This is a genomic window from Halogeometricum sp. S1BR25-6 (assembly GCF_031624495.1).
Taxonomy (GTDB): Archaea; Halobacteriota; Halobacteria; order Halobacteriales; family Haloferacaceae; genus Halogeometricum; species Halogeometricum salsisoli.
The window spans coordinates 1,720,556-1,901,992 of sequence record NZ_JAMQOP010000001.1; the positions used below are offsets into that span (position 1 = coordinate 1,720,556).

A 181,437-nucleotide genomic window follows, 5' to 3' on the forward strand; every position below is an offset into this window, starting at 1 on the left:
ACCCGTCGCGCATCGCCGCGTAGAAGTTCTCCTTCGCCGTCGCCCAATCCTGATTGATGACCGGGTGCTCGCGCTTCGGGAGGCTCTCCATCAGGCCGGCGAACGCCGCTTGGAACGCGACGGAGTCGCGGACCGTCGGTTGGGCGGCGATGGGCCGGAACTCGATGCGGGCGTTCGCCGAGGAGCGCGTCGCCCCGTCGAACACCGGGCGGACCCACCGCCAGAAGGTGCCGTGCTTGCGGCGGAGCGTGGCGAAGGAGTCGTCGAAGCGGTCGCCGCGCGGGACCGGCATCGGCACGATGGTCGCGTCGGCGGCCACCCGGTCGACGGCCGTCTCCACGTCCGGCAGGTCGTCGGGAAACCGCACCTTCTCCGCGTCCTCGCCGTTGAGAACCGACTCGAAGACGGCGATGCGGTTCTCCATGTGGGCGTCCGCGATAATCTCCGAGGGGTCGGCGTCGTCGTAGAGGTCCGGGGGGAAGAACGGCGAGTTGACGCCGAGCGCGAGGAGCGGGCCGGCGATGCGGAGCGCGTAGTTGAAGTAGAGGGGTAGGTCCGCGGCGTGAGCGACTTGGTAGTGCGGTTGGATGGAGGTGATGAGCGACTCGGGCATCACCGTGTCGGCGTCGAGTTCGACGTGCGGAGCGTCGACGGACATCTGCTCGACCGGGTGTTCGCCGTTCGCCATCGCGTGGTAGCGGACGGCGTCGGTCATGTTCGTGGCGATGCGGATGCCGCCGTCGGAGATGCTGTCGGTGAGGTACCCCCTCGCCGTCTCCCCGCGGGGTGGGATGGTCCAGAGGCCGTCGCTGACGAGGCGCATTCCCTCGGAGGAGGTGCACTGGAGGGCGGCGGTGAGGCGGGCGAGCACCTCGGACTCCTGGGCGCGGAGCCCGTGGGGGTTCAGCGGTTGCGGGCTCGTCGTCATCTCGGCGTTGTGGAGGCCGAGTTCCTTCTCGAAGCCGATGAGTTCGAGCAGTCGACGGGGGACCCGCATCAGACCGTTGCTCTCGGTCTCCTCGGAGGCCCACCGGCCGTCCGCGACCGCGTAGAACTCGTACTCCAGTCCGACGATGGACTGGTGGTTGTCGAACGTGCCGGCCGCCAACTCCGATTTCACTACCTCCGCGTCAGCCTCCGCCTGCGCTTGGTACTCCTCGGGGTCGACGGCGAGCACGTCGCGGACTCTGTCCGCAAGCTCGTCGCTCATACCGCCTCCTGCGCTCCCGGCGGGCTTGAATCCCGCGACTACGCGGCGACACCGTCACGCGTTCACGAACCGACGTCTCGGGGGCGGCGATTCGAGACGCTTTTTCCCTCGCGGAGACCACGGATGGACGATGCAGTTCGCCGAGTTCGCCGCGCGCGCGTCGGAGATGGAGGCCGAACCCGCGGACCTCGCCACCGTCGCTCTGGTCCGCGACCTGTTCCGCGAGAGCGGCGAGGAGTTGGACACCGTCGCCCGATTCGTGCAGGGTCGCGTCTTCCCGGCGTGGGACACCACGACGCTCGATATCGGGCCGCGTCTCCTCCGGGAGGCGCTCGCTCGCGCCGCCGAGCGAAACGTCACCGCCGACGACGTCGAGGAGCGACTCGCCGAGGAGGGTGAGATAGGCGCCGTCGCCGCCGGCTACGACTTCGGCGGCCAGCGGGGGCTGGCGGCGTTCGGGAGCGGGGGCGACGGGGACGAGAGCGACGACCTGACCGTTCGCGAGGTGGACGAGACGCTCCGCGAACTCGCCGCCGCGACCGGGGCCGGCAGCGAGGACCGCAAGCTCAACACCCTTTTCGGCCTGTTCAACCGGGCGAATCCGGAGGAGGCGAAGTTCCTCGCCCGCCTCGTCCTCGGAGAGATGCGAATCGGCGTCGGCGAGGGCGCCGTCCGCGACGCGATAGCCGAGGCGTTCCTCGCCGACGAGGAGGAGGAAGACGAGTCCGAACGGGAGAAGGGAGGTGGGAGAGCCGATTGCGAAGAAGACGGGGACGGAGAGAGCGAACCCGAACCCGAACCCACCGTCCGCGCAACCGACGAGCACCTCGCGGCCGTCGAACGCGCCCTGCAGGTGTCGAACGACTACGGCATGGTCGCCGTCATGGCCCGCGAACTCGGTATCGAGGGTCTCGGCGCGGTCCGCCTCGACGTCGGGCGCCCCGTGCAGGCGATGCTGGCGCAGGCGGGCACCGTCACCGACGCCCTCGACGAGTGGGGGGCGGTCGCGGTCGAACGGAAGTTCGACGGCGCCCGCGTGCAGGTGCACGTCGACGGCGGGACGGACGAGGGCGGGGCGAACGACGAGGACGACGGAGACGACGTCTCGGTGTCGGTGTTCTCGCGAAACATGGACGACGTGACGGACGCGCTCCCCGAAATCGCGGAGTTCGCTGCCGAACACGTCGAGGCGCCGGCCATCCTCGACGGCGAAGTCGTCGCCGTCGACGACGACGGGTCGCCGCGCCCCTTCCAAGAGGTGCTGCGGCGCTTCCGCCGCAAGCACGACGTCGACCGGATGCGCGAGGAGGTCGAACTCGAACTCCACGCGTTCGACTGCCTGCACGCCGACGGTGAGGACCTGCTCGACGCGCCGGTCACCGAACGGCACGCCCGCCTCGTCGAGATACTACCCGAAGACGCCGTCTCGGACCTCCTCGTCACCGACGACGAGGAGGAGATAGCCGCCTTCGAGGCGGATTCCCTCGACGCCGGTCACGAGGGTATCATGCTGAAGAATCCCGACTCGACCTACTCGCCCGGCGACCGGGGGAAGAACTGGCTGAAGCGCAAGCCCGACGTAGAGACGGTCGACCTCGCGGTGACCGGCGCGGAGTGGGGCGAGGGCCGCCGCGCGAACCATCTCGGGACGTTCCTGCTGTCGGCCCGGCGGAGCGGGGGAGACGGAGACGGGAGCGACAGCGAGTACGTTACCATCGGGAAGGTCGCCACCGGCATCACCGACGAGAAACTGGCCGAACTCTCCGAACTGCTCGAACCGGAGATAGCGAGCGAAGACGGTCAAACGGTCGAACTGAACCCCTCGGTCGTCTTCGAGGTGGGGTACGAGGAGATACAGCGCTCGCCGACATACTCCTCGGGGTACGCGCTCCGGTTCCCGCGGTTCGTCGCGGTCCGGGCGGACAAAGACGCCGCGGACGCCGACTCCTTGGAGCGAATCGAGCGGTTGGCCGAGTCGCAGTAACTGGCAGTTACACGTAGCGTTCGAGCGCTTCGAATGCCCGTCTCGCGGCCTCGTCCGGTCGGTCCGGGTAGGTGTACAGTTCTAGGGTGACGAAGCCGTCGTAGCCGATATCGTCGAGGGCGTCGAACGCCTCGGCGAAGTCCAAGTCGCCGTCGCCGGGGACGAGGTGGTAGTGCTTCCCGCGGACGCCGCCGGCGATGTCTTCGAGGTGGACGCCGGTGATGTGTCCCGCCGCCTTCTCTATCGTGTCGCGCAGTTGTTCGCCGTAAACGGCCGAGTGACCGAGGTCGAGATTGATGCCGAACCCCTCTCGACCCACGTCGTCGACGAGTTCGAGCGCCTCGTCCGTGCACTCGACGAGGAGTTCGGGTTCGAACTCGATGCCGACGTCGACGCCGCGCGGTTCGGCGTAGTCGAGAATCTCGTCCAGCGACGAGAGCAGGTGTTCGTACGCCGCCTCGGGTAGCGTCCCCGGCAGAGGGGAACCCGAGGCGAGACAGACCGCCGGCGCGCCCGTGGCCTCGGCGAGGTCGACGGCCCGCTTCGTGTACTCGACGCGCCACGCGCGCAGGTCCGGGTCGGGGTTGATGACGCTCGGTTCGAAGAAGGCCGTCTCGGGCGCGTCCCCGTAATACCCCATCGCGGTGTTCGCGTTGACGTTCGAGACGGCGATGCCCGTCTCGTCGAGAGCGTCGGCGAGTGCGGCCTCGTCGTCGGAATCGAACTCGGGGAAGTACGCGTGCGGCGTATCGCCGAGCAGTTCGACTCCCGCGTAACCGTGGTCGGCGATGCGACGCACGGCCTCGGGGAGCGTGTAGTTCGTGTACGCGTTGGTGGAGAATGCCAGTTTCATAGTGTGTACCGTAAGTTCAGCTCATGTCGAAGCGTTCGGAGAGCACGTGCGTCGGAACCGCGAACGCCGCGGCGGCGACGGCGAACCACGGCCCGGCGACGACGGCGACGGCGCCGTCGAGGAGGACGATGCCGAGGACGCAGGTGCCGACGGCCGGTCCGACCTTCGAGGGGACGGGGTCGGCCATCGCCGGACCGAGCGCGTGCCAGTCCCACGCGAGGAAACACGCGGCGAGGACGGTGGCGGCGAGTCCGAGGGTCGGCGTTCCGAGGACAGTGGCGACGACGGGAACGACCATCGCCGCGAACGTCGCGCCCGCGGCGGCGACGGCGACTTCGGACCCCTCGCCGCCGCCCGTCTCCGACTCCGCCATCCGGGTGAACGCCGCCACGTAGACGACGACCCCGATCGGAAACAACAGCGCGACGGCGTCGAAGGCGGCGGCGCCGGCGACGGCGAGGCCGAGGCAGACGTTCAGTCCGCGGGCGGCGCCCATAGCGAGGAAGCCGGCCGGACCGCCCTTCAGCAGGCCGTCGTAGAGGACGACGGTGAGGGCGAGGGCCGCCGCGACCAGTCCGGGGAGCGCGCCCCCGGTCGCCGCGGCGACGCCGACGCCGGCGAGGAGGAGCGCCCCGCCGAAGACGAGCGCGCTCCCTCGACCGATTCGACCGGAGGGAATCGGCCGCTCGGGGCGCTCTCGTTCGTCCTCGGCGACGTCGGCCGCGTCGTTCAGCGTCGTCCCCGCGGCGTAGACGCACGCGGAGGCGACGCAGAGACCGGCGATTGTCGGGAGCGAGGCCGGCGCTCCGAGGGCGACGGCGAGGGCGGCGCCGGCGAGCACGTCGGGCGGCGCGGTGAACAGGTTCGGCAGTCGGACGAGTTCGGCGTAGTCCGTCGCCACTCGTCGAACCCGCTCGAACCCGAACGCGTCGCCGACGCCCGCGGCCATCGACCTCAGGCCCACCCGCGTTCGCGGAGGTAGTCCATGGCGCCCTGTGCCGTCTCGGCGGCCGTCTCCTGGTACGGGTAGAGTTCGACCGTGACGTAGCCGTCGTAGCCGGAGTCCTCGACCGCCTGCAGGAAGCCATCGATGTCCATCGCGCCGTCGCCGAGTTGGGTGTGCTCGTGCGAGCGGTCCTCGGGGATGTCCTCGAGGTGATAGTGGCGCGTGTAGGGGGCGAGCGTCTCGACCAGTTCCGCGGGGTCCTCGCCCATGCAGAACAGGTGACCGGCGTCGAAATTGCAGGTGATGCGCTCGGAGTCGACGCGGTCCATCAGGTCGAGGTATTCGTCAGAAGTCTCGATAAGCAGGTCGGGTTCGGGTTCGACCATCACGTCGACGCCCTTCCGTTCCGCTCGCTCGGCGAGTTCGTCCAGACCCTCGACGAACGTGTCCATCGCCCACTCGCGGGACTTCTCTTCGGGGACGGGTCCGCCGGGTTCGATGGAGATGCGGTCGCAGCCGAGTTCCGCGGCGGCGTCGATGGTGTCGAGCGTGTAGTCGACGCGGCGGCGGCGGTAGTCCTCGTCGGGTTCGATAAACGAGGGGTGGTGGAAGTCCTCGATGGCCGTCAGCATGAACGCGTTGCAGTTGCTGATGGCGATGTCGTTCGTGTCGAGAGCCGACTCCACCTCGTCGTACTCCTCGCCCGTCGCCGTCGGCGGGTAGAGGAACGGTTCGTCGAACAGCAGTTCGATGCCGTCGTACCCGGCGTCGGCGACGGCCTCGATGGCGCCGACCGTCGAGTACTCCCGGAAGGCGTTCATCGAGAAACCGAACTGGAGCGACATCTACTCGCCCCCCGACCCGGTCTCGGCCGCTTCGACGGCCGACGCGGCCGTCGACGACTCGGCGGCTACCTCCCGCGCGTAGTCGAAACTCTCGGACTGAGCGAAGAACTCCAAGGGGTTCTCGAAGAGGAGTTTCCGGACCTCGCTTCGGTCCCAGCCGGCGTCTATCATCGCGTCGCGGGCCTTCGGAACCGCGAGGGGGTCCGAGTCGTCCCAGTCGGCCGAGGAGTTGATGATGCGCCTGTCGGTGCCGTACTCCTCCAGCAGGGGCATCACCTCCTCGATGGATATCTTGCCGGGGTAGAGCGTGAAGCCGAGCCAGCAGTCGGTGGCGGCGGTCGTCTCCATCGTGGCGGGTTCGTTGTGGTCGATGATGATGCGCTCCTGCGTGACGTCCATCTCCTCGATGATGTCGACGGTGCGAACCGCGCCCTTCGGTTTCTCCTCGTGGGGGAGGTGGATGATGACGGGCGCCTCGTGCTCCTCGGCGACGCGGAGTTGTTCGCGGAACGCCCACTCCTCCTCGTCGGTCTGGAGGTTGAACCCGATCTCGCCGACGCCGACCACCCGGTCGCGTTCGAGGTACTCGGGCAGTCGGTCGATGACCGCCTCAGACATCTCGCGGTCGACCGCCTCCTTCGGGTTGATGGAGACGGTGATGTAGTGGTCCATCCCGGCGATGCGCTCGGCGCGTTCGGTCTCGAAGTCGTGGATGTGCTCGAAGTAATCGAAAAACGATTCGGGGTAGAGTTTGTCCGACCCCGACCAGAACGAGGGTTCGATAACGCACTCGATGCCCGACCGCCGCATCTCGCGGTAGTCGTCCGTCGTGCGCGACGTCATGTGAGCGTGAGAGTCGATGAGACGCATGTACGACACTGAGGACCATCCCCGCTTTGTTATCGTCGCCCTACAGGTTCCGGCGCGAGGGAAACGGCTCGATAGCCCCGAGTAGCGGCCAGTTAACGGGTCGTTGAATCGGTCGGCGAGAAGCGATTTACCCGCCGGTCGGGTAAAGCGGACGCATAACTAACCCTGTTCCGTTCTGTGAGGGAGTTATGACGCGAACGCGAACGGGCGTCTGGTTCGTCGGCGCCCGCGGCAACGTCGCCGCCACGGCTATCTCCGGGGCGCGCGGAATCGCCCGCGGGACGACCGACGACACCGGCATGGTCACGGCCCGCGAACCCTGCACCCGGCTGGATTTGCCGCCGGTCGACGGGTTCGTCTTCTCCGGCCACGACATCGCCGAACGCCCCCTTCTCCACGCCGCGACCGACCTCGCCGACTCGGGCATCGTCGACCGGGCGACGCTCGAAGCCGTCGCCGACGACCTGCGCGAGATAGACGAGCGCATCGAGACGGGCACCGCGCGGAACTGCGGCAGCGCCGTCTCGCTCGCCGACGGCGACACACTCGACAGCGACCACGGCGTGAGCGGAGTAGTCGAACAGATTCGCGCGGACTACGCGGCGTTCGCAGAGGAACACGACGTGGACCGACTGGTCGTCGTCAACCTCGCCTCCTCGGAACCGCCGATGAGAGACCCCGAGCGGTACGACACGCTGGACGCCTTCGAGGCGGCCCTCGAAGCGGACGACGCGGACCTCCCGGCGAGTTCGCTGTACGCCTACGCGGCCCTCGTCGACGGCCACCCGTACGTCAACTTCACACCCTCGACGGGGAGCGAACTCGGCGGCCTGCGCGAGTTGGCCGACCGCGAGAACGTCCCGCACGTCGGTCGCGACGCCAAGACCGGCGAGACCCTGCTGAAGACGGCGCTCGGGCCGATGTTCGCCGGGCGCAACCTCAACGTCATGTCGTGGGATGGCTTCAACATCCTCGGCAACGGCGACGGCAAGGTGCTCGACGACGACGACAACAAGGCCGGCAAGCTACAGAGCAAGGGCGGCGTGCTCTCGGAAGTGCTCGGGTCGGACGCCCACAACCGCGTCCGCATCGACTACACCCCCTCGCTCGGCGACTGGAAGACGGCGTGGGACCACGTCCACTTCGAGGGGTTCATGAACACGAAGATGACCCTCCAGTTCACCTGGCAGGGCGCGGACTCCGCCCTCGCCGCCCCTCTCGTGTTGGACCTCGTCCGCCTCGTCTCCTACGCCGACGAGCACGGGGAAGGCGGAACGCAGACGCACCTCGCGTCGTTCTTCAAAGAGCCGATGGACGTGGACGAACACGACCTCTCCCGGCAGTTCGCCATGCTTGAATCCTACGTCGAAGCGCACCGTGACGACGCCGCGGCGGAGTCGACCGACCCGGTCCGGACTGACGGCGGCGGGGACGAAGCCGCCGGTACCGGCGCCGGCACGAACGCAAATTCGGACGCAGACACAGTCAGGGAGGCGGAACGGTGAGCGACTCCGAACCGGACCCCGAACCCGAACCGTCGGCAGCGAGTCGGGTCGTCGTCCTCAACGTGGTGGGCCTCCAACCCGACCACGTCGACCCCGAGTCGACGCCCAACCTCGCCGGCCTGTTCGGGGACGGCGCGACGACGGGCGCGGTGCCGCCGTTCCCGGCGGTGACCATCCCCTCGCAGACGACGCTCTCGACGGGGGTCTCGCCCTCGACGCACGGCGACGTCTCGAACGCGGAGTACGACCGCGAGACCGACACCGTCGAACTGTGGGGTCGAAACAGCGGCGACCGCAACCGCGTCTGGGAGGCCGCGCGCGACGCCGACGTGACGACGGGTGCGCTGTTCTTCCAGCACCTCTACGGCACCTCGGCGGACGTCGCGGTGACGCCGAAACCCATCGAGGACGAGAACAACAACCTCATCGAGATGAACTGCTGGACGAACCCCGACGGCTTCTACGAGGAACTCCGCGAGGAGTACGGCCACTTCCCCCTGCACAACTACTGGGGGCCGGCCGCCAACGCGCAGGGCAGCGAGTGGATCCTCTCGGCGGCCCGCGAGGCGACGGAACGCTACGACCCGGAGATGCTCTGGACGTACGTCCCGCATCTCGACTACACGGGACAGAGCCACGGGCCGAACTCCGAGGCGTTCGACGAAGCGCTCTCGGAGGTCGACGAACTCGTCGGCGACTACCTCGACTTTCTCGAAGAGACCGACCAGTGGGACGAGACGGCCGTCGTCGTCGTCAGCGAGTACGGCTTCCACGAGGTGTCGAGGCCCGTCTTCCCGAACCGCGCGCTCCGCGAGGCGGGTCTGATGAAGACGAGAGACGCCGAGGGCGACGAAGAGGGACAGGTGCCGGACCTCTCCGCCTCCGAGGCGTTCGCCGTCGCCGACCACCAGGTCGCGCACGTCTACTGCGACGCCGAGGCCGTCGAGACGGCCCGCGAGGCGCTCGAATCGCTCGACGGCATCGAGCGCATCCTCGACGGCGACGACCAGGCCGCCTACGACATCGATAGCCAGAGCGCGGGCGACCTCGTCCTCGTCGCCGACCCGGACGCGTGGTTCGCCTACTACTGGTGGGACGACGGCGAGGAGGCGGCGATGCCCCCCTACGCCGATAGCGTCGACATCCACGAGAAACCCGGCTACGACCCCTGCGAACTGTTCCTCGGCGAGGACGGGTTCGTCTCGACGGACCCCTCGAAGGTGAAGGGGTCGCACGGCCGCGTCGACCCCGAGACGACGCCGTTCTTCGGCATTGGCGGCCCCGCCGCCCCGTCGCTGTCCCTCGACGGCGACATCGACATGCGGCAGGTCGCTCCGACGGTGCTCGACCTCCTCGGCGTCCACGAGGCCGTCGACATGGAGTTCGAGGGCGCGTCCATCCTCGCCCCGTCGAACGAGTTGGGGCCCGCCGACGACTGACCGGATTGACGGAGCCGAAACGCGTTATGTCCTCCGCGCGGTAGCGTGCGGCATGACCGTTCCCTTCCGCGACCTCGAAGTCTCGTGGCTCGGCTACGCCACCGCCAGAATCGAGTCCGAATCCGGCTCCGTCGCCTATCTCGACCCCGGCCGTTACGGCGTCCTCGACGACTACCACGCCCGCGACGGCGACGTCGTCTGCGTCACGCACGACCACCACTACGACTCCGACGCGATTCGCTCGGTCGCGAACGAAGACGCCACCGTCGTCGTCTTCGAGGGCGTGAACCCGGCGAACATCGACCGCGACGTGGAGGCCGTCGAGGACCTGCCGTACGAGGTGATCCGCGTCGGCGAGGAGGAGCACCTGAGCGTCGGCGCCGTCGACGTGTGGACGCTGCCGGCGTACAACGAGGAGGATAGCCCGCACGCCAGAGACGACGGGAGCCTCGTCCACCCGCGGGGACTCGGCTGCGCGTACCTCCTCTCCGTCGACGGCGTCAAGGTGTTCTGGCCGGGAGACAGCGACGTACTCGAAGGGTTCGAGCAGTTGTCGGTGGACCTCTTTCTCGCCAACATCGGCGGCAGCGTCGTGATGGACCGCCACGAGGCGGCCGACCTCGCGGAGGCGCTTGCGCCCGAACTCGTCCTGCCGATTCACTACGACACCATCGACCTCTTGAAGACCGACCCCGAGGCGTTCGTCGTCGACGTCGCCTCCCGACACATTCCGGTCGTCCTCGAAGACCCGACCGACCACGCGGTCTGAGCCGAGGGGTCGGGGGGCCTGACCGGCCGGGCGGTCGGTCCGGTCGCGGCAACCGTTTTGCACCGCCGGGCCGTCGACCGACGCGAGATGAGACTCACGACGCCGACGGTCGACCGCGGTCGGTTCGACGGGCGAATTCCCTACTACCGCGCCGGCGACGGCCCCGAGACGCTGGTCGTCCTCCCCGGACTGAGCGACGCGTTCTCCGGTTCGCGGGCGGCGACGGCGGCGCACCTCGCGCGGACGGCGTCTCGCGGCCTCACCGACGACTTCACCGTCTGGACGGTCGGCCGCCCGCGCGACCTCGACCCGGACGCGACGACGCGCGACCTCGCCGGGGCGGTGGCGACGGCGCTGGACGAATTGGACGGCGGGCACGTTCTCGGCTGTTCGATGGGCGGCCTCGTCGCCCAGCACCTCGCGGCGGACTACCCGGACCACGTCGACAGACTCGTCCTCGCCGCCGCCGGCGCGCACGTCGGCGACGCCGGCCGGGCGGTCCTCAACGACTGGGAGACGTGGGCCGCGAGCGAGGAGTGGGGAAAACTGTACGCCTCCGTCGTCCGCGAGACGTACGCGGGGTGGCGGCGGCGGGCGTACCCCGCGCTCCTGCGCGCGGTCGGTCCGGCGCTGGCGCCGCCGTCCCCGGACGACGTGCTGACGTCGATTCGGGCGGTCCGCGACCACGACGCGAGCGAGAGGCTGGAGGAGGTGACGGCGCCGACCCTCGTACTCGGCGGGAGCGAGGACAGACTGTTCCCCGCCGACCTGCTCCGAGAGACGAAGGCGGCGCTCCCGGACGCGACGCTGGCGCTCCTGTCCGGGGCGGGACACGCCGCCGCCTCCGAGCACCCGAGAGTGTTCGGTCGGGCGGTGAAGCGGTTCCTGCGCGGCGAACAGATATAGGCGACGAGGCGACGCTACAGCACGCCCATCTCGCCAAGTCGGTCGGGCAGGTACGTGTCGGTCACGAAGTCCAGTCCGCGGGCGGCCAGCGACTGCTGTTCGGCCTTCTTGTTGATGTCGAGTTGCAGTTCGATCTGCTCCTCCCAGTAGTCGGTCATAAAGCGCGGGTCCTCAAGTTCGGATTCGAGGGCGTTGACGTCCGAGTCCGACAGCGGGTCCGTCGGCAGGTCGTAGTCGACGATGTCCTGCGGTTGGATGCCGATGAATTTCGCCTCGGGCGTGGCGAGGTACTCCGAGAGGTGCGCGGACTTGATGGAGCCGTACGCGACGGAGCCGTAGATGCGGTAGGACCACGGGTCGCCGTCGGTGAACACCACGACGGGCAGGTCGAGTTCGTCGTGGAGGCGCTTCGTGAGGCGGCGCGTCGCCCGCGCCGGTTGGCCGCCGAGGTGGACGACGAGGGCGTCGTGCTTCTCGTCGAAGCCGTTCTCCACGAGTCGGTCGCGCATGCCGCCGGTCTCCACGCAGAGGACGAACGCGGCGTCGTTGTCGAGGAACTCGATGGTGTCTGGATTGTTCGGAATCTGGTAGCCGCCCTGCCCCACGTCGTCCTGGCAGTGGATATCACGGTCGCCGCGGCGCGTCTGCTCGCGGAGGTGGAGCGGTCCCATCACCTTCGCGCCGGACTCCTCGGGGCGCATGTGGAAGTCCTCGCGGGTGACGTGCGAGACGATTTCGAGGTCCTCGATGAGCTGATTCGACTCGCTCTGGTCGTTGAACTGCGCCTCTTCGTTGTCCCACGACTCCGAGAGGTAGTACAGTTCACGGAGGGTCGACGAGCGGTTCTCCTCCAGTTGGTTGACGAGGAACTCGATGGCGTAGGCGGCCTTCAGAAGTTTCCGCGCGCCGCGGACGCTGTTGGCCGACCGCGTGGATTTGCGGTCGCCGTACACCCACACCTTCGACTCCTCGTCGAAGACGATGTTGCTCTTCGTCCGCGTGGGGATGTCCATGTGGGGGATGTCGCCCGACGCGAACTGGTCGTAGAACTCCGCGGCGAGGTTGATGAGTCGCTCCTGGGCGAGTTCGTCGTTCTGGTTCGTGCTCATGTGTGTTAGGTGTTGACGGTGAGTTTCTCCGCTTCGACGCCGTCGACGTTGATGTCGAACGACGCGTCCGAGGCGACGGTGTAGCTGAGTTCGACGGTGTCGCCCGCCGACACCGACGGGTTCCACTTGACGAACCACTCGCCGTCCAAGTCGACGACGGTGGCGCCGTCGGGCACGTCCGTCGGTTCGACCGAGACGATGTCGGTAATGTCGGGCGATTCGGTGCGGTCGGAGTAGTTCTCCACGACGAGGGTGACGGTGTCGCCGTCCACCTCGCGGTCGACGCTGAGGTTGTTCATGATGCGGGCCAGCGCGCCGTCGATGTTCGGCCGTTCGCGGCCCGTAACCTCCGACAGTTTGTCGGCCATCTCCGGCAGGATGCGCCCGAGCACGTCCTGTTTCTTCCGGCGCTTCTGCATCGAGCGGCGCTTGTTCAGGTACGACTTCAGTTCGCGCGCCGCCTCGCGGATGGCGAGTTCTATCTCGTCTTCTATCTCGGGGATGTTCGCGAGGGCGTCCTTCGACTCGGAGGTGAACGGGACGTTCGTGGAGGCGACGTGGACCATGATGACCGCCGGACCGCTCGGCATACCGGAGCCGCCGGGTTGGTCCAAGCCGTAGTTGCGCCAGCCGATGCGCTTGACCACGTCCGTCGTCGCGCAGGCCCCGCGCTGGTAGACGAGGGGGACGCGGTTGGCGAAGCGCAGGAGGTCGACCGAGCCCTCCGCGGAGAGTTCGCCGCCGTAGGCGATGCCCGCCTCGACGATGAACGGGTCGCCGCCGTGAACCTCGGCGTCGCGGGTCGCAGCGGCGTAGAAGTCGGCGTCGTACTCCTTGCGGAGGCCGGCCTCGACCAACTCGGCGGTGATGGGCGAGAGGCAGTTCGTCGGCGGCGCGAGGATGTCCGCCTCGCGCATGGCCTCGAGGAGTTGGGAGGCGATATCGCGGTCGTCGGCCACCTCGTTCACCTTCGGCGCGTCGTCCGGGACGGTGCGCATGACCGCCCACAGCGCATCGGTGACGTTCTCGCGGGCCGTGTCGCCGAACGTCACGTCCTCTGAGACGAGCACGTCCGCCGAGCGGTCGACGTACTCGCGGACCTGGTCTCTCGTCGCGCGGTGGCGGTCGTTCGAGCCGAACTTCTCCGCGACGCGGTCGGCGATGCCGCGAACCGTCGCGTCGTCCTTCTGGGTGCTCGTCGCCCCGTCGACGACGGCGTACAGGTCTCGTTGCTCACCGAGGACGGCCCACGCGGCCGCGACGGCGTTCTCGCGGACGGTGTCGCCGAACGCGACGTCGTGTTCCTCGCCGACGTCGTCCGCGACGGTGTCGACGATGTCCTCGAGTTCGAAGTAGGTCGTGCGCTCGCGGTTCCGGAGCGTGTCGCCGACGCGTTCGGCGAGCGCCGCCGTCGCTTCGGCGCCCTTGTTGGCGATGGCGTCCTCGATTTCGGCGTCGAGGTCGAGTTCGTCGCTCTCGACGACTCCCCACCCCATCTCGCGGCCGAAGTGTCTGTCGCGGAAGTTGTTCAGTATCTTGTCGGCCGTCTTCGCGCCGACGCGGGTGAACTCTTCCTGCAGGAAACCCGACACCGAGTAGGACTCGGTGCGCCCGAGCATCTTGATGAGCGTCCCGAGTTCGACGCCGTGGGGGTGCGGACGAATCTCCTCGGTCTCCGCGGGGAGTTCCGCCCCCTCGACCCGTTCGTAGCGGATGGGCTCTTCGAGGCCGGGTTCGTCGAGGACCAACCGGGCGTGCGGGTTGACGACGGCGGTGTGCTTGACGTAGTCGTGGAGCTGTTGGCGGGCGCGCATGTTCGCCTCCATCTCCACCTCGATGCGCGTGCCGTGGGTGGGCGAGAGGTCCGACTCGCCGGGTTCGAGTTCGCGTTCGACCTGAATCTCCGGTTCGTTCGTGTCGGTGTCGATGATGAGTTCGAAGTACTGAGCCGACGAGTCGCCCTGCGTGCGGGAGGTGATCTTCGCGGGCTTCCCGGAGGTGAGTTGGGAGTAGAGGACCGCCGCGGAGATACCGATACCCTGCTGCCCGCGGGACTGCTCGCGCGCGTGGAACCGCGAGCCGTAGAGCAGTTTCCCGAACACCTTCGGAATCTGCTCTTTCGTGATTCCGGGGCCGTTGTCCTCGACCACGAGCGTGTAGTAGTCGCCGGCCTCGCGGATTTCGATGGAGATGTCGGGCTTGATACCGGCCTCCTCGGTTGCGTCGAGTGCGTTGTCGACCGCCTCCTTCACGGCGGTGACCAAGCCTCGCGCCCCCGAGTCGAACCCGAGCATGTGCTTGTTCTTCTCGAAGAACTCGGCGATGGATATCGCGCGTTGGCTCTCGGCCAACTCCTCCGCGATACCGGCGTCCTCGCCGAGTGTCGACTGGAACGAGGTCATTCTGTGAGGAAATCTTCTGGATGAGCGCTTAAGTACTGTTCGGGAGTAGGGTGAAAGTGGAACGGGTCCGCGCCGGCGGAGAGAGGCCTTCCCACCGGGCGGTTCGCGGCGCAGAACCGAACGTCCGGGCGCACGCGGGGCCATCGTGGACGCGGAGCGACGCCGGCTATCGGGGTATTAGTAAGTACTCACGCGGGCGCGCGTGCGAGGGTTTAAGGCCGGAGATAGCTAACCCCGAAGCAGATAGTATGTCACACGAAAGTGAGTACGGAGCGGGGCAGATCCAGGTCCTCGAAGGGTTGGAAGCCGTTCGGAAACGCCCGGCAATGTACATCGGCTCCACCGACTCACGGGGCCTCCACCACCTCGTCTACGAAGTGGTGGACAACTCCATCGACGAAGCTCTCGCGGGCCACTGCGACGAGATATCGGTCGCCGTCAACGACGACGGCTCCGTCTCCGTCTCCGACAACGGCCGGGGCATCCCGGTCGACACCCACGAGCAGTACGACCGCCCCGCCGTCGAGGTCATCATGACCGTCCTCCACGCCGGCGGCAAGTTCGACAACAAATCCTACCAGGTCTCCGGCGGTCTCCACGGCGTCGGCGTGAGCGTCGTCAACGCCCTCTCGGAGTGGCTCGAAGTCGAGATAAAGCGCGACGGCGCCCTCTGGCGGCACCGCTTCGAACGCGGCGAGCCGCAGGTCGACGCCTTCGAACGCGTCCGCGACCTCGACTCCGACGAGGAGACGGGCACGACGATTCGATTCAAGCCCGACGACGAGGTGTTCGAGACGCTTGAGTTCGAGTTCACCACCCTGGAGAACCGCCTCCGCGAACTCGCCTTCCTCAACTCGGGCGTCGGTATCTCTCTCCGCGACGAACCCGAGGAGAAGGAGAGTTCGTTCCGCTTCGACGGCGGCATCCGCGAGTTCGTCCGCTACCTCAACGAGACGAAGACGACGATGCACGACGACGTCATCTACTACGAGGACGCCGAGGAGGGCATCGAAGTCGAGGTAGCGATGCAGGCGACGCAGGAACTGCAGGGCTCCATCCACGCCTTCGCCAACAACATCAACACCCGCGAGGGCGGGACGCACATGACCGGGTTCAAGACGGCGCTCACCCGCGTCGTCAACGACTACGCTCGGGAGAACAACCACCTCGACGACCTCGACTCCCTGAAGGGCGAGGACATCCGCGAGGGACTCACCGCGGTCATCTCCATCAAACACCCCGACCCGCAGTTCGAGGGACAGACGAAGACCAAGTTGGGGAACAGCGAGGTGCGCGGCATCGTCGAGTCCGTCATGCACCAGCAACTCGGGACGTACTTCGAGGAGAACCCCGGCACCGCCCAGTCCATCGTGATGAAGGCCGTCGAGGCGGCGAAGGCCCGCCGCGCGGCGAAGAAGGCCGAGGAACTCACGCGCCGGAAGTCCGCCCTGGAGTCGACGGCGCTGCCCGGCAAACTCGCGGACTGTCAGAGCCGCGACCCCGCCGAGTCCGAACTGTTCGTCGTGGAGGGCGACTCCGCGGGCGGGTCGGCCAAGCAGGGCAGAGACAGGCACTTTCAGGCCATCCTCCCCCTTCGCGGGAAGATTCTGAACGTCGAGAAGCACCGCTTGGATAGGATCTTAGAGAACAACGAGGTCCGCGCGCTCATCACCGCCATCGGCGCGGGCGTCGGCGAGGAGTTCGACGTCGAGGACGTGCGCTACGAGCGCGTCATCCTGATGACCGACGCCGACGTCGACGGCGCGCACATCCGCACGCTGCTTCTCACGCTTCTGTACCGCTACATGCGGCCGCTGGTCGAGGCGGGCTACGTCTACGCAGCGCAACCGCCGCTGTACCGCGTCCGCTACCGCGGCGAGACGTACGACGCGATGACCGAGGCCGAACGCGACCGCATCGTCGAGGAGAAGTGCGACGGCAACCCGACGCAGGTCCAGCGGTTTAAGGGTCTCGGCGAGATGAACCCCGAACAGCTCTGGGACACGACGATGAACCCCGAGAACCGGGTGCTCAAGCAGATAACCGTCGAGGACGCCGCCGCCGCCGACCGGATGTTCAACATCCTGATGGGCGACGCCGTCGAACCGCGAAAGCAGTTCATCAAAGAGCACGCGACCGACGCCGAGTGGGTGGACATATAGATGAGTTCGGACGCACCAGACGAGTTCAGACCGGGCGCGGGCATCGCTGCGGAGATAAAGCCCGCGCGCATCGAGCAGGAGATGGAGCAGTCGTACATCGACTACGCGATGTCGGTCATCGCGGGTCGCGCCCTGCCGGACGTGCGCGACGGCCTCAAACCCGTCCACCGGCGCATCCTCTACGCGATGAACGAGGCGGGCGTCTCCTCCCGTTCGTCGCACCGCAAGTCCTCCTCCATCGTCGGCGAGACGATGGGGGACTACCACCCGCACGGCGACTCGGCTATCTACGACGCCCTCGCGCGGATGGCGCAGGACTTCTCGATGCGCTACCCCCTCGTGGACGGCCAGGGGAACTTCGGCTCCGTCGACGGCGACCCGCCGGCCGCGATGCGGTACACGGAGGCCCGCATGGCCCCCATCGCGGAGGAACTACTCGACGACATCGAGAAGGACACCGTCGACTTCCAGTCGAACTACGACGACCGCATGCAGGAACCGGTCGTCCTGCCGGCATCGTTCCCGAACCTCCTCGTCAACGGCTCATCGGGCATCGCCGTCGGGATGTCGACGAACATTCCTCCTCATAACCTCGGCGAGGTCATCGACGCGACGACGCACCTCATCGAGAACCCCGACTGCACCATCGAGGACCTCATGGAGTTCGTGAAGGGGCCGGACTTCCCGACGGGCGCGAACATCGTCGGACGCAACGCGGTCCACAAGGCGTACAAGACCGGCCGCGGCCGCATCCGCGTCCGCGCCGACTTCGACGTCGACGAGCAAGGCGAGAACATCGTCATCAACGAACTCCCCTACCAGGAGAACAAGGCGCGTCTCATCGAACGAATCGCGGACGACGTCAACGAGGGGAAGATAGAGGGGATTCGCGACCTGCGCGACGAGTCCGACCGCGACGGCATCCGCGTCGTTATCGAACTCAAGCGCGGCGCGAACCCCGACGTGGTGAAGAACCAACTGCTCGAACACCACCTCGAATCCACGTTCGGCGTCATCAACCTCGCCCTCGTCGACGGGCAACCGCGCGTCCTCACGCTGAAAGAGACGCTCGTCGAGTATCTGAACCACCGCCGCAACGTGGTCCGCCGGCGCTCCGAGTACGAACTCGCGGAGGCCGAGGACCGCGCGCACATCCTCGAAGGCCGTCTGAAGGCGCTGGACAACATCGACGACGTCGTGGCGACCATCCGCAACTCCGAGAGCCGAGACGACGCGAAGGCCGCCCTCCGCGGCGAACAGACCGTCGAGGTGGACGGCGAACCGCTGCGTAGTTTCGACTTCTCGGAGGACCAGGCCAACCACATCGTCGCCATGCAACTCGGTTCGCTGACCTCCATGGAGGCCGCCGAGATAGAGACCGAGTACGAGGAGGTACAGGACCGAATCGACCGTCTCAACGAGATTCTGAACGACGCCGACGAACTCGACGCGGTCATCCGTTCGGAGTTGACCGAGATACGCGAGGAGTACGCCGACGACCGACGCACCTCCTTTATCGAGGACACCGGGTCGGTCACCCACGAGGACCTCATCGCCGAGGAGGACGTGGTCGTCGTCGTCAGCGAGGACGACTACATCAAGCGGATGCCCCTCGACACGTTCCGCGCCCAACATCGCGGCGGGAAGGGCATCATCGGCACCGACCTGAAGCAGGGCGATACGGTCTCCTCGGTGTTCGTGGCGAACACCCACGACTACCTGCTGTACTTCACCAACCACGGGCAGGTGTACAAGCTGAAGACCTACCAGGTCCCGGAGATGTCCCGGACCGCCCGCGGGAAATCGGCGGTGAACCTCCTCGAACTGGACGACGGCGAGGAGATAACCTCGGTGGTCAACACCGCCGACATCGACGAGGAGACGGAGAAGTACCTCACGATGGTGACGCGCAACGGCTACGTGAAGCGCACGGGCGTCGAGAAGTTCCAAAACATCCTCTCGACGGGCATCATCGCCACGAAACTCGACGACGGGGACGAACTCACCGACGTCGAAGTCACGGACGGAACGCGCGACTTGGTCCTCGCCTCGCGCGACGGCATGGCCATCCGCTTCGACGAGTCGGACGTCCGGGCGATGGGTCGCTCCGCCCGCGGCGTCCGCGGGATGAACCTGACCGGCGACGACGAACTCGTCGGCGTCGCCGCCGTCGACGAGGACGTGCACAACTGGGTGCTCACCGTCACCGAGAACGGCTACGGCAAGCGCACCGACATAGAGGACTACCGCCGGCAGTCCCGGAACGGGAAGGGCCTCATCGACATCAAGACGAACGACCGCAACGGTTCCGTCTGCGCGATGGAGACGGTGGGCTACGGCGACCACCTGTTCGTCATGAGCGAGTCCGGGCAGATTCTTCGGACGCCCGTCGAGGACATCTCGACGGTGGGTCGCAACACGATGGGCGTCATCGTGATGGAGATGGACGCCGGCGACAGCGTCGCCAGCGTCGACGTCCACCACGTCGGGTCCGACGACGTGGACGAAGACGCGGACGCGGAGTAAGCGCCGAGTCGGCGGCGAAAACGCGTCGCCGTTCTCGTTTCGAGTGCTCGGACGAGCGTTCAGCGCCGAGTGGAAACCTGCTATCGGAGCGACCGAGCGGAGTGATTCTGTCGTTGTCGTCGGTACAGTTGAGCGAAGCCGATGGTTCCGAGTATCCCCGTGACGACGCCGACAGTCGTCGATACCCGCCGTGTTCGGTACTGCTGACGGTGGGTGACTGTTGCCGCGAACCGACGGCGAGATTCACCGGAAATCCGGTGTGTCGTCTCGATGAATCGTTAGAGGATGCGCTTGCCGAGGCCGCTGGCGGCGAGTTCCGTCGCCAGCGCCGCCGTCTCGTTGTGCTCGTCGAGGACGGGGTTCACCTCGACCAGTTCCAGAGAGCGGAGCGCATCGGTCTCGGCCACCCGTTCGAGCGCGAAGTGCGCCTCGCGGTAGGTGACGCCGCCGCGGACGGGCGTCCCGACGCCGGGCGCCTCGCGGGGGTCCAGCCAGTCCAAATCGAGGCTGGCGTGGACGCCGTCGGACGCCGCGCAGGCCACGTCAAGGGCGTCGTCGACGACGGCGTCGATGCCGCGTTCGTCGATATCCGACATCGTGTAGGCGGTCACGTCGCTGTCGCGGATGGCCTCGCGTTCGGTGTCGTCGACGGAGCGCAGGCCGACGATGGCGACGTGTTCCTCGGAGAGTCCGGCGGCGTTCGCCCACGGCGTGTCGGCGAAGTCGCCGACGCCGAGGAGGGCCGCCAGCGGCATCCCGTGGACGTTTCCGGAGGGCGACGTGCTCGGGGTGTTGAAGTCGCCGTGCGCGTCGAACCAGACGAGACCCACCTCGGCGTCGCGCGCGGACCCCGTCACGGAACCGATGGCGACAGAGTGGTCGCCGCCGAGAACCAAGGGCGTCTCCCCGCCTTCGAGGGCGGCGGCCACCCGGTCGGCCACCGAGGTGACCACCTCCCGCGTCTCGCGGAGGAACTTCGCGTTCCCCTCGGAGGGCGCTTCGGCCTCGGGGTCCCGCGCCTCCGCCGGCGGCGCGGTCACGTCGCCGTCGTCGACGACGGTGAGTCCCGCGCCGTCGAGTTCGGCCGCGAGGCCGCCGTAGCGGATGGCGGAGGGACCCATGTCGACCCCGCGTCGGTTCGCGCCGTAGTCGGTCGGTGCGCCGATGATTCTCACCGTGTTCGTCATCGTAGAAGGTGCGGCCAGGGGACGGGTAGTGGTTCCGGTTCGAGAAGGGAGGTGCGGCGGTCAGACGGCCGCGGCCGACGGAGAACCGACGAGGACGCCGGTCGCGTCGTCGGTCGCGTTATCGGCCGCGTCGTCGGCGTCCTCCACCGTGCGACCGAACAGGCCGGCGAGTCTCCGGTAGGCGTCGGAGAACCAGTCCGCGACGGGGGTCGACGAGTCCGCTTCGGCCGCGGCGCGCTGGTAGTCCTGGGTGTGGACCTCGACGGCGACGTTCTGCCCGGTGACGTCCTGTACCCGCCCCTGCATGTCCGTGGCGAGATCCGGATGCCTCGTGTCGGCGTCGCTGACGACGGTGACGGTGACGCTCTCGGGCGAGGCGAAGACGCCGGGGTCGTCGTACTGCGCGGCGACGCCGACGAGTTCGAGACCGTCGTACTCCTCCTGTGCGAGCGTGGTCTGCACGCCGGCGTTCACGTCCTGCTCGAAGGTGAGATGCGAGTAGGTTGCGGCGCCGGTGGCCGCCGCGACGGCGACGAACCCGACGACGACGAGGGCGTAGCCGGCCGTCCGGACGCTCGGTCCGAGGTCCCGCCACGTGCTGGCGACGACCGACGAGCGGTAACCGAGGGCGACCAGCGCGAGGTACGCCGCGATGTTGATGAACACGATGTTCATCAGGAGGAGGACGACGGCGCCGAGGACGAGAACGGGTTGGCCCCAGACGGTGCCGACGGCCGCCGCGGCGACGGACGGAACGATGGCGGCGGCGACGGCGACGCCCGCGATGGAGACGGGAAGGTCCGTCGCCAGCGCCAGAGCACCCGCCGCCCCCGCGGCGATAGCGATGGCGAGGGCCAGAAGCGTCGGCGTGATGAAGAAGCCGACCTGTTGAACGCGCGAGACGGCGAGCGTGGACGGGACGAACAGCGTCCAGCGGACGGCGTAGGCGACGGCGACGGCGCTGACGGCGGCGACGACCAGACCGAGCGCCTGGTCTTTGACGCTCTGGATGAGCATCGGCCGGTCGTCGATGACCGCGCCGACCGAGGCCGACAGCGACGACCCGGCGAACGGCGCGATGACCATGGCGCCGACGATGACGATGGCGGAGTTCAACAGCAGGCCGGCGGTGGCGAGCGTCGCCGAGAGCGCGGCGAACGCGAGGTAGGTCGCCCGGCCGGGCGTCAAATCCTCCGCTCGCTGCCGTATCTCGACGTGGGAGATACCTCTGTCGCCCTTCGGCCCCTCGACGAATCGCTCGGCGAGGTGGCGGTTCACCGACTCCGAGCGCTCGGCGTCGACGACGACGGTGTAGGCGTCCTCGTCGAGGCCGTTGTCTTGGAGGTACGCGAGCACGGGGTCGACGGCGCCGTCGGGGACCGGTACCTCGACGAACGCGCTGTCGACGCGTTCTGCGTCCGGGACGACGGCGTACGTCGCCTCCTCCCCGTCGAGAGCGGCGACGACGGAGTCACGCGTCTCGTCGTCCACCCGGACACGAATGAGTCGCACGAGGGAGTGTCACTGGCGCGGGGGAATGAGCGTTCTGGCCGGTGAGACGAACGTTTCGGCCAGTCGTCAGGCTCCCGCCGGCGGCGAGTCGCGCACCGTGCGACCGCCAGTATCCTCAAGACGGCGAGCGCCGTGGTTCGAGTCGATGCGGTTGATAAAGCTCCTCGTGAGCGAGGAGTCGCGGTCGACGGTCATCGATATCTTAGAGTCGGAAAACATCGACTTCGTCGTCACGAAGAACGCGACGGAGCGAGGCGATACGGTGCTGGTGGAGTTTCCGCTCCCCACGCAGGCGGTCGAGTACGTCATGGGCGAACTCCGCGACGCGGGCGTCGACGACCGGGAGTACACGATAATCGCCAGCGCGGAGACGGCGAAGACTCGGAGCTACCACGAACTCGAAGACCGGTTCGTCGCCGGCGCCGAGGAGGACGACGCCGTCGCGCGCGAGGAGATTCGAGCGAAGGCGCTCGACATGCACCGGAACCCGCTGACGTACTACGCGCTGACGATATTCAGCGCCCTCGTCGCCGCCGCGGGGTTGCTGATGGACTCGCCGGCCGTCGTCGTCGGCGCCATGGTCATCGCCCCGCAGGTCGGGTCGGCGCTCATCTCCGCCGTCGGCATCTCGCTGAACGACCGGCGGATGATACGGATGGGGTTCACCCAGCAACTGCTCGGGTTCGGCGCCGCCGTCGCGGGCGCGTTCCTTCTCGGGATGACGCTGAAATCCGGGCAGATAGTCACCTCGATGCTCGACGTCTCGACGGTCGGTCAGATCAGCAAGCGTATCTCGCCGGGCTTTCTCTCGGTGCTGGTCGGCCTCTGTGCGGGGTCGGCGGGCGCGTTCGGGTTGGCGACGGCGCTGCCCGTCTCGCTCGTGGGCGTCATGATCGCCGCCGCCCTCATCCCCGCCGCCGCCGCCGTCGGCATCGGGATGGCGTGGGGCCTCCCGAGCGTCGCCCTCGGGGCCGGCCTCCTTCTCGTCGTCAACGCCGTCGCCGTCAACGTCTCGGCGTTCTCGGTGCTGTGGTATCTCGGCTATCGCCCCGAGGCGTGGGACGACGAGGCACGCGCGGCGATGGACGACGGCGAGGACGGCGCGGGGTCGTCGGCCGAACGGATGGACGACGGCGCCGGCGAGTCGGTGAGCCGCGGGGTTCGAAAGTACGTCCCGGCGGCCGTCGCCCTCACCTGTCTCCTCGCCGTGCTCCTCGGCGCGGGCGGTCTCCTGTTCGGACAGGTCGCGTTCGACAACGCCGCTAACGGCGCCGTCGAGGACGTCATGGAACAGCAACGGTACGACGAACTCGACCTCACGTCCGTCCGGACCGAGGTCGGCATGGTTCGGTACGTCGGCGAGACGCCGGAGGTGAGCGTCGTCGTCGTGCGCCCGGTGGACGAACCGTACCCGGCGCTGGCCGAGGCGGTCCGCCAGCAGGTACAACAGGAGACCGACCGCGACGTGCGCGTCTCCGTGGAGTTCGTCGACGGGCAGAGCGCGGGCGTCGACGAGGAGCGTTCCGAGAAACTGCGACACCCCGGCGAGACCCGCCCGGTCGGCGCCACCGCCGCGACCGCCGCGTCGGTCTGAGACGCTCGGTTTCCGACGCCGCCCGACGCCGCGTTCCGGCCACCGGTACACGTTTGTCTCACGTACGAGCGAGAGAAACACGTAAAGTCAAGACAGTCCGACGACGGCGCGACGAATCGCCCGCCGCAACCACGTTTTGTGAAAATACTGCACAGAAACCGTCGAAAATCGTAGTACAGCGACCGGATTGTACTGTTCATCCATCGGATTTAAGGACGTATACGGCGAACGTTCTTCTATGTCATCGATCGAGCTGACTTCTAGTCAGAAAACGATTCTGACGGCGTTGATCAACCTCTACCGTCAGTCGGAGGACGCCGTCAAAGGCGAGGATATCGCCGAAGAGGTGAACCGAAACCCCGGAACCATCCGAAACCAGATGCAGAGCCTGAAAGCGCTGCAACTGGTCGAAGGCGTCCCCGGTCCGAAAGGCGGCTACAAGCCGACCGCGAACGCCTACGAGGCGCTGGACGTCGACCAGATGGACGAACCCGCCGCCGTCCCCCTGTTCCACGAGGGCGAGGCCGTCGAAGGCGTCAACGTCGACGAGATAGACCTCTCCTCGGTCCACCACCCCGAACTCTGCCGCGCGGAGATTCACGTGCAGGGGTCGGTTCGCGACTTCCACGAGGGCGACGAGGTGCGCGTCGGCCCGACGCCGCTCTCGAAACTCGTCATCGAGGGCATCGTCGACGGCAAGGACGACACGAGCAACATCCTCATCCTCCGCATCGAGGACATGCGCGCCCCCGAAGGCGAACCCTCGCACTGAGCGAAGCCCTCGCGGTGCGCGTTCGAGCGCACCGCCCGGAAACCGCCGCGCGGCCCGGAGAGCACCGGCCGCACACCCCTGGGTCCGCCGTCTCGTCTCTCCTCTAAGCCCCTCCGAATGCTCTCGTTTCGCAACTCCGAGAGCTTCCGCTCTCGGAGAGCGCGGAAAGACGAAACGTAAAACGGGCGTTCAGCCGGCGACGTCCGGATTCAGAGGTCGTCCCACGCTTCGAGCGCGCGGCGGGGCGTCGTCACGTCGGCGATCCAGCGCGCGGCGATACCCTTTTTGAGCGTCCGCGCCGCCGGGCCGCCGAAGACGTTCGGCGGAATTTCGCCGAGGCCGGGCACCTTGACCGCGTGGGCGACGGCGTCCTCGCCGACGGAGATGACCGTCCCCTTGTCCTTGTGGTCCCACGTCTTCAGGGGCTGACCCTTCGTGGCGCGGGCGACGTTCTCGCCGGCGACTTCCGCGGCCTGCCAGGCGGCCTGCGCCGTCGGCGGCGCGATGGCGTCGTCGCCCTGTTCGACGAGGGCGGAGTCGCCGAGGGCGAACACGTCGTCGTCGCTCGTCTTGAAGTCCTGCTCGGCGAAGATGCGGTTCGAGCGCTCGTCCTTGTCGAGTTTCGACTCGGCGACCTCTTTCTGACCCGTGATACCGCCGGTCCAGAGGAGCACGTCGTAGTCGAGTTCCTCGGGGTCCTCGTCCTCGCCGCCGCCGAGGTAGATGTTCTCCTCGTCGACCTTCGAGATGAAATCGCCCGTCAGAATATCGATGTCGCGCGCTTCGAGGCGCTTTCGGAGCGCACCCTGCAGTTCGCGGTCGTTGCCGGGGAACACCTCGTCGAGGCCTTCGACGATGGTGATATCGAGGGGCGCGCGGTGGTCGTCGCGGTAGCCGGCTATCTCGCCGGCCGACTGGATGCCCGAGAGGCCCGCACCGCCGACGATTATCTTCGCGGGGTCGTCCTCGGAGGCCTCCTCGGCGGCCGCCTTGACCTCGCTGTGAATCTCGCGGGCGTCGTCGAGGCTCTTGAGTTCGAGGGAGTGCTCTTCGAGACCCTCGATACCGTAGAACGCCGTCGCGGAGCCGAGACAGACGAGGAGGTAGTCGTAGTCGACCTCGCCGTCTTCGAGTTCGACGGCCTTCCCGTCGACGTCGACGTTCTCGACGTGGCCCTTGACGAACTCCGTCTCGGGTTCCTTTATCTCGTCGACCGGGATTGCGACCTTCGACTCGACGCTCGGGTCGCGGATGCAGCGGTGGGCCTCGTGGAGGACGAGGTGGTAGTCGTTTTCGGAGACCCAGGTGAGTTCCGCATCCGAATCGAGTTCTTCTTCGAGTCGTTTGACGGCGCCGGTACCCGCGTAGCCGGAACCGAGGACGACGACCTTCGTACTCATATGTGTGACTCTGCGTAGGCATCAGATAAAGGGGCTTTGGAACGTGATTCGGAGCGAATCGCCCGCCTGCGCCGTGGTGCGGAGAAAGTTGCCGGTGATTCGGCCCCGGATAAAGCCCTCCCGCGTCGTCGGAGAGGAGACGAGTCGCGCCTACTCAAGCGACAGGCCAGCGTGCCATCGGTCGACCCCCGCCTCGCGTTTGACCTCGTCCATCTTCGCCAGCAGGTGGACCGCGAGGCTGGCCGTCTTCACGGCGCGCGACTCCCCCTCGGTGCGGAACTCGCCCGTGACGCGGTTGGCGTACACCGAGCAGACGGCGCCGGCGCGGAGGCCGTAGACGTTCGCGACGGTGAGAAGCGTCGCCGCCTCCATCTCGATGTTCTTCACGTTCGCCTCGCGCAGGTCCTCGACGAGCGACTCCGACCCGGCGGCGCGGAACCCCTCGAATCCGGGGCGACCCTGCCCGGTGTAGAAGGAGTCGGCGCTCATCGTGATGCCGACGTGGTAGTCGTAGCCGAGTCGTTCGGCGGCGGCGACGAGGGCGGAGACCACCTCGTGGTCCGCGACGGCGGGGTAGTCCTCGCGGACGTACTCCTTGGAGGTGCCCTCCTGTCGGACCGCGCCGGAGGTGATGACCAGGTCGCCGACGTCCATCTCGGGTTGGATGGCGCCGCAGGAGCCGACTCTGATGAGCGTCTCGGCGTCGACGCGCGCGAGTTCCTCGATGGCGATGGCCGCCGACGGGCCGCCGATGCCGGTAGAGGTAACGGAGATTGGCGTCCCCTCGTACGTCCCCGTGGCCGTGCGGTACTCGCGGTGGTAGGCCTGTTCCTCGGCGTCGTCCCACAGCGCGGTCACCTTGTCGACCCGTTCGGGGTTGCCCGGCAGGAGGACGGCGTCGGCGACGTCCCCGGCCGAGAGTTCGATGTGGTACTGGACCTCGCTGTTCGGGTCCTCGCTGTCGTCCATACCCCTCGTGCGTGGAGAGAGGTTGAAGTGCTTGTGCTTCGGGTCACCGCTCGGAGCGCACCTACCCCTCCGACCGGCGACTCACTCCCGATTGCGTTCGGCCGCCTCCAAGGTGTCCAAGGAGATGGTGTTCGGCAGGAGTTCGCCGAGCGCGTACTCCGTCACCTCCCCGTCGCCCTCGTCGCAGACGACGGGCAGGTCCTCCTCGCAGAACTCCGCGAGCGTCTGCCGGCACATCCCGCAGGGGGTGACGCCGTCGCGGGCGCCCGAGGAGACGGCGAGGCGGTCGAACTCGCGGTGTCCCTTCTTCACCGCCTCCGCGACGGCGACTTCCTCGGCGTGGAGGCTGTTCGAGTAGTTCGCGTTCTCGATGTTACAGCCGACGAACACCTCGCCGTCGGCCGTCCTGAGCGCCGCGCCGACGCGGTACTCGGAGTAGGGGACGTGGGCCTGTTCGAGGACGTCGCGGGCGCGTTCGACGAGTTCGTCGGACATGGGAACCGAGTTTCCCTCGCGGGCGTTTGTAGCTTGCCCTGCGGACCGAAGGGCAACGGCCAAGCGTGCCGGCCCCCAACACCCGGTGTGTCATCTGAATCCGACACCGTCACGGAACCGGTGACGTCGACGGCCGAGGACGGCCGCGGCCGGTCCATCCTGCTGGCCGTCGGCGTCAGCGTCGTCGCCCTCTCGGGCGTGCTCGGTTTCTTCATCGGGAGCAACGGCGCGGAGGCCGTCCCCCGGTCGGCGCTGTTCGGCGGTCTGCTCGTCATCCCGACGACGCCGCTGTCGATGACCGCCTACGCCGTCACCCTCTCGACGCTGGTGCTCGCCGTTCTGTTCGGTCTCGTCGAACTCGCCTCGCGGATGGAAGGCGACCGCTGAGACCGCTGAGGCCGCGGAGTCACGGGGAGCGAGGGAGCGTGGCCCGGCGGGTCGAAGACTCGGAGGGTCGAAGAGTCGAAGAGGCGCGGCGCTTTTACCGATGGGCGCCCGACGACGACCATGCGCAGTCCCGGCACCGCCCCCGCAGACGCAGACGACGAGGGGAAGGGCGAGGAGGCGGCGTTCGACGAGGAGTTCGACCCGGACGCGCCGCTCCAACCCGACTCGGGGGGACGGAACCGAAAACGCGCCGTCCTGGCCGTCCTGCCCTTTCTGGGCATCGGTCTCTTCACCGTCCTGCTCCTACTGGGGTGGGGACTCGAACCGCTCTGGGCGTTCGCCATCCTCCCGCCCATCCTGTTCTGTAGCGTCCTCGCCTACATCGTCTTCAGTTCGGACTTTCTCGAAGACCGGACCTGAAGTCGAGGGTCCGAGGGTCGACCGACCGCGTCCGGACGCTACCGTCCGGTGTCGTACTTGTGCGTCGTCTCCTCGGGGTCGATGCCGAAGTCCTCGGCCGTCTCCTCTATCGACACCTCGCCCGGGTCGGGTTCGTCGGCGGGGGTCGCCCGCTTGAACCGGTCGCGGTACGCCTCGGGCATCTCGAACGCCTCCGGGTCGACCCGCAACGCGATGGCGTCGTCGCCGCGTTCCGCGCGGACCGCGTCGAGGCGTTCGCGGAGAACCGGCGGGAGGTCGTCGCCGTCGACCGGTTCGAAGCCGAAGGTGAGGAAGTAGTCCGGTTCGACGGTGAACGTGTAGACGCGGTCGAACTCGGCGTCGTCCGCCTCCGCGACCAGTCGCTCGACGACGTGCGCGCCGACACCCTGCCCGCGCCAAACGTCGAGCGTGAGGACGAAGGCGAGTTCGCAGAACTCCTCCTCGTCGGTCTGGTGGACGCGGACGCGGCCGAGTCCCGCTTTGGCCCCGCTCTCCTCGTCGAGGGCGATGACGTAATCGCGGGACCGGAACGCCGGGTCTTCGAGCCCCGACTCCTCGATGCGGTCGAGCAACCAAACCTCGTCTCGGTTCTTGGCGTCCCGTACGTACATGGACGCGAGTACGACACCGCTCCGAAAAGAAGTTGCGGGGTCGAAGTGTCAGTACGGGATGAAGATGAGGCCCACCGCGAGGAACGGAATCAGGAGGAGCATCATCGTCACGCCGTAGCCGAACATGTCGCGGGCGCGCATCCCCGTGATGCCGAGGAGAGGGAGCGCCCAGAACGGTTGCAGGAGGTTGGTGTGGGCGTCGCCGACGGCGTAGGCGACGGTGGCCTGCCCGGCGGGGACGCCGAGTTCGTTCGCCGCCTGCAGGACGGTGGTGCCGATGACCGTCCACTCGCCGCCGCCGGATGGGACGAACACGTTGACGACGCCGGCGGTTATCCACGCGACGGCCGGGAACGTCGCCGGCGTCGACAGCGAGACGAGCGCCTCGGCCATCGTCTCCGAGAGCCCGGAGTTGTTCATCATGCCGATGATGCCCGCGTAGAGGGGAAACTGGAGGACGATGCCGCCCGTCGAGGAGATGGCCTCGTAGAACTGCTCCTGATAGGCCTTCGGTCGGGTGTACAGCGCGAGGCCGAGGAATAAGAAGAGGAAGTTGACGAGGTTGAGGTTCAGCGCCGAGAGGCCCTGCGTGGCGAAGGTGTACCCGGCGAAGACCACGCCCGTGAGGGCGATTATGCCGCCGACGACGCGGCTCTGGTTTATTTTCTCGCCCGTGGTGGTCGGGTTCGAGTCGGCACCCGTCGCATCCGTTCCGGTGGCGTCGCCCCCGTCCGCGGACGCCCCGAACAGTTCGGACTCGGGAACGTACTCGGTTATCGGCTGGGCGTTCGAGCGCTCCGGCGCGAGGAGGTACAGCACCACGGAGGTGTAGAGGATGCCGGTGACGACGAGCGTCAGCGTGTAGGGGTGAAACACCGTCTCCGAGGTGGGAATCAGTCCCTCGACGATGCCCTGTTCGACGAAGACGTTACCGGGCGTGTTCATCAGGAGGGGGGCGGACCCGGCGAGACCCCAGTGCCACGTCAGACCCATGCCCATGTAGCCGGCGAGGCAGAGCAGCGGGTAGTGGACCTGTAGGTTCGTCTTCGCGGCCTGCCGCCCCATCTCGCGGGCCATCACCGCGCCGACGATGAGGCCGAGGCCCCAGTGGACCCACGCGACGGTCATCGAGATGACGCCGACGAGGACGGCGGCCTGCTTGCCGTCGTTCGGGAGCGACGTCAGCCACTCGATGCCGCCGCGGACGACGGGGTGGTACGCGAGGGCGTAGCCGGTGACGAGGATGAGCACCATCTGCATGGCGAAATCGAGCAGCACCCAGAAGCCGTCGTACCAGTATCCCACGAGGGCGAACGGACTCGCCCCCTCGACGACGACGGCCCCGACGAAGACGACGTAGCTGAGGAGGATCGCGAACAGGAACGGACTCGGCATCACCCGTTCGACGACGCTCGACATCCGGGCGCCGAAGCGCTGAATCGGCGACCCGCCGGCTGAGTCTGTCGACATAACGCGAGGACGGTCATCCGAGATATAAATGAACGTTCCGGAAGAACCCGACGCGCATCATCGTTCGGGGAAGTTACTTCAGCGGACGCGACGATGTCAGGACGTGATGGAGGTACCCGACACGGACGAGGTGGTCCACGAACCGTCCCGGGAGTTCGCGGAGTCGACGAACGTCCACGCGTTCATGCGCGAGTACGGTATTTCGGACTACGAGGAACTGATACGGCGAACGAGCGAGTCGGTCGACGGCGTCGACGAGTCGGGCGTCGAGTGGTTCTGGGACGAACTCGTCGACTACCTCGGCGTCGAGTTCTACAGCGACTACGACGTCGTCCGCGACGACGCCGACGGCCCGCAGTTCTCCGATTGGTACCCCGGAGGAACGATAAACGTCGCGCACAACGCCGTCGACAGACACGGCGCCCCCGACGCGGAGAACCGGAACAAAGCGGCGCTCATCTGGGAGGGCGAACCGGGCGACCAGCGGACGGTGACGTACCACGACCTCTATCGGGAGTCGAACCAGGTGGCGAACGTCCTCGAATCCTACGGGGTGGAGACGGGCGACACCGTCGGCCTCTACATGCCGATGGTGCCCGAAGTCGTCTCTATCCTCTACGGCTGTCTGAAAGTCGGCGCCATCGCCGTCCCCATCTTCTCGGGGTTCGGCGTAGACGCGACGGCGACGCGCATCGAGGACTCCGGGTGTTCGGTGCTGTTCACGGCGGACGGCTTCTACCGCCGGGGGAGCGAGGTGACGCTGAAGGAGTCGGCGGACCGGGCGATACGACAGGCGGGGCAGGTCGAACACACGGTCGTCTACGACCGCATCGGTCTGGAGGCGAGCGAGGACCGTGCTATCACGTGGACCACGCGCGACGAGTGGTGGGACGAGACGGTCGCCGAGGCGGACGACGAGTACGAGACGAAAAAACTCCCCTCCGCGCAGGAGTCAATGCTCCTCTATTCGTCGGGGACGACGGGGACGCCGAAGGGCATCGTCCACACCCACGCCGGCCTCCTGATGCAGACGGCCAAGGAGATATTCTTCGGGTTCGACCACAAGCCCACGGACCGCTTCTTCTGGGTGTCCGACATCGGGTGGATGATGGGACCGTGGACCCTCATCGGGAACCACACCTTCGGCGGGACGGTGTTCATGTACGAGGGCGCCCCCGACCACCCTGAACCCGACCGCTTCTGGGACATGATCGAACGGCACGGCCTCACCGTGTTCGGCATCTCGCCCACCGCCGTCCGCGCCCTGCGGAAGTACGACGACGAGTTGGTCACCCGACACGACCTCTCGACGCTCAGACTGCTCGGGTCGACGGGCGAACCGTGGGACCCCGAGTCGTGGATGTGGTTCTACGAGCACGTCGGCGGCGGCGAGACGCCCATCATGAACATCTCCGGCGGCACCGAGATATGCGGCTGTTTCCTCATGCCGATGCCGAACCAGCCGCTCAAACCGTGTAGCCTGGGCGGCCCCGGCCTCGGGATGAGCGTCGACGTCGTCGACGAGACGGGCGAGAGCATCGCCGACGCGCACGAACGCGGCTACCTCGTTGCGCGCGACTCCTGCCCCTCGATGACCAAGAGCCTCTGGAGCGGCGACGAGCGCTACCTGGAGGAGTACTGGTCGACCTTCGAGGACATGTGGGACCACGGCGACTGGGCGCAGAAGGACGAGGACGGCTTCTGGTTCCTCCACGGCCGCGCGGACGACGCGCTGAACGTCGCCGGGCGGAAGGTCGGTCCCGCGGAGATAGAGGGCGTCCTCATCGAACACGAGGCGGTGAATCAGGCGGCCGCCGTCGGCGTCGACGACGAGACGACGGGCACCGCCGTCGTCGCCTACGTCGTCCTCGAAGACGGCTTCGAACCGTCCGACGGCCTCCGCGAGGAACTGCGCGAACTCGTCGGCGAGGAGCAGGGCAAACCGTTCCGCCCGCGGGAACTCCTGTTCGTCGGCGAGTTCCCGAAGACGCAATCGGGCAAGATAATCAGACGCGCCATCGCCGCGGTGCACGAGGATGAGGACCCCGGCGACCTCTCCAGCATCGAGAACCCCGACTCCTTGGATGAGATTCGGAGCGCCCGGTAGCGAGAGCGGCAGGGAGGAAAGAAGCGCTCTCAGAGGACGTCCGCGGGGGACACCGACCGCCCCTCCGGACCGTCACCGACGGCCACGTCGCCGACGGTGTCCGAGTCGGGGAAGGTGACGACTGCGCCGACGAGAACCGGCGCGACGAGGCCCGCGGCGACGGCTCCCGGCCGTTCGAGGGAGTCGCGGACGACCACCTCCTCGCCGGCCATCATCTCCCCGCTCTCGACCGCCGTGGCCGCCGCATCGAGCAGTTCCGCGTGGGAGTACGTCCGTCCGTCCGCTCGAAGCGCCGCGTCGTCGGCGGCGACGGTCGCGGGGTGGACCGCGGGGTTCTCGCTCCACACCTCCTGCTCCCAGTGGGTCGTCTCGGGACGTTCGGGCGAGCCGCCGTAGACGGCGAGTTTGCACCCCGGCGGGAGGTCGAACTCGCCCTCGCGGTCGACGCCGACGAGAGTGGCCCGCGGCGCGTCCGCCGGCGCGGCCGAACCCGTCGGGTCGAGGTGGAACGTCGTCGCGGCCCCCAACTGCGCCGCACCGTAGAACGCCAGCACCGGTTCCGGCAGGGGGTCGGGGGCGACGGCCACCGTCTCGCCGCCGCGGACGCCGAGGTACCGCAGGACGTTACCCGCCTTGTACGTCGTCGTCACGAAGTCGTAGTAACTGTAGGACCGGCCGGCGTCGCGGGCCCGGAGGGCGGGCGCGGACGTCCGCCGGTCGCGCGCGACGAGGTCGCCGAGGACGGTCGGGTCTGCCGGCCGCGACGGCGGGGCGTCGGGAGTCACACCGGGGAGAGGAACCGTCCCGCAAAAATCCCGTCGCCGCGAAATCAGTCGGTTTGCGGAACTGTCTCCGAGAGTCATGCCAACAATTATCGTGACAGTCGCCATGGTCTATAAAATGACATAATACCCGGCGAACCGCAGTACGGAGTGGTGACATAAATTGTCGATGCGAGCCGTGGTCTACCAAGGACCACACGAGGTGGCGGTCGAGGACGTGGACGAACCGGAACTGCAGCACCCGAACGACATCATCGTCGACATCACGACGTCGGCCATCTGCGGGTCGGACCTACACATGTACGAAGGTCGGACCGACGCCGACCCCGGTATCGTCTTCGGGCACGAGAACATGGGCGTCATCGAGGAAGTCGGCGACGGCGTTAGCTCCCTCGAAGAGGGAGACCGCGTCGTCCTGCCGTTCAACGTCGCCTGCGGGTTCTGTGAGAACTGCGAGAACGGGAAGACGGGCTTCTGTACGAACGTCAATCCCGGGTTCGCCGGCGGAGCCTACGGCTACGTCGCCATGGGTCCGTACAAGGGTGGGCAGGCCGAAAAGCTGCGAGTCCCGTACGCCGACTTCAACGCGCTGAAGCTTCCCGAGGGGACCGAACACGAGGACTCCTTCGCGCTCCTCGCGGACATCTTCCCGACGGGGTGGCACGGCACACGACTCGCCGACCTCCAACCCGGCGAGTCCATCGCCATCTACGGCGCCGGGCCGGTCGGGACGATGGCCGCCTACAGCGCGAAGATTCAGGGCGCCTCCGAGATTTACATCGTCGACCGCGTCGAGAGCCGACTCGACCTCGCGGAGGAGCACTGCGACGCGGTTCCCATCAACTTCGAGGAGAAAGACCCCGTCGAGCAGATCAAGGAGATGCACGGCGGCGGCGTCGACAAGGGCGTCGACGCGGTCGGCTATCAGGCCATCGACTCCGATAAGGAGGGCGACTCGGCGTACGACCCCGCCCGCGAGAACCCGGCGGTCGTGCTCAACAACCTCATCCACACCGTCCGTCCGACGGGCCAACTCGGCATCGTCGGCCTCTACGTCCCCTCGGACCCCGGCGCACCGGACGCGATGGCCGGACAGGGACGACTCGGCATCGACTTCGGGAAACTCTTCGAGAAGGGCCAGAAACTCGGCACCGGCCAGTGCGACGTGAAGTCCTACAACCGTCAGCTCCGCGACCTCATCATCGAGGGGAAGGCGGACCCGAGCTTCTACGTCTCCCACCGCGTGGGCCTCGACGAGGCGCCCGAGATGTACGAGCGCTTCGACAACCGCGAAGAGGGCGTCACGAAGGTCCTCCTCGAACCGTAGGTAGTCCCGTTGGGAGCCGTCCGGTTCACACTTTTTTTGGCCTCACCTCAGGCGCGTAGCCACGCCTTCGGGTGCTCCTCGCGCAGGTGGTCGTGGTACATCTCGACCATCTCGGAGTAGGAGGCGGCGAGGGCCTCCCACTCGCAGTGCTCACAGCGACCCGTGATGGAGGTGCGATTCGGAGGCGTTCGGTCGCTCATACTGTCGAGGGGGTCCCGACCGGGGATATACCTTCGGACGACGCCGCTCCGCGACGTTGAGCGCCGGCGCGAACAACTATTATGTGCGTCCCGCGCGTCCGAAACAATACGATGTGTATCTACTGCACCCTGATGTACGACGAGGGCTGGGGCGGACTGCTCGAGTACGACGACGTGTATCAGGAGGCGCAGGCGGCCGAAAGAGCGCGGGAGTCCAACTACGGCTTCGACGAGTCGTGGGACGAACTCAGAGAGCAGGTCACGCCCGCGGGAACGGGTCGCTGACGGCGCTCTCGCCCGCGTCGACGTCCGCCATCTCCTCGTCGGTACAGAGACACTCGTCCAACTGCGCTCGAATCGCCTCCTCCTCCACGTCCGCGCCGATGAACACGAGTCGCGTCGCCGGGTCGTCGTCGTCGCGCCACTGCCCGATGGGTCCGGCCGTCACCGACGGGCCGGCGCGGTTCAACCCCATCACCGTATCCGGCCGCGTCGAGAGCAGGAAGAAGCCCTTCGCGCGGTAGACGCCGGAGGGCCACTCGTCCATCCACGCCTCGAAGCGTTCGGGGTCGAACGGGCGTTCGGACTCGTAGCAGAACGAGGTGACGCCGTGGGCGTTCCCGTTCCCGTGGTCGTGGTCGTCGTGTTCGTGCGACTCGGCGAGGCGTCGCTTCCACCCGGCGGAGCGCCTGACGGCGTCGAAGTCGAACAGACCGGTGTCGAGCACCGTCTCCGGGGCGATGTCCGAACGGGTCGTCCGGTGGAGACCCGCCCGCGGTTGCAGTTCGCGGACGACGCTCTCGATGTTCTCCAGGGCGTCCTCGGGGACGAGGTCGCACTTGTTCAATAAGAGTACGTCGCAAAACTCCACTTGGTCCACGAGCACGTCGGCGAGTTCCCGGCCGCTCTCGCTTCCCCGCTCCTCGTCCTCGTTCGGACGCTCCGTCTCGGGGTCGAACTCCTTCCAGAAGCCGTAGGCGTCGAGCACGGACACCATCGTGTCGAGGCGGTAGCGTTCGGACACCGCCTCCTCCTCCAGAAACGTCCGCGCGATGGGAAGGGGTTCGCTGATGCCCGAGGCCTCGACGAGCAGGCAGTCGAACGAGCGCTCCTCGGCCAGACGGACCACCTCGGTCGCCAAATCGTCCTTGAGCCGACAGCAGACGCACCCGTTCGTCAGTTCGATCACGTCGTCGTCGGCCCCGGCGACCAGTCGGGCGTCGACGTTGACCTCGCCCATGTCGTTGACGAGGACGGCGACGTCGTGGTCGGTCTGCTTCTCCAGAACGTGGTTCACGAGCGTCGTCTTACCCGCACCGAGCGTCCCGCTGACGATAGTCACGGGTATCTCGTCGTCGTCGCCGAGAGTCATCACTCCGTGTGGAGGGGGCGAAGCAAAATAACGTTCCGGAATCGTCGAATTCGAAGAACCGCGGGGGGTCGGGCGCGGCGGACGACCGCCGAGAGCGGCCCCGGCGGGGTATCGACGCGATACCGACGCGACCCCGTCGTCGCCGTCTACGGCGCGCCGGCGACGACCAGTCGGCTCTCTTCGGACCCGTTCTCCAACTGCCTGCTCGCGTCGGGCGAGACGCGCACGGCGTCGCCGGGTTCGAGGTCGACCGACTCGCCGTCGACGTGGAGCGTCGCGCCGCCCTCGACGAGGTAGTACACCTCTTCGTGGTCCTCGTCGGCGTGGTCGTGCTCCATGCCGGTCCAGTCGGGGTCGGCCTCGACGACGGTGAATCCGAGGTTCTCGGCGTCGAGTTCCTCGCGCAGGAAGAACATCCCGTCGGCCTTCTCGCCTCCGTCACGGTAGTTGGCTTTGGTGTGCGACATCCACGCGTGGCTACGGTCGAGAGACGTATGCAACTACTGGCACCGGACGTGCGTTCGGAGTTCCAGCGAAACCTGACAGTCTCGTTCGGGTGCCGAAAGAAATCAGGTAGTTGATCAGTGTCGGCGGGAGAGAACGGCCACGGAAACGTCCCGGTCCCACGAACGGGAGCGTCCGGCGTGAGCGAGGAGGAGAGACCGACTACAGCGAGTTCTTGATCTTCTCGAAGAAGCCCTCTTTCACGTCGACCTCCTCGCCGCCGGCCTCCGCGAACGCTTCGAGCGCCTCTCGCTGTTCTTTGTTCAGGTTCTCGGGGGTCACCACCTGCACCTGCACGTGGAGGTCGCCGTTGCCTCGGCCGCGGAGGTGCGGCATCCCCTCGCCGCGGACGCGGAACGACTCGCCGCTCTGCGTCCCGTCCGGAATCTCGAACTCCGTCGTCCCGGTGACGGTGGGAATCTCCACCGTCGCGCCGAAGACGGCCTGCGGGAAAGAGACGGCGAGGTTGTGGTAGAGGTCGTCGCCGTCGCGTTCGAAGTCGTTGTGCTCCGCAATGGACACCTCGATGAGGAGGTCGCCGTTCGGCCCGCCGTTCTCGCCGGGCGCGCCCTCGCGTTCCATGCGGAGCGACTGGCCGTCGCGGATGCCGGCCGGGATGGTGACCGTCAGCGTCGCCTCCTCACGGACGACGCCGTCGCCGCCGCAGTGAGAACAGGACTCGCTGTACGTCTCGCCCTCGCCGCCGCAGCGTCGACAGGTCTGGGTCTGCTGGACGCGGCCGAGGGGCGTGTCGCGGACGGTCGTGGTCTGGCCCTGTCCGTTACACTCCGGGCAGGTGTTCACGTCGGCGTCCGGCGGGTGGCCCGCACCGTCGCACTCCGGGCAGCGCTCGGGTCGCGTGACGGTGAACTGCTTTTCGACGCCCTCGTAGGCCTCTTCGAGGGTGAGGTCGACGCGCGTGCGGAGGTTCTGGCCCTGCCGCGGGCGGTTGCGGCTCTGGCCGCCCTGTCCGCCCATGCCGCCGCCGCCGAAGAACTGGTTGAAGATGTCCTCGAAGGGGTTGCCCTGTCCGCCTTGGCCGCCCATTCCGCCCATGCCCCCCATGCCGCCCATCCCGCCGGCGCCCGCGCCGCCGCCGGTACCGCCCCGCTTCTCGGCCTGCTCGAAGCGGTCGTGACCCATCTGGTCGTACTGCTGGCGGGCCTGTTCGTCGGTCAGCACCTCTTTGGCTTTCTTCACCTTCTTGAACTTCTCCTCGGCGTCGGGTTCGTCGGAGACGTCGGGGTGATACTGTGTGGCCTTCTCGCGATAGGCCTTCTTGATCTCGTCCTCGGACGCGTCTCGCGATACGCCGAGCACGTCGTAGAAGTCCTCGCTCATTCGTTGTCTGGCTTACTCGGTTGAACTACTTCAAAAGAACGGGTCGGCGACGACAGAATTCGAGCGCGAGGGGTCGACGGGCGCGTCAGTTGTCGTCGTCTTCGTCCGCGTCGTCGTCTTCGTCCGCGTCGTCGTCTTCGTCACGAGAACGCGACGCGTGCTGGTTGGCTCAGGACGAGGACTCGTCTCCGTCCTCGTCCTCGTCCTGAACATCCTCGAAGTCGGCGTCGACGTACTCGTCGTCGTCGCCGGGCTGACCGTCTTGGCCGCCCATACCGCCCATGCCGCCCATCCCGCCGGCGCCCGCGCCGCCGGGTCCGGCACCGGCGCCGCCGCCGGCCTGGGCCTGCTGGGCCTGCCCTTCGTACATCTGCTTGCCGATCTCCTGCAGTTCCTTCGAGAGCGCCTCGGTCGCGGTTTCGAGGTCCTCCTTCGTCGCGTCCTCGTCTTCGAGCGTCTCCTCGACGTCCTCGACGGCCGCTTCGATGTCGGCGCGCAGGTCGTCGTCGACCTGCTCTTCGTTCTCTTCGAGGAGCGTCTCGGCGCGCTGAACGGCGCTCTCGGCTTCGTTGCGGGCCTCGATGCGCTCGCGGCGCTCCTGGTCCTCCTCGGCGTGCTGTTCGGCCTCGTCCTGCATCTGCTCGATCTGCTCGTCGGAGAGGCCCGCGCCGCCCTCGATGGTGACGGATTCCGCGTTCCCGGAGCCTTTGTCCTCGGCCTCGACGGTGACGATGCCGTTCTCGTCGATGCTGAACGTGACCTCTATCTGCGGCGTGCCGGCCGGCGCCGGCGGGATGCCGTTCAGTTGGAACTCGCCGAGCATGTCGTTCTCCTCGGCGATTTCGCGTTCGCCCTGGAAGACGCGCACCTGGACAGACGTCTGGTTCGCCGCGGCCGTCGTGAATATCTTCGACTCCTCGGTCGGAATCGTGGTGTTCTTCTCGATGAGTCGCTCGAACAGACCGCCCTTCACCTCGATACCGAGGCTGAGCGGCGTCACGTCGAGCAGGACGATGTCGTCGACTTCGCCGCCGAGCACGCCGCCCTGAATCGCGGCGCCGAGGGCGACGGCCTCGTCGGGGTTGACGTTCTTCTTCGGTTCGGCGCCGAGTATCTCCTCGACTTTGTCGTGGACCTGCGGCATCCGGGTGGACCCGCCGACGAGGATGACCTCGTCGATGTCCTCCTTCGAGTAGCCGGCGTCTTCGAGCGCCTGCTCCGTCGGGCCGACCGTGCGGTCGACGAGGTCGGCGGTGAGCGACTCGAACTTCGCGCGCGTCAGTTTCTCTTCGAGGTGGACCGGACCGGAGTCCGTCGCCGTGATGAACGGCAGATTGACGGTCGTCTCCTTGCGCGAGGAGAGCTCAATCTTCGCCTCCTCCGCGGCGTCCTTCAGGCGCTGGAGCGCCTGTCGGTCCTCGCGGAGGTCGATGTTGTGGTTGTTCTGGAACTCGTCGGCCAGGTAGTCGATGATGGCCTGGTCCCAGTCGTCGCCGCCGAGGTCGTTGTCCCCGTTCGTGGCGACGACTTCGTAGACGCCGCCGCCGAGGTCCAAGACGGAAACGTCGAACGTCCCGCCGCCGAGGTCGTACACCATGACCGTCTGGTCGGAGTCGTCGTCGAGGCCGTACGCCATCGACGCGGCGGTCGGTTCGTTGATGATGCGCTCGACCTCGAAGCCGGCGATTTCGCCGGCGTCCTTCGTCGCCTGTCGCTGGCGGTCGTTGAAGTACGCCGGAACGGTGATGACGGCCTTCTCGACCTCGTCGCCGAGGTAGTCCTCGGCGTCGCGCTTGATTTTCTGGAGGATCATCGCCGAGAGCTGCTCCGGCGTGTACTCCTCGCCGTCGATGTCGACCGTGTACCCGTCCTCCCCCATGTGGCGCTTGATGGAGCGGATGGTGTGGTCGGGGTTCTGAATCGCCTGGTTCTTCGCGGGCTTTCCGACGAGTCGTTCGTCGTCCTCGGTGAACGCGACCACGGAGGGTGTGGTGCGGTCTCCCTCGGCGTTCACGATAATCTCGGGGTCTCCCCCTTCCATCACCGCGAATGCGCTGTTCGTGGTACCGAGGTCGATACCGAGAATCTTGTTGCTCGCCATCTTGACGCCAACTACTGGTCTAAATCGGTTAAAGGTTACTAGACGGGACCGCGACGGCTCTCCGGACGTGTCGCCGCCGTCTCCCGGTTTCGCCGTTCTGTCCCGCACCGCGTGACCGGGTTTTTTATCGAACCGCAGTCAGTCTCTCGCGACCCCGGTTCCCCCGCCGAACTGACGACCACCGACCGCGGTCAGCGAATCGCCTCGACGCCGTCTCCGAGAGCGGCCAGTACGTCCTCGACCACCCGCTCCCGGCCCGACGAGGCGAAGAACTCGTGGCCGCCGTCGTACGGTCGGAGGTTCGCCGCCGGCGTTCGGTCGCCGATAGCGCGGACGCTGACGATGCGGTCCGACAGCGTGCAGAACACCGCGTCGGCCGGGTCGAACGGCGGCAGGCGCGCCTGCGCGTCGACGACGGTACGGAGGAACGCCGGCGAGACTCCGCGGGGTCCCGCCTCGAACTCGGCTTCGGGCTTCAGATTCCCGATGTCGGTCCGGTCGCGGTCCGGTTCGAACAGTCGCCGCGCCGTCGGGAGGCGCAGAAAGTACGGGAGGACGGCGGACTCGAACCCTCCGCCCGGCGCCATCCCCCACCACGGACTCAAGAAAACCTGCGGGGGAACGTCGACGCGGGCGGCGAGGTGGGCGGCGACGAGTCCGCCGGTGCTGTGGCTCAACACCGCGTCGAACTCGCGGTCCTCGTAGTACGCCCGGACGGGGGCGAGATACTGGTCCTCGAAGTCCCACCCGTTCGTCGGGAGGGTGACGGCGTGGACGCGGTACTCGTCGGTCAGTCGGTCGATGAGCCACGAGACGGGGTCGTGCTCGGGTTCGTTGCCCCACCCGAGGACGAACAGGAGGTCCTCCGGGTCGTCGGGCCTCTCGTGCGGTTCGTCCGCCTCGTGGACGGAAAAGTGCATTCGGGGCGTCTCACGGAAGCGATTTCGAAAGGGGAGTCGCACGGGCGAACGTGGCGCGGGTTCGACAAAAAGCGTACGCGGCGTTCGGTTCGCCGACGGGCCGTCCGGACTACTCCCCGCCGCCGGTGCTGACGGTCACCTGCGCGGCGCGGATGACCTTCTCGCCCATCTCGTAGCCGGCCTGGTAGACGTCGGCGACGGTGCCCTCGGGTTGGCCGCTGTCCACCCGCATCATTACTTCGTGGCGCGTCGGGTCGACTTCCTCGCCGGGGTCGGGGTCGATGGTACTCACGCCCTCCGAGGAGAGGATGCGGTCGAACTCCTCCAGTGTGGATTCGATTCCCGGTCGGATGTCGGCGCCCTCCTCCTGGTCGAGGGCGCGCAGGAGGTTGTCGCGGACGGTGACGACGCGTTCGACGAAGTCCTCGGTGGCCGTCTCGCGGATCTGGTCCTGCCGCTTCTTCGCGCGCTTCTTGTAGTTCTGGAAGTCCGCCTGCGTCCGCTTGAGGCGGTTCGACAGTTCCTCGTTCTCCTCTTCTGCGGCCGCCAGTTCGGCCTCGAGTTCGTCGGCGCGTCCGCGGAGGGCGGCCACGTCCTCGGCGAGTTCCTCGTCGTACTCGGCGGCGCGCGCGACGAGGGGGTCGCCCGTCTGCCCGTTGGTGCTCGCGTTCGACGCCGCTTCGGTCTCGGACGCCGCCGCTTCGGCCCCCGCGGATGCGTCGGTCGCCTCCTCCGTCTCCGCGTCGGCGCGTTCGCCGTCCGTCGGGTCGGAAGCGTCTTCGGTCATGGTTCGAGGGAGTACCTCGCCGGGCATAAGGGTTGTAGAATCGTCCGAACCGAGGGGCCCCTGTCCGCCACAACGCGTAACTTCGCCGTGTCCGATGCAGCGGCTATGACCGATAAACCAAGTTCGCGAGACGCTGGAACCGTCTCCCGACGGACGTTTCTCGTCGGCGTCGGCGCGACGACGAGTCTCGCCGTGGGCGTCGGAACCGCGGCCGGACAGTCGACGGGGACCGAGACCGAGGCCGGGACCGGAACCGACTCGACGGGTGGCGAGCGGCGCGGTCTGGTCCCCGCCTACGAGGAGTTCAGCGGCGAGGGAGAGGCCTATCGGAACCAGTACCTCCTGATCAGCGACCCGACCGACGAGGAACCGCCGGAAGGGGCCGTCTCGAACTGCGGCGCCGCCGGGTGGAGCGCCGACGAGGCGACCACCTACGAGGTATCCATCCTCGAAAAACTCGACCAGACGACGGAGGTCATCAAGGGGACGAACTTCTACACCCCCGAGTCCGGCGGGTCGTTCGAGGTGGGGTCGACGTGGCGCATCTCCGAGGCGACGCGGTGCGGAGAACACATCGCGCTGACGCTGACGCGGGTCGACCCCGAGGAGGAGGGACTCCAGATAGACACGTCGGCCGATACGAACGTTGAGGGTTCGCTCTCGGAGGACGAGGCCGTCGGCGAGACCGAGACGAGCGCGAACTCCCCCGGGTTCGGCGTCGTCGCCGGAATCGTCGGCCTCCTCGGCGGCGCGGCGGCGCGCCTGCGGGGGGAGTAGTCCGTCCGCGCTACTGGTACATCCGGAGCGGTTGGGCCTGCGTGCTCTCCTCGTCGCCCTGTTGCATCCGCTGGGCGAGTTGCTCCTTCGCGTTCCGTATCTCCTCTGCACGTTCGACTAGGTTGTCGACCGGCACCTCGATTCCGGTGAGCGGTTCGACCCCGTCTTTGATGACGACGCGCGCCGCCTCCGGGTCGGGGAACTGCGGGTCCGACTCGACGACGAGACAGACCGCCCGCCGGTCGTGTTCGACGGCGTCGTTCAGGAGCGCCCCCGTCGGACCGGAGATGAGTCCCATCTCGTCCGGGAGGGCGATGTCGGCGTCGGCCGCGGCCGCCTCGCCGCCGCCGGTCCCGACGGCGTACAGCTCCGGCACGTCGTCGTTCTTCTCGCGGGGCAGCCCCGAGATGAAGAGGGGCGTGACCGGCGTCTCGTCGAACCAGCCGGCGAGGCACGTCGCGAGTTGCGAGGCGGCCCGCGGCGCGATGGGCACGTCGCTCTGGAGGACGAGCAGGTCGTGGTCCTCGTCGGCGTAGAGGCGAACCGGCGTCGCCAGCGACGCGTCGTCCTCGTGGTAGACGGCGACCTTTGGGATGCCGTCGCAGTGGACGTTGGCGTAGTGGACCATGTCGAACGCCTCCACGAGGTGGTCGGCCGCTATCTTCCCGACCAGCCCGATTCCGGGCAGCCCTTCGACCATCGTCGGTTCCGAGAGCGACACGCTGTCGTCGAGGACGGCTATCTCGGCCATGCTGGACGTTGGCGCGGGAGGGACGTAAAACCGCGGCGGGGAACGGGGAGAGCGGCGGTCCGAAACCCACAAGCGGTCCCCCCCGGTAGGAGGGAGCAATGAACCCCTTAGAGCGGTACGCGCCGCTCGTGGACGACGAGGAGGCGTTTCTCGCGGCCTGCGACCGGCCGCTCCCCTCCGTCGTCCGCGTCAACACCATCAAGGCGACGGCGGAGCGCGCGCGGTCGGCGCTCGACGCCGAGGGCGTCGGCTACGAAGTCACCGACTGGCACCCGGGCATCCTGAAGATGGACGAGCGCGGCCCCGGCACGACGTGGCCCTACTTCCACGGGTGGCTCCACGGGCAGGAGGAGGTGTCGGCGCTCCCCGCCCTCGCCCTCGACCCCGACCCCGGCGAAGTCGTCTGGGACGCCTGCGCCGCCCCCGGTAGCAAGACGACACAACTCGCCGACCTGATGGAGGATACGGGAATACTCGTCGGCAACGACAACAACCTCGGCCGACTGTCGGCCCTCCGGCACAACGCCGAGCGACTCGGCGTGAGCAACCTCGTCGTGACGAACCAGGACGCGCGAAACTACTCGTTGAAACCGTTCGGCGAAGGGACCGACGACCCCGCGGCCATCGACGCCTTCGACCGAGCGCTCGTCGACGCCCCCTGCTCCTGCGAGGGGACGATTCGGAAGAACCCCGACGCCCTCGACCGGTGGTCGATGGACCACGTCCACAGCGTCGCGGGCATCCAGAAGGGCATCCTCCGCCGCGCGGTGCAGGCAACGCGACCCGGCGGCACCGTCGTCTACTCGACGTGCACGTTCGCACCCGAGGAGAACGAGGCGGTGCTGGACCACGCTATCGAGGAGGAGGACTGCGAACTCGTCGAGTGGGACGCCCCCGAGAACTTCGAGACGGCCCCCGGCGTCACCGAGTGGGAGGACGAGGAGTACGATTCTTCGATCGAACGCGCCCACCGCGTCTACCCGCACCACAACGACACGGGTGGGTTCTTCTGCGCGAAACTGGAGGTGACCGCATGAGCGGCGACGGGAGCGGAGCGGACGGGGCGAACGGAGAGGAGAACGACGGCCAGCGGTTCGACCGCCTGCCGGAGACGGCCGACGAACGGGTCGTCGCCGGCCGTCCCACGCGGGAGGAAGTCGTCGACTGGTGGGAGGAGCGGTACGGTCTCGCGCCGGAGACGTGGGACGGCCACACGTTCTGGGAGAAGGGCAAAGGAAAGATATGGGCGTTCGCGGGCGACCTCGTGAGTCCGACCCCCGTGGAGGCCGTCGGGATGCGCGTCATCCGCGCCCGACAGGAACACTGGAAGCCCTCGACGGACGCCGTCCAGCGCTTCTGCGAAGAAGCGACGAAGAACGTCGTCGTCCTCGAACCCGCGGAGGCCGAGCGGTTCGTTCGCGGCGAGGACCAAGAACTCGACCGCTGGGAGGGCGACTGGGGCTACCTCGTCGCCGCCCACGAGTTCGAGGGGCGGGTCGAACCCATCGGCGTGGGGCTCTACCTGCACGGCGAACTGCGCTCGACGGTGCCGAAGGGGCGACAGGAAGATCTGTCGTAGGCGGCCGCTCGGGATGCCGTCTCCGGGTCGACGGGGACCCCGTCGGCGACCGCGTCGCGGTCGTTCGGCCGACCCGCTCAGCCCTTCGACCGGAGCGTCCCCCCGCCGAGCCCCTCCCACGCCACCTCGTAGCCCAGCGCCGAGAGGACCGACCCGACGTCGGAGATGTCCCAGTCGGCCATCGTTTCCTCGGCGTCGCGGTAGGACAGTCCGGGTTCGAGTCGCTCGGCGACGTCGTCCAGCACCGCCGGACGGACGAGCGTCCGTCCCACGCGTCGGTGTTCGGGAAACGCCACGTCTTCGAGCGCGTCCTCGCTGACGCCGCGTTCCGCGGCGAGTTCCTCCAGTGAAATCGCGTCGGCCGCCGGTCGGAGTTCGTCGGGCAACCCGGACGCGGCGGCCGCGGTCAGTTCGTCCTCGTACCGCCGGAGGGCGTCGCGGACGTCCTTCAGACGAACCGACCCGGAGTACGGAATCGCCCGATGGTCCCGGGCCTCGATATCCTCGCTCACCCCGAGGCTCTCGTCGACGGCGACGAGCATCTCCACGTCGCCGACGGATTCGAGCTGTTCGAGCTTCTTCTCGACGTACTCGGGGGTCCAAAAGCCCATTATCTCGAAGAACACGCGGAACTCACCGAACTTGTAGTCGAACGCGAAGTCGGGAATCATCACGCTCGCGCCGACGGCCAGCGGTTCGGGTTCGCGGACCAGGTCCCAGTCGAGGTCGACGGAGCCGAAACGGGCCGCGAAGTCGGCCTCGACGCCGCTGTCGAAGCGCATCTCTGCGACCGACTCGGGGCCGAGGACGTCGATGGGGTCGTCGTCCGAGAGCGTCATCGTACGCTCGGTCCCCCGGTCGTCGATAGCGGCGGTCAGTTCCCACTCCGTCATCTTCGCGACCGTTCGGAGAAGGCGCGCGAACATCGTTCCGTACCGCCGCGTGTTGCGGAACAGCGAGTCCGGCCCGGTGACGACCACCACCCAGCCGTCGTCGTCGGTCCGCACCTCGTACATGAGGCGGAGCCGTTTGACCGCCGTCACGAGCGTTCGGGGGTCAGAACACCGGACGCGGACCTCGGTGGCGTCGAAGAGGGCGGTCTGGGCGAGCGAGACGTTGTAGAGTCGGAGGAGGTTGTCCGGAGAGACGTCGACGCCGTCCGACCGGTCCCACTCTTCCGGGCGGTCGAACGGTCGGCCGGACCGAGCCAACAGGTCCTCCGCCGACCACCGCGCGTCGAACGCGGTCAGCACCTCGTTGACCTCGCGGTCGGCGTACAGCGACGATTCGACCGCCGCGGCGTCGCTCCCGAGTCGGTCCGCCGCGGCGTCGAGGACGGCGGTTCGCTCGTCGGGCGTCGTCGGGACGCCCGCCCGCTCGGCCGCCTCGAACGCCGCCCGTCGCGCCCGCCGGGGCGGCAGGGGAGCCGACGTCTCGAACGTCGCCTCCCGGTCGAGGAGCGCGGCGAACCCGCGGACGAGTTTGAAATCGTCGGCCTCCGCCTCCAGCGACGCGAGGGCGTCGTCGAGGCGGTGGCGGGGTTCGCCGACGTGACCCTGAAAGACGCCGATGACGCGGGCGGCCAGCGGGCGCGACTCCCGGCCGACGAACTGCGGGCGGTAGCCGCCGCCCGCGCGGGAGACGCGCAGGAGGTCCTTGGTCAGCACGGGGAGCAGTTCGCGGCGGACCGCCTAAAGTCGCGCGCCGCGCGGCGCGTGCCCGATACGGGGTCCCAATCACTGCTTTTCCGAATAATATCATTCATAAACATCCGTAAAATATTATGATGTCAATACACAACGACAACACGCATGTCCGGCGCACCCACCGACGACCGGACGAGAGAGGAGGAACGGGTCGCGAACGAATCGGACGACGCGGCGCCGGCCGACGCCGCCGGCGAGGCGCGGACGGCCGGCGGGACGACGGTGCGGGACGGAACCACCGACCCCGAATCGGACGGCGAGGGCGCGGACCGGACGGACGGCCGCGACGGCGACCACACCGGCCTGCTGTGGTTCTCCGCGGCCGGAGCGGTCGCGCTGGGACTGCTCTGGGTCGTCGACGACGACGCTGGCGCTGGCCGTCGTCGCCGCCGTCGGCGCGGTGCTGTTCTGGTACGGCGGCGAGTCGAGCGGGTCGACCGCGGCCTGACGCCCGACGCGACTACCGCTCCGCGCCTCGGTCGGAAAGACTATTGAGAGCGTCCGTCGACGGGCGTGTATGGAACCGCCGCGGGCGTCGACGCGAAGAAGCCTCCTCGGAGCGCTCCTCGTCGGTCTCTCGTCGGGGTGTCTCGGCTCCCCGCCGAGCGCGACGGGTCCGCGCCGACCGCCCGCGCCGCCGGAGGGACAGCCGCGCGACACGCCCGCCCAACCGGACCTGTACGTGTCGACGTTCGACTACGAGGCGACCGACGGCGGGAACCTCCGCGTGTTCGGCGAGGTGGGCAACCGCGGCGGCGTCGAACGCGTCGCCACGGTTCGCGTGCGCGTCCGAATGAGCGACGAGACGTACACGCAGGACCGGTCGGTGACCGTCTCGGCCGGCGGCACGGCGGAGTTCTCGACGACGTTCGAGGTGAGCGCCGAGGCGTTCGAGCGCGCCGGCGGCCTCGACGTGACGCTGGTCTGAGGGCGAATCGCTCCTACCGGCGGCGCGCCGCGACCCGTTCTTCGGCCGTCTCGGCGCTGACGAGTTCGTACAGTATCGCGGTCCCGACGTCCGAGCGGGGCTCCGAGGAGGGACCGTCCGCGTCGTCCGCGGTTCCGCCGCCGGATTTCGGCCGGAGGACGCGGCCGAGTCGCTGCGTGAACTCCCGTTCGGAGCCGCTACCCGCGAGGAGGACGGCGACGTTCGCGTCGGGCACGTCGACGCCCTCGTCGAGGACGTTCGCGGCGACGATTCGCGAATACGTGCCGTCGCGGAAGCGTTCGAGCAGTTCGCGCCGTTCTTTCGTCCCGGTCTCGCTGGTTATCGCCGGGAGGAGGTAGCGCTCGGAGAGCCGATAGACGAGGTCGGTGTGCGCCGTGAAGACGATGACCCGGTCGTCGCGGTGTCTCTCGAGGAGGCGGCCCAGTCGCTCGACCTTCGCGTCGGCGTTCATCATGATGCGCCGGGCGCGCTGTTTGGCGAGGAGCGCCTCTCTGGCCTTCGGGTCCGACCCCGAGCGCAGTACGAGTTTCTGGTAGTCGGACCCCGAATCGAGCGAGAGGTTCGAACGCTTGAGGTAGTCGACGAACGTCCCCTGCGCCTCCTCGTAGCGTTCGCGCTCCTCGGGCGAGAGGTCGACTTCGACCCGCCGCACCTCGTAGTCGGCGAGGTGTTCGCCCGCCAGGTCGTCGACCGAACGGTCGTACACCTTCGGTCCGACGAGGTCCGCGATGACGTCGTGGGCGCCGTCCGGGCGCTCGAACGTCGCGGTGAGGCCGAGGCGGGCCGGCGCCGCGAGCAGTCGGGCGACGTCGCGATACCCCGCGCCGCCGAGGTGGTGCACCTCGTCGAAGACGACGAGGCCGAAATCGCCGCCGATCTCTTCCGCGCGGAGGTACGCCGAGTCGTAGGTGGAGACGGTGATATCCTCTTTCACCTGCTCGCCGCCGCCGAACTGCCCGACTGGAATCTCGAACTCCGTCTCCAGTTCGCGTCGCCACTGGGTGAGCAGGTCGACCGTCGGCACGACGACGAGCGTCGGAACGCCGAGTTCGGCCATCGCGGCGACGGCGACGACGGTCTTTCCCGCCCCCGTGGGCAGTTCGAGCACCCCCCGGTTCCCGTTCTCGCGCCACGCGTTGAGGGCCGCCCGCTGGTAGTCACGTAAGTCGTAGGCGTGTGAGAGGTCCAGACGGGTCTCCGGGAGGACACGGTCCTCGTAGTCGAGGCCCCGTTCGTCCAGCGCCGCGCGTACCTCGGCGTAGCGATGGGCGGACGCGCGGGCGACGACTCCGCGGTCGTCCCACCGGACGCCGGGCAGGTCGGCCGCCGCGACGGCCGACTCGGAGAGGCCGCCGACGCGAACCGTCCCGTCCTCGAACGTCAGCGTGAGCACGCGCGGAGATGGGTCGTCATCGGGTATAAATCGACGGACCCGACGGCGCGACCGGACTCGGAGTCGTTCCCCGGATTATAACTGGGGGCGGGCGGCATCGAGTGACGTACTACATGGTCTCGCCGCTCACAGTCGCCGGTATCCTCGTCGCGGTGTTCGTCGGGTTCAACATCGGCGGGTCCTCGACCGGCGTCGCGTTCGGTCCGGCGGTCGGGTCGCGCTTGGTTCGGAAGGTGACCGCGGCGGCCCTGTTCGTCGGGTTCGCGCTGCTCGGGGCGTGGACGGTCGGTCGGAACGTCATCGCGACCATGAGCAGCAGCATCATCCCGGCGGCGCAGTTCACGCCGATTGCGAGCGTCGTCGTCCTGTTCTTCACGGGCGCGTCGCTGCTCGTCTCGAACCTCTACGGCGTTCCGGCCTCGACGTCGATGACGGCCGTCGGCGCCATCGTCGGGTTGGGACTGGCCTCGGAGACGCTGAATCAGGCGCTGATGTTCGTCATCGTCTCGGCGTGGATCGTCGCGCCGCTGTTGAGTTTCGGCGTCGGACTCGTCGTCGGGCGGTACGTCTACCCCTACCTCGACCGCTACGTCGCGTTCACGAAGTTCGACCTCCACCTCGTCCAGTTCGACCGCTCGGGGGCGGTTCCCCGTCCGCACCTGAACTCGCGGGCATCGGCGAGAGACGTCGTCGGGTCGCTCTCGGTGGTCGTCATCGCCTGCTACATGGCGTTCTCGGCGGGGGCGTCCAACGCGGCGAACGCCGTGGCGCCGCTCGTGGGCCCGGGCGGTTCGTTCACCGTCGACCAAGGCGTCCTGCTCGCCGTGTTCGCCTTCGGACTGGGGAGTTTCACCATCGCGCGCCGAACGCTCGAAACGGTGGGAGACGACATCACGGAGCTTCCGATTCTGGCGTCGCTCATCGTCTCCGTCGTCGGCGGCACTGTCATCACCGTGCTGTCGTACCTCGGCATCCCCGCGAGTCTCGCCGTGAGCACCACCTCCACCATCATCGGTCTCGGGTGGGGTCGAGCGAGTCGGGCGGCGACGCTGGCGGAGTTGGCGACGCCGACGCCCGAACGCCCCGAGGTGGACGTCTCGACGGGGGCGCTTCTCACCTCGCGCGCCGAGGAAGTCCCGACCGGACCGACCATCGGCGACGTCGCGCGTCACGAGGAACCGCCGGAGAAGCCCGACGAGATTCCCGCGGTGCCCGACGTCGGCGAGGAGGGACCGGCGGACCTCGACGAACGGAGCCTGTTCGACGCGGGGGCGGCCAAGCGCATCGCGACGATGTGGGTGCTGACGCCGGCGCTGGCAGTCGTCACTTCGTACCCCGTCTTCGAGTTACTGCTGTGAGCGCGCCGCGGGCCGGGGACCGAGAGGAGAGCGACGCTCGGACGGGGCGTTTTTCACCTCGCGGACGGACCGTCGGATATGAGCGACGAACTCGAAGCAGCGGTGGAGACGTTCCTCGACGACGTGGACACGGCGTACGGCGAGTACGAACAGGGCTACGCGGACGCGGACGCGACGCTCTCGCTCGTGATGAGTCACATCGAAGACCTGCGCGACGAGTACGAGGGCTGAGGAGTCAGAAGAACAGCGCCGGCACCGTCTTCCGGAAGATGTTGAGCGAGATGACGAACAGCAGGCCGACAACGAACCGGTTGAACCACGTCTCGTTCACCTCGACTCGCCGGAGGTACGTCCCCGCGAGGAGGCCGACGAGCGTCACGACGGCGATGACGCACCCCAGCCAGAGCCGGTAGGTCGTCATCAAGTCCGTGAAGAGCGCCATCTGGACGATGCGGACGGTGAAGATGAGTCCGAGCACCATCGACAGACCGCCGATGTAGCGCTCGGCGTCGCGTTCGAAGGTGTGGAAGTAGGCGGGCAGGAGCGGTCCGAGGTTCGAGACAGCCAGGAGGAAGCCTTCGAGGAAGCCCGCGGTCGAGAGCGCGACGGGGTGGTGGGCCTCCTCGACGGTGACGAACCCCTGTAGCACCTGAAACAGGACGTACCCGAAGATGACGAGGCCGATGAGGAACGGAACGATGGGGCCGGTGCTGTACGCCGCGAGGAAGGAGACGCCGAGGACGGCGCCGATTCCGGCCAAGAGCATCAGAAGCCACTCCTCGCGGACGAAGTCGAGGCCGGTGTCCGTCTCGCCTATCTGGAACATGTTTATCATCCACGGCGGGATGGCGAGGACGACGACGGCCAGCGTCGGGTCGATGACGGTTGCGAAGACGGGCGTGGCGACGAGGGCGTAACCGAAGCCCAGCATGCCCTTTATCGCCCCCGCGAGAATCGCCACGGCGACGAAGACGGCGAGCGTCGTCGCCCCCACGTCGGCCCGAATCCCGGCGGTAACGTTCTCCGCGCCCGGGAAGAGGACGACGGCGCCGACGAGAACCGCGAACGCCGCCGCGGTCATCGTCACCTCGCGGTACCGGAACGCGCGGAGGTGTTCGAGGAACTGTGCGGGGTCGACGCGCGCGTTATCTGTGGCCACGTGTTGACTCTCCGGGCGCGGGTACGGGACGGACGGCCTTTCGGTGCGCGGCGGCGGCGACGGTTGTGCCGAAGCCGCGTCACCTCCGTCGGAGCGATTTCGACGTCTTACGGCCGTTTCGGGGCCGAGAGCGGCGAAAACGGCTCGTTTTCGGCGTCACACGTACCAGAAAATGTTGCTTGTACACCGCGAACGCGGCCGTGTGAGGGAAGAACTATCCCGGCGGCGGACGCCGGATAGCGTATGTCGGACTTTTCAGCACGAGTCGAAGCGGTGTCGATAAGCGGAATCCGAGAGGTGTTCGAGGCCGCCGGGGAGGGGGCGATAAACCTCGGTCTCGGACAACCCGACTTCTCCGCTCCCGAGCACGCACGTCGGGCCGCAATCGAGGCCATCCGGGACGGCCGCGCGGACGCCTACACCGAGAACAAGGGGATTTCGTCGCTCCGGGAGGCCATCGCGGCGAAGCACGAACGCGACCAAGGACTCGACCTGCACCCCGACGATATCATCGCCACGGCGGGCGGGTCCGAGGCCCTGCACATCGCCATGGAGGCTCACGTCGAGTCGGGCGACGAGGTCATCATCCCCGACCCGGGGTTCGTCTCCTACGACGCCCTGACGAAACTCGCCGACGGGACGCCCGTACCCGTCCCCCTGCGCGACGACCTGACGCTCGACCCCGCCGCCGTCGAGGAGGCCATCACCGACGACACCGCGGCGTTCGTCGTCAACAGTCCGGGCAACCCGACGGGCGCGGTGTCGCCGCCGGAGGACGTCGAGGAGTTCGCCCGCATCGCCGACGAACACGACGTGCTCTGCATCTCCGACGAGGTGTACGAGTACACCGTCTTCGACGGCGAGTTCCGCTCGCCCGCCGAGTTCGCCGAGACGGACAACGTCGTCGTCGTCAACTCCGCCTCGAAACTGTACTCGATGACGGGGTGGCGCCTCGGGTGGGTGCACGCCTCCTCGCGGCGAATCGAACGGATGCTCCGCGTCCACCAGTACGCGCAGGCGTGCGCCTCCGCCCCCGCGCAGTTCGCCGCCGAGGCGGCCCTCACCGGTCCGCAGGACCAAGTCGACGAGATGACCGAGTCGTTCCGCCGCCGCCGCGACATCGTGGTCGAGGGCCTCGAAGACATCGGCCTCACCGTCCCGACGCCGACGGGCGCGTTCTACGTGATGCCCGAGGTGCCCGAGGGGTTCGTCGACGAGTGTCTCGAACGCGGCGTCATCGTCGTCCCCGGCGAGGCGTTCGGCGCGCACGGCGAGGGGTACGCCCGCCTCTCCTACGCGACCGACGAGGAGTCGCTCCGCGAGGCGTTAGATATCATGGGCGACGCCTACGACGCCGTCGTCTGACGGCGGCGACCGAGCGACGCCGGAGTTCCGCGAGCGCGCAATCACGGAATCAGGCGGGAACCCTAACCACGTAGGGCCGGGAGTGATAGCCGGGTCTCGTCTCTACGAAAGTACGGTCGAAGGGACAGACAGTCCCTCCGAATCATACAACGACGATGAACGATACAATCGCTACCTTCGCCGACCGCGACCGACGAACCGTGCTGTCCTGTCTCGACGACCGCCGCGGCACGGTCGACATCGAATCGCTCGCTACGGACGTCGTCGCCGAACGCGAGAGCACGGCCCCCGACGAGGTGGCCGACGCGGACCGCGAAACGGCCCTCATCCGCCTCCACCACGTCGACCTGCCGAAACTCGACGAGGCCGGATTCGTCGATTTCGACCACGAAGCCGGCACGGTCGACCGCCGCGCGAGGCCCGCCCCGACGTCGACCGCGCTCTCGGACTGAACGCGTCGAGGTAGACTTATACCGTATCGGCGCGGAGTAGTAATCGGCCGGGACGTACGCAGGACTCTGCCATGGACACGTAGGTCCTCACATCCCCGGTTTTCGAGAACGTTACCCCGCGAGCGGCGCGTTCGACCGATTTCGTTCCGGTACCGTAGACCTCCGAGCGGCGGCCCCGCCGCGTCACCTCAGTTCGCGGTGCTGACTATCTTTATCACGTCGCCCTCGTCCAGTTCGTAGTCCTCGGAGATGCGGCGGGCCGACCGCGCGTCCACCGCGTGGAGGTAGCCCTCGCCGATGTCCGAGTGAACGGCGTACGCGAGGTCCGCCGGCGTCGACCCGCGTTCGAGGAGGAAGGCGTCCGGGAGCATCTCGCCGGTGCCGTCGGTCCACTTCGTCTCGTTCTGGACGGGATAGGCGGTCACCATGTCGAGCACGTCGTAGACGGCGGTGTTGATGGCCTCCTGTACGCCGGTCCCGCTGTTCGATTCGACTACCTCGCGTATCTTCTCTAACCCCGTCGCCTGCGCGTCGCTCACGTCGCCGACGATGTCGAAGCCGTCGTCGCCGGGGAGGTAGTCGACGACGCCGGCCTCGGCGGCCTTCCGCAGGGCGAGTTCGCCGTCAGCGGTGGCGGCGACGACGGGTTTGTCCGTCTCGCGCAGGCGTTCGAGGTTCTCCGGGGGCGCGATGTCGGCCTTGTTGGCGACGAGGACGATGGGCTTCGTCCGCGCGCGCACGTCGCTCGCGAGGGCCTCGCGGTGCTCGTCGGTCCACTGTTTCGGGTCCTCGGGGTACTCCAAGGCGCGCAGGGAGGCCGCCACGTCGTACTCCGTCGCGCCGAACCCCGTCAGCATCTCCGAGAGCGCCTCGTCGATGTCGAAGTCGGGCGACCGGGACTTGCGGACGACCGACTCCCAGTTCTTCTCGATGATGCCGGCGAGCCACTGCTCTAACTCCTCCTCGACGAAGTCCGCTTCCTCGACGGGGTCGTACGTCCCGACCTCGACGGGTTCGCCTTCTTCGTTGGTGCTGCCGGAGGCGTCGACGACGGCGAGGATGACGTCGGCGTTCGTGAGGGCGTCGAGGAACTGGTTGCCCAGCCCCCGACCCTCGTGCGCGCCGGGGACGAGGCCGGCCACGTCGAGGAGTTCGACGCCGACGTAGCGCACGCCGCCCTCGCAGTTGCCGCAGCGTTCGTCCCGGTCGAGGCAGGGACACCGCGTTCGGGCGTAACTGACCCCTCGATTGGGGTCGATGGTCGTGAACGGGTAGTTCCCCACGTCGACGTCCGCCAGCGTCGCCGCCTTGTAGAAGGTTGACTTGCCCGCGTTGGGCTTGCCAGCGAGAGCGACAGAGAGCATGGTCGATGATGGAGAGACGGTCGGAACATCCTTTCGGTCCCCGCGGTCGGCCGACCGTTCAGACGCGCGGGAGGCGGTGGCGGAACCGCCAGACCAATCCGCCGAGGAGGGCGACGGGCAGGACGAACGCGAGGACGTACGGAAGCGCGTAGGCGGCGCCGACGACGAGGGCGCGGGCGACGACGAAGACGCCGTCGACGGACTGGAGGAACGCCGAGACGACCGGCGTGTCGTACCAGCGGTCCGGCGCGATGCGGTTCGGCGTCGGCCGCGGTTCGTTCAGTCGGACGGTCAGGGTGGAGTAGGCGACGCGGTCCTCCAGACTCTGCTTTTGCGCCTCCAGTCGCTCTATCTCCCCCTGCACGTCGGAGAGTTCCCGTTGGACCGCCAGCACGTCTTCGGTCGTGTTCGCCTCCTCGTACAGGTCGCGGAGTTGGTCGCGTTGCGCGCGGAGGTTCTCCAGTCTCGCCTCCAAATCGACGAGACGGTCGGTCACGTCCTCGGTGTTCGTCTCGACCACCCGCACGTCGCCTTCGGCCTTCGCATCCTCGACCAACGCGTCGAACTCCTCGGCGGGGACGCGCAGGACGAGTCGACCGGTCGTGTACGTCTCGTTGCCGACGCTGTGTCGCTCTTGTGAGGTGTCGGAGACGTACCCGCCGTACCCCTGCACGGCGGCGGTGAGGTTCGCTTTCGAGGCGTCGAAGGCGTCGACTTCGACGGCGACGGTTCCGGTCTTGATGAGTTGTCGGGTCTGGACGTTCGCCTGCGCGGACGCGTCGCCGCCCGACCCCGACCCGCCGGACCCGCCCGTCGACTCGGCCGCCGCGGCCTCCGTGGCGGCCCCACCGTCGGCCACTTGGGTGCTCATACCGCCGCTGTCGCCGCCGTTCGCCGCCCCGTTGCACCCGGCGAGGGCGACGAGGACGACGACGCAGACGAGCACGAGGGTTCGTCGCTGTGACATTATGGACGGACGTACGGCGACCTATCAAAAAGAGGTACCGTAGACTCAAGCGGGCGTTTCAGTCTGGGTCGGACGACCTCACTCCGCGTCGCGGGAGACGTCGGCGCGGACGATTCGCATATCGCCCTTCGCGCGCATCGTCCCGTCGACGGCGGCGTCCTCGTGGAGTTCGAGTTCCGCGCAGGAGACGTCGCCGAGGACGCGCGCCCCCGACGCGATGGTGACGGTGCCGTCCCGCGTCGTCACGTCGCCGTGGACGCGGGTGCCGGACCCGACTGAGATGTCCCCTCGGGCGCGGAGACTGCCGAAGATGTTGTCGTCCTCGCCGACGGTGATGGATTCGGCGCGGATGTTGCCGTGCAGGCGGCAGTTGTCGCCGACGACGGCGGGCGTCGACGCCTGCCACGCGTCGTCCGAGACGGTCGAACCGCGCGGGATGACCAAGGGGTCGACGTCGCCGTCGCCCGAGAGTGACTCGGCGAGTTCGTCCGCCGTCTCGTTCTCGCCTAATCGAAGGAGTTGCGAGAGAACGATGAAGTAGAAGACGAGCGTCGGAACCGGGTTTCGAATCACGATCCAACCGCTGGCCTCGAACCCCTCCTCGATGTCGACGTCGTCGCCGATGTCCAAGTCGCCGGAGACCATGAGGCGGCCGCCGATGTGGACGCGTTCGCCGAGGTAGGCGTCCTGCCCGACGAGGACGTTGCCGGCCACGTCGCACCAGACGTCGAGGCGGCAGTCGCCCTCCGCCTCGATGTCGCCGCCGAACTGCACCCGTTCGCCGGCGACCACGTTCCGGCCGCGGACCCCGAACTCGACGGTGCTCTGTCCCCCGACGACCACGTCGCCGTCGGTCACCAATGCGCGTTCTTCGACGGTGGTGCCGTCGGGTATCTCGAGGGCATCGAGCGGGTCCGAACCGAGTGACACACTCCCTTGTGACGCGTCCTCCGTTATAAGCGCCCCGCAAGACGGAGGGCTGACGCCGGGGGGACGGGCTTTTGTAGGTCCCCGGACTATCCTGCGTTATGACGGTTTTGTCGTTCGACGACAAAGGCGTGGACGTCGAGTACGAGGGGACCGAGTTCCGCCTCGAAAAGGCGCTCATCGAGGACGCCACCGAGAAGTCCTACCCCGACGTCACCGACCACGAAGTACTGCAAATCGTCGAGAAGAACCCCGCGCTCAGCGGCGAACCGCGCCGCATCCGAGATATCCTGAACACCTGACCTCGACTCCGCCGGGGGCCGGCGGCGCCGGCGCCGTCCGCCTAACTCAGCCCTCGGTCGTCGGGTCGCTCTTCGAGTTCCCCGGCGCGGTCGATGAGGTAGTCCATGAGACGCTTCGCCGAGTCCTCGACGGTCTGTAGGTCGTCGTCCGAGCGGCCGCTGACGCGGACCGAGAGCTGATAGAGGCCGAGTTCGACGTTCGGGACGGTGTCGTCGGAGCCGTCCGATAGCTCGGCGTCCCGTCCGTCCTCGCCGTCGGCCGCGTTCTCCCCGCCGTCGGCCTCCGCGGAGTCCGGTCGCTCCCCGGTGTCGCCTTCTTCCTCGCCCGCACCCTCGTCGACGTCGGCCGTCTCCCCCTCGGGGTCGACGGCCTCCTCGGAGTCCGCGTCGTCGGTCATGTGCGCCGCCTATCGCCCGTGGTACAAAAGTACTCTCGTCTCCGCTCTCGCCGACCGGTGGCTCCGACTCCCCTCCTCACCGCTCGGCCGGGGAGCGGGTCGAATCGGCGTTCGTGCCGTCGACGAACGGGCCGAGCGAGTCGGCGTGCAGCGAGTCGGCGACGATGTCCATCAGGTTCGCCAGGTTGGCAGTGTCGTCGCGGTTGTACGAGACGAGGGTGTCGAGGGCGTCCTCGTCGCCATCGCGCTCGTACCGGTGCCAGAGTCGCACCGCGTCGCGGCCCGAGAGGTCAGGTCTGTCGCGGTCGATGCCGACCTCCTTCTCGATGGACTTCAGCCCGCCCGTCAGGTCGAGGCGGCGGCAGGGGTACATCAGGTCGACGTGCGGCGCGTCGACGGAGATATCGAAGTTCTCCTCCAGGAAGGGAACGTCGAAGCGCTTGCCGTTGAACGAGGCGACGAGGGCGGCGTCCGCGAACTGCTCGCGGAGGCGTTCGGCGGTCAAGTCCTCGCCGCGGACGAGCGTCGTCGTTTCGCCGTCGCGGTGGAAGGAGACGGTGGTCACGTCGTTGCTCGCGGCGTCGAGTCCGGTCGTCTCGATGTCGAAAAAGCAGGTGTCCTCGCGGAAGTTCTCGTAGAGGCGCCAGCGCTCGCCCGAGGGGAACACCTCGCCGAAGTAGTGCGCGTCGCCGTCGTCGAGTCGTTCGAGCGAGTCGGCGACGAACGTCTCGATTCGCTCGCCCGTCTTCTCGCCTACCGGCGCCGACCGCGGGTCGAACGCCTCCCACGTCAGGACGCCCTCCTCCCACAGGCCCCGTTCGGTCCGTTCGCCCACGCCGCGGACGGGGATGAAACTGTTCTCGATACGCATGTCTCCAACCGGGGGACGGCGACGCCTAAACCCTTCGAGTGGGTGCGGGTCGAACCCGCCCGACTGCGGACGGCAGCGGGCGGTTCCCCGGACCGACCGCACCGTTTTCACCGCCGCGCGCGTAGCGGGGAGCATGTGTGGCCGGTACAGCCTGTTCACCCCGGCGGAGGAGCTAGAAGCGCGGTTCGACGCCGCGTTCGAGACGCCGCCGGACCCGCGGTACAACTGCGCGCCGGGGCAGGAACTCCCCGTTGTAGCGAACGACGACCCCGACGCCTTCCGGTCGCTGACGTGGGGACTCGTCCCCTCGTGGGCCGACGACCGGTCGGGCGGCGTCATCAATGCGCGGGCGGAGACGGTGCGCGAGAAGCCGAGTTTCCGCGAGGCGTTCGAGCGCCGGCGCTGTCTCGTCCCCGCCGACGGCTTCTACGAGTGGGTGAGTACGGAGAGCGGGAAACAGCCCTACCGGGTCGCCTTCGAGGACGACCGGCCGTTCGCGATGGCGGGACTCTGGGAGCGCTGGAAGCCGGAACAGACCCAGACCGGCCTCGGCGACTTCGCCGGCGGGGGGAGCGCCGAGGACGCCGAGGCGGAGGTGCTGGAGACGTTCGCCGTCGTCACCGCCGAACCGAACGACCTCGTCTCCGACCTCCACCACCGGATGTCGGTCATCCTCGCGCCCGAGGAGGAGGAGACGTGGCTCCGCGGGGACGGCGAGGAGGCTGCGTCGCTGCTCGATACGTTCCCCGACAGGGAGATGCGCGCGTACCCCGTCTCGACGCGGGTGAACAGCCCCGCGAACGACGACGCCGACATCGTCGAACCGGTCGACGGCTGAGCGTCGGCGTTCGGGCGGCGGGAGGAATCAGTCGACCCTGCCTCAGGCCGTCGCCGGGTTCGGCGGCCGGGTTCGGTTCGACGACCGCACTTCGGTGAACTCGACGGTAACGGCGACGTTCCGCCCGGTCGCGCGTTCGACCTGCCGCTCTAACCGCCCGGCGAGGTCCGGATAGGAGTGGTTCGAGGTCCGACCGACCATGACGGTAATACTCGTGGGTTCGCGCTCCAGCGAGGTGCCGACGTAGCCGACCTGTACGCCGGACAGCGAGAGGTTAGCGTACTCCGGTTGCTCGAACGTCGCCTCTACCTCTTGGTTGACCGACCGGGCGAAGGCGACGCTCGCGCCGGTGAGGTAGCCGGTGGCGACGAGGGAGACGAGGAGGACGAGGAGCGTCCCGTAGACGGCCATCCGGTTGTCGGGGGAGATGGACTTCCGGAACGACTCGCTCTCCTCGCGCCAGTCCGGGACGTAGCCCATCACCCGGAGGGTGACGAACACGCCGAGGTTGATGGCGAGGATGTTGACCAACAGCAGGAGGAACGCCCCCGTCGCGAGGAGCGGGGACGCCCACGCGATGCCGAGTCCGGCGGCCGCGGCGGAGGGAATCAGGGCGGCCGCTATCATCACGCCGATGATGGCCGTCGACTGCTCGGTCGTGTAGCCGAACGCCCCGACGATGCCCGCGATGACCGCGCCCGTCGTCGAGAGGAACGTCGGCGCCAGTCTGACGCCGACGAGCTCTATCTGCGACGGTTCGAGCGTCGCGGGGACGAACCCCGCCCACTGGAGGAACACGCCGAACACCGTCGCGCCCGCGATGGCGATGCCGAGACTGAGAAACTGCTCTCTGACGCTGGCGACGAACATCTCCCAGTCGTTCAGGAGGGCGCCGGCGGGGGCGGCGAGCGCGGAACTCGCCTGCGGGGCGATGATCATCGCCCCGATGATGAGCGCGGGTTGGTCGAGCAGCAGTCCCGCGGCGGCCGCGAGGACGCTCAGCACCGTCCCCACGTAGTAAATTTGATACGGCCACTGCATCTCGCGGACCTTCGCGTGGAGTTCCTCCTTCGAGAGCTTTCTGACCGTCGCGGAGTAGCGCTCGCGGAGCCCCTCGTACTGGGACATCTCCACCGTCTCGGCCTTCGTCACAACCGTGTAGGACTCCTCGTCGACGTCGGCCTCTTCGAGGCCTTCGAGCACCGTGGAGACGGCGGCTGTCGGGACGGGGAGCATGAAGAACGTCTCGTCGCCGTCGCGCGGTATCGTCACGTAGTCGATGTCGTTGTCGTCGAGGACGGGGACCACTTCGTCCCGCTTGTCCGCAGAGACAGAGAGATGGAGTTCTCGCATTCGACTAGACGTACCGCCCAGACGGGGGCTAGCCTTCTGCCTCCATAAACCAGCATTTTAACCGGGGCGGTTCTCGGCGGCCCCAATTCGCTTATCGTCCGGTGACGAACGCCGTCTGTGTCACCGAACGAGACGCGAACGTGGGAGTACCGAACGCTCCGCCCGCCGCGCGAGGAGACGAAAAAGGAGACGAGCGACCCGACCGAGAAGCTGAACGAACTCGGGGCGGACGGGTGGGAACTCGCTGACACGCTGGACTACGTCGGAGGTGGAACGAAGTACATCGTGCTGAAGCGACCCGCCGACGGCGAGTCCGACGAGGAGACCGGTGATGAGTGACGGCGGTTCCGAGGGGAACGGCGAGAGCGATATCGGCACCGCGAACACGATGCGCGGACGGGCGGACGAGAGCAGGGTGAAGATCAAGTTCCTCCTCCAGGCGAATCGGCTGGTCGTGACCGGCGTGCTGGCGCTGTTCATCTTCGTCGGCTTCATCGGCTTCAGCGTCTTCCTCGCGCCACCGCTGGACGCCGAGATAACGTCGGCCGACACGATAGAGACCATCTTCTCGACGATGATCAGCGTGCTCGTCACCGGGACGACGCTCGTCATCACCATCAACCAACTCGTGCTGTCGCAGGAGAACGGTCCGCTGGGGGACCAGCGCGAACGGATGAGCGACGCGATGGATTTTCGCACGTACGCGAAGGACCTGCTCGGACAGTCGGTGCCGGCCGACCCCTCGGCGTTCCTCCAAGCGCTCGTCCGCGAGACGGAGCGACGGAGCGAGGTGGTCGACCGACTCGCCGCCGAGGGCGACGACGAGGAACTGCGCGAACAGGTGACGGAGTTCGTCGACAGCATCCACGGCAACGCCCAAGAAGTCGAAGACGAGTTGGACGGCGCCTCCTTCGGAACGTTCGACGTACTGTTCGCCGCGCTCAACTTCAACTACTCGTGGAAGATATACCAGGTCGAGCGCATCACCGGCGAGTTCGACGACTCGCTCACCGACGACCAGAGGCGGGCGTTCGAGGACCTCCGAACCTCCCTCTCGATGTTCGGCCCGGCCCGCGAGCACATCAAGACGCTGTACTTCCAGTGGGCGCTGGTCAACCTCTCGCAGTACATCCTCTACGTCGCGGTGCCCGCCCTCCTCGTCGCCGGCGTGATGCTCACGTTCGTCGGCGCGGAGACGTTCGGGTCGACGCAGTTCCTCGACGTGCCCGTCATCACGTGGGTCGTGAGCGGGGCGTTCACCCTGACGCTGATTCCGTTCCTGCTCTTTACCTCCTACATCCTCCGCATCGCTACGGTCGCAAAGCGGACGCTCGCCATCGGTCCACTCGTCCTCCGCGACTCCCAGCGGTAGCCGCCGCCGGCTCCGCGAGCGAATTTTTTCGGCACACCTAAAACACTCGGCGCCGAGTCGCGAGTATGAGCGAGCGAACGTACGGTCTCGACGACGTGAGCGTCGTCATGGGGGCGTACAACGAGGTGGAGGCCATCGAGTCGGTCCTCGCGGACGTCGACGCCGCGACCGACGGGAGAGCGGAAGTGGTCGTCGTCGATAGCTCCGACGACGGCACCGCCGCCGTCGCCCGCGACCGCGGCGCGACGGTCGTGAAACAACCCCCGAAGGGGTACGGCGCGGCGGTCGAACGGGCGTTGCGCGAGGCGTCGAATCCGGTTCGAATCACGACGGACTGCGACGGGACGTACCCGATGGACCGCATCCCCGACTTCCTCGAACTGGTGAACGAGGGGTACGACGTGGTGAGCGGCGACCGACTGTACCACGGGGCCGAGGCGATGCCGGCGCTGAACCGCCTCGGCAACCGCGCCTTCGCGGCCATCGCGAGCCTCCTCTCCGGCGACCGACTGTACGACGTGACGACCGGCATGCGCGCCTACCACGAGGACGTCGTCGAGTCGATTCGCTGGACGGAGAACACGGGGCTGTCCGCCGAACTTCTCCTCCGACCGGCGATGCGGGGCTACCGGATTCGACAGGAACCAATCGACTACGCCGAGCGACTCGGGGAGACGAAACTCGACCCGTTCACCGGCGGCGGCGAGATAGCCGCCTCCATCCTCCGCGTCTGCGTCGAGGAGCGACGACGGCAACCGGGTCGGTGAGCGCCGGGCGCTACCCGTCCGCTGATTCGTTCGGCTCGTCCGCCCCGTCCGAGACCGCCGAGAGCGTCGCGTTCACCCCGACGCCCGACGGCGAATCGTCGACGGCGCGCGGGACGCACCGCGTCGGCACCGGACACCGTTCGACGGTCGGCGAGAGCGCGCGGACGCCCTCGCCGTCGGGTCGGTCGATGCGCTCGACGGGGAACACCACCTCGTAGCTGAACCCGCTGGCCGGACCGGTTTCGACGAACACCTCGACGAACACCTCGTCGTCGTCGGTCAGCGGGAGCGAGACGCTCGCGTTTCCTTCTTCCCCGCTCCCGGACGCGGGTTCGAGTCCCGGACCGGAGACGGTCAGTCGACCCGGAGCGGCCGCCGCGGACAGCGAAATCGACCCCTCGGCGTCGGTCGCGACGAGGTAGGTCGACCCGTCGTCGGCGTGCACCCTGACCGTCGCGCTCTCGGCGCCCTCGGGGAGGTCGAACGACGCGTCGAGGACGGCCCGTTCCCCCGAGACGCGGGAGACGGGAACGACGGCCGCGCGGACCGTCGAGTCGTCCGTGGGAACCCACGACCCGGCGTACACGTACCGGTGGAGGTCGCGGTCCGGGAACGCCGCGGCGACGGCGAGTTCGCGGGTGTCGCCCAGCGCGTACACCGTCCCGTCGTCGTAGTCGGCGTCGTTGCGGAGCGTCTGGAACGGGTGGTTCAGCCACGGTCCGTACGGCGTCGGGACGAACACCACGGCGTCTCCCTCGCCGGACGCGCCGACCGTCGGGGGGGACGACGAGAACAGGGACGTCCCGGCCGCCGTCGACCCCTCGTCCGCGAGGGGGGCGTAGGCGGCGCGGTACTCTGCGGTCACGGCGGCGTCGCGGTCGGCCACCTCGTCGACGGCCGAGACGGCGACGGCGCCGCCGGCGGCGGCACAGACGACGAGGACGAGAGCGACGAAGGCGCGCCCCCGCCCGGCGTCGAGGAGGCGTCCGTCCCGGTCGGCGGCGCGCGCGGTGACCCCGCGCCGGAAGCGGTCCGCGGCGGCGACGAGGACGAGGGCGGCGAACACCGCCGTCGGGACGACGAGGTCGTAGTGGTAGTACGGGCCGAGGTAGTGGACGAGGCCGTCCGAGCCGTCTTCGAGGGCGCCGAGGACGTTGTAGTTCCCCCAGAAGGCGACGTTGCCGGCGGCGACGGTGAGGTACGTCGCCGCGAGGAGGCCGGGGCGGACGCGGCCTCCGGGGACGACCGAACGGCCGAGGAGGGCGAGGGCGACGCCGAGGGCCGCGAGGACGGTGCCGACCCGTCCGGCGACGACCCACTCGGAGAACAGGTCCGCGAGGACGAGCGCGTTCGCGCGGACGCCGAGTTCGGGGGTGTACGCCACCTCGTGACCGAGGATAGCCCGGCGGCCGAAGCCGAGGCCGTCGGAGGGGGCGAAGGCGAGGTAGGGAAACACGAGCGGGTCCCCCGTGACGACGGCGTTGTAACCGAGGGCGGCGAGCACGCCGGCGGTTCCGCCGGCCGCGGTGACGAGGCGGCGGGCGAGCAGCGAGCGGTCGAGACGGCCCCGCCGAACCGATCCGAGGAGCGTGACTCCGGCGTGCGCGACGAAGGGGAGTGCGAACAGCACGGCGGTGTACGGCCGCGAGAAGAAGGCGGCTCCGACGGCGAGGCCGGCGGCCGCCGCGTCGCGGAGCGTCCCCCGCCGTTCGCCCCGGAGGTAGGCGACGGCGAACGCGACGTTCAGCGCCGTCGTCAGCGCGTACGGCAGGTAGACGCCGGAGTGGACGACGAACAGGGGGGTGAGGAGGAGGAGGGCCCCCGCGAGGGCGCCGACGCGGGCGTCGAACAGTTCCCGGCCGAGGGCGACGACGCCCGCGACGAGGCCGGCGGCGACGCCCGCGAGCGCCAGCGGGTAGCCGCCGAGCGCCTTCCCGAGGGCGAAGACGGCCGCGGGCACCGGGGCGTACTTCGAGTACAGCCCCCGGTCGCTCTCGACGAAGAACCACGGTCGGAACGCCTCCTCGACGGGCGGGCGGAGGAACAGTCGGCCGTGCAGGAGGAGTTCCGCCTGCTGGAGGTACACCCCTTCGTCGTGGTTCAGCGAGCGGTACGGAAACAGTTCCGCCGCGACGAGGAGGGCGACGGCGGCGGCGAGGAGTGCGAGACAGAGCGCGGCGAGTCGGCCCCGGTCGACCGAGTCGACCGAGCTGAGCGCGGAGCGGAGGCGGGAGGGCGCGGGGTGCTCCGTTGTCGGCCCGTCGGCGTCGGTCGAGTCGTCGGACATCTCACTCGGCGGGGTACCACGCGAGGGCGTGGTCCGCCACGAGCGTCACGGCGACCGGTTCGCCGACGTCGAACTCCTCGGTGTGGTTGTGGAGGCAGCGGACGACGGTGCCGTCGTGGAGGCGGATGTGGTAGACGAACGAGGGGCCGGTGTACTGCCGGCGGACGACGACGCCGTCGGCGTCGCCCTCGGGGGCGGGCGTCGCCCGCAGGTCGTCGGGGCGGACCAGCACGTCGACGTCGCTACCGACGTAGCCGTCTCCGAGGCCCGCCAGCAGGTCGCTGTCGTACGACCCGATAGCCGTCTCCACGGCCTCGCCGGTCACCGACGCCGGGAGGAAACTCGCCTGTCCGAGGAAGGAGGCGACGAACCGCGAGGTGGGGTTCTCGAACACCTCGCCGGGCGAGCCGACCTGTTCGACCCGGCCGTCGTTGACGACGGCGACCCGGTCGGAGATGGACAGCGCCTCCTCCTGGTCGTGCGTGACGGAGACGGCCGTGACGCCCGCCTCCTCCAAGATTCGTTTGACCTCCTCGCGCATCCGCACGCGGAGGCTCACGTCGAGGTTCGAGAACGGTTCGTCGAGCAGGAGGACGTCGGGTTCGGGCGCCAGGGAGCGCGCGAGGGCGACCCGCTGGCGCTGCCCGCCCGAGAGGTCCGCCGGCGAGCGGTCGCCGTACTCGCCGAGTCCCACCAGTTCGAGCAGGTCGGAGACGCGGCGCTCCGCCTCCGCGGAGTCGGGGTCGTCCAGTCCGAAGGCGACGTTCTCCGCGACGCTGAGGTGGGGGAACAGCGCGAACTCCTGAAAGACCAACCCGACGTCGCGGTCCTCGGGGGGCGTCGGGGCGCCCTCGCCGTCGACCACGTCGCCGCCGACGGCGATGGTGCCCTCCGAAGCCGTCTCCAGACCGGCGATCATGCGCAGCGTCGTCGTCTTCCCGCATCCGGAGGGACCGAGCAGCGTGACGAGGTCGCCCTCTCTGACGGTCAGGTCGAGGCCCGAGACGGCCGTCTCCGAGCCGTAGCGTTTCACGACGCCGTCCAGTTCGAGGACGACGTCCGCCTCGGGGTCGTCGGCCGCGGCCGTCTCCGAGGCGACGGCCAGGTCCTTCTGCGCGCCGACGGCGGCGCCGCCGTCGGCCGTCAGAGTCGGGTCCGACGCGGATGCGTCGGCGCCGCTCTCGGTGCTGTTCCGCCGCGCCTTCTCGCCGTCCGTGGTGGGTGTGTCCTCACGCATCGTCGCGTCCTCCGCTGAGCAGCGGGATCATCGAGAGACCGGAGACGGCGACCAGGACCAGCGCCGGCAGCGCGGCCCGGCCGTAGTAGCCGGCCTCTTGAACTCGCCAGATGTAGGTCACAACGGTTGTAAACCCTGTCGGATGGAGGATGAGCGTCGTGTCGAGTTCCTTCATCGTCGTGAGGAACACGAGCGCCGCGCCCGCGAGCAGCCCCGGCGAGATGAGCGGGAGCGTCACCCGGCGGAACGCGCGCCGCGGCGACGCCCCGAGCAACCGGGCCGCGCCGACGAGGTCGCGGTCCACGCCGAGCACCGACGACCGGGTGGAGCCGACGGCCTGCGGGAGAAAGCGGACGACGTAGGCGAAGACCAACAGGGGAAGCGACTGGTAGACGAGTTGGGCTGCCGTCGGGGCGACGGCGTCGCGGAGCCACTGGCTGGAGAAGAACACGAGCGCCAGCCCCAAGACGACGCCCGGCATCGCGTAGCCGAGGTACGTCGCCCGCTCGACCAGCGCGGCGAACGGCGACTCCGAGCGTCCCGCGTAGTAGGCGACCGGCAGGGCGAACAGCACCGTCACCCCGGCGGTCAGCGCGGCGGCGTACACCGAGTTGGCCGCGAACGCGGGCTGGAACGCGAGGCCGCCGCCGCTGTAGCCGGGACCCGAGCGGACGAGCCACATCGTGAGGATGCCGACCGGGAGCGCAAGCGTGAACAGGCTCACTGCCCCGACGGCCGCGGCGGCGACCCAGCGCAGGCGGCCGAGCGAGACCACCGTCTCGACCGACGAGGGCGTCCCGTAGCCGGCGGCGGCGTCGCCGCTGACGCGCGATTCGAGGGCGAGGATGACGGCGGTGACGGCGAGCAGTTGTATCGACAGCAGCGTCGCGTTCGCCCGTCCGACGCCGAAGCTGTTCAGTTCGACGTAGATGACGCGCGTGAACACGTCGTAGCGCATGATTGCGGGGGTTCCGAAGTCCGAGAGCGTGTACAGCGCGACGAGCAGCGCCCCGGCCGTCACTCCGGGCGCTATCTGCGGCAGGATGACGCGGCGGAACGCCTCGGGATAGGTGTGGTTCAGCGTCCGGGCGGCCTCCAACTGCCTCGCGTCGAACGACAGCAGCGAGGCGCGCGTGGTGAGAAAGACGTAGGGGTACGTGAAGAGCGTCAGCACGAGCGCCGTCCCGCCGAGGCCGTAGACGGTGGGAATCGTGATACCGAGCGGCGCGAGCAGGTCGGCGAGCGCGCCGCTGGGACCGAACGCCGAGACGTACGCGAACGCGCCGATGTAGCTCGGAACGACCAGCGGCAAGGCGGCCAAGACCGTCCACAGCCGTCGGAACGGGAGGTCCGTCTGCACCGTCAGCACCGCGAGCGGGACGCCGAGCACGACGGAGGCAGCGGTGACGACGGTGGTGAGGACGAGGCTGTTGACGAGCACCGTCGTCGCCGTCCCGGAGGTGAGAAGCGAGACGGCGGCGTCGACGTCGAGCGACGAGGCGCTGACGAGCAGCCACACCAGCGGCGACAGCACCGCGGCGGCGACGGCGGCGGCGAGGACGACGACGGCCGTTCCGGGTTCGTCGTCGCCGGCGCCGCCGTCCAGCAGTCGGCGGACGCGGCCGAACCCCCCGCCCGGCGCCATCTCAGGGCGCCCCCATCAGAGCACTCCCACGTCCCGCATCAGCGTCAGCGTCGGCTGAATCTCCGAAAGACGGCTGAGGTCGATGCTCGGAGGGTTCAGTTCGTCGATGGTGGGGAGACCACCGACGGGCGGGACGTCCGGAACCATCGGGTAGGCGTACGTCCGCGTGGCGAAGAACTCCTGGGCCTCCGACGACAGCAGGTGGCGGACGAACGTGAACGCGAGTTCCTGGTTCCCGCTGGCCGAGAGCACCTCCGCGCCGGCGGCGTTGATGAGTGCGCCGGCGTCGCCGCTGGTGAACGCCAGGTCGAGAGGTGCGTTCGGACGCGCGGCCTGCACCCGAAGGGCGTAGTAGTGGTTCGCGAACCCGGCGTTGAGTTCGCCGTCGGCGACGGCGTTGGAGACGAGGAACTCGTTGTTGTACTCGGTGACGCCCGCCTCCAGCATCCCCCGAAGCCACTGGCGCGTGGCGTCGGGACCCTCGATGAGGCGCATCGCCGTGACGAACGCCTGGAAGGCGCCGTACGTCGGCGCCCACCCCATCGCCCCCGCGAGCGCCTCGGATTCGGGGAACTGCATCACGCTGTCGGGCACGTCTCCCTCGGACAGCGCCGAGGTGTTGTACGGGACGGCGCGGGCGCGCCCGGCGACGCCGACCCACAGATTCTCGGGGTGGAACTCCTCGGGCACCGGGTCGACGACGTCGGAGGGGAGTTCCGCGGTGAGTCCGCGGTTGGCGACGGCCGCCAGCGACCCGGCGTCGACCGACCAGAACACGTCGGCAGGCGACGCCGACCCCTCGTTGATGAGCGTGTTCGCCGCGTCGGACGTTCCGGACTCGCGCGCGTTGTAACTGAAGTCGTCGTATATCCGCTCGAACCGGGCCAAGAGGTCGCGGTAGAGGCCGCCCTCGCCGCCGCCGAGGTAGATGGTCAACTCGCCGCTGAGGTCCGGCAGGTCGGCGATGGGCGTGCCGCCGACGTCGCCGCGGCCCTCCGCGAGGGGACCGGAGCCGCGGAACTCGCCGAAGGAGTCTCCGGTCCCCCCGGCGGTTCCGTTCGCGGTGCCGTCGGTGCCGGTGCCGGTCTGCTCGCTCTCGTCCCCGGTGAACCCGCCGCACCCGGCGAGACCCGAGAGACCCGCGGCGCCGAGTCCCGCGAGGACGCGGCGGCGGTTGTAACGTCGCTCAGTCATCGGCGACCACCGCCCCTTCCTCGGCGTCGACCGGACGCGGTTCCAGCGCCGCCAGGCAGTCGAGCCAATCGCGCATGTACTCCCCGCAGTGGTTCAGGAACGCGCCGTTGTTCCACTCGGAGAAGTCCCCCTCCGCGAGGGCCTCGGCCATCGCGGCGAAGGCCTCCTCGAAGGAGTTGGCGTCGTCGCCGACGTCGTCGACGACGCGCCAGACGTGTTCGTTCAGTTCGAGGCCGGCGACTTCGTTCGCCAGGTCGTCGAACGTGGAGCGGGGGGCCTTGTTGTGCTCGCAGAGCGGACCGCCGTTGTAGACGCGCTTTCCGAGCACGTCGGCGGCGCGCTTGAGGAACAGTCCCGACCAGATGTCGTCGAAGCGGCCGACCGACCACTCGTTGTCGTCCATCGGCAGTTGGTAGAACGCCGGGACGACCTCCCGGCGGAACGCGAGGTTCATCGAGCAGACGGTGAGATACTGCCCCTCGGCGGCGACGAAGTCGCGTTCGAAGTCGGCCGCTTCGGTCCGCGTCTCGGCCTGTCCCTGCAGGTCGCCGTCCATCAGGATGCGGACGGCGTCGAGGTCGGGGACGTTCGTCCAGAGTCCCTGGGAGGCGACGACGGAGTCGACGTTCTCCACGTCGGTCTCGACGTCCTCATCCATCGCGGCGTAGGGGTAGCCGCGCGGGTAGAGGTCGGTGTCGCTCTGGTAGAGGACGTTGACCCACGACTCGTCCGAGCGGACCGATTCCACCTCGCCCTCGTGGGCGAGGTTCGCCATGTGGGTGCCGAAGAAGTCCTCCTCGGCGTGCGGCAGCGTATCGTCGTCGATGAACACGCCGTACTCGAAGCGGTCGTGCGCCCAGAGGTACAGCAGTCCGAACGACGTCTGCGCGTGACTCGCGGCGGGGACCAGGTGGTCGTACTCGACGATGCCGCGCGACTCGAACCACGCCTCGCGGGCGCTCCCGTCGAAGACGGCGCCGTCGACCCCTTCTTCGGCCAGCATCGCGCGCATGGCGTCGGCGTCGCAGAAGTCCTCCGTCACCAGAACGAAGAACAGTCGGTCGGTGTCGAAACCGTGCTCGCGAGCGTTAGCGACGTACTCGCGGACGCACTCGTACTCCCGAATCGTCGGAACGACGACGCAGATATCCTGCCGTGCACTCATTGTGCGCAAGACGGGATTAGGCTAACCTAAAAGTACCGGTGCGCGCTCGGCGGACCTGAGGAACGGAGACAGTCAGAGGCGTTCGGAGATGTGGTCGGCCGCCTTCAGCGCCAGCGCCGCGATGGTGAGCGTCGGGTTCATCGCGCCGCCGGTGACGAAGACGGAACTCCCCGCGAGCGTGAGGTTTGAGAGGTCGTGCGTCCGCAGTCGGGGGTTCACGACGCTCGTCCCCGGGTCCGTTCCCATCCGCGTCGTGCCCATGTGGTGGTACGCGGGGCCGGTGTTCTCCGGGCCGACGGTCCACTCGACGTCCGCGCCCATCTCGGTCAGCACGGCGCGCTGAATCTCGGTGGCCCGTTCGAGCGTCCGGCGCGTTCGGTCGTCGAGGCTCCAGACGACGTCGGGGACGGGGTTGCCGTGGTCGTCGGTGCGCGAGGGGTCCAGTCGGATGCGGTTCTCCGCGCGCGGGAGTTGCTCGACGAGAGCGCCCATCGCCACTCTGTTCCCGTAGGCGCCGCGGACCCGTTCGAGCAACTCGTCGCCGAAGACGTCCGCGCCGAGGGCGACGTCCGCGGGCGCCGGGCCGGCGTAGTTGAGAAACTCCAGTTTGATGGCCGTCCGCGAGTCGTCCGGCCGGTCGTAGAACTGGTGGCTCTCGGTAGTGTTGAACCCGACGTGCTTCTGCCGGGTGGGTTCCGGAAGCGTCCCGCCGACGCCCGCGAACAGGTGGTCCATGAAGTACCGCCCCACGGCCCCCGAGGAGTTCGCGAGGCCGTCGGGGTACGTCTCGCTCGCCGAGAGTAGGAGGAGGCGCGGCGTCTCCACCCCGCCGGCGGCGACGACGAACTCCCGAGCTTTCTGTCTGTACTCCTCGCCGTCGGGCGCGGCGTACACCGCCGCAGTCACCCGGTCGCCCGCGGCGTCGTGTTCGAGGCGCTGGACAGGCACCCGGTCGAGCACCCGCGCGCCGTCCGCCTCCGCGCGTTCGACGTGTCGGGTCGCCTCGTACTTCGCCCCGGAGGGGCACACCGGTTTGCAGGTGCCGTACCCGACGCAGGCGCTCTGTCCGTCGACGGGTTCGGAGTTGCGCGCGTTCGGCACCGAGTGGGTGGCGATTTCGAGCGTCTCGCACGCTTCGGCGAACAGCGAGTCGCTGTACGAGGGGGGAAACGCCGGGAGCGGGTGGGGGCGCTCCCGCGGCGGCGCGAAGGGGTTGTCGGAGGCGCCCGAAACCTGTAACTCCCGTTCGGCGGCGGCGTAGTAGGGGCGCAGGTCCTCGTAGTCGAGGGGCCAGTCGGCGCCCATTCCCACGGTAGAGTCGAGTTCGAAGTCCTGTTCGTGCAGGCGCATCACCATCCCCTGCCAGTGGAGGGTGCTCCCGCCGACGCCCTTCACCCGCGCGGCGTTCAGCGGATAGGAGCGCTCTCCAGACGACGAGTAGGCGTCTCGCTCGCCGCCCATTCCCCATATCGGTCGCTCGTCTCCGGGCCGGAGATGTCGCTCCATCCGGTCGGGTCGCTCGTCCGGGTTGAATCGGGGTCCGGCGTCGAGCACCACCACGTCGTACCCCGCGGCGGACAGTTCGGCGGCGACCAGGGCGCCCGCCGGCCCCGCGCCGACGACGCAGACGTCCGCGCGAGGGGAGGGCGTGCGGTCGACGGACGCCGTCGCCGGGTCGTCGCGTTGGGCTCCGTCGCTCACCCGTTCGGACCCTCCCGATAGGACTCCGTCCCGCCAGGGTGGCCGGGGGGATTCTCCAGACCGGTCAGTCCCGCGCCCGTCGGCGACGTGTAGAACGCGTACAGCAGTTCGTTCACGACGTAGTAGCGCACTCGCTGGGCCGCGGTACCGTCGGGGGCGGGTTCGACGACGTCCACGCTCATGTAATCCAGCACCTCGCGACGCGTCGACGCCGGGAGGGCGGCGTATCGGTCGCCGTGGAACTCCTCGGTGTATCCGTCGAGCGATTCGACCGCGGCGGCGACGCCGCGGGCGTAGGCGTCCTCGCCGTCGACGCGTCCCCCCGTGTACGTGCGGACGAACTCCGAGACGCCGTCCACAGTCGAAGGATAGACCACCTCGGCGACGGCGACGAGCGTCTCCATCTCGTGGTCGCCGACCGTCGCCGCCTCCCCTTCTCTCTCCCCGGTGCCGTCGTCGGAGGCTCTCGGCGCCGCGCACCCCGCGAGCGACCCGGCACCCCCGGCGGCGAGGGCCGCGAGAGCATCCCGACGCGTCAGCTCCATTTGAGGCTGTTTTTGGTAGGCCTAAACAAGAGCCTTGCGCTCGGGTTCGTCTGATTTCGGAGTACGAGGTTCAGAAGAGCAGGTCATTCAGTATAGCACTATGCAGTTTACTCGACTCGCATGAGACGAGCGATGAAGGTAGTCGAGAGACACGACGTCGAAGAGCCGAAAGCTGTAGTCCCGAAGCAATACCATGAAGCAGAAACGGCCGACCGATGTTCGGCAAGTGGACGTGGTTCTGAGTCGGTAGCAGAGAGCCGTCAGAAGACTCGGAGGTTTAACCAACCCGGCGAAAGTGAGGAATCGGAGTGACCGGGAGGACGAAGGACGTCGCCGGCCGAACCGAGCGAAGGCGAGAGCCCGCGGTCGAGAGTTCGACATTCGGCGGACTCCGTCGGACGGAACGACCCCGACTCGATCCGACAGTGCCCGAGTTCGAGAGAGGGTAGTACCGGCGGGTCGGGTGCGAATGCGTCCCCCACCCCTCCCGCACGTGGTCACCCACGTCACTAGAGCGGTCGAACCAGGGATACCGATAGGAGAGATACACCGGAGGCGACGAACCGCTCTCGGGGAAGCAACTGGATACCAGGAGCGTCCGCGGCGTACCGAACGTCGGGCACGGGCGTCGCGTTCGGGGCGATGGAGCCCCGAATCGTGATGGTGCCGGTCAGAGCGGTCCCCGGTTGGCTCTGGGAGACGATTTCCGTCCGTAGCCGTACCGCCTCGGTCTGAGACCGAGTGCCACTCCGAGGTAGGCATCAGGTGGCGACCGACGCCCGAGATCCCCCGCATGTGAACTCCTTCAGATGGGTGGGCGCCGGTGGTCCGCGTCGAGTCGGCGTTTCGGTTCCCGAGTCGCGACGGCCGCCAGCGATGCCTGACCGGCGGCGACTTCCGGCATCGTCGACCGTATTCTGGACGGCTGTTTTAGAGTCGCAACCCCTAGGGGCCACGAGCGGAGAAGGGTCTTCCATAACGATTTATTACTGATACTAAATAGATGAAATATTGTCGCCGCGGGAGGGAGACTCGTGCGCTCGATAGCGGGGCAGGACGAGTGCGTTCTGGTTGGAGAACGTCTACCGAGTCGGATACAGTACGACAGACTCGAAGACTAGTTATCTGTGTGGGTGCTACTTAGGCCGTTCTATAAAAGGCATAGATACAGATAAATAGAGATACGACGCAATGCTCTGTCAAGATAAGTAGAGTTATATTGTTCAGGGCTGCACCCGAAGACGAGTTACTGTGTCCGAGACCGAACTGCGATTCGAGATGGTGGCACTCGCTCGAACCCGGCGAGTTCCGACGGAGAGCGTCGAGGGACTCACCCGTCTGCGAAATGGGGAGGTAGCGTGACTCCGTGTCGAACGACGACTCGGAGACCGAACGCAAGACGGTGATGACGTACATCCCCGCATACCAGAAAGACGAGTGGAAGCGCCACGCCGAGCGACTCGGAATGAGCCAAAGCGAGTTCGTGCGGACGATGGTGCAGGCGGGTCGCAGCGACTTCGAGGTGCCCGAGAGGGACGGCGAGTCCGAAGAAGGAGGGTCCGAGGAGGAAACCGGGGAAAGCGAGTTCGAAGAGCGCGTCCTCGACGCCCTCTCGGCGGCCGACCACCGCTCGTGGGACGAACTGCTGACCGCCCTGACCGACGACATCGAGGACCGCCTGGACGAGACGCTGCAGGACCTCCAGGCGACGAACCGGGTGCAGTACAGCGGCCGGCACGGCGGCTACTCGCTCGCACCGGGTGCGTTCGGAGGCGACGATGGCCGTTGAGACGGCCGACGGCGAAACCGTCGAAGATGCGGTGGCGTACTTCTTGCAGGATATGACGTACCACGGACGAACCGACCGGACCAGAGACGCCTACGAGCGCGTCCTTCGGCGGTTCGAGGCGTTCCTCGGGGACGCCGAGGCGAACCCGATGGGCGCCGAGAGGTGCGTCGAGGAGGCGTCCCACCGCGACTGCATGGCGTGGATCCACTCGCTTCGAGGGTCCGACGCCGCCGACAGCACCGTCGCCACGTACGCGACCTACCTCCACCGGTTCTACGCGTACATGACGCAGGTCGGGGCGTTCGAGGGGAATCCGATGACCCTCGTGATGGAGGAGATGGACGAGCAGATAGACGCGAACCCCTCGCGCCGAGAGATATCCGTCCCCGAGATGCGCGAGTTCCTGCGGGAGGTCCACCATCCGCTCGACCGCGCGGTGCTGTTCACCCTCCTGAAGACGGGGATGCGCGTCGGCGAACTCTGCAACCTCGACTGTCGGGACGTATCGCTGGCGGATGGAACGCCGCTGGGCGACGTGTCGAGGCGGGCGCAACTCGACGGCCGCGGCCCCTCGCTGTACGTCTCCGCCGAACCGTCGGCCGGCGAGAGGGCCAACGGCGAACGGCGGACGGCGTCGAACAAGCGCAAGCGTTCCACTGTCGTCCCCGTCGACGGGGAGTTGGAACGGGCCCTGGCGCGCTGGTTGGCGATTCGACCCGACGTGCGCTCGCCCGCCGACCCACTGTTCGTCAGCACCTCCGGGAGTTGGGGCGAACGGCTGACGACAGATATGGTCCATCACCTCGTCGAACGCCACGCCGCCGAACGCGGGTGGCACCGCGCCGGCGGAAACGCCGAGGAGAACGTCACACCCCACTACTTCCGACACTTCTTCACCACGCACCTCAGAGACCGGACCGGCGACCGCGGCATCGTCAAGTACCTCCGCGGCGACGTCGGCGGCGACATCATCGACACGTACACCCACAACTGGGGTGACAGCGTCCGAGAGACGTACGAGGCGCACATCTATTCGCTTCTCTGATACGGTCGAGCGTCGTCGTGCGAACTCGTAAACTGCGTATCGCTATACGAAATACCGTTCGAGAGGGGGTCGGCACACCACGGTTATTGTCGCGGCGACCGCAGTCGGATACGTGCTGTCGTACGGCGTCACCATCGAGAGACGAGCGAACCGGACGACCGCCGCTCGGATGAGCCCGAGTTCCTTCTCGAGATGAGTGCGCTTCCGCCCGAACGACCGCTGGCGCACGTCTACGACGCCGCCTACGCGAGCGTCCCGAACTGGGACATCGGCCGACCGCAGCGACCGTTCGTCCACCTCGTCGAGTCGGGGTACGTCCGCGGACCGGTATTGGACCTCGGGTGCGGGACGGGCGAACTGTCGCTGTTCGTGGCCCAGAGGGGCTTCAACGTGCTCGGCATCGATATCTCGCCCGTGGCGATTCGACAGAGCAGGGAGAAGGCTCGGTGGCGTCGTATCGACGCCGCGTTTCTGGTGTGGGACGCCCTCTACCTCGACCGACTCGCCGACGCCGGGTTCGCCTTTCGGACGGTGCTCGACTCCGCCATGTACCACGTTCTCGCGGCCGAGGAGCGAGACCGACTGGTCGACGGTCTCGGCGAAATCGTCCCCTCCGGCGGCCGGTACTGCGTCCTCGGCGACGCGCGCACCGACGACCGCTCGGGGTACGGCATCACGCCCGGAGAGGTCGGCGCCCGATTCGAGGCGACGGGCGAGTGGGAGACGGAGTTCGGCTACCGGACAATGTTCGAGCGGCGACACAGCAGCAACCGGGCGTACTTCGTCGGACTGCAACGGCGGTGACTCGGGGGCGGCGCTCGCCGGTCGTCGTATCGGGCAGTAGCTATATCCGAAGGTGGCTGGACTCGATACTATGAACGTCGGAGGAGCGCCGGCTATCGACCGGCGGCGCGCCGGTTGGTGGCTCGTCGCGGCGGTCGTGGTCGGCATCGTCGGACTGTTTCTGTACTCGTTCGTCGGGACGTTCGTCCTCGGCCTGTTCGTGTACTACGGGGCCCGTCCCGTCAACCGGCGCATCCAGCGGCGGGTCAACTCCCGAGGGCTGGCGGCGACGGTCACTCTCCTGTTCATCGTCGTGCCGACGCTGGCGCTGTTGGGGTACGCCGGGTTCGTCGCCCTCCGGGAACTCACGGCGACGCTCGACTCGGGAACGGTCACGCTGCTGTTGAACCGCCTCCCCGGCGACCAGCAGACGCTCGCCGGCGTCGCCCGAAACTTCCCGCAGTTCGTCCAGCAGCTCGGAGATGTGTCGCAGTTCCGGCAGGCCTTCCAGACGCTCGCGGGCGCGCTCGGCACGGTGACGACGGGACTGCTCCACCTCACGCTGGCGCTCGCGTTCGCGTTCTTCCTCTACCGGGACGGCCACCGACTGCAGGCGTGGTACCGAAAGACCGTGGGCGGCCGCGACACCGCCGCGTACTCGTATCTCGCCGGCGTCGACGCCGACTTGGAGGTGGTGTACTTCGGGAACGTCCTCACCGTCCTCGCGGTGACGCTCGGGTCGATGGCCGTCTACAACGGCTACAACGTCCTCGCTCCCTCGGCGGTCGAACTCCCCTTCCCGACCCTGCTCGCGGTCCTCACCGGACTCGCGACGTTCGTCCCTCTCGTCGTCGGGAAGTTGGTGTACGTCCCGGCGACGGCGTTCCTCACCTGGCGGGCGGTGCAGGCCGACGGGAGCCTCCTCGTCTACCCCGCCGCTTTCCTCGTCGTCGTCTTCCTCCTCCTCGACGTCCTCCCGCAGTCGGTCGTGCGGCCGTACATCTCGGGGCAGACGATGCACGAGGGGGCGGTGCTGTTCGCGTACATCCTCGGCACGGCGCTGTTCGGTTGGTACGGGCTGTTCTTCGGCCCCCTCCTGCTGGTGATCGTCGTCCAGTTCGCCAACTTCGTACTGGAGGACCTTCTGTGGGGGCGCCCGTTCTCCCCCGCTCCGACGGACGCGACGGACCTCGGAACCGACCCGACCGACGTCAGGGCGGCTACCGCCGACGCGGCGACGAGCGAGTCGTCGGAGTCGAACCCGAGCGGCGACGCCGTGGAGGGGCGGACGAGCGAAAGTGAGAGCGAAGGGGGGAGCGGCGACGAGAACACCGATGGGAGCGGCCACGGCGGGTGAGCGGCCGAAGAGGGTGCGGCCGTTCAGACGACCAGTTCCGTCTCGACTTCGGGGCCGGTGATGGCTCGTTCGACCCGTTCGGCCGTCTCGCTCGTCTCGGCGACGTTCTCCATCAGCACGGTCTCGGAAGGAAACAGGTGTTCGCCGAGGACGAGGCCGTTCTCGCGCGCGGTCGACCCGGTCATCGTGAGGTAGACGCCGAGACCCACGTCCGCGACGGCCGCCTCCTCCTCGACGGACTCGTCGGGGTAGGCGAACGAGACGCCGTCGAGGGGGCCGGTACCGAGGACGGCCTCGACGAGTCGCTCGTAGCGCGGGGAGATGCAGAGCGGTCCCTCGTAGTCGGCGACGAACTCGCGGTTCAGTTCCGACCCCGGCGGGAGAAGCTCCGGTTTCGCCATCAGCGTGTGGTAGACGGTGTCGCCGAGGCCGCTCACGACGCGCACGTCGGTGTCCATCGGGTCGATGCGGGCGTTGATGTCGGCGAGTGAACCGACGCCTTCCTCCTCCAGTTGGACGACCTCTTCGAGGACCAGGTCGGCGCTGTCGAACCCGAGGCCGAACTCGTGGGTGCGGAGCGCCCGAAACGGCTCCTCGCGGCCGACGAGTTGCACGGAGACGCCGTCGACGTCGAGGGTGACGCTGTCGAAGACGATGCGGCGGGGCATCCCCTCCCGGTCGTCGCGGAGGAGCGTGTACTCCGGCGCCGCGGGGTCCGAGAGGTCCGAGTAGGCCGCGAGTCGCTCGTACGCGTCGCGGTCGGGATGGGCGTCCCCCTTGGTGACCGCCTTCTCGTGTCGGAGCGTCGAGGTGATGTCGTCTGCGACCTGCGCCGCGTCGGCGCTCGCGGCGAAGCGGTCGAGCACGGCTTCGAGCGGTCGCCCCTTCCGCGGCACGGCGACACGCACCGTCTCTGTCATTGTCGGGTGCACGGGGACGGCGATTAAACAGGTTGCGCTTCGATTCGGTGTCTCGGCGCCTACTCGCCGGGGCCGGGGCCGAACGCGTCGTTCAACCGTTCGCGGAACGCCATCAGCACCTCGATGTCGTCCTCGATGCTGTCGACGCGGGACTTCACCTCGTCGAGTTCGTCGAGGTCCGAGCGCAGGTCCTCGATGTCGCTCGACAGCGACTCGCGCGCCGCGACCACGTCGCCGTCCAGGTCGGCGATGTCCTCGCGCACGTCGCCGAGTTCCTCGTCCAGTCCGGCCGTCGCGGAGGCGGTCTGGCTCAGGTCCTCGGACAGTTCCGCGACGTCGGCGCGGACCGTCTCCATCTCCTCGTCCAGCGTCGCGCTCAGTTCTTCGACGCCCGCGACGGCCTCGGTGGCCCGGTCGTCGACGTCCGAGAGGCGCGCAGCGGCGTCCTCGACCTGTTGGTCGAGCGCCGAGAGGTCGCCTTCGAGCGCCGAAACGCCTTCGCGGATGTCGCCGCGGTCGGCGTCGGCCGCGGTCATCTCGGCGTCGAGGGCGGCGAGGTCCTCGCTGAACGTGTCTATCTCCTCGTTCAGCGCCTCCACCTCGCGCCGCAGGCCGTCGACGAGGTCCTGACCGGTGCCCTCCTCGTCGATGAACTCCGCGAGCGCATCGCTGTACGCCTGCAGGTCGTCCATCTGTGCCTGCAACCGACGGATTCTGACGTCGGCGCTGCGCGGCAGGCCGAAGTCGAGTTCCGAGCGGAGGAGGTCGAGGTCCTCCTCGGACACCTCGCCCGCCCGCAGTTCGGCCGCCAGACCGGCCGCGAACGACCCCGGCGCCGCGCCGTCGTCAACCGTCGCGTCGCCGACATCGACGTCGGCCGCCGCCGTTTCGGCTTCGTCGTCACCGACCGACGCCTCGATGTCGACGTAGTCGTCGGTCGCGTCGGCGGCCGCCCGGGCGTCCGCGTCCGACTCCCGTTCCGCGTCGGCGGGCGTCTCGACCGCGACGTCGACCGCCGAGTTCGAGTTCGAGTCCGACACGCGCGTTATCGCGGGTGTCGTCTCGGCGGCGAGTTCTCGCGGGGCGACGTCGGCCGCCGCGGCCGCCCCCTCCCGGTCGCCGAGAGCGGACTCGACGTCCGCGGCGGACGCCGACGCCGTCGACTCGGCCTCGGGTACCTCGGTCTTGGTCTCCGCCTCCGCGTCGCCGATGGTGGCCTCGACGGTCTCCCGGCCCTCCTCGTCGGCGAGACTCCCGTGCCCCTGTAGGGCGTCGCGGACGAGTTGGCTTCGGTCCTCGCCGAGGATATCCTCGACGCCGCTGTCCTCGTGGTCTGCGCCCGCCTCGGGGACGGGCGGCCGTTCGAGGACGGGGTCGACGAGGAACGCCTCGGCCTCGCTCAGTTCGTCGAGTCGGACGCCGTAGACGGTGATAATCTCCTCGTTCGGGTCGAGCGTTCGCTCGTACTCCACGCGGTGGTCTTTGTACGCCGCCCAGTTGTCGCTCTCGTACTCCGGGTGGAACCCGATGCCTTCCATCGGGAACTCCTCGGGAATCTGGTCGACGATACGGATGTGTTCTGGCTCCTCGCTGTCTGAAACGATTCGGAACTTGATGGCGGGTACCGGAAACTCGTCGGCGACGAACGACTTCTCCACTAAGACGTTCCCGTTCGAGACGGACACCGGTTCCCCCACATCGGACTCACGGCTCATGAGCCCACCTACCAGAAGAGATGACATAAATCAACCGGGGAAAATATGAGATTTGAGAAAGGGAAGTGCGACGGACCCGCTACAGGTCAACGCGGTCGCCTATCTCGACGATATCGAGCCGTTCGGGGTGGTCGTAGCTCTTGGCGTGGTGGTGGAGCACGGTCGGGTCTGCGGTCAGACCCTTCCACATGTCCCAGTGAGTCGGGACGAGACGGTCGAACTGCAGGTCCGAGGCGGCCTTCACCACCTCGTTCTCCGTGGAGTACCACTTCGTTCTGATAGGCTCGCCCGTCTCCTTGTCGTCGATGTTGCCGACCGCGCCGAACGCGAGGACGCCCACGTCGATGTCGTACGTCTCGCCGAGTTCGTCGAACTCCTCGTGCGGTTTGGTGTCGCCGCCGTGGAAGAACGTCCCCGAGTCGTGTTCGATGACGTAGGAGACCGGATGGGTCGAATCGGGGTCGTGGGAGAACTCGACGTGGATAGTGAACTCGCCGACCTCGAAGGTGTCGCCCTCCGCCACCTCGGTGAACCGCTCCTTGGAGAGGTCGTACTCGTCCAACCACGCCTCGTCTTCGTACACCACGTCCAGCGAATCGTCCGGCGCGTAGTACTGCGCGTCGGTCGCTTCGAGGATGGGCGCCTGACTCGGCCCGTGGACGTGGTCGGTGTGTTCGTGAGTGGCGAGCACCGCGTCCATCTCGTCGATATCGTCGGGGTCGAACGGCACCGGAATCATGCGGACGGTCCGCGGCGGGTCGCCCAGACCGACGTAGGGGTCGATGGCGACCGTCGTCCCTTCGCTGCCCTTCAGGAAGAAGCCGTTGCAGCCGAGATACCACGCGGCGACGGTGTCCGGCGACGCCGACTCGACGGCGCGCGGGAGCCAATCGTCCCAGTCGCTGACGCTCATGCCCGTGCGTGCGTCCGGGCGGAGGCTAAGTGTTGCGGACCCCGGCGAACCAAACTGTGTAGGGGTGTGGATTCATACTCCCGAGGAACGAAACGAAGACGAACGCTTCGGGCCGCCGACCCGATGGCCGCGACTCGCTTGCCCCCTCGTTTCGCGCGTTAGGGAGGCGTAACCATCACGAAAGAAAACAACGAACGTACCGATTAGGGCCTCTATAATCTACATACGAATAGGGAATCTACTCACTACTACACGTTAGCAAACTAATATCCGGCATAAGGTATATATCACCCACCGACGTTTGATAGTACGTCATGTCAGTTCATCGCAGACAGACGGCCGACTTCTCGCAGATGGACGAGACGATGCGCCTGCTCGGGCAGTGGGACCCGGAACCCCCGGCTTCCAACCTGGACTGAGCACTCGGCGCGCCGCCCGTCCCCCCGCAATCGAATCGCCCGCCCTCGACGACGACCGCTTTCTCGGTCCGTTTTCGGACGAAACACGTACCAGCGACGGCGCTGACGAACCAGCATGCGAATGAGTATCATCGGCGGCGGCACAGTCGGCGAAGAGACCCGCGAGACGGCCGTCGCCGTCGGTCGTATCGTCGCCCGGCGCGGACACACCGTCGTCTGCGGCGGCCTCGGCGGGGTGATGGAGGCGGCCTGCCGCGGCGCGAAGAAGGCGGGCGGCGACACCGTCGGCATCCTCCCCACCGAGCGACGCGCGGACGCCAACGAATACGTAGATATCGCCATCGCCACCGGTCTCGGTCACGCGCGCAACGGCCTCGTCGTGATGAACGGCGACGGCGTCATCGCCATCGACGGCGCCGGCGGGACGCTCACGGAAGTGGGGTTCTCGCTGGTGTTCGACCGTCCCATCGCGGGGTTAGGCACGCACGACGTCCCCGGTGTGGAGGCTTGTGAGACGCCCGCGGACGCGGTTCGGTACGTCGAGAGCGAGTTAGGAATCTAATACCGTCCACAGCGTCCCGTCATTCCTTCCGGTTCTCCCAGTACCGCGACGCGACGGCGCCCATCCCGACGGTTCCGAGGACGAAGTTGGTCAGGTCGCCGACGACGGGAACAATAGACAAAACGGAGACGGCCACGGCGCCGACGACGAGGCTCTTCCACGGGTCGGCGCTCCCGGCGGCGCGCGCGAGGACCGCACCGAACGCCACCATCGCGAGGAGGTTCGCCGCGAGACCGACGATAGCGACGACGATGACGCCGGGAATCACCACGACGATGCCGATGACGGTGATGGTGAGTGCGACGACTGCGACGAAGACGGAGACCAGCGTCAGAAGGCCGTAGACGAACGACTCGACGGGTTGCGAGCGGATTCGTGCCACGAGCGCGCGGGAGTACTGCGGGGCGACTCCGAGAACGAACGCGCCGAACAGGAGGTTCAAGACGAGTGCCACGACGAACGCGAGCAGCGGTCCGAACACGGGCGCTCGCGGCATCTCCGGGACGGTCTGTGCCGCGGCCGGTTCGACGAAGGTGGCGACGCAGGTGACTCCCGCGAGGAAGGCGACGACGGACGCTACGAATGGCTCTGAGTTGACACGTGCGGAGGGCACGGCGGAGAGAACGCGAATCGAGATAAATGTCTTGTGGAGGTGAGAGTTCCGGAGACGGAGGCCTCCTCACCAGGTGCCGTGGAACGTGTCGAACTCCAGGGAGTCGAGGGGTTTGTCGCCGACGGCGATGCGGTACTCGCCGGGCGTCAGCATCGGCTTGTGGAAGCGCGGGCCGTCGTCGGTGGTGATGCGGGGACAGCCGGTGTTGACGAAGGCGTCCATGTCGAAGTTTCTGAGTCGGTCCGGCGTCACCTCGTCCATCGTGATGAGGTAGGCGTTCGGGTTGTCGTCGAGTATCTTCTCGGCGATTTCCATGCGACCCTGTCCGATCTTCGTACAGAAGATGACGCCCCACTTCTCGGCGTCCATCGCCTTGTGGACGGAGGCGTAGCGCTGCTTCATGAACTGCTCCGTGTCGGCTATCTTCACGACGTTGTTGACGGGGTCGGCGATGACGACGTTCTTCTCGGGGTGTTCCATCGCCAGTCCGAGCGGGTGGAACTTCCCGCCGCCGACGTACAGCACCTGGTCGGCGTCGATATCCGCGGAGGCGTAGTTACAGCCGAGCACCTGCCCCTCGTGGGAGAGGCGGTCGTCGCCGCGGCGGGTGTGGACGTCGTAGCCGCGCTCTTCGAGCCAATCGCACATGTCCTCGAAGCGGTTCATGTGCTGGGCGGTGGTGACGAGGCCGACCTCCTCGCCGTCGAGTTTCTCGAGGGAGTCCTCCAGGATGGGCATCGGGTCGACGTTCGAGAACAGCGGCACGTAGATGATCTTGTCCGACTCCTTCATCGGCGAGTGGCCGAAGTGGACGAAGACATCCGTCCGGCGCATCAGGTAGGTGTCGAGGTCGCAGGCGCCGTAACAGGGCTGACCCGACAGCATGAACGTCACGTCGTCGCCGCACAGTTCACGCAGGTCGTCGGCGACGGCCGGGCCGCGGCGTTTCAGGCCCTCCGGGAACTGCAGGCCGACCCGGTTCGCGTCCCGTTCTTCGACCTCCTCGACGATGCGTTCGAGTTCGTAGTCCCACTCCCGGTCGTGCCGCAGCGACATCCCGGTGTTCCTGAGGTCCCCCTCGGTGGTCGCGTCTTGACTCATTGCACCTCTCTTGCCAGTCGGGAGGGATAACGTCGGCGGTTCCTGACCCTTCGATTCCGGCGGGAGAGGTCTGTGAGCCGCTCGCACTCTCCGCGACGGATTTTCTCATCGCGAGTCGTATCTCGTCCGTACCGTTGAGAAACCGAAAGGCGACCGGTCGAGTGCGCCGACTGCGGGGCGACATCGAAGACGAAGCGTCGCTCACCGCGGAGCGCGCCCGAACTGACCGCCGACTGTCGAGGGCCGTACGTCGGACGGAAGGGGAGGAATCCGTGGCTCTGTCGCGTCGGTCGCTCTCCCGGAGGGCGCAGTCGCGTTCGATTCGGTGGCCGTCGGCGGCGTGCGAGATTCGTTGGCGTCCGCGCGGGTAGCGGTGGCGGTGCCGGTCCGGTTCACGGGCGTCCGGTCCGGCGTCGACATCGGGGGCGGCGACTCGGACTCCGCCGCGTCCCGAGTGCGTTCGTACCACGGCGGCGGCGAAATCTGGACGGCGTCGACGCCCGAGTACCAGAGGTGGTACCGCACCGACCGGTTCTCCCCGCCGTCGGCGACGACGTACGAGACGCTGAGACGCCGGACGAACCCGTCGGGTCCGACCCGCGCCTCGGCGCGGTAGTCGCTGACGTTCTCGGGGTCCGCGAACGCCTCCGGCGTTCCCGTGGCGACGACGCGGTACGGCGACTCCGGTTCCGCCTCCGCCTCGCGCGTGACGGACGTCCGGGTCGCGTCCAGATACCGTTCGACGGCGGTAGCGGCGCGCCGTTCGAACGGACCGCGACCGCTCCGGTCGAGGCGGACGCGGAAGCGGGAGACGTCCCCTTCCCCCCGTTCGTTGTGGACGTACGCGTACCGCCCGTTCGCGTACGCGGTGTAGTGAACCAGCCTATCCCCGTCGCCGGCGGTCGGGGTAGTATCCGCCCCGCCGGTTCCGGTCGAGTCGCCCGCGTCACCTCCCCCGCCGGAGGCGTTCGTCCCGGCGCCGTTCTCTTCGACGCGGACGGACCCGGCGACGACGTAGCGGAACCGGCGCGGACTCTCGACGGCCGCCTCCCTCCAGACGTCGTCCCAGACGTCGCCCCGCCAGGTCTCGGTGCCCGACTCGCGGACGACAAGGCGGTAGGACCGTCCGGTGACGGCGTCGGCGTGGGCGGCCGCGAGCCGTTCGGGCCCCGTCACGCCCGTCGGACCGATTCCCGGCGGGAAGGACTCGCTCTCGGTTCGGGCGGCCGCCGAGTCCGCGCGCCCACTCTCCGAACCCGAGGTCGACCCCGCGGCGCCCCCGGCCGGGGGGTACGCGAGGCCCAACGGGCCGAACAGCGCCGTGACGACGAGCGCGGCGAGGACGACGGCGGCGATTCCGACCACGAGGGAGTCTCCGACCCGCCCGAGAGCGGCCCGGCGGCCGGACGGGGTCTCCGACTCCGGCGCGTCGACGACGGGCGAGGCGTCGAAGTACTCGTCGAAGAGGCGCTCGGCGTCCCGGCGGTCGAGGGCGTACAGCGCCAGGTCGCGGAGTTCCGCGGGGCCGACGACGGCTGCGTTCGCGCGCGCCGCGCGGCGACGGAGCGCGGGGGTGGGTCTCGCCGCGACCACGACGTCGGCGTCGGCGGCGACGCTCGGCCGGCGAAGCCGTCGCCGAGCGGAGACGGGCGAGAGCACCCGGTCGCCCCCGTCGAGGACGACCGCCCCGTCGTCGCGGACGACGACCGACTCCCCCCGGGCGGCGTACAGGTCGGCGACGAACGACGTCAGGGCCTCCCCGTCGAGTCGGCGGAGCCACCGGGCGAACTCCGCGCGCGTGACGACCGTCATACGATATCGTACCACTCGAAAGGTGACGGCTCTTTCCCCCGCGGAGGGGGAGGACGAGACAGTGGAGGCGGTCGCCCGACACCGCCGCCTCCGGCAGGTTCAAACGAATCGACTTCCAAAATTCACGTATGAGCATCCAGACCGAGCGGCTCGAAGACATGGGGCGCGAACTCGGCGACGCCATCGCGGAGACGCCGGAGTACGAGGCGTTCGAGGAGGCGAAGGCCGCCGTCGAGAACGACGAGGACCTGCAGGCCGAGATACGCGAGTTCCAGCAACGCCGCGAGGAGTTCATGCTCGCCCGACAGCGCGGCGAGGCGACGCAGGAGCGACTGGAGGAGGTCCAGACCGCACAGCGCGACCTCCACTCGAAGGACAAGATGGCGACGTACCTAGAGGCCCAAGAGACGCTGCAGGAGCGGCTCGAAGCGGTCAACGAGGCCATCTCCGACCCCCTCGCCGTCGACTTCGGCGGCGAGGCCGGCGGCTGCTGTCAGGACTGAGCGAAACGCGAACCCGGTCCGGCGCGCGCCGCGGACCTCGACCTCGACCTCGACTTTTTCTCCGATGAGGCGGCCAGTCGCCCCATGCTCGCGATAGCCGGCGGCAAGGGCGGATGCGGGAAGACCACGACGACGCTCGGACTCGCGGCCGCGCGCGACGGCCCGACCCTCGTCGTCGACGCCGACGCCGACATGCCGAACCTCCACGCGATGGCGGACGTCCCGCGCGACCCGCCGTCGGGTCCGAACGCCGGTTCGGACTCGCACCCGGCCCCGAACCGCCTCGGCCACCGTCACCCCGACCACGGCGACCTGAGAGTCAGGCCGGCGCCGACGGCTTCGAGGGGACCCGAGACCGCCGGAGGCGACGAAATCACGGCGCACCTCGGCCGCGTCAGCGAGGCCGTCTCGGGGGAGAGGGCGGTGCTGGTCGACTGCCCCGCCGGCGCGGGACCGGACGCCGCCGCGCCCGTCCGCGCCGCCGACGGCGTCCTCCTCGTCGCGTCCGCGTGCGCCCCCTCCCTGCGCGACGCGGCGAAGACGGGGGCGACGGCCCGCGCGCTGGGGACACCGGTCGTCGGCGCCGTCCTCACCCGTTCGCGACTGGCGCCGGCAGGCGTCGAGTCGCTGCTCGGGTGTCCCCTCCTCGGCGCCGTGCCGCCCGTCGACCCGCCCGTGCTAGACGACGTGCGCGTCGAGAAGGCGTACCGAGACGTGGCAGCGGAACTACAGCAGCACAAAGACCTAAGATAGCGGACTGTCTGTATTCGTGTCGTGTCCGACCGACTGACGACCGGAATCACGGTCCTCGACCGCGAACTCGGCGGCGGCATCCCCGCGGGGAGCATCGTCGCCCTGTTGGCCGACCCGGCCAGTCAGTCCGAACTGTTCCTCTACGAACTCACCGCCGTCCGCGGGACGCTGTATCTGACGACCGTCCGCTCGGACCAAGCCGTCGAGGACGCCATCGCGCGCACGCGAACGCGCGTCGGGTCGCCCACCGTCCGCGACGTGGGCGCGGAGGCGCCCCTCGACGCGGCGAACAAACTCGTCCGCGACCTGCCGGAGGGCGCGAACCTCATCGTGGACGTGGTGGACGTGTTGGAGACGGCAGACCCCGTTCGGTACCGGGCGTTCCTGAACGGTCTCCAGACGCACATGGTGAACACCGGCGGCCTCGCCGTCCTCCACGGGATGAAGGGGGATGCGCCGACGAACCGTCGGTACACCGAGCACATGGCCGACGTGGTGTTCGACCTGCGGACGGCCGTCGACGGCGCGGAGATAGAAAACCGCCTCGCCGTCCCCAAGTTCCGCGGCGGCCGCGCCCCCGAAGAGACCATCAAACTCCGTCTCAGCGAGCAGGTGGCCGTCGACACCAGCCGCGACATCGCCTGAGACCGGCTTCGACCCGTTCAGACCGCGTAGTACAGCAGCGTCGCGACCGTCAGAGCGACCGTCAGCGCCGACCAGTTTCGGACGCTGGCGAGTGCGTCCACCTCCGTCCGCTTGGCGAAGAGGTACGCGAAGTAGGGAATCAGCGGCGCGAGACGGACGAGAGAGGAGACGTCGCGGTTCAGGACGAACTGGAGGACGAGCGTCAAGCCGACGGTGCACCCGGCGGCGACGGCGGCCAGTTTCAGGTCGTCGGCGGGGACGGACGTCGGGGGCGACTCCTCGGACATGGCTCTCGGTCTTCCTGCGCGGGTGTCCCAAAAGAAAGCGCTGGTTCGGATTCGACTCCGAGCGTCCGCGTTACTCCTCGTCGGCGTCCGCTTCGACGTCGAGGTCGCCCTCTTCGAGTTCCTCGACGAGTTCGTCGGCGTCGACGTCGACGTCCTCCATGGCCGCCTCGATGTCCTCGGCGTCGGCGCCGCCACCGCCGCCCATACCGCCCATCATACCGCCCATGCCGCCCATCATGCCGCCCATCCCGTCGATGGTCTCCTGCACGATGACGCGGTCGAGGTCGAGACGGTCCATGAGGTCCTGTGCGATCTGCTGCTTCGAGAACATCCACTGCTGGTTCATCGTCATCTGCTGGGTGGCCTCGATGTACAGCGTCTCCTTCTCGGTGGTGACCGTCTCCGTTTCGGGTTCGCCCTCGTCGTCGTCGTCGTCGGACTCGACGACCTGCTCTTCTTCCTCCTCGTCGGTCTGAATCCAGACCTCGGGGACCTGCTGGAGGTACATGCCGAGGAGGCCCTCGGCCTGCTCCTCGCGGTCGTCGACGAGTTCGAGTATCTCGTACTCGTACTCGAGGTCCTCGCCGGCGAGGGGGTGGTTGAAGTTGACGCGGGCGCGGCCGCCGATGATGGTCTCGACGCGACCCTGGTCGCCGTCGACCTGCACCTGCGCGCCGGGGTAGCGGTCGTCCTCGTCGATCTTGTTGGCGCTGACCGTGCGCACCTCGTCGTCGTCGAACTCGCCGAACGCCTCGGCGGCCGGAATCTCGACGGTGTCGGTGTCGCCGACCTCGGCGCCGACGAGGGCGTCGTCGACCGACTCGAAGATGTGGCCCGCGCCGACGATGATGACTCGGGGTTCGAAGTCGTACTCGTCGGTGTCTATCTCGGCCTCCTCGGCCACCTCCTCGTCGGTCGTGTCGACGACGGTGTCGTCCTCGACCGTTCGGACCGTGTAGGCGAGGCGAACGAAGTCGCCGTCCTGAATCCCGCCCTCGGTCTCCTCCTCGGCGACCTCTTCTTCGACATCTTCCGCTGCATCGGCCTCCGCCTCGGCGGCCTCCGCCTGCTGTTCGTCACTCATACGCGCAACAATACCCGTGCGACCCTTAAGAATCACGTTTCGTCGATGGCAGAAACGGACCGCTCACGACCGCACGACCGAGTCGTTCGGCGGCGGCGAGGCGCCGTCGCGGGTCGACCCCGCACGCCCGGAGACCGGCGCGTCGCCCGTCTCCGGTCGTCTGCCCGCACCCCGCCGACCGGGCGAGTGCGAACGCGAACGTTTATGTTCGATACTGTAATCATTGTTAATGATGGGTGACTGTTGACATGGCACAGGAAGCGCTGTTCGCGGGTCTCGTCTTCGGAGTCGCCCTCGCGGCCGCCGTCGTCCTCGCCGGTCGCGGGCGGCGAGAGCACTCCGTGGCCGGCGGGTGGACGACGCGGACGTCGCCGTCGACGCTGTCGCGGACCGCCGACAGCCCCGCCGCGTGGACCGCGGCGTTCGTCGCCGTCGCGTTGGCGTTCGGCGGAGCCGGCGTCCTGTTCGTCGCCGGCGGGGACGTGCCGGCCGAACTGGCCGCCGTCGGCGGGGCGTTCCTCCTCGCCGCCGCGGTGCTCGTCTTCGGCCTCTACGTCTTCTACGGGACGTTCGTCTCCGCGCGCGGGCGGGGTCTGAAGAACGCGCAGGCCGCCCTGCTGGGCGTGTGCGCGCTCGGGTCGCTGTTCGTCCTCGCCGTCACCCTCAAACTGCTCGGCGCGTTCTGACCGTGAACGACCCTCCCGTCCGCGCGCCGTCGACCCGACTCCCCGCCCGCCTCGGAGCACTCGCGTTCGCCCTCGTCCTCGGAGCGGCGCTGTACTCCCGGCCGGCGCTCGCGCACGCGGGGTCGCTGGCCGGGTCGCTCCGGTCGGTATCCGCCCCGTTCTGGCTGGTCGTCCTCTCCGGCGGCGGCGTCGTCGGCGTCTCCTTTCTCTTCTCCAGTTTCGTCACCGACGCGGCCGCGCTGAACGCGCTCGCCCGCCCTCGCCGGCTCTTCGGGTCCCGCCGCCGACGCCGCGCCGCCGCCGAACGGGGTCGCCGACTCCTCGGCTGGGCGAGCGTCGCGGTCCTCGCACTCGTCGTGTGGACGGGACTGACCGGGCCGACGGTCCCGCTGGCGAACCTCGCCGTCCTCGTCGTCTGGGTCGGCTGGTGGGCGGGGTTCACCATGTTCACTTACCTCGTTGTCGACGCGTGGCCGGTCGTGAATCCGTGGCGGACGCTCGCGCGCGCCGTCCGTCGAGTCGCCGCCGAGAGAGAATCGGGCCGCGCACCCGCCCGACTCCCCATTCGCCTCGGCGCGTGGCCGAGCGTCGTCGGCCTCCTCGGCCTCGTCTGGGTCGAGGTGGAGAGCCCCGTCGCCTCGGATCCTCGCGTCCTCGCCGCCGCGGTCCTCGCGTACACCGTCGTCACCGTCGCCGGAGCGGTGCGGTACGGGCCGGCGTGGTTCGAGCGCGTCGACCCTGTCTCGCGCGTCTTCCGCCTCTACGGGCTGCTCGCACCGATTCGCCGCACCGACGACGGCCTCGCCGTCTCGGTGCCGGGGGCCGCGCTCGTCCGCTACCCGGAGGCAATGGCCGAGGACGACGCGGCGTTCGTCGTCGCCCTCCTCTGGGTGACGACGTACGACGGCCTCGCCGCCACCGCCGCGTGGGACGGCGTCCGCGACTGGGCCGCGGGCGTCGGAGCGCCCGGATGGCTCCTCGGCCTCGCCCTCGCGTTCGCCGGCTTCGCCTGCTTTCTCGCCGTCTACCGCCTCGCCGCCCGCCTCGCCCGCCGGACGGCCGACACCTACGTCACCGCGCGGTTCGTCGCCGGGTGGTTCGCACCCGCCCTCGTTCCCATCGCCGCCGGCTACCATCTCGCGCACTTCCTCGGCTACTTCCTCGGTCTGCTCCCGGCGTTCGTCGCCGTCGCCTCGACGCCGCTCTCGCCGCCCGCGGCCCTCCCCGTCCTCGCCCTCCCGGCGTGGTTCGGGGCGGTGCAGTTGGCCGTCGTCGTCGGGGGGCACCTCGTCGCCGTCTGGGTGGCGCACGCGCGGTCGTTCGACCTGTTCCCCGGCCGCCTCCAACCGCTCCGGAGCCAGTACCCGTTCGTCGCCGTCACCGTCCTGTACACCGTGATCAGCCTCTGGGTCGTCGCCCAACCGGTCGCCGAGGCGATACGATGAGGGCGGACGTCGCCCCCGAGACGGCGGTTCCCGACGGTGAGGACCCCCCGGCGACGTGCCCGTACTGCGGCCGCCCGTTCCGAACGACGCGGCTCCGCGCCCTCCACGTCGGCGAGGCGCACGCGGTGCGGCGGACGGACGCCGAACGGGAGGCGTACGAGTCCGCGGTGGTGGCGGAGGAGGACGACCTCTTCCTCTATCACCTGAAGGTGGTCGCGGCGCTCGGGAGCGTCTACGCCGCGTTCGTCATCCTCGGCATCATCGGGTTCAGTATCGCCGGGTGAACCGCTCGCGTCGCGGGAGCGGAGAGGCGAGAAGCCGGAGAGCGCTCAGTGCCCCGCTTCGTCCGACTCCTCCGGGTCCGGGAGGCGGGCGACGTGCGCGGTGAGGATACCGACCCCCGTGAGGGCGACGACGCCCCCGACCGGAACGAGCGTGGTCGTCATACCGGCGTACTCGCCGTACAGAAGCGCGACCAGTCCGACGACGAGCGCCGCCGTCGCGGCGCCGAGGGCGAGCAACTCTGCATTCATGTGGTTTGTGTTGTCACGACTCGTGTTAAAGACTCGCTCTCCGACGGCGGTGGAACGAAGTGCGCTCCGTCGAAACCGGCGGTCGACGTGCGCCTCCGTCGTCTCCCCGCCGAGGAACCCGCCGTCCGTCGCTACGTCGAGGAGTTGTGGCTGCCGTACCACCGCGAACTGGCGGCGACAGTCGCCGACCACGCCCTCGCCGAGGACGTCGACGTCGTCGACGAGGAGATGTCGTTCCGCCTCGACCGCCTCTCCTCGGAGGGCTATCGAACGTGGGTGGCCGTCGACGAACCGGCGGAGGGACGGACGGGCGGCGACGACCCGCTGACCGACCCCGAGAGCGCGCTCGCCGGGTTCGTCTCGGCGGACGTCGAGCGGTCCCCGAGCGTCTTCGACCGGCCCGACAGGCTGGTCGTCGGGGATATCTACGTGCGCGCGGCGTTCCGGGGGACAGGGCTCGCACACCGACTGGTCCGCCGGGCCGCGCGCTACGGACGGGAGGCCGAGTGCGGCGAACTCGCCCTCGACGTGGACGCGGACAACGAACGGGCGCGCTCGTTCTATAGTAGCGTCTGCAACTGGTTACTCATCCGACCGCACGCTGTCGTGCGGTCGAGTGTGTGATGACTTGCAGACGCTACTATACGACTCGCTGGGGTTCGAGACCCGTCGGCACCGGATGGTCGTCGCCGCGGACGAACTGGAAGGCGGAGGCGGCCCCTCACTCCGCTTCGCCCCCCGTCGCCGCGACGGCGACGAGGAGGAACACGCAGGCGGCGACGACGGCCCCCGGCGCGAACACGAGGGGCTTCGAAAGCGGTCCGCCGACCACCTTCAGCATCATCACCGTGATACCGAGCGCCATCGGGAGCGAGAACAGCAGGGCGTAGCCGAGGGCGCGCCGGTCGAACCGCCCCGCCGGCGAGTGTGTGTGGCTCACACGACACCTCAGAGGATGGAGTACGACGCGGCGAACGTCAGCGCCAGCGCCGCCGCGAGGCCGATTCCGATGAGGTACGTCAGCGACCGGGGTTCCCACCGCAGGTGCTGGAAGTAGGCGGCGACGAGCACCGCCTTCATCGCCGAGAGCACCATGATGAGCGCGAACGCCGTCCAGTAGGCCAGTCCGGCGAACTCGACCAGCACTTGCACCGTCGCCGAGACGAACAGTACGACGTAGATTGCCGTGTACAGTTTAGTGTTCATTTTTTATCACCTCACAGGATGTAGAACAGCGGGAAGAGGAACAGCCAGACGATGTCGACGAAGTGCCAGTAGAGGCCGAAGTACTCCACCGAACTGCTGTCCTCCAAGTAGGCGCCTCGCCACGCGCGCGCTATCAGGTACAGTGTCACGATCAGACCCACGATGACGTGCGCGGCGTGCAGGCCCGTGGTGAGGAAGAACGTCGAGGCGCGCACGTTCGAGGAGAGCCACAGACCCTCGTGGAACAGGTGGTCCCACTCGATACCCTTGTTGATGAGGAAGCCGACGCCCAGGAGGAACGTCGCGACGAGGCTGGCGACTAGCCCCGTTCGGTTCTTCTTCTCCGCGGCGACGAGGGCGAGGACGACGGTGAAACTGCTCGTCAGGAGGAGGTAGGTGTTCACCAGCCCCGGGACGGGGTTCTGAGGGATGGGCTCCCACGCCGTCCACCCGAACGCGACGCGCGTGAACACGTAGGCGCCGACGAATCCGCCGAACAGCACCACGTCGCTGGCGAGGAATATCCACATCCCGACTTTTCCGTACTCCAAGCCGCCGAACGGCCACGACTCGCCGTCGACGAGCGCGGGGCCGTGGAACGGCTCCAATCCCATGAACACGAGCGACCCGAGCGTGACGACGCCGCCGAGGACGGCGGCGCCGAGGTAGACGCTTCCCGCGATTCCCTCCGGGAACGTCGCGTTCCGGAGGCCCGAGAGGCCGAGGAACAAGAGGAACGTCCCGACGCCGACGACGAACGGCCAGTAACTCGCGTGGCTGGCGTGCTCTTCGTGTTCCGCCCGGTGTGCGGCGGGCGTCGACGCCGCGTCGGCGGTGGCGACGCCGCCGTCGGTCGCCGTTTCCCCGCCGTCCGCGGCCGCCCCGCCGCCCGCCGCCGTCGACTCTTCGCGGAAACTGAGCGACCCGTCGCGGTACGTCGGCAGGCCGGGGAAGTTCTCCAACGGCGGCGGCGAGGGAACGGCCCACTCCGCGGTGGTGGCGTACTCCCAGGGGTTGTCGCCCGCCGGGTCGCCCGAGAGCGCGCTCTTCGCCAGGTTGTAGAACATGACGAGGAACGAGAGTCCGAGGACGAACGCGCCGACGGTGGCGAGTTGGTGCCAGATTTGGAGGCCGGCCGAGTAGTCGAACACGCGGCGCGGCGTCTCCCACGCGACGAACAGCGGGAAGTAGAGGAGGTTGAAGCCGACGAAGTAGATGCCGAAGTGGAGTTTCCCGAGGAACTCGTCGTACATCCTTCCGGTTATCTTCGGGAACCAGTAGTACAGCCCACCCACGAGGGCGGTGACGCCGCCGACCATCACGTAGTGGAAGTGCGCGACGACCCAGTACGTTCCTCTGAATTCGTAGTCGAGGACGATGGCGCCGAGGAAGACGCCTGTGATTCCCCCGATGATGAACAGCAGGAGGGCGCCGAACACGAAGAGGAACGGCGTGGTGAAGCGTATCTTCCCCTTCAGCATCGTGTAGATGAGCGCGAACACCATCAGGTCGAACGGCAGCGAGATGCCGATGGTGGTTATCATGAAGAGCGTCTTTATCTGGAGGTTGATGGTCGTCAGGAACATGTGGTGCATCCAGACGACGAAGCTCTGCAGGGCGACGAGCACCATCGCCGCGATGAACCACTTCCGGCCAACGATGCGGCGGCCGGTGAACGTCTGGAACACCTCGGCCATGACGCCGAGGGCGGGGAAGAAGACGATGTACACCTCCGGATGTCCGAAGAACCAGAACAGGTGCGCCCACAGCATCGACCCCGCGGGCGACTCCAAGGTGAAGTAGGTCGTCCCCAGAAGCCTGTCGGAAGAGAGGATGACGAGCGCCGCCAGCAACGCGGCAAACGCGAACAGCATCATCCAGACCGTGAGGAGGATGGACCACGTGAACAGGGGGAGTTTCCTGAGGGTCAATCCCTCCGCGCGCATCGTGTGCATCGAGGTGAGGAAGTTGACCGACGAGACGGTGACGCTGGCGACGAACAGCGTGAGCGCCAGGACGGCGGTACTCGCGCCCACGTCGGGCGTGAACGTCGGAACGTTCAACGGCGCGTACATCGTCCACCCGCCGGCGAACGTCCCCCCCTGGAAGAACGAGACGCTGAACAGGATGCCCGAGAACAGGTAGAGCCAGTACGACAGGGCGTTCAGTCGGGGGAAGGCGAGGTCCTTCGCGCCGATTTGCAGGGGAACGACGTAGTTCGCGAAGCCGAACGCGAACGGCGAGAGGAACCAGAACACCATGATGAGTCCGTGCGCGGAGACGGCCTGGTTGTACGCCAGCGGTTCCAGCACCGTCGTCGTCGGCGTCCGCGGCGCCCACAGTTGGATTCGGAGGAGCCACGCGAGGACGCCGCCGAGGACGAGGAAGAACAGCGAGGTGACGATGTAGAGGATGCCCACGTCCTTGTGGTTGGTCGTGACGAACCACCGGCGGATGCTCCCCATCGCCGGGAACGACGACGCCGTCTCCTCGTAGTCGCCCTCCGTCGCCGGGGCGGTCAGTTCGCCCGCCGCCGTCGAGGCGTCCGCCCGGCCCGCGCTCCCGCCGTCGGGTCGGTGCGCCGAGTCGTTCGTTCGGTCGTTCCCGGGTGCGCCGTCGGTCATCTCGCCACCTCCGCGAGCGCTCCGCCGGGGTCACTCTCCGCCGTCGTTTCGCCGGTCGTCGACCCGTTCTCGGTTCCGCCCGCCTCCGTGCTCTCGTACCACGATTCGTACTCGTCCGGTTCCATCACGACTACCGTCGCCGTCATGAACGAGTGGCCGGACCCGCAGAGTTCGTAGCACTGCGCGGTGTAGTTGCCCGTCTCCTCGGCCCGGAACCACGTGTCCGTCTCCTGTCCGGGAATGGCGTCGGTCTTCACCCGCAACGCGGGGATGCCGAAGTTGTGGAACACGTCGTCGGAGGTGACGACGAGCCTCACCGACTCGTTCCGCGGAACGCGGAGGGTGTCGGACTCGTGCCCGTTCGGGTAGACGAAGCGCCACCCGAACTGGTAGCCCTCCACGCGGACCTCCATCGTGTCCTCCGCCTCCGGTCCCTCCTCGACGAACAGGAGCGTCCCGTACGTCCAGGAGACGAGCGAGATGACGACGACGGTGCTGAGGAAAAAGGAGGTGAACAGTTTCCGACCGCCGCCGCTCCCGGACGGGAGTTCGCCGAGGACGGGCCGGTCGGCGTCGCTCCCCCGTCCGCCGCCCGCGCGGTACTTGTAGGCGTTGTACAGCATGTAGCCGACGACGACGACGCCGACGGCCGTCCCCAACAGGAGGAACACCTCGAAGATTCGCTCGAAGACGAACGCTCGCGTCCCGCGCGGAATCAGACCCGTCTGGGCGAGGACGCCGAACGTTACGCCCGTGATAATTGTTGGCATACGAGCACGAGTAGGTAATTATTATTTATACTATTTATCTGTTTTCCCGGTACCGCGCGCCGGAAGCGCGGCGGAGCGGATACGGGGTGGCTCAGACGTTGTGCTGCGGGATACCGGTCGTGCGGTGGAGCACCACGCCGAGCGTCAGCCCGTACACCCAGTGGGCGAGAAGCGAGAAGAGGAGGAAGGAGAGGACGGTGAGAAGGCCGGCGTCCGGCCAGAACGCCGGGAGGAACCCCGTCCAGAAGAATGTCGCGAACGTCGCGCCGCGGAGGTAGCGCGGCGACTCCGGCGGGAGGAACGCCCCGAGGACGAGAAACGTTAGAGGGAGGACGACGGTGCCGCCGAACCCGAACAGGACGACGCCGAGCAACAGCGTCGGTTCGAGGCCGAAGAACGCGGCGAACCCGGCGAACGCGGTGATGGGCGCCGTCTGGAACAGTCCCAGCAGTTCGGGGATGCCGACGAGGACGGGCATCATCAGCACCGTACCGACGAACCCGCCCGTCATCGCCATCAGGACGACGCGCCCGCTGATGGGGATTTCGAACGGTTCGGCGAACGATTCCTCGATGCCGACGGACTCCCGTTCCGTGAGTTCTCCACTCATGGTATATACTAGCACGAAGTGGTGGGTGATAAATCATTACATAAAATGGTGGATACGAACTGCGGCGGCGAGAACGTGCGTTTTTACCCGCCTCGAACGCCACTCGGAGGTATGTACGAGGTGGAGGTCAAACTCCGCGCGGACCACGAAGCGGTCCGGGCGCGACTCGCAGAGGCGGGGGCCGTCCGCGAGGCCAGCGTCGAACAGACGGACACCTACTACGACGCCCCGCACCGCGACTTCGCGGAGACCGACGAGGCGCTTCGAATCCGCCGGGAGACGCGCGTCGACGACGACGCGTCCGACGGTGACGGCGGGGAGACAACGAAGGTGACGTACAAGGGTCCCCTCGTGGACGAGGCGTCGAAGACGCGGAGCGAACACGAGACGACGCTCGGGGACCGAGAGAGCGCCGAGGGTATCCTCTCGGGTCTCGGCTTCGAACCGGTCGAGACGGTGGAGAAAGACCGCGAGTTCTTCGCCCTCGACGGTTACACCGTCACCCTCGACGCCGTGACGGGCCTCGGCGAGTTCGTGGAAGTCGAGGCGGCGGTCGAGACGGAGGCCGAGATAGACGCCGCCCGGGAGGGCGCGTTCGAGGTTCTCCGCCGCCTCGGCCTGGACCCCGACGAGCAGATTCGGACCTCCTACCTCGCCCTCCTCCTCGCGGAGTGAGACCGCCGCGTTCGTATTCCCACCAGTAATACGAGGGCGGAAGAAGTTTTCCGCAAGTTATAGCACCGAGTGGGTCGGAAAGGGAGGTAATGACCGAGCGGAACATCAAGATCGAGGCGGTCGAACGACTCGCCGTCGAGGACCAGAGCGTCGAAATCGTCGAGCGGAAGGGTATCGGTCACCCCGACTCCATCGCCGACGGCATCGCCGAGAACGTCTCGCGCGCGCTCTCGAACCTCTATCTCGACCGGGTCGGCAAAGTCCTCCACTACAACACCGACGAGACGCAGATCGTCGCCGGCGAGTCCGCCCCCGAGTTCGGCGGCGGCGAGGTCATCGAACCCATCTACATCCTCCTCGTGGGTCGTGCGACCAAGCAGTACGACGGCGAGAAACTCCCCGTCAACGCCGTCGCCCTGGAAGCGGCGCGCGACTACCTCGCGGAAAACATCCCCGAACTGGAGTTCGGCACGGACGTCATCGTCGACGTGAAACTCGGCGAGGGGTCCGGCGACCTGCAGGACGTCTTCGGCGAGGACGCCGTCGAGGTTCCGATGTCGAACGACACCTCCTTCGGCGTCGGTCACGCTCCCTTGACCGAGACCGAAAGCATCGTTCTGAACGTCGAGCGACAGTTGAACGGCCCGTACGCCGAGCGCCACCCCTACGTCGGCCCCGACGTGAAGGTGATGGGCAAGCGCGAGGACGACACCATCGACATCACCGTCGCCGCCGCGATGGTCGACGCCTACATCGCCGACCTCGAAGAGTACAAGGACGCCGTCGAACACGTCCGCGAGTACGTCGGCGACGTGGCCGGAGACTACACCGACCGCGAGGTGAACGTGCAGGTGAACACCGCCGACGACTACGAGGAGGGCTCTATCTACCTCACCGTCACCGGCACCAGCGCCGAAATGGGCGACGACGGCTCCGTCGGCCGCGGCAACCGCGCCAACGGCCTCATCACGCCCAACCGCCCGATGAGCATGGAGGCCACATCCGGGAAGAACCCCGTCAACCACATCGGGAAGATATACAACCTGCTGTCGACCGACGTCGCCGAGTCAGTCGTCGCCGACGTCGACGGCATCCGCGACCTGCAGGTCCGCCTGCTCTCACAGATCGGTCGCCCCATCGACGAACCCCACGTCGCCGACGCGAAAGTCGTCACCGAAGAGGGCGTCGCCCTCTCGGACATCGAGGCCGACGTGGAGGCCATCATCGACGAGAAACTGGCGAACGTGACGAACGTGACGCGCCGCGTCATCGACGGCGAGATGTCGACGTTCTGACCGCGGGAACGCTCCGGTCCGTTCTCTACCTCCCGCGTCCTCGGTAGCCGTGCCCCCCGCCGAGCGTTCTCTCCGCACTCGCACCGGGACGCTGATACCGGTCGGCGGTCAACGCCGGAACGTGACCCAAGCGGACGCCGTCCTCGTCGGGTTCGGCGAGTTCGGGGCCAAGAGCAGCGAGGTCCGAACGAAGATGGCCCGCCGACTGGCCGGGAGCGTGCGCCACCTCCTCGACGAACAGGGATTCGCGGGGGAAGTGGAGCGCCGGTGGTCTCGTATCGTCGTCCACACGCCGGACGCCGAGGAGGCGCGGGCGGTCGCGGCGGCGGTGGCGACGCTCCCCGGCGTCGCGTTCGCCCGGCCCGTCGTCGCCGTCGACGCGACGCGCGAGGCGGTGTTCGGCGCCCTCGAAGCCCTCACCGCCGACCACCCGGCGGGGACGACGTTCGCCGTCGACGCCGACCGCGTCGGCCCCGCCGACGACCACAGGTTCTCCGGCCGGGACCTGAACGTCGAAGGGGGGCGACTGGTGGAGGACCTGACGGGTGCGACGGTGGAGTTGGACGACCCCGACCGGACCTACCGCATCGAGGTCCGCGGGGACGAGGCGTACGTCTCCGTCGTCCGGTTCGACGGGCCGGGCGGCCTCCCCCTCGGAACGCAGGGCCGCGTCGCCGTCCTCGTCAGCGGCGGCATCGACTCCCCCGTCGCCGCGTGGCGACTGATGCGCCGCGGATGCGTTCCGATTCCGGTGTACGTCGACATCGGCGACTACGGCGGCGCCGACCACCGCGCTCGGGCGTTCGAGGTGGTTCGGACGCTCGCCGCCCGCGCGCCGGGCGAGGACCTGCGCCCGCGCGTCGTCGACGGCGCGGCGGTGGTCGACCGTCTGGTCGCGGCCGTCGACGACACGCGCATGCTGTCGCTCCGCCGAGCGATGCTCGTCATGGCCGAGGCGGTGGCCCGGCGCGAGGACGCCCACTCGATAGCGACGGGCGAGTCCATCGGGCAGAAGTCGAGTCAGACCGGCCCGAACCTCGCCGTCACGGACGCGGCGGCGACGCTCCCCGTCCACCGACCGCTGGCCGCGTCGGACAAATCCGACGTCGTCGAGGCCGCGCGCCGCCTCGGCACCTACGACGACTCGACGCTGCCCGCGGGGTGCGAACGGGTCGCGCCACCGCACCCCGAGACGAACGCCTCCCTCGCGGACGTCGTCGCCGCCGAACCAGACGGCCTCCTCGACGCGGCGCGGGAGGCGGGGCGGACGGCGTCGACGGAACCGCTCGACCGAGACGTGTGATTGGCTACCACTACTCGGATGACACCTGCGAAGTAACATCACTATTTTCCACACGAACGGCCACGTACCGAATGAAAAACCAGGTGTAAATGCCTTTACATAGTCTGAACCCGTACGTTCGCCCATGTCCGAGACTCGCAGCCCCTCCCCCCCGCCGACCGGCGCGGGATGGACCGTTCTGCAAGTCGTCCCCCGCAGTCGCTGGCGGACCGGTACCGACACCTGCCCGACCTGCGGCGCGACGATCGAACTGGACGAACCGCACTACCAGGCCGAACTCGACCGCGAACGCTCGCCGAACCGCACGGAGAAGTTGACGCACGAGCGTCGACTCCTCTCCTTTTGCGACGAGGCGTGCGCCGCCGACTGGGTCGAGGCGTACGAACACGACGCGTAGCTCCCTTCTCCGCGACGCTCCGCTCTTTTCCCGACCGCCGCGGGGCGGCGTCCCGCCGGACCGGCGGCCCGCATCGGAACGGATAAACCCCGTCCGCGTCAGGTCTCGGACCGTGACGCGGGTCTGTTTCGTGGGGTCGCCCGGCGCGAACGTGCAGTACGAACTCCTGTCGAGAGACACCGCCCGGGCCGCCCTGTCGACGTACGACATCCGCACCCCGTTCGAGAACTCTCTGGCCGTCGACACGGTGAGCGTCGGCGCCGCCGTCTCCCTGTGTAACGACCTGAACTGGTATCTCGTCCGCTTCGTCGACCACGTCCTCGTGCGGGAACCGAGCGTCTCCTCGGAGGAGTGGCTCTCGCGCCGCCTCGCGGAGGCGGTACGGGACGGCGAGGTCCGACCCGAGGAGACGGGCGAGCGACTCGCCGTCTACGGCCTCGCGGACGGCCGCCTCGTCGAACCGATGTTCGTCTCGCGCCGCCCGGACGGGTCGATTCCGTCCTACGACCTGCGGGAGGTGAAGGAGACGGTGGTCGTCCGCGTCCACGAGTCGGAGTTCGGCGCGTGAGGCGCAAGAGGCCTCAGTCGAACATCCCGGTGGACATGTAGCGTTCGCCGCTGTCCCAGAACACCGTGAGGACGAGGGGGCAGTCGTCGGCTTCTGCGCCCCCGTCAGCGCCCGCCGGGCCGCCGTCGGCGCGGGCGCCTCCGGGTTCGACGTCCTCGCGGATGTCGTCCGCCGCGTCCTCGATGACGTAGCGTTCGGGCGGTTCGGGACAGTCCGCCTCCGGGGTGGCGAGTTCCTCGGCGACGCGGCGCGCGGCGAGGTTCGAGGCGCCCGACGACTGGCCGACCAGTATCCCCTCCTCGCGGGCGAGGCGGCGGCACTCCGCTTCGGCCTCTTCGAGGGGCACGAGTTCGATGTCGTCCACGAGATTCAAATCGAGGTTGGGGCTGACGAACCCCGGCCCCATCCCCTGGTAGTCGTCCGGGCCGGACTCGCCCGTCGAGAGCACGGCGTTCTCCGCGGGTTCGACGGCGACGACGGTCATCTCGGGGAACTCCTCGCGGAGACGGCGCCCGATACCCGAGAGGGTGCCGCCGGTGCCGACGCCCGCGACGAGGGCGTCTATCTCCCTGTCGCCGACCTGTTCGAGAATCTCCTCGGCCGTCGTCCGGTAGTGCGCGCGGGGGTTCGCCTCGTTCTCGAACTGCCGCAGTTGCGTCATCCCCTCGGCCTCCAACTCGTCGGCGCGGTCTTTCGCCGCGGAGATGTCACCCTCGACGAGTTCGATGTCGGCGCCGTAGGCGCGCATTATCTCCCGGCGCTCCTTCGAGGCGGAGTCGGACATCACGATGGTCATGTCGTATCCCTTCGTCGCCGACACCATCGCGAGGCCGATGCCCGTGTTGCCGCTGGTCGGTTCGACCAGGCTGTCGCCCGGCGAGATGTCGCCGGCGCGCTCGGCAGCCTCTATCATCGCCAACGCCGGGCGGTCCTTCGCGGACCCACCCGGGTTCTTCGACTCCACCTTCGCCGCCACCGTCGCCCCCTCGGGCGACGACACCTCGACCAACGGGGAGCCGATGGTTTCGAGGATGTTCGCGTCCATGCGAGTTCAGTAGAGGACTCCGACCGAAAACGATGGCGGACGGGGGCAAGAGACGCCGATATCTCCGTCTCGGTCCGTTCGTCGCCGTCGGCGTTTCAGCGCTCGCCGCCGACGCTCACGGTCCGAACGTCCGCCGCTGGCGAGCGTCTCCGACACCGCGCGGTTTACGTCGCCGCGTTCGCTATCCACCCCCATGGCCGACGCCGAATCCGGAACGCTAGAGACGATGCGAGCGAACCCCGCCTGGGACGCCGAGTCCTACGCCGACGCCGTCGAGACGCTCTCCGAAGAGGGTCTCGACTTTCGAATCTGGGGCGGCGACTGGTGCAGCGACTGCCGCAACCAACTGCCCGACTTCGGGGCCGCCCTCGACGCCGCCGAGGTGCCCGAGGAGAACATCCACCATTACCCGGTGGAAAAAGAGGAGGACGGAAGCAAGACCGGACCGCTCGTCGAGGAGTACGGCATCGAACTGATTCCGACGGTCGTCGTCGAACGCGAGGGAGACGAGGTAGCCCGCTTCGTCGAGGAGGAACCCGTCTCCGTCGCCGTCTACCTCGCCGACGAACTGCGGCGGTAGGCTGACGGTCGCCGCGTCCGACTCTCCGGCGACATGCCCTCCACCGACTTCCACGGGACGCACACGCTCCTGAGCGGCGACTACGTCGACGCCCTCTCCGGTCTGCTCGACGCCCTGTTCCCGTGCGCGGACCGCGGACTCGTCAGACTGGACGAAGAGTGGCTGGACGAAGCGCCGGACGTCGAAGACTGCGCGTGGGCGTGGGACGCGATTCGCGGAAGGTTCGATAGACTCTCGAACCGAGACGAACACGGCTGGACGGCGTGGGGCGTCGAACTCGACGACCCCGGCCGCGACGCGATGCGCCGCCTCGTCGAACTGACGAACGACGCCGTCGGTTCGCACTTCGTCGCCGAGATTCTGCTCGTCCGCGACGGTCGGACGGTGCTGTCGGCGATTCCGCACCACTCGGACCTCGCCGTCGACGCGGACGTACTTCGGGAAGACGCGTTCGCGGCGGCGGAAGCCTCGCTCGCGGGCCTCGAAGCCTGTTTCGTCCCGGTCGAACCGCACGACGAGTGGGAGGCCGGGAATCGGCGATGGAGCGTCGGCCCCGCCGTCTGCAAGGAGACGCTAGACGGACGGCGGACCAGTTGCTACGGCGTCTCGAAGCTCAGAGGACTCCGCACGGCCGACGACGGAACGACGCTCGAACTGGCGTGGGACCTCGGCGAACCGCTCTCCGAGGACCCGATAGGAAAGGCGCTGTCGTGGACGCTGGAGAAACTGCACCGACCGCCGGGGGCGCTTCCCTGCGGCGACGAGCAGCGAGCGGAGCGAGTCGCTGACTTCCTCGCCGAAACGCTCCGACGCTACGACGGCCGCGAGATTCGGGTCTAAGCGCTATTCGTCGTCGAAGTTCAGTTCCGACTCGTCGAGGTCCACGTCTGAAGGCTCCACGTCGAGGCCGCCGTCGCCGCCGAACCACGAGAGCGCCTCGTCTACCGAGTGCGCCGGCGGCGAACAGGCCCGTCCCTCGCAGGCGTAAACTGTCGGGTCGCCGTCACGCATCTCTCTGCCCTTCCAGACGGGCGGCGCCTCCGCGAGGCCGAGAGCGTCGAGCCACGGCGACAGGTCGTCGTCCGTCGGCGGTCGGACCGAGAGGACCGACCCGGGGACGTAGCGCGCGGCCAGCGTCTGGCGGAACGACTCGGGGAGCGAGTCGGCCGCGACGACGATTTCCGACCCGCCGCGGGCGCGCTTCTCGCTAGCGAGGGCGAGCGAGACGTGTTCGAGCGGCCGCCCCCGAATCCGGTCGGCGTGCGTGTCGAGCACCGACCCCGCGACGGCGGCGAAGTCGGCGTCGGGGGCGAACGAATCGAGGTCGAGGAGCAGGGAGGCGGCGACGCCGACGCTGGAGGGCGTCGACTGGTCCTGTAGCTCCTGCGGACGGGTGACCAGCGCCTCGCCGTCGGCGGGCGTGAAGTACAGCGTCCCCGCCGACTCCTCGTAGAACAGGTCGACCAGCGTCCGCGAGAGGTCGACGGCGAACGCGAGGTGGTCGACGTCGCCGGTGGCCTGGTAGAGGTCGAACGCGCCGCGCGCGAGGAACGCGTAGTCTTCGAGGTAGCCGTCGCCCTTCACGTCGCCGTCCTTGAACCGGCGGGAGAGCCGCCCTGTATCTGAGTCCCACAGGTGCTCGCGAACGAATCCGAGCGCGTCGGCCGCGCGTTCGGCGTACTCGTCGCCGAGGACGAGCGACCCCTGCGCGAGGCTCGAAATCATCAGCCCGTTCCAGCCGGCGAGCACCTTCTCGTCGCGCGGCGGGCGCGTCCGCGACTCGCGCGCCTCGAACAGCGTCTCGCGGGCGGCGTCGAGATGGTCGACCGCTTCGTCGGTCGTTAGGCCGTGCTCTTCGGCCACCTGGTCTATCGGCGTCGAGACGGTGAGGACGGTGGTGCCGTTCTCGAAGTTGCCGCCGGCGGTGACGCCGTAGTAGTCGCAGAACACGTCGGCGCGCGCCTCGTCGTCAAGTGCGTCGCGCACTTGTTCGGGCGTCCAGACGTAGAACGTCCCCTCCTCGCCGCCGCTCTGGGCGTCGAGCGTGCTGTAGAAGCCGCCGTCGGGGTGGCGGAGTTCGCGCGAAACGAAGTCGAACGTCTCGCGGGCGATGTCGGCGTAGTCCTCCCGACCCGTCAGTCGGTGAGCGGCGAGGTAGACGCGGGGAATCTCCGCGTTGTCGTACAGCATCTTCTCGAAGTGCGGGACGGTCCACTGCCGGTCGGTGGCGTAGCGGTGGAAGCCGCCGCCGACGTGGTCGTACATCCCGCCGCCGGCCATCGCGTCCAGCGTCTCCATCGCCACGTCGAGCGGTTCCTCCTCGTCGGAGTGGACGTAGGAACGGAGAAGCGCCTCGACGCGGCCCGGTTGGGGGAACTTCGGCCCGCCGGACCCGAACCCGCCGTACTCGCGGTCCGCGCCGCGCAGGGCGGCCTTCGCAACCTCGCCGAGCACCTCCGTCCCGGGCGCCTCGCCCACCTCGTCGGGCGTCTCCTCCAACTGGTCCTTCAACGCGTCGGTCCACTGCTGCGCCCGGTTCTCTATCTCCTCTCTGTCGGTCTCCCACGCGTTCGCGAACGACTCGCAGAGGTCGAGGAATCCGGGGACGTTTCCTCTATCTCGGCGTTCCTCTTTCGGGAAGTACGTCCCGACGTAGAACGGCTTTCCTTCAGGAGTAAGCCACACCGACAGCGGCCACCCGCCGCCGCCGGAGACGAGTTGGCAGATGGTTTGATATATCCGGTCTAAGTCGGGTCGCTCCTCTCTGTCCACTTTGATGGGGACGAACGACTCGTTGAGCACCCGCGCCACCGCCTCGTCCTCGAAGCTCTCGTCGGCCATGACGTGACACCAGTGACACGCCGAGTAGCCCACCGAGAGGAAGATAGGTTTGTCCTCCTCGCGGGCGGTTTCGAGGGCCGCCTCGTCCCACGGCTGCCAGTTGACCGGGTTGTCGGCGTGCTGTCGGAGGTACGGGCTCTGTTCGTCGCCGAGCCGATTTCGCCCCGTCGCGTCACTCATGGGTGAGAGACGACGCCGCGGAGACTAAAGGGACGTGGAGACGGCGAGGCCGACGGGGTCGGCGCCGAGGAACCGATGGCGGCAGACGTAGCAACGGCCGCGCGCGCTCAGGGGGTCAGAGCCAACAGGTTCGACTCGCCGTCGCCCACGTAAACCGCTCCGTCGAGTCCGAGCGCGTCGAAGACGGTGTCGACGCCGAACGACTTCGTCGCCTCGCCGTCCCCGGTCACCGAGTAGACGGTGTAGAACGGGTCGTCCGCGTCGTCGGCGGTGATAGCGGTGGCGACGAGGCTGTCGGCCGTCGCCGCCTCCGGCCACGCGTTGTCCGACGGCGGGTCGAACGTCCAGCGCGCTCCCCCGTCCGCGTCGCCCGAACCGACCGCGTCGTACGCCGTCGCGGCGTCCGCCGCCACCCCAGACCGCGTGTACAGCGTGTCACCGTCCGGGTCGAGGAGGAGCCACCGGCCGTAGCCGTCGTCGCGCCAGTCGACTGCGCCGTCGGCGTCGACGGCGAGAACCGCGTCGCCGCCGGCGTACAGTCGGTCCTCGCCGAGGAGCAGTTCCCCGACGGGCGCGGAGAGTCGCCAGTCCACGTCGCCGTTCGGGGCGACGCCCGAGAGCGTCGCGTTCCCGTCCTCCCCCGTGAGTAGGAACGCCCGGTCGCCGTCGACCTCGACCCGTCTCGCGGGAGCGCCGCCGCCGAGCGTGAACCGCGTCTCGCCGTCGAGGTGGAGACAGACCAGACGGTCCCCGGCGGCGACGTACACCCCTTCAGAACCGACGCCGACGTCGGAGACGGCCTCGAACTTCCGCGTCCAGCGGACGCCTCCGTCGTCCGCGTCGAGTCCGTAGACGACGGTCGTGAGGGGTTCCTCGGGCGTCTGATGGCTGGTCGGCGTCACGCCCGGCGGCGGGAAGAACTCCAGTCCCGCGGCGACGAGGAGGCCGTCGGAGACGCCGGCGACCGAGAGCCGCCGATTTCGTCGGAGCGACCAGCGACGCTCGCCGGTCGAGCGGTCGAGGGCGTGCAGGGCAGTCCACTCCCGTTCGTCCGCCCGGCCGGCGACGGCGTAGACGGCGTCGCCGGAGAGCGTCGTTCCCCACCCGCCGCGGGCGATGCCCCGCGCCGAGGCGTGCGACCCGGCGACCGCTTCGCCGTCCATCGCCGTCCGCCAGCGGACCGATTCGTCGGCGGGGTCGACGGCCGCGACGGCGGCGTCGCCGCCCTCGTCGCTCACGGCGGCGAACAGCGGACCGGAACCGTCCGCGTCGAGTCCGAGCACGTTCGCGTCGTCGAACGACAGCGTCCAATCTGGATTCCATTCGGAAAGGTCGAGGGGGGACGCGGACTCGTCCCCGTTCTCTCCCGTCGTCGTCCCGTCGGTCGGTTCTGACGCGTCGGTGACCGGCACGGTGTCGTCGCCGCCGTGCGAACTGCCGATGCATCCGGCGGCCGCCGTCGCCGTCGCCGCGCCGGCGCCGAGATGGAGAAAGCGTCTGCGAGAGACCATACGCCCACTCGGAAAGAGGACGGAAAGGGTCTTCTGGTGGGTCAAACGTCGGTTTGACAGACGTGCGGGCGTCGCGTCGAGAGGGGGTCGTATGCACGAACGCGCACATATTTGCCCTCCTGAAGAGCAATCTTTACACTCCCGTGCCGAGGTCAGGCGAGTATGACGGAGACTGCGCTCCTCGTCGGCGGCGGCGGCCGCGAACACGCCATCGCGCGCGCCCTGACGGCGGATTCGGACTGCGAACTGTACGCCTGCGCGAGCAACCGCAACCCCGGCATCGCGTCGCTCTCGGCCGGATTCGAGCAGGTGTCGGAGACGGACGCCGACGCCATCGTCGCCTACGCCGAGGACGTCGGCGCAGACGTCGCCGTCGTCGGCCCCGAGTCGGCCCTCGAAGCGGGCGTCGCCGACGCGTTGGACGACGCCGGCGTCTACACGTTCGGTCCGAAGTCCAACGACGCGCGCATCGAGACGGACAAGGCCTTTCAGCGGGAGTTCATGGCCGACCACGACGTTCCGGGCTGTCCGGACTTCGCCGTCTTCGAGGACACCGAGGAGGCCTGCGCCTACATCGACGACTACGAGGGCGACTTGGCCGTCAAGCCCGCCGGCCTCACCGGTGGAAAGGGCGTGAAGGTCACCGGCGACCAAGTGACCAAAGCGGAGGCCAAGGAGTACCTCCGCGACTCCGAGTACGACGAAGTCGTCCTCGAAGAGCGTCTCGTCGGCGAGGAGTTCACCGTGCAGGCGTTCGTGGCGAACGGCGAGGTGCGCCCGACGCCCGCCGTGCAGGACCACAAGCGCGCCTACGAGGGCGACGAGGGGCCGAACACGGGCGGCATGGGCAGTTACAGCGATTCGGCCGCGGAACTGCCGTTCATGTCGTTCGAGGAGTACACCGAGGCCGTCGAGGTGTTGGAGGCCGTCGTGGGGTCGCTGGACGACTACAAGGGCGTCCTCTACGGGCAGTTCATGCTGACCACCGAGGGGGTCAAGGTCGTCGAGTTCAACGCCCGCTTCGGCGACCCGGAGGCGATGAACACCCTGCCCGTCCTCGAAACGCCGTTCCTCGACGTGGTGACCGCCGCCCGCGACGGCGAGACGTTGCCCGAACTGGCGTTCGCCGGGAAGGCGACCGTCTGCAAGTACGCCGTCCCCGGCGGCTACCCGACGGACCCCGACTCGGGGGCGAAAATCGACGTCGACGAGGAGAGCGCGGGAGACGCCCTCCTCTTCTACGCCAGCGTCGACGCCCGCGAGGACGGCCTCTACACCACCACCTCGCGGTCGTTCGCCGTCGTCGGCGTCGAGGACACAATCGAGGCGGCCGAGGAGGCGGCCGAGGCGGCCCTCTCGGCGGCCGGCGAGGGCCTGCGTATCCGGCACGACATCGGCAAACCGGAGTTGGTGCAGCAGCGAATCGACCACATGGCCGAGTTGCGCGGGGAGTAAGCGGAGTCGGCACCGTACGACTGCGGAGCCTTTTGTACGAACGCGACCAATCGACGGACGTGAGCGACGACACCGACGACGCGGCGGGACCCCGACACCGCCGGGTGACCTCGCATCCGACGCCCGGCCCCCTGAACTCCCTCCAGTACTGGACCGACGCCAAGCCGGTGTGGCGGGTGACGCTGAACTACCTCCTCGTGTGGGTGGCCCGGGTTGCGCCGTTCTTCCGGTGGAAGAACTGGGCGCTCCGGCGACTCGGCGTCACCGTCGGCAGCGGCGTCTCGTGGGGCCTCGAAGCCACCCCGGACGTGTTCTGGCCCGAACTCATCACGCTCGGCGACGACGTCATCGTCGGCTACGACTCGGTCCTCCTCTGCCACGAGTTCTTGCAGGAGGAGTACCGAACCGGGGAAGTCGTCCTCGAAGACCGGGCGATGATAGGCGCGAAGGCCGTGATTCTCCCGGGGGTCACCGTCGGCGAGGACGCGCAGGTGGCCGCGAACTCGCTCGTCACGCGGGACGTGCCGCCGGGGACGACGGTGGCGGGCGTCCCCGCCCGTCCGATGTCGAGCGCGGAGTTCGAAGACGGCGACGGCGATAGCGATAACGACGACTGACTACGGCCCCGAAAGAGACGTAGTACGAGGCGGGGGCGGCGACGACTACCGACGCCCAGAGCCACAGCATCCGCGCGTAGGGGTCCGGAGGCACGAATCCGACGGCGGGGAGGACGGAGAGTTAGAGCGGAAGCGTCGGTGGGTCAGACGCGCGCCAGTCGGATTTTGAACGTCGCGCCGTTCGAGTCGTTGCTCTCCACCCAGATGTCGCCGCCGTAGCTATCGAAGACGCTGTCGGCGAAGAACAGGCTGATTCCGGTGCCGTGGTGGAGTTGGTCGTACTCCTCGCGCCCGAAGATCAGGTCGCGTTGGGACTCCGGCACGCCGGGGCCGTTGTCGGCGACGGAGAGGACGACGTGGTCCTCGTTGACCTCCACGTCGACGGTGACGACCGGGTCGTCGGCGTCGTTGTGCGCGACGGCGTTCTCCAACACCGCCTCCACCGCCGTCGACAGCAGGTCGTCCGCGTTGACGACGACTTCCGGAAACACCTCGAAACGGAACGTCGCGCCGGGAAACTCCCGCATCACCTCGACCATCGCGTTGTTGAGAACGATGTCGAGGCGGACGGGGCGGTTGGTCGCGGCGTACGACCGCTCCAACAGGTCGCGCAGGTCGCGCGCGCGCTCGGACTTGCGGACGATTTCGAGGATGAGCTTCTGGGCCTTCTGGAGACTCTCGGTCGCCTCCTCCTCCGAGTCGGCCGACTGCGCCCGCTGGATGTGGCCGTACATCACGTTGAGTTCGTTCCGCAGGTCGTGTCTCAGCAGTCGGTTCAACACCTCCGAGGCGTTCTCGTACTGCTGTTGTTTCGTCGTGTCGACGAAGATGGCGACGACGCCTTCGACGTCGTCGTCGACGAGGATGGGAGCCGCGGTTCCGCGGCCGTACACCTTGTCGCCGTCGCTCGTTCGGGCGACGAACCGACCGCTCCACGTCTCGCCGCGCGAGAGGTGGTCGACGATGTCGGCGTAGATGTCGTCCTCGCCGGATATCTCGGCCGCCGAGCGCCCGACGAGTTCGCCCGGTCGGTAGCCGAGAAACTCCAGACCACTATCGTTGACGTCTCGGATGACGAAGTTGGGGTCGGCGATGAGCGCGGGAGCGCCGGTGCTACGGAAGGCTTGGCGGTACACTTCACCGCCGAGGCGGACGTCGTCTTCGTCGGGGCTCCACTCCACACTCTCACCAGACGCCCAGAGTATTTTATCCTCCGGGTTCGACAGGTCGGTCACGCCGAGGGAGGGGTACCCCTGAGTTCGAAGACCCGGTGGTAGTACGCGGCGACGATTTCGCGGATCGCGTCGAGGTCGCGGTCGCGGTCGGCGCGACTCCACCGGTCGTGTAGCTTCACCCCCGAGAGAAAGCACTCCGAGAGCGCCGCCGCCTCGTCCGCTTCGCACCCCGTGACCATCGCCTCGACTTTCAGCCGGTGCGCTTCGAGCGCCGTCCGGACCCAGTTCTCGTCGCGTTGGCCGTGCTGCCGCCAGAACTCGGTCTGACGCTCGCCGTAGGCCGCGTCGATACCGGTCTCCGCGCAGACGCGACAGAGCAGGTTCCGAACCACCTCCCAGCGGGGGTCGTCCGCGACGTCCCCGTCGTACGCCTCCGAGAGGTCGGTGAAGAGAAACTCCGTCGCGGGGCGGTCGAACGCCGCGGCGTTCGCCCGGAGTGCGGACCAGTTCTCGATTTCGTCCTGAACGAACAGGGCGCGCGCGAACGTCCGTCCGGCGCGTTCGGCGCGTTCGGGCGGGCGTTCGGGGAACTCCGCTCGGAACACCGCGGCCATCGCTTCGGTGCTCGCGTCGGCCGCCTCGACGGCGCCCGCGACGTCGCCTCGCAGGAGGCACTCCTCACGTATGTCCTGCTGATAGAACGCTTCGAGGAGGGTCTCCGCTACGTCGCGTGCCGCGGTGGAGGGAGCGTCGGAGCGGAGCGTCGGGGGGAGGTCCGGAGTCATGTATGCTGTGCGGGAGGTTCGCGTTCGGGCGATAGTCCCCGTGACAGCGCAAAACAGTTTTGGTAACTGACTTGTCAGATTCGGGCGCTATCACCGCACACGGACGATACCCTCGTCGAACACTTTCCGGTTGGGGACGATGTACTCCTCGCCGTCGTCCTCGACGTGCGTGACGAACAGGTCGACTTCCTGGACGATGCCGTCGGTGTCGCCGACGCGAATCTCGTCGCCGATAGCGTAGGGTTGCGTGAGAAGCAGGTACGTCCCCGCCGCGCCCGACTGGAGCATGTCCCGGAAGGCGATGCCGCCGAGGAACACCACGGCGAACAGGTACGCGGCCAGGAGGACGACGAGCGCCGTCGTGGCGACGCCGAGTTGCGAGAGGGCGATGAGCGCCGCGAGGAAGAACACGGTGAACTTCGCGGCCGCGGGAATGACGCCCACCTGCGGGAGTTTGACGCCGCGCAGTCGCTCCGCGATGAGCAGTCCCACTTTGTCGCCGACGACGATGCCGACGATGACGATGACCACCGCGAAGAACAGCATCGGGAGGAACTCGACGACCTGACTCCAGAAGCGGTCGGCGTAGTTCACGTTCGCGATGGAGAGCGCGGCGAGGACGGCGACGCCGACGACGAAGTAGCGGACCAACCACCCGAGCAGTTCGACCGTCGAGGTGTCGAAGTTGCGCGCGGTCCGCTCGAACGACGTCCCCTCGATGGAGTCCGGAACGCCGAGTCCTTCGAGGACCCGTCGCGTGAGCGTCCCGAGGAGGAGGGCGACGGCGACGCCGACGACGAGGACGACGAGTGCGAACCAGATATCCCGAGGGAGGAGGCCGAATATCTCCGAGAGGAACGGTTCGGCCGCCTCGGGCGCGTCGGGCGCCTCGGTCGGCACGCCGGTCTGCGCCGTCCAGAGCGTCACCGCGGGCGTCATCAGTAGTCCTCCGGATCGATCTCCAGGATCATCTTTCCGCCCTTGAACGCGCGGACGAGGCCGTCGGACTCCGAGAGCACGATGCTCGTCGTGTTCGTATCGCGGGTGATAGCCGCACCGGACATGTGGCGCGCGCCGAGGCCCTTCGGGATGTCGACCCCCTCCGCGGCGGGTTCGAGGTAGCGGTAGGCGCTGACGATCTTCCCCGAGTCGGAGATGATGAAGGCGCCGTCGAGGCGCGAGAACTCCTTGAGCATCACGTTCACGATGGGGTCGCCGACGTGGACGTGCGACTTCTCGAAGGGGTTGTACGACAGCGGTCGGGACTTGTTCATCACCTTGCCGGCGTCGCCGACGACGAACAACGCCCCGACGGGCTTGCCCTTCTGTCCCTTCTTGCCGAGTTCGATGGCCACCTCGAACACGTCGCGGATGACGCTCGGGTCCGCGCGGGAGTTGGCGAACAGGTCGTAGATGCCCGAGCGCATCTTCTCTTCGACGCGGACGCGGATGACCGCGTCCTGGTCGCCGTCGAACACGGCGACGTTGCAGGCGACGACGTCGCCCTCCTCGACGACGCCGGCCTCCATCGCACCCTCGATACCGAAGCGGATGCGGTCGCGGACGTTGTTGAACTCCAAGGGGAGTTCGATGTACGTCTCCGCGTCGACGGCGTTCTCGGGTGCGACGACTACGATGGGCGTGTCGAGGTTCGAGTCGGGGTCGGTGAACCGCTCGTAGTACGAACTGCTGGGAGAGAACACGAACAACGCGTCCACGTCCGCCACGACATCGTCGAGGAGGTCCGATAGCGCCACCATCACCTACACGTCATCTGCAGCGAGAAAAAGGCTTGTGGGACGTTCTCGGAGGTGATATCGACTGACGTGCGTCAGACAATCGGTGTGGGGTGAGCGCGAGAACGGCCGACCGAGGGCGAGTGAGCGGATGCGAGCGGTTGAATCGACGTCGGAAGGATGGACTTGGTTCTCTGTCGTGACCGACGTTCTGAGAAGCCATGCGCGGGACCGGATTCGAACTTCCGAAACTCGCTTCGTTCGTTTCGACGTTCGAGTTCCTCCGTTGCGCATACATGCCTCTCACGTTCGTTCGAGGCAGTATGCGCGGGACCGGATTCGAACCCCGGTCGCTCACTCCGTTCGCTCCCTGCTTCGAATCCGCTCGTTTCGCACTTCCCGCTCTTCACATCCGTTCAGAGCGGAGAAGTGCGCGGGACCGGATTCGAACCGGCGGACTCCTACGAGACAGCGTCCTAAGCGCTGCGCCGTTGGCCTAGCTTGGCTACCCGCGCGCAGTGGATAGTATCAGGAATCGAGGTAAGAAGTTGTCGTTCGTCGGCGAGTCAAGCACCGGCGGAGGCTCCCAACGGAGCCCCCAGACCGCGGAATCGACCCCGTCGGCCGATTCGCGGGGTCGTTCGGAGCAAGCGTCAAGTGCGTCGACGCGGAGCACTCAGTATGTACAGCGCCCGGGACAGGGTCGACAACGAGGAGTGGTTGCAGCGAATCGAGGCGGGCGGGGACCGCTTGGAACTCGGGTCCGAAGCGCGGTCGTACGCGAGCGACATGTTCCTCTCGCACGTGCCCGACACCGACCGCTCGAAGCGCGCCGTCGCCGCCGCGAGCCTGTACGCCGCCGCGCTCATCGCCGGCGAGGAGCGCTCGCAGTCGCGCGTCGCCGACGCGATGGATGTGACCCGGCTTAGCATCCAGCAGCGCTGGAAGGACATCCTCGAAGACGCGGGCTTTCGGCCGCCGACGTGGTGAGACGGAGACGGTGAGAACCGAAATCGAACGCGGACTCAGGCGTCGTCCGGGCGGGTCGCCTCGCGGCCGTCGCGTTCGGGCGTGAGGTTGCCGTGGCGGTCTATCTCTCCCCGGATGATGCGCGTCGAGGAGATGCGCTCGCCGTCCTCGGCGGCGACGTGGTCGACCACTTCGATGTCGAGGGGGTCGAGGTCACGCGCCTCCCGAATCTCGTTCACCCGCGCGCCGCCGTCTTTCGTCTCCGGAGAGACGATGAGCACGTCGAAGCCGGGTTCGGTGGCGATGCCGGTCGGTTCGTCGAGTTCCCGGATGTCGAACTCCCGGTCGTGCTCTTCGGCCAGCGGTCGTAGATGGTTCGTCAGGTCGCGCTTTCGCTCCTCGAACGGCCGGACGTACCGGTCGACGTGGCGGGTCTTCGGTGCGAGTTCGTCGCTCGTGAGACCGACGGTCACGTCGCCGAGTTCGAAGGCCCTCGCGAACAGTGCGAGGTGGCCGTCGTGAACCGGGTCGAAGGTCCCGCCCAGCGCGACGTTCATACCCGGGGGTCGGCGGCTCTCGACTTAAAAAGGTCGGCTTACGGAGGCGCGGACGGCGGGTTCGGATTCAGTCCTCGGCGTCCGGGCGGACGGTGATGGTGACGGGTTCGATATCGCCCGCCTCGTCGTCCCCGAGCAGACGCCGGTCGAGGTTGAAGACCGTGTTCAGTTGCGATTGGACCTGTCCGACGACGCTCTGGACGAGGTCGCTCGGCGGGATGGCGGTGTACTCGTAGGGGTTGTTACCTGCGCCGGAGTTCTTGCGCTTGCGCCGCGTCACCGTCTCCTCGGTGTGGAGTTCGGCGAGTGCCTCGCGGACGGTGCTGGGGTAGAGGCCGGTGCCGTCGGCCACCTCGTCGCTCGTGGTGTGGGGGTTCTGCCGGAGATAGACGTAGATGCGGGCGCGCGTCTCCGTGTCGAGCAACCACGCCAAGAGGTCGACGATGTTCTCGTCGAACTCCGAGACGGCCCGGTCGGCCTCCGCTTCGAGTCGCTCGCGGGTCGACTGCTCTGAGGGCGTTTCGGTCGGGTCGGCCACCTCGTCGCCCTCCGAACCCTCCTCTCTCGTGTCGTCGGGAGTGTCGTCCGCAGACATACTGTTCTGCCCCATAGGTCAAAACCAGCCACTTAAAAACCTTTCCGAACGGTTAGTCGAGACACAGACGTTCACAGAGGGCGTCGAGACCCGATTCGGCGTGAATCCGTCGCTGTCGCTCGGTTCCGCTCTCGACGTCGTACACGCTGCGGAGGCCGTCGACGCCGAGTCGGTCGCACTCCCGGTCGACGAACTCGCCGAGCGACACCGTTCCCTCGGCGTCCCGGGCGACGAACTCGGCGTCGTGGCCGTGCCGCGTCGCGCGCCACTTGTTCTCGTCGAGGAGTTCCCGACGGAGGTCCGTCCCCGACTCGCCGTCCTCGTAGCGTTCGGCCAAGTCGAGGACGAGGGCGTGGACGTACTCGACGAACGCCATCGTCTTCGCGGGGTCCGACTGCGCGTCGGGCGTCCGGACCTCGACGGTGCCGTGGCCGGTGTGCGGGCGCACGTCGAACCAGAGTTCGCCGCGGTCCTCGATGGACCCGAACTCGACCATCCGGCGCTCGAACTCCCGGAACGCCTCGAAGTCCGAGAAGCGCGAGGGCATCCCGGTGTTCGGGAGGTTCTCGAATATCTTCGCCCGCGCCGAGGAGAGGCCCGTGTCGAACCCGTTCCAGAAGGGGGAGTTCGCCGACAGGGCGAGCAGCGGCGGGAGGTACCACCGCGCCTCGTTGGCGACCCACGTCGCCTTGTCCGCGTCGTCGACGCCGACGTGGACGTGCAGGCCGGCGGTCGTGTTTCGGTGCTGGGGGTACTGGATGCGGTCGAGTTGCGACTTGTACCGCGGTTTCGTCGCGTGGTCGAGTTCGCGCCACTTCGCCGCCGGATGGAGGCCTGCCGCGGCGATGCGGTAGCCGTGGTTGGCCGCGTGGTCGACGAGGGCCTCCCGGACGGCGCGGACCGTCTCTCCCGCCTCCGCGGGGTCTTCGATGAGGGGCGTCTGCGTCTCGACGGTGAACTTAAAGAGTTCGTGGTCGATGCGGTCGTCGAGGAGCCCCTCGGGGGGGTTGTCGTAGACGAGGTCCGAGATGCCCGACGCGGGACGGCCGTCGCCGTCGACGATGTAGAACTCCTCTTCGACGCCGAGCGTGCCCATCCGGTCGAAGGCGTCCGCGGACCCTAGTTCCATCGCACGGTCGTTCGGGGGGGCCGATTAAATAGGTCGTGGACCCCGGCGACCCGTGCGGGCGACCGACGGACGCGGAGAGACTTACCTCGGCCGGGCGACGACGCCGAGGTGGTCCTCGTGGTACCGGTCCAATCGCTCCGTCTCCAGCACCTCGTAGGACTCGCGCAGGTCGTCGAGGAACCTCTCGAACACGTCCTCGGGGTCGGCGACGACGTCCTCGCTCCGCGCCTTCACGGCCGCGAGAAGGCGGCCGTCGTCGCCGAGGAACCGCCGGTTCCGCACCGCCACGTCGGCCTGTCCGCGCGTCGCGACGTCCTGCACGATGCAGTCGAGGTTCGACTCGACGACGTGCGCGTACGTCTCTGGCTTTCGCGCGTCCTTGAGGAGGGGAAAGAGGTTCTCTCGGTCCTCGGCGACGCCGAGGAGGTCACGAACCGGCCGCGCGGCGAACTCGACGGCGTACGTCGGCCCCGCGAAGTCGGCGACGTGCGACACCGTAGTCCCGGACGCCGCGCCGAGATACAGCACCGACTCGCCGCCGACGAGACCGGTGTCCATCCCCTGTTCGAGCATCGCGCCGAGTTTCGACCGGCCGGCGTCCCACGCGCGCCACCCGTCCTCGTCGCGGGGTTCGCCGTACACCGTCTCGCCGCGCGTGGCGAGTCGCTCGCGGCCGTCGAACGCGCGGCGCTCGACTCCTCGAGGTACGTCGGTCACTCTCCTACCTCCCGCGCTCGAATCGTCTCCATCCGCTCGCGTAACTCCTCGTGTACCTCCGGTTTCAGCTCCCCGGAGTAGTGGTCGATTCGAGCGGCGATGGTCAGTTTGCCGGCGAACGCGCGCGCCGCCGACCCGCGGTGGTCGGGGTGGGTGCCGCGCACGTAGTCGTGGACGTAGATGACGCCGTGCTTCGGGGAGGGGGCTCGCCCCTTCAGATGCGCGAACAGGGCGTCCTCCGCGCCGAGCACCTGAACGGTCCCGGAGGGCTTCTTCGCCAGCGATTCGAGGCCGCCCGCGAGGGCGACGAGGCGCGCCGCGAGGACGGGGCCGGCCATCTCCGCGAGGTTCGGTGCGACGGCGGGCGCCCGCGACTCGATGAACGCCCGTAGGTCGTCGCGTTCGTCTGCGAGGTCCGCGACGCGCCCGGCGAAGGAGACGACCCGCTCTTCGAGGGGCGTCGTCGGTTCTCTGTCGGCCACCTCGCGGGCGCCGTCGATGCCCGCGTCGACGTCCTCGAACAGCGTCCCGGCCCACTCGGCGAGGCGTTCGGCGAGTTCGTTGGCGGTCCGTTCGGCGTCGTCCATCGCGCGAATCGCGTGGACCAACTGCTTGTCGTCCGCTCGCTCCCGTTCGCGGACCTCTCGCCTCGTCGCGTTCAGGGTCACCTCGTGAAGCCGGTCGTAGTACTCCGCCTCCGAGTCGGCGTACCCGGATTCGACCGCGACAGCGGGCCAGTTCCGCGGCTCCTCAGTCTCGCCGTCGGTTACGGCCTCGTTGGCGCTCTCCGCGTCGTCGGGGTCGATACCCTCGAACCACCCCGCGTTCGTCGAGGGCGCACCGTCGTTCATGCTTCCACGCTGTCCCCGGACCGGTATATCCGTCCCGGTACGCGGTGCCGGCTGATATTCGACCGCGGTCGTCGTCCGAGCGCGTCACTGGCGTCGGGCACGCGCTGTCGACCTGCAGTTTTATGCTTTCGAATATGAGTGATATTTAGGTTATTTTCAAGAGTTCAAAAGAAATTTACTCGGATACGTGTTACAGAGACGGCGATGGCAGACGACAACGAAACGAGAGAACCGACTCGTCGTTCGTTCGTGAAAGCCGCGGGCGTCCTCGGCGTCGCCGCTACCACCGGCCTCGCCGCCGGGTCGGGGTCGGCCGCCGCCGACTCCGTCGGCTATCCGGACGCCGCGGACTGGACGCGCGAGCAGGCCGAACAGATAGAGCGGACGGACGACACGACCGCACCGCTCATCGACGACTCCGTCGAGCAACTCTCCGAGGAGCAGTACGTCTGGGACACGTGGCCGCTCCGGAACCGCGACGGGTCGCTCGCGAAGGTGAACGGCTACCAGATTATCTTCTCGCTGACCGCGACGGACGACGTCGTGCCGGGGGCCCGGCACAACCTCGCCAGCATCCGCTACTTCTACTCGCACAACGGCCACGACTGGCAGCAGGGCGGAGAAGTGTTCGACGCGGACGCCGCCCTCGGCCACCACCAGTGGGCCGGGTCCGCCATGTACGACGAGGAGACGGGAGACGTCAACGTGTTCTACACGGCCGTCAGCGCGGCGCCCGAGTACCGCCAGCGCCTCGCCGTCGGCACGGGAGCGTCCCTCGAAACGTCGGGTAACAGCGTCGAGATAACCGGTGGGTTCGACCACGGCATCATCGCCGAGGCGGACGGAGAACTGTACCAGACGCTGGAGCAGTCCCGCGACCAGGGCATCATCTACGCCTTCCGCGACCCGTGGTTCTTCGAGGACCCGGAGACGGGAGACGTGTACGCCCTGTTCGAGGGCAATACCCCCATCGAGAACCCCTCGGAATACACCGACTGGAACGGGAACGTCGGCATCGCGAAGGCCACGGGCGACGGGTTGGACGAGTGGGAACTGCAAGAACCGCTCGTCGAGGCCATCACGGTCAACCAACAGCTCGAACGGCCGCATATCGTCGTGAACGACGGGAGCTACTACCTGTTCACCATCAGCCACAAGTTCACGTTCGCGCCGGGACTCACCGGTCCCGACGGGCTCTACGGGTTCATCGCAGACTCGCTCGACGGCGACTACGAACCGCTCAACGAGGGCGGACTCGTCGTCTCGAACCCCGAGTCGGCGCCGTTCCAGACGTACTCGTGGCTCGCGCTTCCGATGGGTGACGACCTCGCGGTCACCAGCTTCTACAACTTCCGCGAGACGGACTCGCTGCAGGACGTCGGCGGCCTCCCCGCGGACGAGCAGAAACGGCTGTTCGGCGGGACGCTCGCGCCGAGTCTGCAAGTCCGGATAGACGGAACGGAGACCGAAATCGTGCGCGAGATGAAGGACGGGTACTTCTCGCCCGCTATCGGCGCCCAGCAGCGGGGTAACGGTCGGAGCAAGCAACACTGACACGAATCCTCACGCGAGGCGAGGACACACGCGAGTAAAACAGGGAGTCGCGGGTTCGAGGGCGGAATCACCGCTCTCGGTCGGCGGCGCTCAGACGCCGGCGCCGCGACCATCGGGGCCGTCGTCGAGGTACGCGCGAAGGCCCACTCGCGCCGCGCGGCGCGATTCGAATCCGAACCCGACGGCGGTACAGTCCGACTCGGGGCAGATCCATCCGTAGGTTGCCGACCGTTCGTCGACGAACACGTCGGTGTCGCCCCCGCATCGCGGGCAGGCGAACCCCCACAGGAACGCGCCGCCGAGTCCGCGTGGTCTCTTGCTCATGAGATCCACCCGCATAGATATCGTCTAACGTCGAAATCATGGTACCTATATTCATAGCACTACCCGAACCGGGACGCTATACAGTGAAACGGCGGTCCGTCCGAGGGGGGACTAGCTGCGGTAACGTTTAACACGCCGAGTCCCTAATTGTCTTCCGTCAACGATGAGTGAACGGTCACCTTTCGTCTGTCGCGAGTGCGGGAACCGCGTCTCGGCGGGGTCGTTCCGGTCGACCTGTCCCGACTGCGGTGGAGAGCTCGGGCCGTTCGGCGGACCGACGAGAGTCACCGGTGACTGACGAGTCGGACCCGAGCGCCGGCGAGTCGCGGGCGAGTCCCGAGCGCATCAGGTCCCTGGCGGTGACGGCCGACGACGTGGTCACGGCGCTCGAAGCCAACGAGCGGCGCGACCAGAACGCCGTCCTGCGCGTGACGCCGCCGTTCGCTGGGCGGATGCGCGCTCGCCTCCACCTCGCGGGCGCCGAGGGCGGGTACGACGACGACGCGCGTCCCGTCCACCTCCCGCCGGAGCGACTGGTCCGCGACGTCCCCTCCTTCCCGGCCGTCGACGAGACGGGCGACGAACTCCGCGCCTCCGAGGAGCCGTACAGCCGCGAGCGACACCGCGAACGGCACGCCGAAGCCGTCGAGGCGTGGCGACGGGCCGTCCGCGATAGTCTCGACGAACGGGCGACGCTGGAGACGCCGGCGGGCCCGCACGAAGTAGACGTGAACTACCTCGGTTGAACCGGCGTCGAACCGAGCGCAGCGACCGAGAAGGCGGGAAACATGAAGACGCCGCGACGGGCTTTTACTCCGGCGGCGGGACGGAGATGATATGAGCGGGACGAGCGACGACGGCTACCGACGCGGCCGCCGCGTCGAAGCGGAGCAGAGACAGCGAGTGCGGAGCGTCTACCGCAGGCTCCTACTCATCATCTGGACCATCGGAACCGTCATGGCCCTCGCCGTCTTCGGCGCGAACGTCAGCGGCGCCTTCGCCGTCGTCGTGGTGATGCACATCTTCTTCTCGGGTCTCATCTGGGCGGACATCCGCGCGCTTCGGAAACAGGGCGTCGAGTGGGGCCTCTCCCGACACCTCTGGTTCGCGTCGGCGCTGGTGTTCCCGTTCGTCACGCTCCTGTACTGCTGGTACGTCGGCCGCGTCGTCCGACGGGAGAACGAGCGACGCGGGCTCTCCGAGGACGAACCGTCGGACGGCGCCGCCGACGAGACGGGAACGAAGGGCGACGAGACGACGGAATCGCCGAAGTCGCCGGAACCGTCGACGGAACGCGAACGGACAGGTTCTCGATAAATCGACCGGTCGGCGTCGGGAGAGACGCCGCAGCGAGGAGAACGGAGCGATACGCCCGAACGGAAGAAATGAAACTAGATAGATAATTCTCCGAACAACTTATTCCTTCTCGCGAGAAAAGTCAGATTACGATGACCTCCAAACGAGTCGTCGCCGCGGTGCTCGCGGTGGCGATGCTCACGACGACGTCCGGTTGTATTGGCTTCCTCACGGGCGACGAGGCGCTCTCGTTCGCCGCCGAACCCGCGGTGGTGGACGAGTCGGCCGCCGACAGCGCCGGGTATTCGACCGACGGGCCCCGCGTCCTCTCGGTCAACAGAACGGTGTCCGCGGCCGGACAGGAGCGGCAAGTGGTCGCGGAGAACCAGGTGACCACGTACCGGAAGACGCTCGATCTGGGCATCTTCGAGGCCGACTTGGGCGTGTTCACCGTCGTCTCGACGCCCGCCGTCGAGATAGCCGGGCAGACGCTGAACCCCATCGGGGAGTTCTCGAATCGACGACTCGTCTCCCTCGTGCAGGACCAGTATCAGGGACTTAACGATGTCCAGGAGGTCAGTTCGCAGACGATAACGGTCCAGGGCCGGCAGACCGAGGTGACGAAGTACTCCGGGACCGCCACCGTGCAGGGTCAGGAAGTCGACGTGTACGTCCACGTCACGAAATACCGCGACGGCGATGACTTCGTCGTCGCCATCGGCGTCTACCCGCAGCGACTGGACGGCGAGGAGGCGAACGTGCTGTCGATGATGCGGGCCATCGAACACCCGGCCTAAAGCGCGCGGCCGAACCGCCCCGCCGAACAACGCTTTTCTCGTCGCCGCGGGACGTACCGCGCATGAACCGCGAACGGACCGCCGGAACCGTCCTGACCGGCCTCTCGGTCTTCGGCTACGGCGTCGGCGTCGTCGCTTCTTACCCGGGTCGGTCGGTCACCATCGTCGGCCTCATGGTCGGCGTGACACTGGTCGCCGTCGGGACGCGCGGGGGCGGCGCGTGATAGACGCACGCGTGTACGACGCGGGCGGCGTCGACACGAGGAAGATCGACTCCGAGGCGGCCCTCGAACGGGCGCGCGACGCGCCGGGGACGACGTGGGTCCGCGTCAGCACCGCGACGGAGGCCGAGATGGAGGCCGTCTCGCGGGTGTTCGGCATCCACGCGTTGGAACTCGAAGACGTGCGGAACGACGTGCGACCGAAGACGGAGGAGTTCCCCGACCACACGTTCGTCCTCGTGAAGGCGGCGTCGCTCAGGCGCGGGGAGACGACGTTCGACGAGGAGGTGCAGACGAAGCCCGTCGGTCTGTTCGTCGGGGAGGAGTGGGTGCTCACGCTCACCGTCGAGGACGCCGTCGTTCCGGCCGTCGAACGCATCTGGCGGTCCATCGAGAACCGCGAGGGGCGCATCCTCGTGAACGGGCCGGACTTCGCCGCCTACCGCGTCATCGACCGCGTCATCGACGAGTACTTCACCCTCTTGGACGACGTCGAGGACACCATCGAAGAGATAGAGGAGGGGGTACTCGAAGGCCCGGACGACGACGTGCTCGACGGTCTCAACGCCGTTCGGCGCGACCTGCTGTCGTTCCGGAAGGTAGTGTGGCCGACCCGCGAGGCCGTCTCGATACTCGCCCGCGGCGACGCCGCGCACGTCCGCGAACCGACCGAGAAGTACTACCGCGACGTGTACGACCACCTCGTCGAGGTGGTCGACCTGACGGAGACGTATCGCGATTTAGCCCGGGGCGCGCGCGACATCTACCTGAGCGTCGTCTCCCAGTCGACGAACGAGGTGATGCGGCGACTCACCGTCGTGGCGACCATCTTCATCCCCCTGACGTTCGTCGTCGGCGTCTACGGGATGAACTTCTCCGGAACGGGAAACATGCCCGAGTTGACGTGGCCGTACGCCTACCCGGCGGTGATGGTCGGGATGACCCTCGTCACGGTCATCCTCCTCCTGTACTTCGAGCGGGAGGGCTGGCTCTGAACAACCGAAAGGGATAAGTAGTTCACTCATCCCCCTGACTATCGTTCACGATTTATCCGGAACTGCCCGAAATCCATCTGCTCGGTGCCTCTGTGCTGCGTTTTTCTCGGGCCTAATTTGGGGAAACATTTAAATACTTTCCATGGTTACTAAGAGTAAGGACTCGGGCCACCTGGTGTCTCTCTCACTTCTTATTTCTTCACCCGGCTGGCGACGGGTCCGCATCCCACCATGAGCGACACGACAATCAGAGAGTACGTCAGCACCGACCGACGACGCGAGAGCGTCGACGAGACGGCGACGGAGCAGGAGACGGAGGCGGAAGGAGAGCGACAGGTGTGCCCCGAGTGCGGCGGGTCGCTCGTCGCCGACGAGGCCCGCGGCGAGACGGTCTGCGGCGACTGCGGCCTCGTCGTCGAGACGGACGCCGTCGACCGCGGCCCCGAGTGGCGCGCGTTCGACTCCTCGGAGCGCGACTCGAAGTCCCGCGTCGGCGCGCCGACGACCCAGATGATGCACGACAAGGGGCTGTCGACCAACATCGGCTGGCAGAACAAGGACGCCTACGGCAACTCGCTGTCGGCGCGCCAGCGAGAGCAGATGCAGCGGCTCCGCACGTGGAACGAGCGCTTCCGCACGCGCGACTCGAAGGAACGCAACCTGAAGCAGGCGCTCGGCGAAATCGACCGCATGGCCTCCGCGCTCGGCCTGCCCGAGAACGTCCGCGAGACGGCCTCGGTCATCTACCGCCGCGCGCTCGGGGACGACCTGCTGCCCGGCCGCTCCATCGAGGGCGTCGCCACCTCGGCGCTGTACGCCGCCGCGCGACAGGCCGGGACGCCCCGGTCGCTCGACGAGTTGGAGACGGTCTCCCGCGTCGACAAGATGGAACTGACCCGGACGTACCGCTACATCGTCCGCGAACTGAAGCTGGAAATCGAGCCCGCCGACCCCGAACAGTACGTCCCGCGGTTCGCCTCCGAACTCGGAATCTCCGACGAGGCCGAACGGCAAGCCCACACGCTGCTCCAGGGGGCGAAGAAGGCCGGCATCCACTCGGGGAAGTCGCCCGTCGGCCTCGCCGCCGCGGCCGTCTACGCGGCCGCCCTGCTCACCAACGAGAAGGTGACGCAGAGTCAGGTGAGCGAGGTGGCGAGCATCTCCGAAGTCACCATCCGGAACCGGTACAAAGAGCTGCTCGAAGTGGATGATGCGGGCCTGTTCGCCTGATCCCGTCGGCCGTATTTTTCGACCGAACCGGCGGCGGACGGCGCGGCCGGACCCGACGTGGAACGCGACTGTTCGATGCGGAAACCTTTATTCCTGCACCGCGAGTCAATGGCAACCATGGTCGAAGCGTTTGTTCGATTGCTGTGCCCCGAGTGCGGGAAAGACTGGGAAACGAACCCGTCCGAACTCCCCGGCACCAAGAAGAACTACACGTGCTCGTCGTGCGGCGTGACCCGCCGCCTCGCCGAATTCATGCGAACCGAACGCGACCTCCAGACGGTGAAACAGTTCGAGTAGCGCGGCGTCGGACGCTCCCGCGAGGACTGTCGACGGCCGGCTTCTCTTCTACAGGTCCGGAACCGCCGAGAGCGCCCCGCACGCGTCGCACTTCAGCACCGTCGTCCCCTGCTCGGTGACGAGACGCGTGTCGGGCGACTCGCACTCGGTACAGCGGACGTAGTCCTCGACGTACTCGTCGAGTGCGACCTGCAGGCGCCGGTCGTTGAAACTCCCGGTGAGGCGGAGGCGCCCCTTCGAGTCTATCTCCGCGCTCGTTCCGAGTTCCGTCTGTAGCGCCTTCATCAGGTGCGCGGGGTCGCGGGCGAGTCGGTCGCACGTCTCGTCGAAGTTCTCGTACACCGTCGCGTTCCCCTCCGAGCGAATCCGCGGGTCGGGGACCTGAAAGCGGTCGCTCCCGTCGGCGACGTCGGGCGACTGTTCGAGCGCTCTGTCGAGTTGTTCCTCGTAGCCCATGCCGGAGAGAAGGGAACGCGACGTCTAAAAACGTTCAGAAGTGCCGGCGCGCCCCGCCCGCGCCGCGTCGGCACCGCGTCCGCGAACCGTCAGCCCTTAACTCGCGAGCGACGAACGACGGCTACGAACGACTGTATTCGAACGCGACTCGACCGCGAATCCGGTCGAACTGTCATCATCTAACGTATTGAAAACGGGCCGCAGACGGTATTTTCCGGCGGTTTAGGCAGGGTGTGCTAACGAGGGTCAAGATAGTAATATAATCCTCCAGTCTCAAGTGGGGTTTGCTCATGAAGAAGCAGGAACTCATCCACCTGCACGGCCTGCTCGCAGAGGTACACACAGAGATCGAGGAGCGCGAAGACAGCGATATTCCGCTCACAGCATACAACGAACTCGGCGTCCGACCGACGTCGATTCACAAGTCTAAGACCGACCACAAGGCTGCTGTTTTCAAACTCGTGAAAGGAATCACCTCGTCGATGGACGAACCCGAGCAGGAAGCCGTCGCACCGCACGCGGACTGAAACGCCCACAGAACAACGACTCCTGCGGACCCTTTGAACCGACGAGTCCCGTCTCTCCTCGGCGAGAGGGCCGTCGTCTTCGTCGGCGGAACGGCGCGTCGAGTTTCGACGACGGACGCTCCGAGCGTCGCGGGCGGGTGCGCCGGGGCGCCGAAAAACAGCACGGGTTTCGGTCGCGAGACAGGGTGTGACGGAGCGCCGGTCGAGGCCGAGTCGGGGCCGCGCGCCTCAGGAATCGTCCATCAGGTCGTCGAACTCCGGGATGAGGTCGTCGTCGTCCGCGTCCCCGTTCGCTTCCTCGGTCTCTTCTTCCTCCTCGTCGGGGAGGACGTCGACGCGGAGCACCTTCAGCGGGACGCTCTCCAGTCGCTGACCGATCTCTTTGCGCGCGATGCGCGCGGCGTGTTCCTCCTGTTCGACGTTGAACACGGTCATCTCCAGTTCGAGGGCGACCAGCGCCTCGTCGGCGGCGACGAACGCCGGGACGAGTTCCTCGCCGGCGGGCGACGTGCGCGACCCCATGCTGATTTCGACGTAGTTGAGGTCCGGGTTCAGCAGTTCGCCGGTCTTCGAGATGGCGATGCGGATGGCCTCGTCCTCCGTCTCGACGTCGTACACGGGAACCGCGGCCTCGACGACGACCCTGCAGTCCATGATAACTCGAAGTTACGTCGGGCGCCGCATGAAGGTTGGCCCGAAATTACAAATCGTGCGGGACCCTAACCCCCCGCCTTCGGGGCGAGCAACGCGGTATTCCGGGGTATCGGATTCCAGTCCACCCGCAGTCCTCGGGACCGAACCGATCCGGTCCGCCCGCCGCCGAACCGGGTGCGGGCCGTACGGTCACTCTCCGCCAGCGCGGAGGTAGTAGAACAGGTACGTCTGGGCGTACCCGGCGTATGTCCCGCCGAGTCGGTCCCGGATGGCCCGGGAGGTGTCGGCGTACGACCCCTTCTCGCAGTCGGGATAGTGTTCTTCGATAGCGGAGCGGATCCACGTGTCGAGGGGAACCGCCTCCAGATAGCCCAAAGAGAACAGGAGCACGCAGTCGGACACCTTGTCGCCGACGCCGACGAACCGCCTCAGCGACTCGCGGGCCTCCTCGTAGGGGAGTCCCGCGGCCTCGTCGGGGTGGGCCTCGCCGTCGGCGACCATCTCGGCCGTTCGCTGCACGTAGGGGGCACGGTAGCCGAGCGAGAGGTCGCGGAGTTCCGCCTCCGTCCGCGCGGCCAACCGCTCGGGCGTCGGGAACGCGTGGAACGTCTCGCCGTCGACGGCGACCGACTCGCCGTACTCGCGGGCCAGTCGCATCTGCATCCCGTGGATGCGGGAGACGCGCATCTGCGCCGAGCAGATGAACGATATCAGGCACGGAAACGCCGGGTCGCGCACGAGGCGCATGCCCTCGTAGGCGTCGTAGGCGCGGTCGAGCAGGGGGTCGTCGGGCGTCGCGTCGAGTATCGCGTCCAAGTCGTCGTCGAGGCGGAGGAGGTGGGTGAGAATCGGCACCGCGTCCGCCGTCGCCTCCCACTCCAGACGCCCCGCGCGTTCGTCCCCGGTCTGTCGGACCCGGACCGCGACCGACTCCTCGGAGACACCCGGAATCGGCGGCACGACCGTCTCGTACCACGCGTCGCCGCCGTGCACGCTCATCGTCTCGTACATCCGGCCGTCCGCGCGGTCCCAGAGGTACGACTGCCCGCTCTCCAGCGTCGCCTGCAGGTCGAACGCGCCGTCGAGGTCCGACAGGGGAATCGTCCCGGTTTCGAACTCCATCGTCTCGGGTCAGGGAGGCGGCGGGTATCGGGGTTTCGATGCGCCGGCGCTCCCCGGCGCGGGGCGCCTCAGCGGTTCCGGCTGACGGGGAACTTCACCCGCTCGGGTTCCTCGTTGAACCGCGCGAGCACCCGTTCGTAGATAGCGTTGCGGTTCCGGGTGACGCGCCGCGGGAGCGAGAGGAAGCGCAGGCGGAGTTCGACCCACGACTCCCGCTGAACGACGTTCACGGTCGGCCGGTCGTGCACGTCGAGGACGACGGCCGTCTCGTCGAGTCGCTCGCGGTACGAGCGCACGGCCGCGGCCATCTCGTCGCCGAGGTGGTCGTCGGCCGCCTCGACCATGACGGCGCGGGCGAACGCGAGGTCCGTCTCGTAGGCCACCTGCACGGTCACCTCCGCCCAGACGTGGCTGAACAGCGCCGAGTCGTTCGTCACCTGCGAGGAGAGCACCTGCGCGTTCGGGACGGTGACGACGCGGCCCGACGGTTGCCCCGTCGAGACGAGCGGTCCCTGCACCTCCCAGAGCGTCGTCGCGAGAAAGCCCACGTCGACCACGTCGCCCCGCGTCCCGCCGACTTCGACGCGGTCGCCCACGGAAAACGGCCGCTTGAGCATCACGTAGAACCACGCGATGAGCGACAGCAGGGGTTGCTGGAGGGCGAACGTGATGGCGAACCCCACGACGCCGAGCGAGAGGAGGACGCCGACCCACTGGTCGGTGACGACGCCGAGGACGGCGACGAGACCGACCGCCCCGAAGAAGAGGCGGAGGACGTTCCGCGCGTCGTGTAGCCGGCGCTTGCTGTCGAACCGGGCGGCGACGGCGTGTTCGACCACGAGGTACGCCCCGAACGCGGCCGACGCGGTGGCGGCGGCCGTCAGTCCCCGCGAGACGAGGAACGTGAGCAAGACGTCGCCCACGGCGGCGTCGCCGAACAGCGAGAACGCGGAGACGACGCTGGCGGCGACGAGGAGGAGGGGCGCACACAGCAGCGAGAGGTAGCCGAGGCGGCGGCGTGACACGGGTCGTCGTCTCCGCGGGGCGGCGAAAAGCTACCGGAAGGCGGCTTTACCTCCCCCGACGCCGAAGCGTCCGTATGCGCACCGCCTTCGTCGCCTTCGACGAGATGACCGCCCTCGACTTCGTCGGGGCGTTCGACCCGCTGACCCGCCTCGACACGATGGACCTCACGCCGTTCCCGTTCGAGTGGGACGTCTGCGCCCCCGCGGAGACGGTGACGGCGACGGCGGGTCTCAGGTTCGAGGCCGACAGCGTCGGCGAACCCCTGGACGGGTACGAGTTGGTAGTCGTCCCGGGGGGCGCGGGTACCCGAACCCTGCGGACGGACGAGCACTTCCTCGCGTGGCTCGAAACCGCCGACGCTGACCTGCTGGCGTCGGTCTGCACCGGGTCGCTGCTGCTCGGCGCGGCGGGGTTCTTGGCGGGGAAGACGGCGACGACGCACCCCGGCGCGACGGAGGAACTCGCGGCGTACTGCGAGGTGTCGTCGGACCGCGTCGTCGACGAGGGCGACGTGGTGACCGCCCGCGGCGTCGCCTCGGCGCTGGACCTCGGTCTGTACCTCGTCGAGCGACTGACCGACGCCGAGACGCGGGCGGCGGTCGCAGAACAGATGGATTACCCGAACGGGGAAGGAGACGGTCGCTCGGCGCCCTAACTCGGCGTCGCGTCGCCGCGGTCGGACGGGTTGCGGTCGTCCCCCGCGTCCAGCGGGTCCTCCAGGTCGCCCATCACGGCCTCCAGCGCGTCCGTCGCGGTGATGAGTCCGATGGCGTCGCCGTCGGCGAACACGACAGCGAGTTCCTGTCGCTCCGCCTGGAAGCGGTCTATCGCGTCGCTGACGGTCGTCTCCGCCGATATCGTCATCGGGGGAGCGGCGATTTCGGCGAACGTCACGTCGCCGGACCGCAGGTCGTCGATGCGGTCGACGACGCTGGGAACGTAGACGACGCCCTCGACCGATTCGAGGCCGCCGTCGACGAGCGGATACCGGGTGTGCGGCGTATCGGAGACGCGACGGAGGTTCTCCTCGGGCGAGGCGTCCATCGAGAGGTAGACGGCGTCCGAAGCGTCGACCATCACGTCTCTGATCTGAATCTCCCCCGCCTCCAAGGCGTTCAGCACCTCCTCGTGTCGCTCGCCGGATATCTCGCCGCGGTCCAGGAGCGAACTCATCCGGTTGTGGAGTTGCGCGCGCGTCTCGATGACGTCCTCTTCGGTTTCGAGCCACGCGCCCGTCATCTCGATGCCGAACAGTTTGAGCGTCCACTTCGCCACCGCGTCGCCCAGCGTGATGAGCGGCGAGATGACGACGTAGAACCAGTACAGCGGGGCCGCGCCGTACCGACACACCGTCCGGGAGCGCTCGACGCCGAGGTACGTCGGCGCCTGCTCTCCGTGGGTGAGGTGGACGAGGTTGATGATACCGTACGCGAGTATCGCGCCCGCGCCGACCGTGGCGAGCACCGTACCGCCGAACAGCGGTTCGAACAGGGCCGCCAGCGCGGGTTCCGCGACGATACCGACCGCGATACTCGACGCGGTGATGCCGACCTGACAGGTGGTCAAGTAGAGTTCGAGGTCCTGCGTCATCGACCACGCGCGTTCGAGTCGCGAGTCGTCGCCGACGAACTCGTCCTCGGTGAACTGCCGGGCGCGCGTCAGCGCGAACTCGATAGCGACGAAGAAGCCGTTCGTGAGGATGAGCGCGACGCCCGCGAGAAGACGAAGACTGATGACTGTTGCGTTCATCTGGTAGTGGCTCTCCGTTCCTGCCGCAGCAGTTAGAACCCATCGGCCGTCGGATACGATATATAATTTCAGGACGGGTCGGGAGAAAACTACCCGCCTTACTGCGGTTCCGTCATCTCGTGGGTCACGGCGCGCGGGCCGCTCAGTTTCGGATGTGCTCGTCGGTGAGGCTGGCGAGGCGGTTCGCCGCGTCGGCGTCGAACCCTTCCCTGGTGCAGCGCCAGCGCCAGTTGCCCTGAGCGGTGCCAGGGAGGTTGAAGCGCGCCTCCGAGCCGAGTCCGAGGACGTCCTGTATCGTCGTGAACGCGATGACGGCGTTCGACCGCCAGACGGCGTCGATGACCGACCAGTGTATCTCGGAGCCGTCGGCCCCGACGTTGTAGTGGAGGCAGTCCTTCTGGCGGTCCGGCAGGTCGCGGTAGTAGCCGACGAACGTGTTCGTGTCGTGCGTCGAGGTGTAGCCGACGCTGTTGTCGGGGAAGTGCATCGGCTGGTACATATCGCCCTGTTGGCACCAGTCGGCGTACTGGGGGACGCGCATGCCGGGGAAGCCGAACCGGTCGCGCAGGTCCACCATACTCTGGTCGATGAAGCCGAGGTCCTCGACGATGAACGGCAGGTCGCCGAACCGCGCTTCGGCGGCCTCGAAGAAGTCGGCGCCGGGTCCCTGCCGCCACTCGCCCTCCGCGGGGGAGTGGGCGTCGGCCGGGATGGCCCAGTACTCGTCGAAGCCTTTGAAGTGGTCGATGCGGGTCACGTCGACGAGTTCGAACAGTCTGTCGAGTCGGTCCATCCACCAGTCGTAGCCGTTCTCACAGAGGTACTCCCAGTCGTAGAGAGGGTTGCCCCAGCGCTGGCCGTCGTCGCCGGGGTTCGGCGGGACGCCCGCGACGGCGGCGGGTTCGTTCTCCTCGGTCAGGTCGAACGCCTCTGGGGAGGCCCACACGTCGGCGCTGTCGAGGGCGACGTAGATGGGCAGGTCGCCCACCAGTTCGACGCCCTGCTCGTTCGCGTACTCCTTCAGGTCGCGCCACTGCCGGTCGAAGACGAACTGGACGAACTCGCGGTACGCGACTTCGTCGGCGAGGTCCTCGCGGTGTCGTTCGAGGGCCCCCTCGTCGTGCGTGCGTATCTCCTGCGGCCACTCGATCCACGCGCCGTCGTAGCGCGTCCGCAGCGCCATGAACAGCGCGTAGCCGTCGAGCCAGGCGGACTCGCGTTCGCGGAACGCCTCGAACGCCTCGCGGTCCTCGTCGGTCGCCTCGGACTCGAAGCGGTCGTGCGCCGTCCGGAGCATCTCGGTCTTGTACTCGCGGACGCGGTCGTACTCCACGTCGTGCGGCGAAAAGTCGGGAACGGGTTCGAGGTCGTCGTCGGTGAGGTAGCCGTCCGCTCGGAGTCGGCGGAGGTCGACGAGCAGCGGGTTGCCGGCGAACGCCGAGTACGACTGGTACGGCGAGTCACCGTGAATCGACGCCGTCGGCCCGAGCGGACAGAACTGCCACAGCGACTGCTCCGCCGACGCGAGCCAGTCGACGAACGCGCGGGCGCCGTCGCCGAGGTCGCCGATGCCGTGCGCACCCGGCAGCGACGTGACGTGCATGAAGACGCCCGACTGTCGGTCGAATCTCATAGTTTCCCTGTCCGAGTCCGGGGAGATAAGCGTGTGGCTGTCGAGACGAGGAGCGGCCTCCGACGGGTTCGGAGGGGGCCGTCGTCGTCTCCGGTCACAGCCGAAAGCGCGCGACGACCGGCAGGTGATCCGAGCGATAGCCCTCCTCCCGGATTCCGAGCGTCCGGTAGCCGAGCACGTCCGCTTCGCGGGGGGCGAACGCGTAATCGACGCGGTCCTCTAAGGTCTCCGAGAAGGAGTGGTACGTTCCCTGGGGACCGGATACCGACTCGGCGTCCGCCGCCCGTCGGCCGTCGACGAGCGGACTCGGGTGGCTCTCCGAGTTCCCCGTGAGGCGGCCGTAGGCTGGGGACTCCGGGGCGGCGTTGAGGTCGCCCGTCAGAATAATCGACTCGCCGCTCTCCGAGCGTTCGACCGCCCGCTGTCGGATGAGTTCCGCCGACCGGAGGCGCGTCTCCTCGTCGGCCCACGAGAAGTGGGTGTTGCAGAACCAGAGGTCGGTCCCCGTCTCCCTGTCGGTGAGGCTCACCCACGTCGAGATGCGGCGGTTGCCGGCGCCCCACCCGGCGCTCGGTTCGCCGGGAGTCGACGAGAGCCAGAAGTCTCCCCGGCCACGCGCCTCGAAGCGGTCCGCCGACCAGACGACGGGGACCGCCTCGCTCTCGTCGCCGCCCTCGCGGCCGCGGCCGTACCACTCGTAGCCGTCGAGCGCCGCCTGCAGGTCGCTCCGCTGTTCCGGCATGACCTCTTGGAGGCCGAGCAGTTCGGCGTCGACGCGTTCGATGGCCTCGACGACGCGGGGGAGCCGGGACTCCCACGGGAACTCGGCGTCGGAGGTTTCGTGCAGGACGTTGAACGAACAGGCCGCGAACGTCGCGTCGCCGGACGGCCCGCCGGTTCCGAGCGGGTCGAAGCCGAGACGCTCCCCGACCAGCGCTCCGCCCCCGACCGCACCTGCGGCGACGGCGGCGCCGGAGAGCGCTTCGCGTCGTGACAACGAACGAATATCCATTCAGGTGCGTGTGTGCGGCGGTGCAAAGGTATTTCGTTGTCTCCTGAACTCGCGCTTTTCGGGAGTCGGTCGCTCCCGCGGGACGCGCGCCGGAGGCGGCGTCGCGGACCGGTCGCAGCGGCGACCGTCCTCGACGGCCAGCGCGCCCGTGCGACCCCGTAGCGCCCTTCAAAAACACTTATTCGTGCGCTCCGATTCCGAACGCACATGAGTGAAATCGTGGTGACGCTCCCCGACGGCTCGGAGCTGTCCGTCGAGGAGGGTGCGACGGTCGCGGACGTCGCCTACGAAATCGGGCCGGGGCTCGGAAAGGACACGGTCGCGGGCGTCGTCGACGGCGAACTGGTCGACAAGGCCGCCCCCGTCTACGACGGCGCGCAGGTCGTCATCGTCACCGACCAGAGCGACGAGTACCTCCGCGTCCTCCGGCACACGGCCGCGCACGTCTTCGCGCAGGCGCTCCAGCGTCTGCACCCCGAGGCGAAACTCGCCATCGGGCCGCCGACGGACGAGGGCTTCTACTACGACGTGACGGACGTCGACCTCGACGCCGACGACCTCGAAGCGATCGAGGCCGAGATGGAGGAGATTATAGACGAGGACCTTCCCGTCGAGCGCGAACTCCGCTCGCGCGAGGAGGCGCTGGAACTGTACGAGGACAACCCGTACAAACGCGACATCCTGGAGAACGAGGCCGCCGGCGACGACGAACTCTCCTTCTACGTGCAGGGCGACTTCGAGGACCTCTGTAAGGGCCCGCACGTCGAGTCGACGGGGGAAATCGGCGCGGTGCAGCTTCTGAACATCTCGTCGGCGTACTGGCGCGGCGACGAGGACAACGAGACGCTGACGCGCGTGTACGGGACGGCGTTCGAGTCCGAGAAGGACCTGACCGAGTACATGGAACTGCGCGCGGAGGCCGAAGAGCGCGACCACCGCAAACTGGGCCAGGAGATGGACCTCTTCTCCATCCCCGAGGTGACGGGGCCGGGCCTGCCCCTCTACCACCCGAACGGGAAGAAGATACTCGACGAACTGTCGGGCTTCGCGGAGTCGCTGAACATCGACGCCGGCTACGACCCCGTCGAGACGCCGCACCTCTTCCGGACGGAGTTGTGGAAGCAGTCGGGCCACTACGACAACTACGTCGACGACATGTTCCTCCTCGACGTGAACGACGAGGAGTACGGATTAAAGCCGATGAACTGCCCCGGCCACGCGACCATCTTCGACCAGCACTCGTGGTCGTACCGGGACCTCCCGGTCAGGTACTTCGAGGACGGGAAGGTGTACCGAAAAGAACAGCGCGGCGAACTGTCCGGCCTCTCGCGCGTCTGGTCGTTCACCATCGACGACGGCCACCTGTTCTGCCGCCCCGAGCAGATAGAGGCGGAGATTCGACAGGTGATGGACTCCATCTACGAGGTGCTGGAGACCTTTGGATTAGAGGCCCACGTCGCTCTGGCCACGCGCCCCGAGAAGTCCGTCGGGAGCGACGAGATATGGGAGCAGTCGGAGACGCAACTCCGCTCCGTGCTCGACAACCAGAACATCGACTACGACCTCGAACCGGGCGACGGCGCGTTCTACGGGCCGAAGATAGACTTCGCGTTCGAGGACGCCCTCGGCCGGAAGTGGGACGGGCCGACGGTGCAGGTGGACTTCAACATGCCCGAGCGGTTCGACCTGACGTACACGGGCGAGGACAACGAGGAACACCGCCCGGTGATGATTCACCGCGCGCTGTACGGCAGTTACGAACGGTTCTTCATGGTCCTCATCGAGCACTTCGACGGGAAGTTCCCGCTGTGGCTGGCGCCCGAACAGGTCCGAATCCTCCCCATCTCCGACGACCAACTCGGCTACGCCCACCGCGTGAAGAACGAACTGGGTGACTTCCGCGTCGACGTGGAGGACCGCTCGTGGACGCTCGGGCGGAAGATACGCGAGGCGCAGGAGGACAACGTGCCGTACATGCTCGTCGTCGGCGAGAACGAGGCCGAGTCCGGCACCATCTCCGTGCGCGACCGGAAAGAGCGGGAAGAACAGGACGTGTCCGTCGAGGCGTTCCGCGAGCACCTCGACGCCGAGTACGGCGAGAAGCGCCTCGAACCCGACTTCCTCGCCGACTGACGCGGCCGTCCTCCGTTTCTCTTCTTCTTTCCCTCGCCGAGCGGACGGGCGCCCCGTCTACGCCGAAGGTCCGGTTGCCGCTTCGGTGGCGCCGTCTCCGTTCGCCTCGTCCGAACGCGCTTCGGCCAGACGGTCGAGTTCGTCGGTCAGGACGTTTCTGAAACCGTCGTCGCGGGCGAGGCGCGTCGCGGTGCCGACGTGGCCGCGGTCCCACACCATCACGTTCCGCCGGGGGACGTCCCAGCGGCGGAGGAGGCTCGCCATCCCCTCGGCGGGCGCCACGTCGTCGCGGGAGCCGTAGCAGGCGAGGATTCGCTCGGGCGGCAGCGCCGGTTTCGCGGGCGGGTTCAAGAGGGGGGCGAACTCGTTCAGGTCGTCGCCGGTCCACCCCGCGGCGGTGAGGGCGTCGTCGACGCCGAGGACGGAGACGAGGCGCGACCCGGTGAGCGCCTGCGCGACGGAGCCGACGCCGGAGACGGGGGCGACGAGGTCCGGACGCATCGACGAGGGCCAGTCGCCGCAGCGACCCGCGACGTGCAGCGAGACGATGGCGCCGAGGCTCAGACCGCCGAGGGCGACGGCGGGCGCTCCCTCCGTCCGCGCCCATTCGACCAACACGCCCGCCTCCTGGGCGGCGGCGCCGTACAACTCGAAGTGGCCGACGGGCGCCCGGGCGAGGTAGGGTTCGCCCGCGTAGGCGCCGAGGGGTTCGCGCCGGCCGTGCCACGGCGCGTCCGGCAGGACGACCCGGTAGCCCTCGCGCGCGAGGGGCCGTGCGACGGCCTCCTCTTCGAGCCAGTAGGCCGACCGGTCGCCGGCGGAGCCGAGGCCGGAGAAGAAGACGAGCGTCGGCAGGTCGTCCGCCGGCGACTCGGGTTCGTACACCCGGGCGGCGGCGGTGTCGCCGACGTGCAGCGACGGCGTGTCGAACCGGACGCGGTACTCCACCGTCTCGGGGCCGTGCACCGTCCTCGACCGCGAGACGCGCGGGAGCGACTCGCTCACCGTGGAGTCGGCGAACCCGTACAGTCGCTCCGGTTCGGCGAGTTCGTGCGCCCAGCGCTCCCGGGCGTCGCCGGGCGTCGGAATATCGAACGCGACGGGCGGAACGAGGTGGTCGCGTTCGAGGAAGCCGAACAGGTCGTCCGGAGCGACGTGGGCGTCGTCGGCCGCCCGTCGCTCGCGTTCGCGGGCGACGCGTTCGTCCGGCGTCGTCCCCTCGTCGCCCCAGAACGCCGCCTCCCAGCGGTCGGCCGCGTCCTCGTGTCGCTCGCGGACCTCGGCGAACCGGGCCAGAGCGGTCTCGATTCGGTCGTGGAGGTGCGGCGCGGGCGGCGCGTCGGCCGCCCGGAGGAACGCCGCGGGACCGGAGCCCAGCGACACGTCGGCGGCGGCGCGGGCGCGGCGGACCGCGTACCGACGCCGGAGTCGACGCAACGCCACCGTCTCGTACGTCTGCGTCTCGAACAGGCCCCCGAGGCGGGAGCCGAGAAGTCGGTGTCGGCGCGGGGTGTCGAGGCTGTCCATGCCATCCCTACGGGGGGACGTTTCTTCACTCTAGGCCGGCGGCGTCGAAGCGGCCGGCGCCGACCCCGCGGCGTCGAAGTCGCGGCGGCCGCGCGCGTCCGTCCTCTCTCTCCATCGCTCCGGCACGCCTACACGCCGAAGTCGTCCGTGTCCTCGTGGAACTCGCCGTGGGCGGCCTCGCGTTCGTACACCGGTTCGCGCCGGACGACGGCGGTCTCGCCGGATTCGAGCCCCGCGGCCCACACCTCGTCGAGGAACCAGACGGGTTCGAGCGCGCCGACGTCGACGCCGCCGGCGCGCCGCAGGTGGTCGAACGCGGCGCTCCGGGTGGTGAACAGGCGGTCGGCGCGGCGGCGGCGGAAGTCGGGCGCGACGTAGGACCGCCACGCCGTCCCGGCGACGGCGAGGTGGTCGTCGGCCCTGTCGTCGGGGTCGGCGTCGCCCCAGCGGTGCCGAAGCCAGACGCGCGCGCCGGATTCGGTCTCGGCGCACAGTTCGACCTCGCCGAGAACGATGAGGTCCTGTATCGCCCGGGGGACGTTGAGGTCGGGGAACAGCCCCCCGTAGGCGTGTTGGAACTCTTCTGTCACCTGAGCCAGCGACACCACCCCTTCGGGAAGCGAACGGAGCGTCTTCCGCAGTCGCTCGTAGGCCTCCTCCGGTGGTGCGTCCGCGCGGAACATGAGGTGAAACGAGGCGACCGACGGCATAAATCCGACCGGTCGGTTATCTTGAATGATAGCCGGGGCGCTCACCACTCGGTGAGTGCGCTCGGACCGAAGTCGTAGACGAGAACCGCGAGGAAGGCGAGCACGCCCGTCAGCGCCGTCGCGCCGCCGACGAAGAACACCCACTCCATGCCGATTTCGTACATCAGCCACCCGCCGAGGAGGGGACCAATGACGCTGCCCGGCCGCCACAGCAGTTCGCGGATGCCGAACGAGGAGGCGACGCCGCCGCTGTCGGTGCCCTCGTCGGCGAACAGCGCCATGCTGGCCGGTTCGCGAAAGCTGTCGGCGACGCCGAGCAGTCCCGACAGCCCCACGAGCGGGAGGAAGGCCGGCGAGAGCGGTCCTAGAATCGGGAACGCACCCGGCAGGTCGAGGGCGGCGCCGATGGCGGGGGAGAACGGCACCGCGAGGGCGACGAGGCCGTACGCGCCGCCGCCGACGAAGACGAACAGCGCGCGGCCGTAACGGTCCGAGAGCGTCCCCGTCCGGGGCTGAAACAGCATGTTCGTGAACTTCTCCGCGACGACGGTGAACGAGACGGCGAGGCTGGCGTACGCGAGTCCGCCCGTGGCCGCCGAGACGCCGGCGTAGATGGGCACCCACGTCCGGACGAGGGTGACGGCGACGGCGTACTGCGTGCGGAAGGTGGCGATGGTGAGGATGCGTCGGTTCAGCGCGAGGTCGGTGAACGGGAAGCCGCGAATCCGGGTGTCGTCGTCGTCGAGGAACAGCCAGCAGGTGACGGTCGCTATCGCCATGATGACGACGATGATGGCGAAGATGGGCGTGAAGCCGAAGGCGTCGTACAGCGCCCCCGCGAGGAGGCTGCCGAGGATGGAGGCGGCGAACGCCGACGCGTTCGCCTTGCCGATGTTGTTCGCGCGGGACCCGACGGCGGAGAGTTCGCCCACCAGCGCCAGCGACATCAGGCCCGCACCGGTGACGGCGACGCCCTGCAGGGCCCGGACGCCGATGAACCCGAGACTGGAGTCGACGGGGACGAAGAGCGCGTACGCCACCGTCCCGAGGGCGAGGACGCCGACGAGCACGTCGCCCTTGTCGAAGCGGTCGCCCGCCCACGCGAGGGGGACGACGGCGACGGTCTGCGCGCCGGTGAACCCCGCCGTGTACATCCCGACGACGAACCCCGCCCCCACCGTGAAGAGGCCGAAGACGGAGACGCTCGTGGGGTCGAGGGCGTCGATGTACTCCGAGAGGAGCGTGATGAGGGTGATGAACCCGTAGCCGCCGGCGAACCGCGTGAGGTAGAGCGCGTAGAACTGTATGTTATCCCGGTTCACGGCGGTACTGCGCGGGAGGGTCGAAAAGCGGTTTCGATTCGTAGTAAACGGTCCGGGATCGGAAGCGCTCAGTCTGCGTCGTAGCTTCCGTCGGTCCGCGTCGTCGTCGCAGAGCCGTTCGGAACGGCGGCGGGGGCGGAACGGCCGAACAGACGCGCTCGGAGCGTCTCGCGCGTGACGAGGGCGAAGCCGACGAAGATGACGAGGAAGCCGGCGAGCGTCGTCGCGTCGACGACCTCGCCGAACAGCGCCCACCCGGTGACGGCGGCGGCGACGGGTTGGAGGTAGCCGACGAGGTTGATCTCGGTCGCGCCGACGCGGTCGAGGAGGGCGAAGTAGATGAGGTAGCTGACGACGCTGGAGACGAGCGTCAGGTAGCCCAGCGATGCGAGGGCGGGGAGCGTCAACTCGATGGCCGCGACGGACTCGCCGCGGGCGGCCGACACCGCGAGGAGGACGGCGGCGCCGATGAGCATCGCCCACGCCTGCATCGACTCGGTGGGGAGCGTCGTCCGGAGGGGCGCCGTGAGCACGGACCCGAGGGCGAAACTGGCGGCGCCGAGAAGGACGAGGACGATGCCGAGCAGGTTCGACGACAGGAAGTTCGCCGGGTCGGGGTTGGCGACGACGACGACGCCGAGGACGCCGAGGAGGAAGCCGACGCCCGCGACGGCGTCGAGCGACTCGTCGAGCATCGCGGCGGCGAACACCGCCGTCAGCACCGGCGAGAGGCTGACGACGACGGCGGCGACGGGCGCGGAGACGTGCATCTGTCCGAGGTAGGCCAGCGCGTGGTAGGCCGCGATGACGAACAGACCGGCGACGCCCGCGCTGAGCCACTCCGCGCGGGTGCGCGGAACCCAGCGGTCGGTGGTGGCGACGGCGTAGGCGAGGACGACGAGGCCGGCGAGGACGTAGCGCACACCCGCGAACAGCACCGGCGGGAAGTATTCGAGTCCGGTTTCGATAGCGACGAACGACGTACCCCAAAAGCACGCGAGGGCGAGGAAGAGGAGGGCGTTCCGGTCGGCGGTGGAGGAGGAGGTTCGGAGCGACATCTGCGTAGTATATTCATTCGTCCGCGGGTAATTAAACCTGTCTACAAGAGTTCGTTAGAAAGCCGATTTTGGTGCAATCTTGTGTCCCAGGGACCCGTGGTAATTCGATACACGGGTCGCAGAGTTGCAGCGGCGCGTTACTCCGAGCGGAAGACGGAACATACAACCGCCGAGCGACGTATGGAGAGACAACTGGGCATGGACGAACGTGATATACGCCTGCTGAAGGCCATCTCGGACCTCGAAACCGGGAGTCCGGAACGACTCCACGAGGAGACGGACATCCCCGTCTCGACGATACACTACCGGCTGAACAACCTGCGCGACGCGGGTATCATCAAGAACGACCTGTACGACATCGACCTGGAGAAGGTGGGACTCGGCGTGACCGTACTGGTCGAGTTGCTCACCGACTACAGCGGTCCCCACCACACCTTCCAGGACAAGATTCTCGACGTGGAGGGCGTCACGCAGGCGTACTTCACGATGGGCGAAACGGACTTCATCGTCGTCGCCCACCTCTCGGGTCGGGAGATGGTCGAACGACTCATCACCGACTTCGAGCAGATAGACGAGGTGGAACGGACCAACTCCACGTTCGTCGTCTCGACGCTCCGCGACAGTTCGCGCGTCCTCCAGAACTACGAGTTGGAGACGCTCCTCGACGAACTGCTCGAAGACGAGTAAGCGCCGAGCGCCCCGTCCGAGAGACGAGATATTTCTTCACACGTTTAGACTATTCTCAAGAATTGATAATAAATCCAGCGGGTGCAAACTAGAGTTTAAGATGGTGTGGTGACAGGTGTTCAATATGTGGTCTCACACCACCAACCCATCCGGCGCGGAGACGACGACGGCGCGAATCGAGTGGCCGATGAACGACCACAGTGCGATGACGGTGCGCGTCGAGGCGTCCAACGAGGTGCGGCAACTGGTCGAGTACGAGAGCGAGGCCGTCCGGCGCACGTTGTCGAGGCTTCCGGCGGGCGCGACGGTACCCCTGAAGATGGAGTCGCTCGGGTCGCGCGGAAACGCGTGGCGCGTCACCGAACTCGTCGGCGTCGACCACACCCGGCGGAGGGTGACCTCGAATCGCGAGGACGTCCGCCGCGCCGACGAGGAACGCGGCGAACGCGAGCGACGCGTCAAAGTCTGACCGGAACGTCGGTACGGCGACTCGATTCGCCCCTCTTCTTCGCCGGACTCCTCCGTCGAGCGAACGGGACGGACCTACCCGGCGCCGTTCGCGGCGACGGATGCCGTCGCCGGTCGCCTAAACCACGTTCGAAACTTCCGAGAGCAAAAGTACCGAATATCGGGGATTCGATGGCTCTCTCCGGACCTTTCACCGGAAACGAGGTGTGCTACCGGGTCGCGCCGCTCGGCGGGTGTGGATTCCGAAGAGAATGTGAGCGGGCCGGGAGGGAGTTGAACCCCCGACCGTCTGATTAAGAGTCAGACGCTCTCCCTAACTGAGCTACCGGCCCGTGCAGTCGTTCGTTTCCGCGGGGAAACTAAAGGCCTTTCGTTTAAGTCCCTCGGTGGGAGAACGGCGCACGCCGGCCGACGGACGGAACGGGGGGTCGTCGGCGAACAAGTCGGTTCGCAGACGCTACTGCGGGAAACGAGTGCTGTTAAGTGTCGTCCGACCAGACGTGGTGACAATTATGAGTGCTGGGGTCACCATCTCCTCGATGTCCACCTACGCGATTCTGGGATGCGGGAGCGTCGGCCACGCCGTCGCCGAGGAACTCACCGAGGAGGGAAAAGACGTCCTCATTCTCGACAAGGACGAGAGCCGCGTCGAAGCCCTCCGCGACCAGGACCTGAACGCGCAGACGACCGACATCTCCGAACCCGAGGTGGCGGACGACGTCGGCGGCCGGGACGTGATTCTCATCCTCTCCTCGGACGTCGAGGCCAACAAGGCGGCGGTGTCGGCCATCCGAGAGCGCGGCGGCGAGCAGTTCATCGTCGTCCGCGCCTCCGACCCCGTCTCCGAGGACGAACTCGCCGAACTCGGCGCCGACGTGGTCATCAATCCCTCGGAGGTCATCGCCGACTCCGCGCTCCGCTCCTTGGAGTCGGGCGAGTTGGAGTACAAGGCCCGGCAGTTGGCCGACCTGCTGGAGTCGACGGAAGGGACGCTCGCCATCCTGACGCACGACAACCCGGACCCCGACTCCATCGCCAGCGCCGCCGCCCTGCAGGCCATCGCCGCCGAGTACGACGTGGAGGCCGACATCCTCTACGACGGCGAGATGGGCCACCAGGAGAACCGGGCGTTCGTCAACCTCCTCGGCATCGACCTGCTGCGACTGTCGGATGCGCCGGACCTCGCCTCCTACGGCGCGGTGGCCCTCGTCGACCACATGAAGTCGGGCGAACCCGATATCGGGACGGAGGTGGACGTGTTCATCGACCACTTCGAACCGAGCGAGGTCATCGACCCCGCGTTCATCGACGTCCGGCCGAACGTCTCCTCGACGTCGACCATCCTCACGAAGTACATCCAGGAGTTCAACATCAGCCCCAGCGAGGCCGTCGCCACCGCGTTGCTGTACGGCATCCGCGCCGAGACGCTGGATTTCAAACGCGAGACGACGCCCGCCGACCTGACCGCCGCGGCGTACCTCTACCCGTTCGCCGACCACGACACGCTCGAACAGGTGGAGTCGCCGTCGATGTCGCCGGAGACGCTGGACGTCCTCGCGGAGGCCATCCAGAACCGCGACGTGCAGGGGAGCCACCTCGTCTCGAACGCCGGGTTCATCCGCGACAGGGACGCGTTGGGACAGGCGGCCCAGCACCTCCTCAATCTGGAGGGCGTGACGACGACGGCCGTCTTCGGCATCGTCGACAACAACATCTACCTCTCGGCGCGGTCGAAGGACATCCGGATGAACATCGGCAACGTCCTGCAGGACGCCTTCCAGGGTATCGGCGAGGCGGGCGGCCACTCCACGCAGGGCGACGTCGAGATTCCGCTCGGCATCTTCACCGGCATCGAAACCTCCGAGGACAACCGCGACACCCTACTCCAACTCACCGAGGAGGCGGTGCGAAAGAAACTGTTCGCGGCGATGGGCGTCGAGAGCGAGAGCGGAAACGGAAACTAAAACCGAAACCGAGGGCGAGAGCGGCCGAATCCGAATCCGAGTTCGAGTCGAGTTCCGCTCCGGTTCAGGCGACGACCGTCTCCTCTTCCTCTTCGGAGTGTTTCAGACGCTCGATCACATCGTTGACGAGGATGACGTCGCCGACGGCGCGGACCCAGCGGTAGGGGAGCAGCACGCCTTTTCCGGATTCGATCCGGGTGCCGAACAGTTCGTTGTTGAGTCTACCGAGCGCGAGTCCGGTCACGGTCTGTCGGTCGAGGTCGAGGCGGATGTCCTCGACCTCCCCGACGAAGACGCCGTTGTTCGAGTAGACCTCGCGCCCGACGAGCGTCGTCAGCTCTTCGGGAGTCCCGTCCATGTGGATTCTCTTGAGGCCATCCGCCTTAATTGTTCGTAGCGCCGCGGGTGCGAGGGTCGGCGTCGGAGGAGAGAGCGGCAGACGGCCGTCTGACGCGGCCTCGACCGTGGATGGAACCGACCTCGGGTCGCTCGGCTCCGGTCTCGCCGTCCCGGGGTTTATAGGTGAAACGGTCGAACGACGTGGCAACTGATGGCATCGAACTCACGGAAGCGGTTCGCCGACCCCGCGGCGGACGACGACGCGAACTACGACTACGTGAACGACGACGTCGAGCGGCCGGGGATGGTCGACGACCTCGAATCGCTGGTCGACGGCGAGGTGCGCTTCGACACCTACTCGCGGGAACTGTACGCGACGGACGCGTCGGCGTACGAACAGACGCCCATCGGCGTGGTCATGCCCGCGTCGACCGACGACGTGGCCGCGACGATGGAGTACTGCGCGAGGCGGGAGATTCCGGTCCTCCCGCGCGGCGGGGGGACGAGTCTCGCCGGGCAGACGGTCAACCGCGCCGTCGTCCTCGACCTGATGACGAACATGGACGCCGTCCGCGACGTCGACCCCGACGCCGCGACGGCGACGGCGCAGGCGGGCGTCCGACTGGGCGACCTGAACGCCGAACTGAAACCGTACGGCCTGAAGTTCGCCCCCGACCCGGCGTGGGGCGACAAGTCGGCGCTCGGCGGCGCCGTCGGTAACAACTCCACGGGCGCGCACTCGCTGAAGTACGGCAAGACCGACTACTACCTCGAATCGGCTGAGGTGGTGCTCGCCGACGGCACCGTGACGACGTTCGGCGAGGTGGAAGTCGAGACGCTCCGCGAGGAGGGCGACCCCGACGGGTCGACGGAGGAGCGCATCTACGCCGAGGTTGCGCGGGTGTTGGACGAGGAGGCCGACGAGATTTCGGAGCGCTATCCGGACCTGAAGCGGAACGTCTCGGGGTACAACCTCGACATGCTGGTCGACGAGATGCGCGGGGAGCGCCGCCTCCCGGACGACTCCGGCGTCGACCCCGAAAGCGAACCGGGGACGGTGAACCTCGCCAGACTCCTCGCCGGGTCGGAAGGGACGCTCGGCGTCGTCACGGAGGCGACCGTCTCGCTCGAATCCGTTCCGAACACCGCCGCCGTGGCGCTGCTGACGTACGACGACGTGGTCGACGCGATGGAGGACGTCGCCCCCATCCTCGAACACGGTCCGGCGGCCGTCGAGGTGATGGACGACGTGCTCCTCGGACTCGCCGGCGAGACGCCCGAGTTCGAGGAGGTGGTCGGGATGCTGCCCGAGGGGACCGACTCGGTCCTCCTCGTGGAGTTCTACGCCGAGGACGACGAGCACGGCCGCCAGCAGGTGGCGGACCTCGTCGCCGACCGGGTGCCCGGCGGGGTGAGCGAGGCCGAGCCATCGGCGGGCGCGGCGGAGACGACGGCGAAGGCGCACACCGCCGTCGCGGCGATGGAGGCGCACGACGCCGAGACGCGCGCGAAGTTCTGGAAGATGCGCAAGTCCGGCCTCCCCATCCTCCTCTCGCGGACCACGGACGAGAAGCACATCGCCTACATCGAGGACACCGCCATCCCCGCGGAGAACCTCCCGGCGTACGTCGCGGAGTTCCAAGAGATTCTGGAGAAACACGACACGTTCGCCTCCTACTACGCCCACGCCGGACCGGGCGTCCTCCACATCCGGCCGCTGGTGAGCACGAAGACCGTCGAGGGCGTCGAGACGTTCGAGGCCATCGCCGACGAGGCGACGGACCTCGTCATGAAGTACGGCGGGTCGGTGTCGGGCGAACACGGCGACGGCCGCGCCCGGACGCAGTGGAACCGAAAACTGTACGGCGACGACCTCTGGCGCACCTTTCGAAATCTGAAGACCGCGTTCGACCCCGGCTGGCTCCTGAATCCGGGCAACGTCTGCGGCTACCAAGAGGACGAGGAGCGACCCGAGGGGACGGCCGGGAGGAGCGCCCACGACATGACCGAACACCTCCGGTTCGACCCCGACTACGAGTTCGAGGCCGAATTCGACCCCGCGATGGAGTGGCCCAACGAGAACGGCTTCGAGGGGATGGCCGAACTCTGTCACGGCTGTGCGGGGTGTCGCGGCCCGCAGGAGACGACGGGCGGGGTGATGTGTCCCACCTACCGCGCCACCGAGGAGGAGATACAGTCCACCCGCGGGCGGGCGAACATGCTCCGACAGGCGATGAGCGGGGACCTCTCGGACGAAGAGCAGTTCACCGACGAGTTCGTCGAGGAGGTGCTCGACGTCTGCGTCGGCTGTAAGGGCTGCATCAAGGACTGCCCCAGCGGCGTCGACATGGCGAAGATGAAGGCGGAACTGACCCACGAGTACCACCGGCGCAACGGGTCCAGCCTCCGCGACAAGATGTTCGCGAACATCGGGACGCTGTCGGCCGTCGGCAGCGCCCTCGCTCCCCTCTCGAACCTCGCCTCGAAGGTGCCCGGCGCCCGCTTCGTGATGGAGAAGACGGTGGGCATCGCCAGCGAACGCGACCTCCCCGAGTTCCACCGCGAGTCGTTCGTCGACTGGTTTCGCTCCCGTGGTGGTGCCCGAGTGTCGGAGGGGCAGGCCGCCTCGAAGGTGCTCCTGTTCCCCGACACGTACACGAACTACAACCACCCGGACGCCGGCAAGGCGGCCGTCCGCGCCCTCGAAGCCGCTGGCGTCCACATCCGGATTCCGGACGGCGTCACCGGGTCCGGCCGGCCGCCGCACTCGAAGGGGTTCGTCGAACGCGCGCGCGACTGCGCGGCGCAGAACGTCGAGGCCCTCGCGCCGCACGTCCGCGAGGACTGGAGCGTCGTCGTCGTCGAACCGTCCGACGCCGTGATGTTCCAGCACGACTACCTCGACCTGCTCTCCGGCGAGAACGTCGAGGCCGTCGCGGCGAACACCTACGGCGTGATGGAGTACTTCGACGCCTTCCGCCTCCTGGAGAACGCGGGTCTGGAGGCGGACGCCCCGCCGCGGTCGCTGACGTACCACGGCCACTGCCACCAGAAGTCGACGAAGAAGGACCACCACGCCGTCGGTGTTCTGCGCCGCGCGGGCTACGAGGTGGACCCCCTCGACTCGACGTGTTGCGGGATGGCCGGGTCGTTCGGCTACGAACGCGAGCACTACTCGCTGTCGAAGGCCATGGGACGCATCCTCTACGACCAGGTGGACGACTCCGAGGGAGAGGTGGTCGTCGCCCCCGGCGCGTCCTGCCGGTCGCAACTCGGCGAACGCGACGGAGGGGACGAACCGCCGCACCCGGTGGAGATGCTGGCCGAAGCGCTCGACTGAGCGGACGGCGAACCGCGGGCGCACGGACCAACAGCGGAGAGAACGTCAGGCGTCCGCCGACAGCGACGCCAGCACGTCCGAGAGGGCGTTCAGCGCCGCCTCGACGTGGTCGGGTTCGCGTCCGAGGGCGATGCGAAAGCCGTCGGCGTCGTCGAAGAACCGGCCGGGGACGACGAGGATTCCCTCGTCCCACGCCGCCTCCGCCACCTCGTCGCCGTCGGCGTCCTCGTGGGCGAGGAACGCGTAGGTACTGCCGTCGTACACCTCCCCGGAGAGTTTCTCGTGGGTGGCCGCGAATTCCGCGAGGAGTTCGTGGTTCGCGCGGAGGTGCTCGCGGGCCGTCGCCGACAGTTCCTCGCGGTTGTGGAGGGCGCGGCGGGCCAACGCGCGACTCGGTTCGGCGACGGTGGGGAGGTGAAACGCCGCGTCGCGGGCGGCGTCGAGCAGCTCTTCGGAGCCGATGAGCCAGCCGATTCGGAGGCCGCCGAGGCCGTAGAACTTCGTCAGCGACCCGGTGACGACGGCGCCGTCGAGGCCGGCGGCGGTGACGCCGCCGAAGGCGCGGTCGGTCGGGTTCTCGGTGACGAACGGGCCGTACACCTCGTCGACGAGGAGGAACCCGCCGGCCTCGCGGGCGGCGTCGGCCGCCTTCGAGAGCCGTTCGCGGGACGTCAGCCGACCCGTCGGGTTGTGGCGGTTCGAGGTGACCGCGAGGGCGAAACTGCTCCGCACCGCGGCCGCGATTCGGTCCGCGGAGAGTTCGTCACCCTCCTCCGGTCGGATGAAGCGGTCGACGCGCGCCCCGAGGGCGGCGGGCGTGGAGACGAGCGGTTGATAGCCCGGTTTCTCGACGAGCACCTGCGGCGGCGTTCCCTCCTTGCCGCCCCCGTCGCCGTCACTCTCGGCGACCGAGAGGGCGGCCGACTCGGCGACGAGGTTCGCGTGGGTCGCGCCGGCGGTAACGAGCACGTTTTCCTCGGCGACGTCGTACTCGTCGGCGAGTTGCGAGCGGAGCGTCACCTCCTCGTCGGGGTCGGGGAGGTCGGCCAGACTGTCGGGAATCACCCCGGACTGGTGCGCCGACGTTCGCAGGTCGCTCGACCCGAGGTCGTACGTCGCCTCCTCCGGCCGACCGGATATCCACTCGAGATACGGTAGCGGTGGGAACATAGAGCGTTAACCCACAGTAGACGGTCGACCCCAAAATGATGTGCGTTCGGGCGAGCGCGGACCGGAAGCGGAACACGTATCGGAGCGCCGACCGGTCCCCGGAAACCGGCTTCCCCCACGAAGTCCGAGGCGCCGTGAGTCGGAATGGAAGTATATAAAGAGAAGTAAATTATTTATACTGATACCGGTGCGTGACGAGATACCCGACGAATGAATATAAGTCGGTGAGAACACTACGTAATCTCGCCGGGGTGCCTCTGACAACCGGCAGCTACGTCGCGTCGGCCTTGCCCGGACCGACGCGTCGACTGGGAGTCTCTCCCAGTCATTTCCCTTCGAAGTATCTCAGGACCGCCGAGCGAAGTTTCTCGTACTCGGTTCGACGCGCGAGGTGCGCCTCGCAGTCGCAGTCCGACGCCCCGAACCCCGCGAGCGGCGAGTCTCCGGCGTTCAGCGCGGCCGCGGCGTCGCACTCGACGTCGGCGTGGGGTGCGGCGACGACGGCGCGGAGCGAGGTGTTCGGGTGGCCGCCGAGATAGTCGACGTGCCAGTGGCGGACGCCGTGTTCGCCGGCGGCGACTCGGCGGTGTCTGGCGACCCGGCCGAGCCCGTTCGACCCGAACGCGCTTCCGAGGTAGGCGTACGCGCCCGCCGGGAACGTCGCCGCGCCGAGCGCACCGACGGCTATCTCGCTCGTCTCGGAGAGCTCGAAGAGCAGCGCGTACGTCCCGGGCGGCGCGTCGCCCGCGCCGACGCCGAGCGAGTCCGTCCCCGCCGCTATTGCGTTGGGGTCGAGCAGCGAGACCACGCTCACAGCGCCGCGGGTCGTTCCGCGGCGGAGTCGACGAGGGCATCGAAGCGGGCGGCCGCGTCGTCGGTCAGGTCGTACGCCTCGTGGTAGTCGTCCGGGTCGCGGCCGCGTCCGCTGGCCGCGCCGACGACCCTCGCGATACGGTCGTAGTTGTCGCGGACGAGCGAACTCACGAGTCCCGGCGTCCCCGCGCGCTCCGCGAGTTCTTCGGCCGCGGACCGCCCGGCGTAGACGCGTCCCTCCCGCCGGTCGACGAGAACCATGGCGAACGGTGCCTCGCCGAACTGCCGTTCGAGGAACGCCTGCGCGGCGTCGTCGTACCACGAGATGGCGCCCACGTCATCCAGTTCCCGGAGGGCGCGCGCCGCGACGGAGCAGTACGGACACTCGCCGTCGTACACGAGGACCGACTCGTACTCGGACATGGTCGGATATCGGGGTCGCGGGCGCAAAACGGTGCCGGGGTCGGGCGCGGCCGAGGCGAAACGGGGGCGCCGTCCCCCCGGCCCGAAACCGTCAGGTCGGTCGCGTCCCGAGGGGCGGCGTGAACGAACTCGTCGCGTGGCTTCGGGACCGGCCGTACTACGACGGGCAGATACGCGACCACCGGCGCGTCCCGGCGCACGACCCCGAGTTCGCGGAGACGACGCTGGAACCCCGCCTCGAATCGGCGCTCGCGGACCGCGGCATCGACCGCCTCTATCGGCATCAGGTCGAGGCCATCGAGGCCGTGCGCGACGGCGATAGCGTCGTGTTGGCCACGCAAACGGCCAGCGGAAAGAGCCTCGCGTACACGGTGCCGGCGTTCGAGCGAGCGATGGACCACGGGGGGCGGACGCTGTATCTCGGTCCGCAGAACGCCCTCGTCGCCGACCAGGACGAGACGCTGTCGGACCTCGCGCACGGCCTCGGCTTCGGCAGTCGCGTCTCCGTCAAGCAGTACACCGGGCGCCTCTCGAAGACCGAAAAGCGGGACGTGCGGGACCGGGGGCCGACCGTCCTCCTGTCGAACCCCGATATGCTCCACTACGCCCTCCTGCCGCACGCCCACCGTCTGTGGGAGTGGTTCTTCTCCTCGCTGGAGACGGTCGTGATAGACGAGGTGCACGGCTACCGCGGCGTGTTCGGCAGCCACGTCGCCCTGACGCTGCGCCGTCTCAACCGCGTCTGCGAGCGGTTCGGCAGCGACCCGCAGTACGTCTGCTGTTCGGCGACCATCGGCAACCCGGTGGAACACGCCGCGCGAATCACCGGGAGAGGGGAGGACACCTTCCGTCTCGTCGACGAGGACACGAGCGGAACCGGCGCGACGCACTGGGTGCTCTGGAACCCGCCGGAGTACGAGGGCGACCGCGGTGGGAGCGGCCGGCGGCGTTCCAGCCACGTCGAGACGCAGCGCCTGTTCGTGGACCTCCTGTCGAGGGGCCACCAGACGCTCGCGTTCACCAGAGCGAGACAGGCCGCGGAGCGCTACGCCTCCGAGAGCGCGAGCGAACTCCGCGAACGCGGCGAGAGCGAGGCGGCCGCGGGCGTCGCGGCGTACCAGGGCGCGTTGAAACACGAGCGACGGCGGGAGATAGAGGCCGGCCTGCACGACGGGAGCGTGACGGGCGTCTGGTCGACGAACGCGCTCGAACTCGGCGTCGACGTGGGCGGCCTCGACGCCGTCCTCATCGACGGCTACCCCGGCACGCGGATGTCGGCGTTCCAGCAGGCCGGGCGGGCGGGGCGCGGCGACGACGACGCACTCGTGGTGCTGGTCGGCGGCGAGGACCAACTCGACCAGTACCTCCTGCGCCACCCCGACGAATTTTGGGACGGGGAGCCGGAGCGGGCCGTCTGCAACCCCGAGAACGAGGAGTTGCTCCCCGCACACGTCGCCAGCGCCGCCGCCGAGAACTGGCTGAAACCCGACGACGACCGGCACTTCGGCCCGACGACGCCCGACGTGGTGTCGGCGCTAGAGACCGAGGGGTCGCTGGAACGCCGCGACACCGCGGAGGGCGCCCGCTGGACCCACTCGGGGGGCGGCAGCCCCCAACACGAGATGAGCCTGCGGACCATCGAGAGCCGCGAGGTGGACCTCCTCGACGGACGCTCGAACGACGTCGTCGCGTCGTTGTCGTTCGGGGACGCCCTCCGGGACGCCCATCCGGGCGCCATCTACCACCACCAGGGGCAGACCTACGAGGTGACGGACCTCGATTTGGGCCGCGACGTGGCGACGCTGCAACCGACGTGGGCGGACTACTACACGCGCGTCCTGCACGACAAGGAGATAACCGTCGAGGCGGACCTGAAGGCGAAACCGCTCGACGCCCGCCCGGACACCGAGGTGCGCTTCGCCGAGGTGACGATGCGGAAACGGATTACGGGGTTCGAGCGCCGCGACCCGAAACGGGGCGAAGCCATCGGCCGCGAGACGCTCGACCTCCCGGAGACGACGCTTCGCACGAAGGCGCTCTACTACACCGTCCCCGAGGACGTCGAACGCGAGATGCGCGCCATCGGCGAGCAGACGCGCGAGGACGGCGCCGGGCAGTACGACCTCTCGGGCGGAGAGTACGGCTTCGGCGGCGGCATCCACGCCGCCGAGCACGGCATGATATCGCTGTTCCCACTCTCTTTTCTCTGTGACCGCGGGGATATCGGCGGCCTGTCGACGCCGCACCATCCCCACACCGACCGCTCGACGATATTCGTCTACGACGGCCACCCCGGCGGCGTCGGCCTGACGGAGAGCGGCTACGGGGAGGTGGAGACCCTCCTTCGAAGAACGCACGAGTTGGTCCGCGACTGCGACTGCGAGGACGGCTGTCCGGCCTGCGTGCAGTCGCCGCAGTGCGGCAACGCGAACGACCCGCTGTCGAAGGCCGAGGCGGTGCACCTGCTGGCGGCGCTGAGCGGGCGGGAGGCGTGAGCCGTCAGAAGGGAAGGTGAATCCGGGACGTGAACCGGTCGACGACGAGCAACGACGCCACCGCCGGGAGGACGAGCGCCGCCTCCGACAGCGTCGACATGAGACCGAGGGCGACGATGAGCGTCGTCGCGCACGCCGGGGGATGGACGGCGTCGACGGCGAGCATCCCGGTACTCGTGAGGCCGACGGCGACGACGCCGCTGACGACCAGCCACGGCGGGTGGAAATCCAACGGCGTCGACGGCACCGAGAACACCGCCGCGGCGGCGGTGTAGGCGAGGAGGCCGCAGACGACACCGACGGCGTGGCCGCCGAGAACCGTCCGGGGGGTCGGACCCTGGTCTCGGACGGCGAGGACGAACGCGGAGGGGCCGAGGCTCGGAAACAGCGCCGGAATCCCGGTAACCCACGCCGTCGCCCCCGCGATGGCCAACAGGAGCGTCGCTCGGACGCCGACGGTGACGGGGTCTGGCAGGCCGAACGTCGGTCCGTTGAGAGGCATCGCGTCGAGGAAGAGACTCAGGAGGATCGGAGTTCGACGATACCGCGCTTCGCCGCGTCCAACAGTCGCTCGTCCAGCGGCATCCGCGACCACTCGTCGGGTTTGTCCTCCTCCGGAACCTCGTCCAGCAGGTCCACGTACGACGCGTGGACGTGCCGGCCGTTCTCGCCGCACTCCGGACACGTCACGATGATGAGCCTGACCCGATACGAGCGCTCCTGGGTCGTGCCGCAGTGCGGGCAGACGTACGTCTCTGTCACTGACTCCCCGTTTGAACTGCGGGTATTCAGGGTTTGCGGGTCGCGTCCGTGCTGCGTCGGCGAATCCGTTCACCGAGATGAACGCGTAACCGAGAACGTCTCGAACGTCTCGGCCGTGCGTGTCGTCCGTGAACGTCGAAAAGCGGCTTCTCGGCGACGGTCGCTCCGGTGCTACGGCTCCCGCCGCCAGACGATTGCGTCGGCGTTCGCGAGGGTGACCTCGCCGGCGTCGTCGACGTCCGGCGCGGTCAGCGCGGGGTCCCAGCCCTCCGTGGGAATTTCGGGCGCGTTCGCGTCCTCCGCGGCGTCCGCCGCGAGGGCGTCCGGCGAGACGTCGACGGGCACGCCCTCCATGTTGGCCGCGAACAGGAGTTGCTCCGCTCGGTCCGGCGCGGTTCGGAACCCATAGTAGAGCACCGTCCCCTCCGTCGGGTGGCGGTAGGTGAAGTAGTCCTCGTCTCTCAAATCGTCCCGAAGCCACGCTCTGTCGTGTCGGAACTCCCGGACTGCGAAGCGGTTCGCCGTGCGCTCCTCGCTCTGCTCGTCGCGCCAGTGAGAGAGGTTGGCGAACTCGTACACGTCGCGCATCCACGCGTCCGCGTAGGCGTCGAGGTCGGTCGGAGAGAGGTCTTCGTCCCCGTCTCCGCGCCCGCCGAGGGGATGCTCCAGCGCCGACAGCATCGCGGCCATCGCGTCGAGGTCGTACTCCGTCGCCTCCACGGCGCCGGCGAGGGCGTCCATGAACGAGTGCAGCGAGTCGAGGGAGTCGAACCCGAGGTCCTTCACGCGCCGGAAGTGCGTCGGACTCTCGAACTCCTCCTCCCGTAGTTGCCAGTAGAGGAAGTTCGCCTCCTCGGCGACCACCTTCACGTTCCACTCGGGGTCGGTGTCGCGGACGAACCCCCACGGCGCGCGCATGTTGGCGTTGACGAAGTCCATCGGCACGCCCGGCAGGAAGCAGTGAAACAGCATCGCCGCCGCGGGGTTGTCGTAGGCGGCGTCCAGCGTTTCGGGATAGTCCTCGCCGAGATAGGGGTTCACCGGCGACTGGTTGAACGCCACCGTCGGGTCTATCTGGGTTCCCCTCCGCACAGTGTCGTGGTTGGCGACGCCCGTCAGCCAGTGGCCGCCGAACTCCGCGACTTCGCGGACGCGCCACCACTTCGTCGCCCAGAAGGTGAGCAACGCAGGCGTGTTGTGCGCGAACGTGACCGGCGACCACTGGAACGAGTGGGGGTGCTGCTCGATGAGCGCCCGGTAGGAGGAGGCGAGTTCCCAGTCCTCGCGCGGCCACGGACGGCCGTCCTCGAATATCATCCACGGGCGGTACTCGGTGTCCGCCACCTCCTGCGTCACGGCGTCCATCTCCGCGAGGAAGGCGTCGTCGTGGTACATCTCGCCCGTTTCGGGGTCGTGGGAGGTGAAGTCCTGCGCGCCGTCGACGCGGATACCGTCGGCACCGAAGTTCATCTTTCGGCGCTGCATCTCCAAGATGAGGGCGCGAACGGTCGGTTCGGTGTAGTCGAGGTGCTTGCCGTACATCCCCGGTCCGAGGACGTAGCGGTCGTTCAGCAGTTCCGCGCCGCGGTCGTCGGCGTGGCCGAGGGCCACGTCGAAGACGACGCGAATCGGCCGCGGTAGGGCGTGGCAGGCGGCGATGAAGTCAACGAGTTCGTCGGGCCGGCCCGATTCGAGAATCGCGGGGTTCGGCGCGGAGAACGCACTGACGACGATGTCGTACCCCCAGTTGAGCGCGTCCGGGCGGCCGACGGCGGCGACGAGTTCGTCGTCGCTCTCCGCTTCGACCGACCAGAACTCGTGCGTCTCGGGGTTCTCGGTGAGCGGTTCGACCGGCATCAGTTGAATCCCGTCGTAACCGGCGAAGGCGCGCTCCCAGGAGGCGAGGTCGTCGCCGTCACGCAGTTTCTCGCCGATTTCCTCGTAGACGCCCGCGAGGCCGGCGAGCGACCCGGATTCGGTCGCGGTTCCGGGGTGAATCTCCAACACGCTCGTCGCGGGGTCGATGCGCGGGAGGCCGTCGTGGTCGGTCGTCGAGACGCGCTCTTCGTCGGTTCCGAGCGACCGGAAGTACTCGCGGTCGGCGCGCGTCTCGTCCAGTCGCCCCACGTCGTACAACTCGGCCGGCGCGAACGCGCCGAACGGGACGGAGTACGCGAAGGGGTCGGCGGCGGTACGCCACTCGTCCCCGTCGTCACCGTGGCCGTCCCCGTCCTCGTCGCGGTAGACGAGACGGTACAGCGACCCGAGTCGCTCCCGCGTCCCGGCGCGCATGCCTGCGACGACGCCCCAGTGGTACTCACCCTCTCGGCGGAGGGGGACGCGGTCGCGGCGGAACCGGACCTCGCGGACGTCCGTCTCGCCGGGGTCGATTTCGGAACCGGGCGTGAGCACCTCGAGGAACACGTTCTCCGGCGGAACTCCGGCTTCGAGGAGTTCGGGCGTCCAGAACCCGATTTCGGTGCGCGTTTCTTCGGCCCTATCGGCGTCGACGACGTGTGCGCCGAGTCGGTCCGTGAGTCGCTTGGCCGCCTCGAAGGGGTCGTCGTGGGCGGCGGCCGTCCCGCGGTGCCACGCGAGGAGTTCGTCGGTCGGTCCGTCGAGCAGTCGGACGCCCGCGTCGGTCGTCATGCCCTCAGTTCACCGGGAGGATGGCGACGTGGTCGACTTCCAGACCCTCGGCGGCGGCGGTGTCCTCGCCGGTGACGAGGTCCGTCGAGTCCACCTCGTACTCGTCCAGCGTCACCGTCGCGGTGTCGTCCCCGAAGTTGAGGATACAGACGTAGGCGTCGCCGTCGAATTCGCGGAGGAACGCGACGGCGCGGTCGGTGTCGGACTCGTAGTCGACGCGCCGATAGACGCCCTCGTACCCGAGCGCGGGCGTCTCGTTTCGGACCTCGATGAGGCGCTTGTAGTGGTCTCGAATCTCCTCACGGGCGTGGTCCCACGCGAGGGCGTCCCGGCGGCCGCGCTGGCCGATTTCCTGTCCGCCGTACAGCATCGGAACGCCCGGAAGCGTGAACAGGGCGCCCGCGGCGGCCATCGCGGCGTCGTCGCCGCACTCGACGATGTAGCGCGTCTCGTCGTGATTCTCGATGTACAGCATGAACGACGCGTGCGGCGGGAAACCCACCTCGGCGCGTTGGTCGACGGCGTCGAGGATGGCCTCGGCGGGCATGTTGCCGTCGCCCACCTGCCGCATCGTGAAGTACAGCGTCGTGTCGAAGTGCATGTCGAACATCCCGTTGTGGAAGTCCGCGATGTACGGGATGGTCTCGTCCAAGAGGAGGAACTCGGGATCCTTCTCCTTCACCCGGTCGTGCAGTTCCTGCCAGAACGTGTTCGGGACGGCCCACGCCATGTCGCAGCGGAAGCCGTCGGCGATTTCCGCCCAGATGTCGACGGCGTCGAGGAGGTAGCGGCGGACTTCGAGGTTCGTGTAGTCGAAGTTGGCGATGTACTCCCAGTCGAAGTAGGTGCCCGGTTCGCCGCTGTCCTGCCACTCGTACCAGTCGTAGTACTCCGAGTCGGGATTCTTGTAGGCGTCCTCGAAGAACGGGTGGTCCCGCGCGGAGTGGTTCAACACGAGGTCGAACAGTACCTTCATCCCGTGGTCGTGGGCGGCGTCGACGAACGCCTCGTAGTCCTCGCGCGTCCCGAGGTCCTCGGCGATGTCGTAGAAGTCCACGATGTTGTAGCCGTGCGGCGCGTGGTCGTTCTGCAGGACGGGCGTGAGCCACAGGCAGTCGACGCCGAGGTCCTCCAGGTAGTCGAGTCGCTCCTCGAACGCCTCGAACACCGAGTCGTGTTCGTCGTCGTCGGTGAACCCGCGGACGTAAATCTCGTACAGCGTCACGTCCTTCGACCACTCCGGCGGGTCGTTCGGGCGGTCGACGACGCCGGTCGCGCCGCGCGTCGTCACCGCCTCCGCCTCGCCGCCGTCGAAGCGGAGCTTCGACGAGGCTCGCGACTCTCCGACTCGCTCACCGCCGTCGGAACGCAGTTCCGACGAAGTTCCGGACTCTTCGGTGTCCTCACCGCCGTCGGAGCGGGGCTGGGACCCGGACTCCGACGGGGCTCGAAAATCCTCGTCGCCCTCACCCCCGTCGGTCATCTGCTCGCGCGAGAACTCCACGGTGTCGGGCACGCTGTAAGCGTCCGCGAGCGCGACGCCGTGGATACGAACGCGGTTCCCGACGGCCGAGAGGGGGATTCTGAGCTCCCAGCCGTCTATCGAGACGGCCGACGAGGAGACGCCGTCGCGGTCGTCAACGAGGAACTCGACGACGATGTCGTCCCGGTCGGTGTCGCTGTCGGGGTGGGGGTGCGGGTCCGCGCGGACGACGAACGCGTCGTCCTCGACGCTGCCCTGCAGTTGGACGCGCGGTCGGCCGCCGTCCTTTCCGCCGCCGGACCCCGCGCCCGACCCGGACCCGGAGACGCCGCCGCTCTCACCGACCGGGCGCGCCGACCCGCTCATCCCGCTCATTCCGCTCATCCCGCTGGCGCCGCCGCCGGCGCCGACGGGGGCGAGTTCGCCGGAGAAGACGCGGACGGTGAGCGTGTGCGTCCCGTCGGGCGCGTCGAGTTCGAGCACGTACGTCCCCGAGGTGTCGGGCGAAAAGGAGACCACGTCCTCGTCGTCAGCGAGTTCGAGTTGACTCCCGACGGGCGCACTCTTCAGGTGCCAGCGGTAGGTCGCGTCGGGGTCGGGGTCTCTGGGTGCGAGCTGTACAGTCTCACCGACGGCCATGAACCGGGGCGGGCCGGGATGGTGCATGAAGGGAGCAAATACCCGTCGGGACTTTGCCTTTGCCCATCCTTCGGCCGGCGTGACGTGTTTCATTCTTTGTCAACAATTCCCGAACCGACGACCGTTCATCTAGTCATCACGTTGACGTAAGTGTACTCGAATGTGAACAAAAACGGCCAATACTTATGCTCCGGGCGCACACCTCCTGCGTATATGAGACTACGGACCGCGCTGAATGAATACAAGCGCGACCACGGCGGGCGTTTTCCGGAGGAGCGTCCGACTGCCGATGGAGCGTTCTCCGGTCACGGCGACCGATTGGTGCACGTCGGAACCGACGGCGAACTTCGCGACTACTCCTCTGCGCTCTCGGGACTGTACGGCATCGACCGGTCGCGGTTCGCCATCGAGGCGAACGGCGAGATACGGTGGTTCGACAGCCTCGATACGGTTCGGCAGCACTACTACCGTGAGACGAGCCTCGTCGAGACGGAGTACGACGCCGGCGAGTACACCGTCCACCAGTACGACCTCACGCTCGGTCGCGCGCACGTCACGCACGTCGAACTCCGCGGAGCGATTCCGACCGGCGCGCACCTGACGGCGTTCCTGACGATGGCGCCCGAGGGACGCGAGACGCGCGTCGGCCGCCTCATCCACGAGGAAGGCGGCCCGGACGGAACGCAGGCCGTCGAAGTGTTCCACCGCGACGAACACGACTACGTGACGGCCTCGACCGGCCTCGACGACGTCCGCGGACAGATACCCGAACGGTTCGACGAGATACTCTCCGAGGACACCTTCGAGTTCCCCCGCGAGGCCGTGTTGGAGCGGTACGAGGACACCCACCTGAGCGGCGACATCGTCGTCTCCGCGCCCCTCGAACCCGAGGGTCGCGCGGTCCGGACGACGCTGGTCACCCAACTGTCCGACCACCGCTCGCTCAGCCGCGAGGAGGCGCTCGCCGACCTGAACCACTGCGCGCTGGCGCACGCCTCGGCCGACGACCTGCGGGCCGCGGCGCGCGAACGCGCGGAGGTGTACGTCCCGGACCACGTTCCCCGACAGAACCTCGTCCGCTCCGACCTGCGGGCGCTGTCGCTCCTGACCGCGCCCACGGGCGCGCACATCGCCGGGCCGGAGTTCGACCCCTTCTACACGCACTCGGGCGGCTACGGCTACACGTGGTTCCGCGACGAGGCCGAGGTGTCGCGGTACCTCCTCGGCGCCGACGACCGCCTCTCGCTCGAACTCACCGACCGACTGAAGACGAACGCGGAGTTCTTCTGCGAGACGCAGTTGGACGACGGCTCCTGGCCCCACCGCGCGTGGGCCGTCGACGGGTCGCTGGCGCCGGGGTGGGCGAACGCTCGCGTCGAGGGCTCCGACAAGCCCGAGTACCAGGCCGACCAGACGGCCAGCGTCGTCACCTTCCTCTCGACGCTTCTAGAAGGCCGCCGGGACGAACTGGACGCGGAACTCGTCGGGCGGGTCCGCGACGCCATCGAACTGGGCGTCGAGTCGCTGGACGACAGTCTCGAAGACGACGGCCTCCCGGAGACGTGTCAGAACGCCTGGGAGAACATGGTTGGTCGCTTCACGCACACCGCCGCGACGTTCCTGCAAGCGTACGTCGCCGTCTCCGAGGCGCCCGTCGACTCGACGCTCGCCGACCACGCGGCCGAGCAGGCGACGGCCGTCTTCGAGGGGCTCGACGCCCTCTGGGACGACGAGCGCGAGGTGTACGGCACGCGACTGCAGGGCGAGCAACTCGACTCGCGGCTGGACTCCGCGACGCTGTCGCTCGTCGACGCGTTCGCGGCGTACGACGGACTGGAAGGTCTCTCGGAGGACACCCTCGACAGGCTCGAATCCCACCTAGAGACGACGCTCACGGGACTCTACCGCGACGTCGGCGACGTGGCCGGCCTCATCCGCTTCGAGGACGACTGGTGGCGGACCGCAGAACAGGACGAACCGAAACTGTGGTCGCTGTCGACGGCGTGGGGCGCCAACGCCGCCGCGACGTTCGCCGTCCTCCTCGACGAGTACGGCCGCGGCGAGGAGGCCGACGCCTTCCTCGAGGAGGCGACGGACCTGTACGCCCTGCTCCGCCCGGACGGGCCGTTCACGACGGGCGGCGGCTATCTGACCGAACAGGTGTTCGACGACGGCACGCCCGACAGCGCCGCGCCGCTCGGGTGGTCGCACGCGGTGCGCCTGCACACCACCGGCCTGCTGTCGGAGTACGACGCGCTCCCGGCGCCGAAGCCGGCGCCCTCCGGACCCGAGAGCCGTCCCCGGTGGACCACCGGCGAGAAGTACGGCGTCGGCACCGTCGCCGACCACACCGAAGAGGACCCTTCACGGATCTGGTTCACGCTCACCGAGGGGTCGCTCACCGAAGTGCGGTTCCCGCGCGTCGACCTGATGAACCTGCGGACGCTCGACATGCTGGTCGTGGACGCCGACCCCGAGTCGTCGTACACCGCGCGGACGCACAACGAGACGCGGCGGGACGACGCTACCGACACCATCGAGCGCCGGACGGAGATGGCCGAGGACGACGCCCTCGTGTTCAGACACGTCATCACCGAGTCCGGCGACGGCCGCGGCCACCAGTGGAAACTGACCGTCGAGTACGCCGTCGACCCCGAACACGACGCGCTCCTCGTCGACGCCTCCTTCGAGGCCGAAGACGACAACGAGTACGAACTGTACGCGGTGGCCGACACGGCGCTCGTGAACACCGGCGGGAAGGACCGCGGCCTCCGCCTCGGGCAGATGGGGAGCTACCACCTTGTCGCCCGCGACGCCGGCGCGTACGACCAGGAGGGCGACGTCCGACCGCTCCTCATCGACGAGAACGGCGACGAGTACAGCGTCGCCGTCGCCATGACCGCCGCCGGGCGGTTCGACTGGGCGACGGTGGGCGTCGCCGGCACCGAACACCTCGCGCGACTGTTCTCGAACGGTGAACTGCCGAACGCGCAAGAGCGTGTCGACAACGAGAACGTCGTGCTCGTGGGGCGCATCGGAACCGGGACGCGCGTGCACGAGACGCTCGCGCTCGGATTCGCCGAGAACGCCGACACCGCGGCGGCCCTCGGCGAGGCCGCCGGCGCCCTCACGCGCGGCTACGAGTCGGCCCGCTCGAAGTACGTCGACTCCTGGCAGGCGTTCCTTGCGGACAAGGAACTGCCGGCGGCCGTCGCCGACGACGAGACGCTGGCGAACCAGTACCGCGCCTGCCTGATGGCGCTGCGCGCCGTCGAGGACAAGACGTTCCTCGGCGCGGGCATCGCGTCGCCGTCGGTGCCGTGGGGCGAGGCGGTCACCTCCGAGGAGCAGAAGGGGTACGGCTACAACTTCGTCTGGTCGCGCGACCTGTACCAGGTGTTCACCGTCTTCGACGCCATCGGCGACGTGGAGACGGGCATTCACGCCCTGCAGTACATCTACGAGTACCAGCAGGACGAACGCGGCTTCATCCCGCAGAACACCTACCTCAACGGCCGGACGCGCTGGGGCGGCGAGCAGATGGACAACATCTCGTTCCCGGCCGTCATGGCGTACATGCTGTCCGAACGCGGCGTCGAGTTCGACGACGTGAGCTACGACTACGTGAACGTCAAGCGCTCGGCCGACTACGTGGCGCGAAACGGGCCGCCGACGGCGCAGGAGCGCTGGGAGGAGGAGGCGGGCTACTCGCCCTCGTCCATCGCCGCCGAAATCGCCGGCCTCGCCTCGGCCGCCGCCCTCGCCATCGACGAGGGGTACGACGCCGACGCGCTCATCTGGTTGGCCCTCGCCGACGACTGGACCGAGAGCGTCGAGTCGTGGACGGCGACGAAGACGGGCACCGACCGCCACGAGCACACCCCGTACTACGTCCGCGTCACCCGCGACGGCGACCCGGACGCCGGTCACCTTCGGACCCTCGCGAACAGCGGTCCGACGCTCGACGAACGCGAGATAATCGACGGCGGCTTCCTCGAACTCGTCAGGCTGGGAATCAAGCCCGCCGACGACGACATCATCCAGAACACCGTCGCCGAGATGGACAACACCATCCGCGTCGACACGCCGTACGGCCCGGCGTTCTACCGCTACAACGGCGACGGCTACGGCGAACGCGAACGCGACGAGGAGGGTGCACCCTGGTCCATCGAGTCGAAGGGGAAAGGACGCCTCTGGCCCATCTTCACCGGCGAACGCGGCGAGTTCGAACTGCTGAACGACACCGAAGAGGAGGCGCTCGACCCGGCGAACATGCTCCGGACGATGGCCAGTTTCGCCAACTCCGGGCGGATGATATCCGAGCAGGTGTGGGACCGCGGGCACAGCACCGCGTACAACTGGGAGTTCGGCGAAGGGACGGGCGCGGCGACGCCGTTGGCGTGGTCGATGGCGCAGTTCGTGCGCCTCGCGCACAGCATCGACGTCGGCGAACCCATCGAGATGCCCGCGTTCGTCCGCGAGCGTTACCTCGACGCCGACCGACCCGAGGGGCCGAAACTGCAGGTGAGCACGCGCTTCATGGGCGACAACCTCGTCATCACCGGGAAGACGGACGCCGCCGTCGTCGCGGTCAAGACGCCGAGCGAGACGGCGATGGTCGAACCCGAGGACGGTTCCTTCGAGGTGGCCGTCGACATCGAACACGGTGAGAACCAAGTGACCGTCGCCGGCGCGACGGACGCCGACCTGACCGTCGCGGGCACGACCGTCACCCGCTTTACGCTCTGAGGCGGGGAACCGCACTCGCCTCGTCCCCGGCCTCCCTCTCACGCCCGCGGGCTTTTCTTTCGGACGCTCCCTAGTCCCTACATGGCCACGTACACGCGTCGGACGCGGGTCGCCGCGCCGCTCTCGGAAGTCTGGTCGTTTCACTCGAAGATATCGGGACTGGAGGCGCTGACGCCCGAGTGGATGAACCTCGACGTCGTCGCCGTCCGCGGCCCCGACGGCGAATCCGACCCCGAGGAACTGCTGACCGGGTCGAAGGTCCGGATGTCGATGCGACCGCTCGGTCTCGGTCCGGCCCAGCGGTGGACCTCCCACATCGTCGAACGCGAGTACGAGGACGGCGCGGCGATGTTCCGCGACGAGATGATCGGCGGCCCGTTCCGAAAGTGGGTCCACACCCACCAGTTCTACGCCGACGGCGACGAGACGCTGGTCGAGGACCGACTGGAGTACGAACTGCCGGGCGGTCCCGTCGGCCGGGCGGCATCGCCGGCGGCCGTCGTCGGCTTCGAACCGATGTTCCGGTACCGCCACCGGAAGACGAAGGAGCTACTGGAGTCGGGAATCCGAACGCGCGGTCGGCGAGACGAGTGACCGGCGGGTCCGTCAGTCCGCGCGGGTCGGGCCGAACGCCTGCGGGTGCGGCGCAGTGGCGATTTCGAAGCGGGCGCCGCCCGCCGTCCCGTCGGTGACGGCGACAGTCCAGCCGTGGGCTTCCACGATGCCCTCGACGATCGAGAGACCGAACCCCGACCCGCCCTCGGTCGTGGTGTGGCCCTGCTCGAAGACGCTCGCGCGGTCCGCGGGCGAGACGCCGGCGCCGTCGTCCTCGACGTAGAAGCCGCCGCGGTCGGGCAGGGGACCGACCGAGACGGTGAGCGCGTCGCTGCATTCCGTCCCGCGTTCCGACGAACCGTGCTCTACGGCGTTCCGAACGAGGTTCTCGACGACCTGCGTGAGTCGTCCCGGGTCGGCGGAGACGGTGCCGAGGTCCCCGACGAGTTCGAGCGTCGCCTCGCCCGTGTCGACGGCGGCCCAGGCGCGTTCGACGACGCCGGCGACGTCAACGGTGGACGTCTCGCCGACGGTCCGACCCTGCCGGGCGAGTTCGAGCACGTCGCTGACGAGGGCGTTCATCCGTTCGAGACCGTCGGCCGCGCGGTCGAGGTGGGAGACGTCGCCGGTCTCGCGGGCGAGGTCGACGAACCCCTCGACGACGTTCAGGGGGTTTCTGAGGTCGTGGCTCACGACGCTGGCGAACTCTTCCAGTCGCTCGTTCTGCTGGCGGAGTTGGCGCTCGCGCCGCTTGCGTTCGAGCGTGTACGACAGCATGTCCGCCGCGGTGCCGAACAGCGAGACTTCCCTGTCCGGCCACCGCTCGGCCTCCGCGGAGACGAGCACCAACGCCCCCGCGAGCGACCAGTTCGACACCATCGGAAGCGCGAGGAGGCTCGTCTCCTCCGGGAGCGACAGCGAGTCGACGCGGGAGGAGTCCGCGGCGTCCACGTCGGGTACGCGGACGTTCTCGAAGCGACGCAGGCGGTCGAGTAGCCACTCGCAGTCGTCGGCCGTCACTGCGACGGGGGGTAGCGACGCGCCGTCGGCCGTCCACTCGTGGGTCTTCCGCAACGCGTCGGCGTCGACGTCGTACGAGTAGACGGCGGCGCCGTCGACGCCGGCGAACTCGCCGAGACTCTGGAGCGTCCAACGTATCTTCGTCCCGATTTCGTCCACTTCGGCGCTCATCAGCGTCGTCGAGGTGTCGAGCACGGAGTCTTTCAACTGTTCTCTGGCCGTCTCGGCCTCTCGACGGCGGCGCTGTTCGGTCACGTCGCGGAGCGTGCCCACCGCGCGGTGGACGCTGCCGTCGAACACGTCGGGAGAGGCGGTAGCGACACAGCGGATGCGCTCGCCGTCTGCGGCGTACACCTCCGTCTCGAAGCGGGTCGTCGCCGACCCGCCCTCGTCGAACAGGCGGTCGAGTTTCTCGCGGATACGGCACTCGTCGTCCACCAACACCGTCGAGACGTGGCTTCCGACGACGGCGTCGCGGTCGTACCCGAAGAGGTCGACGAACACGTCGTCGACGGAGACGAACCGACCCGACCGGTCGAGAACGTAGACGGCCGTCTCCAAGGCCTCGAACGCGCTGTCGTAGCGTTCGGTCGTCTCCTCGGCGCGGTTGCGCGAGACGGCGTTCGCGACCCGTTTCGCCAGCACGGCGTACTGGTCCGTCCCGAGCGACTTCTGCACGTAGTCGGTCGCTCCGACCCGGAACGCGTCGCGAACGACGTCTTCGGACCCTCTACCGGTGTAGAGGATGAACGGGAGGTTCGGCCGGGCGCAGCGGAGGGCGCGGAGAAATTCGAGGCCGTTCATGCCCGGCATCTCGTAGTCGCTGACGACGCAGTCGGGTCCCGTTTCGGCGTCCGCGAGGCGGTCGAGAGCATCGTACGGGTCCGTCAGCGTCTCGACGGAGAGTTCGACGTCCTCGACTTCGCGTTCGAGGTAGACGGCGACCATCGAGGATAACTCCGCCTCGTCGTCGACGTAGAGCACGGAGATATCCTCGCAAAGCGTCATATCAGCGTAGCTGATTCGATGCGTTATCAGCGTTTCGACCCCAGTATCAAATTGGATATTCCAGTTCGTCGGCGAACTCATCTCGTCGGTCGGAACAGACTACGTGGGAGAAGAATCCACTCCCGCCTCCTCCGGGGCCGGTATCAATACTCGAACTCGGAAGCGCGTCTCGAAAGACCGATACGAGCGGCGGATTCGACGCGACGCCGGATGGAACGACGGGGGCGATGCGGCGCGTCGGCGCTCAGTCGTCGGCGGCGCCCGGTCGACCGTCCTCGTGAACTTCCCGGAGGAACGCGGGGAGTTCCGGCACTCGGGAGGTGTCGTGCGTCCCGACGGGCGGTCGGTTGACCTCCGCCGCCTCGGAGGCGTCGAGGTCCGTCTCGTCGGCGATGCGGGCCATCTCGCCGTCCTCTCTGGCGTCCTGGTCGATGCGCATCGAACAGAACTCCGCGCCGCACATCGAGCAGAAGCGAGCCTCCTTGTAGTTGTCCCCCGGGAGCGTCTGGTCGTGGAACTCGCGGGCGCGTTCGGGGTCCACGGAGAGGTCGAACTGCCGGCGCCAGTCGAACGCGTAGCGCGCCTCCGAGAGCGCGTCGTCCCAGTCGCGCGCGCCTGGCAGGCCCGCGGCCACGTCGCCCGCGTGCGCCGCGATGCGGTAGGCGGCGAGGCCGTCGCGCACGTCCTCGGCGTCCGGGAGGCCGAGGTGTTCTTTCGGCGTCACGTAACAGAGCATCGCCGCGCCCGCGCGCGCCGCCTCCGTCGCGCCGATGGCGCTGGTGATGTGGTCGTACCCCGGCGCGACGTCCGTGACGAGGGGACCGAGAAGGTAGAACGGCGCCCCGTCACACACCTCGCGTTCGCGTTCGACCTGTTCGGCGACCATGTCGAGCGGAACGTGCCCCGGTCCCTCGACCATCGCCTGCGCGCCGTGCTCCCGGGCGACGGCGACGAGTTCGCCGAGCGTCTCCAACTCGGCGTACTGCGCGTCGTCGCCCGCGTCCGCGAGACACCCCGGGCGGAGGCCGTCGCCGAGGCTGAACGTCACGTCGTGCTCGGCGAACACCTCGCACAGTTCCTCGAAATGGGTGTAGAGGGGGTTCTGCGTCGCCGTCTCCTCCATCCACTTCGCGAGAATGGACCCGCCGCGCGAGACGATGCCCGTCTTGCGGCCGTCCGTCAGCGGGAGGTGCTCCATCAGCACGCCCGCGTGGATGGTCATGTAGTCGACGCCCTGTTCGGCCTGCTTCTCGACGACGTCGAAGAGCAGTTCGAAGGTGATGTCTCCGACGGATTCGGCCCGCCTGACCGCTTCGTATATCGGCACCGTGCCGACGGGGACCGGCGAGTATCGGACGTTCGCCTCGCGGACCTCGTCCAGATTCGACCCCGTCGAGAGGTCCATCACCGTGTCGGCGCCGTGGTGAATCGCCGTGTGGAGTTTCCGCAGTTCCTCCTCGCGGGAACTCGTCTCCTCGCTGTTGCCGATGTTGGCGTTCACCTTCGTCGCGAACGCCTCGCCGATTATCATCGGGTCGAGCGACTCGTGTTCGCGGTTCGTCGGAATCACCGCGTGACCCGCGGCGACTTCCTCGCGGACGAACGCCGGGTCGACGTTCTCTCGGTCCGCGACGCGCCGCATCGCCGCCGTCGTCTCGCCGTCCCGCGCGTGTTGGAGCTGTGTCGGCATCGACTACCTAGTAATACCACCAGATGATAAATCTGGTGCGAGCGGAGAGCCGAAAGCGGCGTCCGACTCGCATTACCGCTCGCGAACCCGCATCAGCGCCTTCGGGTTCGCCCACGAGACGACCGTTCGCGGGTCGTCGCCGTGGCCGCCCGCCGCATCCTCGCCGTCCGTGAACTCGACCTCGAACAGGTCGTGCGCGCCGTCGGGCGCCTCCCGGAAGCGACGGTGCAGTTCGGCGACGTCCGCCGCGACGACGCGCCGTCTCGCGCTTACTCTCGTCTCGGCCGTCGCTCATGCGCGTCGGTTCGGAACGCGAGGGCAAGGAGCGTCCCCCGGCGGCCGGGGGACCCGCGGACGCCCGGCGAGGAACGCCCCGCGAGCGCCAACCACCGCAGGACCGCCGCAAGCCTCATTCGAGTCGCCGGGCGAGTTCCGAAGGCAATGACCGACGCCGTATTGGTCCTCAGACACGGAGAGCGGCGGGACAGCGTCGAGGAGAACTGGCGGGAGACGGCCGAGCGCATTCACGACCCGGGGCTGACCGACCGCGGGCGCAGACAGGCGGACCGCGCCGCCGAGCGACTCCGGGAGACGGGCGTCGAGGAGATATACGCCTCGCCGTTCCTCCGCGCGATCCAGACCGCCTCGCCAGTCGCGGACGCCCTCGACCTTCCGGTCCGCGTCGAACCCGGTCTCGGCGAGCACCTCAACCCGGCGTGGTTCGACGCGCACCCGGAGGTACTCGGCCGCGAGGAGCGAGTCGAGCGGTTCCCCCGGACCGACGTTGAGCACCGACCGCTCCTCGAACCCACGTTCCCCGAGGACGCCGCCGACGCGGAGCGACGAATCGGCGAGACGGCGCGACGAATCGTCGACAGCACGTCGGCGCGGCGGGTGCTGTTCGTCGGTCACGGCGCCACCGTCGGCGGCGTCGCGCACGGCCTCGTCGGGTCGGCCGAGGCGGTGGACGCGCCGCTGTGCGGCCTGACGGAACTCGTCCGCGACGGGGGAGGAGAAGGGGGCGAGAACGGAAACAGAAACGGAGACGAGTGGCGGGTCGAGTGGTCCGGCGACGTGGCGCACCTCGACGACGGGGCGTGAGGCGGTCGCCGGTTCTTACTCCGCGTGCTCCGGTCGCTCGGCGTACTCGATGGGGTCGCGCGCGCCGACGTTCCGGAACGCCTGCAGTCGGTAGGCGCAGGAGTCGCAGGTGCCGCAGGCCGGTTCCTCGTCGCGGTAGCACGACCACGTGTGCTCGAACGGGACGCCGAGTTCGCGGCCGCGACGGGCGATGTCCGTCTTCGAGTCGGTGACGAACGGCACTTCTATCGCTATCTCCGTCTCGGGTTTCGTCCCGACGTCGACCATCGCCTCGAACGCCTCGAAGAACTCGGGTCGGCAGTCGGGGTATCCCGCGTAATCCTCCGAGTGCGCGCCGACGAAGACGGCCGAGCAACCGTTCGCCTCGGCGTAGGAGACGGCCATCGAGAGGAGGTTCGCGTTGCGGAACGGGACGTAGGAGGTCGGTATCTCCTCGCTGTCCGGGTCGGCGTCCTCGACGGCCATGTCGTCGTCGGTGAGGCTCGACGCGCCGATGTCTGAGAGGTGGTCCGTCTCGACGTGCAGGAAGTCCGCGGCGCCCAGGTCGTCGGCGAGTCGCTTCGCGCAGTCGTACTCCTTGGACTCGGTCTCTTGCCCGTAGGAGGTGTGCAGGCAGTGGAGGTCGTAGCCTCTCGATGCGGCCTCGTAGGTGGTCGTCGCGCTGTCCATGCCGCCGGAGAGGAGGACGACGGCGGCCGGTCGGTTTTCGTCGGCGGTATCGGTGGTATGGGTCGTATCAGTCATCGTCGTAGTGTGTCGGAGTCGGGTTCTCGGAATCGGAATCAGGTCTCGGGCGCGTCGTTCCACAGGTCGACGTGGAGACGCGGCGTGTAGCGGTAGCCGCGTTCGAGGGCGAGGTCCGCGACGACGGTCCGCGTCGTCGCCAGTTCCTCGCGGGTCTGCCCCTCGGGCATGAGGAGCACGTCGGTATCGAGAATGTCGGCGTCGGCGACGCCGCGCAGGTCGTCGAGCAGCCCCTCGATTTCGGGCAGGTCCTCGGGACCGGTGACGACGAACTTCAACTGGAAGTCGTGTCGCTCGACCAGCGTCGAGAGCGGGTCGAGGTCGATGCGGCGCTCCTCGTGACGCGCCTCCCACTCGCCCACGTCGACGCCCTCGGGCGCGTTGGCGGGCGTCGGCGTCGACGTTGAGAGTTTGGGGCTTATCGAGGCGAGGTCCATCGGCGCGTCGGGGACGACGGTGCCGTTCGTCTCGACGGTGACGTGGTGGTCGTCGGCGAGTTCGCGGAGCAGCGTCGCGCTCTCGTCGTGAATCAGCGGTTCGCCGCCGGTGAGGACGACGTGGTCGGGGTCGCGGGCCCGGACGTCGGCGACGAGTTCGTCGACGCCCATCCACGCGTGCGTCGGTTCCCAGGAAGTGTGATAGGAGTCGCAGAACCAACACCGGAGGTTACAGCCGCTGGTGCGGACGAACGTGCTCGGCACGCCCGCGAGTTTTCCCTCCCCCTGCAGGGAGGCGAACAGTTCGTTCACCGGAAGGGCGGGACCGTCCGGGGCGCTCTTCGGTCTCTCTACCTCGGAGGAGACGGGCATTATCGGTGGCTCGCACAGAGTTCGCCCGTCTCGGCCACCTCGACGGCCACGTCGGAGACGGTGTCCGGGAGGCGAGCCAGGAGTTCCTCTTCGAGGAGGACGGCCATCACCTCGGCCGTCGGCGGCGCGTCGAGGACGACCAGCGAGTCGCCGTCGCCGCTGGCCTCGAACGCCTCGACGAGAGGGTCGCCGGACTCCACGAGGAAGCGGTGGTCCCACTCGTCTATTACGTCCGTCACCGTACCCTTGTCGACGACCCACCCCTCCTCGGTGAGTTCGCCGGTCACCTCGACGGCTATCTCGTAGTTGTGGCCGTGCGGACGGCTACACTTCCCGTCGTGGTGCATGAGTCGGTGCCCGGCGCTGATGCGAATCGGTCGGTCGGCCCCGATGCGGAGGACGCGCTCGCCCGCCCGGGTCGCGAGCGAGGAGCGGCCGGCGGAGTCGCTACGACTCCGTTCGGACCCCAGTATGTTCTCAGGCATACTCCAAGATTATCCGTGGCGGTGAAAAGTCCGCCGTTTCGGCGGCGTTCTCGGGGGTCGGTCCGGCGCAGTCCCCGGATTTCGCCTCGTCCGCCCGACTCACTCCCGTAAGTCCGCGACGGCCTCGCGCCACTCGTCGGGCACCCGAGTCGGCTCCGACGTCTCGGGGTCGAGAACGACCAGCACGGTGGAGGCGGTGGCGACCACCTCCTCCTCGAACCGGAGTTCGTAGGACATCTCGAACGAGGAGTTGCCGATATCGGTCACGTCGAGGGCGACGGTCAGTTCGCCGAGGCCCTCGATGGGCCGGCGGTAGTCTATCTCGATGTTCGCGAGCACCGTGTTCACCTCCTCCATGTCGAACGCCTCCCGGAAGAACTCGATTCGGGCCTGCTCGCAGTAACTGGCGTAGACGGCGTTGTTCACGTGGCCGAGCGGGTCGAGGTCGCGGAAACGGACCTGCAGTTCACTCTCGTAGATGAAATCTGTCACGTGGGGGTGGTCGACCGCGAGGCGCTAAATTCCGCCGGTTCGAGAGAGTGGACGGTGGCGAGGATTCTCGGACACTCGGTCGCGGCGAGACGCCTTTGCTCTCCGCTTACGAACGAACCGTATGGAGCGAGTCGCGTTCGACACGGTGGAACCGTCCGCCTACGAGACGAGCGCCGAACGACGGAGCCTGTCGGATCCGCTCGGGACGACCGACGTGGCGCTCAACCGCTATCGAGTGGCACCCGGCGACCGACTCGCCGGCCTCCACGCGCACCCCGGTCAGGAGGAAGTGTTCGTCGTCCTCGCCGGCGAGGCGACGTTCGAGACGCTGGATTGGCGCGTCGGCGAGCGACGTGCGGACGACGGCGGGGGCGGCCTCCGATGTCCCGACTGCGGAGAAGTCGTGACGGACCCGCCGCCGCGCGAGGAGTGGTGACCGAACCCCGAACGGGGAGAGGAGTCGTCCGAGGGCGGGGCGAGCGCACCCGAGCAGCGAAGTCGACGGCGGCCGACGCCCCGGTATGCCGGTCGCAACCGTCGGCGACGCTGCCGAGGCGTCGCTCCGCGTCACCGAGTCGACTATCGACGAGTTCGCCGCCCTCTCGGGCGACGAGAACCCCATCCACCTCGACGAGGCGTACGCCGCAGAGACGCTGTTTGGCGGCCGGGTAGCCCACGGGATGATAGCTGCGTCCGTCCTCAGCGCGGCGGTTGCGAGACTGCCCGGCGACATCGTCTATCGGTCGCAGGACCTCTCGTTCGAGCGACCGGTTCGGCCGGACGAGGAGGTGCGGGCGACGGCCGAGGTGGTCGCGGAACTGGACGGCGACAGACTCCGCGTGGAGACGACGGCGCGCGTCGACGGGGCGGCCGCGGTGACCGGCGAGGCGACGGTGCTGTCGCTTCCGCACGACGGCAGGGAGACAGACGAACGCTAGTGAGTCTCTAGCGACGGCCGCGCCGAAAGGAGAGAGTCTGCCGAATGCTGGAGAGCGTCGTTCGGGCGGATTTCGCCGGACGGCGAACGCTCGGCGCCGTCAGTCCGACGTGGGGGCGACCGGGTTCGAACCGCCGGCGGGCGCTTCGTGGTGCAGCGACTCGACCCGCCAGACGTTCGACCGGGCGCCGGCGCGCGAGAGCGATACCGGGACGGTCGTCCCTGACGGCAGCGCCGCCAACGTGTCGCGGAGGTCGGCGTCCGCGTAGTCGACGAGGTGACGTGTTTCGTTCGACCGCTCGACTTCGACGGTCATCGTGTGGTGGTCGTTCATGGTCTTTTTGACGACGACACGGGTCGGCGCGGCGGTTTCGACGCTCATACTTACGACTTGTGACCGGAAGACCTTAAATTGAAATATGTTTAATATATCGTGGTATAGAGCCGACGCTCGGTACGAGAGGTGGCCGGAACCGGTTCGTTCGACGCGGACGAACGTTCGATCGTGGACAAACGACGATGCCGACGGTCGGCCGTTAGATATTATGACATACACGCTCCACTTGAACTTTAATATTCATTTCTGCAGGGGCGTAAAAGGCACATTCAGTGAATTTCTTCCGATTGTAGTATAGATATTTGTACGTTTGGCCACCAGCCCTTTCTGGATGTCTTTTGTCTCACGATACGGGTCACACCATGGTAGATGATATCAGAGAGACAGACAGACGAAGCGTACTCAAACTGCTCGCGGCGGCCGGCGTCATCGGCGGGGGCGGCGCCGCGGCGAGCGGGTCGGCGGCGGCGCAGAAAAGTCAGGGCGGCGGTTTCCAGAAACTGACGTTCGACGTGGAGAAGAGCGGCTCACTCGTCGAACAAACGGACGTCGTCGACAACGCGTTCACCGTCGGCGAGGACGCGACGTTCGACGGCCAGCTGATTCTCACCGACCTCGAGGTCAACGAGAACGACGAACTGGTCGCCAGCGGACGACTCAAAGGGGAGCTCACGCAGAATCCGACGCAGACGATAAGCCAGACGTTCCAGACCGTACTCGGCACGCTGAGCGACGTACTCAGCGTTCTCAGCCCGGACGGGTCGGGCGAGTGCCCGGTACTCAACCTCGACGTCGGCGAGATATTCCTGGACCTGCTCGGCCTGCAGGTCGAGACGTCGACCATCGAGATAGACATCGTCGCCGTCGCGGGCGAGGGGAACCTCCTCGGAAATCTCTTGTGTGCGGTCGCGGGACTGCTGGATCCGGCGTAGTTCGGCTCACCACCCGTTTTTTTACCGAATTCGCCTCGCGCGCACCGCGACGACAGGAGAACCGTTCTCCCGCCGCCGGAGACAGGGCGAGCGGAGGTTCGTAACGAGGATGGAGAAGCCACGGTGATTTGAACTCACTCGCTCACTGCGTTCGCTCGCGCGTAGTGGCGGCGACAGAACGAGTCCGCCCTCCCCGATTTGAACGGGGGGCAAGCCGATCTACAGTCGGCTGCTCTACCAGTCTGAGCTAAGGGCGGTCCATCTACTGGTAGCGCCGTCGCCGGACTTAAGAATTACTCATTGGTCGTCGCGGGCGGCCAGAAACCGCTCGGCGAGGCGGTCGACGTGCGCCTGCGCGGCGTCGAGTTCCGGGACGGTCTTGGCGTTGTACGCCCGCTTCGAGCAGTCGACGTGGTTAGGGACGACTCCGTGAGCGTCCAGCGACGCCTCCGCGAGGGCGACCTGTCGCTCCGAGGCCTCCCACTCGGGCATCGCTAGTCGGGAGACGGTCGACTTCGAGAGACTCGACTTCCCCCCCGAGGAGATATCGCGCAGGCAGCGCTGGTACGGCGCGGAGTTCAGGAGGGCGCAGAGGTAGTGCGCCTCGCGTTCGTCGTCGGTGCCGACGAACATGCAGTGGTCGCCGGGGACGACCGGTTTCTCGCCGAGGAGGGGGTCCTCGACGGTCGAGACGACCGCGAAGTGGGGTTTGTACCCGAGGCGACACCAGACGACCTTGTAGTCGGCCCACGTGTACGGTCCGAGGCCGAACAGCGAATAGAACGGCCCGTCGTCGAACCACGAGGACCCGCGGGACTCCAGTCGCTCGCGGTTCGCGTCGAGGTAGGCGTACGTGTTCGGCGTCTCCCGGCGGAGGGTCGCCTCGTTGTCCTCGCCGGCGAATCGCTGGGGGACGAGGAGTCTGTCGTGACCGAACAGGCCGTACTTCACGACGTGCTTGGATTTGAGATAGGGGTAGACGTGGTCGGGTTCGATGTCGTTCGCCTCGATGGTCTCGCGGTCCAGCGCGTACACCGCCTTCGCGTCGTCCTTCACGCCGTGGCGGATGCGGTACTCGGAGGCGCCGAGCGCCTCCCGTTCGGCGTCCGCGCGAATCCACGGCGACGCCTCCGTCGTCGGGTCGGCGGCGACGAACGCCGTCTCCTCGGCGGCGAGCGTCCGGCGGAGGTCCGACAGCGACCCGAACGCGGGCGTGGTTCCGTCGCGCCTCGACCACCCCGTCGCCGGAATCTCGACGTTGGCGTCGGCGTTCTCGACCGCGGAGTCAGCAGGTGCCCCGGCGCTCTCGGAGTTGCCCACGTTCAGACGGTACAGCGCGGTTCCGGCGTCGACCTCGCGACCGAACGGCGACAGCGACCCGAAGTCGTGGACGCGGCGCATCGACAGCGAGCGGTCGCCGACGCGGCGTCGGCGCAGGAGTTCGCCCGCCGGTCCCGTCATCAGGTCGCGCTTGAGGACGAACGCCGCGCGGCCGCCGTCGCGGAGGAGGCGGTGGACGCAGGTCCAGACGTACGGGACGGAGAGGTCGTCGTTCGCGTGCCCGAGGCGGGCCTCCCGCCCGCGGTGCGGGAACAGGTCAAGGTCGGGGTCGGCCATCGGTCCCTCGCGCCAGCGGTCTTTCACCCGCGGCGTCAGCGAGTCCCACGTCAACCACGGCGGGTTGCCGAGGAGGACGTCCGCGCGCGCGCCGTTCAGGGGAGCGTCGGCGGCCGTCGTCTCCACCGCGTCCGCGAGGGCGACCCGCGGCGCGAACGATTCGACGCCGTCGCGCCGGAGGAGGGGACGGCACGCGAGGACGAGTGCGAGACGGGAGGCGCGGACGGCGACGGGGTTCACGTCGAACCCGCGGACCGAATCGGCGACGCGCGCGGCGAGGGCGGAGGGGTTCGCGTCGACATCGGCGTCGACGTCTGCGGAGTCGAGTTTCACGCGCGCCGCGGCGGCGAGGAACGCGCCCGCGCCGCACCCCGGGTCGAGGACGAGGGCGTCTCGGAACGCATCGGTTTCGTCGGTGCGGACGCTCTCGACCGCCAGTTCAGCCAGACCGGCGGGCGTGTCGTACCGGCCGAAGGCGCGTCGGACGGTACGCGGGAGCGTCCGGCGGTGGAGTTCGGCGACGGCCGCCGGGTCCGACTCGCGGACGAACGCGTCCGCGGTTTCGTCCGCCTCGGTCCGCGCCGCGGCCGAGAGGTCGGAGCGAACCGTGTCGTGGACGGCGTCGAACGCGGCGAGGAGGTCAGGGGTGGAATCGGAACGACCGCCGTCGTCGTCGGGGTCGGAGGCGGAGGCGGACGAACGGGCGGGAGCCACATCGACCGAGAACTCGCGTTCGGCGGCGGCCGAGAGCGTCGAGAGCAGGAAGTCGAACGAGAGCGTCCGGACGAACACCTCGCGGGCGACGCCGTCGGGGTCGTCCGCAAGTTCCGGAGGTCCGTTCGCGGACCGCGAGTCGGAGTCGTCCGCCAGTCGGTCGAACACCGGGCCGTGGTGCTCGTCGACGAACGCCCGCCACGACTCGCGGGCGTCGGCGGCCGGTGGGTCGTCGGCGCGGACGCGGAGGGCGGCGCGGTACCGGTCGAGGAGAACCTCGCAGGCGTCGAGTCGGTCCTCGTCGAGTTCGGCGGGTTCAGATGCGGGTGCGGAGGTCATCGGTGTGGAACGCGTCGCCGTTCGGCGGGGCGCGGCGACGACGCGTCCGTCTGCACCCGACGACGGGCGGTCGGAACTTAACGGCATCCGTTCGGTCGGCACCGGGGTCATCGGCCAAACCGGTTTATCGGCCGATCAGTCGGTGAGGTCGCTCTCCGTCACGCGGATGCCCTTCTCCGCGAGGTGCCGCATCTGTCGCTGCGCGAAGTCCTCCTCGCTCGTCCCGCGGGTGGCGAGCACGTAGACGAGGGCGTTGCCCGCGGGTCGCATCGTCCGTCCCGCGCGCTGGGCCCCCTGCCGGCGCGACCCGCCGAGACCGGAGGCGACGACGGCCAGTTCGGCGTTCGGCAGGTCGATACCCTCGTCGCCGACGCGGGAGATGACGAGCGTTCGGAGTTTCCCCTCGCGGAACTGTCGGAACAGGCGCTCGCGGTGGTGGTGGCGCATCTCGCCGTTGACGAACGGGACGTCCAACGCTTCGGCGATGGCCTCTCCTTGGTCCAAGTAGTCGACGAAGACGAGGGCCTTCGCCTCGGGGTGCTGTCGGAGCAGACGGCGCGTCTCGGCTATCTTCTGCGAGTTCTCGGCGGCGAGTCGGTGTTTGTCGCGGCCGTCGGCGCTCGACCACTCGTTGCGCGTCGTGTCGTCGGCCCACGGGACGTACCGTATCTCGACCTCGGGTTCCTGGACGTAGCCCGCCTCGAACAGTTTCGACCAGTCGGTGCCGATGGGCGGGCCGATGAGCGTGAAAATCTCCTTCTCCTTGTCGTCTTCCCGAATCGGCGTCGCGGAGAGGCCGAGTCGGTGCTTGGCTTGCAGGTCGGCGCTCCGGCGGTAGATGCGCGAGGGGACGTGGTGCACCTCGTCGTAGACGATGAGGCCCCACTCGCGGTCGTCGAACAGCGAGCGGTGCCGGTCCATCCCGGCCGTCTGGTAGGTGGCGATGGTGACCGGTCGGACCTGCTTTTCCCCGCCGTGGTACTCGCCGATCTGGTCTTCCTCCAAGGAGGTGTGTCTGAGCAGTTCCGAGCGCCACTGCGCGGCGAGTTCGCGCGAGGGGACCAAGATGAGCGTCTCGCCGCCGACGGCCGCGAGGACGCCGATGCCCGTCACGGTCTTGCCTGCGCCGGGCGGGCCGACGAGGACGCCCGCCTTCTGCGTCGTGAAGCGGTCGACCCAGTCCTGCTGGTAGTCGCGGAGTTCGACGCGGAGGTCCACGTCGAGAGGCGCCCCCGTTTCTAAGTCTCGGTCGTCCTTCACCGGGTAGCCCGCCTCGTAGAGGATGCGCTTGATGTGCGACTCCTTCCCTTCGCGAACCCAGCTCTCGGTGTCGGAGATGGGCGCGACGAGGTGCTCCTCGTCGAGTTTCTGCCGACCCACGTTACCCATCAGGCTCTCGGAGGCCGCTTCGAGCACCACGTAGTCGTCCTCGTGGGTGTACAGGCGGAACTGGTTCGCGCGCTTCCACTGGTTCTCGACCCACGTCTCCAAGTGCGGGGACCGGCGGGGGAGCACGGAGCGCATCATCCGCAGCAGGTCGTCCAGCGACTCGAAGGGCGCCTGCCAGACGTCTTCCTGCCGTATCTTGTAGAGATAGCCGCGGGTGCCCGTGTTCCGGTCGCCCGTGGAGTCGACGAGGTGGGCGAACTGCGCGAGTCGCGCGCGGGTGTACTGCGTCGGTCGGTCGACGATTATCTCGCGGCGCTCCGGGAACAGGATGACGCGCTCGCGTTCGGCCAGTTTCCCCCACTCGGTCGGGTAGTAGACCACCGGGTCCGCCTCGACGTTCATCCGCTGGACCGCTCCTTCGCGGGCCAACTGGTCGAGGGCCTCCGACGCCTCCGCCTGGGTGAGTCCGAGCCGTCGACTCGCCTGCTGGGCGGTCACGACGGGGCGACCTTCGGCCTCCAGAGCGTCGTAAAACCCGTCGACGGAGACGTCGACGAGTTCGGCCGGCGTCGCGGGCGTCGCGTCATCCGCCCTCTCGACGGCCTCGGTGGGAGCGTCATCCACCTCGTCGGTTCCCCCGGTTCCGTCGTCGAGTTCATCGGGGTCCCCGTCCGTTTCGCCGGCCTTGTCGGATTCGCCGGATTCGCCGGATTCGCCGGATTCGTCGGACCCGTCGGCGGCGCCGTCCTGCGACCGCATCTCCGAGAGCGTCGAAGGAGCGTCGGCGTCGTCGGCGTCGGCGCGGGCCGCGGAGTCGTCCTGAGCGCGGACATCGGTGTCGGCGTTAGCGTCGGCGTCACCGGTGTCGCCGGCATCGCCGGCGTCGTCCTCGGTCATCGTCTCAGGTCAGGGACGCGGCGGGGAAACGGCTTGCGCTGCGGAGAAATCCGCGGTCGGGGGAGCGTGAGCTCGGCGCGGCGGAGAGCGAGTCGAGGTGGCGAGAATCGAGTTCGGAACGCCGAGGGCTCGGTCTCGGTCGGTCGGCGTCAGCCGAGCGTGTTGAACCGCGTCGGCGACATCTGGTCGTACGCACGCTGGAGGTCCTCCCCGACGTCGACGAACGCGGGGAACTCTTCGAGCGTCCGGACGGCGTCGAGGTAGACGTAGTCGACGGGTTCGTCGGCTATCTCCTCGAACACCTGCCGCGGTCCCGACTCGCCGACGGCGACGAACGGGCGGCCGTCCGGGTCCGACTGCGGGGTCGTCCCGTGCTGGAGATACAGCGCCGTCATCGCCAGTGCGCTGGCGAGGGGGACCTGTCCGGGCGTCAACTGCCAGGTTACCTCGCGCGACCCGTACTCGACGGTCGAGACGTAGCCGTCGTCGAAGCGGAAACAGCGAACCGTCTCGTCGCCCCGTCGCCACCGCGTCTCGGTCTGTCGAAGGTCGTCGAGTCGCCAGTCGTCGTCGGAAGCGTCATCGGGCGGTCGAACCGCGTGCACGATTCGGCGAAGCGGCGCGGCGAGTCGGGTTCCGACCCGCCGAGCGCCGCGCCCCGTTCGGCGAAGCACCGAGGGCGTCATCACCGACCGTAGGGGGGGACCCCTTATCGAACTGACGGACGGACGCCGCCCGGAACCGACTCCTCTCGGGACCGACTCGGCGTTCGCGACGGCCTCGGAGAGGCACACCGGGTTTCCGGTGAACGGGTCGATTCGAGAGGATTCGGGGTGGCGGTCGTATCGAGGAGGAGCGACGACGTCCAGACTCACGGAGAGCCAGCGTTACAGCGACCGGACACCGGGCGTGCGGGCGGACACCATGTTTCCGGTGAAACGGGGGAGGGATGTCTCCGGCGGAAATCACGGGACGTCTGGCAGCGGACGGTGAGTGACGGCCGGTGGACGGCAGGTGGCGAGCGAGAGGTGATGAGCGACGGGCGAGAGGAGTCAGGCGGTAAGCGGCGGACGAGAAGTGGCGGGTGGCAGATGCAACAGGCCGGCGTTGGACGGCGAAACACACCGTGTTTCCGGTGAGACGGCGGGAACGGACGGTGAGTTCGGTGAGACGCGGACACACCGGGTTTCCGGTGAATCGCCCCGACGGGGTCACGTCCGCCCGACGTCGGTCCACGTGCAGCGACGGATTACTCCGAGCGCTCGAATCCCACACCCCGTTTCCGGTGAATACAGCCATCCAAGCGGTCAAAGTCCCTCGAAACGACGGTGTTCGGGGAATTCGTGTGAGTGGCGGTCACACCGGGTTTCCGGTGAACGGACGAATCAAACGGGGACGACTCTCTCCTCCTTCTCTCGTTTAAAGCGCGTTTTCGCCGTCTCGCGTCGTCCCCTCGCCGCCGACTCGGAACGTCTTCCCTACCGAAAGGAGACGGGAGCGAGCGTTACTGAACAGCTAGTATAACAACTATTAAATAGTTGTTCAGTGTAAAAGTCCATTGATACACTTGTGAGCAGATAATAGTTCGTTACTCGAACTGACCGCAAGCGAAACGTGGGTCGCTCCACGGTTCGATGGCCGAGAATCCGGCTTCGGGTTCTCCGCGGCCACGTCGGAGAATGTCGGCGCTCGTACGCGCGACTGTCGGACGGGACGACGGACCTGACCGGTGGCCGGGAGACTCTTGCCACCTGTCGCCGGTCCGTTCTTCTATCCGTCGTAGCGGTACCGCTCGGTCATTTTCGAGGTTTTCGGTCTTACACAGATTCCAGTCTTCCAACACTGAGGTCCGACTGCCGCCCCCGCGATACGCGGGGAATCGCTTCGGACACACCGTGTTTCCGGTGAACCAGTTCCTCCGTTTCGACTGGACCTACCCCCGGGTGTGAGGCCGTTCACCGGAAACGTGGTGTGTGTGTCGCACCGTCAGATGACAAGCCATTTCACCGGAAACGTGGTGTCCTGTAGTATGCCGAACGCCAGCGACGACCTCTTCACCCGGGAGGACCCCATCTTCGCCAACAAGGAACTCCTCGAGATAAACCACCTGCCGGGCGAGGGACGCATCGTCGGCCGCGACGACGAGATATCCAACCTCGCGACGGCGGTCAACCCCGCCATCTTCGGGCAGAGTCCGAGCAACGTCCTCATCTACGGGAAGACGGGGACCGGCAAGTCGCTCTGTGCGAAGTACGTCTCACAGCGTCTCGTCGAAACCGCGAGTGAGGAAGCCGTGAAAGCGACCTTCGCCTACGTGGACTGCGCGCAGGACACGACCGAGACCCAGGCGGTCCAGACTATCGCCGACAGCGTCAACCGCTCGGAGGTAACCGGAATCAAGGTCCCCGACAAGGGTCTCAGCACGTCGACGTACTACAAGCGCCTCTGGCGCATCCTCGACGCGCAGTACGACGTCGTCCTCATCATCCTCGACGAGATAGACAAACTGAGCGACGACGACATCCTGATGCAACTCTCGCGCGCGGGCGAGGCCGGGAAGATAGACCAGTGCAAACTGGGCGTCATCGGGATCAGCAACAAGATACAGTACAAAGACCGGATGGACGAACGGGTCAAATCGAGCCTCTGCGAACGCGAGTTCGTCTTTCCGCCGTACGACGCGAACCAACTCCGCGACATCATGGACGCCCGCAGCGACGCCTTCCGCGACGGCGTGTTGGACGCCTCAACGATTCCGCGGGCCGCGGCGCTCGCCGCCCGCGAACACGGCGACGCGCGGAAAGCAATCGACATCCTCCGGTACGCCGGCGAGATAGCGCAATCGACGGCCGCTCCGACGGTCCGCGAGGAGTTCGTCACGCAGGCGCGCGAACGGGCGGAGACCGACCGCTTCCGGGAACTCATCCGCGGGTCGACGCCGCACTCCCGGTACGTCCTCCAAGCGCTTGCGATGCTGTCGCTCTCGAACGACCGCAAGGACGGCTTCAGAACCAGTCGAGTCTACGAGGTGTACGAAAACATCTGCACGGGTCAGGGCTCCGATAGCCTGTCACTCAGACGGGTCCGCGACCTCCTGAAAGAACACGCGTTCCTCGACATCATCGAGCAGTCGAAACACAGCGGTGGGAGCGCCGAAGGGAGCTACACGAAACACCAGTTGCTCGAAGACCCGCAGGTCGTCAGAGACGTACTGACCGAAAACGTCGAGTCGTGAGCCGTCCGAAGGGCACGAGGCACGAGTGCGCAGTCGAACGCGCTCACTGGTCGCCGGGCGGTGTCGGGCCGAAGCGCAGCGGGGTCCGAAGGGCGGGTCGACATCGACGCGACCGCGTTGGATAGTTTACGAGCGGGAACTTATATCTTCCCACGTTCAGAAGTGATTGGAACAGTCACGCGTGACCGACCGGCTCACGGTTCGTTCGGCCCGAAGGGATTCTCCGACGCCTCGCCGTTCGCCTCGTCGCCCACCGAGGGGGTGTACGAGTCCGTCCGATAGCGGGCGTACGTTCGCTCCGCCCAGTCGAGGAACTCCTCGTCGGTGCCGTCGACGCTGGCGATGAGATTCCCGTGCTCGTCGTACGCGGCGAGATACGCGTGGTCGTCCACCAACATGAGTCCGAACTCCAATCGCTTCGGCGAGACGAACAGTTGGAACTGATCGAGTTCGTAGGCGCGGGCGAGGTCGTCGGGGTACTCGGACGCGGAGGTCTCGAAGACGCGTTCGTCGATGACGAGTTGGACGTTCGACTCGGGTCCGATGATTCGCTCGGCCGCCTCGTTGAAGATGCGGCTGACGATGGGGGTGATGCCGCGGAACTCGTCGACGTAGTCGCTCCCGGCGACGGTCAGAAAGCGGTTGATGGGCGCGTGCGGGTTGTCCGACGTGGCCGCGGTTCCGTGGAGCCGGCGGAGGACGACTGGATCGAGGTCGGCGACGACGCTCCCCACGTTGGCGAGCAGCATCGAGAAGCGGTCGGCGACGGCGACGGTCGCCTCGAACTCCTCGTACCCGTTCGCGACCATATCCCCCGCTGCCGTCAACGCGTAGCGCCCGTCATCGGTCTCCTTGTCGGCCCACCCTCGGTCGACGAACGCGCTCACCGTCCGTTGCGCCGTCTCGCGCGCGCACGAACATTCGGTTGCCAACTCGCTCGGGCGATACGGCTGTCTCCGTAGGGCGCGCAAAATTTCAACTCGACTCTCAGACCCGACGAGAAACGCTATCTCATCCCGTGCGCTCATGTGCGACTACTTGCTCGGCCGGTGCTATCACCTTTTGGACTGCTCGGTGCCCTGGAATCGGACGGTTAGTCGAGCAACCCGAGGTTGTCGATCCGTTTGACTATCTCGACGACGGCCGTCTCGGCGTCGTCGGTTTGCTTCCCACCTGTAATGACTATCTTGCCCGAACCGAACAGGAGGATGACGACCTCCGGTTCGTCCATCCGGTAGACGAGGCCGGGGAACTGTTCCGGTTCGTACTCGACGTCCTCGAGGCCGAGGCCGATGGCGAGGGCGTTCAGGTTCAGGTTGTGTCCGAGGTCCGCGCTGGAGACGATGTTCTGGACGGTTATCTCCGGGTCCTCGTCGACGGGGATGCTCAGACCGCGGAGTTTGTCGAAGATGATACCGAGAGCCTCGTGGACGTCGTCGATGCTCTTCGCGCCCGTGCAGACGATCTTTCCGGACCGAAAGATGAGGGCCGCCGCCTTCGGGTCCTGCGTCCGGTAGACCAGACCGGGGAAGTTGTCGGGGTTGAAGTCGGCACCCGGGAGGTCGTCCGCGAGTGCTTCGAGGTCGAGTTCCTGTCCGATTCCGGTCGATGCGACTACGTTCTGAATCTCGATGGAGTCTGCCGGCGCACTCATTGTTCGCTGGAAACGTCTCTCCCCTAGCTTATAAAGCGACCCGTTGTTATACGGGATACTCACCCGCCGTGGCCCACGCCGTATTTTGTATTCCGCGCTCGCCCGCGTACGTTGGCATCCGTACCGGTATATAATCTGTTCGGATGTCGTTCGAGCCGAGCTATCGCGCGCCTTCGTTACACAATACCACCAATATCACACCATTTTTTTGAAATCGTACCGAATCAACGGGGTTAAGTAGAACCCGGCCATTCGTAGAAATACGCGGGGCGCCCCGGGCCACCGAGGTCCGGAGCGCCACCTTCCGAGTACGCCCGAACCGCCTCGTCTCCATCTCGGGGGAGTGCTTCGCACTCTCACGACGAACGCGAGACGACGCCCTTAAGTGTTCGAGCCCACTTCGGAAGAATGCGAACGACACACCGCGACCGTGCGACGGTTCAAACCCGTCGCACACTCGGACACGGTCCCCTCG

171 protein-coding genes and 3 tRNA genes (1 of these 174 running past the window's edge) are annotated in these 181,437 nt (G+C 68.0%); 74 read left to right on the forward strand and 100 right to left on the reverse strand.

From position 1 onward, the window contains the following. A protein-coding gene (locus NDI76_RS08995; protein ID WP_310923670.1) for a glutamate-cysteine ligase family protein crosses the window boundary here: on the reverse strand, window positions 1-1,210 show its 5' portion. The gene continues 320 nt to the left of window position 1, outside the view; only the first 1,210 of its 1,530 coding nucleotides appear in the window; it begins with the start codon at window positions 1,208-1,210; its stop codon lies beyond the left edge, outside the window. Window positions 1,211-1,340: 130 nt separating this feature from the next. Here NDI76_RS08995 and ligA point away from each other — a divergent pair, with 130 nt between their 5' ends. After that, complete coding sequence (ligA, locus tag NDI76_RS09000; protein ID WP_310923671.1) at window positions 1,341-3,194, forward strand: ATP-dependent DNA ligase LigA; 1,854 nt, start codon at window positions 1,341-1,343, stop codon at window positions 3,192-3,194. A 7-nt stretch (window positions 3,195-3,201) separates the two neighbouring features. On the opposite strand, the gene NDI76_RS09005 is transcribed toward ligA, so the two are convergent. From NDI76_RS09005 to NDI76_RS09020, 4 genes are read right to left on the reverse strand one after another with little or no spacing between them, the layout of a single operon-like run. Continuing rightward, entirely contained in the window at window positions 3,202-4,047 is an 846-nt protein-coding gene (locus NDI76_RS09005; protein ID WP_310923672.1) for a sugar phosphate isomerase/epimerase family protein, read from the reverse strand. Between the two features lie 16 nt (window positions 4,048-4,063). Beyond that, entirely contained in the window at window positions 4,064-4,996 is a 933-nt protein-coding gene (locus NDI76_RS09010; RefSeq protein ID WP_310923673.1) for a UbiA family prenyltransferase, read from the reverse strand. A gap of 5 nt (window positions 4,997-5,001) precedes the next feature. Next, a complete protein-coding gene (locus NDI76_RS09015; RefSeq protein WP_310923674.1) occupies window positions 5,002-5,838 on the reverse strand; it encodes a sugar phosphate isomerase/epimerase family protein in 837 nt (278 codons plus the stop codon). Further along, window positions 5,839-6,708, reverse strand: a complete 870-nt coding sequence (locus tag NDI76_RS09020) for a TatD family hydrolase (protein ID WP_310923675.1) — start codon at window positions 6,706-6,708, stop codon at window positions 5,839-5,841. It abuts the gene before it with no gap. Window positions 6,709-6,896: 188 nt separating this feature from the next. On the opposite strand from NDI76_RS09020, the gene NDI76_RS09025 reads away from it, so the two are divergent. From NDI76_RS09025 to NDI76_RS09040, 4 genes are all read left to right on the forward strand, one after another. After that, the gene (locus NDI76_RS09025; RefSeq protein ID WP_310923676.1) at window positions 6,897-8,213 is read left to right on the forward strand and encodes an inositol-3-phosphate synthase; all 1,317 of its coding nucleotides are present in this window, start codon (window positions 6,897-6,899) and stop codon (window positions 8,211-8,213) included. Then, complete coding sequence (locus NDI76_RS09030) at window positions 8,210-9,652, forward strand: alkaline phosphatase family protein (protein ID WP_310923677.1); 1,443 nt, start codon at window positions 8,210-8,212, stop codon at window positions 9,650-9,652. The genes NDI76_RS09025 and NDI76_RS09030 overlap by 4 nt, the downstream gene beginning before the upstream one ends. Before the next feature lie 52 nt (window positions 9,653-9,704). Then, window positions 9,705-10,421, forward strand: coding sequence for an MBL fold metallo-hydrolase (locus NDI76_RS09035; protein ID WP_310923678.1), 717 nt, complete (start codon window positions 9,705-9,707; stop codon window positions 10,419-10,421). An 87-nt stretch (window positions 10,422-10,508) separates the two neighbouring features. After that, the gene (locus NDI76_RS09040) at window positions 10,509-11,327 is read left to right on the forward strand and encodes an alpha/beta fold hydrolase (RefSeq protein WP_310923679.1); all 819 of its coding nucleotides are present in this window, start codon (window positions 10,509-10,511) and stop codon (window positions 11,325-11,327) included. 14 nt (window positions 11,328-11,341) lie between these two features. On the opposite strand, the gene NDI76_RS09045 is transcribed toward NDI76_RS09040, so the two are convergent. Next, window positions 11,342-12,436 (reverse strand): DNA topoisomerase IV subunit A, encoded by a 1,095-nt coding sequence (locus NDI76_RS09045; protein WP_310923680.1) that lies wholly within the window; start codon window positions 12,434-12,436, stop codon window positions 11,342-11,344. Between the two features lie 5 nt (window positions 12,437-12,441). Beyond that, complete coding sequence (locus NDI76_RS09050; protein WP_310923681.1) at window positions 12,442-14,838, reverse strand: DNA topoisomerase VI subunit B; 2,397 nt, start codon at window positions 14,836-14,838, stop codon at window positions 12,442-12,444. A 248-nt stretch (window positions 14,839-15,086) separates the two neighbouring features. Between NDI76_RS09050 and gyrB the strand changes: the two genes are divergently transcribed. Together gyrB and gyrA are read left to right on the forward strand one after the other, a co-directional pair. Next, entirely contained in the window at window positions 15,087-17,000 is a 1,914-nt protein-coding gene (gene gyrB, locus NDI76_RS09055; RefSeq protein WP_310923682.1) for a DNA topoisomerase (ATP-hydrolyzing) subunit B, read from the forward strand. Next, complete coding sequence (gyrA, locus tag NDI76_RS09060) at window positions 17,001-19,526, forward strand: DNA gyrase subunit A (RefSeq protein WP_310923683.1); 2,526 nt, start codon at window positions 17,001-17,003, stop codon at window positions 19,524-19,526. Window positions 19,527-19,804: 278 nt separating this feature from the next. On the opposite strand, the gene rocF is transcribed toward gyrA, so the two are convergent. After that, a complete protein-coding gene (gene rocF / locus NDI76_RS09065; protein ID WP_310923684.1) occupies window positions 19,805-20,713 on the reverse strand; it encodes an arginase in 909 nt (302 codons plus the stop codon). Between the two features lie 60 nt (window positions 20,714-20,773). Then, window positions 20,774-22,225, reverse strand: a complete 1,452-nt coding sequence (locus NDI76_RS09070) for a DUF389 domain-containing protein (RefSeq protein WP_310923685.1) — start codon at window positions 22,223-22,225, stop codon at window positions 20,774-20,776. A 145-nt stretch (window positions 22,226-22,370) separates the two neighbouring features. Between NDI76_RS09070 and NDI76_RS09075 the strand changes: the two genes are divergently transcribed. Then, on the forward strand, window positions 22,371-23,819 hold the full coding sequence (locus NDI76_RS09075) for a TIGR00341 family protein (RefSeq protein ID WP_310923686.1): 1,449 nt from the start codon (window positions 22,371-22,373) through the stop codon (window positions 23,817-23,819). A gap of 238 nt (window positions 23,820-24,057) precedes the next feature. Next, the gene (locus NDI76_RS09080) at window positions 24,058-24,591 is read left to right on the forward strand and encodes an Rrf2 family transcriptional regulator (RefSeq protein WP_310923687.1); all 534 of its coding nucleotides are present in this window, start codon (window positions 24,058-24,060) and stop codon (window positions 24,589-24,591) included. Window positions 24,592-24,800: 209 nt separating this feature from the next. Here the strand turns inward: NDI76_RS09080 and NDI76_RS09085 are convergent, their stop codons facing one another. The 3 genes from NDI76_RS09085 to cdd form a co-directional block, all read right to left on the reverse strand. After that, window positions 24,801-25,991, reverse strand: a complete 1,191-nt coding sequence (locus tag NDI76_RS09085) for an NAD(P)/FAD-dependent oxidoreductase (RefSeq protein WP_310923688.1) — start codon at window positions 25,989-25,991, stop codon at window positions 24,801-24,803. Between the two features lie 150 nt (window positions 25,992-26,141). Then, complete coding sequence (locus NDI76_RS09090) at window positions 26,142-26,960, reverse strand: nucleoside phosphorylase (RefSeq protein WP_310923689.1); 819 nt, start codon at window positions 26,958-26,960, stop codon at window positions 26,142-26,144. 81 nt (window positions 26,961-27,041) lie between these two features. Continuing rightward, complete coding sequence (gene cdd, locus NDI76_RS09095; protein ID WP_425498340.1) at window positions 27,042-27,455, reverse strand: cytidine deaminase; 414 nt, start codon at window positions 27,453-27,455, stop codon at window positions 27,042-27,044. An 87-nt stretch (window positions 27,456-27,542) separates the two neighbouring features. On the opposite strand from cdd, the gene NDI76_RS09100 reads away from it, so the two are divergent. Together NDI76_RS09100 and NDI76_RS09105 are read left to right on the forward strand one after the other, a co-directional pair. Continuing rightward, window positions 27,543-27,842 carry a DUF7520 family protein gene (locus tag NDI76_RS09100; protein ID WP_310923691.1) on the forward strand — a complete coding sequence of 100 codons (300 nt, stop codon included), beginning with the start codon at window positions 27,543-27,545 and terminating at the stop codon, window positions 27,840-27,842. A gap of 120 nt (window positions 27,843-27,962) precedes the next feature. After that, window positions 27,963-28,262: a DUF8142 family protein gene (locus NDI76_RS09105; RefSeq protein ID WP_310923692.1), complete on the forward strand. Its 300-nt coding sequence runs from the start codon at window positions 27,963-27,965 to the stop codon at window positions 28,260-28,262. A 38-nt stretch (window positions 28,263-28,300) separates the two neighbouring features. Here the strand turns inward: NDI76_RS09105 and NDI76_RS09110 are convergent, their stop codons facing one another. Then, window positions 28,301-28,894, reverse strand: coding sequence for a GNAT family N-acetyltransferase (locus tag NDI76_RS09110; RefSeq protein ID WP_310923693.1), 594 nt, complete (start codon window positions 28,892-28,894; stop codon window positions 28,301-28,303). A gap of 48 nt (window positions 28,895-28,942) precedes the next feature. After that, window positions 28,943-30,364 (reverse strand): short-chain fatty acid transporter, encoded by a 1,422-nt coding sequence (locus NDI76_RS09115; RefSeq protein WP_310923694.1) that lies wholly within the window; start codon window positions 30,362-30,364, stop codon window positions 28,943-28,945. Between the two features lie 106 nt (window positions 30,365-30,470). Between NDI76_RS09115 and NDI76_RS09120 the strand changes: the two genes are divergently transcribed. Then, on the forward strand, window positions 30,471-32,471 hold the full coding sequence (locus NDI76_RS09120) for an AMP-binding protein (RefSeq protein WP_310923695.1): 2,001 nt from the start codon (window positions 30,471-30,473) through the stop codon (window positions 32,469-32,471). A gap of 29 nt (window positions 32,472-32,500) precedes the next feature. On the opposite strand, the gene NDI76_RS09125 is transcribed toward NDI76_RS09120, so the two are convergent. Continuing rightward, entirely contained in the window at window positions 32,501-33,256 is a 756-nt protein-coding gene (locus NDI76_RS09125) for an AMP-binding protein (protein ID WP_310923696.1), read from the reverse strand. Window positions 33,257-33,422: 166 nt separating this feature from the next. Between NDI76_RS09125 and NDI76_RS09130 the strand changes: the two genes are divergently transcribed. Continuing rightward, window positions 33,423-34,580 carry a glutathione-independent formaldehyde dehydrogenase gene (locus NDI76_RS09130; protein WP_310923697.1) on the forward strand — a complete coding sequence of 386 codons (1,158 nt, stop codon included), beginning with the start codon at window positions 33,423-33,425 and terminating at the stop codon, window positions 34,578-34,580. Window positions 34,581-34,627: 47 nt separating this feature from the next. Here NDI76_RS09130 and NDI76_RS09135 read toward each other — a convergent pair whose 3' ends face one another. Then, window positions 34,628-34,780, reverse strand: coding sequence for a hypothetical protein (locus NDI76_RS09135; protein WP_310923698.1), 153 nt, complete (start codon window positions 34,778-34,780; stop codon window positions 34,628-34,630). Window positions 34,781-34,891: 111 nt separating this feature from the next. Here NDI76_RS09135 and NDI76_RS09140 point away from each other — a divergent pair, with 111 nt between their 5' ends. Further along, on the forward strand, window positions 34,892-35,065 hold the full coding sequence (locus tag NDI76_RS09140; RefSeq protein WP_310923699.1) for a hypothetical protein: 174 nt from the start codon (window positions 34,892-34,894) through the stop codon (window positions 35,063-35,065). Here the strand turns inward: NDI76_RS09140 and NDI76_RS09145 are convergent. The 6 genes from NDI76_RS09145 to NDI76_RS09170 all read right to left on the reverse strand — a co-directional run bounded on the left by NDI76_RS09145 (window position 35,040) and on the right by NDI76_RS09170 (window position 41,805). Beyond that, complete coding sequence (locus NDI76_RS09145; protein ID WP_310923700.1) at window positions 35,040-36,152, reverse strand: CobW family GTP-binding protein; 1,113 nt, start codon at window positions 36,150-36,152, stop codon at window positions 35,040-35,042. The genes NDI76_RS09140 and NDI76_RS09145 overlap by 26 nt on opposite strands. Before the next feature lie 146 nt (window positions 36,153-36,298). Further along, window positions 36,299-36,619: a cupin domain-containing protein gene (locus NDI76_RS09150; protein ID WP_310923701.1), complete on the reverse strand. Its 321-nt coding sequence runs from the start codon at window positions 36,617-36,619 to the stop codon at window positions 36,299-36,301. A gap of 199 nt (window positions 36,620-36,818) precedes the next feature. After that, complete coding sequence (gene dnaJ, locus NDI76_RS09155; RefSeq protein ID WP_310923702.1) at window positions 36,819-37,997, reverse strand: molecular chaperone DnaJ; 1,179 nt, start codon at window positions 37,995-37,997, stop codon at window positions 36,819-36,821. A gap of 169 nt (window positions 37,998-38,166) precedes the next feature. Beyond that, entirely contained in the window at window positions 38,167-40,098 is a 1,932-nt protein-coding gene (gene dnaK, locus NDI76_RS09160; protein WP_310923703.1) for a molecular chaperone DnaK, read from the reverse strand. A 191-nt stretch (window positions 40,099-40,289) separates the two neighbouring features. Further along, on the reverse strand, window positions 40,290-41,018 hold the full coding sequence (locus NDI76_RS09165) for an alpha/beta fold hydrolase (RefSeq protein WP_310923704.1): 729 nt from the start codon (window positions 41,016-41,018) through the stop codon (window positions 40,290-40,292). 109 nt (window positions 41,019-41,127) lie between these two features. Beyond that, on the reverse strand, window positions 41,128-41,805 hold the full coding sequence (locus NDI76_RS09170) for a nucleotide exchange factor GrpE (protein WP_310923705.1): 678 nt from the start codon (window positions 41,803-41,805) through the stop codon (window positions 41,128-41,130). A gap of 105 nt (window positions 41,806-41,910) precedes the next feature. Between NDI76_RS09170 and NDI76_RS09175 the strand changes: the two genes are divergently transcribed. After that, window positions 41,911-42,582, forward strand: a complete 672-nt coding sequence (locus NDI76_RS09175) for a hypothetical protein (protein ID WP_310923706.1) — start codon at window positions 41,911-41,913, stop codon at window positions 42,580-42,582. Window positions 42,583-42,592: 10 nt separating this feature from the next. Here the strand turns inward: NDI76_RS09175 and NDI76_RS09180 are convergent, their stop codons facing one another. Beyond that, on the reverse strand, window positions 42,593-43,333 hold the full coding sequence (locus NDI76_RS09180; protein WP_310923707.1) for a proteasome assembly chaperone family protein: 741 nt from the start codon (window positions 43,331-43,333) through the stop codon (window positions 42,593-42,595). Window positions 43,334-43,431: 98 nt separating this feature from the next. On the opposite strand from NDI76_RS09180, the gene NDI76_RS09185 reads away from it, so the two are divergent. Together NDI76_RS09185 and NDI76_RS09190 are read left to right on the forward strand one after the other, a co-directional pair. Next, window positions 43,432-44,370 carry an RsmB/NOP family class I SAM-dependent RNA methyltransferase gene (locus NDI76_RS09185; protein WP_310923708.1) on the forward strand — a complete coding sequence of 313 codons (939 nt, stop codon included), beginning with the start codon at window positions 43,432-43,434 and terminating at the stop codon, window positions 44,368-44,370. Continuing rightward, complete coding sequence (locus NDI76_RS09190) at window positions 44,367-44,912, forward strand: DUF7122 family protein (RefSeq protein WP_310923709.1); 546 nt, start codon at window positions 44,367-44,369, stop codon at window positions 44,910-44,912. The genes NDI76_RS09185 and NDI76_RS09190 overlap by 4 nt, the downstream gene beginning before the upstream one ends. A 77-nt stretch (window positions 44,913-44,989) precedes the next feature. On the opposite strand, the gene NDI76_RS09195 is transcribed toward NDI76_RS09190, so the two are convergent. Continuing rightward, window positions 44,990-46,579 (reverse strand): DUF790 family protein, encoded by a 1,590-nt coding sequence (locus NDI76_RS09195; protein ID WP_310923710.1) that lies wholly within the window; start codon window positions 46,577-46,579, stop codon window positions 44,990-44,992. A gap of 144 nt (window positions 46,580-46,723) precedes the next feature. Here NDI76_RS09195 and NDI76_RS09200 point away from each other — a divergent pair, with 144 nt between their 5' ends. Both NDI76_RS09200 and NDI76_RS09205 read left to right on the forward strand, forming a co-directional pair. Beyond that, window positions 46,724-47,113 (forward strand): hypothetical protein, encoded by a 390-nt coding sequence (locus NDI76_RS09200; protein ID WP_310923711.1) that lies wholly within the window; start codon window positions 46,724-46,726, stop codon window positions 47,111-47,113. A 22-nt stretch (window positions 47,114-47,135) separates the two neighbouring features. After that, window positions 47,136-47,546 carry a transcriptional initiation protein Tat gene (locus NDI76_RS09205; RefSeq protein WP_310923712.1) on the forward strand — a complete coding sequence of 137 codons (411 nt, stop codon included), beginning with the start codon at window positions 47,136-47,138 and terminating at the stop codon, window positions 47,544-47,546. Between the two features lie 13 nt (window positions 47,547-47,559). Here NDI76_RS09205 and NDI76_RS09210 read toward each other — a convergent pair whose 3' ends face one another. After that, entirely contained in the window at window positions 47,560-48,960 is a 1,401-nt protein-coding gene (locus NDI76_RS09210; protein WP_310923713.1) for a DEAD/DEAH box helicase, read from the reverse strand. Window positions 48,961-49,073: 113 nt separating this feature from the next. On the opposite strand from NDI76_RS09210, the gene NDI76_RS09215 reads away from it, so the two are divergent. Next, window positions 49,074-50,318 (forward strand): inorganic phosphate transporter, encoded by a 1,245-nt coding sequence (locus NDI76_RS09215; RefSeq protein WP_310923714.1) that lies wholly within the window; start codon window positions 49,074-49,076, stop codon window positions 50,316-50,318. 78 nt (window positions 50,319-50,396) lie between these two features. Next, entirely contained in the window at window positions 50,397-50,549 is a 153-nt protein-coding gene (locus NDI76_RS09220; protein ID WP_310923715.1) for a hypothetical protein, read from the forward strand. A gap of 4 nt (window positions 50,550-50,553) precedes the next feature. Here the strand turns inward: NDI76_RS09220 and NDI76_RS09225 are convergent, their stop codons facing one another. Beyond that, window positions 50,554-51,477 (reverse strand): sulfite exporter TauE/SafE family protein, encoded by a 924-nt coding sequence (locus NDI76_RS09225; RefSeq protein WP_310923716.1) that lies wholly within the window; start codon window positions 51,475-51,477, stop codon window positions 50,554-50,556. 243 nt (window positions 51,478-51,720) lie between these two features. Between NDI76_RS09225 and NDI76_RS09230 the strand changes: the two genes are divergently transcribed. Both NDI76_RS09230 and NDI76_RS09235 read left to right on the forward strand, forming a co-directional pair. Then, on the forward strand, window positions 51,721-52,842 hold the full coding sequence (locus NDI76_RS09230) for a pyridoxal phosphate-dependent aminotransferase (protein WP_310923717.1): 1,122 nt from the start codon (window positions 51,721-51,723) through the stop codon (window positions 52,840-52,842). A gap of 155 nt (window positions 52,843-52,997) precedes the next feature. Further along, complete coding sequence (locus tag NDI76_RS09235) at window positions 52,998-53,294, forward strand: DUF7344 domain-containing protein (protein WP_310923718.1); 297 nt, start codon at window positions 52,998-53,000, stop codon at window positions 53,292-53,294. Between the two features lie 188 nt (window positions 53,295-53,482). Here NDI76_RS09235 and NDI76_RS09240 read toward each other — a convergent pair whose 3' ends face one another. From NDI76_RS09240 to NDI76_RS09250, 3 genes are all read right to left on the reverse strand, one after another. Next, window positions 53,483-54,658 carry a redox-regulated ATPase YchF gene (locus NDI76_RS09240; protein ID WP_310923719.1) on the reverse strand — a complete coding sequence of 392 codons (1,176 nt, stop codon included), beginning with the start codon at window positions 54,656-54,658 and terminating at the stop codon, window positions 53,483-53,485. A 58-nt stretch (window positions 54,659-54,716) separates the two neighbouring features. Beyond that, window positions 54,717-55,625, reverse strand: a complete 909-nt coding sequence (locus tag NDI76_RS09245; RefSeq protein WP_310923720.1) for a DUF4349 domain-containing protein — start codon at window positions 55,623-55,625, stop codon at window positions 54,717-54,719. Between the two features lie 78 nt (window positions 55,626-55,703). Next, complete coding sequence (locus NDI76_RS09250; protein WP_310923721.1) at window positions 55,704-56,555, reverse strand: polymer-forming cytoskeletal protein; 852 nt, start codon at window positions 56,553-56,555, stop codon at window positions 55,704-55,706. A 98-nt stretch (window positions 56,556-56,653) separates the two neighbouring features. Here NDI76_RS09250 and NDI76_RS09255 point away from each other — a divergent pair, with 98 nt between their 5' ends. Further along, window positions 56,654-56,854: a DUF5800 family protein gene (locus NDI76_RS09255; RefSeq protein WP_310923722.1), complete on the forward strand. Its 201-nt coding sequence runs from the start codon at window positions 56,654-56,656 to the stop codon at window positions 56,852-56,854. 41 nt (window positions 56,855-56,895) lie between these two features. Here the strand turns inward: NDI76_RS09255 and NDI76_RS09260 are convergent, their stop codons facing one another. Together NDI76_RS09260 and NDI76_RS09265 are read right to left on the reverse strand one after the other, a co-directional pair. Next, a complete protein-coding gene (locus tag NDI76_RS09260) occupies window positions 56,896-57,252 on the reverse strand; it encodes a DUF8002 family protein (protein ID WP_310923723.1) in 357 nt (118 codons plus the stop codon). A 76-nt stretch (window positions 57,253-57,328) separates the two neighbouring features. Further along, a complete protein-coding gene (locus NDI76_RS09265) occupies window positions 57,329-58,123 on the reverse strand; it encodes a ribonuclease H-like domain-containing protein (protein ID WP_310923724.1) in 795 nt (264 codons plus the stop codon). Window positions 58,124-58,256: 133 nt separating this feature from the next. Between NDI76_RS09265 and NDI76_RS09270 the strand changes: the two genes are divergently transcribed. Beyond that, window positions 58,257-58,961, forward strand: coding sequence for an SOS response-associated peptidase (locus NDI76_RS09270; protein ID WP_310923725.1), 705 nt, complete (start codon window positions 58,257-58,259; stop codon window positions 58,959-58,961). A gap of 42 nt (window positions 58,962-59,003) precedes the next feature. Here the strand turns inward: NDI76_RS09270 and NDI76_RS09275 are convergent, their stop codons facing one another. After that, complete coding sequence (locus tag NDI76_RS09275) at window positions 59,004-60,314, reverse strand: DUF389 domain-containing protein (RefSeq protein WP_310923726.1); 1,311 nt, start codon at window positions 60,312-60,314, stop codon at window positions 59,004-59,006. A 117-nt stretch (window positions 60,315-60,431) separates the two neighbouring features. On the opposite strand from NDI76_RS09275, the gene sp36 reads away from it, so the two are divergent. The 3 genes from sp36 to NDI76_RS09290 all read left to right on the forward strand — a co-directional run bounded on the left by sp36 (window position 60,432) and on the right by NDI76_RS09290 (window position 62,453). Further along, the gene (gene sp36, locus NDI76_RS09280) at window positions 60,432-60,653 is read left to right on the forward strand and encodes a Sp36 family protein (protein ID WP_310923727.1); all 222 of its coding nucleotides are present in this window, start codon (window positions 60,432-60,434) and stop codon (window positions 60,651-60,653) included. Continuing rightward, entirely contained in the window at window positions 60,646-61,686 is a 1,041-nt protein-coding gene (locus NDI76_RS09285) for a DUF7972 family membrane protein (RefSeq protein WP_310923728.1), read from the forward strand. The genes sp36 and NDI76_RS09285 overlap by 8 nt, the downstream gene beginning before the upstream one ends. Window positions 61,687-61,751: 65 nt before the next feature. Further along, window positions 61,752-62,453 (forward strand): dolichyl-phosphate hexose transferase, encoded by a 702-nt coding sequence (locus NDI76_RS09290; RefSeq protein WP_310923729.1) that lies wholly within the window; start codon window positions 61,752-61,754, stop codon window positions 62,451-62,453. A 10-nt stretch (window positions 62,454-62,463) separates the two neighbouring features. On the opposite strand, the gene NDI76_RS09295 is transcribed toward NDI76_RS09290, so the two are convergent. The 7 genes from NDI76_RS09295 to NDI76_RS09325 form a co-directional block, all read right to left on the reverse strand. Beyond that, complete coding sequence (locus tag NDI76_RS09295; RefSeq protein WP_310923730.1) at window positions 62,464-64,740, reverse strand: DUF7846 domain-containing protein; 2,277 nt, start codon at window positions 64,738-64,740, stop codon at window positions 62,464-62,466. A gap of 1 nt (window position 64,741) precedes the next feature. Beyond that, window positions 64,742-65,977, reverse strand: coding sequence for an ABC transporter ATP-binding protein (locus NDI76_RS09300; RefSeq protein ID WP_310923731.1), 1,236 nt, complete (start codon window positions 65,975-65,977; stop codon window positions 64,742-64,744). Continuing rightward, the gene (locus NDI76_RS09305; protein WP_310923732.1) at window positions 65,970-67,622 is read right to left on the reverse strand and encodes an ABC transporter permease; all 1,653 of its coding nucleotides are present in this window, start codon (window positions 67,620-67,622) and stop codon (window positions 65,970-65,972) included. The genes NDI76_RS09300 and NDI76_RS09305 overlap by 8 nt, the downstream gene beginning before the upstream one ends. Before the next feature lie 15 nt (window positions 67,623-67,637). Then, window positions 67,638-68,816 (reverse strand): extracellular solute-binding protein, encoded by a 1,179-nt coding sequence (locus tag NDI76_RS09310; protein ID WP_310923733.1) that lies wholly within the window; start codon window positions 68,814-68,816, stop codon window positions 67,638-67,640. Then, window positions 68,809-69,981: an alpha-1 4-glucan-protein synthase gene (locus NDI76_RS09315; protein WP_310923734.1), complete on the reverse strand. Its 1,173-nt coding sequence runs from the start codon at window positions 69,979-69,981 to the stop codon at window positions 68,809-68,811. The genes NDI76_RS09310 and NDI76_RS09315 overlap by 8 nt, the downstream gene beginning before the upstream one ends. Before the next feature lie 72 nt (window positions 69,982-70,053). After that, a complete protein-coding gene (locus NDI76_RS09320; protein ID WP_310923735.1) occupies window positions 70,054-71,682 on the reverse strand; it encodes a GMC family oxidoreductase in 1,629 nt (542 codons plus the stop codon). Further along, the gene (locus NDI76_RS09325; protein ID WP_310923736.1) at window positions 71,679-72,227 is read right to left on the reverse strand and encodes a gluconate 2-dehydrogenase subunit 3 family protein; all 549 of its coding nucleotides are present in this window, start codon (window positions 72,225-72,227) and stop codon (window positions 71,679-71,681) included. Before NDI76_RS09325 ends, NDI76_RS09320 begins: the two co-directional genes overlap by 4 nt. A gap of 1,405 nt (window positions 72,228-73,632) precedes the next feature. On the opposite strand from NDI76_RS09325, the gene NDI76_RS09330 reads away from it, so the two are divergent. From NDI76_RS09330 to NDI76_RS09345, 4 genes are all read left to right on the forward strand, one after another. Continuing rightward, the gene (locus NDI76_RS09330; RefSeq protein WP_310923894.1) at window positions 73,633-74,016 is read left to right on the forward strand and encodes a DUF5805 domain-containing protein; all 384 of its coding nucleotides are present in this window, start codon (window positions 73,633-73,635) and stop codon (window positions 74,014-74,016) included. Continuing rightward, a complete protein-coding gene (locus NDI76_RS09335; protein ID WP_310923737.1) occupies window positions 74,006-75,061 on the forward strand; it encodes a tyrosine-type recombinase/integrase in 1,056 nt (351 codons plus the stop codon). Before NDI76_RS09330 ends, NDI76_RS09335 begins: the two co-directional genes overlap by 11 nt. Window positions 75,062-75,253: 192 nt before the next feature. Further along, a complete protein-coding gene (locus NDI76_RS09340; protein ID WP_310923738.1) occupies window positions 75,254-75,865 on the forward strand; it encodes a class I SAM-dependent methyltransferase in 612 nt (203 codons plus the stop codon). 70 nt (window positions 75,866-75,935) lie between these two features. Beyond that, complete coding sequence (locus tag NDI76_RS09345; protein WP_310923739.1) at window positions 75,936-77,201, forward strand: AI-2E family transporter; 1,266 nt, start codon at window positions 75,936-75,938, stop codon at window positions 77,199-77,201. Window positions 77,202-77,224: 23 nt separating this feature from the next. Here NDI76_RS09345 and NDI76_RS09350 read toward each other — a convergent pair whose 3' ends face one another. From NDI76_RS09350 to NDI76_RS09360, 3 genes are all read right to left on the reverse strand, one after another. Then, window positions 77,225-78,121: a phosphoribosyltransferase HisG-related protein gene (locus tag NDI76_RS09350; RefSeq protein ID WP_310923740.1), complete on the reverse strand. Its 897-nt coding sequence runs from the start codon at window positions 78,119-78,121 to the stop codon at window positions 77,225-77,227. A 59-nt stretch (window positions 78,122-78,180) separates the two neighbouring features. Beyond that, window positions 78,181-79,836: a hypothetical protein gene (locus tag NDI76_RS09355; protein WP_310923741.1), complete on the reverse strand. Its 1,656-nt coding sequence runs from the start codon at window positions 79,834-79,836 to the stop codon at window positions 78,181-78,183. Between the two features lie 79 nt (window positions 79,837-79,915). Continuing rightward, window positions 79,916-80,749, reverse strand: a complete 834-nt coding sequence (locus NDI76_RS09360) for an MBL fold metallo-hydrolase (RefSeq protein ID WP_310923742.1) — start codon at window positions 80,747-80,749, stop codon at window positions 79,916-79,918. 534 nt (window positions 80,750-81,283) lie between these two features. Between NDI76_RS09360 and NDI76_RS09365 the strand changes: the two genes are divergently transcribed. Next, complete coding sequence (locus NDI76_RS09365) at window positions 81,284-81,730, forward strand: TIGR00725 family protein (RefSeq protein ID WP_310923743.1); 447 nt, start codon at window positions 81,284-81,286, stop codon at window positions 81,728-81,730. A gap of 19 nt (window positions 81,731-81,749) precedes the next feature. Here the strand turns inward: NDI76_RS09365 and NDI76_RS09370 are convergent, their stop codons facing one another. The 3 genes from NDI76_RS09370 to NDI76_RS09380 all read right to left on the reverse strand — a co-directional run bounded on the left by NDI76_RS09370 (window position 81,750) and on the right by NDI76_RS09380 (window position 85,256). After that, entirely contained in the window at window positions 81,750-82,343 is a 594-nt protein-coding gene (locus tag NDI76_RS09370; RefSeq protein WP_310923745.1) for a DUF8173 domain-containing protein, read from the reverse strand. A 66-nt stretch (window positions 82,344-82,409) separates the two neighbouring features. Next, window positions 82,410-83,444 carry a diphthamide biosynthesis enzyme Dph2 gene (gene dph2, locus NDI76_RS09375; RefSeq protein ID WP_310923746.1) on the reverse strand — a complete coding sequence of 345 codons (1,035 nt, stop codon included), beginning with the start codon at window positions 83,442-83,444 and terminating at the stop codon, window positions 82,410-82,412. Window positions 83,445-83,645: 201 nt separating this feature from the next. Beyond that, window positions 83,646-85,256: a hypothetical protein gene (locus NDI76_RS09380; RefSeq protein WP_310923747.1), complete on the reverse strand. Its 1,611-nt coding sequence runs from the start codon at window positions 85,254-85,256 to the stop codon at window positions 83,646-83,648. Between the two features lie 128 nt (window positions 85,257-85,384). Between NDI76_RS09380 and NDI76_RS09385 the strand changes: the two genes are divergently transcribed. The 3 genes from NDI76_RS09385 to NDI76_RS09395 all read left to right on the forward strand — a co-directional run bounded on the left by NDI76_RS09385 (window position 85,385) and on the right by NDI76_RS09395 (window position 87,157). Then, window positions 85,385-85,759, forward strand: coding sequence for a YlbF/YmcA family competence regulator (locus tag NDI76_RS09385; protein ID WP_310923748.1), 375 nt, complete (start codon window positions 85,385-85,387; stop codon window positions 85,757-85,759). Between the two features lie 84 nt (window positions 85,760-85,843). After that, the gene (locus NDI76_RS09390; RefSeq protein WP_310923749.1) at window positions 85,844-86,512 is read left to right on the forward strand and encodes a MinD/ParA family ATP-binding protein; all 669 of its coding nucleotides are present in this window, start codon (window positions 85,844-85,846) and stop codon (window positions 86,510-86,512) included. A gap of 21 nt (window positions 86,513-86,533) precedes the next feature. Further along, on the forward strand, window positions 86,534-87,157 hold the full coding sequence (locus tag NDI76_RS09395; protein WP_310923750.1) for an RAD55 family ATPase: 624 nt from the start codon (window positions 86,534-86,536) through the stop codon (window positions 87,155-87,157). Between the two features lie 17 nt (window positions 87,158-87,174). On the opposite strand, the gene NDI76_RS09400 is transcribed toward NDI76_RS09395, so the two are convergent. Then, window positions 87,175-87,444 (reverse strand): DUF8049 family protein, encoded by a 270-nt coding sequence (locus NDI76_RS09400; RefSeq protein WP_310923751.1) that lies wholly within the window; start codon window positions 87,442-87,444, stop codon window positions 87,175-87,177. 70 nt (window positions 87,445-87,514) lie between these two features. Next, window positions 87,515-88,528 (reverse strand): FKBP-type peptidyl-prolyl cis-trans isomerase, encoded by a 1,014-nt coding sequence (locus NDI76_RS09405; protein WP_310923752.1) that lies wholly within the window; start codon window positions 88,526-88,528, stop codon window positions 87,515-87,517. 236 nt (window positions 88,529-88,764) lie between these two features. On the opposite strand from NDI76_RS09405, the gene NDI76_RS09410 reads away from it, so the two are divergent. From NDI76_RS09410 to NDI76_RS09420, 3 genes are read left to right on the forward strand one after another with little or no spacing between them, the layout of a single operon-like run. Continuing rightward, window positions 88,765-89,214, forward strand: coding sequence for a hypothetical protein (locus NDI76_RS09410; protein ID WP_310923753.1), 450 nt, complete (start codon window positions 88,765-88,767; stop codon window positions 89,212-89,214). Window positions 89,215-89,216: 2 nt separating this feature from the next. Beyond that, complete coding sequence (locus tag NDI76_RS09415) at window positions 89,217-90,659, forward strand: hypothetical protein (protein ID WP_425498341.1); 1,443 nt, start codon at window positions 89,217-89,219, stop codon at window positions 90,657-90,659. Continuing rightward, entirely contained in the window at window positions 90,656-90,943 is a 288-nt protein-coding gene (locus NDI76_RS09420; RefSeq protein WP_310923754.1) for a DUF7410 domain-containing protein, read from the forward strand. The genes NDI76_RS09415 and NDI76_RS09420 overlap by 4 nt, the downstream gene beginning before the upstream one ends. A 45-nt stretch (window positions 90,944-90,988) precedes the next feature. On the opposite strand, the gene NDI76_RS09425 is transcribed toward NDI76_RS09420, so the two are convergent. Continuing rightward, window positions 90,989-91,192, reverse strand: a complete 204-nt coding sequence (locus tag NDI76_RS09425) for a hypothetical protein (protein ID WP_310923756.1) — start codon at window positions 91,190-91,192, stop codon at window positions 90,989-90,991. Window positions 91,193-91,279: 87 nt separating this feature from the next. Here NDI76_RS09425 and NDI76_RS09430 point away from each other — a divergent pair, with 87 nt between their 5' ends. After that, window positions 91,280-91,816, forward strand: a complete 537-nt coding sequence (locus NDI76_RS09430; RefSeq protein ID WP_310923757.1) for a GNAT family N-acetyltransferase — start codon at window positions 91,280-91,282, stop codon at window positions 91,814-91,816. 97 nt (window positions 91,817-91,913) lie between these two features. On the opposite strand, the gene NDI76_RS09435 is transcribed toward NDI76_RS09430, so the two are convergent. The 5 genes from NDI76_RS09435 to NDI76_RS09455 all read right to left on the reverse strand — a co-directional run bounded on the left by NDI76_RS09435 (window position 91,914) and on the right by NDI76_RS09455 (window position 96,402). Beyond that, on the reverse strand, window positions 91,914-92,132 hold the full coding sequence (locus tag NDI76_RS09435) for a hypothetical protein (RefSeq protein ID WP_310923758.1): 219 nt from the start codon (window positions 92,130-92,132) through the stop codon (window positions 91,914-91,916). A gap of 8 nt (window positions 92,133-92,140) precedes the next feature. Continuing rightward, window positions 92,141-92,398 carry a cytochrome C oxidase subunit IV family protein gene (locus NDI76_RS09440; protein WP_310923759.1) on the reverse strand — a complete coding sequence of 86 codons (258 nt, stop codon included), beginning with the start codon at window positions 92,396-92,398 and terminating at the stop codon, window positions 92,141-92,143. A gap of 11 nt (window positions 92,399-92,409) precedes the next feature. Beyond that, complete coding sequence (locus tag NDI76_RS09445; RefSeq protein WP_310923760.1) at window positions 92,410-95,022, reverse strand: cbb3-type cytochrome c oxidase subunit I; 2,613 nt, start codon at window positions 95,020-95,022, stop codon at window positions 92,410-92,412. Further along, window positions 95,019-95,792 (reverse strand): cytochrome c oxidase subunit II, encoded by a 774-nt coding sequence (coxB, locus tag NDI76_RS09450; protein WP_310923761.1) that lies wholly within the window; start codon window positions 95,790-95,792, stop codon window positions 95,019-95,021. The genes NDI76_RS09445 and coxB overlap by 4 nt, the downstream gene beginning before the upstream one ends. Before the next feature lie 91 nt (window positions 95,793-95,883). Beyond that, window positions 95,884-96,402, reverse strand: a complete 519-nt coding sequence (locus tag NDI76_RS09455; RefSeq protein WP_310923762.1) for a DUF6789 family protein — start codon at window positions 96,400-96,402, stop codon at window positions 95,884-95,886. A gap of 111 nt (window positions 96,403-96,513) precedes the next feature. Here NDI76_RS09455 and cyaB point away from each other — a divergent pair, with 111 nt between their 5' ends. The 5 genes from cyaB to NDI76_RS09480 all read left to right on the forward strand — a co-directional run bounded on the left by cyaB (window position 96,514) and on the right by NDI76_RS09480 (window position 100,640). After that, the gene (gene cyaB, locus NDI76_RS09460; protein ID WP_310923763.1) at window positions 96,514-97,077 is read left to right on the forward strand and encodes a class IV adenylate cyclase; all 564 of its coding nucleotides are present in this window, start codon (window positions 96,514-96,516) and stop codon (window positions 97,075-97,077) included. Between the two features lie 89 nt (window positions 97,078-97,166). Then, window positions 97,167-98,372 (forward strand): methionine adenosyltransferase, encoded by a 1,206-nt coding sequence (locus NDI76_RS09465; protein WP_310923764.1) that lies wholly within the window; start codon window positions 97,167-97,169, stop codon window positions 98,370-98,372. 121 nt (window positions 98,373-98,493) lie between these two features. Beyond that, window positions 98,494-99,675: a tRNA sulfurtransferase gene (locus NDI76_RS09470; protein WP_310923765.1), complete on the forward strand. Its 1,182-nt coding sequence runs from the start codon at window positions 98,494-98,496 to the stop codon at window positions 99,673-99,675. A gap of 124 nt (window positions 99,676-99,799) precedes the next feature. Continuing rightward, window positions 99,800-100,072 (forward strand): hypothetical protein, encoded by a 273-nt coding sequence (locus NDI76_RS09475; RefSeq protein WP_310923766.1) that lies wholly within the window; start codon window positions 99,800-99,802, stop codon window positions 100,070-100,072. A gap of 112 nt (window positions 100,073-100,184) precedes the next feature. Beyond that, window positions 100,185-100,640, forward strand: a complete 456-nt coding sequence (locus NDI76_RS09480) for a DUF5804 family protein (protein ID WP_310923767.1) — start codon at window positions 100,185-100,187, stop codon at window positions 100,638-100,640. Window positions 100,641-100,653: 13 nt separating this feature from the next. Here the strand turns inward: NDI76_RS09480 and NDI76_RS09485 are convergent, their stop codons facing one another. Continuing rightward, a complete protein-coding gene (locus tag NDI76_RS09485; RefSeq protein ID WP_310923768.1) occupies window positions 100,654-101,685 on the reverse strand; it encodes a PLP-dependent cysteine synthase family protein in 1,032 nt (343 codons plus the stop codon). A 193-nt stretch (window positions 101,686-101,878) separates the two neighbouring features. On the opposite strand from NDI76_RS09485, the gene NDI76_RS09490 reads away from it, so the two are divergent. Together NDI76_RS09490 and NDI76_RS09495 are read left to right on the forward strand one after the other, a co-directional pair. Further along, window positions 101,879-102,265, forward strand: coding sequence for a thioredoxin family protein (locus NDI76_RS09490; protein ID WP_310923769.1), 387 nt, complete (start codon window positions 101,879-101,881; stop codon window positions 102,263-102,265). Window positions 102,266-102,298: 33 nt separating this feature from the next. Beyond that, window positions 102,299-103,105, forward strand: a complete 807-nt coding sequence (locus tag NDI76_RS09495; RefSeq protein WP_310923770.1) for a hypothetical protein — start codon at window positions 102,299-102,301, stop codon at window positions 103,103-103,105. 3 nt (window positions 103,106-103,108) lie between these two features. Here the strand turns inward: NDI76_RS09495 and NDI76_RS09500 are convergent, their stop codons facing one another. Beyond that, the gene (locus tag NDI76_RS09500; protein WP_310923771.1) at window positions 103,109-105,286 is read right to left on the reverse strand and encodes a thioredoxin domain-containing protein; all 2,178 of its coding nucleotides are present in this window, start codon (window positions 105,284-105,286) and stop codon (window positions 103,109-103,111) included. A gap of 107 nt (window positions 105,287-105,393) precedes the next feature. Continuing rightward, the gene (locus NDI76_RS09505; protein ID WP_310923772.1) at window positions 105,394-106,797 is read right to left on the reverse strand and encodes an outer membrane protein assembly factor BamB family protein; all 1,404 of its coding nucleotides are present in this window, start codon (window positions 106,795-106,797) and stop codon (window positions 105,394-105,396) included. A gap of 162 nt (window positions 106,798-106,959) precedes the next feature. Here NDI76_RS09505 and purD point away from each other — a divergent pair, with 162 nt between their 5' ends. Together purD and NDI76_RS09515 are read left to right on the forward strand one after the other, a co-directional pair. Further along, complete coding sequence (purD, locus tag NDI76_RS09510) at window positions 106,960-108,252, forward strand: phosphoribosylamine--glycine ligase (RefSeq protein ID WP_310923773.1); 1,293 nt, start codon at window positions 106,960-106,962, stop codon at window positions 108,250-108,252. 59 nt (window positions 108,253-108,311) lie between these two features. Further along, window positions 108,312-108,869: an acyltransferase gene (locus tag NDI76_RS09515; protein ID WP_310923774.1), complete on the forward strand. Its 558-nt coding sequence runs from the start codon at window positions 108,312-108,314 to the stop codon at window positions 108,867-108,869. Between the two features lie 143 nt (window positions 108,870-109,012). Here the strand turns inward: NDI76_RS09515 and NDI76_RS09520 are convergent, their stop codons facing one another. The 5 genes from NDI76_RS09520 to NDI76_RS09540 form a co-directional block, all read right to left on the reverse strand. Further along, window positions 109,013-110,050: a sensor histidine kinase gene (locus NDI76_RS09520; RefSeq protein WP_310923775.1), complete on the reverse strand. Its 1,038-nt coding sequence runs from the start codon at window positions 110,048-110,050 to the stop codon at window positions 109,013-109,015. 50 nt (window positions 110,051-110,100) lie between these two features. After that, entirely contained in the window at window positions 110,101-110,829 is a 729-nt protein-coding gene (locus NDI76_RS09525; RefSeq protein WP_310923776.1) for a hypothetical protein, read from the reverse strand. A 90-nt stretch (window positions 110,830-110,919) separates the two neighbouring features. After that, window positions 110,920-111,768: a mechanosensitive ion channel family protein gene (locus NDI76_RS09530; RefSeq protein ID WP_310923777.1), complete on the reverse strand. Its 849-nt coding sequence runs from the start codon at window positions 111,766-111,768 to the stop codon at window positions 110,920-110,922. Further along, on the reverse strand, window positions 111,768-112,589 hold the full coding sequence (dacZ, locus tag NDI76_RS09535; protein WP_310923778.1) for a diadenylate cyclase: 822 nt from the start codon (window positions 112,587-112,589) through the stop codon (window positions 111,768-111,770). Before dacZ ends, NDI76_RS09530 begins: the two co-directional genes overlap by 1 nt. Window positions 112,590-112,995: 406 nt before the next feature. Continuing rightward, window positions 112,996-113,080: transfer RNA gene (locus NDI76_RS09540), tRNA-Leu, on the reverse strand. A 166-nt stretch (window positions 113,081-113,246) separates the two neighbouring features. On the opposite strand from NDI76_RS09540, the gene NDI76_RS09545 reads away from it, so the two are divergent. After that, window positions 113,247-113,555 carry a transcription initiation factor IIB family protein gene (locus tag NDI76_RS09545; RefSeq protein ID WP_310923779.1) on the forward strand — a complete coding sequence of 103 codons (309 nt, stop codon included), beginning with the start codon at window positions 113,247-113,249 and terminating at the stop codon, window positions 113,553-113,555. A gap of 35 nt (window positions 113,556-113,590) precedes the next feature. Here NDI76_RS09545 and NDI76_RS09550 read toward each other — a convergent pair whose 3' ends face one another. The 5 genes from NDI76_RS09550 to NDI76_RS09570 all read right to left on the reverse strand — a co-directional run bounded on the left by NDI76_RS09550 (window position 113,591) and on the right by NDI76_RS09570 (window position 117,383). Continuing rightward, window positions 113,591-114,091 (reverse strand): phosphopantetheine adenylyltransferase, encoded by a 501-nt coding sequence (locus tag NDI76_RS09550; RefSeq protein ID WP_310923780.1) that lies wholly within the window; start codon window positions 114,089-114,091, stop codon window positions 113,591-113,593. A gap of 67 nt (window positions 114,092-114,158) precedes the next feature. After that, on the reverse strand, window positions 114,159-114,686 hold the full coding sequence (locus NDI76_RS09555) for a helix-turn-helix domain-containing protein (RefSeq protein WP_310923781.1): 528 nt from the start codon (window positions 114,684-114,686) through the stop codon (window positions 114,159-114,161). Window positions 114,687-114,738: 52 nt separating this feature from the next. After that, window positions 114,739-115,815, reverse strand: coding sequence for a glutamate--cysteine ligase (locus NDI76_RS09560; protein WP_310923782.1), 1,077 nt, complete (start codon window positions 115,813-115,815; stop codon window positions 114,739-114,741). An 81-nt stretch (window positions 115,816-115,896) separates the two neighbouring features. Next, window positions 115,897-116,532: a fibrillarin-like rRNA/tRNA 2'-O-methyltransferase gene (locus NDI76_RS09565; protein ID WP_310923783.1), complete on the reverse strand. Its 636-nt coding sequence runs from the start codon at window positions 116,530-116,532 to the stop codon at window positions 115,897-115,899. Then, entirely contained in the window at window positions 116,529-117,383 is an 855-nt protein-coding gene (locus NDI76_RS09570) for an NOP5/NOP56 family protein (RefSeq protein ID WP_310923784.1), read from the reverse strand. Before NDI76_RS09570 ends, NDI76_RS09565 begins: the two co-directional genes overlap by 4 nt. 204 nt (window positions 117,384-117,587) lie before the next feature. Between NDI76_RS09570 and NDI76_RS09575 the strand changes: the two genes are divergently transcribed. After that, window positions 117,588-118,937 carry a glycoside hydrolase family 68 protein gene (locus tag NDI76_RS09575; protein WP_310923785.1) on the forward strand — a complete coding sequence of 450 codons (1,350 nt, stop codon included), beginning with the start codon at window positions 117,588-117,590 and terminating at the stop codon, window positions 118,935-118,937. A gap of 90 nt (window positions 118,938-119,027) precedes the next feature. On the opposite strand, the gene NDI76_RS09580 is transcribed toward NDI76_RS09575, so the two are convergent. Then, on the reverse strand, window positions 119,028-119,261 hold the full coding sequence (locus NDI76_RS09580; RefSeq protein ID WP_310923786.1) for a hypothetical protein: 234 nt from the start codon (window positions 119,259-119,261) through the stop codon (window positions 119,028-119,030). 163 nt (window positions 119,262-119,424) lie between these two features. Between NDI76_RS09580 and NDI76_RS22600 the strand changes: the two genes are divergently transcribed. The 8 genes from NDI76_RS22600 to NDI76_RS09615 all read left to right on the forward strand — a co-directional run bounded on the left by NDI76_RS22600 (window position 119,425) and on the right by NDI76_RS09615 (window position 124,097). Further along, window positions 119,425-119,559: a rubrerythrin-like domain-containing protein gene (locus NDI76_RS22600; RefSeq protein WP_425498342.1), complete on the forward strand. Its 135-nt coding sequence runs from the start codon at window positions 119,425-119,427 to the stop codon at window positions 119,557-119,559. After that, on the forward strand, window positions 119,552-120,007 hold the full coding sequence (locus NDI76_RS09585; protein ID WP_310923787.1) for a DUF8009 family protein: 456 nt from the start codon (window positions 119,552-119,554) through the stop codon (window positions 120,005-120,007). Before NDI76_RS22600 ends, NDI76_RS09585 begins: the two co-directional genes overlap by 8 nt. Before the next feature lie 91 nt (window positions 120,008-120,098). Next, on the forward strand, window positions 120,099-120,578 hold the full coding sequence (locus NDI76_RS09590) for a hypothetical protein (protein ID WP_310923788.1): 480 nt from the start codon (window positions 120,099-120,101) through the stop codon (window positions 120,576-120,578). Window positions 120,579-120,709: 131 nt separating this feature from the next. Further along, the gene (locus NDI76_RS09595; RefSeq protein ID WP_310923789.1) at window positions 120,710-121,354 is read left to right on the forward strand and encodes a DUF6517 family protein; all 645 of its coding nucleotides are present in this window, start codon (window positions 120,710-120,712) and stop codon (window positions 121,352-121,354) included. A gap of 62 nt (window positions 121,355-121,416) precedes the next feature. Next, a complete protein-coding gene (locus NDI76_RS09600; RefSeq protein WP_310923790.1) occupies window positions 121,417-121,578 on the forward strand; it encodes a hypothetical protein in 162 nt (53 codons plus the stop codon). Beyond that, window positions 121,575-122,570, forward strand: a complete 996-nt coding sequence (gene corA / locus NDI76_RS09605) for a magnesium/cobalt transporter CorA (protein ID WP_310923791.1) — start codon at window positions 121,575-121,577, stop codon at window positions 122,568-122,570. Before NDI76_RS09600 ends, corA begins: the two co-directional genes overlap by 4 nt. 231 nt (window positions 122,571-122,801) lie before the next feature. Beyond that, window positions 122,802-123,800: a transcription initiation factor IIB gene (locus tag NDI76_RS09610; protein ID WP_310923792.1), complete on the forward strand. Its 999-nt coding sequence runs from the start codon at window positions 122,802-122,804 to the stop codon at window positions 123,798-123,800. A gap of 117 nt (window positions 123,801-123,917) precedes the next feature. Then, a complete protein-coding gene (locus NDI76_RS09615; protein WP_310923793.1) occupies window positions 123,918-124,097 on the forward strand; it encodes a DUF7836 family putative zinc-binding protein in 180 nt (59 codons plus the stop codon). A 48-nt stretch (window positions 124,098-124,145) separates the two neighbouring features. Here the strand turns inward: NDI76_RS09615 and NDI76_RS09620 are convergent, their stop codons facing one another. Next, window positions 124,146-124,553: a translation initiation factor IF-2 subunit beta gene (locus NDI76_RS09620; RefSeq protein WP_310923794.1), complete on the reverse strand. Its 408-nt coding sequence runs from the start codon at window positions 124,551-124,553 to the stop codon at window positions 124,146-124,148. Between the two features lie 290 nt (window positions 124,554-124,843). On the opposite strand from NDI76_RS09620, the gene NDI76_RS09625 reads away from it, so the two are divergent. Next, window positions 124,844-125,080, forward strand: coding sequence for a UPF0058 family protein (locus tag NDI76_RS09625; protein ID WP_310923795.1), 237 nt, complete (start codon window positions 124,844-124,846; stop codon window positions 125,078-125,080). 228 nt (window positions 125,081-125,308) lie between these two features. Here the strand turns inward: NDI76_RS09625 and NDI76_RS09630 are convergent, their stop codons facing one another. From NDI76_RS09630 to NDI76_RS09640, 3 genes are all read right to left on the reverse strand, one after another. Then, window positions 125,309-125,734 (reverse strand): DUF555 domain-containing protein, encoded by a 426-nt coding sequence (locus NDI76_RS09630; protein WP_310923796.1) that lies wholly within the window; start codon window positions 125,732-125,734, stop codon window positions 125,309-125,311. A 189-nt stretch (window positions 125,735-125,923) separates the two neighbouring features. Further along, the gene (locus NDI76_RS09635; protein ID WP_310923797.1) at window positions 125,924-126,856 is read right to left on the reverse strand and encodes a DNA-3-methyladenine glycosylase family protein; all 933 of its coding nucleotides are present in this window, start codon (window positions 126,854-126,856) and stop codon (window positions 125,924-125,926) included. A gap of 68 nt (window positions 126,857-126,924) precedes the next feature. Beyond that, the gene (locus tag NDI76_RS09640) at window positions 126,925-127,881 is read right to left on the reverse strand and encodes a mechanosensitive ion channel family protein (protein ID WP_425498343.1); all 957 of its coding nucleotides are present in this window, start codon (window positions 127,879-127,881) and stop codon (window positions 126,925-126,927) included. A gap of 74 nt (window positions 127,882-127,955) precedes the next feature. Here NDI76_RS09640 and NDI76_RS09645 point away from each other — a divergent pair, with 74 nt between their 5' ends. After that, a complete protein-coding gene (locus tag NDI76_RS09645) occupies window positions 127,956-128,537 on the forward strand; it encodes a DJ-1/PfpI family protein (protein ID WP_310923798.1) in 582 nt (193 codons plus the stop codon). Here NDI76_RS09645 and NDI76_RS09650 read toward each other — a convergent pair. The 3 genes from NDI76_RS09650 to NDI76_RS09660 all read right to left on the reverse strand — a co-directional run bounded on the left by NDI76_RS09650 (window position 128,534) and on the right by NDI76_RS09660 (window position 132,276). After that, window positions 128,534-129,631, reverse strand: a complete 1,098-nt coding sequence (locus tag NDI76_RS09650; RefSeq protein ID WP_310923799.1) for a CNNM domain-containing protein — start codon at window positions 129,629-129,631, stop codon at window positions 128,534-128,536. The genes NDI76_RS09645 and NDI76_RS09650 overlap by 4 nt on opposite strands. Window positions 129,632-129,773: 142 nt before the next feature. Then, window positions 129,774-131,264: a 4-alpha-glucanotransferase gene (gene malQ / locus NDI76_RS09655; protein ID WP_310923800.1), complete on the reverse strand. Its 1,491-nt coding sequence runs from the start codon at window positions 131,262-131,264 to the stop codon at window positions 129,774-129,776. 94 nt (window positions 131,265-131,358) lie between these two features. Next, entirely contained in the window at window positions 131,359-132,276 is a 918-nt protein-coding gene (locus tag NDI76_RS09660; protein WP_310923801.1) for an endonuclease/exonuclease/phosphatase family protein, read from the reverse strand. A gap of 207 nt (window positions 132,277-132,483) precedes the next feature. Here NDI76_RS09660 and thrS point away from each other — a divergent pair, with 207 nt between their 5' ends. Further along, complete coding sequence (thrS, locus tag NDI76_RS09665) at window positions 132,484-134,409, forward strand: threonine--tRNA ligase (protein ID WP_310923802.1); 1,926 nt, start codon at window positions 132,484-132,486, stop codon at window positions 134,407-134,409. A 57-nt stretch (window positions 134,410-134,466) separates the two neighbouring features. Here thrS and NDI76_RS09670 read toward each other — a convergent pair whose 3' ends face one another. From NDI76_RS09670 to NDI76_RS09685, 4 genes are all read right to left on the reverse strand, one after another. After that, window positions 134,467-135,936: an alpha/beta hydrolase gene (locus NDI76_RS09670; RefSeq protein ID WP_310923803.1), complete on the reverse strand. Its 1,470-nt coding sequence runs from the start codon at window positions 135,934-135,936 to the stop codon at window positions 134,467-134,469. Between the two features lie 128 nt (window positions 135,937-136,064). After that, a complete protein-coding gene (locus NDI76_RS09675) occupies window positions 136,065-136,619 on the reverse strand; it encodes a hypothetical protein (RefSeq protein WP_310923805.1) in 555 nt (184 codons plus the stop codon). 68 nt (window positions 136,620-136,687) lie between these two features. Beyond that, a complete protein-coding gene (locus NDI76_RS09680; protein WP_310923806.1) occupies window positions 136,688-137,968 on the reverse strand; it encodes an MFS transporter in 1,281 nt (426 codons plus the stop codon). Window positions 137,969-138,036: 68 nt separating this feature from the next. After that, entirely contained in the window at window positions 138,037-139,026 is a 990-nt protein-coding gene (locus NDI76_RS09685; protein WP_310923807.1) for a DMT family transporter, read from the reverse strand. 198 nt (window positions 139,027-139,224) lie between these two features. Between NDI76_RS09685 and NDI76_RS09690 the strand changes: the two genes are divergently transcribed. Beyond that, a complete protein-coding gene (locus NDI76_RS09690) occupies window positions 139,225-139,713 on the forward strand; it encodes an Lrp/AsnC family transcriptional regulator (RefSeq protein WP_310923898.1) in 489 nt (162 codons plus the stop codon). Window positions 139,714-139,837: 124 nt separating this feature from the next. Beyond that, window positions 139,838-140,182: a DUF7999 family protein gene (locus tag NDI76_RS09695; protein ID WP_310923809.1), complete on the forward strand. Its 345-nt coding sequence runs from the start codon at window positions 139,838-139,840 to the stop codon at window positions 140,180-140,182. Between the two features lie 257 nt (window positions 140,183-140,439). On the opposite strand, the gene NDI76_RS09700 is transcribed toward NDI76_RS09695, so the two are convergent. Next, window positions 140,440-140,513 (reverse strand) — tRNA-Lys (locus tag NDI76_RS09700). Window positions 140,514-140,693: 180 nt separating this feature from the next. Here NDI76_RS09700 and NDI76_RS09705 point away from each other — a divergent pair. After that, window positions 140,694-142,145 (forward strand): DHH family phosphoesterase, encoded by a 1,452-nt coding sequence (locus tag NDI76_RS09705; protein ID WP_310923810.1) that lies wholly within the window; start codon window positions 140,694-140,696, stop codon window positions 142,143-142,145. A gap of 64 nt (window positions 142,146-142,209) precedes the next feature. On the opposite strand, the gene NDI76_RS09710 is transcribed toward NDI76_RS09705, so the two are convergent. Next, window positions 142,210-142,503, reverse strand: coding sequence for a PRC-barrel domain-containing protein (locus tag NDI76_RS09710; RefSeq protein ID WP_310923811.1), 294 nt, complete (start codon window positions 142,501-142,503; stop codon window positions 142,210-142,212). 192 nt (window positions 142,504-142,695) lie between these two features. Here NDI76_RS09710 and NDI76_RS09715 point away from each other — a divergent pair, with 192 nt between their 5' ends. After that, a complete protein-coding gene (locus NDI76_RS09715) occupies window positions 142,696-145,824 on the forward strand; it encodes an FAD-binding and (Fe-S)-binding domain-containing protein (protein ID WP_310923812.1) in 3,129 nt (1,042 codons plus the stop codon). A 45-nt stretch (window positions 145,825-145,869) separates the two neighbouring features. On the opposite strand, the gene NDI76_RS09720 is transcribed toward NDI76_RS09715, so the two are convergent. The 3 genes from NDI76_RS09720 to NDI76_RS09730 form a co-directional block, all read right to left on the reverse strand. Continuing rightward, the gene (locus tag NDI76_RS09720) at window positions 145,870-146,994 is read right to left on the reverse strand and encodes a pyridoxal phosphate-dependent aminotransferase (protein ID WP_310923813.1); all 1,125 of its coding nucleotides are present in this window, start codon (window positions 146,992-146,994) and stop codon (window positions 145,870-145,872) included. A 325-nt stretch (window positions 146,995-147,319) separates the two neighbouring features. Beyond that, the gene (locus NDI76_RS09725; RefSeq protein ID WP_310923899.1) at window positions 147,320-147,802 is read right to left on the reverse strand and encodes a GIY-YIG nuclease family protein; all 483 of its coding nucleotides are present in this window, start codon (window positions 147,800-147,802) and stop codon (window positions 147,320-147,322) included. Window positions 147,803-147,804: 2 nt separating this feature from the next. Then, complete coding sequence (locus NDI76_RS09730; RefSeq protein WP_310923814.1) at window positions 147,805-148,230, reverse strand: DCC1-like thiol-disulfide oxidoreductase family protein; 426 nt, start codon at window positions 148,228-148,230, stop codon at window positions 147,805-147,807. A 119-nt stretch (window positions 148,231-148,349) separates the two neighbouring features. Between NDI76_RS09730 and NDI76_RS09735 the strand changes: the two genes are divergently transcribed. Continuing rightward, the gene (locus tag NDI76_RS09735) at window positions 148,350-150,725 is read left to right on the forward strand and encodes a DEAD/DEAH box helicase (RefSeq protein WP_310923815.1); all 2,376 of its coding nucleotides are present in this window, start codon (window positions 148,350-148,352) and stop codon (window positions 150,723-150,725) included. Between the two features lie 4 nt (window positions 150,726-150,729). Here NDI76_RS09735 and NDI76_RS09740 read toward each other — a convergent pair whose 3' ends face one another. The 4 genes from NDI76_RS09740 to NDI76_RS09755 form a co-directional block, all read right to left on the reverse strand. Continuing rightward, window positions 150,730-151,227 carry an HPP family protein gene (locus NDI76_RS09740; protein ID WP_310923816.1) on the reverse strand — a complete coding sequence of 166 codons (498 nt, stop codon included), beginning with the start codon at window positions 151,225-151,227 and terminating at the stop codon, window positions 150,730-150,732. Between the two features lie 17 nt (window positions 151,228-151,244). Next, entirely contained in the window at window positions 151,245-151,487 is a 243-nt protein-coding gene (locus tag NDI76_RS09745; protein ID WP_310923817.1) for a hypothetical protein, read from the reverse strand. A 171-nt stretch (window positions 151,488-151,658) separates the two neighbouring features. Next, window positions 151,659-154,136 carry a glucosylglycerol hydrolase gene (gghA, locus tag NDI76_RS09750; RefSeq protein ID WP_310923818.1) on the reverse strand — a complete coding sequence of 826 codons (2,478 nt, stop codon included), beginning with the start codon at window positions 154,134-154,136 and terminating at the stop codon, window positions 151,659-151,661. 4 nt (window positions 154,137-154,140) lie between these two features. Then, window positions 154,141-156,258 carry an alpha-amylase family glycosyl hydrolase gene (locus NDI76_RS09755; RefSeq protein WP_310923819.1) on the reverse strand — a complete coding sequence of 706 codons (2,118 nt, stop codon included), beginning with the start codon at window positions 156,256-156,258 and terminating at the stop codon, window positions 154,141-154,143. 213 nt (window positions 156,259-156,471) lie between these two features. Between NDI76_RS09755 and NDI76_RS09760 the strand changes: the two genes are divergently transcribed. Together NDI76_RS09760 and NDI76_RS09765 are read left to right on the forward strand one after the other, a co-directional pair. Next, the gene (locus NDI76_RS09760; protein WP_310923820.1) at window positions 156,472-161,007 is read left to right on the forward strand and encodes a DUF7997 domain-containing protein; all 4,536 of its coding nucleotides are present in this window, start codon (window positions 156,472-156,474) and stop codon (window positions 161,005-161,007) included. A gap of 81 nt (window positions 161,008-161,088) precedes the next feature. Beyond that, complete coding sequence (locus tag NDI76_RS09765) at window positions 161,089-161,601, forward strand: SRPBCC family protein (RefSeq protein ID WP_310923821.1); 513 nt, start codon at window positions 161,089-161,091, stop codon at window positions 161,599-161,601. A gap of 12 nt (window positions 161,602-161,613) precedes the next feature. On the opposite strand, the gene NDI76_RS09770 is transcribed toward NDI76_RS09765, so the two are convergent. Next, window positions 161,614-163,590, reverse strand: coding sequence for a hybrid sensor histidine kinase/response regulator (locus NDI76_RS09770; protein ID WP_310923822.1), 1,977 nt, complete (start codon window positions 163,588-163,590; stop codon window positions 161,614-161,616). 244 nt (window positions 163,591-163,834) lie between these two features. Further along, on the reverse strand, window positions 163,835-165,280 hold the full coding sequence (thiC, locus tag NDI76_RS09775) for a phosphomethylpyrimidine synthase ThiC (protein WP_310923823.1): 1,446 nt from the start codon (window positions 165,278-165,280) through the stop codon (window positions 163,835-163,837). Window positions 165,281-165,721: 441 nt separating this feature from the next. Here thiC and NDI76_RS09785 point away from each other — a divergent pair, with 441 nt between their 5' ends. Further along, complete coding sequence (locus tag NDI76_RS09785) at window positions 165,722-166,381, forward strand: histidine phosphatase family protein (RefSeq protein ID WP_310923824.1); 660 nt, start codon at window positions 165,722-165,724, stop codon at window positions 166,379-166,381. A gap of 15 nt (window positions 166,382-166,396) precedes the next feature. On the opposite strand, the gene queC is transcribed toward NDI76_RS09785, so the two are convergent. From queC to NDI76_RS09805, 4 genes are all read right to left on the reverse strand, one after another. After that, window positions 166,397-167,125 carry a 7-cyano-7-deazaguanine synthase QueC gene (gene queC, locus NDI76_RS09790; RefSeq protein ID WP_310923825.1) on the reverse strand — a complete coding sequence of 243 codons (729 nt, stop codon included), beginning with the start codon at window positions 167,123-167,125 and terminating at the stop codon, window positions 166,397-166,399. A gap of 38 nt (window positions 167,126-167,163) precedes the next feature. Continuing rightward, window positions 167,164-167,934 (reverse strand): 7-carboxy-7-deazaguanine synthase QueE, encoded by a 771-nt coding sequence (locus NDI76_RS09795; protein ID WP_310923826.1) that lies wholly within the window; start codon window positions 167,932-167,934, stop codon window positions 167,164-167,166. Beyond that, window positions 167,934-168,419, reverse strand: a complete 486-nt coding sequence (locus NDI76_RS09800) for a 6-pyruvoyl trahydropterin synthase family protein (protein WP_310923827.1) — start codon at window positions 168,417-168,419, stop codon at window positions 167,934-167,936. Before NDI76_RS09800 ends, NDI76_RS09795 begins: the two co-directional genes overlap by 1 nt. Window positions 168,420-168,518: 99 nt before the next feature. Then, window positions 168,519-168,911: an acyl-CoA thioesterase gene (locus NDI76_RS09805; protein ID WP_310923828.1), complete on the reverse strand. Its 393-nt coding sequence runs from the start codon at window positions 168,909-168,911 to the stop codon at window positions 168,519-168,521. 121 nt (window positions 168,912-169,032) lie between these two features. On the opposite strand from NDI76_RS09805, the gene NDI76_RS09810 reads away from it, so the two are divergent. Then, complete coding sequence (locus tag NDI76_RS09810; protein ID WP_310923829.1) at window positions 169,033-169,347, forward strand: cupin domain-containing protein; 315 nt, start codon at window positions 169,033-169,035, stop codon at window positions 169,345-169,347. 85 nt (window positions 169,348-169,432) lie between these two features. Beyond that, window positions 169,433-169,849 carry a MaoC family dehydratase gene (locus NDI76_RS09815; RefSeq protein ID WP_310923830.1) on the forward strand — a complete coding sequence of 139 codons (417 nt, stop codon included), beginning with the start codon at window positions 169,433-169,435 and terminating at the stop codon, window positions 169,847-169,849. 99 nt (window positions 169,850-169,948) lie between these two features. Here NDI76_RS09815 and NDI76_RS09820 read toward each other — a convergent pair whose 3' ends face one another. Further along, on the reverse strand, window positions 169,949-170,230 hold the full coding sequence (locus NDI76_RS09820; protein WP_310923831.1) for a DUF7999 family protein: 282 nt from the start codon (window positions 170,228-170,230) through the stop codon (window positions 169,949-169,951). 317 nt (window positions 170,231-170,547) lie between these two features. Between NDI76_RS09820 and NDI76_RS09825 the strand changes: the two genes are divergently transcribed. Next, a complete protein-coding gene (locus NDI76_RS09825; RefSeq protein ID WP_310923832.1) occupies window positions 170,548-171,117 on the forward strand; it encodes a hypothetical protein in 570 nt (189 codons plus the stop codon). Window positions 171,118-171,300: 183 nt separating this feature from the next. On the opposite strand, the gene NDI76_RS09830 is transcribed toward NDI76_RS09825, so the two are convergent. From NDI76_RS09830 to NDI76_RS09845, 4 genes are all read right to left on the reverse strand, one after another. Next, window positions 171,301-171,374 (reverse strand) — tRNA-Tyr (locus tag NDI76_RS09830). 40 nt (window positions 171,375-171,414) lie between these two features. Beyond that, complete coding sequence (locus NDI76_RS09835) at window positions 171,415-173,787, reverse strand: type I restriction endonuclease subunit M (protein WP_310923833.1); 2,373 nt, start codon at window positions 173,785-173,787, stop codon at window positions 171,415-171,417. Between the two features lie 135 nt (window positions 173,788-173,922). Next, window positions 173,923-175,935 (reverse strand): DEAD/DEAH box helicase, encoded by a 2,013-nt coding sequence (locus tag NDI76_RS09840; RefSeq protein ID WP_310923900.1) that lies wholly within the window; start codon window positions 175,933-175,935, stop codon window positions 173,923-173,925. Between the two features lie 287 nt (window positions 175,936-176,222). After that, the gene (locus tag NDI76_RS09845; protein ID WP_310923834.1) at window positions 176,223-176,759 is read right to left on the reverse strand and encodes a hypothetical protein; all 537 of its coding nucleotides are present in this window, start codon (window positions 176,757-176,759) and stop codon (window positions 176,223-176,225) included. Between the two features lie 1,343 nt (window positions 176,760-178,102). On the opposite strand from NDI76_RS09845, the gene NDI76_RS09850 reads away from it, so the two are divergent. Further along, complete coding sequence (locus tag NDI76_RS09850; protein ID WP_310923835.1) at window positions 178,103-179,308, forward strand: Cdc6/Cdc18 family protein; 1,206 nt, start codon at window positions 178,103-178,105, stop codon at window positions 179,306-179,308. A gap of 194 nt (window positions 179,309-179,502) precedes the next feature. On the opposite strand, the gene NDI76_RS09855 is transcribed toward NDI76_RS09850, so the two are convergent. Continuing rightward, window positions 179,503-180,336, reverse strand: coding sequence for a helix-turn-helix transcriptional regulator (locus NDI76_RS09855; protein WP_484494586.1), 834 nt, complete (start codon window positions 180,334-180,336; stop codon window positions 179,503-179,505). A gap of 65 nt (window positions 180,337-180,401) precedes the next feature. Next, window positions 180,402-180,962 (reverse strand): TATA-box-binding protein, encoded by a 561-nt coding sequence (locus NDI76_RS09860; RefSeq protein ID WP_008383381.1) that lies wholly within the window; start codon window positions 180,960-180,962, stop codon window positions 180,402-180,404. Between the last annotated feature and the right edge of the window lie 475 nt (window positions 180,963-181,437).

Excerpts from the sequence above, each read along its gene's own strand:
- NDI76_RS09355 (WP_310923741.1), bottom strand. The coding sequence starts at position 79,836 with ATGAGCCGTGAGTCCGATGTGGGGGAACCGGTGTCCGTCTCGAACGGG.
- NDI76_RS09300 (WP_310923731.1), bottom strand. The coding sequence starts at position 65,977 with ATGCGTGAGGACACACCCACCACGGACGGCGAGAAGGCGCGGCGGAAC.
- NDI76_RS09760 (WP_310923820.1), top strand. The coding sequence starts at position 156,472 with ATGAGACTACGGACCGCGCTGAATGAATACAAGCGCGACCACGGCGGG.
- NDI76_RS09420 (WP_310923754.1), top strand. The coding sequence starts at position 90,656 with ATGAGGGCGGACGTCGCCCCCGAGACGGCGGTTCCCGACGGTGAGGAC.
- NDI76_RS09230 (WP_310923717.1), top strand. The coding sequence starts at position 51,721 with ATGTCGGACTTTTCAGCACGAGTCGAAGCGGTGTCGATAAGCGGAATC.
- NDI76_RS09590 (WP_310923788.1), top strand. The coding sequence starts at position 120,099 with ATGAGCGGGACGAGCGACGACGGCTACCGACGCGGCCGCCGCGTCGAA.
- gyrA (WP_310923683.1), top strand. The coding sequence starts at position 17,001 with ATGAGTTCGGACGCACCAGACGAGTTCAGACCGGGCGCGGGCATCGCT.
- NDI76_RS09695 (WP_310923809.1), top strand. The coding sequence starts at position 139,838 with ATGTGGTCTCACACCACCAACCCATCCGGCGCGGAGACGACGACGGCG.
- NDI76_RS09765 (WP_310923821.1), top strand. The coding sequence starts at position 161,089 with ATGGCCACGTACACGCGTCGGACGCGGGTCGCCGCGCCGCTCTCGGAA.
- NDI76_RS09495 (WP_310923770.1), top strand. The coding sequence starts at position 102,299 with ATGCCCTCCACCGACTTCCACGGGACGCACACGCTCCTGAGCGGCGAC.
- NDI76_RS09190 (WP_310923709.1), top strand. The coding sequence starts at position 44,367 with ATGAGCGGCGACGGGAGCGGAGCGGACGGGGCGAACGGAGAGGAGAAC.
- NDI76_RS09440 (WP_310923759.1), bottom strand. The coding sequence starts at position 92,398 with ATGAACACTAAACTGTACACGGCAATCTACGTCGTACTGTTCGTCTCG.
- NDI76_RS09530 (WP_310923777.1), bottom strand. The coding sequence starts at position 111,768 with ATGACGCCCGCGGTGACGCTCTGGACGGCGCAGACCGGCGTGCCGACC.
- NDI76_RS09715 (WP_310923812.1), top strand. The coding sequence starts at position 142,696 with ATGGCATCGAACTCACGGAAGCGGTTCGCCGACCCCGCGGCGGACGAC.
- gghA (WP_310923818.1), bottom strand. The coding sequence starts at position 154,136 with ATGACGACCGACGCGGGCGTCCGACTGCTCGACGGACCGACCGACGAA.
- NDI76_RS09825 (WP_310923832.1), top strand. The coding sequence starts at position 170,548 with ATGGTAGATGATATCAGAGAGACAGACAGACGAAGCGTACTCAAACTG.
- NDI76_RS09240 (WP_310923719.1), bottom strand. The coding sequence starts at position 54,658 with ATGCTCTCTGTCGCTCTCGCTGGCAAGCCCAACGCGGGCAAGTCAACC.
- rocF (WP_310923684.1), bottom strand. The coding sequence starts at position 20,713 with ATGACGAACACGGTGAGAATCATCGGCGCACCGACCGACTACGGCGCG.
- NDI76_RS09345 (WP_310923739.1), top strand. The coding sequence starts at position 75,936 with ATGAACGTCGGAGGAGCGCCGGCTATCGACCGGCGGCGCGCCGGTTGG.
- NDI76_RS09235 (WP_310923718.1), top strand. The coding sequence starts at position 52,998 with ATGAACGATACAATCGCTACCTTCGCCGACCGCGACCGACGAACCGTG.
- NDI76_RS09710 (WP_310923811.1), bottom strand. The coding sequence starts at position 142,503 with ATGGACGGGACTCCCGAAGAGCTGACGACGCTCGTCGGGCGCGAGGTC.
- NDI76_RS09525 (WP_310923776.1), bottom strand. The coding sequence starts at position 110,829 with ATGACTCCGGACCTCCCCCCGACGCTCCGCTCCGACGCTCCCTCCACC.
- NDI76_RS09145 (WP_310923700.1), bottom strand. The coding sequence starts at position 36,152 with ATGACTCTCGGCGACGACGACGAGATACCCGTGACTATCGTCAGCGGG.
- NDI76_RS09575 (WP_310923785.1), top strand. The coding sequence starts at position 117,588 with ATGGCAGACGACAACGAAACGAGAGAACCGACTCGTCGTTCGTTCGTG.
- NDI76_RS09545 (WP_310923779.1), top strand. The coding sequence starts at position 113,247 with ATGTACAGCGCCCGGGACAGGGTCGACAACGAGGAGTGGTTGCAGCGA.
- NDI76_RS09785 (WP_310923824.1), top strand. The coding sequence starts at position 165,722 with ATGACCGACGCCGTATTGGTCCTCAGACACGGAGAGCGGCGGGACAGC.
- NDI76_RS09560 (WP_310923782.1), bottom strand. The coding sequence starts at position 115,815 with ATGGAACTAGGGTCCGCGGACGCCTTCGACCGGATGGGCACGCTCGGC.
- NDI76_RS09555 (WP_310923781.1), bottom strand. The coding sequence starts at position 114,686 with ATGTCTGCGGACGACACTCCCGACGACACGAGAGAGGAGGGTTCGGAG.
- NDI76_RS09815 (WP_310923830.1), top strand. The coding sequence starts at position 169,433 with ATGCCGGTCGCAACCGTCGGCGACGCTGCCGAGGCGTCGCTCCGCGTC.
- NDI76_RS09835 (WP_310923833.1), bottom strand. The coding sequence starts at position 173,787 with ATGACCTCCGCACCCGCATCTGAACCCGCCGAACTCGACGAGGACCGA.
- NDI76_RS09840 (WP_310923900.1), bottom strand. The coding sequence starts at position 175,935 with ATGCGGTCGCAGGACGGCGCCGCCGACGGGTCCGACGAATCCGGCGAA.
- NDI76_RS09220 (WP_310923715.1), top strand. The coding sequence starts at position 50,397 with ATGAGCGACGAACTCGAAGCAGCGGTGGAGACGTTCCTCGACGACGTG.
- NDI76_RS09120 (WP_310923695.1), top strand. The coding sequence starts at position 30,471 with ATGGAGGTACCCGACACGGACGAGGTGGTCCACGAACCGTCCCGGGAG.
- NDI76_RS09795 (WP_310923826.1), bottom strand. The coding sequence starts at position 167,934 with ATGCCCGTCTCCTCCGAGGTAGAGAGACCGAAGAGCGCCCCGGACGGT.
- NDI76_RS09165 (WP_310923704.1), bottom strand. The coding sequence starts at position 41,018 with ATGCACTTTTCCGTCCACGAGGCGGACGAACCGCACGAGAGGCCCGAC.
- NDI76_RS09335 (WP_310923737.1), top strand. The coding sequence starts at position 74,006 with ATGGCCGTTGAGACGGCCGACGGCGAAACCGTCGAAGATGCGGTGGCG.
- NDI76_RS09075 (WP_310923686.1), top strand. The coding sequence starts at position 22,371 with ATGCGGTTGATAAAGCTCCTCGTGAGCGAGGAGTCGCGGTCGACGGTC.
- NDI76_RS09040 (WP_310923679.1), top strand. The coding sequence starts at position 10,509 with ATGAGACTCACGACGCCGACGGTCGACCGCGGTCGGTTCGACGGGCGA.
- dph2 (WP_310923746.1), bottom strand. The coding sequence starts at position 83,444 with ATGAGTCAAGACGCGACCACCGAGGGGGACCTCAGGAACACCGGGATG.
- NDI76_RS09580 (WP_310923786.1), bottom strand. The coding sequence starts at position 119,261 with ATGAGCAAGAGACCACGCGGACTCGGCGGCGCGTTCCTGTGGGGGTTC.
- NDI76_RS09175 (WP_310923706.1), top strand. The coding sequence starts at position 41,911 with ATGACCGATAAACCAAGTTCGCGAGACGCTGGAACCGTCTCCCGACGG.
- NDI76_RS09255 (WP_310923722.1), top strand. The coding sequence starts at position 56,654 with ATGACGGTTTTGTCGTTCGACGACAAAGGCGTGGACGTCGAGTACGAG.
- NDI76_RS09350 (WP_310923740.1), bottom strand. The coding sequence starts at position 78,121 with ATGACAGAGACGGTGCGTGTCGCCGTGCCGCGGAAGGGGCGACCGCTC.
- coxB (WP_310923761.1), bottom strand. The coding sequence starts at position 95,792 with ATGCCAACAATTATCACGGGCGTAACGTTCGGCGTCCTCGCCCAGACG.
- purD (WP_310923773.1), top strand. The coding sequence starts at position 106,960 with ATGACGGAGACTGCGCTCCTCGTCGGCGGCGGCGGCCGCGAACACGCC.
- NDI76_RS09130 (WP_310923697.1), top strand. The coding sequence starts at position 33,423 with ATGCGAGCCGTGGTCTACCAAGGACCACACGAGGTGGCGGTCGAGGAC.
- NDI76_RS09635 (WP_310923797.1), bottom strand. The coding sequence starts at position 126,856 with ATGGAGTTCGAAACCGGGACGATTCCCCTGTCGGACCTCGACGGCGCG.
- NDI76_RS09400 (WP_310923751.1), bottom strand. The coding sequence starts at position 87,444 with ATGTCCGAGGAGTCGCCCCCGACGTCCGTCCCCGCCGACGACCTGAAA.
- NDI76_RS09150 (WP_310923701.1), bottom strand. The coding sequence starts at position 36,619 with ATGTCGCACACCAAAGCCAACTACCGTGACGGAGGCGAGAAGGCCGAC.
- NDI76_RS09105 (WP_310923692.1), top strand. The coding sequence starts at position 27,963 with ATGCGCAGTCCCGGCACCGCCCCCGCAGACGCAGACGACGAGGGGAAG.
- cdd (WP_425498340.1), bottom strand. The coding sequence starts at position 27,455 with ATGTCCGACGAACTCGTCGAACGCGCCCGCGACGTCCTCGAACAGGCC.
- NDI76_RS09850 (WP_310923835.1), top strand. The coding sequence starts at position 178,103 with ATGCCGAACGCCAGCGACGACCTCTTCACCCGGGAGGACCCCATCTTC.
- NDI76_RS09085 (WP_310923688.1), bottom strand. The coding sequence starts at position 25,991 with ATGAGTACGAAGGTCGTCGTCCTCGGTTCCGGCTACGCGGGTACCGGC.
- NDI76_RS09485 (WP_310923768.1), bottom strand. The coding sequence starts at position 101,685 with ATGGACGCGAACATCCTCGAAACCATCGGCTCCCCGTTGGTCGAGGTG.
- NDI76_RS09490 (WP_310923769.1), top strand. The coding sequence starts at position 101,879 with ATGGCCGACGCCGAATCCGGAACGCTAGAGACGATGCGAGCGAACCCC.
- NDI76_RS09115 (WP_310923694.1), bottom strand. The coding sequence starts at position 30,364 with ATGTCGACAGACTCAGCCGGCGGGTCGCCGATTCAGCGCTTCGGCGCC.
- NDI76_RS09755 (WP_310923819.1), bottom strand. The coding sequence starts at position 156,258 with ATGGCCGTCGGTGAGACTGTACAGCTCGCACCCAGAGACCCCGACCCC.
- NDI76_RS09445 (WP_310923760.1), bottom strand. The coding sequence starts at position 95,022 with ATGACCGACGGCGCACCCGGGAACGACCGAACGAACGACTCGGCGCAC.
- NDI76_RS09180 (WP_310923707.1), bottom strand. The coding sequence starts at position 43,333 with ATGGCCGAGATAGCCGTCCTCGACGACAGCGTGTCGCTCTCGGAACCG.
- NDI76_RS09275 (WP_310923726.1), bottom strand. The coding sequence starts at position 60,314 with ATGCGAGAACTCCATCTCTCTGTCTCTGCGGACAAGCGGGACGAAGTG.
- NDI76_RS09330 (WP_310923894.1), top strand. The coding sequence starts at position 73,633 with ATGACGTACATCCCCGCATACCAGAAAGACGAGTGGAAGCGCCACGCC.
- NDI76_RS09705 (WP_310923810.1), top strand. The coding sequence starts at position 140,694 with ATGAGTGCTGGGGTCACCATCTCCTCGATGTCCACCTACGCGATTCTG.
- NDI76_RS09025 (WP_310923676.1), top strand. The coding sequence starts at position 6,897 with ATGACGCGAACGCGAACGGGCGTCTGGTTCGTCGGCGCCCGCGGCAAC.
- NDI76_RS09325 (WP_310923736.1), bottom strand. The coding sequence starts at position 72,227 with ATGGAGCTGACGCGTCGGGATGCTCTCGCGGCCCTCGCCGCCGGGGGT.
- NDI76_RS09465 (WP_310923764.1), top strand. The coding sequence starts at position 97,167 with ATGACCGAGCGGAACATCAAGATCGAGGCGGTCGAACGACTCGCCGTC.
- NDI76_RS09305 (WP_310923732.1), bottom strand. The coding sequence starts at position 67,622 with ATGGCGCCGGGCGGGGGGTTCGGCCGCGTCCGCCGACTGCTGGACGGC.
- queC (WP_310923825.1), bottom strand. The coding sequence starts at position 167,125 with ATGACTGATACGACCCATACCACCGATACCGCCGACGAAAACCGACCG.
- NDI76_RS09645 (WP_310923798.1), top strand. The coding sequence starts at position 127,956 with ATGCGCACCGCCTTCGTCGCCTTCGACGAGATGACCGCCCTCGACTTC.
- NDI76_RS09685 (WP_310923807.1), bottom strand. The coding sequence starts at position 139,026 with ATGTCGCTCCGAACCTCCTCCTCCACCGCCGACCGGAACGCCCTCCTC.
- NDI76_RS09135 (WP_310923698.1), bottom strand. The coding sequence starts at position 34,780 with ATGAGCGACCGAACGCCTCCGAATCGCACCTCCATCACGGGTCGCTGT.
- NDI76_RS09855 (WP_484494586.1), bottom strand. The coding sequence starts at position 180,336 with ATGAGCGCACGGGATGAGATAGCGTTTCTCGTCGGGTCTGAGAGTCGA.
- NDI76_RS09200 (WP_310923711.1), top strand. The coding sequence starts at position 46,724 with ATGTCCGGCGCACCCACCGACGACCGGACGAGAGAGGAGGAACGGGTC.
- NDI76_RS09110 (WP_310923693.1), bottom strand. The coding sequence starts at position 28,894 with ATGTACGTACGGGACGCCAAGAACCGAGACGAGGTTTGGTTGCTCGAC.
- NDI76_RS09035 (WP_310923678.1), top strand. The coding sequence starts at position 9,705 with ATGACCGTTCCCTTCCGCGACCTCGAAGTCTCGTGGCTCGGCTACGCC.
- NDI76_RS09630 (WP_310923796.1), bottom strand. The coding sequence starts at position 125,734 with ATGGACTGCAGGGTCGTCGTCGAGGCCGCGGTTCCCGTGTACGACGTC.
- NDI76_RS09260 (WP_310923723.1), bottom strand. The coding sequence starts at position 57,252 with ATGACCGACGACGCGGACTCCGAGGAGGCCGTCGACCCCGAGGGGGAG.
- NDI76_RS09080 (WP_310923687.1), top strand. The coding sequence starts at position 24,058 with ATGTCATCGATCGAGCTGACTTCTAGTCAGAAAACGATTCTGACGGCG.
- NDI76_RS09205 (WP_310923712.1), top strand. The coding sequence starts at position 47,136 with ATGGAACCGCCGCGGGCGTCGACGCGAAGAAGCCTCCTCGGAGCGCTC.
- NDI76_RS09820 (WP_310923831.1), bottom strand. The coding sequence starts at position 170,230 with ATGAGCGTCGAAACCGCCGCGCCGACCCGTGTCGTCGTCAAAAAGACC.
- NDI76_RS09625 (WP_310923795.1), top strand. The coding sequence starts at position 124,844 with ATGAAGAAGCAGGAACTCATCCACCTGCACGGCCTGCTCGCAGAGGTA.
- NDI76_RS09245 (WP_310923720.1), bottom strand. The coding sequence starts at position 55,625 with ATGTCACAGCGACGAACCCTCGTGCTCGTCTGCGTCGTCGTCCTCGTC.
- NDI76_RS09185 (WP_310923708.1), top strand. The coding sequence starts at position 43,432 with ATGAACCCCTTAGAGCGGTACGCGCCGCTCGTGGACGACGAGGAGGCG.
- NDI76_RS09720 (WP_310923813.1), bottom strand. The coding sequence starts at position 146,994 with ATGTTCCCACCGCTACCGTATCTCGAGTGGATATCCGGTCGGCCGGAG.
- NDI76_RS09660 (WP_310923801.1), bottom strand. The coding sequence starts at position 132,276 with ATGGATATTCGTTCGTTGTCACGACGCGAAGCGCTCTCCGGCGCCGCC.
- NDI76_RS09770 (WP_310923822.1), bottom strand. The coding sequence starts at position 163,590 with ATGACGCTTTGCGAGGATATCTCCGTGCTCTACGTCGACGACGAGGCG.
- NDI76_RS09360 (WP_310923742.1), bottom strand. The coding sequence starts at position 80,749 with ATGAGCGTCAGCGACTGGGACGATTGGCTCCCGCGCGCCGTCGAGTCG.
- NDI76_RS09860 (WP_008383381.1), bottom strand. The coding sequence starts at position 180,962 with ATGAGTGCGCCGGCAGACTCCATCGAGATTCAGAACGTAGTCGCATCG.
- NDI76_RS09090 (WP_310923689.1), bottom strand. The coding sequence starts at position 26,960 with ATGGACGACAGCGAGGACCCGAACAGCGAGGTCCAGTACCACATCGAA.
- NDI76_RS09365 (WP_310923743.1), top strand. The coding sequence starts at position 81,284 with ATGCGAATGAGTATCATCGGCGGCGGCACAGTCGGCGAAGAGACCCGC.
- NDI76_RS09295 (WP_310923730.1), bottom strand. The coding sequence starts at position 64,740 with ATGTCCGACGACTCGACCGACGCCGACGGGCCGACAACGGAGCACCCC.
- NDI76_RS22600 (WP_425498342.1), top strand. The coding sequence starts at position 119,425 with ATGAGTGAACGGTCACCTTTCGTCTGTCGCGAGTGCGGGAACCGCGTC.
- malQ (WP_310923800.1), bottom strand. The coding sequence starts at position 131,264 with ATGAGATTCGACCGACAGTCGGGCGTCTTCATGCACGTCACGTCGCTG.
- NDI76_RS09595 (WP_310923789.1), top strand. The coding sequence starts at position 120,710 with ATGACCTCCAAACGAGTCGTCGCCGCGGTGCTCGCGGTGGCGATGCTC.
- NDI76_RS09045 (WP_310923680.1), bottom strand. The coding sequence starts at position 12,436 with ATGAGCACGAACCAGAACGACGAACTCGCCCAGGAGCGACTCATCAAC.
- NDI76_RS09615 (WP_310923793.1), top strand. The coding sequence starts at position 123,918 with ATGGTCGAAGCGTTTGTTCGATTGCTGTGCCCCGAGTGCGGGAAAGAC.
- NDI76_RS09285 (WP_310923728.1), top strand. The coding sequence starts at position 60,646 with ATGAGTGACGGCGGTTCCGAGGGGAACGGCGAGAGCGATATCGGCACC.
- NDI76_RS09015 (WP_310923674.1), bottom strand. The coding sequence starts at position 5,838 with ATGTCGCTCCAGTTCGGTTTCTCGATGAACGCCTTCCGGGAGTACTCG.
- NDI76_RS09290 (WP_310923729.1), top strand. The coding sequence starts at position 61,752 with ATGAGCGAGCGAACGTACGGTCTCGACGACGTGAGCGTCGTCATGGGG.
- gyrB (WP_310923682.1), top strand. The coding sequence starts at position 15,087 with ATGTCACACGAAAGTGAGTACGGAGCGGGGCAGATCCAGGTCCTCGAA.
- NDI76_RS09670 (WP_310923803.1), bottom strand. The coding sequence starts at position 135,936 with ATGGACAGCCTCGACACCCCGCGCCGACACCGACTTCTCGGCTCCCGC.
- NDI76_RS09620 (WP_310923794.1), bottom strand. The coding sequence starts at position 124,553 with ATGGGCTACGAGGAACAACTCGACAGAGCGCTCGAACAGTCGCCCGAC.
- NDI76_RS09425 (WP_310923756.1), bottom strand. The coding sequence starts at position 91,192 with ATGAATGCAGAGTTGCTCGCCCTCGGCGCCGCGACGGCGGCGCTCGTC.
- thiC (WP_310923823.1), bottom strand. The coding sequence starts at position 165,280 with ATGCCGACACAGCTCCAACACGCGCGGGACGGCGAGACGACGGCGGCG.
- NDI76_RS09690 (WP_310923898.1), top strand. The coding sequence starts at position 139,225 with ATGGACGAACGTGATATACGCCTGCTGAAGGCCATCTCGGACCTCGAA.
- NDI76_RS09675 (WP_310923805.1), bottom strand. The coding sequence starts at position 136,619 with ATGTTCCGCGCGGACGCACCACCGGAGGAGGCCTACGAGCGACTGCGG.
- NDI76_RS09845 (WP_310923834.1), bottom strand. The coding sequence starts at position 176,759 with ATGACGCCCTCGGTGCTTCGCCGAACGGGGCGCGGCGCTCGGCGGGTC.
- dnaJ (WP_310923702.1), bottom strand. The coding sequence starts at position 37,997 with ATGAGCGAGGACTTCTACGACGTGCTCGGCGTATCGCGAGACGCGTCC.
- NDI76_RS09570 (WP_310923784.1), bottom strand. The coding sequence starts at position 117,383 with ATGAACGACGGTGCGCCCTCGACGAACGCGGGGTGGTTCGAGGGTATC.
- NDI76_RS09610 (WP_310923792.1), top strand. The coding sequence starts at position 122,802 with ATGAGCGACACGACAATCAGAGAGTACGTCAGCACCGACCGACGACGC.
- NDI76_RS09385 (WP_310923748.1), top strand. The coding sequence starts at position 85,385 with ATGAGCATCCAGACCGAGCGGCTCGAAGACATGGGGCGCGAACTCGGC.
- NDI76_RS09650 (WP_310923799.1), bottom strand. The coding sequence starts at position 129,631 with ATGAACGCAACAGTCATCAGTCTTCGTCTTCTCGCGGGCGTCGCGCTC.
- dnaK (WP_310923703.1), bottom strand. The coding sequence starts at position 40,098 with ATGGCGAGCAACAAGATTCTCGGTATCGACCTCGGTACCACGAACAGC.
- NDI76_RS09730 (WP_310923814.1), bottom strand. The coding sequence starts at position 148,230 with ATGTCCGAGTACGAGTCGGTCCTCGTGTACGACGGCGAGTGTCCGTAC.
- cyaB (WP_310923763.1), top strand. The coding sequence starts at position 96,514 with ATGTACGAGGTGGAGGTCAAACTCCGCGCGGACCACGAAGCGGTCCGG.
- NDI76_RS09475 (WP_310923766.1), top strand. The coding sequence starts at position 99,800 with ATGTCCGAGACTCGCAGCCCCTCCCCCCCGCCGACCGGCGCGGGATGG.
- NDI76_RS09405 (WP_310923752.1), bottom strand. The coding sequence starts at position 88,528 with ATGAGTGACGAACAGCAGGCGGAGGCCGCCGAGGCGGAGGCCGATGCA.
- NDI76_RS09050 (WP_310923681.1), bottom strand. The coding sequence starts at position 14,838 with ATGACCTCGTTCCAGTCGACACTCGGCGAGGACGCCGGTATCGCGGAG.
- NDI76_RS09315 (WP_310923734.1), bottom strand. The coding sequence starts at position 69,981 with ATGAGTGCACGGCAGGATATCTGCGTCGTCGTTCCGACGATTCGGGAG.
- ligA (WP_310923671.1), top strand. The coding sequence starts at position 1,341 with ATGCAGTTCGCCGAGTTCGCCGCGCGCGCGTCGGAGATGGAGGCCGAA.
- NDI76_RS09270 (WP_310923725.1), top strand. The coding sequence starts at position 58,257 with ATGTGTGGCCGGTACAGCCTGTTCACCCCGGCGGAGGAGCTAGAAGCG.
- NDI76_RS09140 (WP_310923699.1), top strand. The coding sequence starts at position 34,892 with ATGTGTATCTACTGCACCCTGATGTACGACGAGGGCTGGGGCGGACTG.
- dacZ (WP_310923778.1), bottom strand. The coding sequence starts at position 112,589 with ATGGTGGCGCTATCGGACCTCCTCGACGATGTCGTGGCGGACGTGGAC.
- NDI76_RS09020 (WP_310923675.1), bottom strand. The coding sequence starts at position 6,708 with ATGCGTCTCATCGACTCTCACGCTCACATGACGTCGCGCACGACGGAC.
- NDI76_RS09340 (WP_310923738.1), top strand. The coding sequence starts at position 75,254 with ATGAGTGCGCTTCCGCCCGAACGACCGCTGGCGCACGTCTACGACGCC.
- NDI76_RS09600 (WP_310923790.1), top strand. The coding sequence starts at position 121,417 with ATGAACCGCGAACGGACCGCCGGAACCGTCCTGACCGGCCTCTCGGTC.
- NDI76_RS09310 (WP_310923733.1), bottom strand. The coding sequence starts at position 68,816 with ATGACTGAGCGACGTTACAACCGCCGCCGCGTCCTCGCGGGACTCGGC.
- NDI76_RS09740 (WP_310923816.1), bottom strand. The coding sequence starts at position 151,227 with ATGCCTCTCAACGGACCGACGTTCGGCCTGCCAGACCCCGTCACCGTC.
- thrS (WP_310923802.1), top strand. The coding sequence starts at position 132,484 with ATGAGTGAAATCGTGGTGACGCTCCCCGACGGCTCGGAGCTGTCCGTC.
- NDI76_RS09810 (WP_310923829.1), top strand. The coding sequence starts at position 169,033 with ATGGAGCGAGTCGCGTTCGACACGGTGGAACCGTCCGCCTACGAGACG.
- NDI76_RS09265 (WP_310923724.1), bottom strand. The coding sequence starts at position 58,123 with ATGCGTATCGAGAACAGTTTCATCCCCGTCCGCGGCGTGGGCGAACGG.
- NDI76_RS09500 (WP_310923771.1), bottom strand. The coding sequence starts at position 105,286 with ATGAGTGACGCGACGGGGCGAAATCGGCTCGGCGACGAACAGAGCCCG.
- NDI76_RS09010 (WP_310923673.1), bottom strand. The coding sequence starts at position 4,996 with ATGGCCGCGGGCGTCGGCGACGCGTTCGGGTTCGAGCGGGTTCGACGA.
- NDI76_RS09215 (WP_310923714.1), top strand. The coding sequence starts at position 49,074 with ATGGTCTCGCCGCTCACAGTCGCCGGTATCCTCGTCGCGGTGTTCGTC.
- NDI76_RS09005 (WP_310923672.1), bottom strand. The coding sequence starts at position 4,047 with ATGAAACTGGCATTCTCCACCAACGCGTACACGAACTACACGCTCCCC.
- NDI76_RS09170 (WP_310923705.1), bottom strand. The coding sequence starts at position 41,805 with ATGACCGAAGACGCTTCCGACCCGACGGACGGCGAACGCGCCGACGCG.
- NDI76_RS09505 (WP_310923772.1), bottom strand. The coding sequence starts at position 106,797 with ATGGTCTCTCGCAGACGCTTTCTCCATCTCGGCGCCGGCGCGGCGACG.
- NDI76_RS09380 (WP_310923747.1), bottom strand. The coding sequence starts at position 85,256 with ATGACGGTCGTCACGCGCGCGGAGTTCGCCCGGTGGCTCCGCCGACTC.
- NDI76_RS09455 (WP_310923762.1), bottom strand. The coding sequence starts at position 96,402 with ATGAGTGGAGAACTCACGGAACGGGAGTCCGTCGGCATCGAGGAATCG.
- NDI76_RS09550 (WP_310923780.1), bottom strand. The coding sequence starts at position 114,091 with ATGAACGTCGCGCTGGGCGGGACCTTCGACCCGGTTCACGACGGCCAC.
- NDI76_RS09390 (WP_310923749.1), top strand. The coding sequence starts at position 85,844 with ATGCTCGCGATAGCCGGCGGCAAGGGCGGATGCGGGAAGACCACGACG.
- NDI76_RS09800 (WP_310923827.1), bottom strand. The coding sequence starts at position 168,419 with ATGCCTGAGAACATACTGGGGTCCGAACGGAGTCGTAGCGACTCCGCC.